This is a genomic window from Planctobacterium sp. AWM4_229 (assembly GCF_056160305.1).
Window position 1 is genome coordinate 1 of the sequence record NZ_JBSWWX010000001.1, and the last position, 230686, is coordinate 230686.

At 43.8% G+C, this 230686-nt stretch carries 195 protein-coding genes, 5 tRNA genes and 2 pseudogenes (1 of these 202 cut by a window edge); 76 read left to right on the top strand and 126 right to left on the bottom strand.

Annotated features, from left to right (window positions below; genetic code table 11):
- Positions 1 to 204 (top strand): hypothetical protein (locus ACXAGP_RS00005; protein ID WP_475258809.1); only part of this gene is annotated, 204 nt, incomplete at its 5' end.
- Between the two features lie 6 nt (positions 205 to 210).
- Here ACXAGP_RS00005 and ACXAGP_RS00010 read toward each other — a convergent pair.
- Together ACXAGP_RS00010 and ACXAGP_RS00015 are read right to left on the bottom strand one after the other, a co-directional pair.
- Positions 211 to 1293, bottom strand: coding sequence for a hypothetical protein (locus tag ACXAGP_RS00010; protein ID WP_475258810.1), 1083 nt, complete (start codon positions 1291 to 1293; stop codon positions 211 to 213).
- Between the two features lie 77 nt (positions 1294 to 1370).
- A complete protein-coding gene (locus ACXAGP_RS00015; protein WP_475258811.1) occupies positions 1371 to 2114 on the bottom strand; it encodes a substrate-binding periplasmic protein in 744 nt (247 codons plus the stop codon).
- A gap of 411 nt (positions 2115 to 2525) precedes the next feature.
- Here ACXAGP_RS00015 and ACXAGP_RS00020 point away from each other — a divergent pair, with 411 nt between their 5' ends.
- Positions 2526 to 3158, top strand: a complete 633-nt coding sequence (locus tag ACXAGP_RS00020) for a TetR/AcrR family transcriptional regulator (RefSeq protein WP_475258812.1) — start codon at positions 2526 to 2528, stop codon at positions 3156 to 3158.
- A gap of 132 nt (positions 3159 to 3290) precedes the next feature.
- Here the strand turns inward: ACXAGP_RS00020 and ACXAGP_RS00025 are convergent, their stop codons facing one another.
- Together ACXAGP_RS00025 and ACXAGP_RS00030 are read right to left on the bottom strand one after the other, a co-directional pair.
- Complete coding sequence (locus tag ACXAGP_RS00025; protein ID WP_475258813.1) at positions 3291 to 3764, bottom strand: EF-hand domain-containing protein; 474 nt, start codon at positions 3762 to 3764, stop codon at positions 3291 to 3293.
- Between the two features lie 202 nt (positions 3765 to 3966).
- Positions 3967 to 4899 carry an HD domain-containing protein gene (locus tag ACXAGP_RS00030; RefSeq protein WP_475258814.1) on the bottom strand — a complete coding sequence of 311 codons (933 nt, stop codon included), beginning with the start codon at positions 4897 to 4899 and terminating at the stop codon, positions 3967 to 3969.
- A 202-nt stretch (positions 4900 to 5101) separates the two neighbouring features.
- Here ACXAGP_RS00030 and ACXAGP_RS00035 point away from each other — a divergent pair, with 202 nt between their 5' ends.
- The 3 genes from ACXAGP_RS00035 to ACXAGP_RS00045 all read left to right on the top strand — a co-directional run bounded on the left by ACXAGP_RS00035 (position 5102) and on the right by ACXAGP_RS00045 (position 14827).
- A complete protein-coding gene (locus ACXAGP_RS00035) occupies positions 5102 to 10156 on the top strand; it encodes a diguanylate cyclase (protein WP_475258815.1) in 5055 nt (1684 codons plus the stop codon).
- Between the two features lie 149 nt (positions 10157 to 10305).
- Positions 10306 to 12555, top strand: a complete 2250-nt coding sequence (locus ACXAGP_RS00040) for a TonB-dependent receptor (protein ID WP_475258816.1) — start codon at positions 10306 to 10308, stop codon at positions 12553 to 12555.
- 133 nt (positions 12556 to 12688) lie between these two features.
- Entirely contained in the window at positions 12689 to 14827 is a 2139-nt protein-coding gene (locus tag ACXAGP_RS00045; protein WP_475258817.1) for a lipoxygenase family protein, read from the top strand.
- 32 nt (positions 14828 to 14859) lie between these two features.
- On the opposite strand, the gene ACXAGP_RS00050 is transcribed toward ACXAGP_RS00045, so the two are convergent.
- From ACXAGP_RS00050 to ccoG, 5 genes are all read right to left on the bottom strand, one after another.
- Positions 14860 to 15720 (bottom strand): substrate-binding periplasmic protein, encoded by an 861-nt coding sequence (locus ACXAGP_RS00050; protein ID WP_475258818.1) that lies wholly within the window; start codon positions 15718 to 15720, stop codon positions 14860 to 14862.
- Positions 15721 to 15758: 38 nt separating this feature from the next.
- Positions 15759 to 16211 (bottom strand): SRPBCC family protein, encoded by a 453-nt coding sequence (locus ACXAGP_RS00055; protein WP_475258819.1) that lies wholly within the window; start codon positions 16209 to 16211, stop codon positions 15759 to 15761.
- 22 nt (positions 16212 to 16233) lie between these two features.
- Positions 16234 to 16614, bottom strand: a complete 381-nt coding sequence (locus ACXAGP_RS00060) for a hypothetical protein (protein WP_475258820.1) — start codon at positions 16612 to 16614, stop codon at positions 16234 to 16236.
- Between the two features lie 6 nt (positions 16615 to 16620).
- Positions 16621 to 17457 (bottom strand): mechanosensitive ion channel family protein, encoded by an 837-nt coding sequence (locus ACXAGP_RS00065; RefSeq protein WP_475258821.1) that lies wholly within the window; start codon positions 17455 to 17457, stop codon positions 16621 to 16623.
- A 185-nt stretch (positions 17458 to 17642) separates the two neighbouring features.
- Positions 17643 to 19106: a cytochrome c oxidase accessory protein CcoG gene (ccoG, locus tag ACXAGP_RS00070; RefSeq protein ID WP_475258822.1), complete on the bottom strand. Its 1464-nt coding sequence runs from the start codon at positions 19104 to 19106 to the stop codon at positions 17643 to 17645.
- Between the two features lie 106 nt (positions 19107 to 19212).
- Between ccoG and ACXAGP_RS00075 the strand changes: the two genes are divergently transcribed.
- Complete coding sequence (locus ACXAGP_RS00075) at positions 19213 to 20613, top strand: aminotransferase-like domain-containing protein (RefSeq protein WP_475258823.1); 1401 nt, start codon at positions 19213 to 19215, stop codon at positions 20611 to 20613.
- A gap of 94 nt (positions 20614 to 20707) precedes the next feature.
- Here ACXAGP_RS00075 and ACXAGP_RS00080 read toward each other — a convergent pair whose 3' ends face one another.
- The 19 genes from ACXAGP_RS00080 to ACXAGP_RS00170 form a co-directional block, all read right to left on the bottom strand.
- A complete protein-coding gene (locus ACXAGP_RS00080) occupies positions 20708 to 21574 on the bottom strand; it encodes a discoidin domain-containing protein (protein ID WP_475258824.1) in 867 nt (288 codons plus the stop codon).
- 363 nt (positions 21575 to 21937) lie between these two features.
- Complete coding sequence (locus ACXAGP_RS00085; RefSeq protein WP_475258825.1) at positions 21938 to 25150, bottom strand: methyl-accepting chemotaxis protein; 3213 nt, start codon at positions 25148 to 25150, stop codon at positions 21938 to 21940.
- A 150-nt stretch (positions 25151 to 25300) separates the two neighbouring features.
- Positions 25301 to 25663 (bottom strand): hypothetical protein, encoded by a 363-nt coding sequence (locus tag ACXAGP_RS00090; RefSeq protein WP_475258826.1) that lies wholly within the window; start codon positions 25661 to 25663, stop codon positions 25301 to 25303.
- Between the two features lie 34 nt (positions 25664 to 25697).
- Positions 25698 to 27593: a methyl-accepting chemotaxis protein gene (locus tag ACXAGP_RS00095; RefSeq protein WP_475258827.1), complete on the bottom strand. Its 1896-nt coding sequence runs from the start codon at positions 27591 to 27593 to the stop codon at positions 25698 to 25700.
- A 21-nt stretch (positions 27594 to 27614) separates the two neighbouring features.
- Positions 27615 to 28034: a rhodanese-like domain-containing protein gene (locus tag ACXAGP_RS00100; RefSeq protein ID WP_475258828.1), complete on the bottom strand. Its 420-nt coding sequence runs from the start codon at positions 28032 to 28034 to the stop codon at positions 27615 to 27617.
- A gap of 41 nt (positions 28035 to 28075) precedes the next feature.
- Positions 28076 to 29050 (bottom strand): porin, encoded by a 975-nt coding sequence (locus tag ACXAGP_RS00105; RefSeq protein ID WP_475258829.1) that lies wholly within the window; start codon positions 29048 to 29050, stop codon positions 28076 to 28078.
- Between the two features lie 1232 nt (positions 29051 to 30282).
- On the bottom strand, positions 30283 to 30498 hold the full coding sequence (locus ACXAGP_RS00110) for a hypothetical protein (RefSeq protein WP_475258830.1): 216 nt from the start codon (positions 30496 to 30498) through the stop codon (positions 30283 to 30285).
- Positions 30499 to 30503: 5 nt separating this feature from the next.
- The gene (locus ACXAGP_RS00115) at positions 30504 to 31058 is read right to left on the bottom strand and encodes a hypothetical protein (RefSeq protein ID WP_475258831.1); all 555 of its coding nucleotides are present in this window, start codon (positions 31056 to 31058) and stop codon (positions 30504 to 30506) included.
- 46 nt (positions 31059 to 31104) lie between these two features.
- Positions 31105 to 32073 carry a hypothetical protein gene (locus tag ACXAGP_RS00120; protein WP_475258832.1) on the bottom strand — a complete coding sequence of 323 codons (969 nt, stop codon included), beginning with the start codon at positions 32071 to 32073 and terminating at the stop codon, positions 31105 to 31107.
- A gap of 426 nt (positions 32074 to 32499) precedes the next feature.
- A complete protein-coding gene (locus tag ACXAGP_RS00125; RefSeq protein WP_475258833.1) occupies positions 32500 to 33681 on the bottom strand; it encodes a zonular occludens toxin family protein in 1182 nt (393 codons plus the stop codon).
- Positions 33678 to 33992 (bottom strand): hypothetical protein, encoded by a 315-nt coding sequence (locus ACXAGP_RS00130; RefSeq protein ID WP_475258834.1) that lies wholly within the window; start codon positions 33990 to 33992, stop codon positions 33678 to 33680. Before ACXAGP_RS00130 ends, ACXAGP_RS00125 begins: the two co-directional genes overlap by 4 nt.
- Positions 33993 to 34191: 199 nt before the next feature.
- Positions 34192 to 35529: a coiled-coil domain-containing protein gene (locus ACXAGP_RS00135; RefSeq protein WP_475258835.1), complete on the bottom strand. Its 1338-nt coding sequence runs from the start codon at positions 35527 to 35529 to the stop codon at positions 34192 to 34194.
- Between the two features lie 185 nt (positions 35530 to 35714).
- Positions 35715 to 35939, bottom strand: a complete 225-nt coding sequence (locus ACXAGP_RS00140; protein WP_475258836.1) for a major capsid protein — start codon at positions 35937 to 35939, stop codon at positions 35715 to 35717.
- A gap of 17 nt (positions 35940 to 35956) precedes the next feature.
- On the bottom strand, positions 35957 to 36370 hold the full coding sequence (locus tag ACXAGP_RS00145) for a hypothetical protein (RefSeq protein ID WP_475258837.1): 414 nt from the start codon (positions 36368 to 36370) through the stop codon (positions 35957 to 35959).
- A gap of 41 nt (positions 36371 to 36411) precedes the next feature.
- On the bottom strand, positions 36412 to 36657 hold the full coding sequence (locus ACXAGP_RS00150) for a hypothetical protein (RefSeq protein WP_475258838.1): 246 nt from the start codon (positions 36655 to 36657) through the stop codon (positions 36412 to 36414).
- A 2-nt stretch (positions 36658 to 36659) separates the two neighbouring features.
- Complete coding sequence (locus ACXAGP_RS00155) at positions 36660 to 36992, bottom strand: hypothetical protein (protein ID WP_475258839.1); 333 nt, start codon at positions 36990 to 36992, stop codon at positions 36660 to 36662.
- Positions 36993 to 37108: 116 nt separating this feature from the next.
- Positions 37109 to 38077: a replication initiation factor domain-containing protein gene (locus ACXAGP_RS00160; RefSeq protein ID WP_475258840.1), complete on the bottom strand. Its 969-nt coding sequence runs from the start codon at positions 38075 to 38077 to the stop codon at positions 37109 to 37111.
- Complete coding sequence (locus tag ACXAGP_RS00165; RefSeq protein WP_475258841.1) at positions 38070 to 38270, bottom strand: hypothetical protein; 201 nt, start codon at positions 38268 to 38270, stop codon at positions 38070 to 38072. Before ACXAGP_RS00165 ends, ACXAGP_RS00160 begins: the two co-directional genes overlap by 8 nt.
- On the bottom strand, positions 38267 to 38500 hold the full coding sequence (locus ACXAGP_RS00170; protein WP_475258842.1) for a hypothetical protein: 234 nt from the start codon (positions 38498 to 38500) through the stop codon (positions 38267 to 38269). Before ACXAGP_RS00170 ends, ACXAGP_RS00165 begins: the two co-directional genes overlap by 4 nt.
- A gap of 86 nt (positions 38501 to 38586) precedes the next feature.
- On the opposite strand from ACXAGP_RS00170, the gene ACXAGP_RS00175 reads away from it, so the two are divergent.
- Positions 38587 to 39003, top strand: a complete 417-nt coding sequence (locus ACXAGP_RS00175) for a helix-turn-helix domain-containing protein (protein WP_475258843.1) — start codon at positions 38587 to 38589, stop codon at positions 39001 to 39003.
- Here ACXAGP_RS00175 and ACXAGP_RS00180 read toward each other — a convergent pair.
- Together ACXAGP_RS00180 and ACXAGP_RS00185 are read right to left on the bottom strand one after the other, a co-directional pair.
- Positions 38989 to 39207 (bottom strand): hypothetical protein, encoded by a 219-nt coding sequence (locus ACXAGP_RS00180; protein ID WP_475258844.1) that lies wholly within the window; start codon positions 39205 to 39207, stop codon positions 38989 to 38991. The two genes, ACXAGP_RS00175 and ACXAGP_RS00180, sit on opposite strands and share 15 nt — an antisense overlap.
- A gap of 468 nt (positions 39208 to 39675) precedes the next feature.
- A complete protein-coding gene (locus ACXAGP_RS00185; RefSeq protein ID WP_475258845.1) occupies positions 39676 to 39849 on the bottom strand; it encodes a hypothetical protein in 174 nt (57 codons plus the stop codon).
- 118 nt (positions 39850 to 39967) lie between these two features.
- On the opposite strand from ACXAGP_RS00185, the gene ACXAGP_RS00190 reads away from it, so the two are divergent.
- Positions 39968 to 41005: a phage integrase gene (locus ACXAGP_RS00190; RefSeq protein WP_475258846.1), complete on the top strand. Its 1038-nt coding sequence runs from the start codon at positions 39968 to 39970 to the stop codon at positions 41003 to 41005.
- 59 nt (positions 41006 to 41064) lie between these two features.
- On the opposite strand, the gene ACXAGP_RS00195 is transcribed toward ACXAGP_RS00190, so the two are convergent.
- From ACXAGP_RS00195 to ACXAGP_RS00235, 9 genes are all read right to left on the bottom strand, one after another.
- A tRNA-Leu gene (locus ACXAGP_RS00195) sits at positions 41065 to 41151 on the bottom strand.
- 42 nt (positions 41152 to 41193) lie between these two features.
- Positions 41194 to 41267, bottom strand: a tRNA-Cys gene (locus tag ACXAGP_RS00200).
- A gap of 6 nt (positions 41268 to 41273) precedes the next feature.
- Positions 41274 to 41349, bottom strand: a tRNA-Gly gene (locus tag ACXAGP_RS00205).
- 168 nt (positions 41350 to 41517) lie between these two features.
- Positions 41518 to 42069, bottom strand: coding sequence for a CDP-diacylglycerol--glycerol-3-phosphate 3-phosphatidyltransferase (gene pgsA, locus ACXAGP_RS00210; protein WP_338292633.1), 552 nt, complete (start codon positions 42067 to 42069; stop codon positions 41518 to 41520).
- A 33-nt stretch (positions 42070 to 42102) separates the two neighbouring features.
- Complete coding sequence (gene uvrC / locus ACXAGP_RS00215; protein WP_475258847.1) at positions 42103 to 43947, bottom strand: excinuclease ABC subunit UvrC; 1845 nt, start codon at positions 43945 to 43947, stop codon at positions 42103 to 42105.
- A gap of 5 nt (positions 43948 to 43952) precedes the next feature.
- Positions 43953 to 44597 (bottom strand): UvrY/SirA/GacA family response regulator transcription factor, encoded by a 645-nt coding sequence (gene uvrY, locus ACXAGP_RS00220; protein WP_338292635.1) that lies wholly within the window; start codon positions 44595 to 44597, stop codon positions 43953 to 43955.
- Between the two features lie 490 nt (positions 44598 to 45087).
- On the bottom strand, positions 45088 to 46104 hold the full coding sequence (locus ACXAGP_RS00225) for an AraC family transcriptional regulator (RefSeq protein ID WP_475258848.1): 1017 nt from the start codon (positions 46102 to 46104) through the stop codon (positions 45088 to 45090).
- Positions 46105 to 46131: 27 nt separating this feature from the next.
- Positions 46132 to 46917 carry an SDR family NAD(P)-dependent oxidoreductase gene (locus ACXAGP_RS00230; protein WP_475258849.1) on the bottom strand — a complete coding sequence of 262 codons (786 nt, stop codon included), beginning with the start codon at positions 46915 to 46917 and terminating at the stop codon, positions 46132 to 46134.
- Between the two features lie 210 nt (positions 46918 to 47127).
- Positions 47128 to 48018 (bottom strand): LysR family transcriptional regulator, encoded by an 891-nt coding sequence (locus tag ACXAGP_RS00235; RefSeq protein WP_475258850.1) that lies wholly within the window; start codon positions 48016 to 48018, stop codon positions 47128 to 47130.
- Between the two features lie 90 nt (positions 48019 to 48108).
- On the opposite strand from ACXAGP_RS00235, the gene ACXAGP_RS00240 reads away from it, so the two are divergent.
- A complete protein-coding gene (locus ACXAGP_RS00240) occupies positions 48109 to 49482 on the top strand; it encodes a sodium-dependent transporter (RefSeq protein WP_475258851.1) in 1374 nt (457 codons plus the stop codon).
- A gap of 126 nt (positions 49483 to 49608) precedes the next feature.
- Positions 49609 to 50064: a YybH family protein gene (locus ACXAGP_RS00245; protein WP_475258852.1), complete on the top strand. Its 456-nt coding sequence runs from the start codon at positions 49609 to 49611 to the stop codon at positions 50062 to 50064.
- A gap of 114 nt (positions 50065 to 50178) precedes the next feature.
- On the opposite strand, the gene ACXAGP_RS00250 is transcribed toward ACXAGP_RS00245, so the two are convergent.
- Positions 50179 to 50270: transfer RNA gene (locus ACXAGP_RS00250), tRNA-Ser, on the bottom strand.
- 245 nt (positions 50271 to 50515) lie between these two features.
- On the opposite strand from ACXAGP_RS00250, the gene ACXAGP_RS00255 reads away from it, so the two are divergent.
- The 5 genes from ACXAGP_RS00255 to ACXAGP_RS00275 all read left to right on the top strand — a co-directional run bounded on the left by ACXAGP_RS00255 (position 50516) and on the right by ACXAGP_RS00275 (position 52631).
- Positions 50516 to 51184, top strand: coding sequence for a Bax inhibitor-1/YccA family protein (locus ACXAGP_RS00255; protein ID WP_475258853.1), 669 nt, complete (start codon positions 50516 to 50518; stop codon positions 51182 to 51184).
- A gap of 82 nt (positions 51185 to 51266) precedes the next feature.
- Positions 51267 to 51644 (top strand): sulfurtransferase complex subunit TusD, encoded by a 378-nt coding sequence (gene tusD / locus ACXAGP_RS00260; RefSeq protein WP_475258854.1) that lies wholly within the window; start codon positions 51267 to 51269, stop codon positions 51642 to 51644.
- A 1-nt stretch (position 51645) separates the two neighbouring features.
- The gene (gene tusC / locus ACXAGP_RS00265) at positions 51646 to 52002 is read left to right on the top strand and encodes a sulfurtransferase complex subunit TusC (protein ID WP_475258855.1); all 357 of its coding nucleotides are present in this window, start codon (positions 51646 to 51648) and stop codon (positions 52000 to 52002) included.
- On the top strand, positions 51999 to 52268 hold the full coding sequence (locus ACXAGP_RS00270; RefSeq protein ID WP_475258856.1) for a DsrH/TusB family sulfur relay protein: 270 nt from the start codon (positions 51999 to 52001) through the stop codon (positions 52266 to 52268). The genes tusC and ACXAGP_RS00270 overlap by 4 nt, the downstream gene beginning before the upstream one ends.
- Before the next feature lie 27 nt (positions 52269 to 52295).
- Entirely contained in the window at positions 52296 to 52631 is a 336-nt protein-coding gene (locus tag ACXAGP_RS00275) for a TusE/DsrC/DsvC family sulfur relay protein (protein WP_338292640.1), read from the top strand.
- A gap of 174 nt (positions 52632 to 52805) precedes the next feature.
- Here the strand turns inward: ACXAGP_RS00275 and serS are convergent, their stop codons facing one another.
- The 7 genes and pseudogenes from serS to lrp all read right to left on the bottom strand — a co-directional run bounded on the left by serS (position 52806) and on the right by lrp (position 59532).
- The gene (serS, locus tag ACXAGP_RS00280) at positions 52806 to 54101 is read right to left on the bottom strand and encodes a serine--tRNA ligase (protein ID WP_475258857.1); all 1296 of its coding nucleotides are present in this window, start codon (positions 54099 to 54101) and stop codon (positions 52806 to 52808) included.
- Positions 54102 to 54110: 9 nt separating this feature from the next.
- Positions 54111 to 54491 carry a fluoride efflux transporter CrcB gene (gene crcB / locus ACXAGP_RS00285; protein ID WP_475258858.1) on the bottom strand — a complete coding sequence of 127 codons (381 nt, stop codon included), beginning with the start codon at positions 54489 to 54491 and terminating at the stop codon, positions 54111 to 54113.
- Entirely contained in the window at positions 54484 to 55782 is a 1299-nt protein-coding gene (locus ACXAGP_RS00290; RefSeq protein ID WP_475258859.1) for a replication-associated recombination protein A, read from the bottom strand. Before ACXAGP_RS00290 ends, crcB begins: the two co-directional genes overlap by 8 nt.
- 3 nt (positions 55783 to 55785) lie before the next feature.
- Positions 55786 to 56400, bottom strand: a complete 615-nt coding sequence (gene lolA, locus ACXAGP_RS00295) for an outer membrane lipoprotein periplasmic chaperone LolA (protein ID WP_475258860.1) — start codon at positions 56398 to 56400, stop codon at positions 55786 to 55788.
- A 2-nt stretch (positions 56401 to 56402) separates the two neighbouring features.
- Positions 56403 to 57887 (bottom strand): annotated as a pseudogene (locus ACXAGP_RS00300) (DNA translocase FtsK); the annotation flags it as partial.
- Positions 57888 to 58484: 597 nt separating this feature from the next.
- Positions 58485 to 58961, bottom strand: a pseudogene (locus tag ACXAGP_RS00305) (DNA translocase FtsK 4TM domain-containing protein); the annotation flags it as partial.
- An 85-nt stretch (positions 58962 to 59046) separates the two neighbouring features.
- The gene (lrp, locus tag ACXAGP_RS00310; protein ID WP_338292646.1) at positions 59047 to 59532 is read right to left on the bottom strand and encodes a leucine-responsive transcriptional regulator Lrp; all 486 of its coding nucleotides are present in this window, start codon (positions 59530 to 59532) and stop codon (positions 59047 to 59049) included.
- Between the two features lie 129 nt (positions 59533 to 59661).
- Between lrp and ald the strand changes: the two genes are divergently transcribed.
- The gene (ald, locus tag ACXAGP_RS00315) at positions 59662 to 60792 is read left to right on the top strand and encodes an alanine dehydrogenase (RefSeq protein ID WP_475258861.1); all 1131 of its coding nucleotides are present in this window, start codon (positions 59662 to 59664) and stop codon (positions 60790 to 60792) included.
- A gap of 76 nt (positions 60793 to 60868) precedes the next feature.
- Here ald and ACXAGP_RS00320 read toward each other — a convergent pair whose 3' ends face one another.
- The 15 genes from ACXAGP_RS00320 to ACXAGP_RS00390 all read right to left on the bottom strand — a co-directional run bounded on the left by ACXAGP_RS00320 (position 60869) and on the right by ACXAGP_RS00390 (position 76182).
- On the bottom strand, positions 60869 to 61117 hold the full coding sequence (locus ACXAGP_RS00320) for an EF-hand domain-containing protein (protein ID WP_338292648.1): 249 nt from the start codon (positions 61115 to 61117) through the stop codon (positions 60869 to 60871).
- A gap of 190 nt (positions 61118 to 61307) precedes the next feature.
- A complete protein-coding gene (gene trhO / locus ACXAGP_RS00325) occupies positions 61308 to 62297 on the bottom strand; it encodes an oxygen-dependent tRNA uridine(34) hydroxylase TrhO (protein ID WP_475258862.1) in 990 nt (329 codons plus the stop codon).
- Between the two features lie 120 nt (positions 62298 to 62417).
- A complete protein-coding gene (locus tag ACXAGP_RS00330) occupies positions 62418 to 63194 on the bottom strand; it encodes a TatD family hydrolase (protein WP_475258863.1) in 777 nt (258 codons plus the stop codon).
- 16 nt (positions 63195 to 63210) lie between these two features.
- Positions 63211 to 64092: an AAA family ATPase gene (locus ACXAGP_RS00335; RefSeq protein WP_475258864.1), complete on the bottom strand. Its 882-nt coding sequence runs from the start codon at positions 64090 to 64092 to the stop codon at positions 63211 to 63213.
- Positions 64093 to 64094: 2 nt separating this feature from the next.
- Positions 64095 to 65087: an endolytic transglycosylase MltG gene (mltG, locus tag ACXAGP_RS00340; RefSeq protein ID WP_475258865.1), complete on the bottom strand. Its 993-nt coding sequence runs from the start codon at positions 65085 to 65087 to the stop codon at positions 64095 to 64097.
- Positions 65088 to 65107: 20 nt separating this feature from the next.
- Positions 65108 to 65920: an aminodeoxychorismate lyase gene (pabC, locus tag ACXAGP_RS00345; protein WP_475258866.1), complete on the bottom strand. Its 813-nt coding sequence runs from the start codon at positions 65918 to 65920 to the stop codon at positions 65108 to 65110.
- Between the two features lie 48 nt (positions 65921 to 65968).
- Positions 65969 to 67210 (bottom strand): beta-ketoacyl-ACP synthase II, encoded by a 1242-nt coding sequence (fabF, locus tag ACXAGP_RS00350; protein WP_475258867.1) that lies wholly within the window; start codon positions 67208 to 67210, stop codon positions 65969 to 65971.
- Between the two features lie 100 nt (positions 67211 to 67310).
- Positions 67311 to 67547, bottom strand: coding sequence for an acyl carrier protein (acpP, locus tag ACXAGP_RS00355; RefSeq protein WP_338292655.1), 237 nt, complete (start codon positions 67545 to 67547; stop codon positions 67311 to 67313).
- Between the two features lie 176 nt (positions 67548 to 67723).
- Positions 67724 to 68461: a 3-oxoacyl-ACP reductase FabG gene (gene fabG, locus ACXAGP_RS00360; RefSeq protein WP_475258868.1), complete on the bottom strand. Its 738-nt coding sequence runs from the start codon at positions 68459 to 68461 to the stop codon at positions 67724 to 67726.
- Between the two features lie 23 nt (positions 68462 to 68484).
- On the bottom strand, positions 68485 to 69408 hold the full coding sequence (gene fabD / locus ACXAGP_RS00365; protein WP_475259492.1) for an ACP S-malonyltransferase: 924 nt from the start codon (positions 69406 to 69408) through the stop codon (positions 68485 to 68487).
- An 8-nt stretch (positions 69409 to 69416) separates the two neighbouring features.
- Positions 69417 to 70379: a beta-ketoacyl-ACP synthase III gene (locus ACXAGP_RS00370; protein ID WP_475258869.1), complete on the bottom strand. Its 963-nt coding sequence runs from the start codon at positions 70377 to 70379 to the stop codon at positions 69417 to 69419.
- Positions 70380 to 71408, bottom strand: a complete 1029-nt coding sequence (gene plsX, locus ACXAGP_RS00375) for a phosphate acyltransferase PlsX (protein ID WP_475258870.1) — start codon at positions 71406 to 71408, stop codon at positions 70380 to 70382.
- Between the two features lie 9 nt (positions 71409 to 71417).
- On the bottom strand, positions 71418 to 71588 hold the full coding sequence (gene rpmF, locus ACXAGP_RS00380; protein WP_338292659.1) for a 50S ribosomal protein L32: 171 nt from the start codon (positions 71586 to 71588) through the stop codon (positions 71418 to 71420).
- A 3-nt stretch (positions 71589 to 71591) separates the two neighbouring features.
- Positions 71592 to 72119, bottom strand: coding sequence for a 23S rRNA accumulation protein YceD (gene yceD, locus ACXAGP_RS00385; RefSeq protein ID WP_475258871.1), 528 nt, complete (start codon positions 72117 to 72119; stop codon positions 71592 to 71594).
- A 91-nt stretch (positions 72120 to 72210) separates the two neighbouring features.
- Complete coding sequence (locus ACXAGP_RS00390) at positions 72211 to 76182, bottom strand: FG-GAP-like repeat-containing protein (protein ID WP_475258872.1); 3972 nt, start codon at positions 76180 to 76182, stop codon at positions 72211 to 72213.
- A 235-nt stretch (positions 76183 to 76417) separates the two neighbouring features.
- Here ACXAGP_RS00390 and ACXAGP_RS00395 point away from each other — a divergent pair, with 235 nt between their 5' ends.
- Complete coding sequence (locus ACXAGP_RS00395) at positions 76418 to 77050, top strand: Maf family protein (RefSeq protein ID WP_475258873.1); 633 nt, start codon at positions 76418 to 76420, stop codon at positions 77048 to 77050.
- Positions 77051 to 77060: 10 nt separating this feature from the next.
- Here the strand turns inward: ACXAGP_RS00395 and ACXAGP_RS00400 are convergent, their stop codons facing one another.
- Together ACXAGP_RS00400 and rluC are read right to left on the bottom strand one after the other, a co-directional pair.
- A complete protein-coding gene (locus tag ACXAGP_RS00400; RefSeq protein ID WP_475258874.1) occupies positions 77061 to 77711 on the bottom strand; it encodes an HAD family hydrolase in 651 nt (216 codons plus the stop codon).
- Positions 77701 to 78654 (bottom strand): 23S rRNA pseudouridine(955/2504/2580) synthase RluC, encoded by a 954-nt coding sequence (gene rluC, locus ACXAGP_RS00405; RefSeq protein ID WP_475258875.1) that lies wholly within the window; start codon positions 78652 to 78654, stop codon positions 77701 to 77703. The genes ACXAGP_RS00400 and rluC overlap by 11 nt, the downstream gene beginning before the upstream one ends.
- A 425-nt stretch (positions 78655 to 79079) precedes the next feature.
- On the opposite strand from rluC, the gene rne reads away from it, so the two are divergent.
- Positions 79080 to 81851, top strand: a complete 2772-nt coding sequence (gene rne / locus ACXAGP_RS00410; protein WP_475258876.1) for a ribonuclease E — start codon at positions 79080 to 79082, stop codon at positions 81849 to 81851.
- 93 nt (positions 81852 to 81944) lie between these two features.
- On the opposite strand, the gene pyrF is transcribed toward rne, so the two are convergent.
- From pyrF to gyrA, 8 genes are all read right to left on the bottom strand, one after another.
- The gene (gene pyrF, locus ACXAGP_RS00415) at positions 81945 to 82637 is read right to left on the bottom strand and encodes an orotidine-5'-phosphate decarboxylase (RefSeq protein ID WP_475258877.1); all 693 of its coding nucleotides are present in this window, start codon (positions 82635 to 82637) and stop codon (positions 81945 to 81947) included.
- Positions 82638 to 83810, bottom strand: a complete 1173-nt coding sequence (gene lapB / locus ACXAGP_RS00420) for a lipopolysaccharide assembly protein LapB (protein ID WP_475258878.1) — start codon at positions 83808 to 83810, stop codon at positions 82638 to 82640. It lies immediately after the preceding gene.
- Positions 83810 to 84070, bottom strand: coding sequence for a lipopolysaccharide assembly protein LapA domain-containing protein (locus ACXAGP_RS00425; protein WP_475258879.1), 261 nt, complete (start codon positions 84068 to 84070; stop codon positions 83810 to 83812). Before ACXAGP_RS00425 ends, lapB begins: the two co-directional genes overlap by 1 nt.
- Positions 84071 to 84137: 67 nt before the next feature.
- On the bottom strand, positions 84138 to 84455 hold the full coding sequence (gene ihfB / locus ACXAGP_RS00430; RefSeq protein ID WP_338294840.1) for an integration host factor subunit beta: 318 nt from the start codon (positions 84453 to 84455) through the stop codon (positions 84138 to 84140).
- Between the two features lie 45 nt (positions 84456 to 84500).
- Positions 84501 to 86177: a 30S ribosomal protein S1 gene (gene rpsA / locus ACXAGP_RS00435; protein WP_475259493.1), complete on the bottom strand. Its 1677-nt coding sequence runs from the start codon at positions 86175 to 86177 to the stop codon at positions 84501 to 84503.
- A gap of 94 nt (positions 86178 to 86271) precedes the next feature.
- Positions 86272 to 86961, bottom strand: coding sequence for a (d)CMP kinase (gene cmk / locus ACXAGP_RS00440; RefSeq protein ID WP_475258880.1), 690 nt, complete (start codon positions 86959 to 86961; stop codon positions 86272 to 86274).
- Positions 86962 to 87109: 148 nt separating this feature from the next.
- Entirely contained in the window at positions 87110 to 88390 is a 1281-nt protein-coding gene (aroA, locus tag ACXAGP_RS00445; RefSeq protein ID WP_475258881.1) for a 3-phosphoshikimate 1-carboxyvinyltransferase, read from the bottom strand.
- Positions 88391 to 91081 (bottom strand): DNA topoisomerase (ATP-hydrolyzing) subunit A, encoded by a 2691-nt coding sequence (gyrA, locus tag ACXAGP_RS00450; RefSeq protein WP_475258882.1) that lies wholly within the window; start codon positions 91079 to 91081, stop codon positions 88391 to 88393.
- A gap of 242 nt (positions 91082 to 91323) precedes the next feature.
- Between gyrA and ubiG the strand changes: the two genes are divergently transcribed.
- From ubiG to yfaE, 5 genes are all read left to right on the top strand, one after another.
- A complete protein-coding gene (gene ubiG, locus ACXAGP_RS00455; RefSeq protein ID WP_475258883.1) occupies positions 91324 to 92028 on the top strand; it encodes a bifunctional 2-polyprenyl-6-hydroxyphenol methylase/3-demethylubiquinol 3-O-methyltransferase UbiG in 705 nt (234 codons plus the stop codon).
- Positions 92025 to 92696, top strand: coding sequence for an HAD family hydrolase (locus tag ACXAGP_RS00460; RefSeq protein ID WP_475258884.1), 672 nt, complete (start codon positions 92025 to 92027; stop codon positions 92694 to 92696). Before ubiG ends, ACXAGP_RS00460 begins: the two co-directional genes overlap by 4 nt.
- A gap of 416 nt (positions 92697 to 93112) precedes the next feature.
- On the top strand, positions 93113 to 95437 hold the full coding sequence (nrdA, locus tag ACXAGP_RS00465; RefSeq protein WP_475258885.1) for a class 1a ribonucleoside-diphosphate reductase subunit alpha: 2325 nt from the start codon (positions 93113 to 93115) through the stop codon (positions 95435 to 95437).
- 60 nt (positions 95438 to 95497) lie between these two features.
- Positions 95498 to 96628: a class Ia ribonucleoside-diphosphate reductase subunit beta gene (gene nrdB, locus ACXAGP_RS00470; protein WP_475258886.1), complete on the top strand. Its 1131-nt coding sequence runs from the start codon at positions 95498 to 95500 to the stop codon at positions 96626 to 96628.
- A gap of 15 nt (positions 96629 to 96643) precedes the next feature.
- A complete protein-coding gene (gene yfaE, locus ACXAGP_RS00475) occupies positions 96644 to 96913 on the top strand; it encodes a class I ribonucleotide reductase maintenance protein YfaE (RefSeq protein ID WP_475259495.1) in 270 nt (89 codons plus the stop codon).
- 69 nt (positions 96914 to 96982) lie between these two features.
- Here the strand turns inward: yfaE and purC are convergent, their stop codons facing one another.
- Genes purC through dapA form a run of 3 tightly spaced genes read right to left on the bottom strand, consistent with a single transcriptional unit; the run spans position 96983 to position 99702 of the window.
- Complete coding sequence (gene purC / locus ACXAGP_RS00480; protein WP_475258887.1) at positions 96983 to 97696, bottom strand: phosphoribosylaminoimidazolesuccinocarboxamide synthase; 714 nt, start codon at positions 97694 to 97696, stop codon at positions 96983 to 96985.
- Between the two features lie 15 nt (positions 97697 to 97711).
- Positions 97712 to 98824: an outer membrane protein assembly factor BamC gene (gene bamC / locus ACXAGP_RS00485; protein WP_475258888.1), complete on the bottom strand. Its 1113-nt coding sequence runs from the start codon at positions 98822 to 98824 to the stop codon at positions 97712 to 97714.
- Positions 98824 to 99702 (bottom strand): 4-hydroxy-tetrahydrodipicolinate synthase, encoded by an 879-nt coding sequence (dapA, locus tag ACXAGP_RS00490; protein ID WP_475258889.1) that lies wholly within the window; start codon positions 99700 to 99702, stop codon positions 98824 to 98826. The genes bamC and dapA overlap by 1 nt, the downstream gene beginning before the upstream one ends.
- Positions 99703 to 99818: 116 nt before the next feature.
- Here dapA and ACXAGP_RS00495 point away from each other — a divergent pair, with 116 nt between their 5' ends.
- On the top strand, positions 99819 to 100343 hold the full coding sequence (locus ACXAGP_RS00495; protein WP_475258890.1) for a glycine cleavage system transcriptional repressor: 525 nt from the start codon (positions 99819 to 99821) through the stop codon (positions 100341 to 100343).
- Positions 100344 to 100351: 8 nt separating this feature from the next.
- Positions 100352 to 100816, top strand: coding sequence for a thioredoxin-dependent thiol peroxidase (gene bcp, locus ACXAGP_RS00500; protein WP_475258891.1), 465 nt, complete (start codon positions 100352 to 100354; stop codon positions 100814 to 100816).
- A gap of 28 nt (positions 100817 to 100844) precedes the next feature.
- Here bcp and ACXAGP_RS00505 read toward each other — a convergent pair whose 3' ends face one another.
- On the bottom strand, positions 100845 to 101924 hold the full coding sequence (locus ACXAGP_RS00505) for an AI-2E family transporter (protein WP_475258892.1): 1080 nt from the start codon (positions 101922 to 101924) through the stop codon (positions 100845 to 100847).
- Between the two features lie 120 nt (positions 101925 to 102044).
- Between ACXAGP_RS00505 and ACXAGP_RS00510 the strand changes: the two genes are divergently transcribed.
- Both ACXAGP_RS00510 and bepA read left to right on the top strand, forming a co-directional pair.
- Positions 102045 to 102629: a hypothetical protein gene (locus ACXAGP_RS00510; protein WP_475258893.1), complete on the top strand. Its 585-nt coding sequence runs from the start codon at positions 102045 to 102047 to the stop codon at positions 102627 to 102629.
- A gap of 81 nt (positions 102630 to 102710) precedes the next feature.
- Positions 102711 to 104150: a beta-barrel assembly-enhancing protease gene (bepA, locus tag ACXAGP_RS00515; RefSeq protein WP_475258894.1), complete on the top strand. Its 1440-nt coding sequence runs from the start codon at positions 102711 to 102713 to the stop codon at positions 104148 to 104150.
- On the opposite strand, the gene ACXAGP_RS00520 is transcribed toward bepA, so the two are convergent.
- Entirely contained in the window at positions 104142 to 104603 is a 462-nt protein-coding gene (locus ACXAGP_RS00520) for a TlpA family protein disulfide reductase (RefSeq protein ID WP_475258895.1), read from the bottom strand. The genes bepA and ACXAGP_RS00520 overlap by 9 nt on opposite strands.
- Positions 104604 to 104677: 74 nt before the next feature.
- Here ACXAGP_RS00520 and arsC point away from each other — a divergent pair, with 74 nt between their 5' ends.
- From arsC to ACXAGP_RS00540, 4 genes are read left to right on the top strand one after another with little or no spacing between them, the layout of a single operon-like run.
- The gene (gene arsC, locus ACXAGP_RS00525) at positions 104678 to 105031 is read left to right on the top strand and encodes an arsenate reductase (glutaredoxin) (RefSeq protein ID WP_475258896.1); all 354 of its coding nucleotides are present in this window, start codon (positions 104678 to 104680) and stop codon (positions 105029 to 105031) included.
- Positions 105031 to 105591, top strand: coding sequence for a flavodoxin family protein (locus tag ACXAGP_RS00530; RefSeq protein WP_475258897.1), 561 nt, complete (start codon positions 105031 to 105033; stop codon positions 105589 to 105591). Before arsC ends, ACXAGP_RS00530 begins: the two co-directional genes overlap by 1 nt.
- Before the next feature lie 3 nt (positions 105592 to 105594).
- Positions 105595 to 105999, top strand: a complete 405-nt coding sequence (locus ACXAGP_RS00535) for a DUF2069 domain-containing protein (RefSeq protein WP_475258898.1) — start codon at positions 105595 to 105597, stop codon at positions 105997 to 105999.
- A gap of 21 nt (positions 106000 to 106020) precedes the next feature.
- Positions 106021 to 107949: a PKD domain-containing protein gene (locus ACXAGP_RS00540; RefSeq protein ID WP_475258899.1), complete on the top strand. Its 1929-nt coding sequence runs from the start codon at positions 106021 to 106023 to the stop codon at positions 107947 to 107949.
- Here the strand turns inward: ACXAGP_RS00540 and hda are convergent.
- Positions 107946 to 108659 carry a DnaA regulatory inactivator Hda gene (hda, locus tag ACXAGP_RS00545; RefSeq protein ID WP_475258900.1) on the bottom strand — a complete coding sequence of 238 codons (714 nt, stop codon included), beginning with the start codon at positions 108657 to 108659 and terminating at the stop codon, positions 107946 to 107948. The two genes, ACXAGP_RS00540 and hda, sit on opposite strands and share 4 nt — an antisense overlap.
- Complete coding sequence (locus tag ACXAGP_RS00550; RefSeq protein ID WP_475258901.1) at positions 108647 to 109660, bottom strand: DUF2066 domain-containing protein; 1014 nt, start codon at positions 109658 to 109660, stop codon at positions 108647 to 108649. The genes hda and ACXAGP_RS00550 overlap by 13 nt, the downstream gene beginning before the upstream one ends.
- 252 nt (positions 109661 to 109912) lie before the next feature.
- Between ACXAGP_RS00550 and purM the strand changes: the two genes are divergently transcribed.
- Genes purM through ACXAGP_RS00565 form a run of 3 tightly spaced genes read left to right on the top strand, consistent with a single transcriptional unit; the run spans position 109913 to position 112359 of the window.
- Positions 109913 to 110947 (top strand): phosphoribosylformylglycinamidine cyclo-ligase, encoded by a 1035-nt coding sequence (purM, locus tag ACXAGP_RS00555; protein WP_475258902.1) that lies wholly within the window; start codon positions 109913 to 109915, stop codon positions 110945 to 110947.
- Positions 110948 to 110957: 10 nt separating this feature from the next.
- Entirely contained in the window at positions 110958 to 111608 is a 651-nt protein-coding gene (gene purN, locus ACXAGP_RS00560) for a phosphoribosylglycinamide formyltransferase (protein WP_475258903.1), read from the top strand.
- Positions 111592 to 112359, top strand: a complete 768-nt coding sequence (locus ACXAGP_RS00565; protein ID WP_475258904.1) for a DUF3108 domain-containing protein — start codon at positions 111592 to 111594, stop codon at positions 112357 to 112359. Before purN ends, ACXAGP_RS00565 begins: the two co-directional genes overlap by 17 nt.
- Before the next feature lie 77 nt (positions 112360 to 112436).
- Here the strand turns inward: ACXAGP_RS00565 and ACXAGP_RS00570 are convergent, their stop codons facing one another.
- Together ACXAGP_RS00570 and ACXAGP_RS00575 are read right to left on the bottom strand one after the other, a co-directional pair.
- Entirely contained in the window at positions 112437 to 114278 is a 1842-nt protein-coding gene (locus tag ACXAGP_RS00570; RefSeq protein ID WP_475258905.1) for a DUF885 domain-containing protein, read from the bottom strand.
- Positions 114279 to 114432: 154 nt separating this feature from the next.
- Positions 114433 to 115218 (bottom strand): class II glutamine amidotransferase, encoded by a 786-nt coding sequence (locus ACXAGP_RS00575; protein WP_475258906.1) that lies wholly within the window; start codon positions 115216 to 115218, stop codon positions 114433 to 114435.
- A gap of 140 nt (positions 115219 to 115358) precedes the next feature.
- On the opposite strand from ACXAGP_RS00575, the gene fadE reads away from it, so the two are divergent.
- The 5 genes from fadE to ACXAGP_RS00600 all read left to right on the top strand — a co-directional run bounded on the left by fadE (position 115359) and on the right by ACXAGP_RS00600 (position 125707).
- A complete protein-coding gene (gene fadE, locus ACXAGP_RS00580) occupies positions 115359 to 117815 on the top strand; it encodes an acyl-CoA dehydrogenase FadE (RefSeq protein ID WP_475258907.1) in 2457 nt (818 codons plus the stop codon).
- Between the two features lie 427 nt (positions 117816 to 118242).
- On the top strand, positions 118243 to 120108 hold the full coding sequence (locus ACXAGP_RS00585) for a two-component system response regulator (RefSeq protein ID WP_475258908.1): 1866 nt from the start codon (positions 118243 to 118245) through the stop codon (positions 120106 to 120108).
- 32 nt (positions 120109 to 120140) lie between these two features.
- Complete coding sequence (locus ACXAGP_RS00590; RefSeq protein ID WP_475259496.1) at positions 120141 to 120731, top strand: PilZ domain-containing protein; 591 nt, start codon at positions 120141 to 120143, stop codon at positions 120729 to 120731.
- An 18-nt stretch (positions 120732 to 120749) separates the two neighbouring features.
- Positions 120750 to 124229: a transcription-repair coupling factor gene (mfd, locus tag ACXAGP_RS00595; protein ID WP_475258909.1), complete on the top strand. Its 3480-nt coding sequence runs from the start codon at positions 120750 to 120752 to the stop codon at positions 124227 to 124229.
- Positions 124230 to 124261: 32 nt separating this feature from the next.
- Positions 124262 to 125707, top strand: a complete 1446-nt coding sequence (locus tag ACXAGP_RS00600; protein ID WP_475258910.1) for a CsiV family protein — start codon at positions 124262 to 124264, stop codon at positions 125705 to 125707.
- Position 125708: 1 nt separating this feature from the next.
- On the opposite strand, the gene ACXAGP_RS00605 is transcribed toward ACXAGP_RS00600, so the two are convergent.
- Together ACXAGP_RS00605 and nagZ are read right to left on the bottom strand one after the other, a co-directional pair.
- Complete coding sequence (locus ACXAGP_RS00605; RefSeq protein ID WP_475258911.1) at positions 125709 to 127088, bottom strand: SLC13 family permease; 1380 nt, start codon at positions 127086 to 127088, stop codon at positions 125709 to 125711.
- Complete coding sequence (gene nagZ / locus ACXAGP_RS00610; RefSeq protein WP_475258912.1) at positions 127078 to 128085, bottom strand: beta-N-acetylhexosaminidase; 1008 nt, start codon at positions 128083 to 128085, stop codon at positions 127078 to 127080. Before nagZ ends, ACXAGP_RS00605 begins: the two co-directional genes overlap by 11 nt.
- Positions 128086 to 128287: 202 nt before the next feature.
- On the opposite strand from nagZ, the gene ACXAGP_RS00615 reads away from it, so the two are divergent.
- Positions 128288 to 128551 (top strand): GrxA family glutaredoxin, encoded by a 264-nt coding sequence (locus ACXAGP_RS00615; protein ID WP_475258913.1) that lies wholly within the window; start codon positions 128288 to 128290, stop codon positions 128549 to 128551.
- A gap of 41 nt (positions 128552 to 128592) precedes the next feature.
- On the opposite strand, the gene ACXAGP_RS00620 is transcribed toward ACXAGP_RS00615, so the two are convergent.
- From ACXAGP_RS00620 to ACXAGP_RS00630, 3 genes are all read right to left on the bottom strand, one after another.
- On the bottom strand, positions 128593 to 129729 hold the full coding sequence (locus ACXAGP_RS00620) for a DNA alkylation repair protein (RefSeq protein ID WP_475258914.1): 1137 nt from the start codon (positions 129727 to 129729) through the stop codon (positions 128593 to 128595).
- A gap of 101 nt (positions 129730 to 129830) precedes the next feature.
- Entirely contained in the window at positions 129831 to 130604 is a 774-nt protein-coding gene (locus ACXAGP_RS00625) for a substrate-binding periplasmic protein (protein WP_475258915.1), read from the bottom strand.
- Positions 130601 to 131212, bottom strand: a complete 612-nt coding sequence (locus ACXAGP_RS00630) for a TetR/AcrR family transcriptional regulator (protein WP_475258916.1) — start codon at positions 131210 to 131212, stop codon at positions 130601 to 130603. The genes ACXAGP_RS00625 and ACXAGP_RS00630 overlap by 4 nt, the downstream gene beginning before the upstream one ends.
- 216 nt (positions 131213 to 131428) lie before the next feature.
- Between ACXAGP_RS00630 and ACXAGP_RS00635 the strand changes: the two genes are divergently transcribed.
- The gene (locus ACXAGP_RS00635; protein ID WP_475258917.1) at positions 131429 to 133261 is read left to right on the top strand and encodes a M2 family metallopeptidase; all 1833 of its coding nucleotides are present in this window, start codon (positions 131429 to 131431) and stop codon (positions 133259 to 133261) included.
- A 469-nt stretch (positions 133262 to 133730) separates the two neighbouring features.
- Here the strand turns inward: ACXAGP_RS00635 and ACXAGP_RS00640 are convergent, their stop codons facing one another.
- Complete coding sequence (locus tag ACXAGP_RS00640) at positions 133731 to 136322, bottom strand: VolA/Pla-1 family phospholipase (RefSeq protein ID WP_475258918.1); 2592 nt, start codon at positions 136320 to 136322, stop codon at positions 133731 to 133733.
- 303 nt (positions 136323 to 136625) lie between these two features.
- On the opposite strand from ACXAGP_RS00640, the gene ACXAGP_RS00645 reads away from it, so the two are divergent.
- The gene (locus ACXAGP_RS00645) at positions 136626 to 137369 is read left to right on the top strand and encodes a YciK family oxidoreductase (RefSeq protein ID WP_475258919.1); all 744 of its coding nucleotides are present in this window, start codon (positions 136626 to 136628) and stop codon (positions 137367 to 137369) included.
- A 58-nt stretch (positions 137370 to 137427) separates the two neighbouring features.
- On the opposite strand, the gene glnS is transcribed toward ACXAGP_RS00645, so the two are convergent.
- The gene (gene glnS, locus ACXAGP_RS00650; protein ID WP_475258920.1) at positions 137428 to 139089 is read right to left on the bottom strand and encodes a glutamine--tRNA ligase; all 1662 of its coding nucleotides are present in this window, start codon (positions 139087 to 139089) and stop codon (positions 137428 to 137430) included.
- 353 nt (positions 139090 to 139442) lie between these two features.
- On the opposite strand from glnS, the gene ACXAGP_RS00655 reads away from it, so the two are divergent.
- Positions 139443 to 140474: a LacI family DNA-binding transcriptional regulator gene (locus ACXAGP_RS00655; protein WP_475258921.1), complete on the top strand. Its 1032-nt coding sequence runs from the start codon at positions 139443 to 139445 to the stop codon at positions 140472 to 140474.
- Positions 140475 to 140512: 38 nt separating this feature from the next.
- Here the strand turns inward: ACXAGP_RS00655 and ACXAGP_RS00660 are convergent, their stop codons facing one another.
- Positions 140513 to 142039: an MFS transporter gene (locus ACXAGP_RS00660; RefSeq protein ID WP_475258922.1), complete on the bottom strand. Its 1527-nt coding sequence runs from the start codon at positions 142037 to 142039 to the stop codon at positions 140513 to 140515.
- 110 nt (positions 142040 to 142149) lie between these two features.
- Positions 142150 to 144201 (bottom strand): glycoside hydrolase family 97 protein, encoded by a 2052-nt coding sequence (locus ACXAGP_RS00665; protein ID WP_475258923.1) that lies wholly within the window; start codon positions 144199 to 144201, stop codon positions 142150 to 142152.
- Between the two features lie 310 nt (positions 144202 to 144511).
- Here ACXAGP_RS00665 and ACXAGP_RS00670 point away from each other — a divergent pair, with 310 nt between their 5' ends.
- Both ACXAGP_RS00670 and ACXAGP_RS00675 read left to right on the top strand, forming a co-directional pair.
- Entirely contained in the window at positions 144512 to 145633 is a 1122-nt protein-coding gene (locus ACXAGP_RS00670; protein ID WP_475258924.1) for a sugar ABC transporter substrate-binding protein, read from the top strand.
- Positions 145630 to 147816 carry an ATP-binding protein gene (locus ACXAGP_RS00675; RefSeq protein ID WP_475258925.1) on the top strand — a complete coding sequence of 729 codons (2187 nt, stop codon included), beginning with the start codon at positions 145630 to 145632 and terminating at the stop codon, positions 147814 to 147816. Before ACXAGP_RS00670 ends, ACXAGP_RS00675 begins: the two co-directional genes overlap by 4 nt.
- A 23-nt stretch (positions 147817 to 147839) precedes the next feature.
- On the opposite strand, the gene ACXAGP_RS00680 is transcribed toward ACXAGP_RS00675, so the two are convergent.
- The 6 genes from ACXAGP_RS00680 to topA form a co-directional block, all read right to left on the bottom strand.
- Positions 147840 to 151991 carry an ATP-binding protein gene (locus ACXAGP_RS00680; protein ID WP_475258926.1) on the bottom strand — a complete coding sequence of 1384 codons (4152 nt, stop codon included), beginning with the start codon at positions 151989 to 151991 and terminating at the stop codon, positions 147840 to 147842.
- A 172-nt stretch (positions 151992 to 152163) separates the two neighbouring features.
- The gene (locus tag ACXAGP_RS00685; RefSeq protein WP_475258927.1) at positions 152164 to 152652 is read right to left on the bottom strand and encodes a DUF2919 family protein; all 489 of its coding nucleotides are present in this window, start codon (positions 152650 to 152652) and stop codon (positions 152164 to 152166) included.
- A 15-nt stretch (positions 152653 to 152667) separates the two neighbouring features.
- On the bottom strand, positions 152668 to 153900 hold the full coding sequence (locus tag ACXAGP_RS00690; RefSeq protein WP_475258928.1) for a lipoprotein-releasing ABC transporter permease subunit: 1233 nt from the start codon (positions 153898 to 153900) through the stop codon (positions 152668 to 152670).
- Positions 153900 to 154613, bottom strand: a complete 714-nt coding sequence (gene lolD / locus ACXAGP_RS00695; protein WP_475258929.1) for a lipoprotein-releasing ABC transporter ATP-binding protein LolD — start codon at positions 154611 to 154613, stop codon at positions 153900 to 153902. Before lolD ends, ACXAGP_RS00690 begins: the two co-directional genes overlap by 1 nt.
- A gap of 41 nt (positions 154614 to 154654) precedes the next feature.
- Positions 154655 to 155857 carry a lipoprotein-releasing ABC transporter permease subunit gene (locus tag ACXAGP_RS00700; protein WP_475258930.1) on the bottom strand — a complete coding sequence of 401 codons (1203 nt, stop codon included), beginning with the start codon at positions 155855 to 155857 and terminating at the stop codon, positions 154655 to 154657.
- A 190-nt stretch (positions 155858 to 156047) separates the two neighbouring features.
- Positions 156048 to 158702, bottom strand: coding sequence for a type I DNA topoisomerase (gene topA, locus ACXAGP_RS00705; protein ID WP_475258931.1), 2655 nt, complete (start codon positions 158700 to 158702; stop codon positions 156048 to 156050).
- A 261-nt stretch (positions 158703 to 158963) separates the two neighbouring features.
- On the opposite strand from topA, the gene astB reads away from it, so the two are divergent.
- Complete coding sequence (gene astB, locus ACXAGP_RS00710) at positions 158964 to 160304, top strand: N-succinylarginine dihydrolase (protein WP_475258932.1); 1341 nt, start codon at positions 158964 to 158966, stop codon at positions 160302 to 160304.
- 59 nt (positions 160305 to 160363) lie between these two features.
- Here the strand turns inward: astB and ACXAGP_RS00715 are convergent, their stop codons facing one another.
- Together ACXAGP_RS00715 and ACXAGP_RS00720 are read right to left on the bottom strand one after the other, a co-directional pair.
- The gene (locus ACXAGP_RS00715; RefSeq protein ID WP_475258933.1) at positions 160364 to 161512 is read right to left on the bottom strand and encodes an arginase family protein; all 1149 of its coding nucleotides are present in this window, start codon (positions 161510 to 161512) and stop codon (positions 160364 to 160366) included.
- 127 nt (positions 161513 to 161639) lie between these two features.
- On the bottom strand, positions 161640 to 164237 hold the full coding sequence (locus tag ACXAGP_RS00720; RefSeq protein WP_475258934.1) for an Ig-like domain-containing protein: 2598 nt from the start codon (positions 164235 to 164237) through the stop codon (positions 161640 to 161642).
- Positions 164238 to 164321: 84 nt separating this feature from the next.
- Here ACXAGP_RS00720 and ACXAGP_RS00725 point away from each other — a divergent pair, with 84 nt between their 5' ends.
- Entirely contained in the window at positions 164322 to 165674 is a 1353-nt protein-coding gene (locus ACXAGP_RS00725; RefSeq protein WP_475258935.1) for a dicarboxylate/amino acid:cation symporter, read from the top strand.
- Positions 165675 to 165739: 65 nt separating this feature from the next.
- On the opposite strand, the gene sohB is transcribed toward ACXAGP_RS00725, so the two are convergent.
- The 4 genes from sohB to ACXAGP_RS00745 all read right to left on the bottom strand — a co-directional run bounded on the left by sohB (position 165740) and on the right by ACXAGP_RS00745 (position 170802).
- A complete protein-coding gene (gene sohB, locus ACXAGP_RS00730) occupies positions 165740 to 166777 on the bottom strand; it encodes a protease SohB (RefSeq protein WP_475258936.1) in 1038 nt (345 codons plus the stop codon).
- 123 nt (positions 166778 to 166900) lie between these two features.
- Positions 166901 to 169417 (bottom strand): zinc-dependent metalloprotease, encoded by a 2517-nt coding sequence (locus ACXAGP_RS00735; protein ID WP_475259497.1) that lies wholly within the window; start codon positions 169415 to 169417, stop codon positions 166901 to 166903.
- A gap of 301 nt (positions 169418 to 169718) precedes the next feature.
- Positions 169719 to 170198 carry a SixA phosphatase family protein gene (locus ACXAGP_RS00740; RefSeq protein WP_475258937.1) on the bottom strand — a complete coding sequence of 160 codons (480 nt, stop codon included), beginning with the start codon at positions 170196 to 170198 and terminating at the stop codon, positions 169719 to 169721.
- Positions 170199 to 170205: 7 nt separating this feature from the next.
- Complete coding sequence (locus ACXAGP_RS00745) at positions 170206 to 170802, bottom strand: TetR/AcrR family transcriptional regulator (RefSeq protein WP_475258938.1); 597 nt, start codon at positions 170800 to 170802, stop codon at positions 170206 to 170208.
- A gap of 105 nt (positions 170803 to 170907) precedes the next feature.
- Here ACXAGP_RS00745 and ACXAGP_RS00750 point away from each other — a divergent pair, with 105 nt between their 5' ends.
- The gene (locus ACXAGP_RS00750) at positions 170908 to 171447 is read left to right on the top strand and encodes a carboxymuconolactone decarboxylase family protein (RefSeq protein WP_475258939.1); all 540 of its coding nucleotides are present in this window, start codon (positions 170908 to 170910) and stop codon (positions 171445 to 171447) included.
- Between the two features lie 42 nt (positions 171448 to 171489).
- On the opposite strand, the gene ACXAGP_RS00755 is transcribed toward ACXAGP_RS00750, so the two are convergent.
- A complete protein-coding gene (locus tag ACXAGP_RS00755) occupies positions 171490 to 172794 on the bottom strand; it encodes an ABC1 kinase family protein (RefSeq protein ID WP_475258940.1) in 1305 nt (434 codons plus the stop codon).
- Between the two features lie 187 nt (positions 172795 to 172981).
- Between ACXAGP_RS00755 and ACXAGP_RS00760 the strand changes: the two genes are divergently transcribed.
- Together ACXAGP_RS00760 and ACXAGP_RS00765 are read left to right on the top strand one after the other, a co-directional pair.
- Positions 172982 to 174085, top strand: a complete 1104-nt coding sequence (locus ACXAGP_RS00760) for an efflux RND transporter periplasmic adaptor subunit (RefSeq protein ID WP_475258941.1) — start codon at positions 172982 to 172984, stop codon at positions 174083 to 174085.
- A gap of 24 nt (positions 174086 to 174109) precedes the next feature.
- Positions 174110 to 177181, top strand: coding sequence for an efflux RND transporter permease subunit (locus tag ACXAGP_RS00765; protein WP_475258942.1), 3072 nt, complete (start codon positions 174110 to 174112; stop codon positions 177179 to 177181).
- A gap of 50 nt (positions 177182 to 177231) precedes the next feature.
- Here the strand turns inward: ACXAGP_RS00765 and ACXAGP_RS00770 are convergent, their stop codons facing one another.
- Together ACXAGP_RS00770 and ACXAGP_RS00775 are read right to left on the bottom strand one after the other, a co-directional pair.
- The gene (locus ACXAGP_RS00770; RefSeq protein ID WP_475258943.1) at positions 177232 to 178866 is read right to left on the bottom strand and encodes a methyl-accepting chemotaxis protein; all 1635 of its coding nucleotides are present in this window, start codon (positions 178864 to 178866) and stop codon (positions 177232 to 177234) included.
- Between the two features lie 266 nt (positions 178867 to 179132).
- Complete coding sequence (locus ACXAGP_RS00775; RefSeq protein ID WP_475258944.1) at positions 179133 to 179900, bottom strand: sterol desaturase family protein; 768 nt, start codon at positions 179898 to 179900, stop codon at positions 179133 to 179135.
- Positions 179901 to 180020: 120 nt separating this feature from the next.
- On the opposite strand from ACXAGP_RS00775, the gene ACXAGP_RS00780 reads away from it, so the two are divergent.
- Positions 180021 to 180713: a Crp/Fnr family transcriptional regulator gene (locus ACXAGP_RS00780; RefSeq protein WP_475258945.1), complete on the top strand. Its 693-nt coding sequence runs from the start codon at positions 180021 to 180023 to the stop codon at positions 180711 to 180713.
- A gap of 16 nt (positions 180714 to 180729) precedes the next feature.
- Here the strand turns inward: ACXAGP_RS00780 and ACXAGP_RS00785 are convergent, their stop codons facing one another.
- The 3 genes from ACXAGP_RS00785 to ACXAGP_RS00795 all read right to left on the bottom strand — a co-directional run bounded on the left by ACXAGP_RS00785 (position 180730) and on the right by ACXAGP_RS00795 (position 183661).
- Positions 180730 to 181650 carry an NUDIX hydrolase gene (locus tag ACXAGP_RS00785; RefSeq protein ID WP_475258946.1) on the bottom strand — a complete coding sequence of 307 codons (921 nt, stop codon included), beginning with the start codon at positions 181648 to 181650 and terminating at the stop codon, positions 180730 to 180732.
- 66 nt (positions 181651 to 181716) lie between these two features.
- On the bottom strand, positions 181717 to 182634 hold the full coding sequence (locus ACXAGP_RS00790; RefSeq protein ID WP_475258947.1) for a substrate-binding periplasmic protein: 918 nt from the start codon (positions 182632 to 182634) through the stop codon (positions 181717 to 181719).
- Positions 182635 to 182770: 136 nt separating this feature from the next.
- On the bottom strand, positions 182771 to 183661 hold the full coding sequence (locus ACXAGP_RS00795) for a LysR family transcriptional regulator (RefSeq protein ID WP_475258948.1): 891 nt from the start codon (positions 183659 to 183661) through the stop codon (positions 182771 to 182773).
- A gap of 144 nt (positions 183662 to 183805) precedes the next feature.
- Here ACXAGP_RS00795 and ACXAGP_RS00800 point away from each other — a divergent pair, with 144 nt between their 5' ends.
- The gene (locus ACXAGP_RS00800; RefSeq protein ID WP_475258949.1) at positions 183806 to 184432 is read left to right on the top strand and encodes a glutathione S-transferase family protein; all 627 of its coding nucleotides are present in this window, start codon (positions 183806 to 183808) and stop codon (positions 184430 to 184432) included.
- 263 nt (positions 184433 to 184695) lie between these two features.
- Positions 184696 to 186762 (top strand): 2Fe-2S iron-sulfur cluster-binding protein, encoded by a 2067-nt coding sequence (locus ACXAGP_RS00805; RefSeq protein WP_475258950.1) that lies wholly within the window; start codon positions 184696 to 184698, stop codon positions 186760 to 186762.
- Positions 186763 to 186795: 33 nt separating this feature from the next.
- Here the strand turns inward: ACXAGP_RS00805 and ACXAGP_RS00810 are convergent, their stop codons facing one another.
- Together ACXAGP_RS00810 and ACXAGP_RS00815 are read right to left on the bottom strand one after the other, a co-directional pair.
- Positions 186796 to 187530, bottom strand: coding sequence for a DUF481 domain-containing protein (locus ACXAGP_RS00810; protein ID WP_475258951.1), 735 nt, complete (start codon positions 187528 to 187530; stop codon positions 186796 to 186798).
- A 71-nt stretch (positions 187531 to 187601) separates the two neighbouring features.
- Positions 187602 to 188384, bottom strand: a complete 783-nt coding sequence (locus ACXAGP_RS00815; protein WP_475259498.1) for a mechanosensitive ion channel family protein — start codon at positions 188382 to 188384, stop codon at positions 187602 to 187604.
- 198 nt (positions 188385 to 188582) lie between these two features.
- On the opposite strand from ACXAGP_RS00815, the gene ACXAGP_RS00820 reads away from it, so the two are divergent.
- The 8 genes from ACXAGP_RS00820 to ACXAGP_RS00855 all read left to right on the top strand — a co-directional run bounded on the left by ACXAGP_RS00820 (position 188583) and on the right by ACXAGP_RS00855 (position 195588).
- Positions 188583 to 189800, top strand: coding sequence for a pyridoxal phosphate-dependent aminotransferase (locus ACXAGP_RS00820; protein ID WP_475258952.1), 1218 nt, complete (start codon positions 188583 to 188585; stop codon positions 189798 to 189800).
- Positions 189801 to 189808: 8 nt separating this feature from the next.
- Complete coding sequence (gene yfbR / locus ACXAGP_RS00825) at positions 189809 to 190408, top strand: 5'-deoxynucleotidase (protein WP_475258953.1); 600 nt, start codon at positions 189809 to 189811, stop codon at positions 190406 to 190408.
- A gap of 142 nt (positions 190409 to 190550) precedes the next feature.
- Entirely contained in the window at positions 190551 to 191888 is a 1338-nt protein-coding gene (locus tag ACXAGP_RS00830; protein WP_475258954.1) for an anti-phage deoxyguanosine triphosphatase, read from the top strand.
- 93 nt (positions 191889 to 191981) lie between these two features.
- Positions 191982 to 192806, top strand: a complete 825-nt coding sequence (locus tag ACXAGP_RS00835; RefSeq protein WP_475258955.1) for a tetratricopeptide repeat protein — start codon at positions 191982 to 191984, stop codon at positions 192804 to 192806.
- A 147-nt stretch (positions 192807 to 192953) separates the two neighbouring features.
- The gene (msrP, locus tag ACXAGP_RS00840; RefSeq protein ID WP_475258956.1) at positions 192954 to 193955 is read left to right on the top strand and encodes a protein-methionine-sulfoxide reductase catalytic subunit MsrP; all 1002 of its coding nucleotides are present in this window, start codon (positions 192954 to 192956) and stop codon (positions 193953 to 193955) included.
- A gap of 5 nt (positions 193956 to 193960) precedes the next feature.
- A complete protein-coding gene (gene msrQ, locus ACXAGP_RS00845; RefSeq protein ID WP_475258957.1) occupies positions 193961 to 194563 on the top strand; it encodes a protein-methionine-sulfoxide reductase heme-binding subunit MsrQ in 603 nt (200 codons plus the stop codon).
- A gap of 103 nt (positions 194564 to 194666) precedes the next feature.
- On the top strand, positions 194667 to 195086 hold the full coding sequence (locus tag ACXAGP_RS00850; RefSeq protein ID WP_475258958.1) for a hypothetical protein: 420 nt from the start codon (positions 194667 to 194669) through the stop codon (positions 195084 to 195086).
- Between the two features lie 22 nt (positions 195087 to 195108).
- A complete protein-coding gene (locus ACXAGP_RS00855) occupies positions 195109 to 195588 on the top strand; it encodes a YchJ family protein (protein ID WP_475258959.1) in 480 nt (159 codons plus the stop codon).
- Positions 195589 to 195629: 41 nt separating this feature from the next.
- Here ACXAGP_RS00855 and ACXAGP_RS00860 read toward each other — a convergent pair whose 3' ends face one another.
- A complete protein-coding gene (locus ACXAGP_RS00860) occupies positions 195630 to 196127 on the bottom strand; it encodes a VC2046/SO_2500 family protein (RefSeq protein ID WP_475258960.1) in 498 nt (165 codons plus the stop codon).
- 126 nt (positions 196128 to 196253) lie between these two features.
- Here ACXAGP_RS00860 and ACXAGP_RS00865 point away from each other — a divergent pair.
- The 3 genes from ACXAGP_RS00865 to ACXAGP_RS00875 all read left to right on the top strand — a co-directional run bounded on the left by ACXAGP_RS00865 (position 196254) and on the right by ACXAGP_RS00875 (position 198547).
- Positions 196254 to 196338, top strand: a tRNA-Tyr gene (locus ACXAGP_RS00865).
- A 287-nt stretch (positions 196339 to 196625) separates the two neighbouring features.
- Positions 196626 to 198278, top strand: coding sequence for a response regulator (locus tag ACXAGP_RS00870; protein ID WP_475258961.1), 1653 nt, complete (start codon positions 196626 to 196628; stop codon positions 198276 to 198278).
- Positions 198275 to 198547, top strand: a complete 273-nt coding sequence (locus ACXAGP_RS00875) for a hypothetical protein (RefSeq protein WP_475258962.1) — start codon at positions 198275 to 198277, stop codon at positions 198545 to 198547. The genes ACXAGP_RS00870 and ACXAGP_RS00875 overlap by 4 nt, the downstream gene beginning before the upstream one ends.
- 1 nt (position 198548) lies before the next feature.
- Here the strand turns inward: ACXAGP_RS00875 and ACXAGP_RS00880 are convergent, their stop codons facing one another.
- Both ACXAGP_RS00880 and ACXAGP_RS00885 read right to left on the bottom strand, forming a co-directional pair.
- The gene (locus ACXAGP_RS00880) at positions 198549 to 199469 is read right to left on the bottom strand and encodes a DMT family transporter (protein ID WP_475258963.1); all 921 of its coding nucleotides are present in this window, start codon (positions 199467 to 199469) and stop codon (positions 198549 to 198551) included.
- Positions 199470 to 199532: 63 nt separating this feature from the next.
- Positions 199533 to 200366 (bottom strand): DUF6279 family lipoprotein, encoded by an 834-nt coding sequence (locus tag ACXAGP_RS00885; protein ID WP_475258964.1) that lies wholly within the window; start codon positions 200364 to 200366, stop codon positions 199533 to 199535.
- A 174-nt stretch (positions 200367 to 200540) separates the two neighbouring features.
- On the opposite strand from ACXAGP_RS00885, the gene ACXAGP_RS00890 reads away from it, so the two are divergent.
- Positions 200541 to 201533: an ATP-dependent 6-phosphofructokinase gene (locus ACXAGP_RS00890; protein WP_475258965.1), complete on the top strand. Its 993-nt coding sequence runs from the start codon at positions 200541 to 200543 to the stop codon at positions 201531 to 201533.
- A 45-nt stretch (positions 201534 to 201578) separates the two neighbouring features.
- The gene (locus tag ACXAGP_RS00895) at positions 201579 to 203015 is read left to right on the top strand and encodes a DMT family transporter (RefSeq protein ID WP_475258966.1); all 1437 of its coding nucleotides are present in this window, start codon (positions 201579 to 201581) and stop codon (positions 203013 to 203015) included.
- Here the strand turns inward: ACXAGP_RS00895 and ACXAGP_RS00900 are convergent.
- The 10 genes from ACXAGP_RS00900 to ACXAGP_RS00945 all read right to left on the bottom strand — a co-directional run bounded on the left by ACXAGP_RS00900 (position 202983) and on the right by ACXAGP_RS00945 (position 214678).
- The gene (locus ACXAGP_RS00900; RefSeq protein ID WP_475258967.1) at positions 202983 to 203861 is read right to left on the bottom strand and encodes a phytanoyl-CoA dioxygenase family protein; all 879 of its coding nucleotides are present in this window, start codon (positions 203859 to 203861) and stop codon (positions 202983 to 202985) included. The genes ACXAGP_RS00895 and ACXAGP_RS00900 overlap by 33 nt on opposite strands.
- Positions 203861 to 204232, bottom strand: a complete 372-nt coding sequence (locus ACXAGP_RS00905) for an ectoine synthase (protein WP_475258968.1) — start codon at positions 204230 to 204232, stop codon at positions 203861 to 203863. The genes ACXAGP_RS00900 and ACXAGP_RS00905 overlap by 1 nt, the downstream gene beginning before the upstream one ends.
- A gap of 18 nt (positions 204233 to 204250) precedes the next feature.
- The gene (locus tag ACXAGP_RS00910; protein ID WP_475258969.1) at positions 204251 to 205204 is read right to left on the bottom strand and encodes a tyrosine-type recombinase/integrase; all 954 of its coding nucleotides are present in this window, start codon (positions 205202 to 205204) and stop codon (positions 204251 to 204253) included.
- 172 nt (positions 205205 to 205376) lie between these two features.
- Positions 205377 to 206447, bottom strand: a complete 1071-nt coding sequence (locus ACXAGP_RS00915; protein WP_475258970.1) for an efflux RND transporter periplasmic adaptor subunit — start codon at positions 206445 to 206447, stop codon at positions 205377 to 205379.
- Positions 206448 to 206466: 19 nt separating this feature from the next.
- Positions 206467 to 209589: an efflux RND transporter permease subunit gene (locus ACXAGP_RS00920; protein ID WP_475258971.1), complete on the bottom strand. Its 3123-nt coding sequence runs from the start codon at positions 209587 to 209589 to the stop codon at positions 206467 to 206469.
- A 191-nt stretch (positions 209590 to 209780) separates the two neighbouring features.
- Complete coding sequence (locus tag ACXAGP_RS00925) at positions 209781 to 211343, bottom strand: sodium:solute symporter family transporter (protein WP_475258972.1); 1563 nt, start codon at positions 211341 to 211343, stop codon at positions 209781 to 209783.
- 83 nt (positions 211344 to 211426) lie between these two features.
- Positions 211427 to 212251, bottom strand: a complete 825-nt coding sequence (locus tag ACXAGP_RS00930; protein WP_475258973.1) for a LytR/AlgR family response regulator transcription factor — start codon at positions 212249 to 212251, stop codon at positions 211427 to 211429.
- Positions 212244 to 213317 carry a sensor histidine kinase gene (locus ACXAGP_RS00935; RefSeq protein ID WP_475259499.1) on the bottom strand — a complete coding sequence of 358 codons (1074 nt, stop codon included), beginning with the start codon at positions 213315 to 213317 and terminating at the stop codon, positions 212244 to 212246. The genes ACXAGP_RS00930 and ACXAGP_RS00935 overlap by 8 nt, the downstream gene beginning before the upstream one ends.
- Positions 213318 to 213431: 114 nt before the next feature.
- Entirely contained in the window at positions 213432 to 213911 is a 480-nt protein-coding gene (locus tag ACXAGP_RS00940) for an Mpo1 family 2-hydroxy fatty acid dioxygenase (RefSeq protein ID WP_475258974.1), read from the bottom strand.
- A 71-nt stretch (positions 213912 to 213982) separates the two neighbouring features.
- The gene (locus ACXAGP_RS00945; protein WP_475258975.1) at positions 213983 to 214678 is read right to left on the bottom strand and encodes a flagellar brake domain-containing protein; all 696 of its coding nucleotides are present in this window, start codon (positions 214676 to 214678) and stop codon (positions 213983 to 213985) included.
- A gap of 171 nt (positions 214679 to 214849) precedes the next feature.
- On the opposite strand from ACXAGP_RS00945, the gene ACXAGP_RS00950 reads away from it, so the two are divergent.
- Positions 214850 to 216643: a M61 family metallopeptidase gene (locus ACXAGP_RS00950; protein WP_475258976.1), complete on the top strand. Its 1794-nt coding sequence runs from the start codon at positions 214850 to 214852 to the stop codon at positions 216641 to 216643.
- Between the two features lie 68 nt (positions 216644 to 216711).
- Here the strand turns inward: ACXAGP_RS00950 and ACXAGP_RS00955 are convergent, their stop codons facing one another.
- From ACXAGP_RS00955 to yejK, 3 genes are all read right to left on the bottom strand, one after another.
- Positions 216712 to 217527: a M23 family metallopeptidase gene (locus ACXAGP_RS00955; RefSeq protein ID WP_475258977.1), complete on the bottom strand. Its 816-nt coding sequence runs from the start codon at positions 217525 to 217527 to the stop codon at positions 216712 to 216714.
- Positions 217520 to 218395 carry a 6-carboxytetrahydropterin synthase gene (locus ACXAGP_RS00960; RefSeq protein WP_475258978.1) on the bottom strand — a complete coding sequence of 292 codons (876 nt, stop codon included), beginning with the start codon at positions 218393 to 218395 and terminating at the stop codon, positions 217520 to 217522. The genes ACXAGP_RS00955 and ACXAGP_RS00960 overlap by 8 nt, the downstream gene beginning before the upstream one ends.
- Before the next feature lie 79 nt (positions 218396 to 218474).
- Positions 218475 to 219485: a nucleoid-associated protein YejK gene (gene yejK, locus ACXAGP_RS00965; protein WP_475258979.1), complete on the bottom strand. Its 1011-nt coding sequence runs from the start codon at positions 219483 to 219485 to the stop codon at positions 218475 to 218477.
- 126 nt (positions 219486 to 219611) lie between these two features.
- On the opposite strand from yejK, the gene ACXAGP_RS00970 reads away from it, so the two are divergent.
- From ACXAGP_RS00970 to ACXAGP_RS01010, 9 genes are all read left to right on the top strand, one after another.
- Entirely contained in the window at positions 219612 to 219827 is a 216-nt protein-coding gene (locus tag ACXAGP_RS00970) for a YejL family protein (protein WP_475258980.1), read from the top strand.
- Between the two features lie 32 nt (positions 219828 to 219859).
- A complete protein-coding gene (locus ACXAGP_RS00975; RefSeq protein WP_475258981.1) occupies positions 219860 to 221404 on the top strand; it encodes a DUF3413 domain-containing protein in 1545 nt (514 codons plus the stop codon).
- 159 nt (positions 221405 to 221563) lie between these two features.
- On the top strand, positions 221564 to 222415 hold the full coding sequence (locus ACXAGP_RS00980) for an ABC transporter substrate binding protein (protein ID WP_475258982.1): 852 nt from the start codon (positions 221564 to 221566) through the stop codon (positions 222413 to 222415).
- A 7-nt stretch (positions 222416 to 222422) separates the two neighbouring features.
- The gene (locus ACXAGP_RS00985) at positions 222423 to 223994 is read left to right on the top strand and encodes a sensor histidine kinase (RefSeq protein ID WP_475258983.1); all 1572 of its coding nucleotides are present in this window, start codon (positions 222423 to 222425) and stop codon (positions 223992 to 223994) included.
- Between the two features lie 48 nt (positions 223995 to 224042).
- Complete coding sequence (locus ACXAGP_RS00990) at positions 224043 to 226199, top strand: TonB-dependent receptor plug domain-containing protein (RefSeq protein WP_475258984.1); 2157 nt, start codon at positions 224043 to 224045, stop codon at positions 226197 to 226199.
- A gap of 229 nt (positions 226200 to 226428) precedes the next feature.
- The gene (locus tag ACXAGP_RS00995) at positions 226429 to 228588 is read left to right on the top strand and encodes a TonB-dependent receptor plug domain-containing protein (RefSeq protein WP_475258985.1); all 2160 of its coding nucleotides are present in this window, start codon (positions 226429 to 226431) and stop codon (positions 228586 to 228588) included.
- A gap of 3 nt (positions 228589 to 228591) precedes the next feature.
- A complete protein-coding gene (locus ACXAGP_RS01000; RefSeq protein ID WP_475258986.1) occupies positions 228592 to 229398 on the top strand; it encodes a citrate synthase family protein in 807 nt (268 codons plus the stop codon).
- Positions 229385 to 230215: a citrate synthase family protein gene (locus ACXAGP_RS01005; RefSeq protein WP_475258987.1), complete on the top strand. Its 831-nt coding sequence runs from the start codon at positions 229385 to 229387 to the stop codon at positions 230213 to 230215. The genes ACXAGP_RS01000 and ACXAGP_RS01005 overlap by 14 nt, the downstream gene beginning before the upstream one ends.
- On the top strand, positions 230215 to 230686 hold the 5' portion of the coding sequence (locus ACXAGP_RS01010; RefSeq protein WP_475258988.1) for an SDR family oxidoreductase. The gene runs 245 nt beyond the window's last position; 472 of the gene's 717 nt are visible here — the first part of the coding sequence; it begins with the start codon at positions 230215 to 230217; its stop codon lies off the right edge, out of view. Before ACXAGP_RS01005 ends, ACXAGP_RS01010 begins: the two co-directional genes overlap by 1 nt.

Consider the following 230686-nt stretch of genomic DNA (forward strand, 5'->3'; position numbering starts at 1 on the left):
GACCAGGGCTTACCTTTCGATAATCTTGCTAAAAACGATTTGCTTGATGGTGATTGTCAGCCAAATAGCCGGATAGCTGTACTTTTGTCCTGGAATAAAAGGGGGCGAAATAAAAGGGGGCGTAGTGAAATTAAACCCAAATTAAACCCAAACCTGTCCTCCGGTACAGTATCTATTCCCCTTAACGCGCCCTTTTTACGCTGAATAAACCTAGTTCCCCAGAGGAATTGTCAGAATCGGCGCAGCTTGTTGAACAGAGCCCGATTGCAAAGCAAATATCTGTGTTAACAGGCTAAATGTTGATTTGCTGGCTGAATCACTATCATCAATGTAAAACCAATTGTTGCGATAAAATACCGCAACATTCGAATTTTCCGGCTTTTCGATGGAACTGTGAATTCTGAATAAATCTTTAGTGACTCGCGCTTCGTCAAAAACAGTCCCATGCTCATCATTGCGCAAAGGGACACGCCGCTGTTGAAGGTCAGAGTCTGGAACTTCTACTGACTGGGACAGGAAAAACATAATACTATCAAAGGACCGGGCCTGAATCGTAAGTACATCTTTATTTTCGGTTTCTATAGCATTCATTAAAGGCAACACAGTCAAATCAGGAGCAAAACTCAATATTTTGGAAAGACGCATGAAAGCAGGGTGCTTGTGTGCCTCTTTTTTAAATTGCAGTACGATTTGTTGTGACACTGGATCTTTAGCGCCAGCCACTAAATTTGCCAGTTCCAACTCTCGCAAGGCATATACAACCTCGATGAATGTCTTATGGGATTGCGTGTTAACGGTAAAATCTCGTTGATTGGTTTGATAACTATTTTCAAGATTGTTGATGCGCTCAAGACAGGTACGCAATATTCGACTAATTGGCCAGCCTGAATTGCTCAGTAAGATCAGTGTTTCGGCATTAACGGGAGTTAAAATTCGCTCAACAAAGTCTTTTCCCCGCAGAGGTCGGTAAGTTACCGTGGGCCTTTCCTCAATGGCAACTCGGTTATTTAGAGATTCATTGCTGCCAAGCCCAGGTATCCAGTTGAATCCCGGTTGAATCGAAGCAGAATAGGAGAATTGAGTCGTAACGGTATCGGCTTCTAAAAAGTACATGCGATCTCTGTAGCGCAAACGAACTATGTTTAGCAGCATTTGTTCATCTTCTGTGGCGCGCAATGACTGGTTGTAATCAGAGCGACTTGTCTGCAATGCCTGAGGACCAAAATGAACACAGCCAGATGTTAAAAAAGCGATGAATATTAATAATAATATTGTCTGGTTAGGTTGTTTCATTAAGGCTCTTATTCTTGCTTAGCTATTTATAAACATAGCGCAACGTTGAAAAATATTCTTTGCACTATTTAATAGCCTTAGCGATAGCGGGCATAAATTCGTTCTATTTCTCCGTCGCTGATCATCTGCAGCAACGCAGCGTTCATAACTGGAAGTATAGACTTTTTCTTGGGATGAACACGCATCATAACATCGCGTTTGTCCACGACATTGCCAATTTGTAAGTGTCTATACTCTGGCATTTCCTTTTGGAAATAGAGGATGGTATTGAGTCCCACAAATACGTGTTTGAATCGATCTTTTAACAACTGTTGTAGTAGATTAGTTTGAGACACATTATTAATGCGGATGATCATTTCAGAGCTGAACGCGGCATCGTAATCTGGGTAAGAGAAGCCTCGAACGATACCTACAATCTCATCCAGTAAATCACCGGGACCGTTTACTTCCTTATAATTGCCAGGGGAAAACACCACGACTTCTTCTGAAATTGCATAGGTTACTGAATATTCTCCCAGTACTTTCATATGACGACGCCAGTCGGGATGCACTCCTGGCTCAATATCAATATTGCCGGCATCAAACTCATGTAACGCTCGTGCTATGGGCATATAGACAAATTCAAATTTTAGATTTGTACGTTGCTCAATTCCGGCAAACACATCCAAAAAAACACCACGGGTTTCAGCATCATCAAAAATGACATAAGGAGGATTATTCGGCTCATAGAGCATTACCGAATAGTTTTCGCTGGCATCAATCTCAATTGACAAAACGACAATACAACTCAGCGCGATGAACTTAATTATTGTATAGGACATTTTTGAAGAACAGTTACACGATGACTTTCAGAGCATAGAAGAGCCTGTCTGGAAGTACCAGATTTTGATGTCGGTTTTAAAGCGTTGCTACGTGAATAAAACAATACTGAGCCTCACTGAATTCATTTTCATGCACGTAGCGCACGATTACTTTATTTCGTTATTGGACAGGGGATTCACAACATTAAAAAACCATGAGGATATGCAAGGTACTGAATTTATTAACTTAATAACAACTTGTGGGTAAATATCATATTTAACATAATATACATTATGGGAATATTTGATATTTTGTGGATAATCAGTTTATAGTTTGTTTTCCAGAATTTATTTGTAAGATCTGAAATGTCTCTGTTTGCCGTTATTGATGTTATCAGCAGTAATTTGGCGACTTAAAACAAAGGACTAAAAATGAGTAAGATGCCCGGACGTCCTTCAAACAACAAAGATGTACGTCAAAAATTATTGCAGCAAGCCAGGATATTATTTGCTGAAAAAGGCTATGCAAAAGTCACCACACGTATGATTGCCCTGGCAGCAAAAACTGATGCGGCCATGATCAGATATTACTTCGGCAGTAAGGAAAACTTGTTTAAAGCTGTGCTCAGGGAGACCGTGCAACCATTGCTTGCTAAAATCCGAGATGATAAATCAAGTGGACAAACGATATCGCCAGAAAAATTTATTTCTTTGTACTATTCATTGCTGTCTGAAGCACCAGAACTGCCCAAACTCATTTTTCGCTCCATACACGACCCAGATGCTGCTGAACACATTATCGTAAGCAATGTTTTTAGAGAACTGATGGCACATAAAGCAACGCAACTAAAAAGTAGTATCGAGAACAATAATAATATTTCAGCTAGCTTTGACCCGATACATGTCTTGATCTCTACGATTAGTCTTTCTGTATTTCCATTTTTGTTACCTGATGATCTCAAACTAGAGTTGGGAATCGTCATAAATAAACAGTTCTTGACTGAATTGAGTGAGCATCATGCGCTTTTATTAGAACATGGCATAGCAAATAAAGCTTCTGAGTAAGTACGAGTAAAAGAGCTGATTTTATTGGCGGTTCACTAGTACGCGTAACCATTCGTGAGCGTCTTTGCGAATGAAAAGTGAGGCAACCAATGCTTTTTCACGTTCTTTGCCTCACTTAAAGCAATCAACTTATTAAGCGTATGTGTTTACCGCTGGTAAGTTTTCATTTAATACTTGCCACGCTTGTTGATTTCCAGATGAATGTCCACTCTGGATTTGCTCAATCGCTGATTTCAAATCGTTGTTTTGCTCATCGTCTGTCTCTAGTGATTTCAATAAGCTGTCAAACGAACTGTTTTGTTGATAGCCAAAACCTGAAGAGCCGCCTGGCATTCCCATGGATTGAAATTGCTCCATACGCTGTTGTATGTGATCTTGCATAGCTTGCTGCTCATCAGCTGACAATTCACCGTTGCCATCTGTATCTGCTTTATCGAACATCTTATCGAAATTTGGTGGCGTGCGCCCTGCTCCCTCCATTGACTCTGTCAGCTCTGTTTTTGACAAAGCGCCATTACCATCGGTATCAGCTTGTTGAGCTCGTTCTTGCATTTTTTGCATCATCGCTTGAGGGTCGAAACCCGAAACTCCTGAAATTGAGTTCATTTTTTTCTCCTAACATGCGTTAATTCGCGATCTTTAAGAGCAATCTACGTTCCAAAAATTAAAAATGAAAAACCTAATAAACTCAGTGGGTTATATGTAAATTTAAGGTAAAGAAAATGAGGCGGAAAGAAGTGGTATTTAAATCGGTTTGTAGTGCCGTTTAGCGGCAATTTTTTGCCTCAACCAGGCGATTTTGAATGGCTCAACCTATACCTTTCAGGGCTGCATCCATTTCCGATAACATGGATATGAGGGTTTGCTCGCAGTAGTTAGCCCTTTTCAGAATATCTTTAACAGCTGCTTCAAGGTCAACGAGGTTTTTGCGACGCCGTTCTGAAAACATAAAACGGGCGGTGCCTGTGTAATAATCGCCTATTTGATTAAAGAAACTCCTGGTGAGAGCTACGCCCATGGTCGAGAAATCTTTGATGCCAAACTCATCTATTTCTAGCCAAATCTTAATGGATTCAGCAGCAAAATTAGTCACATCAAGAAATCCCGGGTTACTCAGATCCGCATCCGAGACAATTTTAGCTTCTCGCGAGCCAACCGTTCGGCGCACCAAACCATCTCTGTAGTCTATCGCGGTACTGTAAATACAGCAGGCGATAGCCTCTATCATTTTTTGATCGTAACCCAATTGGACAAGCTTATCGCGTGAGACATCAATACTGATCTGTTCGTGTTCCTGCCTCTCTACAATATTGCCGATATCATGTAAAGCGGCAGCCAGTCCAATGCGCTCATAAGCAGCATCGGTATAGGACATACCATCAACAATTGCCAGCTTTAAAGCGACGGACAATACCCCCTTTACCGGGTGAAAAGTGTGACATTCATTGTGGAAAAAGAGCTTCTTTAGCTTCTCTTCATCACTGCGTAAATAGCTTTTTGCAAATGCAACCACGTCGTGGAAAGCGTTTGATTGAGGTAAATACTTTCCATCTGCATAGTTGAATATATCTAACAGCATAAACTCATGCAGAGCTTGTTCAGGATCTTGATATTGAGAATGGAAGTCGCATGGCAAGAAGAAGCAGGTTTGCCTGTCTATCACTACTGGCCGAATTGGGTAAGGAATTTCGCCAAGCATCAGAAAACAATCAGTTGTACTTTGTTTTTTGAATTTAATCATAGGGTTAGCTTTTTAGATTAGCAACATTTTATTTACATACTGATTGCACATGGGGTATCGGAATTGCTCCAATCTAGTTGTTATTCTCAAAGGTTAAACAAGGTGAATCTAAAATGGTATTAACCGTTAATATTTGCTAATTTTATAGAATTGCAACAACGTGTTACTTGCCCTGACAAGATAGATAAAACGGATCTGTTCCATGTTCCAAATTGGTTGTTATAAAGTTTGTGAAAAATTATTCGAAAGTTCCGGCACAATAGTCTATCGAGCCCAAAACGCTGATTTTGAATCAAATGGTTTTCCGAAAAGTGTCATTCTCAAACAACTTAAGCAGGATTTTCCAACGTCAGAACAATTAGCTCGATTTCGCCGGGAATACGAACTTACCAAAAAACTGTCGGGCAAAGGGGTTATTCAAGCATTAGATCTCATTCGCCATGACAACAGTCTGGTCATGGTTTTGGAAGATTTTGACGGGGATTCTTTATCCAACGTTTATCGTGACCGTGCGATGCGCTTACCAGAGTTTTGGCGATTTGCGCTAAAGATAGTAGATTGTCTGGCGCTGGTCCATGGTGAGAAGGTTATCCACAAAGATATTAACCCTTCCAACATTTTACTCAATACGCAAACCCAGAAAATTAAACTCATCGATTTTGGCATATCAATTGAATTGGCATCGGAAAATATTGATGCTGAGAAGCCCGGTGTATTGAAGGGTACCCTCGCCTATATTTCTCCTGAGCAAACGGGGCGCATGAATCGTATATTGGATTATCGAACCGACTTCTATTCCCTTGGCATCACTTTTTACCAAATGCTCACCAATAAACTGCCATTTTCTGCAGATGATGCCATTGAATGGGTTCACTCACACATCGCGAAAATTCCACAATCTCCGCATGAACTCAATCCTCGTATACCCAAGCCCTTGTCTGCTCTGGTCATGAAGCTAATTGCCAAGAATGCCGAGGACCGTTACGTTACAATTGCAGGTTTGCGTCGCGATCTTGAGATATGTCGCCGTGAACACAGTACCACCGGTGACATTGGCCACTTTATATTAGGAGCAAACGATCATTCAGGAGAGCTGAATTTATCCCAAAAAATATACGGCCGTGAGCTTGAGATAGCCACCATGTTGGGGTTATACGAAAAAGTGGTAAGCGGTAAAAACGCCTTACTAACAGTTTCCGGAGCCTCTGGTATAGGTAAAACATCGCTTATCAGAGAAATTCAAAAACCAGTGGTGTCACGCCAGGGCTATTACACCGAAGGTAAATTTGACCAATTCGAACGCTCAACCCCCTACTCTGCAATTGTTCAGGCCTCTACCTCGTTAGTGCGCCAAATACTCACTGAATCACAGCATCAGATTGAGAGCTGGAAAACACGTTTACTTACGGCGCTAGAAGGGAACGGGCAGCTTGTTATTGACGTGATTCCGGAAATGAAACACATCATTGGCGAGCAACCTAAACTGGCAAATGTTCAGGGAACAGAATTAGAAAATCGATTCCATCGCACATTTCAACGTTTTATGCGGGCCGTATGCGATACCGAGCGACCCTTAGTTATTTTTCTTGACGACATGCAGTGGTGCGATTTACCTACACTTAAGCTGGTACAGGTTTTGTTAAACGATAGTCATATCAAACACCTGTACCTTGTTCTCACTTGGCGTGATAACGAGGTGAATGAAACTCACCCACTTTCTCAGGCTTTAGAAGAGCTAAAAAACACCCGAACTATCACCAATAATTTAAAGTTGAGTCCTCTCTCAGCTCAAGATATGAATCGTTTCATTTCCGATTCAACCGGCCTGGAAGTTCAGTCTTGTCGCCAACTTGCTTCATTGTGTTATGAAAAAACGCTAGGTAACCCTTTTTATTTAAATCAGTTTCTTTTGTCCTTATATGACGCCGGCCAAATTCGCTTTAGCCACGAACGCATGCAATGGACCTGGGATATCGCTACTTTAGTGGCCGCAGATAGTACTGACAACGTTATAGACTTAATGCTCAAAAAGATGACAGGGTTATCGGATGACGCCTTGGTTTTGTTGCAACGGGCCGCCTGTATAGGCAATCGTTTTGAGTTAGACACACTGGCAACTATCAGCGGTAGAACAGTACAGGAAGTGGCGAAACTGTTAATGGAAGCTTTGAAAGCGGGATTTTTAGTGCCCGTTGATGAAGCGTGGCAGTGGGCTCAATATCTCGATCCTGAAGCCGAAATGACTCACACCACCGCCATTAAAACCCGGGCGGAGTATCGTTTTTTGCATGATCGAGTGCAACAGGCGGCTTACACTTCCATGTCTGAGGATGAACGTAAACAGCTGCATATACAGATCGGTAGAAAGCTGAGCAAGCAATTAAGTGGTGGAGAACTTAGCGAACGAATATTTGAAGTGGTCAATCATTTTAATGTGGCTCGGGAATACATCAAAGACGATGAAGAGCGGCTCAATATCATTCATAAAAACCGACTTGCAGGACAAAAAGCACGAGCCAGTGCCGCTTTTTCTACCGCACAGTCTTATTTTACTATGGCAATAGATGCCATAACTGAACAAGATTGGAACAACAATGCCGATATCATTATCGGAATTTTCCTCGAGGCAGCCGAAGTCTGTTGTATCAACAATAGCTATCCGGAAATGGAAAACATTTTGGCGCAGCTGGAGAGCCGAACCGATGATAAGTTTGCACGTCTCAGCGCCATGAAAATCAGGATTTTGGCCTTAATTGCACAAAATCATTCAGATGAGGCGGTTAGTGTCGGACTCAAAGCCATATCGTTATTTGATATAACGCTACCCGGTGCACCGGATGATTTGGATGTCCAAGAGTCAATCTCTTCCACCCTGCTGGAATTGTCTAAAGTGTCGGACGACTGGATAATCAATCAAAATGACGCCACGGGGCCGGAAACGCAAATTGCCCTTGACGTACTCAATGTGTTTACTGCTGCTGCATTTCGAAGCCAGCCCATGTTATTTGCACTACTCGTGTGCAAAATGATACAGCTTTCATTGCGCGAAGGGAGTACTGGCACATCTTCATTTGCGTTTGCCACCCTTGGTATTCTGTTATGTGGTCTTGTAGGGGACGTGAAGAGTGGCATGCGCTACGCAGAGGTGGCCAAAAAGCTAAACCGTCGCTTCTCCGCCACAGATATTGAAGTTAAAAACGTATACGTTATTAAAACCTTTGTTGAAATCTGGCAGATACCTCTTAAAACCTCCATCATCGATCTGCGCAACAATTTCCAGTTGGCCCTGACCAGAGGGGATCTGGAGTATGCTGCAATGTCTGCGATGATGGAAAAAGTACACAGTTTTTACCAAGGGCAAAACCTTGCGGACCTTGGCCGTACTACTGAGTCTTATCTGGAAAGTATCGATGAGGCTGGACAGGAGGTGTTTCACCACTATGTTTGTATGTTGTCTCAAACTATCAATAATTTGCAAACCCAGAGTGACACCCCATGGCTACTTGAAGGCAGTCATTATCAAGAGAGTCGGCGCGTACCGATGCACGAAAGTGTGGGAGATCACACCGCGTTAGCAAAACTATTCAGCTTCAAGCAGTTTACCGCTTTTTTTGCCGAAGAATGGCAACTAGCGCAAACTTTTTCTGACAAGTTGGAGGCTCTCCTGCCAGGGGTTGTGTCTTCCATATACGTCCCACAATATTATTTTTACACAGCTTTGACCCTGATAATGAATCACAATGGACAGGAAGTGGTTAGCCAACAACTCGCCCTGCTCAAAGAGTATTCTGCAAAACTGGACTTTTGGGCGGACAATTGCAGGGCAAATTTCGGCAGTAAAGCCTTGCTCCTGAGAGCCGAAATATACCGCCTCACCAGCTCATTTGACCTGAAGAACATTAAACTCTACGAGAAAGCTATTAGTGTTGCCAGAGCTTCAGGGCAATTGCATGAAGAAGCACTTGGCAACGAGCTTCTGGCTCGCTTTTGGTTGAGATACGAAAAATCAGAGATTGCTCAAATATATCTGAGGCGCGCCTATCATTTATACGACTTGTGGGGATGTGAACTCAAAAAGGCAAAGCTTTCCCAAGGCTTCCAGCAATTATTAAACTTTGAAACTGTACAAAAGACTTGGGAGAAGACTCCCACAACAATCAACTCGGGATTTACACAAAATCAGGATCTTGATTTTAATTCGGTAATGAAAGCGTCGCAGGCGATATCTGGAGAAATCGTAAAAGAAAAGCTTATTCAAACCATGATGTTATTGGTGGTGGAAAACGCCGGAGCTCAAAATGCGACGCTATTGCTCAGGAACAAAGGGCTTTGGCAGTGGACGGCGAGTGCCAAAATGGAAGGTAAAAAAGTGGAGTTATTCGAGGATGACTTTAGTTTTATGACTGATGAGCGCTTGCCTTTACAAGTGTTGCAATATGTACTTCGCACGCAGAAAGCGTTGGCCATACACTACGCCACTGAAGATCCACTCTGTGCGCAGGATGCTTATGTCGTAAAATATCAACCAGAGTCGATACTATGCGTCCCCATCATGCATCGCAATGAAGTGACTGGTTTGCTTTACATGGAAAACAACTTGTTGCGCAACGCTTTTACTCCAGAAAGGATAGAGATTATTCAGCTACTGGCGTCACAAATGGTTATCTCCATGGACAACGCAACGCTATACGCAGAACTAGAAGCACGTGTTGCCGAGCGAACTCACAAATTGCACGAAGCCAATGAGAAACTGACGCTTTTGGCAACACTTGATTCTCTCACTGGTGCTTTTAACCGACGCCACTTCATTGAGGTGGCAAATACAGAAATGGCACGTAGTATGCGCTCAGGGCGTCCGTTAGGCATTCTGATGGTTGATATTGATCACTTTAAGGCCATTAATGATCGTTACGGTCATTCTGCCGGAGACGAAGCACTTAAAAAAGTCGTGAAAACCTGTATGGATACATTGCGTCCCGGCGATATATTCGGCCGCTTGGGTGGAGAAGAGTTTGCCATCATTTTACCCGATACAGATATCGATATGAGCGTAAACGTTGCAGAAAGGTTACGCAGCTCTGTAGAGCAGTTATCGATTGAAAGTCCACCACATCGTTTCTCAGTGACACTCAGTATTGGCGTGTGTAGTTACTCCGGAAACGATGACACTCTGGAACATTTATTACACATCGCCGACCAAGGTTTGTACAGAGCAAAACATGAAGGTCGCAACAAAGTTGTAGTTAGTGAAGGTTAACAACTTTGTTGTCATGTCACAGTATTCACATTATGGATTTTTTACCTACCGAATTCTTAAAAATCGAAGATTTTTTAAATTTTATTGTGCGAAATCACCTCTTGGCTTGTACATTTAAGGGAGGATTTAGACCAGATATAATAGTTTAAATGAAAAGAACCACGCTCTCGCTAGCGGTGATGTGTAGCTGTTTACACGCGCAGGAACAGGCGAACATTAGTACCGAAGTTGCACCTTCTGAAAAGCAACAGACTATTGAGAATATTACGGTATATGCTCAAAAGCGAGCACAAAACAGCAAGGATGTCAGTGTTGCCGTATCTGTATTGCACAGTGAAGTCTTGGAGCAGCTTGAATTAAAAGATACGACGCAGCTCTCGGCACAAATCCCCAATGTAAAAATTACTGCAAACACTGGTGAGGGGGCGCCACCCGTTGTCAATATTCGTGGTGTAGGTAGCCTTGATTACAATAATACAACCACTGCCCCGGTGGCTTTTTATGTGGACAACGTCGTGGGTGGTGCACTAAGCAACTCCTTGTTGTACTTGTTTGACATAGAACGAATTGAAGTTTTGAAAGGGCCCCAAGGCACACTTTTTGGTCGCAATACCACAGGTGGTGCGGTATTGATTACAACTGAAAAGCCTGAGTTTGGTACCGAAGGTTACGTTACGCTTGGAGCGGCCAATCAAGATCATCATAAAATTGAAGGGGTATTCAATAGCGCCCTAACCGAGCAAACAGCAATTCGGTTGGGTTTCAGTCAGCAAGATTATGATTACTCGTCCAATAATCTCGCTCCTGGTTATCCTCAGGCTGGAATGAAACAAGACAATTTTCGTTTGCAGTTAAGCCATCAATCCGAACAACTGGATGTGCTATTTAAACTGCATGGCGCCGACTGGGAAGGCAATGTCAAACCCGTCAGAAGTAAAGGTTACATCGCTGATTTAAGCACTGGGGAATTATGCCCGCCAGAATTAGCAGGCACTACTGCCTGCACCGATAACTTTGGCTTTAATGTCGGCAGCAATAATTTTCACGACGTTCGTTTGGATGACAAAAGTCCCCATACCACAGAGCGATTCGGTGGTAGTGTTGAGCTTAATTATCGAATTTCACAAGACAGTACGTTTAGCTCTATTACCAGTGTAAATCACCTGGAAAGACTTCACACGTTCAATTGTGATGCCAGCACGGCTCGTTTGTGTGATGGTGATTTGGGTGTAGACAATCAAACCATCACGCAAGAATTCCGCCTCAATCAACAGCTGGGGGAACACTACTTTATTGCCGGATTGTTTTATCTGGATGAAGCCATTGAGCAAGATAACCGCATCGACCTTTTCTATGACGCCAGGGCAGCCCTGGCAACTGGGCCCGCTCATTTTTATTATGACAATACAGTGGATACTCAGTCAGTTGGGGTATTCGGACAAATTGACTATCAGATTAATGAGCACTTCACTTTAACAACTGGATTAAGGTACACCAAAGAAGATATTGATTATGTGGCTACTTCAATCATCAATGTACCTGCTTTTGCAGGGGACTTTGATGGCGTCACAGTGCCTGGCTGGAATTTTCAAGGCGACATTGATGACAATGACATTTCTGGCAAGTTGGCTTTGGTGCAAAAGCTAAATGAACACACAAGTGTTTATTATAGTTTTAATCGCGGTTTTAAAAGCGGCGGTTACAATGGTGCCCTTGCCTTTTCGCCTGACGAAGCTCGGTTAGCAGAGTATGGACCTGAGTCGTTAAAAGCATGGGAAGTGGGTATGAAGACTCACATGAGCGACTTAAATCTTAATGTCTCCGCGTTTTATTACGATTATGATAATCAACAGGTGTTCATGAATCAGCAATCCTCTCAACAATTGGCAGCACCGGCACAGGTACTGGATAATGTTGGACATTCAATAATCTATGGTGCGGAACTGGATATCAGCTACACCCCAGATAATCACTGGCTATTTATGGCTGGTATTGGCTATTTGCCTGAAGCTAACCTGGATGAGTTTGTTGATATCAACGGAGAAATTATTCGAGACAACCGTCTTCCATTTAGTTCTGAGTGGAATCTAAATGGGTTGGCCAATTATCAAATGGATATATTTAATGGCACCTTGAGCTTGCAGCTGGAATTTGATCACCAGTCGGAGTTTTATTTTGAACAGAATCAAAACCCTTACGCTAAACAAGATGCTTACACCCTTTGGAACGGCAACGTAAGTTGGGCGTCTGAATCGTGGAAGGTCTCTTTGTGGGGTAAAAATTTGACGGATGAGGAGTACAGTCAAATCCACTTCGATATGGGGCCTTCTTTTGGCCTGCTGCAGGACCTGAAAGGCGAAGCTCGCCGCTACGGTGTAGAAGTCACCTACCTTTTTTAACAAAAAATTCCCGACAAAGTGCTGGTAAATTCATTCGCTTTTGCTACATTTTCTGCTGCAAGAGAAAAAAAATTCTTGCCGGATATACCGGCAGGAGCTTTCAATAAAACCTGCACATAAGGATTAGGTTAATATGAGTTCAGTAATGCCCACACTCCCGCAAAAAGATTCTTCTGCTCAGCAAGCCGCCAGGGCTTTTCAACTGTCGGTTGCTGGCACATCTTTTAACTACATGAACACTTACATGCTGGGGGTGGCTTTATCGGCTGATCTGCCTGAAGGTGAAGAGTTTAATACACCTTATAAATTAAAACTTATCCCTATCGTGGCTACCATGATGGCTAACCTGATTGCTAATCTTGAGGACATGTTAGAGGAAGAGCGAGAGCTAACTAAAAAGCACTCAATTTTAGATCGGATTAAAGATGCCGCCAAAGAACTCATAGATTTTCAGGATACCAGTATCAGTGACAAGGTGGACGCAATAGGCGATATTTTTGATGCTCTTGATGATATTCCAGAAGCTATCGGGGTCGCCCTGGAAAGCTTACCCGGCAAGCTGCAAGAGAGTTTAAAAGCCATCAAAAAGTTGGCTAAAGAAGTAGAGAAGAATGGCCCCACTGCCATTCTTAAAAGCTCAATGTGGGATTTACTGTCCACCACTGAACGTCGGGAAATACTGGAAGCCGAAACTTGGGAGCGCTACAAGCAGCTGTTTCAGAAGATCCCAACGCCATTGATGCTGCAAATCGATGATGACAAAAAACCGTGGATGTCAGGTGGACAATTCCAGTGCATGGAGGACTGGTTTCTTGGCTACCTGCAAATCGGTGGCTTCAATACCACCATGTTGCGAGGCGTACGTGTCAATGCGCCTGAAAACTCCGACGTGGTGGAATTGGATAAGTTGTTGACTAAATTCCCTGTAACCGATGGGATATTGCGCACCGAACTTGGAGACGACACCATATCGCTAAAAGCCGCAGCTGAACAAAATCGCCTTTATGTTGTGGATTACGAATGCCTTGAAGGCGCAACGTGTGTCCCCGTGCATGGTGAAGAGCGCTTTTTAGGCGCGCCAATGTGTTTGTTTTATTTAAATCCCAATCCACCTGAAGGTTATCCTCAAACAGAAGGTGGGGCGCTACAGCCTATTGCCATTCAGTTATTACAAAAGCCGGATCCGGTAAAGGCCCCTATTTTCACTCCTAAAGATGCTGGTAATGCCAATGACGAAAACGGCTTTAAGTGGCAAATTGCCAAGTATTTCGTCAACGTGAGTAACGCTATACAGCACGAGTCTGTGGCTCACCTGGGGGATTGCCACTTGGAAATTGATCCCATGGTGGTCGCCGCTAACCGCAATCTGGCTAAAGTGCACCCGCTAATGGTGTTACTCAAGCCCCACTTCAGGTTCACTATAAATATCAATCAGAGTGCTCTGCACAGTCTAATTATTCCTGGCGGTGTTGTAGCCACAAATGTGGGGCCGCGCATCCAGGATACATGGGATTTAGTGGCTGAAGCGCATAAAGCCTGGAAATTTGATGATAACAACCCCGAGGTTGTTTTTGCCCGACGTGGTGTTGACACTATTCCCAATTTTCCATTCCGAGATGACACTATGCTGCTATGGCAGGCAACATTCAATTGGGTGTCAGACTACATCGATATTTATTACGCTAACGATGAAGACGTGGTGAAAGATTTCGAAGTGCAAAATTGGATCAACGAAATGGTGTCTGGTGATTATGCCGGCTTTAAAGGATTTGAACATTTGGTACAGAACAACGCTTCTGACGCTTTACCATGGTTGTTGGCCTCAAAAGATTATCTGAAACGCATTATCGCGCAGATTATTTATATCGCAGGACCACAGCATGCTTCAGTTAACTTCGCACAGTATCCGTTGATGTCATTTATGCCCAGTGTAGCTGGTACCATCTACGAGCCTGCACCGGGCGCAGATACGGTAATTAACAATGAAGAAGATTGTTGTAAATATTACCCGCCGTTGGATGTTGGCTCCTACACTTATCTGTTTGAATACCTTTTATCTAGTTTACAGTACGATACGTTCGGTCATTACGATGAAGGCGACGATAAAAAAGAAGGTCCTTACTTTGACGATAGCCGTGTAAATGCACCGTTGCAAAAGTTTCAAGCAAGCTTGAAGGAAATCGAATCTACAATACTAGAGCGCAATAAAACTCGACCAATGGAATATCCATTTCAGTATCCTTCGAAGATCCCTAATAGCATCAGCATTTAGTGGTTTCAAAAGGAGAGCATTGCTCTCCTTTTTTATTTATTTGCTGGTGTGATGTTTGTGGAGCCATTGAGACAGCGAATGAGTGCTCCTTCGGATAACCTACTGATGTCTGGCTTTTGTACATAATGCGCGATTATGTGGCCATAACTTCCATCGGCTAACATCGAATCAAAAGCCACTTGTAGTGCTTTGATTGTTTCAGGGCTGGTATTATTATTAATGGCCAGGTAATTACCGCCCAAGGCATCATCATTGAGCTCCAGCACTGGAATGACGTCATCAGGCTTCAATCCCACCTGTTCCAACTGAAAACTGAGGGTAAGTGAAGAGCCGATCATCAAATCCAGTTTTTGCTGGGCGAACATGAAGGTGTCTTCATGTTTATTAGAAAAGGTGATGTATTCATTGCCTTCAGTCAACCCGAGATCATGCAACACATCTTGATAGATATCGCCACGGGGAATGCCCACCGTGTAGTTGCTCAAATCCTCGCTATTTTTTACCACAATGTCGGCTCTTTCTTGCAAGCGATAAAAGCACGCATTACTGTAAACCAGAGGCCCTGCCCACTTAAAAAGATGTTCGCGTTTTGGGTACCTTGCAGTGGTAAACACCCCCGTATTTATGTTGTTCAACGCGTTACTGTAAGCGCGGTTCCAGTGGGCAAGCTCTATATCACATTGAATCCTGGCTCGTTTACAAGCAGTTGCGACAATCTCGTAGTTGATACCTCGCAACTCACTATTTTTTTTAAAATTGTAAGGCGGAAAAATTTCCGTGTAGAGTTTGAGCGAATTTGAATTTGAGCCAGTATCAGCCAAAGCCTCGTGGCAATGGGCCGAGAGAGTCATCATTGATGACAGAATTAAACAAACTGCCCCCTGGTAGCCCATAAATACACCATAGTTTTGCTAGTGAATAAGCATCCTTGTTATCGATTAAAAAAGCGGTAACGACTGGCAACACCCTGTAGTAAGTTTGAAAAGGCTTTTGCCATTCTCGGGCCCAGATAATTATCCAGCAACTGACCCAACAAAGGTAGTTTCATGGCAAACTCAGAAGTCCAATACACTTTGGTTTTTCCGTCAACTTCGCTGAACTCCATGCGCCCCATCGGGTGATAAATTCCCAGTGGCTTGGCATCGCGAACGCGATACTCCATTACCTTATTGGTTTCGAAACGTACTATCTCTTCTTGTAGTGTAGCACCGCTAAGTTTAACTTCACGTACGGCTCCTACCCCATTTGGCTCATCTCTACCAGATTTAAGTAATTGAGCCGCTTTAATCCCGGGGTATAAGTTGTAGTTTCCATGGTCTGTTAACATCTGAAACGCCGCGTCAATGGGCATATCTAAGACTTCTTCTACTTCTATTTTGTACAATGTAAATTCCTGATGTTTATCATTAATTATATTCAAATACCGTAGCACAACCGCTGAAGCTATCGAACGCGTTATCCCAGCGGCGCACATCATTGGCTTTGCGCCAGCGCTGATGAAAAAACTCCAGCAGACATTCGCCGTCGGGTGTCTGCATGATCATGGTATTAAATTCCTCAACTTGTTCGAATGGTGGATAGGAATCTCTGATACCCCAGGTTAAACCACCTTTATCTTGTGCATAGGCTAGCCAAAATTCCCGCAAGTCCAGCCAGCTTTGGGACTTGGCATGCCATGCTTTTTGTTCGCCTTTGAATTGCATTACTTTGCCGGGTCTCGGCGTAGCTTGAGCCGCAGCAAATCCGCTGTACAAGCAGAATGTCAGGCATAGCAGTGCCATTCTCATGTTGATTTAAGCCTGATTCAAAAAAGTTATTTCCCGTTGTGGGAACGGGATGGCGATTTTGTTTGCCTTGAGTGTATCCCAGATGAGCTTATTCACTTGGTAACGAGAGGCATAGAGCTTGTTGGTTTCCACCCAATAACGCAATTCAATGTTCACTGAGCTGTCTCCAAATTCAGCGATCCCAATCAGTGGTGCGGGCTCCTGGGTAACTAATGCGCAGTTTTGAATGGCCTCTTTTAGCAACGAGACTACATTGTCCATATCTGAGTCATAAGCCACACCCACTTGCATTTCCGTTAAAGTAAAGTGCTTAGAGTTGTGCAGAATTTCACCGACAATGTGTTTGTTGGGAATAAGGATCTCAACCCCGTCTTCGTCTTCTAGCTTTGTAAAGGCCAAGGTAATTTCTCTAACAACACCAGCGACACCTTCTACTTTTATGGTATCACCCACCACAAACGGACGTGCCAGAATTATGTTGAAACCAGCGCCATAGTTAGACAACAATCCTTGCACTGCTAAGCCAGCACCGAGACCCAGTGCACCAATGGCAGCAACAAATGGTGTGATGCTAATACCAATCATGTTTAAACAGATAATGGCAATCATCACCAAAATGGTAATTTTCACCACATTGCCAATGAACTGGGACAGCGTTATATCAAGATTCTTGCGTTGGCACAGGGCGACAACACCTTTAGCAATGCGTTTGGCTATCACCAGCCCAACAATAAATACCAGCAAAGCGCCGAGCAACTGGAAGCTGTAGTTCACCAGGAAATTGACAATAATGTTGTAAATCTGCTGAACCTGTTCTAATTGTTCACTAGCGGTTTCATTCATGAGGAGAACTCGTTACTTTTAAGAATTAATAATTGAATGTGATTCTTATCATAACGAGTTAATTGTACTTCGCAATCGCCCTTTGCTTCAGATCGGTTTCTCGATAAGCTGATTGTGACTCTAAAAAGATGAAATAGTCACATCTTGAGTTTATCGTTTAACGTAGGCTCTAACATCCAGGTTTGCTACCTTCCAAAAAATGTTGCTTCACTGTAAGCACTATCGCCTGCACGATTTTCCACTTTGATCACAAATGGCGTAACGCGGTCATTGAGTGTGCTTGCGTCCAGGTTTATCGTGATTGGATGCTTCACTAGTTGATTAGGGCCGATGGTTACCACCTTTTCAGCTACTATATTGGCACCGGGTAAATCTTCTGTTGATAAAGAAACCAGCTGGCTTGACTGGGTTTTATTCATTATCACCAAGGTATATACGTTCTCAATATTGCCATTAGGCGCTTCTCTGAATAGCGCGTTTCTGTCTCGGATCACATTTAAATCAAGAGGCTCAAGGTTAATAACACTTTCAATCAATAGGCCTGTCATGACCAGCAATACCACAAAATAGCCAATAACCTTGGGACGCAGTAAAGAGGATTGTTTGTGTTTCGCTGCTTGTTTGTCGTTTTGCTTGAGATTGTTAGCGGAGGTATAGCTGATCAGACTAGATTCATAGCCCATATTCGCCATAACGCCATTGCAGGCATCCACACAAGCGCCGCAGTTTATACATTCATATTGCAGTCCATTTCTAATGTCGATACCGGTAGGACACACTTGTACACAAAGGTTACAGTCAATACAGTCCCCTAGCCCTTTGCTTTTATATTGTTGTTGGGTAAGTCTTTTAGGACGTGGTCCACGCCCTTCTCCTCGATACGCGTTGTAGGTTACCGTGTAAGTATCTTCATCAAACATGGATGATTGAAAACGAGAATATGGGCAGATATGGGTACACATGATTTCTCGCAACCAGCCCGCATTACCATAAGTACAAGCGGTAAAAAGCACTATATAAAACCCGGTCCAAAATCCGATGTTAAGCTGGCTAAGTTGCAACAACATAGGTTGAATCGGAGTGAAGTAACCTACAAAGGTTGTAGCGGTCAATGCTGAAATAGTGAGCCACAAACTATGTTTTAAGCCTTTTTTCATGGCTTTTTGCTGAGACATAGATTGTTTATCAAGATTTATACGTTTATTTCGTGCCCCTTCAGTTTTTTCTTCTATCCATACAAATAAAAAAGTGAACACCGTTTGCGGGCACATAAATCCACACCAGACCCGGCCCCAAATGGCAGTAACAAAAAACAGTGCAAATGCGGCAACAATAAATAACCATGCCAATATGGTGAAATCTTGTGGCCAAAGAGTCAGGCCAAAAAAATGAAACTTTTGATGGACAAAATCCAGTAATATCGCTTGTTTACCATTGTATTGAAGCCAAGGTAAGACCAGAAACATCAGTAAAAAATACAGCCCGGTGTAGCGTCTCAGGTTTTCAATTTTGCCCTTAACAGAGCGAATATAAATCTTATTTCTTTTACTCGAAGCATCGAGAGACTGTACTGCCGCTCTCTCCTGCGTTTTAGGCACCTGAGTAATATCTTTGATTTCAATACGCTGTTGTTGCTGCACACCATTCATGATTTATTCGCCCTGACTGTCACTAACTTTGAACGCCAGCATGATATCCAGTAATATAATTGGGTACAGTTACAGCTATTTGTTTTATGATAGGTACAGATTGCGAATGAAAAAATATCAGCAGATTGCGCAAGCATTAGAAGCGGCTATCGACAAAGGTGTTTATTGTCCGGGCGATAAGTTACCTTCCATAAGGCGTTTGGCTGCTGATTTAAAAGTGGCGAAAAATACAGTGATTGCCGCACTGTATCAATTGGAATCGAGAAACTTGATAGAGGCGCAGCCCAAAAGTGGCTTTACCGTGTGTTCCATTATTCATAACAAACCACCTGAATCCCCTAAATTTGACACTATTAGTCCCGCCAGCGTGCAGACTCCGGAATTATTGAGAGAGATTATCGCCAAGGGAGCGGCTTTTGACATTAAGCCGGATGAAACACCTGAGCAAGAAAACCGTTTAATCAGCAAACTTTATCGTCTGATAAATAAAACGATGCGCAAAAACAGTGTCCGTAACGCTTCATACTATGATGAGCCGGAAGGTGCAGTAGTCTTAAGAGAGCAAATTGCCTGGCATTACAGTAAGTTTGGCGTATCGTTAAACCGTAACCAAATCGCCATTTCCGGCGGTTGCCAACACGCCTTGTTGATGGCACTAATGGCCACCTGTAAGCCAGGAGATAATGTGGTCATTGAGTCTCCCGGCTTTTATGGCGTAATACAGCTGCTTGATGAGCTTGGCTTAAATGCCATCGAAGTACCATGCAATAACGTCTCGGGAATTGACGTAAATACGCTTAAACATGTGGTTTCTGAGTACGACGTTCGAGCTTGTGTGGTTACTCCCGCCTTTTCAACTCCGACCGGGGCTTGCATGCCTGATGAAGCTAAAAAAACTCTGGCACTGCTGGCAGAAGACCACGAATTTGCCGTTATAGAGGATGATATTTACGGTGATTTAGGATTTCAATTCAGACCCAAACCTATTAAGCACTTTGATACTCATGAGCGGGTGATTTTATGCGGTTCCTTTTCAAAAACGCTATCTCGTGAACTTAGAGTGGGCTGGATTGCAGGAGCAAGATGGCATAACGCTATATGTCGCTTAAAATTAGTAAGCTTACTGGCCGGAAACACATCTATACAAGTGGCGCTGGCTCAATTTATGGCATCCGGCGACTATCAGCGTTATTTAAAACAACGAGTTAAGCAACTAGAGCAAAATAGAAATGCGCTGTTAAGCTACCTGCAAAATCAGTGGGCTGAGGAGATACAATATACTTCTCCGATTGGAGGTCTTTGTATCTGGGTGAAGCTACCCGCACAAATGGACACCGTCTCTCTTTATCATAAAGAATTAAGGCAAGGTATTGTATTAACCCCCGGCGCACTTTTCACCTCCCATAAAGACTTCTCAAATTACCTGCGATTGAGCTTTTGTCATCCTGTTACGGAGGGACGGGGGAAGGCTTTGTTAAAGGTAATAAAGTTAATATCAAGCCGGTGATATGGGGTTTGCTTTTTATATATTAACAAGTGCAACCGAAAGATTTGCTCGAGGTAAAAATAAACAAGCAACACCTTTAGGTGTTGCTTAATGATTAATAACCGTAGATTCTTAATTCTTGAGAGCAGGCTAAATTACCGCCATTATTACTTGCAACATTCCAACGATAATAACGATACATTGAAGTCGGAGTGTTAAACTCTCTAACCTCTCCACTTTGCCATGCCGTTTGATCTTCAGGTTGATGTATCACCGTCCAATTGACGTCATCGTTTGAGCCTTCAAAGGTCCAAGATTTAAAACTGAATGATGTCGCATCATCTCTACCTCTCATCGTGTATGAGGTCACAAATTTGGCATCATAAAAATCAACTTTTATCCAACCTGACTTCCCTTCAAAACACTGCCCATATTTCCACGAAGAAGTATTTTCATTAAAGGCTTTCCATGGGTAGAGTATGACATTATTGCTCACACTATTATGACTTGAACTTGATGAGATCGTTATAGGGGACGCACTATCATTGCTTGATAAGGTAGGTACCAAAGACTGGCTTTCGGGAATTTCCACACGAACCAGATTAAAATCTCCAGACTCACCATTTGGGCCATACCATGTGCCCGTAAAACCTTGCAGGAAGTCTCCGTGGCCAAGATATTCAATAACCTCTTGCTGCTTAGAGAAACGAAATTTTATTCTTTCAACATTTCCAGCACCATTAGAGATATTGTTTCTTTGTTCGACATTACCACTAATGAAGTCGACTTCAGCGGTTTCACTCAAAGCACCAATAAAATTATTTGCTAAAAATTCAAGTTGTAGTTGAGTGAACTCAGCATTCACAGAATCGACAACACCATCCAGTAAGTTATCGCGTTCCAATTGCCATGATAATGTCTCTGCATAGCTAACGCCGGTAAACGATAGTAGTGGAATAAGGCTTTTAACTATTTTTCTCATAAATCTCCAAAAATATTTACCCCTTTTGATTATCATAATCCACATCCGGGCTTTGCTGAATAGAAAGTTTTTGGAATCGATTTAAAATGATTGGTGTCTCACCAATGCCAGAAGCCTGTTTTTAAACACTTCCAGAGTGGCGGATGTATTGCCAGATAGTAAAATATGGTGTCCTATGCGAAGCTGACCAAAATCCTGTTAAACACTGTTCATTAGATGGCGTATGGCCAGAAGTTTATTGTGCCAGCAGGTTCTGTGTGCCTACTCAATAAGCGCATTGTGGCTGTATCAAGGCACTGTTGTAATCCCCTGTCACTTGCAAAACTTCATAGGACTCGTCCATGCTTTTGGGGCCTGCACTGCTTAATCAAAGAACTCATCGTCATCCTGCTCATGATTTACGTCCACTGAAGTGTTGAATGAAGATACCAGCTGCAACAAATGTTCTGACTGTTGACTCAGGGCGGAACTTGCTGTCGACACCTCTTCAACCAGGGCCGCATTTCGTTGGGTATTCATGTCCATTTCATCTACAGCGATGAAGACCTGTTCAATGCCAACGCGCTGATCGGCCGCGTCTTCACTGATTTGATTAATCGAGCTAGTCACCTCAGAAACGGCCTCGACAATGTTATTCAGCGTACTACCCGCCTGATTCACCAACGCCGTACCTTCATTGACCTTATTACCACTTTCTGTAATCAGGTCGGCAATTTCTTTTGCTGCCTGAGCGGAGCGCTGTGCCAGGTTACGCACTTCGGTTGCCACTACCGCAAACCCTCTGCCGGATTCACCGGCTCTAGCTGCTTCAACCGCGGCATTAAGGGCCAGCAAGTTTGTCTGAAAAGCAATTTCATCGATGACACCAATAATATCGGAGATTTTATTACTGGAATCATCAATTTGCTTCATCGCCGCCATGGTCTGTTCAACAACTTCTCCTCCCTGAATAGCGACTGATTTGGCGGCATTAGCGAGTCTTGCGGATTCTTCGGAAGCTTCCGTCGTGGTCACAACGCGCTGTTTAAATTCCCGCATTGTTGCATTCGTTTGTTCAAGGGACGCTGCCTGGGATTGAGTTCTATCCGCCAGATTCGTATTACCGTCCGAAATTTCATTAGCACCAGCACTCACGGTACTGGCTGTTGCCCTGATTTCGCCAACGATAGTACGAATAATGGCAACGGACTGATTGATGTTTTGTTTTAACTCACCAAAGGTGCCACTGTAGTCATTCTCAATGGACTTAGTCAGGTTGCCATCAGCCAGGGCTTTGGCTACTACCGAGGTGTCCGAGATGATGTTTTCATTCACATCTACCAATTGGTTGATACCCTCACTCAGAGATGCAAAGAACCCCTGTTTGTCTGCCAGGTCAATTCGGTTCGACAGGTCACCTTTATTGGCGGCATCCACCAGTTCCTGAATATCGCCTTCGATAACCTGACGCAACTTCAATATCGTAGTATTGGCGTCCTGTTTAAGGCGATCGAAATCTCCCTGATAATCAGAGGTGATCGTTTTAGACAGGTCGCCCTGTGCCAGTGAACCTAACACCATGACAGTATCCTCAACGACTTGTTGACTGGTGGCCAGAATGTCATTGATACCTGCAGACAGACGCTCGTAGAAACCGGCCTTATCAGAGAGTGGGATACGGTTGTTCAAGTTGCCCGCTCTGGCATTGTCGACGATGATTTGAATTTCCTGTTCGATAACCTGGTCCAGTTTTGCAATCGTATCATTGGCGTCCTGTTTCAATTTATCAAAATCCCCAAGATACTCCGACGTAATCTTACAGGACAGGTCGCCGGATGATAAGCCATCCAAAACCGCACCGGTATCGGTGACAATCTGTTCATTGATAGCTACCAGTTCGTTAATACTGCTACTGAGCTTCAAAAAGAATCCGGCTTTACCAGTAATGTCTATACGTTTGCTTAAATCACCGCTCAGGGCAGCATTGACAATAGCCTGAATATCTCCCTCAATCACTAGCGTGAGATTGGCTACGGTGTTGTTCGCATCAGACTGGAGCTTGGCAAATGATCCCTGGTAATCTTTTTGTATTCGTTTTGACAGGTCACCTTTGGACATTGCATCAAAAACATCAATGGTTTCACTGATTATACTTTCGCTGTTATCTACAAGGGTATTAATGCCTTCACTCAAGGAACGGTAAAATCCTTCTTTGCCCTGCAATTCTAGTCGGTTGGTTAAATCGCCTTTTTCCGCTTTATCCACCAACAATTGAATATCACCTTCAATCACCTGTTTGAGTTTATCTATGGTGGCATTGGCATTTCGTTTTAAAGTGTCAAATTCCCCCCGGTATTCCCGAGAAATCGTCTGAGAAAGGTCACCTTCAGCCAACGCACCAATCACTCGCCCTGTATCACTGACAATGTCTGCCGAGACGGTGACTAGTTCATTAATGCCTTCACACAACTCTTTAAAACATCCAGGCTTGTCATCCAACCGAATTTGTTGATGTAAGTCGCCATTCTGCGCGGCGCTCACCAAACTTTGAACGTCTTTATTTATCACTTGAGACAGTTTGGACTGCATGGCGTGCATAGAGGCCAGGACGCGTTCAATCTCATTGTTTGAATGGTTAGAATGACGTTCACCACCTTCTTCAACAGCAATGTTACCGCGAGCTATTTGCTCCAGTGAATGAACGATAGACTGAATAGGACCGAACAACGTTTTATTCAAAAACCACACCGAAAAGCCGATGACCACCACTCCTAAAACCAAATACAAAATTAGGACGCTATTGCGCAGTTGCCACATTTCATTACTTAACTGTGTATTGTCAATTGCGGCATCAATCATGATGGTTTTAGCATCTGACTGATTCACAATGGAGTAGCTAGCAACGACAAATTCACTCAAATCCGCAGGCCAGTGCTGTGAACGATATAATATTTGACCCTGTTGGTTTTTCAATTGGATTGGACTGGATAGTGGTTCTTCCATTATCTTCAGATTGTGGGTGGGGTCGACAACGATTTCGCCATACCCACGTAGTCGTAAACCGCCTATAGGAAAGACCAGAGAATAATACGCATCCTGACCTCTTACCCAAGAGTATAAGATGAGTTTTAATCTGTCTGTACCTTCTCGGGATTCAAGGATAGATTTTAAAGATGCGTCAAAGGATTGGCCGTCAAGCTCTCCGTTTTCACTTTCAGCTACAAAATTTAACTCTGCGTCGAAAGCGCGAATCTTTTTAATGTTCAACAAACCTGCTGTCTGAAATCGACGACTGAAAGGCTCGTCTAGTTTCATTGTCAAATCTGGTGCAGCGTCAGTTGAGCTTAACGATTTTGAGAAGGCCCGACGAAGCGCTTTATCCGACTGCATTTCTTCTCCCAGCTCGCTCACTAGCGCCGAGAGTTTTGAGATAGCGTCTTGGGAAGTTACTTCAATAAAACGGGAACTGATCCGGGAATTTGCCGAAAAGGCCTGTTGTTTATAAAAGGTTGACGTTAACGCTGCTACGATAACGGTTAACACTGCAAATATGGCAATGAGACCTAAAACGAGCCATTTTATGGATATTTTCTGCATTCGTGCCCCTTCCTTCACCTTTAATAGCGTTAATGCCACCAATTAAATGCCATACTTGCTCACTGTATGTCAGCGAATATTCAGCTGATTCTCAGATATTTTTGATACCCAGATAAGCATAGACTCAAATCACGGCAATCAACATATTGATTAAACACCTACCAGATTGACTTGTCTGTCGATCCACCCAATGGCTTTATCCTGGGCGTAAAAGACATCAAATGCAGATTTACACAGGATCTTGTCTATTTCACATAGCTCTACGGTGATATTCCTCACGGCTACGACCGCTACACATACGATATTTGGGTCGCTATTTAATGTTTCATACAGGGCAGCCGGTTCATAGGAGTATTCATTGTGCCGATCAATTAACAGACCATACTTTTGCTTTCCCGTCATAGTTTTAAGTTGAGCAAAACAATCTACGATGGCGTCTTTAGACATATTTGCACCTGAAGGTACGGTAATGGCAATACATTTTTCCGATAACCGTTGTATATAGTCAGCCATTTACCCTCCTGATCGCCTGACCGTATTGTCGCAGTTAGCGATGATGCCGTTTTGCAGACTGATTTTCGTCTGTTAGAACAAAGTAACTGACCGACTCAATCAGGCTCTCGGCAATAGCCAATAATTGCTGACTTTGTTTCGCCGTATCATCAGCGACAGAGGAATTGCGTTCACTGATGTCTTTTATCCGCAGTACGTTCTGATTGATTTCATTCACAACAGCCGTTTGCTCCTCAGCGGCGGTGGCAATTTGCATGTTGACATCATTCATATGAAGTAGTGCATCGGATACTCTTTCGATAGCCTCGCCAGTATTCTGGCTATCTGTTACCGTCATCTCAGTGGTTTTTCTGCTTTCCGTCATACTGCTTACGGCGTCATTAGCCCCGTTTTGTAACTGAGAGACCCGATTACGTATATCATTTGCCGCTTCATTGGTCATTGTCGCCAGGGAACGGACTTCATCTGCGACAACAGCAAATCCACGTCCGGCTTCACCAGCACGAGCCGCTTCTATTGCCGCATTCAATGCCAGCAGGTTTGTTTGATCAGAAATGCCGGAAATAACATCAAGAATGGAACTGATGTCCTGCGTTTCATGGCTGAGTTGTTGAATTTTACCTTCTGAGTTAAGGATTTTATCTGACAGGGTATTCACTGTATTAACCACACCGGTTACTGATGTTTTACCACCCTCACATTTATCTAAGGATTCCTGGGCAAGCCCGGACGCATGGCTGGTACTGGAAGCCACATCTGTCACTGTGGCATTCATTTCTTCCATTGCCGTGGCCACCAGAATTGTCTGGTCCTGTTGTTCAATCATGCAACGTTTTGTTTGTTCTGTTGCATCATATAACTGATGAGCCGAATTAAGCAGGGTATCGCCATTATTCTTTATTAATTGAATATTGCCTGACAGCTTATTGACCAGCTTTTCTAGCGAGTTACTAAGGACATAGGCCTCATTTACACCGTAATTATTAATTTTTACCGCCAGGTTCCCCTGAGAAACCTGGTCCAGTTCTTCCACAATCGTTTTGATTGGGGTAAATAATGTTTTATTCAAAAATAATATGGAGAACACCATGACCAGACCGCCCACCACCAGATAAAAAATGAAGACGGTATTTCGTGTACTGCTCATTTCACCGCTTAACTGGGAATTATCAATCGCAGTCTCAATAACCATTGTGGCCTTGCCGGACTGATTTTTCATGCTGTAGGAAGATACCACGAAGTTAGCGATATCTTTTGGCCAGTTGGGCGAAGAGTATAAGGCTTTCCCCTGGCTTGAAATCAGGCGTATAGGACTAGAAAGTGGCTCTTCCATACTTTTTAAATTATGACTTGGCTCTACCACTATTTCACCATAGCCTTTCAGGCGTAAGCCGCCAATCGGGAAGAAAGTCGAAAAGTAAGTATTACCGTTGGACTCCCATGAATCGTGAAACAACTTGAGCCTATCGGTTCCGTCTCGAGACAGCATTAAGGTTTTAATCGCACCATCAATCGAATCTGATGACAAATCGCCTTCGGTACTTGCCGCAATCAACTTGAGTTCCGTGTCATAAACCCGCACCTTTTTAAGGTTTAACAAGCCTGCGGTATGGTAACGCCGATGAAATGATTCATTCAGTTGCTCCGACAGACTAAATCGGTCAGCGCTCCCTTTTAAAATCTTATTGAAATTTCGTCTAAGTGTTTTATCGGATTGCAGTTCTTCCCCCAGTTGGTTTGTCAAATCAGAGAGGGAAGATACGGCTTCATTGCTGGTAACCTCTATAAAGCGGGAACTGATACGTTTGTTGGCGGAAAACGCCTGATCTTTATATAAAGCTGAAGTAATGGCTGCTCCCACCAAAGAAAGCAACGCAAACACTATAATGACACCTAAAACCAACCACTTTATAGAGATCCTCTGAATCATTGTTTCTGCTTTTCCCCGTTGCTATTTCGTTACCGGAAGACCTTTTTCAATCCATTCTTCCCAGCCTCCACGGAACCAATATATGTTGGTATAACCTTCGGCTAATGCCATTTTAGAAGCTTTAACACTTCTACCACACTTAGGGCCATTACAATAAAATATGACCGGTGTGTCTTTTGTGGCGATATGCTCAGCCAGTTTCGCAGGCGTAGTGTCTATATCAGGCAGAGCAACAGCACCTTCGATATAACCACCCGTTCTGTCCTTTGGAATACGAGAATCAATAATCACCAGGTTATCGAGTTCATCCACTAAATCAATGAGATCCTCTGCAGAGATAAGCGTGGTGCCCGGAATCGTATCAGGAGCTGTTCCTTCCGCAAATGCATTGGAAGAAAACACAAAGAAAATCAGAACTAAGTATTTAGAAATATGTCGCATTACGTCACCTTAATTTATTAAATAATCAATTGAATGTTAGTTTAGAATGAGAACTTGTAGCTCAGCCCCAGTGCTAATGTATCCCTGTCGTTTTGCATGTCATCATCAGCATTGACTTTACTGTAGAGTACATAAACAGTGGTTCCTTTTAGCACACTGTAAAATGCGCCCAGATTGACACCTGAACCATCGCTTGCCGCACTGGCATCTGACACGTCGCCATAAGACGCCGCCAGTTTAGTTTTTTTGTTGAGTTGATAGGTTGTAGAAACATATAAATATTTTTGAGAGTCGCCCATACTTGGGTCAATTGTTTCGTAGGATGCGCCGATGGACCATGGTCCCTGTTTATATTGACCGTGAACTCGCAGTGCAGTGCTGTCAGGCATGCTTTTCCCAACTACAGCAGTATCGCCGATATTGAGATATTGAATGCCCCCGGTGAATGACTTATTGGAATAGGCGATCCCGAAGTTCGTATCATGCTCGTCTGCGTCTGAATCATCAAGGTAGACACCAGCATTGAAAGTGAAATCCCCCATTTTATTTGAACTATAGGCTATCGTATTATCAGTCCAGCTGTTTGTTAAACCTGAAAGGCCATAGGTTGCACCACCAAGCCCTTTGCCCGCTGAGGTATCGTAAAATGGGTCAAGTTTAAGACCTGCCATTTTATATGGCGTTGAAGTACGACCAACAGTCAGCTTACCAAAAGAACCTTTAAGACCAGCCAAGAAGAAACGCTGAGTAAATGCGTCACCGTCGCCTGCGCCATCAATATTGACACCAGCCTGGAAGTGGTAAAACCCGGACAGGCCATCTACGATTTCGGTTTCACCTTTGAGACCAATACGAGACGCATTGTTCTCACCACTAGTGGTACTGGTTACGCCATTATCTATATGGTTGTACGAATAACGGATGTCTCCATACAACGTATTTGTTTGTGCCGCTGCGACCAAAGGCATTGAACCAAGGGCAAGAGCTAATAAAGATAAACGAGATACTGTGTGCACTGTGCTTTCCTCAGGTGTTTATTTACCACAATTAGTGAAAAAATGACCTTTGAGAGTTTTGACATGGAATCACTTTAGCCAGGAGTGGTAATATAACTAACGCCAAAAATTCAATGTTATTACTCTTCTTTTTTGTAAAATTTAAGCGGTCAAAACCTGATTCATCAACCAAAATGGTGCAAATTGCGACTAAAGTATTAAGGGGCATCTACTTACGCGGGGTAGCATTATTACTCAATACAAGAAGGGGCTGCTACAGATTTGGTCAGATTTCGACCGCTAAAAAAGACAGCGTTCAATTCAAATATCTATCCATTAAAAGAGAGATATATATTTATATGATTTTGATTTGTTTTTGTAATTTATCTAAAACTATTCTTCATAAATAACAGATGCTTAAATCAAAAGCGGCTAAGTCGATAGGAAGCTCGTCGGTACCTCAACTCTATAACAGGATTGTTGCCAGAAATGCTTATTTCGAAAGGGAAGCTCGATGACGCAGGACTAGCCTCTTCTGTTGTCCCTACTTGCTGAAAGTGCTTTTATACGTCAGGTTGTAGATATGGCTACAGCTCTAGATTACAGCGAGGACTATTCAAATCCAGACGCGCTTATGGCTTCAGAAATTTTGAAAATTATCGAATAAGAGTAATGACCCATTGTGGTTGGGTGAAGAGGGTGATTACGGGACCGAAGGTCCGGCCCTCTGAACGACTGGCCAACGGACGGCCAGGCCGGAAGCCCTTACCATGGATGGTTTCAACCATAGTGGTAGATTTCAGATATTACTGATTACATCCAGGAAATTGAATAATAAATAGAACTAGATGAATGCTGATCCCCCGTTTATGGGGTAGAGCCTGGGGTAGAGCCGAGCCGTGTGTTGGAATAAAATGGTGCCCGGGGCCGGACTTGAACCGGCACGATCTTACGATCGAGGGATTTTAAAACCTTTCTGGAAGTCACTAAATTAAAGAAATCACATATAAAACAAAAGGTTAAACGTTGCCTTTCTCCCCTTTACTACCCCTTTTATCCCCTTCCATGTAAGAAGAATGTAAGAAGAATCTTAAGCCTATTTGCGAAATGGGGATTTTCAAGCCTCTGAGATAACAAATAAATAAGCTATATATTTGTTTTAATTAGTTTTTAGTGATTACCTGTTTCATTGTCTTACATCGTAAACAAATTTCTTGGGACACTTATGGGACACATTCCCACATATTACAAAATCAATCGTGTTCAAGCTTTGGTGCAGAATGAGGTTTGTTTAGTTCTAATATTGCACTACAACTCTGACCGACTTTGTGAGTTACAGATAATACCTCATAGATATCGTCACCGGACTCAATTAGCTCACCCACCACAGGAACCCTTGAAAGCTCAATAATATTGGCACAAGAAGGATAAACAGGGATTACTTGTATTAGTACTGAAGTTCTAGACAATTGAATTACTCTGTTTCTAAAAGTGTATGCATCCTTTTTACGACCATGAAAGTGGTCAGAAACATATTTACCAATACGAAAATAATAAACGGATCTACAATAAACTGATTTATTTCATTGTATCTTAGAGATTTGAATACTATGTGAGATAAAGCTGAACCTACTATCAATAGTGATGATACAATTGAAAAACAAATATTATGATAAAGGTGCTTTAACAATCTATGTCGCATTGCTAGCTTTTCAATCTTCTGGATTTTAAGCCCATCAAGCTTCTGACTTTCTAGTTCTAACTTCCTATCAACTAGCTTTTTTTCTTGGTCGTAAACTAGTACCAATACACTCATCAACAGAGCTGAAAATATTGCACCGAAGTTTATAATTGCTTCGATAAACCTTTCACCAAGTTCAAACTCATTTATAGCTGACAATACTGATAAAGCTGCAGGTAAAATAAAAAATGTAACGATATCGATTATCGAAACTTTTCCTGTTTTGTTATTAACTAAAGTGCTGAAATGCTCTTTTGTTAACGCAATAACATTTATTTTTAAACTCACCCGCTACCCCACAATACCTTCATGTTTGGCACAAATTAAAAAAGAATTACAACTTCAACTGAAATGCTTTTTTTCCAAACATACCTTTAAGGATATCATTGACCAGTTCCTTAGACCAATCCTTAACGGACTGTAATTCAGGTTGCTCGCCAATCAGTTCAACTTGAGAATTACCCGCTTCATCTTCAAATGGGATGTCGCATGCGACACCGCCTTTATTTACTCCTACTTCAAAAGTTCTTCTTTTGCCATTTAATTCAGCTGTAGCAGAAACCTTTGCACCCACCTTACTAAAAATCGATACGATGGGGTTTTGTTCTGACTTTGGGTCATCAAAACAATAAAAATCTTTAAGCGCACCGAAACTAGCAACGATACCCTTCTTTTCTGTTTTTGGACGTATAATAAACTCTGTGTTGCAGTTACCCATATTCTTTAGCTCTTCAGCAATATCTGAGCTAGGAACATAACCTTGAACACGTAAGCTTTTAACTCTTGCACCATTAACCCAATCTTTTACAGCATCGGTATGCGCGTAAGGATCCATCTGTAATGAAAATTGAGTTTTTTTACTGAAAACTGGTTTAAATAAGCCTTCGAAAAGCGTTTTAATCCCGACACCTCTGCTCTTATGTAACAGCGCTAGTCCTTCCGTAGCGTTTGGTGGGATAGTAAACATCACAAAATGCCTTAATACCTCAGCATCTTTCTCTGATTTTGGAAACCTGACTTCACCAGTGACAACATCAACTATGTCGGACTTAACACCATAATACCCTGCAACCAAAAATCCAGAAACGGTCCGGTTATTTTTGTCATAGTCAATATCAGTAAACTTGAACACTCTTTTTTCTTTTTCGTACAAATACACATGGGCTGATTTTTCTTTCATGAAATCATAAATTAGTTCCAATAAATCAACATTATTAACATTGTCAAGGTTATGATACTCAAACTTTTTTTGGTCATTTCTTCCCTTATAAGACCTTAGCGCATAGGGAGTCATTGCGTGCATTTTTTAATCCTTTTTTGTTTTTTACTTTAATCTGCAACAGCATCACTGCAATGTCAATTTGAATTCACACAAAAAATCAAAACATTAATATTTTTGTTGGCAACGGTAAGTAATAAATCAACCAAATACAGGAAAGTCCTGACTAAACCTGATAGTTAACCCCCGTATTACAGTACGGGGGTTTTTCTTTTTGAGCTTCCCACTGCCTGCGCTCCCGTAGGTGCTCGACTGTGGTCAGCTCTAAAAAAGAGTTTGGCAATGGGGATTTGCAATTTGAGGGCCATTTAAGAAATGGTATGCCCAGATTAATTTCTATGATGATTTTGGAGTTGTGACCACAATGACTTTCGGCTGTGCAACTCCAATAGTCAGGCGACTACTCGCAGGCTCGCAGCCCGTTTTGCATGGCTGCGCCATTGAGAGGGATTAGATAGATTGTGGTTGTTGTTGGTCTTGTATAACAGGTTTTATTTTGGTTGGTTGGCAAGTAAAGAACTGTATGATGTTGGCATAGTTAAGCTGAATAAGGCAATCAGAGCGATATATAAATGAAATACCTATATCTTTGAGGTCTTGTGTGTTGAAAGTGTATTCCTCGCCGTACTTAATGCCAAGAAATGCGCCTTCAATCGAATTAGATGTCTTTGTATAGCCTGTGAAGTAAATATTTTCGAATTGTGTAATATAGCGTTCTTGAAGTGCCATCAAACTATCAAGTTCAGCAGTGCGTTTACTATCTGAACCACCAGTAGCAGAGCCAGAAGACGAAACACTATTTTTCTGACCAGATACCTGATTACCTTTTTTATTATCTTGCTTTTGCTCAGTGTTGTTGCCAGCGCCACCAATGGCTTTAGGAGCAGGCTTGCTAAGAATATAAGTCCAGCCAGCAACCAGAATAAGCAGCAAGCCAAGTATTTTAGGGTCTTTATAAAAAGCGGTTCTTGGCTCTGTATTGTTGTGAGCACCCGTTGTAGTTGATGCGTATAGTTCAAAAACTTGTTTCGGTACATATTGAAAGAGTCTGACCGTTGTTTGATTGGCAACGGTTTTGCCGTTTGATTCTGCATCATGTTCCACCGTTTTATAAAATCGCCAAAGTCCCATGTTGACGTGTCTCACAGCAACCTTTGCCATAACACGTGCCATTTCATGAACTTTTTTGATGTTGGTCGTTGTGAATACAAAGTCCCAATTGTGGTGACGTTGCATGTCCCATGCTACGTGTATGGTTTCGGGTCTTCGCTCATTTTCGGGCAAGTGGTCTTGTGGCTCGTTATAATTAAGCTCTCTTAAGTCTTTCTCTGTCCATTTAGGAGGGAATACGCGCTGCACTTCATCAATGACAAAAAATGCACCCTTAGGCGCCCAATGGAAAAAGCGCGCCATTTTATCGCGGCCTGCCTGTATATCTGTGTCAACGTGTATGACATCAAAGTCATCGTGAACCTTATCCTCTCCCAATACTTCAATGGTCTTTTCTTTTGAGAAGCCGCGCACGTTGGTAACAAGGGTTCGACCTGTCTTAACAATTTTTAATATGTCGTCTTTGATAGCACCGGAGGTTTTAAAAGTGCCATCCGGGCCGTGGTGAATTTTGATGCTCATTTTTTGAAGAAAGACAGTGTGAATTTTGCGGTAAGGGATTGGGCTATCCAGCTAATACCCGTAAACACATGGAAGAACTCTAGTGCCGCCTTTGTGCCGGGAGAGAGGAAAGAAAGTGCACTGGCCAATCTTGCGGCTAGCTGTAAATCTGCAATAAACGCACTGGCGACAGACCAGGCAAAGCTATACATCCAGACAGTGAATTTAATCCGAGCCCAGATAAGCTTAAGGGCGAGCCACTCAAGGGCGTTGTTTGCCATTTCATAGACATCTATAGTGAAGAAATCGTATGCCGCTTGGAAAAAGTCCATAACATTAGTCCGTATCTATTTTTCTTGATTTGATGATTGATTCAAGTTTTTCAATAAGTCTGTAAGAGATATACACCGAAACGATATACAGGAGATTAATTGCCGCTATAAAAACCATTATTAAGCAAATTCCGATAACAAAATTTGAAAGAGCTTCATCGACACTCAATAAGTTTGAAGTTGTACGAACATCCATAAATCACCTAAAGAGTATAACAGCGGCTATCAGCGCAAAAATAAAAAGCATGGCATACGAAATTATCTGTAATTCATCGTGCATCCTGTCAAAGCATGTTTGGTGTGTGTTGTTGCCAAACTTGATAATGTCAAAGCATGAGTAGAATTGCCCTTCCGGCACCTCTATTGAAAATAAACCATCCATCTCGGTCGAGATTTGGGTCAAAAGCGCGTCAAGCTCTGCTTGTGCGTCTGCTATGTCTTGATTGGCTGAATCGACTGTCAGTATTGAGCCTTTTTCTTTTGCTTCGACCCGGCCTAAATTTTCTATTTCGTCTTTGATGGTACTCACATCAGATTCAATGTTATCTAGTGAATTGTTAGCATCGTTAAGTTTGGTGTTGGCCTGAGATAACAGTGATTCAACACCGGAAAGGTCAATTTCTACCGTAATTTGCTCACTGGATGGGGTGCCGCCGGGATTGACGTTTCCATAGTCAACATCGTCTTGGCCATCACCATCCGCGTCTAAATCTTGGTCGTTTGCTATGCCATCACCGTCAATATCAGGGTCAGAGTAATCGGGTATGCCATCACTGTCGGTGTCATTGGTATAACAAACAAAATTGGTTTGGCCCTGAAAAGTAACTGTGCCGCAACCGTCATAACAGGCATCACCGGTGCACATATTATCCGGGTTTTCAGTACAGATAAGAAAGCCAGAGTCTACAACACATGCGCCCTCATCGGTTGATGGCTCTAATGGTGATTCAGTGTAACTTTCGCCCTGCTCTGCGTAACAGTTGGATTCTAATGCAGGTTTGTAATAGCCATCTCCGGTATTTTCATATCCACAACGCGAACCATCATCTTGCTGCTTACAAAGAGATTGGGCCGTATTGCTACCAGCTGGCAATAAATAGTTTTCGTCTTGTGGATTTACGGGACAGCTATCGGTTTCAGAAAGAGTGAGAGGGTCAAAGCAAACAGTTGTACCGTTGTCATAGGAAACGGTAGTTGTATAAGTTGTATGCTCATCTGGAGGGCAAGATTTTTGAATTGATTCGTATGCTGATATAGATGTACCGACAAGTACCGATTCCCATTCAGCACCGTTAAACGCCTTTGTTGAACACTGACAATCTGCCGATAAATAACCGCCTGAGAACTGCGTGTTGGTGTAACTGCCAGAGCAGTTGCGTAGTGGATATCTGTCCTCTTTATCGTAGCCCTTGCAATTTTCACCCAGAACATAATACGCATCTTGTCCATCGTAAGCGCCGCCAAGGACCAGAAAGCCTGTTTCTTCTTTTTGATTTTTTGAATTGCCAAGAAAGAATAAATTGTTTGTGTCATCCATGAAATTACTGTCTACCGTAATTTGGGAATATGCAGGAAGCACAAACCCAAAAAACAGTAGAACAACAAAAAAAGTGATGGAAATAGTTCTGCTAACGTGTCGCATAAAAACCAAGGCCCACTCCAAAAATAAAAGATAAACCATCAGCTATGCCAAGTAACATTCCCATATCCATCATCGCGGCCCTATAGCTTGCGAACCATCGTAATGATAAGACCAACAACAACCAGCGAGGCTACTGTAGTAATAACGAATTCGCCAGTTGCAAGCGCGTCTGCTTCGGCCGCTTCAATCGCAGTGCTTACTGCGGCAGTATCAACTGCGTAAGATGCGGAAGAAACAAGAGTGGCGCCTAATGCTATGTAAGCCATGTGGGCCTTATTTTTTGCATTTTTTAACAATTTTTTCATGAGTAAATCTCCAGTTATTAACGTTTTAATCTGGCTACAATCGCCAGCATGAATCCAATGCCAAGACCGCTGACCCAGAATTGAATCATTGAACCCAGCACAAGGTCATAAACCTCGGCATCGAATGAGTTTTCGAGAGTGAAAGTGGTTGTTTCACCCCCGGAATTTGTGTCAAGCCCCATAAGGGTGTCCCAACTTTGTTTTGAGCCGACTACGTAGCCATACCATTGTGCGCATACGTCATAATCAGATGTTTTTGTCTGGTAGAGGGTGTCAGAGCGCTTTTCGGAGCAATCCATTGATGCGGGGAAATGTGTTGCAACGTAGCCGGGATAGTCGGCGTTGTAATACACATCGAAATTTGCAACGGTATCTATCCAGTAATAACCTTCATCGCCACAATCATCATAAGAAAGCTCGACAGGCTCCATGTTTGAGCGTAGGGAGTATGTGGAGCTAAAGACGCAGGTCATTAGTGAAGCCCCAAATACAACTCGTAAGAACCATCGTCCTGGAATTCAAATGTCACAACGTCACTGGTTGAAAGATGGTTCATGGCTTGCTGGAATTGCTCAAAAGGGATGGAGACACCAAGACCATTTTTGCCATTACTGATAAAGGTAAAATCACCGTCAGCAAAATAACGATTGAATACGAAACGAGTATCAAGCGCCTGAAAGACATTTAAACCGCCCTCAACAAAAATGGTCTTATCCATGACTACGCGCTCTTTTTAGGCACATCGTGCTGCTTGATAGGCTCAGCACCAACAACCATGTTTTTCATCGGGTTTTCGGGGTCAGGCTCGAGCATGACTTCCATGTGGGCCGGGTATGCATTGCCAAGGAATTCGTTAATCAGGTTAGGGTCTGATTTAACCTTAAAGCCGGATTGTTTTTCATCAGCGTGAAAGCCAGCGACGCGCTTTTCGCCGTTGTCAGTTTTCCATGGGCGTAGTGGTGTACAGCAATAAAGGGTTGCTATTTCGTAGGGCTTATTATTGGTTTTGCCTACGCCTTTTGAATGTTCGAAGCCAGTTACAAATAATTTCATGGTTTTATACTTCCTCAAGTGGTCTCAAATCGAAGTTGAGCAAATGTTTATAGGTGTCCGGCAGGTTGAATTGCCCGCCAGATTCTCGGGCGATTATCGAATAAGCTTTTTCAATATCACCCTTTGAAATGTTCGGCAACGTCCGTAAGGAGTTTGCCAACTTGCCTGCGCGCCCAGCGGATTTTGCCCGCAAATTCGAGGCGGGTTTTTACCTGCGATAAGCGCACGCGTTGCAATCTGTCTGCTGAAATTTGTTCTTTGTAGGAAAATGAGAAAGCACAAAGGGCCGCAAATGATGCGGGTAAGTCTTCAAGTACGGATACGGAGACTTTTTTAAGTTCGACTTCGGTTCTGTACCATGTTTTGCCGGGTACGCCCTGCTCCAATGATTTGTCGTATATGCGCCAGTAAACCGGGCTTTTTCGGCTTCCCACGTAAACGGTATCGCCGAAGAGTTCTTTGCTGGTGCGTGGGCGGCGTATGTCTATTTGAGGTGTTCTTCCACCTTTGGGATTGTTGAAGCCATTGTCAGCATAGGCGCGTTCTGCGAATTTGGTATCAAAGTTTCCGGTGAAGTCATCGTAAGCAATGTCGATACGGGAAAGGCGAATGATGCTTAAGACTTTAGATAGCCAGAAATGCAGCACAAAGGGGCGAATTTTGGAAAAGGTGTGCTGGCATCCGGTGCCTGAAATTTGAATGTAAACGGTGTTGTTATTACCGCCATAGGCCAGAAAACCCACCTCTATTTTTCCGGTTGGGTCGTAAAGGCGTCTGGATTCGTGATAGCCGTGCAGGCCCTTATTGCGGGGATGGCCCACTTTGAGGTTGAGAATCTTTTCTATGAACTGGTGGCAGCGCTGGTAACACACTTCCTCAAATTTGGCTTGATAGTCTCTTATCAGAGCTTCTTTTGCTTCCAGTGTTTTTGCGCTTTTGAATAGCGGTTGCGGGAGTTTGGCCCACTGGTTGCGTTTAGTACTTTCTTTGCCTGCGCGGTTTAAATGCCGGAAATCAGAAACCGGGACAGTAAAGGCCAGATGGTCAACGAATAGCGAATCGTGGTGTTTCCATGCCTTACTCATAGAACACCCCGGCTTTGCATAGTTCAGGGTAATTTTCTTTGGTGATTTCGGTTAGTTGGTATTGAGTGCCGTACTCGCTGGTTAAGAAGTCGCGCAGTTCTGACATGGAGTTAAACCATTCATTACGACAGGGCCAGTCTGAACATGTAGCGTTCACGCCTGCGCCGTCATTGTCGTAATAAACAGTTATCATCTGAGAACGCCTGAACTTTTCATGTTAAGCAATTGCTGGCGAAACTTAACCAAGTTTATGTAGCGCTTACCTGCCTTTTTAAGCTGAATATAAGGAATTAGCCCCCTATCCATATCATGTGAAACGGCTTTCAAGGTCTTGTCCACCATCTCTGCGAACCTCTCGGGAGTTGCTATCGGGTCACCACCCAAAGCCAGCATTTCGTCAATTGAAAGATCTGCGCTTTCCATTTTTGTGTTAGCCTAATTGATAGAACGGTAAATTTTTTAGATGGGGTTATATTATTACGTATTCGTACGAAGTAAATAGTACGCATATGAAATATATAGTATTTATGGATATAAATTTAGATGATTCAGTTATAGTTAAAAGAATATTCGAAGTTACAAGTGAGAGAACGCTGACAGGCGTTGCGAAGTCTTTAGGAATGAACAAGTCTGCTCCAAGTAACTGGAGGAATTCAGGGAAGATCCCGAACGATGTATTAGTTAGGATAGGTATTCAATACAACTGTAGTATCGACTACTTATGTTTTGGTCACTGTAAAATTGAAGATATGAGTGCATTCGAAAATGCTTTTGGTGACGCGCTAACGTCTTTAGTTGCTGCTGAATGTATTGATGTAACAGAGAAATACAACCCAGCTACCGTTAGAGAAGTTGTTGAGTCTATGGTTGAACAACTCGAAAATAAGATAAAAATCGATAAACTTGATTTGTTACGCCGCGTCTGAATACCTTGAACAGAGTTCCTTGTACTTCTTTGGTCTGAGGCTTGGAGGGGTTTTGATTAATTGCTCAAAATCCTTACCCATTTGAAAATAAACCCTAGATTTTAAACTAACAATATTCATTTCATCATCAGAAACCTGCGGTTTAAATCGAATGGCTACGGCAATTACAACAAAAATAAGTAAGATAAAAAGATAATCAAGCACGTCTCAGATTCCTTAGTAAGTACCACATTGAATATACTAATATTCCGATATTTAGTGATGGTATAGTAAAACCGTACAATGTGTAAAATATTTCCGAGTTAATTGTTAAAGCTTCAAACATTGCGACTGACTGAACAATTATGAAGGCAAAATATGTTCTGTAGACACAAACATATAGTTTAGAAGGTTTATAAATTCTTTCTCTGTGAAGAATGTGAAGAGTAATTATCAACAAAAGATCACATAAAATCCAAAATGGAAACCATAGGTAATTAGCATAGTCAGGATTTGTCTGGCAAAAATGTATCAGTGGGTCACGTATCCACCCCATAAACCCGATAAAGGGAACCATTGAGATATATGTAAGAGTCTCTGAAGAAAACGGTTTGACTGCTAAGAAGAGAAAAAATGCAATGGTGTAAAAGAGTACCATTGCATCATCAATTTGAAACAAAGAAGCGTAATCAATTATTCCTGCGGCGGCTTCCATCCCCCTCCATTACCTCTTGTTTCAAAGCAAATTCCAAAGAAACACAAAGCATTAGTTGTCACAAGGCCACTTTGTTTTTCTTCTGCGCTTGCAAATACTGCGAAAAAACACGCCAATAATGCGGATAATAATAGATATTTTGACTTTTTCATAGTTAAACCTCTTTGATTTATGGGTAATATTATTAACCCCTTCTGAATCAGTGACTTAGATATGGGGTGGCTATAGGGTACACTTTGTTTTAAATCTAAGGTTGAGGTTTTTGTAATCATGGCAATTTCTAAAAGAGATGATGGTAAGTGGCTTTTAGATTTCTATCCGATAGGTCGAGCAGGCCCACAAATTAAACGAGTAAGAGATACAAAATCACAATGTTTGAGCTTGCAAAAAGAAATTACAGCACAGTATCAAAATGGTGAAGAGTCGAGAGGTGCCGGGAAGCGTGACGTTAGAAGGCTGAGCGCATTGATAGATGAATGGTGGAAGGCAAAGGGTCAATTTTTAAAGTACAGCAAGGGACGAAAGCAAAAGCTCGATAACTTATGTGATGGGCTTAAGAACCCGGTAGCTTCAATAATGACAACAGAGCAGCTTACGAATTACCGAGCCAAGAGAATAGAGACAGGTATTAAGCCTAATACGGTTAATCGTGAACTTGATTACTTAAGGGCCGTGTTTAAGTACCTAATTAAGACAGGTAATTGGCATCACAAAGACCCTGTATCGCCCATAGAGAAGATTAAGGTGCCAGAAGGTACGCTTACATATTTGACAAAGGAAGAGCAACTAAGACTGATTAGGGCTTGTGAAGATTCTAATAATCGCCACTTGTACCTGATAGTTTTAATTTGTTTGTCTACGGGTTCGCGTTGGAGCGAGGCTGAATCATTAAAGCGGGACCATGTTAAGAACAATGCTATTCAATTTGGTAATACAAAATCTGGCAAGAGGCGAACCATACCAATCAGTGAGCAGCTTTTTAATCTAATTAGAGGGCATGAGCCAGAAAACAAGTTTCGTTTGTTTGGTGGCGCTGTAGAAGCTTTTGAAAATGCTTTAGATAGAGCAAAGATTAATGTTCCTAAAGGTCAATTGACACACGTATTGCGTCATAGCTATGCAGTTCATTTTATGATGGCTGGAGGGAACATTGTAACGCTTCAAAGATGCCTAGGGCATTCGACAATTATGACAACAGAAATTTATTTGCAGTATGCGCCTGACCATCTCGAAAAAGTTGTTGAATTGAATCCGGTTTCGCAATTCGGTTTTATTATGCAAGAAGAATGTAAGAAGGTTTTGAGGTGATATTCAAAGTTGATAATTAGTAAAGTTGTGCAAGACGTTGTTTTTACTGAGGTTTTAAATGGTGCCCGGGGCCGGACTTGAACCGGCACGATCTTACGATCGAGGGATTTTAAATCCCTTGTGTCTACCAATTTCACCACCCGGGCTTAGGGGGTTAGTGCGATTGCACTATTGGATTTTCCAAATTATGGAGGCGGGTCCCGGAGTCGAACCGAGGTCCACGGATTTGCAATCCGCTGCATAGCCACTCTGCCAACCCGCCAGTATTTGGAGCGGGAAACGAGATTCGAACTCGCGACCCCAACCTTGGCAAGGTTGTGCTCTACCAGCTGAGCTATTCCCGCAAATACTTGCTACGTTTCAGGGATGTTTCAGTTGAGTGACAGCACCTCAAAACGTGGAGCAGGATTTTACAGTGACGGGCTCACCTGTCAACAGAAAAAATGCCCTTTTTAAACTGAATGCCTGATTTTTGACTTATGTGCGTCATTTTCAAACAAAATGCTGAAATACTAAGCGTGACGTCTGATGGTTTTCCAGGCCGCCATCATGTATTGCGCCATTGAGTACACTGACAAAATTGTGGAAATGTACAATAAAATATAACCAAGAGTTACCCAGTAAAAGATTTCCAACTCTGAAAGCAGACCAATTAGTGCCAACATTTGGGCCGTGGTTTTCGCTTTACCCCAAAAAGACACTTTAACCGTGTCGGATTCACCGTGTTGGGCCATCCACTCTCTGAGCGCTGAGACGAATATTTCACGGGACATCAACAAAATAGCCGGGATAGTGATCCACAGTGTATTGTATGTATGCGTGATCATTAATAATGCAGCAGCGACTATGAGCTTGTCAGCAACCGGATCCAGAAATGCCCCAAAACTGGTAGTTTGCTGCAGTTTTCGGGCTAGATAGCCGTCGAACCAGTCAGTAATAGCAGCCAGCCAAAAGATAAAAGCACCGGCCAGATGTGCCCATTTCCAGTCAAGAAAGTACACCACCACAAAAACCGGGATGAGTAATACTCTAAAGAATGTGAGCATATTAGGAATGGTAAACATGAATGTCCTGTTATTGTTTGAATTGTTTCTGCATCAGGCTGAGCGCAACCAGGCGTGAATTTTTTCCGCCAGTTCGCGACTGACTCCGGGGACTTGCTCCAATTGTTCTACGCTTGCGCCTAACACTTCCTGCAAACCACCCATATATCTTAACAGGCTTTGCCTGCGTTTAGCACCTACTCCCGGAATATCTTCCAATTTGGAGCGACTCTTCTCTTTTTGACGACGATTGCGATGGCCGGCTATGGCGAAGCGGTGGGACTCGTCTCGGATATGTTGGATCAGATGTAGCGCAATGGAATCAGCTTCCAGCGGAATGGTTTCGTGGCTGCCCGCCATAATCAGGGTTTCCAGGCCTGGCTTTCTGGAGGTGCCTTTGGCCACCCCGATGAGCTGTGGCATTTTTTCACCTTGCCAGTCTTCAAAGAAGTTTTCTGCTTGAGCTAACTGCCCTTTCCCGCCATCAATAAACAGAATATCCGGGATTTTAGTGGGATCACATCCAGGCTTAAAGCGGCGCTTTAACGCTTGTGCCATGGCGGCATAATCATCGCCCGGCGTTATGCCCTCGATATTGTAACGCCGGTAATCATTTTTAAACGGACCTTCGCGATTAAAAACCACACAAGAAGCCACCGTCTGTTGACCGGATGTATGGGAAATATCAAAGCATTCCATACGCTGTATCGGCTCTTGCCATTCTAGTACCCGTTCCAACTCAAGATAGCGAGCATGGATGGATTTTTGTTGTGATAGCATGGTGGTTAAGGTTGTTTCAGCGTTGGTATTGGCCAGCTCCAGGTAACGCTTTTTCTCATCTCTGAGTCCCTGAAAGAAGCTAACTTTGCGGCCCGCCTCTTGCGACAATGCCGCTTCCAGTGACGCTTTGTCTTCCAATTTAAAGGGCAATACCACCTGTGCCGGGATGCTTTTACCGCCCGACAAATAATACTGCACCACAAAGGACTCTAAAACTTCTGCTATTTCTGAGTTGGCAGGCACTTTGGGGGTGAAACTCTTATTGCCTAAAAGCTTGTTGTCTCGGATAAAAAAGCCTTGTATGCAGGCCATGCCGTTACGGTATGCCAGACCAAATACGTCCATTTCTTCCTGACTACCGCTAACCCACTGCTGCTCCTGGATGCGATTTAATATAGTAATCTGGTCGCGATGGACCGCAGCCTGCTCAAAGTTAAGAGATTGACTGGCAGATTCCATCTTATCTGCCAAGGAAGCGATGACATCCTTACTTTTACCCTTTAAAAACAACCGTGCCAGATTAACCTGCTCTTGATACTCATCATCAGAAACGTAACCCGGTACGCAGGGAGCCGAACAGCGTTTCAACTGATACTGCAAACAGGGCCTGGAGCGAGCGCGATAATAACTGTCTTCACACTGTCGAACCGGAAATATCTTTTGCATTAAGCGCAAGCTTTCGCGCACAGACCAGGCACTCGGATAAGGTCCAAAGTATTCGCCTTTGTCTTTTTTGCTGCCTCTGAAAATGGTTAAACGAGGATGCTTGTGGCCGGATAAATGAATATAGGGGTAAGACTTATCGTCTCGCAGTAATACGTTGTACCTGGGTTTGTATTTCTTGATGAAGTTATTTTCAAGAATATAGGCTTCGGTCTCAGAATGGGTAACCGTAACATCCATGTGAGCGATGTTTTTAACCAGGGTGATGGTTTTAACGCTATCCAGATTAGATTTAAAGTAGCTGGACACCCGCTTTTTCAGATTTTTGGCTTTTCCCACATAAATCACCTCGCGCTTATCGTTGTACATTCGATAAACGCCAGGCTGTTGTGTCAGGTTTTTGAGAAAGCTACCAGAATCAAATTTGCGAGTTTGTTCTGTCTCAGGATCGGACATGTGACCTATAAATTATCAGATTTAATCAGTTGATGTCGCAACGCCAAGTGTGTCAATTCTACATCGGAAGTCACATTGAGCTTTTCAAACATGCGATAGCGATAGGTGTTAACGGTTTTTGCGCTGATATTGAGTTGCGTTGCAATATCCGGCACTTTCGTTCCTTTGGTCAACATGATCATGATTTGCAATTCCCTTTCGGAAAGAGACTTAAATGGATCATCTTCATTGAGATCAAGTTGCCCCAGCGCAATCTGTTGCGCGATTTCCGGCGCAATATACTTAATACCGCGGGATACCTTTTGCAAAGCAATGATCATTTCCTGCGGGTCGGCGTCCTTGGTGAGATAACCAAACGCTCCCATCTGCATGACTTTAGCGGGAAATGGATTTTCTTTGTGCACCGATAGTGCCACTACTTTGATGCCTTCGCTGATGCGTAAAATCTGTTTGGTGGCTTCAAGACCACCAATACCGGGCATGCTCATATCCATCAGCACAATATCTGGCGGATCTTTACGACACAATTTTACAGCGAGTTCACCACTGTCGGCTTCAGCCATTACATGGAAGCCATCAACATCATCGAGAATGCGACGTATACCGGTTCTGACTAAATCGTGATCATCGACTAAAAGAAGTTTAACCAAACAACAGCTCCACTAGTTACAACGGGATGCACCGCAACAATTTATAACCTAAGAATGTAATAAACCGTATCTAATTGGGCAAGTAAAAATATCGGTTTTCATGCCTTGGTATCAAAGGATAGACCAAATCTGCTACATACTGATGCTTATTTGAACTTACGTGTGGAGTGAAAGCCTTATCAACGATAGAAGCTGGTGCTAAGGCGATTCCAGCCCGTAATAGTGTCGGGTAATCCAATACCGTAATTGACGGCTTTACAGAGATCGTGGGTACATTTGATCATCCATCTATCTGGGCAAGTTTTAGATTGAACGGGAAGTGTTGCTTTGCAGCCACAGCGACAGTTTTTGATCTTATCCATTGAGCTCTTTTTAATTGCGGCGAATGTTTTTATCAAACGGCGAGTATTATCTATCCAGGTGACGAATAATAGAGAGCCGTAGTGAGTTTCCGTTTCATTGTAAAAACTTCTGCGAGGAGCGCAACCTGCTAATGCGTTAAAACCTTCGTTTGATTTTGCATTTCTCTAAAACTTGCCGGTGAGCGCCCTTTCCAACCGCTGTAGGCACGAATGAAGGAATTAGATTCCTGGAAACCCAATAAAAATGAAATTTCAGCCAGTGACATTTCTGACTTCAATAAGTAATGATCGGCTAATTCTAAGCGAACAGCCTTCAATATTGACTGAAAAGTTTCCGCCTCTGCGGTTAATTTACGTTGTAAAGATCGCTTGCTCATAGCAAGTTTATCGGCAACGAACTCTATGGATACTTCACCACCGGGTAAAGCGGACATTAGCACCGCTTTTACCTTTTGCACGATACTGGCCTGTTTATCTAAATTGGTTAACTGTTGGTTTAATTTTGATTCAAAAAAATCCCACATTTGCGCATTGTGGGTAATGAAGGGTTTGCGGGCATCCTCACGATTAAATGTGATACTTGCCTTATCACTTACTTCAGGTGTGCAGCCAAAATAGTCAGCGTAGAGGGCCAGTTTTTTGGGAAGATTGGGCACCTTAATAGAGATGGGATTAATCTGCTCCCTGGTAGCCAGTCTAGACAATTGAGTAAAGAACACCATTTCTACCATCCCCAAAACCGCTGGCAGACTTTGATCTGCACCATAACAACTCAGGTGTAAAGTCAAGGCTTCTGCTGTTTCTGAGGCTTGCAGTTCCATCGGCCCAATGAGAGGTTTGTAATGGCTGAGCCGTTTTACTGCCTGTTTAAAGTTTTGGCTACAAATTGCTGCGAAAATTGGCGGGTCAAAAGCTTCAACTGATAAACATTGAGCGAGGGCTAAAGGCAGTTCAGTATCACCTGCTTCTGCATCTAAGGCTAACCATAAACGAAAATATTCATCTGGCGTCAACCCGGCATTTTTACGGCTAAACAGGTCTAAAGGTAAATTTGCCTTCGTTAATACCGCCGCAATATCGAGTCCCATATCATTTATCAGTACCTTCCAACCGGGAGATACGCTGAACTTTATCGCTCTTTTCACCCTTTGCTCCTTGAAAATGGATTTCTATTACTCAGACTTTTCCATTGCTTGCCTGGATAGTTTTAAAACCAACTTACGCGGTAATAGCGGCACCACCCACTCCAACATAAAACGCAGTGTACCTTCATTGAAGGCCACAAGTCTGCCTTTTTCCATGGCCTCATAACCGCATTTAGCAACCGATTGTGGAGATTTAGCTTGTTTGAATATATCTACATTTTCCAGATCTGCTGCTGCTACAAACCCAGTTGCCACAGCTCCCGGACACAAAGTGGTGACGGTAATGTTATGTTCTTTTAGCTCTTCAGCAATTGCCTGAGAAAAGGAGGTAACGAATGCTTTAGTTGCATAATACACCGCTTGCAATGGCCCCGGCATAAAGGATGCGGTAGAGGACACATTAAGTATACGACCGTCATTTTTCGCAATCATGTTTGGAAGATAAAGATGAGTAAGACTAATCAGCGAAGTCATGTTTACTTGCATCATTGCTTGTTCATCAGCCAAAGCTCTTTCAGAAAACAAACCATGCCCTCCAAATCCCGCATTATTTATTAGCGTAGATACGTGGATACCGGCCTGCTGTGTTTGTTCATAGATTTCATTCGCAGATTGAGCTTCCGCGAGATCGGCAACAACTACGGTTACAGCCACTTTGTATTGTTGTTCAATTTCCTGTTTTAAACGATTTAGTTTATTACCCGAACGAGCGACTAAAACCAAGTTTCCGCCACGACTGGCATGAAGTTTTGCCAGTTCCAAACCGATACCGCTAGAAGCGCCTGTAATTAATGCTGTGTTTGAATTACTCATTGTCATCTCTTGTTCATTATCTGATGACAAAATGATATGCAAAGTGAGTGAATTGGTAACTAGCAGAAGATGACAATCAACTTGCAGAAGGTGCCATCTCAAATGTATTGGCAAGCTGAAACTTTCATTATCTCTCTTTAGCAAGAGTGTGAACTGATAAAACAGTTTCAGTGAATTTCCTACGTATAGCGCAATGCAGCAGTCTTTTAGTTACTTTTTGTTTGCTTCTCCTATCAACCAACTTACAAACGATTCTATTGCCTCGCCAGCGAAACTATTAGAGCGATAGTGAACGTGATAATGGCCCCAGGGAAGTTCATAGCTAAACTCCGGCAATGAAGTTAGCAGCCCTTGTTCGACAAGGTCATCTGTCATAAAACCACACCCAAGTGCGACGCCTTTGCCACCAAGTGCGGCTTTCACCGCCAATACAGCGAGTTCGAATTGATGGATGTGAATATCTACAGGTTTGCGAATTTGATTTTGCTGCATCCACAAGTTCCAGTCTTCCTTTTTCTCTGAAGAATAGAGCGGCAACTGTAAGAGGTTAGCTGCGCTTGAACAATCAATCGAATCCAGGATTTCTTGTTTTGCCACTGGAAACCAATGCTCGTGCCTGAGTTTTTGCGTAACAAATTCCTCAGGCGCAGGCCAGGTAGCGACAATGACATCGTAATCATTAGCGTTAAAACCAGAAGCATAAGATTCCATACCGAGTGAGAGATCAACTTCGGGGTGAAGCAACGCAAAGTCTGCCAGGCGCGGCGACAGCCAATCGGCCGCAATTGAGGTTTGCGCCATTATTTTAAGACTCATTTTATCTGCAGATAACAAGTGATTACACACGGCGGATAATCTACTGAAGCTATCAGTAACAACTGATAGCAACATATCTCCGTCTTGAGTCAATACCGTTTTGTTTTTATCTCTGACGAAAAGCGTCTTGCAAAGATAGGCTTCGAGTTGTTTGATTTGATGGCTGACAGCACTTTGGGTAATGCACAACTCTTCAGCTGCCCGAGTGAAACTTTTGTGACGAGCCGTAACTTCAAAGACTTTTAGCGGTTTTAATGGGGGAAGGTTGTATCTCATTAAGGTCATTAAATTAATTCATAACATAATAAAATTATATCATTATTTTTAATGACAAACCTATTTTAAAGTGCTCCTGGATTACCTGGAGTATTGATTTTGCAAAGAGCTACTTTTTCATCTCGATTTGGATTTGTCGTAGCGGCAGCGGGTTCGGCTGTCGGTCTTGGGAATATCTGGAAGTTTCCATTTGAAGTTGGCCAAAATGGTGGGGCAGCTTTCGTTTTCATCTATTTATTTTTTTGTTTTTTACTTTGCTACCCTATCATTGTTGCGGAGGTAGCCATAGGACGACACACCAGGCGGGACGCAGTGGGTGCATTTGTGAAACTAGGGTTTCCTAAGTGGAAAGTTATTGGTTTGTTGGGAGTAACCTGCTCAATTCTGATTTTATCTTTTTATAATGTGATTGCGGCTTGGGTCATTGGGTATTTGTTTGAAATGACCATGGCTAACTTTGCGATAGCGGATCAGTTTAGCGCATTTACATCAGACATCATCAAGGTTGGACTATATGCACTGATATTCATGACTATGACGGCCTATGTCGTCAGTAGAGGAATTAGCGCAGGCATCGAATCTGCCGCAAGAATACTGATGCCCTGTTTAATTGTTGTCATGTTGGGAATTACTGTATATGGATTAACGTTACCAGGGGCCACAGCAGGCTTATCCTTTTATCTGCAACCAGATTTGTCCGCAGAGAATACGTCAGTAGTATTCTCTGCATTGGGTCAGGCCTTCTTTTCTCTGTCATTGGGAATGGGAACATTAATCACATTGGGAAGCTATCTACCAAAAGAATCGGATATAGTTGGATCTGCTACTATGATAGCCGTGGCAGATGTTGCCATCGCATTCATGGCTGGGCTTCTGATTTTTCCATTGGTGTTTAGCCACGGGATTGCTCCCGATGGCGGTGAAACGTTAATTTTTGAAGCACTTCCGAAAATGTTTGAAAGCCTGGGTAACGTCGGTGGCGCAATTCTTGGCGGAGCGTTCTTTTTGTTACTGGCTTTTGCCGCATTAACATCGACCGTATCAATGTTAGAGGTCCCTACATCCTATTTGGTAGATGAAATGGGATTAGGTCGAAAACTTGCAACCGTTGCAGCTGCAAGCATCATCTTTGTCGTCAGTATCCCGTCACTGCTCTCATCCGGCGCATCAAATGGGTTAACACAATTCGTAGAAATAGGGGCTGAGCTACAAGTTGTCAGTTTCATGTCTTTTGTGGGACTTATTGCCAGCGATACTTTGTTGCCCGTAGGCGGGTTTTTACTTGCCGTTTTTACAGCTTATGTCTGGCGAACTAAAAATCTTGAAGATGAACTCATGACTGAGGGGGTAAAAGTAAATCCGTGGATATTGAAATATTTAAACATCTCTCTGCGTTTTATATGCCCTGCCCTGTTAGCACTCATTGTTGTCGTCACCATCACCGAGAGATTTTTGGGAATACCAGTGCTGTAAACGATTCAATTGCTGGAGCCATACTTGAAGTGTAATTTAACTGATATATGGCCAATACATAATATACTGAGAATTTGATGTTACCTATTGACCCAATGTCACCTAAACCGTCTTGGAGTTATCATTATGAATAAGCGTGTTATGGGGTTATTGTTCATAGTCACCTTGCTTTTAACAAGACCATTAATGGCAGAAGATTCAGTCGAAGTATTGAAACAACAAGTTTGGAATACGGAGCTGGCTTTTGCACAAACCATGGCAGACCGCGATTATGAAGCATTTACAAGTTTTCTGGCAGAAGACGCCGTTTTTATGGGAGGAAAACGGGTAAATCGTGGGAAGCAGATGATTGCCGACTCCTGGAAAAAGTTATTTCAGAAGGAAAAGCCGCCATTTGCCTGGAAACCAGAACGGGTCGAAGTACTCAACGATGGTACTTTAGCATTAAGTACCGGTCCGGTATGGGATGACCTTGGGCGTTTTCAGACCTTTACCTCTATCTGGAAACGCCAGGAAGATGGCTCCTGGAAGGTTATTTTTGATAAGGGGGACAAATACTGTCCTGAAGAAAAAACCAAATAACAGCTTTTTGTTGAGCTTCATAAAAAACGCACTCGAGTGCGTTTTTTTTGCTTTGTGATTATCTGTAATCACAAAGCAAAAAGGCCACCTTAAAGGCAGCCTTTTTACTAAATTTGGCGGAGAGAGAGGGATTCGAACCCCCGGTGGGTTTAACCCCACGCCTGATTTCAAGTCAGGTGCATTCAACCGAGCTCTGCCATCTCTCCAAATTGTGGAGCGCATATTAATGGTGTTATTCGGGCTTGTAAAGGGCTAATTTCATTAATTTGTCTGACTGCTTCTTCTTTAATCAAATTGTTCATTTCTATAGCTAATCAGGAAAATTCGAATATCTGCTTACGCTTTTTCTGGCTGTTAAACGCGAATTTTAGTTGAAAATTCTGGTCTAAACCCTAAAACTAGCTTTAGATAATAATATCTATTTTTTGCTGACTAACTACGGAGTTTAACGATGCAACAAAATTCAGTGTATTCTGCCAGTTCAAGGCCTTCAGTACTGGAGACCAACAAGGTTCTGCGTAATACCTATATGCTACTCGCTTTGACGCTGGTCTTCAGCGCCATCTGTGCTGGTATTACTATGGGTATGAATCTTTCACCAATGGCGGCTTTAGGCATGACTATTGGTGCGTTCGTCTGCCTTTTTATAGTTAACAAACAAGCTGACAAAGCGTCTGGTTTAATCTGGATCTTTGTTTTCACCGGTTTATTAGGTGGTTCATTAGGGCCAATGCTAAATGCCTATTTAGGCCTGCCCGGTGGTGGCGCATTGATAATGCAAGCATTGGGTGCAACAGCACTAGTGTTCTTTGCTTTGTCTGGTTACGTATTAACTACCAAAAAAGACTTCTCCTTTATGGGCGGTTTCTTGATGGTTGGTTTGATTGTGGCTATCGTTGCCAGTATCGCAAACATCTTTATGGGCATTCCTGCGCTGTCTCTTGCAGTGAGTGCAGCGATAGTGTTCATTATGTCCGGTCTTATCCTGTTTGATACCAGCCGTATCATTCACGGTGGTGAGACAAACTACATCAGAGCGACTGTTTCTATGTACCTGAACATCTATAACTTGTTCACTTCTATTCTGCACTTGTTAGGTGCCTTTGGTGGCGACGATTAATCGCCATCGATAATGAATATAAAAACACCCCGCTTAATGCGGGGTGTTTTGTTTTTGAGGATTGTTAAAGTAAACTAGCACCATGAAAACATTTCTTTTGTTAGTTACCAGCTCCCCCACCGCTTCAGCCAATTGTTGGTCAGCATTGGCGTTCGCTCAGGCTGCAGCGCAAGAGCATAAAGTTATCGTGTTTTTCTATGGCGAAGGTATTCACAATGCCAATAGCTTTATGCAGCCGCCCGGAGACGAACTGAATCATTACAAAGCCTGGCAACAACTCGCTCAGCAACATCAGGTACAATTGCTGGTATGCGCAACGGCGGCTATCAAACGCGGTGTTATCACAGCTGAAGATGCTGAGATTGAAAATGTCTTTAATTTAAAAGCGCCCTTTGAAGCTGGCGGTCTTGCTGAGTTTAGCCAGTTATCGCAAACCAGTGATCACTTAGTTCAGTTTTAGTATGAATAAAAAAATCGCGTTATTGTTAACTCAATCCCCTTTTGCCAATTCATCTGGCCAGGATGCGCTGGATATGGCGATGGTGCTGGGTACGTTTGAAATTCCTGGTGCGCTATTTTTCTTGTCCGATGCGGTGTATCAGCTTCGGTCGGTAAATGTTGATAAGACAGGCATAAAGGACTTCACCAAATCTTTTGCGGCATTGCCATTTTACGATATTGAGGAGATTTACGTTAGCGAACTGGATTTAGAACGGCGCGATATCGATGTCAGCACATTGCCCGACTTTGTCACCCCTTTAGCCCCAATGGCCCTTGCAGATAAGTTAGCAGAATACAAACAAGTGGTGCGCTTTTGAATACGCTACATCTACTCACATCGAACGAAAGTTTCGATAGATTGACTGAGCAGGCTTTTCTGGTGGGGCCTGATGATGCAATAGTATTGATGGCTGAAGGCGTTTACTCTGCGTTTTCCAGTCAAAATCTACATCGCCCCGTTTACGTGCTTAATAGTGATTTGAGTATGCGGGGGCTCAATCCTCGGGATATTTCAGGCAAACTGATTGATTACAATGAGTTGATTGCTTTATTAACTCAATTCTCTCGCTCGATCTCCTGGTAAGTGATTAATTATAAGGAAGTTTAGATAATGTCTTCATTGCAGTTTAATGATAAGCAAGTGCCATTAGATAAAAATGGTTATTTGCAAAATGTTCAAGACTGGCAACCAGAAATGGTGCCGCTTTTAGCTGAGTCTGAAAATATAGAGTTGACCGAAAATCACTGGGAAGTAATTTGGTTTGTACGCAACTTTTATCTGGAATTCAATACTAGTCCAGCCATCAGAGCTTTGGTTAATGCCATGAAGCAAAAGTTGGGAGAAGATAAAGGAAACAGCCGCTATCTGCATCGACTGTTTCCCAAAGGAGCAGCTAAACAAGCCACTAAGCTGGCAGGCTTACCCAAACCAGCAAAGTGTTTGTAAACGATTAATTTTGGCCCATGCCCTCATTGACGGTGAGAAAGATTTCCCAACCTATATAGCCTACAAAACAGACGATTGCGAAAACACACAACCAGTAGATCCATCTCATCATCTGTTTGAATTCCTTGCTTCTGGCCATAACGCCCCCTTGGTATTATTTTTTAGTAGATATTATTAGGCTGCCGTGATTTTTTCCAGTCCACCCATGTAACCACGTAGCACTTCCGGCACGATAACACTGCCATCCGCTTGCTGGTTATTTTCCAGAATAGCCACAAGTGTGCGACCTACAGCCAGACCTGAACCATTTAAGGTATGGATTAATTCCGGCTTTTTCATATCCGGAGTCCGATATCTAGCCTGCATACGTCTTGCCTGGAAATCACCCATGTTACTGCAGCTGGAAATTTCTCTATATGTATCCTGTGCTGGCAACCACACTTCCAGGTCATAGGTTTTGGTGCTGGAAAAGCCCATATCGCCAGTACACAACAACACTTTACGATAGGGTAATTCAAGTGCTTGCAAGATCTTTTCAGCGTGACCAGTAAGCTCTTCCAATGCTTCCATGGACTTTTCTGGCTCAACTAGCTGTACCAGTTCCACTTTATCGAATTGATGCTGACGAATAAGGCCTCGGGTATCACGACCATATGAGCCAGCTTCACTTCTGAAACACGGAGTATGTGCCGTCATTTTTACTGGCAATTGTTTGGCTTCAAAAATGTGATCCCGCGCGATGTTGGTAAGCGGCACTTCTGCAGTAGGTATCAATGCCAGCCCTTGACCTTCTTCGGTGGCTGGTTTGGTGTGGAATAAATCTTCGCCAAATTTAGGTAGTTGACCAGTACCAAATAAAGACTCATCGTTTACTAACAGTGGCACGTAACATTCCTGATAACCGTGTTCAGCTGTGTGAGTATCCAACATGAACTGCGCCAAAGCTCTGTGTAAGCGCGCTACTTTGCCGTTGAGTACTACAAAGCGAGAACCCGTTAGCTTCGCTGCAGTTTCAAAATCAGCCCCATTTTCAAGGCCCGTAGCCACATCAACGTGATCTTTCACTTCGAAATCGTAAGTTTTAGGCGTGCCCCACTTTGAGATTTCCTGGTTTTCAGATTCATCTTTACCCGCTGGAACAGAGCTATCTGGCACATTGGGCACCGATTGGGAGATAAGCTGGATTTCGTTGAGTAGCTCATCCAATTCTTTTTTGGCGGCATCCAGGTCATCACCTAATTTACCCACTTCGGCCAATAACGGCTGAATGTCTTCACCGGAGGCTTTTGCTTTACCAATGGATTTGGAGCGCACATTGCGTTCGTTCTGCAATTCTTGTGTTTTAACTTGCAGCGTTTTACGTTTTTCTTCTAATGCGGCCAGTGCATCAACATCTAATTTAAACCCACGAGCCGCCAGCTTTTCGGCGGTATCTTGCAGGTCGGTGCGCAAAAGTTTTGCATCCAACATGGTATGTTATTAACCCTTAATAATGTTTAGTCCTATCCAGGCGGCCCCCAGACAGCAACACAAATTCAAAAATATGTTTAAAAACCCTTTCACATAGTTACCTTGCTGTAGCAATAATAAACTATCGAGAGAAAAGGTAGAGAAAGTAGTAAATGCCCCCAAAAAGCCGATGGCAATCAGCGTTCGCCAGGGAACAATGTCGAGATGTCCATGCTCAGTCAGGCTATAAACCCATCCCAGAAGAAACGACCCCAAAACATTGACCAGAAGTGTACCAAAAGGAAAGCCCTTGCCAAACCATTGCAGCATTAATTGTGAAATAAAAAATCGCAAAGCAGCACCAAAGGCCCCCCCGACACCCACTAACACATAAGTTGTTAAACTAGTCATAGCGTTTCTGATCACTTTTGTTATTCAGTTCGCTCAACCAATCGAGTTTTTGTTTTATTTGCTTTTCCATACCGCGCTCTTGCGGATGATAGAACTGGGTTTCTTTTAACGCTTCTGGAAAATAGTTTTCTCCAGCGGCAAAAGCATATTGCTCGTTGTGGGCATAGCGGTAATCACTGCCATGTCCTTGTTCTTTGGCAATCCGGGTTGGGGCATTTCGCAAGTGATTGGGCACATCTAAGTCCCCGGTTTCGGCCGCAAGTTGCCTTGCGGCTTTAAAGGCGCTATATACGGCATTGCTTTTGGCAGCGCTGGCGCAATAGACTGTGGCTTGCGCGATAGCCCTTTCTCCCTCTGCTGGCCCTACGCGGTGGAAAATATCCCAGGCACTTACCACAATTTGTAGTGCTCTTGGATCGGCATTACCTATATCTTCTGATGCGATAGCTAACAAGCGTCTGGCCACGTAAAGCGGCTCTCCACCGGCTTCTAAAATCCGACAATACCAATATAAGGCGGCATCCGGACTAGAGCCACGAACCGATTTGTGAAAGGCCGAGATCAAGTCGTAAAAGTGGTCTCCTTGTTTATCAAACTGCACCACCTTGCCTTCTACGGCATACTTGATTTCTTTGGGGGTTATTTCGCCATCAGCGACGCTGCAGGCTAATTCCAGGCAATTTAATGCTCGTCTGGCATCTCCGGATGCAAATTCGCTCAATAATGACTTTGCCGCCTCAGTTAGCGGAATTTTGATAAAGGATTTGGCTCTTTCTATCACCAGCCCAATCTCTTTTTTACTAAGCTTTTCAAGAACATACAAACGCACGCGGGACAACAACGCGCGATTGAGTTCAAACGCTGGATTTTCGGTAGTGGCACCAATAAATACGATGGTGCCATCTTCAATGTGAGGCAGAAAAGCATCTTGCTGAGATTTGTTGAAGCGGTGCACCTCATCCACAAACAAAATGGTCTTGCGCTGAAACTGCTGCAGGTTTTGTTTTGCTGACTCCACAGCCTTGCGAATATCTTTAATACCTGAAGTCACTGCAGATATACGAATTAAATCGGCATCATTGTGGGCTGCCACCATTTCCGCCATGGTGGTTTTTCCAGTACCTGGAGGTCCCCAAAACACCATGGAATGTAGATTATTTGCTTCAAGTGCAGTGCGTAGCGGCATTCCCTCGCCCAACAAATGAGATTGCCCAATGTAATCGGTTAGCGATTTAGGGCGTAACCTGGCGGCAAGTGGAATATCGTTTTGAGCTTTCACTTTAGGTATCAAAACTTATCTTTGGTCGTCCAATTCGTAGCCCTCTGGCAGTTCGAACTGAAATAAAGACGATGGGATTGCCTGATTTTGCTCTACAGAACTGAAAGTAAGGTGGTTTCGCTGTTCCATTTTATCGACGATGCTTAACTGGATGAGGTGGCCATTCTCAAAAACTAATGTTAGCGACAAGAAATCGGTATCCGGCAGTAAACTAATCATTTTGAATTCACTGGTTGCGGTCTGTTCCACAAGATAGTTTTGCCACATTGTAGACTGCTGGTCGGCCAATAACATGATCGGGTGATTTTGAGCCGCATCAGCCTGATTAATGGCAATCACTTGCTCCACAAAGGGATCGATATGCCACAACGTTTCTCCATCGGCAATCAATTGCATCTCATTAGGCTCAAATGATTCCCAATACAGCTTCTGTGGCTGCTGCAGATACAACTTACCTTGTGCGGTTTGCAGTGTTTCTCCAGCAACATCAGATACAATCTGTTCAAAGCTGGCACTGAAGGACTGCAATTGAGCCAGCTTTTCTTGTAACTTGGTTTTATCGGTTTCACTGGCGAACACCAGACTGTTCACAGCCGTAAATAACAATAAAAAAGCTAATTTCTTTAACATACTTAATCCTTAGGTGGCGGTGCTGCTAATACGTCACGGTTGCCATTGTGGCCCGGTGGTGAAACCACACCATTTTGTTCCATCTGCTCTACCAGGCGCGCTGCGCGGTTATAACCGATGCGGAACTTTCTTTGAACACCTGAAACCGAAGCTCTTCTGGTTTCGGTAACGAACGCAACCGCTTCATCATAAAAGGCATCGTATTCTTGATCTTCACTTTCAGCTTGTTCGCCAGGTAACATCACATCTGCAGAAGCCTCACCATTTAGAATTTCATCAATGTATTCTGGTTCACCACGTTTCTTCCAGTCCGCGACTACTGCATGGACTTCGTGATCATCTACAAATGCACCATGTACGCGCGTTGGAACCCCCGTACCTGGAGGGAGATATAACATGTCCCCCATCCCTAATAACGCTTCTGCGCCTTGTTGATCCAAAATGGTTCTTGAATCGATTTTAGATGACACCTGAAACGCTATACGCGTGGGAATATTGGCTTTGATCAATCCGGTAATAACGTCCACTGATGGTCTTTGTGTTGCCAATATCAAATGTATTCCCGCGGCCCTGGCTTTTTGAGCGATTCGGGCAATCAATTCCTCTACTTTTTTACCAACAATCATCATCATGTCGGCAAACTCATCAACCACTACAACGATTGATGGCAGTTTTTCAAGCTCTGGCGCTTCCGTATCCATGCTCTGTTCTGCTGACCAGAGAGGATCCTTAATGGGTGTGCCCTGTTCTTTTGCTTTCGCAACTTTTGCGTTAAAGCCTTTTAAGTTCCGAACCCCTAAAGCCGACATCAGGCGGTAACGTCGCTCCATCTCTCCAACACACCATCTCAGCGCATTGGAGGCTTCTTTCATGTCGGTGACCACTTCCGCCAATAAATGTGGAATACCTTCATACACTGAAAGTTCCAACATTTTCGGGTCGATCATAATAAAGCGCACATCTTCCGGCGTAGATTTATAAAGTAATGATAAGATCATTACATTAACGCCAACTGACTTACCTGAACCTGTGGTACCCGCAACCAGTAAGTGAGGCATTTTAGCTAAATCCACCACTACTGGGTTGCCACTAATGTCTGCACCTAAAACCATGGTTAGATTTGAAGGGGTCGATTGAAACTTAGGGCCACCGATTACTTCACTTAAAAATACCGTTTCTCGGGTCTTATTGGGCAATTCCAGGCCTATAACGGACTTACCGGGAATAACTTCAACAACCCTGACCGACATGGCAGACATGGCTCGCGCCAGGTCTTTTGATAGGCCTGTGATTTTGCTGACTTTTACACCAGGTGCTAAATCCAGCTCAAATCGCGTAATAACCGGGCCGGGAAACACACCTACAACCCGTGCTTCAACGTTAAAGTCAGCAAGCTTAGCTTCCACCAAACGTGCAATACCTTCCAGTTCTTCTTCTGATATGGGGTTTTGTTTTTTATTGGGTCTGTCGAGCAAGTCAAAAGAAGGGACGTCACCCTCGGGCACATCCTCTAATTCTTTAAAGGTTTTGAGTGGTTTGGCACCGGGCACACCGACGGTAACAGCAGCTTTAGGTGCTTCTTTTGCAACACTGTGTTGAGCTGGTTCGGCTGACTCTGAGGCGGCCTTAGGCTTTTCTTCAACGGCGGGTACCGGCTCATCAATGGCTTGCTCTGACACCACTTCTACGGTAACCGGATTCGGTTTAAATAAGTTGGTGATTGCAGAGAATGAGCTGCTTTTACCGTCGCTGGTGTCTTCTAATTTTTCTTCTTTGCGTTTTGGAACCTCAACATCTTCTTGAATCACTTCATCGTCGATATCAGTGGCGAGGTTACCGTCAAGCTCTGGCTCAGGGCGCATACTGGTGATTTCGATATTGTGGGTATTACTGCGTTTTGCCGGCAGGTTCTCTTTTTTATCAGATGAAGATAGCTTGTCGGTTAGTCGCAATCCGCTATCACCATTAAAACCCAACAACAATGGAACTTGTGCCGTTTTTTTATATGACCAGATACTATAAGAACCAAGATTATCAATAATAGACAACCATGAAATTCCCGTTACCAGTGTAAAACCGGTGCAAACAAAACAAAGCAACAAAAGATTGGTGCCAATCAAACTAAAAAACGGGATCAGGGCATGGCTAATCGCGTCACCAATCATACCGCCAGAGGTGACGGTAACCATATCATCAACATTGATACTTAATATGCCGGTTAATCCAATAAGCAGACACAAGGCACCGATAAGGCGTAAACCTATTGTAAGGTAATCCAAGTCATAAATGGATTTGCTGGTTTGAAAAATAAACCAACCGATAAAGGCGGTAATAAAAGGTATAACCCAAGCGAGATAGCCAAAACACCAAAACAAAATATCAGCAATCCAGGCTCCCGCCGGGCCTGCTGCATTTTTTACTCCAGAAGAAAACCCCGTTTGACTCCAGCCAGGATCGGCGGAATTAAAGGTGGCGACAGATAGAAATAGAAACAACGCAAAGCCAGCCGACACAATCATGCCGACTTCCATCAGTCTTTGCATACCACTTAATCGAGCCATGGTTTAAGCTTTTTTCCCTTTAAAACTATTGTTATTTTTTTAACTTTTACTGTATCTCTCTTTGGAGACTATTGCGCACAGCTTTTTATTTCACGTTTATCTTAACATAAGATGATTGCTTTACTTCTTCCATTACCACATAAGTACGCGATTCACTTACTCCTGGCAATCTTAGCAGTATATCACCTAATAACTTCCTGTAACTGGACATATCGGCAACACGGGTTTTTAACAAATAGTCAAAGTTTCCGGAAACCAGATGGCACTCCTGGATATCTTCCAGCTTTTTTACGGCCGCAGAAAACTCTTCAAAGATATCAACACTGGTTTTTACCAAGGTTATCTCGACGAACACTAACATGGCTGCGCCTAGTTTTTCCGGTGCGACCTGCGCGATATAGCCCGTAATATAACCTTGATTTTCCAGCCGCCTGACTCTTTCTAAACAAGGCGTTGGGCTTAACCCCACGCGCTTTGAAAGCTCTACATTGGAGAGGCGTCCATCGTTTTGCAATTCTATAAGGATTTTGCGGTCGATGCGATCAAGGTCTTTTGGGGTTTTTACCAGCATATAAAATATCGTAAATAAATATAATTTAGTTTTATATCCTGTAAATATAGCAAAATAAAGTGATTCATTCTTTAAATTTTTACCTATACTCATCAAACATATTTTTTACGAAAACAGGACACTACTATCATGTTAATCGGTGTACCAAAAGAAATTAAAAATCACGAATACCGTATTGGTTTAACGCCAGCGGCTGTTAAAGAGTTTGTCACAAACGGCCATCAGGTAATGGTGGAAAATAACGGTGGCGCTGCGATTGGCTTCACCAACGAGCAATACGAAGAAGCTGGCGCTTCTATTGTTGCGGGCCCTGAAACGATTTTTGAAAAAGCGGAAATGATCGTAAAAGTAAAAGAGCCGCAACCCAATGAATGCAAAATGCTGTCAGAAGGTCAAACCTTGTACACCTATTTGCATCTGGCGCCAGACCCAACACAAACGGAACTTTTAGTTAAATCTGGTGCGACATGTATCGCTTATGAGACTGTAACCGACAGAAATGGAGCTTTGCCGCTGTTAGCACCTATGAGTGAAGTGGCTGGCCGTATGTCTGTACAGGCGGGCGCACATTTCCTGGAAAAAGCACAGGGTGGTAGCGGTACATTGTTAGGCGGTGTGCCTGGCGTAGCTCCCGCGAAGGTGTTAATCGTTGGTGGTGGTGTTGTTGGCACCAATGCAGCCAAAATGGCATTGGGAATGGGTGCCGATGTGACTATTTTGGATCGCTCTTTACCGCGTTTAAGAGATCTGGACGATATTTTCGCTGGTCGCTTAAAAACCGTATTCAGCACGGTAGACGCTATCGAATACTATTCATCTAAAGCTGACCTGGTTGTCGGTGCGGTATTAATCCCTGGTGCTGCAGCGCCTAAACTACTGACCAGAGAACATATCAAAGCGATGAAAGAAGGTTCTGTGGTAGTAGATGTTGCTATTGACCAGGGCGGTTGTTTTGAAACGTCTAAAGCGACCACTCATCAGGATCCAGTATATGTTGTTGACGGTGTTGTTCACTACTGTGTGGCTAACATGCCTGGCGGCGTTGCACGTACCTCTACCATGGCACTGAATAATGCGACTCTGCCGTTTGGTATTGCCCTTGCTAACAAAGGTCCTAAACAAGCTATGCTTGACAACCCGCACCTGTTAAATGGCTTGAATGTGCACAAAGGTAAAGTAACTTACAAAGCGGTTACCGATGCACTGGGCGAACAGCTTGATCTCGAATATATGGATGCAGCACAGGCTTTAGCCCTATAATTTTGTTGCAGACATAAAAAAAGCGCCATTGATGAAAATCACGGCGCTTTTTATTTTTAATAACACTTGGCTAAACTTAGTATTCCCACCAGTTGTTTTGCCACCAGGCAAGGAACTCATCGAAATCAATACAGCCATCGCTGTTCTCATCAATTAGTTCAAATCCTTCTTTGGCTTGAGATTCTTTAGCTTTAGGTGAAATCACTTTCAACAATTCGAAGAACTCATTAAAGTCAATTTGACCATTTTTGTCGTTATCAAAAAAATCAAACTCTTCGCGGATCTGGTTGATTTTTTCCTGATCGATATTTTTGGTTTCGCTCATGAACAAGCTTCCATTTGTAATTTTTCTTATGGGAAGTGTAAACGCTTAGGGCCTGCAGTGTCTAGCATTGTCGACTTGAGCTGCAGGGATGCGGTGAATGCCGTTTATGTCGGGAACATTTAAACGGCGATGCGGACGATGCTGGTTAATCGATCATTATCGTCGACATAAATGTCGCACCTACAAAGCACTATTTAGCTTTAGCTGCTTGTCTCTGAGCACGGCGCTCATTGATTTTCAGCTTGCGCATTTTGTGCATGACGTCGCGAGCTTCCGTACCGATATGCTCTTCGTTACGCGCTTTTGATAAAGCAATTTGCTTTTCGCGCTCTCTGAAACGAGCGATTTGCTCATCACTGTGTTTACCGTAACAATGAGGGCATGATACGCCTGACTCATATTTGTCACTTTGTTTGTCTTCGTCGGTAATGGGCAAACGACAAGCATAACACTGGTCGTAATGACTTTTTTCCAGATCGTGATTTACCGCCACTCTGTTGTCAAAAACAAAACAGTCGCCTTCCCACAAGCTTTCTTCTTTTGGTACATCTTCAAGGTATTTAAGAATACCGCCTTCCAAGTGGTATACCTCTTCAAAACCCTGTTCTTTCATGTAGGCAGTGGATTTTTCACAGCGAATACCGCCGGTACAGAACATAGCGACTTTTTTATTCTTCGCCGGATCCATGTTATCCGCCACATACTGGGGAAACTCTCTGAAGGTTTCGGTTTCAGGATTAATGGCATGCTTAAAGGTACCGATACCAATTTCGTAGTCGTTGCGGGTATCAATAACAGTGACTTCAGGATCCGAAATAAGCGCATTCCAATCTTCGGGCTTTACATAGGTGCCAACGGTTTTTCTCGGATCAATTCCTTCTACGCCCATGGTGACGATTTCTTTTTTCAGCTTAACCTTGGTGCGATAAAACGGCTGACTATCTTCAAAAGATTCTTTATAAGAGATGGGGTTAATGCGCTCGTCCTGATTTAGCCATGCAAGTAATGCGTCGATTGACTCTCGAGTACCGGAGACGGTACCGTTTATTCCCTCGTTGGCCAGGAGTAAGGTACCCTTAATACCCTGCTCTTCCATGAAAGTTAAAAGTGGTTCTCGAATTTCTTTGTAATTATCCAGTGCAACAAATTTATACATTGCACAGATCACGATCTGATTCATATTCTGCTCCGCTATCCGGATCTTTAATCCGGTGCAAATTAAAAGGACTGCAGCCAATATCATATCGGCTGCTTAAAAAGCGCGCGGATTCTAGCTCAACTCAGAAGCTGATGCAAATGCTTAGACTTGCTGGCGGGTAAGCGGAAACAGTTCAAAAAAGTTTTCGGTGGTGACTTGAGCCAGCTTTTCCAGCGGGATTTGTTTTAAGTCAGCAATAAATTGCGCCACGTCTTTTACAAATGCCGGCTCATTTTGTTTGCCTCTATGGGGCACAGGTGCCAGCCATGGCGAATCCGTTTCAACAAGGAGCCTGTCCAGAGGGACTTTTTTAACCACTTCTCGAAGTTCGCTGGCGTTGCGAAAGGTAACAATACCTGAGATGGAAATATAAAACCCGAGATCGATGGCAGCTTTGGCCATTTCCCAGTTTTCAGTAAAGCAATGCAATACGCCCCCGCATTGTTCTCCACCGTGTTGTTTTAGCAAAGAAATGGTGTCCTCGCGGGCATCACGCGTATGGATGACCAGTGGCTTTTCTAGTTCGTTGGCCACCTGAATATGCTCAATAAACGATTTTACCTGCACTTCTTTACTCTCAGGTGAATAAAAGTAATCCAGGCCGGTCTCGCCAATGGCGACGACTTCTCTAGAGTTCGCTGTGTCATATAATTCTTGCTTAGTGCAGGCCTCATCCTGATGCAGTGGATGCACACCACAAGTTGCATAAACATTTGGAAGACCATCGATCATGTCTATCATGGAGGTATAGTCATTTACCGAAACACAAACACATAAAAAATGCTCCACCCCTTTTGCATTGGCATTTTTGATTACTTCTTTGAGTTCTGATTTGGATTTGTTCAACCTGTCCAGGTGACAGTGAGAATCAACCAGCATTTAATACCTCTTAAATTCAAATGAAAGTGGAAAACTGACGCCATGTTTGTAGCAGTTTTTCCAAAATAAGTGCCTTGTTCACGCCTTGTGCTTGCAACTTCTTTTGAGCATCGGTAACGGCGGTATACATATCGAAGATACGCAGTTTTATTGCGTCGGAAATTTCAGCTCGTCTCAACTCAGCCATTTGAAAGTTCAACCAGTCGAGTAATAATTGATGCTCTTCCTGTAACTTACCGGGAATGGCCAGCGCCGCCCCCGGTTTGTGCAGGGTCTTTAACCAATCGACACATTCTTGTAAGCCGTCATCTTGCACAATAGATTCGATAAGTTTTGGCTTTGTCCAATAAAGATCAATTAGCTCTGTAGCTGCGGATACATTTCTCTCTTTGAGCCAGAGTTGCACACTTTCTTTGTGCTTTACCTGGACAGTATGTTTTTCGCAGCGGCTAAGTATTGTTGGTAATAACTCATTGGTGCTGGTTGCGGACATCAAAATAAAGGTATTTTTAGTGGGCTCTTCTAATGTTTTTAGCAGTGCATTAGACGCAGCCGCCGTCATTTTGTGGGCGTTGTTTACCAGCATCACTTTATCAGAGCCTAGATGAGAGGTCTGACTAAGGCGATTTATGCCTTCTCGAATGGTGTCTACCCCTATGGTCTTTTCGTATTGCGTGACAATTAAGTCTGGGTGATTGCCTGCTTTGTACAATAAACAAGACTGACACTGACCACAGGCACTTTTATTAGAACACAACAAATAGCGCGCCATCTCTACAAGGATATCGGCTTTACCTGTCCCCCGGCTACCCACAAACAGCAAACCATGGTGTAATTTTTTAGCGGAACCTCTCCCGACAATGGCTCTGAATTGTGACTCAAACCAAGGGAAACTCATTTTTATAACCCCAACTGATATTTTCGCACGGCGGCATTGTGTTGTTGTAGTGTTTCAGAGAACTGATGACTACCATCTCCCTTTGACACAAAGTAATACTCATTGGTGTCAGCCGGATTAAGGGCCGCTATAATAGATTCTTTACCGGGCATTGCAATAGGTGTCGGTGGCAAGCCTTTTATAACGTAGGTGTTGTGACGGTTTTTCTGGCGTAAATGCTGTCGAGTCAGGTTTCCGTCAAACTGTTCCCCCAAACCATAAATAACGGTGGGATCCGTTTGCAGACGCATACCATCGTTCAGGCGATTGACAAAAACCGCAGAAATGCGCGGTCTTTCAATCGCCACCCCTGTTTCTTTTTCAATAATGGAAGCCAAAATCAGAGCTTCATACGGGTTGTTTAGTGGCAGCATTCCTTGCCTGTTATTCCACTGCTCAGCCAGAAAGGTTTGCATATTTTGATACATACGGGAGACGAAGGTAGATAACGAAGTGTTATAGCTAAGCTGATAGGTCTCCGGTAAAAGTAACCCCTCCAAAGATTCGGCCTCTTCTTCTAACATTGCTAATAACTCAGACTCTGTGCTGTCCATATTTATAAAAGGCAATTGTTCTAGCTGGGTGTACCACTGCCTCCAGGTCAGGCCTTCGATCATTGTCACTGAATAGGTTTTTTCCTTGCCTTGAGAAATATCGCTGAGTAGCTGCAATAAAGTCGCATCGGGTTTTATGGCATAGTGCCCTTGCTTGATGGGATATTTATCAGCATTAAGGCGCAAATAGAGCTTCAGCATAAAGCTGTGTTCAATTAAGCCTTTTTCAGCTAACGTTTTGACCAACCCAAGCAAAGATTGCCCTTTAGCCACGTCAAGCGTTGACTCTTGTTCCAACTGCAGTATTTGTTGCACAGGTTGATTAAATTGCCAGTTAATAACCGCGATACTTAATAATGCGGTTAAACCAACTATTGGTATCCATAGACCTCGTTTTATCACGTCTAGCCTTGTTCCTTTAATTAGATAGATACGGTGTCAGAAATTAATGATGTAATATTTTGGATGTTTTGATTGTGAAATTGAAGTGTTTGTTTGGAATTAACAATAAGGCTTGTCACCGGTACAACCCTCATCAGGCTATTACAAATAAACATATCAGTACATGTAGTTAGGGTGCTTAAACCTGCTCTAACTTGACTAACAACAGAGCCATTTATGGCAAGTTGTTTGACAATATGGTTACGCATAACGCCTGAAACTCCACTATATTCGAGTTCAGGTGTATACCAACGATTATTTGCACGCCAGAACACATTTGCAGCAGAAACCTCGACAATCATGCCTTGTGTATCCAATACAAGCATATCATCTGCACTTTGATTGCTGGATTTGATCAGGGTTTGCTCGAGACGATTAAGGTGTTTAATCTGTTTTAGCGCAGGTTGCCTGGCTATCTTGAATTCTGATACTCCAAGCGTGACGCCGTTATTACGCCAGGCAGTATAATCTGGTTGACCATTAATTACATGAACGTAAGCAATGGGTTCGGCTGAATCGGATCTGGCATAGCCTCTGCCGCCATTGCCAGCGGAAACAATGACCTTCAATACGCCTTTATCTATGTTGCGTACTTCTTTTGTTAAGTGTTGCTCGAGCGCTTGCCATGCGCTTGAAGAAACAATCACATTAAGCTGCTGGCAGCCGTTTCTGAGTCGCTGGATATGGGGATCCAGCAACTCCACTTCTCCGGACTCGACAGCTGCAGTGGTAAAACAACCATCACCATAACTGGCAGCTCTTGAACTAAAGGGGTAATCCGAACTAATACGCATAAAAAAAGCCTGTTGAAACAGGCTTTTATTGTGACAGTTTTTGGCTGACTAGGAAATACGTTTAAACAGTACTGAGCCGTTTGTTCCGCCAAACCCGAAAGAGTTACACAGTGCGTAATCTTCTTCAAACGCTTTTGGAGCACCTGCGACAAAATCTAAATCGCACCCTTCACTGGGGTTTTCCAGGTTAATGGTGGGTGGCGCTTTTTTATCTCTTAGAGCCAGTATCGTGAATATGGCCTCGACTGAACCCGCAGCACCTAACAAGTGTCCGGTCATGGATTTAGTGGAACTCACCAACAAGTTTTTAGCGTGCTCACCAAATATGGACTTAATACCGGAAACCTCAGCAATGTCACCCGCTGGTGTAGAGGTACCATGGGCATTGATATAGCCTACTTCATTTGGCTTAGCTTCGGCATCATTTAAGGCATTTTGCATGGCTGCCGCACCGCCTTCACCATTTTCCGGTGGAGAAGTCATGTGATAAGCATCACCACTCATACCAAAACCAACAAGCTCTGCATAAATTTTTGCACCACGTGCTTTAGCACTTTCGTACTCTTCCAGCATCACAACACCAGCACCTTCACCCATCACAAATCCATCACGGTCAGCATCCCATGGACGGCTGGCTTTTTGTGGGTCATCATTGCGCGAAGAAAGCGCTCTTGCGGCTGCAAACCCGCCCATACCTAATGGTGTAATAGCTGCTTCTGCGCCCCCTGCTAACATCGCATCGGCATCACCATAAGCAATAGTTCGGGCAGCGACACCAATGTTGTGCACACCAGTAGTACAAGCCGTTACGATATTAAGGTTAGGCCCTTTCAGTCCCTCCATAATGGAGATAAAACCAGAAATCATATTGGTGATGGTTGACGGTACGAAAAACGGCGAGATTCTGCGCGGACCGGAATTCGTCAACTTAGTATGATTTTCTTCAATTAAGCCTAAACCGCCAATACCAGATCCAATCGCAACACCAACTCTGGCGGCATTGCTCTCATCAACTGTCAAGCCCGAATCAGCCAAAGCTTGTTTACCAGCAGCAATTCCATACTGGATAAACAAATCCATTTTTTTGGTTTCTTTTTTGGGGATATAGGCTTCAACATCAAAGTCTTTAACTTCGCCGGCAAAGCGAGTGCTGAAATCTGACGCATCAAAACGCGTAATTTCACCTATGCCACTTTTTCCGGCCATAATATTAGACCAGGTTGTTTCAACATCATTACCGAGTGGGGAAAGGATGCCAAGACCAGTAACAACAACACGTCTTTTAGACATAAAGGCCTCCGCTGGAGATACTGAGGAAAGTAATCAAAATTTATTAATACCAGATACAAAAAAACGGCCCAATAGAGCCGTTTTTGGTCAACTGTGACTCTTACGCGTCTTTATTAGCGTTGATGTAGTCTACAGCTGATTGAACAGTGGTAATTTTCTCTGCTTCTTCGTCTGGAATTTCAGTGTCGAATTCCTCTTCCAAAGCCATTACCAACTCAACTGTGTCCAGTGAATCAGCGCCCAGGTCATCAACGAATGAAGCTTCTGGTTTAACTTCTTCTTCTTTAACGCCCAGTTGCTCAACGATAATCTTAGTTACGCGATCTTCAATACTCATATTTTTAGTTATCCTAACTTTTAGCAAGTTGTAAAATTGCGGTTAGTCTATGCTTCAAATCCCAACCATGCAAGCATGACCATGGGTTTTTTGGCTGGTCTAACCACCAATTTAGCACATTTAATATTTATTCAAAGTCTCAGTTTAAGCATTTGCAAAAATTTTTACAAAGTCGCTTAAACCATAAACATCCCACCATTAACGTGAATCGTTTCACCGGTGATGTATGCGGCGCCATCAGAGGCTAAAAACGCCACTGTAGCTGCAATTTCTTCAGGTTTACCTAAACGCTCCATTGGCACGTCTTTCATGATGCCTGACTTCTGGTCATCGGTTAAAACCTTAGTCATGTCAGTATCAATAAACCCAGGCGAAACTACGTTTACGGTAATACCACGAGATGCAATCTCACGGGCCATAGATTTAGAAAAACCAATTAATCCCGCTTTAGCAGCAGAATAGTTGGTTTGACCCGGGTTGCCACTGCTACCTACGACAGAGCCGATATTGATAATACGACCGGCGCGCTTTTTCATCATAGGGCGCAATACCGCCTTGGACATGCGGAATATGGAAGTGAGATTGGTATCTAAGATAGATTGCCATTCGTCTTCTTTCATACGCATCAATAGGTTATCGCGTGTTATGCCTGCATTATTGACGAGAATATCGACATCACCAAACTGGGCTTTGATTTCTGCCAGCAAAGTATCGATGGATTCTGGATTAGAAACATCTAAGACTTTTCCGGCACCGTTTTCGCCCAAATAATCGCCTATGGCTGCTGCGCCATTTTCTGAAGTGGCGGTCCCAACCACCGTGGCCCCCTGCTCCACTAATGCCTGGGCTATCGCTTTGCCGATACCTCTACTGGCACCTGTTACCAGGGCTACTTTTCCGTTTAAATTAGACATGTTTAATTCTCTCTGTCTTATTTTTATAGTAAATCTGACACTGTTTCAGGTGTGTTCATAGCACTCCCTGAAAGGCTCTTATCGATTCGTTTAGTTAATCCTGTCAATACTTTACCCGGACCACACTCAACTAACTGTGTAATTCCTTCTTCAGCCATTTTCTGTACAGTTTCAGTCCAGCGTACCGGGCTGTACAACTGACGAACTAAAGCCGATTTGATAGCTTCAGCGCTACTTTCAGCCTGTACATCAACATTGTTGATCACTTGAATTTCTGGTGCCGACACGACTAAGTTGTCGAGTTCTACCGCCAATTTATCAGCAGCAGGCTGCATTAACGCACAATGAGAAGGAACACTAACTGGCAGTGGTAATGCACGTTTTGCTCCTGCAGCTTTACAAGCTTCACCCGCGCGAGCGACGGCCTCTGCATGACCTGCAATAACGACCTGACCTGGACTATTAAAGTTGACCGCGGAAACCACCTGATTTTTAGCTTGCTCAGCACAAATTTCTACGATTTTGGCATCATCCAAACCAATGATGGCAAACATAGCGCCCGTTCCGGCAGGAACAGCTTCTTGCATAAACTCACCACGAGCCTTAACAAGTTTTAGGGCATCTGACAATTGCAGCACACCAGCACAAGTCAAAGCAGAATATTCACCTAAGCTGTGTCCCGCCATTACGGAAGGCACAGCACCGCCTTCCGCCAGATAATGACGCCAAATAGCAACACTTGACGCAAGTAACGCAGGTTGTGTTTTATCCGTTTGATTCAGCTCTTCAACTGGACCTTCAGCGATCAATTTCCACAAATCATAACCCAATGCATCAGACGCCTCAGCGAATGTCTGTTTGACGACATCGGATGCAGCTTCTAATTCACTTAACATACCCAGTGCTTGCGAACCCTGGCCCGGGAAAACAAATGCTTTAGACATAATTGAAAACCTTAGTATTTGATCAGTAACGAAGCCCAGGTAAATCCGGCTCCAAAAGCTTCTAATAATAAATTTTGACCGCGCTTAATGCGCCCATCTCTTATTGCGGTATCCAGTGCCGTGGGAACTGTAGCAGCAGACGTATTGCCATAATGTGGCAAAGTTAAGACAACTTGCTCCATGGACATATTTAGCTTGTCTGCAGTGGCTTTGATAATGCGGAAATTTGCTTGGTGCGGTACCAACCAGTCCAGATCAGATTTTTCCATGTTGTTGGCTTCAAGGGTTTTTTCAACCACTTCACTGAGTTTAGTGACGGCCACTTTAAATACTGCATTACCCTTCATGGCCCCCCACGACGAGTTCACTGAGGCCGCATCGCCGCGTGTTGGCAAGGAAGCGTATAGTAAATCTCCGTGTTTACCTGATGCGTGCAGATGACTGGATAAGATCCCAGGCTCCTCGCTGGCTTCAATAATGACTGCGCCTGCGGCATCGCCAAACAGAATGATCATAGAGCGATCAGTAGGGTCAACTAGCGTCGAAAGGCAATCTGTACCCACTACCAAAATACGCTTGCACATACCGGATCGAATATATTGATCAGCAACACTTAAGGCATAACAAAAGCCAGAACAGGCAGCGGCGACATCAAAGGCTCCCATCGTGGACTGAATACCCAAGCCAGCTTGAATTTCACAAGCGGCACTGGGAAATGAGTTCGGTGCTGTAGTGGTGCCACAAACGATAAGGTCAATGCTTTCAGGGTCGATATCAGCCATCTCAAGTGCTTTTTTGGATGCTTCGACGCCCATCGTGGATACTGTTTCATCCTTTCCGATAATTCGACGTTCTTTAATGCCCGTTCTGTCAGTGATCCATTCATCGGTGGTATCCACCATTTTTTCAAGGTCAGTATTAGTCCTGACTTCGCTGGGATAATAACTTCCGGTGCCAATTATTCTTGAATACATTTACTCTGCCTTATTCACGAGCGCATGGTTTATTTTGCTTTGAATCTTGTCAGGAACTTGTCTTTCAACTTCCTTCATTGCTTCCTGAATTGCGTACATGAATGCATCTTCAGTGGCATTGCCATGACTCTTTACTACAATGCCGCGCAATCCTATCAAACTGGCGCCGTTATACTGGTCGGGGTTCACCCTGTTATAGATCTTTTTTAGCACCGGTCGAGCAATAAATGACAACATTTTAGTCCAGATATTTTTTGTCGCTGCTTTTTTGGCTTCTCTGGCAATAAACTTGGCCAGTCCTTCCGACGCTTTTAGTACCACGTTGCCCACAAAGCCATCAGTGACTATCACATCTACACTGGCATTAAACAGGGCATCGCCCTCAACGTAACCCACATAGTTAATGTCCTTATTAGCAAGAAGTAACTTATTGGCTTCTTTAACAATGGCATTGCCTTTGTTTTGTTCGACCCCGACGTTGACCAACGCGACTTTCGGCTGTTTTACTGCCTCAACGGTTTCAGCCATCACTGACCCCATCACCGCAAACTGATATAAGGCGTTAGCATCTTGCGTAACATTTGCCCCAAGATCGAGTAAAAATACGCGCTTTTTATTGTTTCCGGGAATGGTAGAGATTAGTGCAGGTCGTTTCACTCCATCTAATGGCTTTAGTAGAAACAGAGATAAGGCCAATAACGCACCGGTATTTCCGGCACTGACACAAGCGTCAGCTTCACCAGATTGAACCGACTTTAATGCTTGTCCCATGGTGGAGTCTTGTTTGTAACGCAACGCCGATGTAGGCGCTTCATCCATACTGACTTGCGATGTTACATCGATGATAGAAATTCGATTTTTAACGTCTACTGGTAAGCCGTATAAATAGGGACGTATAGTTGCTTCTGGACCAAAAAGCTTGAGGTAGAGGTGGGCGTAATTGCGACAAGCGCGAATGGAGGCAGGCAAAGTAATAGAGGGGCCGTTATCGCCCCCCATTACATCGACTGCAAGTCGAATATCAGTCAAGCTGATACCTTACTTTTCGATGACCTTTTTACCTTTGTAAAAGCCATCTGCAGTCACGTGGTGACGACGGTGAGTCTCACCTGATGTAGCATCAATAGACAGTGTCGCACCGCTTAATGCATCATGTGAACGACGCATACCACGCTTGGAACGAGTCTTACGATTCTGTTGTACCGCCATAATCTACTCCTGGTTCCGCTTAAGTTCTTTTAACACCGCGAACGGGTTTGGTTGCTTAGTTTCCGGTTCAATTTCACCAAAACTCATTTCATCATCGGTAACTGAGCAATCTTTTTCGTCATGCATCGCAACCAAGGGTAAAGATAAGATTAACTCATCTTCAAAAAGTTCCAGTATATTGATTTCTCCATGCTCATTGAGCTCTACCGGATCATAAGCTTCCGGAAGTTCTTCAACTGATTGGCCCTCGCTAATTGGCGTGTAGCAAAATGGCTGCTCAATTGAATATTCAAAAGGCTTATTACACCTTTGGCATTCCAATGATACCCTGGTCTGCATATTCCCGTGAAAGAAGGTAAGACCCTGCGCGTCTATTTCAAACCTTAGCTCAACAGCAACATCGTCCAGAATCTCAAGTACAGCTTCCTTTAGTCTCGCCATATCAGAAACGGCCATAACACCCCGATAGTCGGAACGTTTCATCGCACACTTATGTGGCTCAACCTGTTTTGGAAGTCGTACATTGGACATAGCGCGCGCATATTATAGATTTATGCCGCAATAGTCAAAGCTTTAGTATATTAAATTCACTATTTAACAGTAGTTTAAAGCGATCTTACTGTTAGTTTAATGTCTCTAGCCGTTCCATAACTTCAACTATAGGCGAAAGTAACGGGATAGAGTTCGTATCACCAAAGGTGAAACGTTCAATGTCATCACTGGATGTTCGGCTATTGCCACTGCTGACTTTAATAAACCATTCGCCACTGTCAGCGCGGAATAATCCAATATCTTGTCGCCCATCATTATCAAAGTCACCAGTTAACGGAATATCATCGGAACGACCGAAGCGAAGTCGGGTTATGCCGTCGCTATTATTGGTAATGGTGTCTACACCACTACTGTTTTTAATATAAAAATAACGAGTTGATGGTCTTCTGACCGCCAAATCCGCTTTGCCATCGCCATCAAAATCGCCGGTAACAGGAATATCTTCAATACGAGTACCAAAGCGCACTCGACTTATACCATCATTGTTTCCCGTTATAGCGTCAGTACCAGAGGAATTAAGAATGTACCATGTTTTAGTTGATGGTCTTCTAACCGCTATATCCACCTGTCCGTCTCCGTCAAAGTCCGCGGGAACCGGGATGTCTCCACTTTGCAGGCCAAAACGTTTACGCGTAATACCGTCCTCATTGCCAGTAACAAGGTCACGCCCTGAAGAGTTCAAAATATACCAATAACCATTCCCCGGACGACGCACAGCAATGTCTGTTATGCCATCACCATCATAATCAGCGGGTACGGGGATATCGGTAGATTGAGTGCCAAAGCGTTTTCGAGTCCTTCCATCATCTGAATCAGTAATAATATCAATGCCTGAAGAGTTGCGCACATACCAGTATTGGGAAGATGGTCTTCTGATGGCAAAATCAGAATAACCATCGCCATCAAAATCACCTAAAATGGGGATATCTGTGCTTCGACCAAATTCGGCAACTTCTTGTTCTTGAGTACTCGAGCCCAGATAAGACGTCTCTGCGCTTCTTACTTGCCTGACTAATAGTTCGGGTACAGAGTCGGCATCAAAATCACCGGGCGTACCATCAGCAAGGTTTTTACTGGCTGTGCGATAGACAATGTTATCTATCCAGGCTTTGTCATCTCCATTGGAGATAGAACCGTCCTTACTGTATTGCCAACTTAGCGTATGCTGCCCTTCCTCTAAATCAAAGCTATATTCCTGCCAATCTAGTTCACCAGACCATTGTGCTTGTAAACTATCATCTATATAAAAATTCAGGTAATCCCAGTTTGTTTCACTGCTAACTTTGAAATAAAACGATATCGTGCCCTCAGCAAAGTATTCACTTAATGAAATACTGCTCGTTTCTTCGTCAGAAATTTCAGCTGAGCTAATACTAAGGTTGTCTTCAACACCAGTACTCGTATCTTGTAACCAATTAAATGCATTTTCTTGAATCCAGTTTTCCGGCACGCCAGATTCAAAACTTTCATTTACCTCTGAAATGTTTCCTGCTGGCCTTGAAACCTCCTGCACCGCTTGTAATTCAATTGAGTCTATCCAGGCTTTGTCATCACCATTTGCAACAGACCCGTCTTTACTGTATTGCCATTTAACCTCATATTCACCTTGGGCAACGCTAGTTTCATAGCGCGTCCAATCAACCTCTCCAGACCATTGCTCAATTAATTCGTTGTTGATATATAACTTGAGGTAATCAAAATTACTCTCACTAGATACCTTGTAGTAAAAAACCAAAGTGGCAGATGAAGTGGCAGAAAAACTGATGACATAATCACTAATAGAGCTATTGTCTGTATTCGTTGAAGTAAAGCTGGACTCCCCCTCGAAAGCGACTAAATCGGTATTTTCCCATTCCACGGTTACTTCATTTAATGCTCGGTCACTATCTTCAAAACCTTCATTTATTGCAACTTCAGACCTTCTGGATAATATGTCTGTTGGATCAGTTTCTTGAAACAACTCATCGAGATCATCCGTTCCATCATGGTCGCTGTCTGATAATAAAGGATTGGTACCTAAAAAGATTTCCTCTGAATTAGACAAGCCGTCGCCATCACTATCCAGAGTGATATCTACATTACTGTTGGGATCCAGATTGTAATAGCTCTCAATTGCACTGGGGATGCCATCACCATCCACATCATCATCCACAGGTTCATCAATAATAGAGACCTTTGTTGGACTGATGGCATAAAAAATATTATTGGGGCATTCAATTTTTAACAGATAATCATCCCCCTCTGACCAATTAAAACTATTGCTAAAGGTATGAACGCCATCATTATCAACGTCGAAGGCAAACTCAGAAAAAGTCACTCCGTTATCATCACTGATACTGATATTTATCTGCGGACAATTAATCGCTTCCTGCTCTGACTTACCGGTATTCCATTGCACGACAAATGGTTGTTGAAGATTTAAATTCCAGTTCTGCAAAGAAAACCCTTTTGAATTGGCGATACTGGTAATCACTGCTGTATCAGTTGCAACCCCTCCATTACCATCTCGTACTGTGAAGGAAAAACTGAGCTCCCTTGTAGTTGAAGGTAATGCCTCACCTAATTCAAAGTCGCCCGTAAGCACAGTTTCGTATTTGGGAAAATAGCGTTCCGTGCTGGTGACTGGCTCTATTGAGCGAAATAGCGCCCGTTTACCATCATCTTTTGACATAGTGCTCGATGTCGAAGACGTTCCCTCTAGTTCTAACTGCTCCCATATATGAGATAAGGTATCGTTGTCTGGGTCTGATGCTGTACCATTTAGAACAAAAGGCGTATTGGCAGGAATAGTATAATCCGCACCGGCATTTGACGTAGGTGCTTGATTGCCGTTATCACTGAATGTTCCACAGCTCAGATCTCTCTCTATCTCGGCGCGCATAAACCTCAGTGATCCGACGTGAAAGATCTCATCTTCAGGGCCAGATAAATTCTGCCCCCCACACAAACCAAAATAACTCATGATTGTGGATCCACTGCCGGGTTCGTATGGATGGCCCAAGTTATCTTTGCAACTACCTTCTGTACCATTGAAAGTATGGTGAGAATTCAACATGTGGCCAAGCTCATGGGCGAAAACGCCTAAGTTAACGACAGAAGCTCCACGGGCCTTATATGACGGCTCACAGGTGACTCCTAAACTGGCTCGTCCTCCACCGTAATATCCAATAACATGGCCCAAATCGTAGTTTTCAGTTCCGATAATTTCATCTAGATTAGTCTGGTTTACCGTTAAATCTTCTAGGGAATCGTTGGAATAACCATCTGTCTCAGTATCATCGAATAATATCGCATCATTATTTTCCACTAACTCAAATTGAACGGATAACTCAATTAAATAAATCGCATTAACTTCGTTGAGTAATCTGTTCAGCTCACCTAACACGATCTCATCAGGTTCTGCCTCTGAATCAGAGTTTTCCACTGTATCGTTGTAATACTCGGCGGTGGTCGCGATAGCTAATCGGTAAGTGGTTAATTGTGAGCCAAACGACTCAAATGCGGAAGTTTGTGCCAATCTGGACGCCTGGCCATTGGAATTAGCTTTATTTTTAAACCCCCTGGGCTCTAAAACGCCACAGCTCAACGTTTCTGATTGCTTGATATCCTTCACATAGCGACTTTGATAAAACCTGTGATTATTTTCGTCTTTTTCCTGAGTAACTCTTATCCAATCCTGCTTGTCTCTAAAAAATGCACTTATCCCCTCGCTGTTTCGGGAGATTCTACCGATAAACTGCCCCTCAGGGGTTGTGACTTTGTAGGACTGCAATCTTGGAAAACGCTCTGCCAGTTCAGGAGCAAAAACACTGTCAGGGGTTATCACGACTTTCAACTTCTCGCCGTCAGGCAAGGGTAAAGACTGTAGCTGCACAAGTGAATCGGAGTGACTTACCAACTGCCAACTTGAAACAACAGATGATTTAGGAAGTTCAGCTGATTTGGAATTGCTGAAAGATTGCCAATCTTTGTCTTGCCATGCCGAGGCTTGCATTGACAATGTAGCTAACAACACCCAATAAAAAATCTTAGATTTCATCATCTTTCCCTCTCACATGCACATTTCAGAGTGATGTGTTTGTATTATTCCCTTCCATGCGCAATCAATAGCATTTTACGCAGCAAGCCGATTATGTGAACATTTTCACCTAAAATCTAGACCAGAAAACAGCAAATACCTAATAGTGCTATTGTATTAAAGCCCCAATAAGTGGGTTATGGTAAAGACCAGTCATTGATATACAATAGATGTTTGTTGCTTGTAGTATCGCTGCTCCATGAAAAAAATAGAAAGTGTCCTTGATATTCAATTGTTATTGGCTTCCGGTTCAAAATACAAAAAAGACGTCCTGAATAAGCTTGGCATTCCATTTGCCAGCATTTCGCCAGATATTGACGAAACCCCGTTATTGCACGAATCGCCACACGATTTGGTTACCCGGCTGGCGAAAGCTAAAGCCAAAAAAGTATTATCTGAATTAAACCAACTGGAAAAAACGGCAGGACCACTATTTATCGTGGGGATTGATCAAGTTGCCGTGCACGCTAATCGCATTCTAGGAAAGCCGGGAAATATTGACGCGGCAATCCAACAACTCAGTGAGTTTTCAGGGCAAAAAGTGCTGTTTTTAACCGGAGTATGCTTACTCAATGATGCAGGGGCATACGAAGTGATAGTGGAGCCCTTTGAAGTGCACTTTAAAGAATTGACTCTCGCCCAAATAAGTCGATATATAAAAACTGAGATGCCGCTTGATTGTGCAGGTAGTTTCAAGAGTGAGGGGCAAGGAATACTATTGTTTTCTGCGCTATCAGGAAGAGATCCCAATGCGCTCATTGGGATGCCATTCATTGCCCTGCAAGAGTTATTTCTCCGATTTAATGTAGACTTGTTCGACTATATTCAATAGGTATTTATAGTTATTTCAGCCAACTCAACGCGTCGCTGTAACAATCAAGAATAGCTAGTGGCTTTGCCTGTGTTAAAACAGATTTTGAATGAGCCCCAAAAGACACACCGATACTACCCATGCCAGCATTATTGGCCATATTAAGGTCATGAATGCTGTCACCTATCATGATGCACTCATCTGGTTGCACATTAAAATAATGAGCTGTTTGCAGAAGCATGTCTGGCGCCGGCTTACTTTGAGCTTCGTCTGATGTTCGAGAATAACTGAAAAACTCAGCAAGACCGGAACGTTGCATAGCGTTATCCAGCCCTCTTCTCCCCTTACCTGTAGCTACCGAGAGTTTGACATTCTGATCGCGCAGTAAAGCGAGTAATGTTTCTACATAATCAAAAATCGGCAGGCTTACATCATCGTCCTTAACGTATAGTGCTTTGTAGTTTTCCCTGAATTGTTCGAACTCAGTTTCCTTATCTTTTCCATAAAGTGTAAAAAACGCTTCGGGTAGACTCAATCCGATGATATTTCTCACGCTCTGCTCATCAGGCACCGGCAATGCGTTGAACCTGGCGGCTTGCTGAACGCATTGAACAATATGAGAAATGGAGTCCATTATGGTTCCATCCCAGTCAAATATTACAACTTTGTATTTATTCAGCATGTTTTAACGAATCAATAAAGCTTTGTAACTCTGGTGTTAGCGGTGCGCTATATACTTGTCGTTCACCTGTTTCATGGTCATCAAAAGAAATCTCATGTGCATGCAGAAACATACGACTAAGGCCTTGATTCTTAGCTCGATCGTTGGCTTCCACCGTACAATATTTATCGTCCATCAAAATAGGGTGCCCGGCGTGTAAGCAGTGCACCCTTATCTGATGTGTCCTGCCGGTAACGGGAATGGCTTCCACCAAAGTGGCATCTTTAAATTTTTCTATAACGTTATATCGCGTTTCAGAAGGTTTACCCTGTTCAGAGACTTTTACTACTCGTTCTCCAGACTGTAAAACATTCTTGTGTAAGGGAGCTTTAACCTTATTGCGGTGCGCTGGCCAGCTGCCTTCCACGAGTGCGAAGTATTTCTTTAATGTCGTCTTTTCTCTGAGCTGTGCATGCAAACTTCTCAAAACTGACCGACGTTTTGCTATCAACAAACACCCCGAAGTGTCGCGGTCCAGGCGGTGTACCAGCTCCATATAACGTTCGTCGGGTCGCAAACTGCGGAGCGCTTCGATTACCCCAAAACTTTGCCCACTGCCTCCGTGCACAGCCATCCCATGTGGCTTGTTTAACACCATTAACTTTTTGTCTTCGTGGATAATCAAAGACTCAAGGTTTTGCACAGTGGAAAGGTTTGCAGATGGGCCTGCTTTTTCTTCTGAAACTCTGATGGGAGGCACCCGCAGTGCGTCTCCCGGTCGAAGTTTGTACTCCGGTTTTACACGTTTCTTATTCACCCTGACTTCGCCTTTGCGCAGGATGCGATATATCATGCTTTTGGGGACGCCCTTAAGCAGGTTCTTTAGAAAATTATCAACCCGCTGCCCTTCGTAATCCGGGTCAATGGTCAATAATTGTACTTTATCAAATGTCAGGTTCTTCATATCGGGCGCAATTCTACAGAAATTCTATAATTTCTCACCAGTTATTCGTTATTTTCTTGCTTGAGTTTCAAGAATAATGCCATAATCCGTATACGCTTGCATTTAAGCGTAATACAGGAATATGTGGGCAATATCCGGTGTAACAGTTAACACCATACAGCAACCATGAAGAGAGTAACGTTTCATGAAGATTGCAGCCGGAAAAACCACAAAAAAATTGATTAATCACCTGTCATAATGCAAACGTGGGAAGAATTTGATTTACGCGCTAAATGGCGCGTGAAAAGAGAAAAGTAAGATTATTTAGACCAATATACATTGCTAGTATGTTAAGTCGGGAGACTTTGCGTACCCAAAACCTAGTAAGCGCATTTGGGAAAGATCCCCGTTTGTATTGTGACGATAAAAATTATTTGAGTCACAATATGAAAAGAATGTTAATTAACGCCACGCAATCAGAAGAGATGCGTGTTGCGCTGGTTGACGGCCAAAAACTTTACGATTTAGATATCGAAAGTCCAGGTCACGAACAGAAAAAAGCCAATATCTACAAAGGCACCATTACCCGTGTCGAGCCAAGCCTTGAAGCCGCATTCGTTGATTACGGCGCTGAAAGACATGGTTTCTTACCACTAAAAGAGATAGCAAAGAGCTACTTCCCTAGCGGTTACAAAATTGAAGGCCGCCCTAATATCAAAGACGTGGTTTCCGAAGGTCAGGAAGTTATCGTTCAGATTGATAAAGAAGAGCGCGGTCAAAAAGGAGCTGCACTGACCACCTTTATCAGCCTTGCTGGTAGTTATCTGGTGTTGATGCCAAATAACCCTCGCGCAGGGGGCATCTCGCGTCGAATCGAAGGTGATGAGCGCACGGAGCTGAAAGACGCGTTAAATCGACTAGACCTGCCCAAAGGTATGGGGCTAATCGTACGCACTGCAGGTGTCGGCAAGTCATATGAAGAGCTAGAGTGGGACATGAACGTACTGTTGACCCACTGGAAAGCGATTGAAGAAGCAGCAGACTCTCGTCCTGCCCCCTTCCTGATCCATCAGGAAAGTAATGTCATTGTTCGCGCTATAAGAGACTACTTGCGTCGTGATGTCGGCGAGATTCTGATCGATCACTCAAAAGTATTCGACCAAGCATTAGAACATTTAAAATTGGTGCGTCCCGATTTTGCCAACCGCGTCAAGCGCTATAACAGCGACGTGCCTCTGTTTAACCACTTCCAAATTGAAAGTCAGATTGAATCCGCTTTCCAACGTGAAGTCAGGTTGCCTTCAGGTGGCTCTATCGTAATCGACCCGACAGAAGCTTTGACCTCTATTGATATTAACTCAGCGCGAGCCACAAAAGGCGGTGATATTGAAGAAACGGCACTGAATACTAACCTGGAAGCCGCAGACGAAATTGCTCGTCAATTGCGTTTGCGCGACTTGGGTGGCCTGGTGGTTATCGACTTTATCGATATGACACCAGTAAAACACCAAAGAGAGGTGGAAAACCGCATGAACCAGGCGGTAGAGAACGACAGAGCCAGAGTTCAGATTGGTCGTATCTCCAAGTTTGGCTTGTTAGAAATGTCCCGTCAAAGATTGAGACCTTCTTTAGGTGAGTCAGCAAACCATGTATGTCCTCGCTGTGTGGGTCAAGGTACCATCAGAAGCACAGAATCTTTAGCCCTTTCCATTCTTCGTTTGCTAGAAGAAGAAGGCATAAAAGAGAATACTCATCAGGTGCATGCTCAAGTACCCGTAGACGTTGCTACTTATTTGCTAAACGAGAAACGTAAAGCAATTCAATATATTGAAAAGCGTCACAACGTTTCATTGTTGATCATCCCTAATGCCAACCTTGAAACGCCACACTATGAAGTTGTGCGTTTCCGCAAAGACGATGCTACTGATGAGCTTAGCTTTAATCTTGTAAGCGAGCCTATTGATACAACAACCCCCGGAGTTGCCGTTGTAGCAACACCTGAACAGCCGAAAAAAGAAGAGCCAGCATTGTCTGGATTCATTGCGCCTAAATCTGCTGCTCCGGTTGTCGCTCCTAAAAAGGAACCCGGAATTTTTGAAGTATTCTTTGCTTGGTTGGCGGCGTTTTTCAAATCTGAAGAGAAGCCTAAAAAAGGAAAAGGTAAAAACAAAGCTGGCAACAGATACAACAAGAATAACCGCAATAAGAAGCAAGGTCGTCAGCGCAACAGCAACGACAGAGATCGCAATCGCAAGTCCACTGAACCTCGTCGTGATAAAGAAAATAGTCGTTCACAAAATCGTGAACAACAAAATAATAACCGCAGACGAGACAAGGTAAAAAGCGAAGCGAAAACAGGTAAAACGCAGGCCCCTCAAGAGGCGCAAAGCGCTAATAACCGTGAAGAGCAAAGCCGTCCGCGAAAACAGGTTGCTGAACGCCGCAAGCGCAGGGAAAACCGTCGCAGTGTGCGAGTGGACAACACCCAAAAGGAAGCCGCTTTGGCCAATAGTGCAAATGCTGAGCAAACACCTAAAGCACAAGTTGTAAAAGCTGAGACGACTGAAACAAAGCAGAAAAAGCCTGTCGCAAAACAAAATAAAACTGTAGAAACTGCAGCAGAGAGTGTAGCGATACAAGCTGAAACACCTAATACAGCAACGGATAACAAGCCCGCGCCGTATGAGGACAAGCAAGACGTTAAGGCCTCGCCGGAAGTTCTCAAAACAGATGTTGAAGTCGTGGCTGAAACAAAAGCCGAGCAAGTAGCAGAAGTTAAAGACACTAATGACAAGCAATTAAGTCTTGAACCGGAACAGAGTGACGAAGCGGCTAATACCTCTAACACTGTTAGCCCGGTTGAGCCGGTTGCAAAGCAGAGTGAAGAAACAGCGACTGCTGCTGCGAGTCCACAGCATGAATTGGATATCGACTTTCATGCTGACGAGGAAATAACACCCACGGCAACTGAAAAGAAAGCCGCCAAGCCGAAGAGCAAAAAAGTCAGCACTAAAATAAAAGCAGACAAAACTATTCGCTACAAAGCGTCCGCACCAATGGCTCGCCCTGCTGAATTAGCTGAAGGTATGGGTGAAATCAACATTGTTGCCCTTGAATTGAGCTCTCGTCCCGACATTGCTGTAAGTGGTCGTAGCGCAGCTATGTTGAGCGCCAGTAACCGTTCGTCAGCACCAATGACAAAGCCGGCTTCGTTGTAAGCACACTGGTTATTTGAGCAACTAAAAGAAAGCCCCGCTCTCAGCGGGGCTTTTTATTGAGTATAAGTTTAAAGATTATAAACCGGGGCTTAACTACGAAATACTCGCGTTTATTTCTTCTAGTGTTTGCAAAGGATTCGGCGATTGGGTTATCGGCCTGCCAATAACCATGTAATCTACGCCATCAGCAACCGCTTGTTGTGGTGTTACAACCCTTGATTGATCGCCCGTAGCACTGCCAACGGGTCTGATACCTGGGGTCACGAGAGTAAAATCAGCCCCCAGTAGCGATTTGAGGCTTTTTGCTTCCATCGCTGAACACACAACACCTTCTAACCCAGACTCTTTGGTAAGCTTTGCTAAATACTCAACATGAGATTGTATATCCGTAGTTATACCCGTACCTGAGAGCTGTTCAGCGTCCATACTTGTCAGTACGGTTACGGCAATCAACTTTGGTGGCTTGTCGTAATGAGCAAGGGCTTCCTTAGCGGCTTGCATCATCTTACTACCACCTGAAGCATGAACATTGATCATCCATACTCCAAGTTCCGCAGCGGCTGCACAAGCTTTTGCAACGGTGTTTGGAATATCGTGGAATTTAAGATCCAGGAATACATCGAACCCTTTGGCGACCAGCTGTTTAACAAAATCGGGGCCAAACAAGGTGAACATTTCTTTGCCTACTTTCAACTTACATGACTCAGGTGTGACTGAATCGACAAAAGCCATGGCTTTTTCTTTTTCATTGTAGTCAAGTGCGACGATTACCTTACTATTATGCATTTATTCTCCATCCAAACCTTTTATTGGCTTCATTTCACCCCAAGTTTTGCACGAAGGGCATAGCCAATGAATTTTTTTACCTGAAAAACCACAGCCATGGCATCGATACTTTGGCCGCTGTGCAATTTGCGTTTCTATTAACTCGTTCAATAATTGTAAGCTTTGTTGTGCCTCTTGTGATTGCTTGCCCTGCTCCAGATATAGCCCTAATAACTTATGAAAGCCTTTCATGGATGGGCTTTTCTGGATCTTGTTAAGCAGGATATCAGCGGCTTCATTTGTTGATTTTTCTCTTTGTACCAGCGAAACTTGCGCCAGATAGGCTGTTGCACACTGATCTGAGTAGACGTCCAAAATTTCTCTCAACGCCAACCAATTGTCAGTTTTTTCAGCACACAACCACAGCCCGGGAATAGCCTCACTCACCCACACGGGGTCTCTCTGAGGCACCTGTTTAAGATACTCAAATGCCTGTAAATAATTCCCTTGTTGCTGTTCAATCTCTGCCAGTAGAAACCAGGGACGAACACTGTGCTCGTCAGACATTACAGCGCGTTGCAGCCATTTTTCTGCCTGCTTAAAATCTTCTTGAGTGATTGAAATTTGCGCCTGTTCACAATAAAAATGGGCGATACGCTTGGCTAAATCGTCACTATCCCCATGATTATTTACCATATTTTCGGCTAGCTCTATGGCTCTGTCCCACTCTTTAGTCGACTGGTATATATTAAAAAGTTGTTGATGAGCCTGGAGATAGTAGTCTTTAGAACTCAATAAACTGAGAAACGCATTTTCGGCCCTTTCCAGGAAGCCTGCCAGCAGATAGTCTCTACCCAATTCAAATAGCGCGTTTTCTTGCAGTTTACCGGTGACTTCCTTTTTATTTACCAGATTTTGATGGACTTTGATGGCGCGATCAATTTCGCCGCGATGACGAAAAAAGTTTCCCATGGCAATGTGAGTCTCAATACTACCGGTATTGATATCTACCATTTTAATTAATGTATCAACCGCTTTATCAGGCTGATCCGACAATAAGAAATTGAGCCCTTTGAAGTAGTGACGAGATAATATTTGTGAGGTATTGCGTTGTTGTTGTCTGACGCTATTTCTGCCCATGACCCATCCGTAGCCAGCGGCCACTGGTAACAAAAGAAACAGTAATTCCAGCATCAGTTATTCTTGTTTAGCGATTTGATAAATTGTTTATTTTGACTTCTGAGCATAAATTTCAGCTTGATCACATAGCCTGCCCAGAACATTGATGCGATCAACGCACCGACTAAAACCGAGCCACCCAAAAGTGCACTAACGGATATCGGAACTTTGGCAATGAGGTAATTGAAATCTGTTAGTTGCGTATTTTGAGAGCCGACAATCAGGGCTAACACTAAAACAACAAGACACAATGCCAAATAGAGGAATGACTTCAAAAGCAAAATCCTGACTTTAGAAATGCAAAAAAGCGGTTGCCAATGGCTAACCGCTTTTTAAATATAATTAGTTGGCAATCGCTTCATTGACGCGCTCACGCAACTCTTTCCCTGGCTTAAAGTGCGGCACGTACTTACCTTCTAACTTTACAGTTTCTCCAGTTTTGGGGTTTCGCCCTTCACGTGGAGCTCTAAAGTGCAAGGAGAAGCTACCGAAACCACGGATTTCTATGCGCTCTCCTCGCTGAAGTGTTTGAGCCATTTGCTCTAGTAGCTCTTTAATTGCTACTTCCACTTCTTTTGAAGGTATATGCCTTGCTCTGTCGGCAAGTCTTTCGATTAATTGTGACTTGGTCATCTCAACCCCTTTGTCAACATAAACAATCAGACGTTACCGACAGTTACCCACTTTGTTAAGTGGACTAGCTAATTACTCTTCGCCTTTTGCTGCTTTGAAAGCTTCAGCCATCGCGCTTGCAAAACCAGAATCTTCCTGCTGGTTTACGCGAGCCAGGGCTTCTTTCTCATCAGCTTCGTCTTTCGCTTTAACAGACAGGTTGATAATGCGATTCTTACGGTCTACACCGATGTATTTAGCTTCAACAACATCGCCTACAGCAAGCTCGGTTGATGCATCTTCGATGCGGTCGCGAGATAAATCTGCAACGCGAATGTAACCTTCAACTTCTTCAGCAAGATTGATTGTTGCGCCTTTGGCATCAACTGCGGTAACAGTACCGTTAACGATAGCACCTTTCTTTTTATCTGTCAGATACTTATTGAAAGGATCTTCGTCAATTTGCTTCACGCCAAGTGAAATTCTTTCGCGCTCTGCATCGACCTGCAATACAACGGCAGTGATTTCATCACCTTTCTTATAGTCACGAACTGCGTCTTCGCCCGCTTTGTTCCATGAAATATCAGATAAGTGAACTAGACCGTCAATACCACCGTCAAGACCGATGAAGATACCGAAGTCAGTGATTGACTTGATCTTACCAGTAACTTTGTCACCTTTATTGTAAGACTTAGCAAACTCTTCCCAAGGATTCGCTTTGCACTGCTTAAGGCCAAGAGAAATACGACGACGCTCTTCGTCGATTTCAAGAACCATAACTTCAACAGTATCACCAAGGCTAACCACTTTAGATGGGTGGATGTTCTTGTTAGTCCAATCCATTTCAGAAACGTGAACAAGACCTTCAACGCCTTCCTGAATTTCAACGAAGCAACCATAGTCAGTAAGGTTAGTAACTTGACCAGTCAGCTTAGCACCTTCAGGATAGCGGTTTGCAATTTCTTCCCAAGGATCGTTGCCCATTTGCTTCATGCCAAGAGAAACACGAGACTTCTCTTTGTCGAACTTCAGAACTTTAACGTTGATTTCGTCACCAACGCTTACGATTTCACTTGGATGCTTAACGCGTTTCCACGCCATGTCAGTGATGTGTAACAGACCGTCAACACCACCTAAGTCTACGAACGCACCGTAGTCAGTCAGGTTCTTAACGATACCCTTAACTTCAACGCCTTCGTCAAGCGTTTGCAGAAGTGTATCGCGCTCTGCACTGTTTTCTTCTTCGATAACAGCACGACGAGAAACAACTACGTTGTTGCGCTTAGCGTCTAGCTTAATAACTTTGAATTCTAACTCTTTGCCTTCCAGGTGCAGAGTATCGCGAACTGGACGTACGTCAACCAAAGAACCAGGCAAGAATGCACGTACAGAATTAACTTCTACAGTGAAACCACCTTTAACTTTACCGTTGATAATACCAGTTACAGTAATTTTATCTTCGTAAGCTTTCTCTAATTCTACCCACGCTTCGTGGCGTTTCGCTTTCTCGCGAGACAGGATAGTTTCACCGAAGCCGTCTTCTACAGCGTCTAGTGCAACGTCAACCTGATCACCAACAGCGATTTCTAAATCACCTTTGGCGTTTTTGAACTGTTCAGCAGGAATGGCGCTTTCAGATTTCAGGCCTGCATCTACTAAAACAATATCTTTATCGATAGAAACTACAGTACCACGTACAATCGCACCTGGGCGTGTTTCTAATTCTTTTAAACTTTCTTCAAATAATTGAGCAAAACTTTCAGTCATAATCTTTCGTTTTTTCAGTCCACCGTTACATCCAGTAAGATGGGGTTGTTAAAATTTACGTTTCTAATCCTTTAAAACGCACTTGTACTTAGGTGAATTAATTTTCACCCTCATGCAATTTGGTTTCTACCCAGTGTACGGCTTTTTCAAGCACTTTTTCGATAGAAAGTGCTGTAGAATCAATCACTAAGGCATCATCAGCTGGAACCAAGGGAGCTACTGAACGGTTTGTATCTCGTTCGTCTCGTGCCTGTATGTCCGCCAAAAGGGCGCCAATACTAACATCAAGGCCTTTTTCACGCAACTGATTGTAGCGTCTGGAAGCCCGTTCCTCTGCTGATGCGGTAAGAAAAATCTTAGCATTGGCTTCGGGGAAAACGACGGTTCCCATGTCTCTACCATCGGCCACTAAACCGGGTTCCATGTTGAATGCTCGCTGACGGCGCAACAGTGCTTCACGAATTCGAGGTAACGACGCAACCTTCGACGCCATAGAACCAACTTCTTCGGTACGAATTGAATCGGTAACGTCCTCACCTTCCAGAACTACACGGGATTCCTGATCTTCAGGGCATTCAAAGTTAACATCAAGACTGGATGCTAGAGGTATCAGTGCTTCTTCATCATCCGGTGCAATACCATGATGCATTGCAGCAACAGCTAACACGCGGTAAATCGCGCCACTATCCAGCAGATGCCAGCCCAACTTATTTGCCAGTAACTTACAAATCGTTCCTTTTCCAGCTCCACCTGGACCATCGATAGTAACGACTGGTGGTTTTAGCATATTGGAGCTCCCTAATTCACTGCTGTAGTCAAAATGCCGGGCATTATACGCTTCCAAATAATTTCTACAATGACGACTTTGTGACGAAAATGTAAATAAGCATAAAAAAGCCCTCAATGTGAGGGCTATCTAAGCGTTTATTCCACGATTATTGACAAATAGTGGCCAACCGCTGGAAATAATCAGGGAAGGTTTTGGAGGTACAACCTGGATCATTGATGACAACCGCAGTATCACTCAAAGACACAAGTGAAAAACACATGGCAATTCGGTGATCATTGTAGGTATCAATTTGTGCTTCTTGCAGTGTCTGCTGTGGAGTAACCGAAATATAATCTTCGCCCTCTTCCACTTCTACGCCGAGCTTTCTCAGTTCGGTCGCCATCGCTGTAAGTCTGTCAGTTTCCTTGACTCGCCAGTTATAGATATTGCGAATTGTTGTTGTACCCTGTGCAAAAAGTGCGGCTACTGCAATAGTCATAGCGGCATCCGGAATATGATTCATATCCATATCAACCGCCGTTAAATCCGCGCCATCTACCTGGATAAAATTGCGACTCCAGGTTATTTTTGCCCCCATTTTTTCCAGTACATCAGCGAAACGTATGTCTCCTTGCACACAATTTTCACCAACACCGTAGACCTTTACCGTACCGCCTTTAATAGCTCCTGCAGCAAGAAAATAGGAGGCAGAAGAGGCGTCGCCTTCAACCATGTATTCTCCAGGGCTCAAATAGCTTTGATTACCCTTGATCAAAAATTCACGGTAATTGCGATTTTCAACTTCAATACCAAACTGCGCCATAATGGCCAGTGTGATCTCGATATACGGCTTAGAGACCAACTCGCCCATCACTGTAATGTGGGTATCATCACTGAATAAGGGGGCAATCATTAACACAGCCGTTAAGAATTGACTGGAAATTGAACCGTCAATATTGAGTGAACCACCGACGAGTGATTTGCCATGAATTTTCAAGGGGGGATAACCAGCATTTTTCAGATATTGAATATCCGCACCGGCCATTTGCAATGTCTCAACCAAAGAACCTATAGGGCGTTCTTCCATCCTTGGCTCACCACCCAAGACAAATTCGCCCTCACTGGCGGCCAATGCCGCGCACAGTGGGCGCATGGCGGTTCCAGCATTGCCCAAATAAAGCTCCACTGGTTCTGCAACCTGGAAAACGCCGCCATTACCGGTTACCTCACATATAGTTTTGCAGTCAGAAAGCTGATATTTAATACCCAGCTTACCCAAGGCATCTAACATGTGTCGAATGTCATCACTATCCAAAAGATTGGTGACACGCGTGGTTCCTTTTGCGAGCGCCGCTAATAACAGCGCTCTATTTGATAAACTCTTTGAACCGGGAACAGTAACGTCACCAGATACGGAGCTTACCGGAGTTAATCTGAGTTGCTCCACTTATGCCTCATCCGTAGTATCATTGTTTTCCACAGTGCCTTCTGCTTGCTCTACGGTTTCAACATGTTCTGCATTTTCATCGTCTGCTAACTCACCTTCAGGTGTTTCCACTTCTTCAATGCGTTGTAAGCCTACGACTTTTTCGTCATCTGCGGTTCGGATGATGCGCACGCCTTGTGTGTTTCTACCGATAACCGATACTTCGTTGGCACGTGTTCTTACCAGTGTGCCTGCGTCACTGATCAACATCATCTCATCATCTTCGTCTACCTGGATAGCACCAACTACCGAACCATTTCTATCAGACACTTTGATAGAAACAACCCCCTGAGTGGCACGGCTCTTGGCAGGGTAATCTTCAAGTGGTGTGCGCTTACCGTAACCATTTTCCGTAACAGTTAAGATTGGTGCATCGGTGATTGGCACGATAAGTGATACCACTTTTTGACCATCTTGCATGCGAATACCACGAACCCCAGTGGCAGTCCTTCCCATGGGGCGCAATGCTAGTTTTTCTTCACCGGTTTCAGGATCTAGCTTCACGGCTCCAGTTTCTGAATCACGCTCTTTCTCGTTAAAGCGCACTACTTTACCCGCATCTGAGAACAACATGATGTCGCTCTCTCCATCGGTAAGTGCCACGCCAATTAGTTCGTCACCCTCATTTAAATTGACGGCAATGATGCCGTTTGAACGAGGGCGCGAGTATTGAGTCAACGCAGTTTTCTTTACGGTACCGTTAGCGGTCGCCATTAGCACAAAACGATCGTCCACAAATTCCTGAATTGGCAAGATAGCGGTAATGCGTTCGTCAGCCTCTAACGGCAAGATATTAATTATGGGTTTACCGCGTGCATTGCGGCTTGCCAATGGTAGTTGATAAACCTTCAACCAATACAAACGTCCTCTGGTAGAGAAACAGAGAATGTGATCATGGGTATTCGCTACCAACAATTTCTCAATGTAATCCTCATCCTTCATACGCGTGGCCGACTTGCCTTTACCACCACGACGCTGGGCTTCGTAATCAGACAGTTTCTGATACTTTACGTAACCCTCACGAGAAAGAGTCACAACAACATCTTCGCGTTCAATGAGGTCTTCCAAATCGATATCATGAGCAGCTGCAGTTATTTCGGTACGACGTTCGTCACCAAACTCATCGCGCACTTTTTCCAACTCTTCACGGATAACTTCCATCAAACGCGCTGGATTTGCCAAAATTTCCAGTAATTCAGCAATGAGATCCAACAACTCTTTGTATTCTGCCAGGATTTTTTCGTGCTCTAAGCCAGTCAGCTTGTGTAAGCGCAAATCAAGAATCGCCTGAGCTTGATTCTCGGTGAGGAAATATTGTCCGTCGCGAATACCAAATTCAGGCTCTAGCCATTCAGGTCGCGCAGCATCAACGCCGGCGCGTTGCAACATATCTTCAACATTGCCTAACGCCCAACCTTGTGCAACTAAGGCTTTTTTCGCTTCCGCTGGGCTAGGAGACGCTTTAATCAACTCAATGATTGGATCGATATTGGCTAGCGCAACTGCCAAACCTTCCAGAATGTGAGCGCGCTCACGCGCTTTTCTCAATTCGAATACGGTGCGACGAGTAACCACTTCACGTCTGTGACGGACGAATGCCTGCAATAATTCCTGAAGATTTAGGGTTTTAGGCTGTCCTTGATCAAGTGCAACCATATTGATACCAAACACAGTTTGCATTTGGGTGTTGGCATACAATTGATTTAATAGTACTTCACCAGACTCGCTGCGCTTCACTTCGATAACAATACGCATACCGTCTTTGTCAGACTCGTCACGCAGCGCTGAAATCCCTTCGATTTTCTTCTCTTTTACCAGTTCCGCCATTTTTTCAATTAATCTGGCTTTATTCACCTGGTAAGGAATTTCTGAAACGATAATAGTTTCTTTACCGTTTTTATCGGTTTCAATTTCTGCCCGCGCACGCAAATAAATTTTGCCACGGCCAGTTCGGTAAGCATCGTCAATACCTTTTCTACCACTGATCATTGCAGCAGTTGGGAAATCAGGCCCTGGGATATATTGCATTAACTCATCGATGGTAATATCGGGATTATCGATAAGCGCGATACAGCCATTAACAACTTCGGTCAAATTATGTGGCGGAATGTTTGTCGCCATACCAACCGCAATACCCGATGAACCGTTCACTAATAAGTTAGGAACTTTGGTAGGTAAAACCTCAGGGATTTTTTCCGTACCATCGTAGTTAGGCACAAAATCTACCGTTTCTTTGTCCAAATCGGCTAGCAACTCAGCGGCAATTTTCGCCATGCGCACTTCGGTATAACGCATTGCAGCGGCGGAGTCACCGTCTACTGAACCAAAGTTGCCTTGACCATCTACCAGCATATATCGAAGCGAAAATGGTTGCGCCATACGCACAATCGTGTCGTAAACCGCAGAATCACCATGGGGGTGATATTTACCGATTACATCACCGACGATACGGGCAGATTTTTTGTATGGTTTGTTGTAGTCATTCTTCAACTCGTTCATGGCGAAAAGTACGCGCCTGTGAACGGGTTTCAGACCATCACGAACGTCTGGAAGTGCACGTCCTACAATTACACTCATGGCGTAATCGAGGTAGGAGTTTTTCAGCTCGTCTTCGATATTAATTGGAAGGATTTCTTTGGCGTTGTCAGTCATATACAGCCTTGTTGTTATTATTTTCGCCGATGGTTATCGGGAAACATCACTGTTCATTTGTATTTGCACGGAATAACTAGTGTTAGCTTTCCGCATATCTAAACAGGAAATAAAAGTGTTCAAGATTCTATCATCGAACTACAAAAATAAAAGATGCTGATTGGCGAATATATGTGCAAACGAACCTGTTAATGCAGCATTTGAGGCCTTATACTTGCCGAAACTTGTTTGGAGTCAGCACTTTGCAACAAAACGTAGATTATACAGAAATACAAAAATTTGCCGATTTGGCCAGTAGATGGTGGGATCTGGAAGGTGAATTTAAGCCTCTACATGACATAAATCCGCTGCGCCTGTCTTTTATTATGGAGCAAACCAATGGACTACACGGATTGCACACCCTCGACATTGGATGTGGCGGCGGTATTTTATCCGAATCCATGGCAAAAGCCGGGGCTAATGTAACGGGCATTGATATGGGGATAGAGCCCCTCGAGGTAGCGCGTTTACACGCCCTGGAATCAGGGGCCAAAGTCAATTACCAGCAAAGCTCGGCGGAAGAGTTTGTCGAAACACACTCTAACCAGTTTGATGTGGTCACTTGCCTTGAAATGTTAGAGCATGTGCCAGAGCCGTCTTCTGTCGTTGCCGCCTGCGCTAAATTGGTTAAACCCGGCGGTTGGGTATTCTTTTCCACGTTAAATAGAAACATTAAGTCCTGGTCATTGGCGGTTGTCGCGGCTGAATACGTTATGGGCATGGTTCCCAAAGGTACTCATGATTACAACAAGTTTATTAAACCTTCTGAGCTGTTGAATTGGGCAGATCACAATGGACTGCAAGCAAAAAAGATAACTGGATTGCATTACAACCCACTTTCCAAGACTTATTTCCTATCCGACCGCAATGTCGATGTTAATTATATCGTAGGCTGCAGAAAACTGTGATTGCGCCCAGAGCTATACTGTTTGATTTAGACGGAACTCTCCTGGATACCGCACCTGATTTAGGTGCGGCATTAAACTTTGTTCTAGAGCGACACGGATTTCCCGCTAAAAGTTATCAAGAGTACCGAGTGGAATCGTCTAATGGCGCACTAGGGTTGTTGAAAATGGGCATGGAGGAACAGTTTGAGAAATATGATGCTGAAGTCTTAAGAGCTCAATTGTTGGACCATTATCAAGCCAATATTTGTCAACATACCCGCCCTTTTGAGGGCATTGCTGAATTAATTGCATGTCTCGATAATAAGCGTATCCCTTGGGGGATCATAACCAATAAGCCTGGTTTTCTTACTGAGCCACTGTTAGCCCATTTTTCAGAATTTAAAAACTTCCAGGTGTGTTATTCGGGAGATACTTTCGAGCAGCGCAAACCACACCCAAAGCCTCTACTCAAGGCTGCTGAAAAACTAGAAATAGAAGCGAAAAACATCTGGTATGTCGGCGATGCCAAACGCGATATGGAAGCTGCACGTGCCGCAAAGATGGTTCCCGTTTTAGCCCGCTACGGCTATTTGACTGAGCCTGAATTGCTGCAAAGTTGGGATGTCGATATTGAGATAAATAGTGCCAATGAGCTACGACATTTACTCAGTGGAAACGCTTTCGGTTAATTAAGCTCTCCGTTTAAACAACGTTAATTTTGTCAACAAAGTACTTAGATCGCTTCAATCTAAATGAAGCGATTTTATTACTATTTGATTTATGCCAAATTAGCGGTGTAATAATCCTGTTGAAATTCCAAATATACTGAAGAGTATTAAGCTATGAAGTTAGCTTACACTAACCGAAAAAAACAGCGGCGAATAAAGCAACAGACGCCCCTATATCTTGGGTTGAAATGCGACTAAAACCCCTTTATCTTGTGTCTCAAGGATGGCAACGACACATCCTGTATTGGGGAATGGCGAGTCGAGTTCAGGTTTACAAGTACTCCTAAGAGTGCAACATAGACCAGGACACAATGTGGTAGCACAATTTTCACATCTTCGAATTCGCAGAAACATATAATAATAACAGTGGCAGCATTATGAATAATACTTTATACGTCACCAAGCGTAATGGTGAGCGTGAGCCTATTGATCTGGATAAAATTCACCGTGTTCTTGATTGGGCGGCTAAAGGCCTGACCAACGTCTCCGTGTCTCAAGTGGAGATAAAAGCGCACATTCAGTTTTATGACGGGATAAAAACTGAAGATATTCATGAGACATTAATCAAATCAGCAGCCGATCTGATTTCGACTGATAGTCCTGATTATCAATACTTCGCTGCCCGACTGGCAATCTTCCATTTGCGCAAGCGCGCTTACGGTCAATTTGAACCACCAACGTTGGTACAACACGTCAAAAAAATGGTGGAAATGGGCAAATACGACGCTCATCTGTTAGAAGATTTCAGCGAAGCTGAGTTCGAGCTAATGGACGAATACATTGATCATTGGCGTGATATGGATTTCAGCTATGCCGCAGTAAAACAGCTGGAAGGCAAGTACCTGGTGCAAAACCGGGTAACCGGTGACATCTATGAAAGCGCTCAGTTTTTATACATTCTTGTGGCGGCTTGTTTGTTTGCTAAGTACCCCACCGAAACGCGTATGAGTTACATCAAGCGTTTTTATGATGCCACATCCAAATTTAAAATTTCGCTGCCAACCCCCATTATGGCTGGTGTGAGAACCCCTACCCGCCAGTTTAGTTCTTGTGTGTTAATTGAGACCGGCGATAGCCTTGATTCAATTAACGCTACTGCGAGTGCCATCGTTAAATATGTGAGTCAACGCGCTGGTATTGGCGTAAATGCCGGTAACATTCGCGCGTTGGGCAGCCCGATTAGAGGCGGAGAAGCCTACCACACAGGTTGTATACCATTTTACAAATACTTCCAAACCGCTGTTAAAAGCTGCTCTCAAGGTGGAGTAAGAGGCGGTGCTGCTACACTTTTCTATCCCCTATGGCACATGGAAGTTGAATCGTTATTGGTACTTAAGAACAATCGTGGAGTTGAAGAAAACCGCGTTCGGCATCTTGATTATGGTGTGCAGTTTAATAAAACCATGTATCAACGCTTGATTAAAGACAGTCACATCACTTTGTTTAGCCCTTCTGATGTACCAGGCCTTTACGACGCATTCTTTGCGGATCAAGACAAGTTCGAAGCGCTATACACTAAATACGAGCAAGACCCCAGCATTCGTAAAAAGCAAATCAAAGCACTGGAATTGTTCAGTTTATTTATGCAGGAGCGAGCCAGTACAGGCCGTATCTATCTGCAGAATGTTGATCACTGTAATACCCACAGTCCCTTTGATGCCAAGGTTGCCCCGGTAAAACAAAGTAACTTGTGTTTAGAAATTGCATTGCCAACTAAGCCTTTATCTCATGTTAATGACGAAGAAGGTGAGATTGCCCTTTGTACTCTGTCCGCATTTAACTTAGGTGCAATTGAGTCTCCAGAAGATTTCAAAGAGCTTTCTGAGTTAGCGGTTAGAGCATTGGATAGCTTACTTGATTACCAAGATTATCCAGTACCAGCTGCTTACAACGCCACAATGGGACGAAGAACACTGGGAATTGGTGTTATCAATTTTGCCTACTATCTGGCTAAACACGGTGTGCGATATTCCGATAGTAGTGCCAATAATTTGGTACACGAAACCTTTGAAGCCATGCAGTATTATTTGCTGAAAGCCTCCGTAGAGCTAGCAAAGGAAAAAGGTGCCTGTCCTAAGTTTAATGAAACCACTTATGCTCAAGGTATTTTACCCATTGATACTTATAAAAAGGACCTGGACGCGATTTGCACATCAGAACTGAAATTGGATTGGGAGTCTCTTAGAGCAGAAATTCAACAACATGGATTGCGCAATTCAACACTATCAGCTTTGATGCCATCAGAGACTTCGTCACAGATTTCAAATGCCACAAATGGCATTGAGCCTCCTCGCGGTCATATCAGCGTAAAAGCCAGTAAAGACGGGGTTTTAAAGCAAGTTGTACCTGATTATCAAAAGCTCAAAGATAACTATGAATTGTTATGGGATATCCCCTCAAACGATGGTTACCTGCAGTTAGTAGCGATTATTCAGAAGTTTATCGACCAAACGATATCAGCCAACACCAACTATGATCCGAGCAAGTTCGATGGCGGAAAAGTGCCAATGAAATTGTTGATCAAAGATTTGTTAACAGCGTACAAATTAGGTGTAAAAACCCTCTACTACCACAATACCAGAGACGGTGCTGGTGATGAGTCTAGCCAGACTGAAGCGACTAAAACTGCAGCCAGACCCGCTGTAGAGGAAGTTGTGGAAGAGCAAGATGATGATTGCGCTGGCGGTGCTTGTAAAATTTAATGATGCGAAGGGGCTCGCCCCCTTTTCATCTGATTCAGACTATTACATAAAATTAAAACAATGAAATACACTACGTTCAATCACAAAACTACCAATCCTTTGAGTGAGCCCATGTTTTTTGGTCATCCGGTTAACGTTGCCCGATATGACCAGCAAAAACACCCTATTTTTGAAAAGCTGATTGAAAAACAAATCAGCTTTTTTTGGCGCCCGGAAGAGGTAGATGTAAGTAAGGACAGAATAGACTTTCAGGGATTGAGCGAATCTGAAAAGCACATTTTTGTGTCCAATCTGAAATATCAAACTCTGCTTGATTCAGTACAGGGAAGAAGCCCTAACATCGCTTTTCTACCTATTGTTTCTTTGCCAGAACTGGAAACCTGGATTGAGACCTGGTCTTTTTATGAAACCATCCATTCGCGTTCCTACACACACATTTTGCGTAACTTGTTCTCCGACCCTAGTGATGTATTCGAAGACATCGTGGTAAACGAGGAGATAAAGCGTCGTGCGACAGACATTTCTAAGTATTACGATGACCTGATCTTCGCCACTCAATTATGGCAGTCACAAGGCGAAGGCACTCATGTTGTGCGTGGCGAAAAACACGTTATCAATATGCGCGAATTAAAGAAAAAGCTTTATTTATGCATGAACTCGGTTAACGCGTTAGAAGCTATCCGCTTTTACGTATCGTTTGCCTGTACCTTTGCTTTCGCAGAACGCGAGTTAATGGAAGGAAATTCCAAGATTATCCGCCTTATCGCGCGAGATGAGAATCTGCATCTAACTTCGACCCAGCACATACTCAATATATGGGCACGTGGTAAAGATGATCCGGAAATGGCAGAGATTGCTGAAGAGTTAAAAGACGAAGCTGAAGCTATATTCTTAAAAGCCGTAGAACAAGAAAAACAATGGGCCCATTATTTATTTAAAAATGGTTCTATGATTGGCTTGAACGAAGAGATACTTTGCCAATACGTAGAGTTTATCGCTAACCACAGAATGGCTGCGATAGGCTTAGGCCAGCCTTATGATGTTCAAAGTAATCCGCTGCCTTGGATGAATAATTATCTTAATTCAGATAACGTGCAGGTTGCTCCGCAAGAAGCCGAGATCAGCTCCTACCTGGTGGGTCAGATTGATAGTGAAGTTAACGCGGATGATTTTGGCGACTTTGATCTTTAAGCAGATCAATTCGCCATTATGAATGAAACGGATTCGTTACGCATAACTGTTGAAGGTGTCGGGGAAGTCGAGCAGAAAGGTGAATCCTCAATGTTGGAATCACTGGAGGCACATGGTATCGAAGTACATTATCATTGTCGCGAAGGCTTCTGTGGTGCTTGCCGTACAAAGCTACAGAGTGGCTCTGTCACCTATCTCACGGACCCACTGGCGTTTATAGATGATGACGAGATTCTCCCCTGTTGCTGTAAAGCTAACCAGGATGTTTGCATCAAGCTACTTTGACCCTAATTACACACAAACAAAAAAGCCATCTTGAAAGATGGCTTTTTAGATTGGAGGCGCAAGAACTATTTAGTCCAGCTTGACGCCCAAACGTCCAGCGACTTCTTCATAGGCTTCTACAACACCGCCTAAACCTTGTCTGAATCTGTCCTTATCCAGTTTCTCACGAGTGGCTTTATCCCATAATCGGCAGCCATCTGGCGTGAATTCATCGCCCAAGACTATATCGCCATTGAAAACTCCAAACTCCAGTTTGTAGTCCACCAATAGCATCCCGGCTTCATCAAACAAGCCTTTTAAAACAGTATTGACCTGGAACGTCAACTCTTTCATTTTATCGATTTGCTCTTGAGTGGCCCAGCCGAAAGATAATACGTGATATTCGTTTACCATTGGGTCATGCAATTCGTCATTTTTGAGGAAGAATTCAAATGTGGGTGGATTGAGTTCTTTTCCTTCCTCAACTCCCAGACGACGTACGATAGATCCTGCAGCAATATTTCTTACAACACATTCAACCGGAATCATATCGAGCTTTTTAACGAGTGATTCGTTATCAGACAACAATGCTTCTACCTGAGTAGGGATCCCCGCTTCCTCTAACTTCGACATAATGAAATGGTTAAATTTGTTATTCACCATCCCTTTTCGAGCCAGTTGTTCTATTTTCTGACCGTCAAAAGCGGAAGTATCGTTTCTGAATTCCAACACCAATTTTTCAGCGTCATCAGTCAGGTAAACAGTTTTCGCTTTGCCTCTGTAAAGTTCTTTGGTTTTTTGCATGATAGCTCTTCAAGATTAAATATCTAAATCATCAGTTGTCATGACACGCTCAAAAGCGGGATAGACATCACTGATCGTGCTTGCAGATAAGGCCTCATTCTCTGAGTCTCTTATCGAAATACTGGTCTTAGCTCCCTGCTCTTTTACAATTATCCGATAATCCGCTTCCTCTAACATGAGTTCGCTGTCCGAGCTGAACAGGCTGCTCCACCACCCCTCGTCTACACCGGCATAAGTAACAAATATGAGTCCCGTAGACTTATCCAGGTCTTTCACGTTAAAGCCGAGTTTACGCAGAACCAATAGCAATCTCGGCCAGGTTATCTCATAGTTAGCGTCAACAAGATATGCCGCTTCACCATCGGCATTGAAACCCAGTTCTAATGGTACCCCTGTGCGGATTTGTCTGGCTTTGCGCAAATTAGACAATTTCAACTGTGTCTCGTAATGACTGAGCACATCGTTAAGAATGTCTACTTCATTTTTCCTGGCTTGATGCTGAGAAATATCAGCAATCATATCGTCATTCACCGTTTCCAGGTAATCTACAAGTTTAACAAACAGTGTTGCGGAGCGCCCGTGAGACTTAACATCGAGTTCAAATTCAAAACGTTGACCAACAGTGCGTTCAGTTTTTGTCCAGCTATACCATGCACTATCGCCATCATCTTCAATAATCATCCAATCGGTTTTCAGGCGCTGGTTTTGTTTATCAAAATCAACAACTGCGATACCACGCTCATCCAGATAGCTGATCAAGGAATTCCAGATGGCTGTGTCCAGGGGAATATCATCTTTAACCTGGTCAAACTGCACAATCGCCTCGCGTGAGCCTTCTAATATTCGAGAGCCTGACACAATTGGCAATACCAAGCGAGGAGAGCTAATATCCAGTTCTCCACCAATCTTCCCATTTTCAGCGTTTGCCCCCACTTCCGGGATCGCATAATCATCACCAAACTTAGGCACTGCTTTGCCTTCAGGCAGTACCAACTCCTTCCCTTGTTTAGTTGCAAGGTGCGGGTGTGAAGGATCTACGCTTTGTTCTTCTTGCCACAACGCGCAACCGCTTAAACTGGCACTGAGGCCTATAGCGGCTAACCAAATTCGTGTTCGTAATACTTCCATTAAATCAACGCCATCTCTTGTAGTAGTTCTTCCAGACTTGCCTGACTTGCTTCATCAGGCTCCACCATAGGCAATCTTAAATGCGGGGTCTCCATCAACCCCATCTTATAAAGCGCCCATTTTGGCATAACAGGATTAGGTTCGATAAACAATTTGCGATGAAGTTCCGCAATGGATGCATCTATTTCCATTGCCAGAGGCCTGTTGCCTGATGTGGCAGCGATACAAAGCTCAGACATCAGCTTCGGAACGATATTCGCAGTCACAGAAATGACTCCATGCCCACCGTTAAGCATAAACTCGCACCCGGTAGGATCATCACCACTGAGCAGAGAAAAATCGTCAGACAAACCCGCTTTTAGTTCCTCTAAACGGTTCAAATCACCCGTCGCATCTTTTAAAGCAACAATATTTTTATGCTCTGCCAGCACGAAAACTGACTCTGAACTCAAATCGGCAACTGTTCGTCCCGGTACGTTATACAGGATTACAGGTACATCAGCGGCATCAGCTATGGCCGTGAAGTGTTGAATCATGCCCCGCTGCTGCGGTTTATTGTAATATGGAACCACACTCAACATGCCAGAGATACCCACTGACTGCATCAAGTCCCCCAATTCAATGGCTTCTGAGGTAGAATTTGCCCCGGTCCCCGCGATAACCGGAATCTTGCCTTGTGCGAATTCAACCGTTTTCTGAACCACAGAAACGTGTTCGGATACTGGCAGTGTGGCCGATTCTCCAGTAGTCCCTACGGAAACAATGGCATCAGTGCCATTAGCAATGTGGAATTGCACTAGTTTTTGCAATGACGCATAATCGACGTCACCATTTGGTAACATAGGCGTTGCCAACGCTACAATACTGCCTTTTATCATATGGGCTCCCAGAAAAATAGCGCTTAATGGTAAAGACCTAAGCCATTAAAAACAAGGTATCCGCGAGTTTTATCTGGCAACAAAATAAAAACATCAGAGCGATTCAGGAAAACTGTATGAAACATCAGCTAATTGTTACATTTCTCGGTGCTGATAAAGCCGGGATTTTAGGTGAAATAGCCTCTTTGGCTTGTTCCCTAAATTGTAACATCTTAGACAGTCGATTAGCGCATTATGGACAAGACTTTTCTTTCAATATGATTCTAGAGGGCTCTTTGCCTTCCATAACCAAAGCAGAACTCAATTTACCCTCATTAGCACATAAACTTGATCTGTTATGCATGGTAAAGCGTACCAAGCACCACACCAAGCAGCATCTCGTACATCTTGCCGATGTGGAATTTAACGGCTGTGACGCTGTGGGTATAATTAAAGATATGGCGACGCTGTTTACCCATCACGGCATTCACATTAACGCATTTCGTCAAAAAACAGTTGAGGTTACCCCAGAGGAAGTGCGGGTTGAATGTAAAATGGTGGTGAGCATGCCGCAAGAGTTATCAATCGAAACTATTGAACCCCTCTATAACGACTTTATAGAGCAGCATAACTTGCAAGGTTCATTCAAAGAAAAACACTAGGAATAAGCATGAATATTATTTCAGAGGGACAACCCGTTCCCCACTTTACCGCGCTTGACCAAAACGGTGAGACTGTTGATTCTTCGAACTTTAAAGACAACAAAACACTCATTTATTTTTACCCTAAAGCCATGACACCGGGCTGCACTGTTCAAGCTCAAGGGCTAAGAGACAGTAAAGCTGAGCTAGACGCCAAAGGCGTTAAAGTATACGGAATAAGCATCGATCCAGTGAAACGCTTAGGAAAATTTATCGAGCGAGACGAACTTAACTTTGACCTGCTTTCTGATGAAGATCACAGTGTCGCCGATAAATTCGGTGTCTGGGGTCCCAAAAAGTTTATGGGCAGAGAGTTCGATGGCCTGCATCGCATCAGTTTCTTAATTAACAAAGAAGGTGTGATTGAAAAAGTCTTTAACAAGTTTAAAACCAAAGACCATCACCAGGTGGTATTGGACTACCTGAACGCTTGATTTTTGTGACTTAACAAAAAGCCGTATCTTATGATTCGGCTTTTTCCGTTTCTGCGCTCAGTACCGGTGAAGACCAGGCATTGGCTAACGCTTTTACAAGCGTTGCCAATGGAATAGCAAAAAATACGCCCCAAAAGCCCCACAAGCCACCAAAGAACAACACCGCAATAATGATATACAGGGGATGTAGGCTAACCGCCTCAGAGAACAAAATTGGTACCAACACGTTGCCATCCAGTACTTGAATAATGCCGTAGGCAATCATCACGTACCAAAATTCAGGACTAATTCCCCATTGAAACAACGCCACCACGGCAATGGGAATCGTCACCACAGCGGCTCCGATAAATGGAATGAGCACAGAAAAACCCACTAAAACCCCAAGCAATACTGAATAACGCAAGTCCATCAACAGAAAGGTCACAACGGAAACGGTTCCGACTATAATGATCTCGATCACCTTGCCACGGATATAATTTACAATCTGTTGATTCATTTCCTGTCCCACCTGCACGATGAGGCGTCTTTGAGTGGGTAAAATTTGGGAGATTTGGGCCACTAATTGCTCTTTGTCTTTGAGCATAAAAAACACCATTAATGGCACCAGAATGAGATAAATCAACAATGCAGCAAAGCCAAATATCGAGCTGAATGATGCCGAAATAATGCGCTCTCCCAGAGATACCAGCTTTTCATCGACACCCACTAATAAAGTTTGAATTTGATCGCTCTTCACCATTGTGGGATAAGCCTCTGGCAGCCCCGTTAGCCATACTTGCGCTTTCTCCCAAATTGCAGGTAACTCCGTAATTAAATTTACACTTTGTTGCCAAATAGTGGGCACAAGTCCCAACATGACGAGAAATGAAACCCCAACAAAGGTCAACAAAACAAGGGTACTGCCCCAATTTCTTGGCATATTCATTTGTTCCAGTTTTGCAACGGGCCAATCTAATAAATAAGCTAAGACTACGGCAACGATAACTGGGGTGACCATGCCTCCCCAAACTAACAGGAATACCCCAGAAATGACTAATAAAAGCAATAACATAGCAGCGTCTGGATCGGAGAACTTCCTCTCATACCAACGACCAAAGACACTAAACATATTCCGCTTTCCTTAAATTATGAATTTTCGAAGCATATTAGCAGAGGTAATCTGTTAAAACGAGATTTGCATGATATAGTCAGGTTTTATCAGGAATACTTATCAACTTAGGAAGTCAGTGTGAGCGAGCGAGTCACCTTAAAGTCGATTACTCAAGAAAAGAAAAATCAAAACTGGGGGGAAATACCGCCTTTTTTCCACCTCGTATCTAGCGCCATCGCAGAGATGGAAGGGATGAATGTACACGGCTTTGACAATGCCTTTAAGCAGATTGTCAAACGTTCTAACTGGAATTTAAGACGCTTAGGCGGTGAAGAAAAACTCAGTGGTGAAATCGTCGTCGAACGCAAACCCAAGTTAGTGGTGCATCGTCGTTTTGTGGGAAATAATTACGAAATCCACTGTATGCCTGAAATAGATGATGAACCAGTTGTGCTGTACACCAAAAACAATGTCAATATCGACTTTAAGGTTTGGGATCCCAGCACCATGCAGTGCTTGATTAAGCTGCCGGATTTCATCGAGTTTATTCGCTATGCTTATACCCGTGGTGATGATATTGATAAGAAGCTGGTGCGCTATGCATCGCTGATTATTGATAATATTTTAAAAGACCTTGCAACTGAAATAGATATCATTGGTCTAAAAGGTTACTCCGTAAAACACATTATCGAGCGGATTGAAGAGGAAGGCTCAACAGCTTGAGCAACAACTTGTCAACCAAACGCGTTAGTCATCGTTTAATAAACGCTAGTTTTCCAATTACTGAAGTACATTAATGTCCCTATGATGAAATTTTACTGTTTCCTGTTTTCCTTTTTGTTCACTACGGTTGCCGCACAAACAAACTCAGACAGAAATTCCCTCCCTGAGATTGGCGTGGTTGCCTCAGATGCAATCAGTATTGCAAAGGAAATGGAAATCGGTGAAATCATGATGCGTCAGCTACGTAATCAGAGTCCGATAATTTCTGATCCCGTGCTAGATGAATATATTAATGATATCGGTAATCGACTGGTGGTGAACGCCGAAAACGTCAAGTTTCCTTTTGAATTCTTTTTAATAAACAACAAAGATATCAACGCATTCGCCTTTTTTGGTGGTCACGTTGGTGTGCATACAGGATTAATTTATCAAGCGGATAATGAGAGCGAACTCGCCTCAGTGTTAGCCCACGAGATCAGTCACGTCACACAACGACATATCGCGCGAAGAATAGCGGCACAAAGTAAGGCGGCTCCGTTAGCACTCGCCAGTATGCTGGGTGGCATCTTATTGGCTATGGTTGATCCTGAAGCGGGCGTTGCCGCTATTTCCGCTTCACAAGCGGCCTCATCGCAGTTTGGCATAAATTATACTCGCTCAAACGAGCAAGAAGCTGATCGCGTGGGTTTTGATATGCTAGACAGGAGCGGTTTTGACGTTTCTGGCGCTGCGTCTTTTTTCGGGAAATTAGTAGAAAAAAGTCGCGGTCAATCTAAACAGTTAGCCTTCCTGCAAACTCACCCTTTACCAGAATCTCGAGTTTCTGATGCAAGAGCGCGACAAAGCTACTACCGCAACAAAAATTTGGCTCCAAACCTCTCATTTCATCTGGTTAAAGCCAGAATTCAGGCGCGCTATATGTACGATCCAGAGTATAATATAGCGGACTTTCAGGCCGCTCTAAAAAGTACTCAAGGTACAATACAAAAAGGCAAACGTTATGGACTTGCACTTTCGTACCTCGCCAATGAACAACCTCAAATGGCAGAAAAAACACTGGAACCCCTACTCAAAGAGGAGCCAGAAAACTTGTTCTATATTGATTTAGCAACTGACATCGCTTTAGAGCTAAAGCGTTATGATATGGCTATCAACAACTTGCAAAACTTATCAAACAAAATTCCCAGAAACCAAGTCATCAGCCTCAATCTGGCTAATGCGCTGATTAAAAAAGGCAACTACGATCTTGCCACCGAAGTGTTGAGTGATTATCTATTGGTGGATCCAGACCATGCCTTGAGTTACCAGTTATTAATTGATGCCCTCAGAAATCAGCGGTCATTCTTGCAAATGCACCAGGCGAAAGCCGAATACCTGGTATTGTTAGCAGCCTATCCCAATGCCATTGATGAGCTGCACACCGCCTATAACTTTGCTAAGGACAACAATCTTGAGCAACAAAGGATTAGGGCCAGAATTGAACAACTCAGACAACAGGAAAAGCGCATTAAATCACTGTAGTTGTTTGATTGCCTGCACAAGGCTGGACTTGGTTTGCTCTCCCATCAAGCGCTCTCTAACTTTACCTTGAGAATCAATGATGTAAGTGGCTGGCAATGCTGAAGGTTTTGGCATTGGTAACTGCGGCTGTAATTCCGCACTAATTATCGGAAATTGCATGTCATACTTTTTGCGAATACCCTGCATTTGCTCATCGTTTTCACCATCGTAACTGATAGCGAAAAGCTTAATACCTGATTCAAAATAAAATGAATTAAGCTCCGGCACCTCTTTCAGACAAGGTGCACACCACTCAGCAAAATAGTTAACCACCACCCATTCACCCTGCAATTCCCGCCAGGACCATGTCTCGCCATCGATGGTTTTAAAATCTGACTTTTGATTTTGGAACATAACCACACCCGCCACCATAGCTATCACCCCGGCGACGAGGATAAGAATATTTTTATTCAATGCTGATCCCTTTGAACTTTCTCGTTAAAATAGCTTACAAGCTATTAATACCATTTGCTATAACAAGGATTAGCATGTCAAAAGTTACAATGTTACACAACCCAAGATGCAGCAAAAGCAGACAAACTCTGGCTTTGCTGGAAGAGAAAGGCATAACAGCAGAGGTAGTTGAGTATTTAAAAGAGCCGCTAACAGCAGCACAACTATCTGAGCTGAAATCAAAATTGGGATTGGATTCGTTTTTGGCAATGATGCGTACCAAAGAAGCTGAATTCGCTGAAGCGGGGCTGAGCAAAACTACATCCAGTGAAGAACAATTGCTGGAAGCCATGGTGCAATATCCAAAATTATTAGAACGCCCTGTCGTAATTACAGAACAATCCGCCCGTATAGGCAGACCACCAGAGCAAGTTTTAGAACTATTCTGATGAGTTTTATTCTGGTCCTTTATTACAGTCGCCACGGCGCCACCAAAAAGTTGGCGGAAAAAATCGCCATGGGGATCGAAAGTGAAAATGTGGAAGCGAGATTACGAACGGCAAACACAGAGCCCTCAAGCGATGAATGCTCCGTTGTGGTTGAGCGGGACCTGGAGCAGTGTATAGGACTGGCACTTGGCAGTCCTACCCGTTTTGGACAGATGGCATGGCCTCTGCAGAAATTCATTCAAAGTACATCCGCGCAATGGTTGAAAGGAGTATTGGAAGATAAGCCAGCCATCGTTTTTACCTCCAGTTCATCTATGCACGGTGGACAAGAATCCACCCTGTTAAGTATGGCCCTACCACTACTCCATCATGGCATGGTACTCAGTGGCATCCCCTATTCGGCACCAGAATTACATCAAACCACAACGGGAGGCACACCTTATGGTGCCAGTCATGTTGTACAAAACGAATACGCTGACAAACTCAGCGATGATGAAAAAAAACTCGCTTTCGAATCTGGAAAACGTTTAGCCAGACTCGCGCGCAAACTAAAAGAGTAAATAATGTCTGAAACTCCAACAGTAGTACCAATGTCTCCGCGAACAAAACTATATCGTTACCTGGCCCTCATCGGTTATTTCGGATTATTTTTGTGGACTATTATCTGGCACTTCTTCGTTAGTAAAGAATACTCAACCCTTTTTATATTTTTGTTATGGGTTCTGCCTTTATTGTTTCCCTTAAGAGGCCTACTAAAAGGCACGCCATACACTTATGCTTGGGCTAATTTTGTTGTAATGATTTATTTTTTACACGGTCTAACAGCTATATACACAGAAGATGTCTGGTGGTACGCCGCCATTGAGTTACTTTTTGCAACACTTATGTTCATTGGCTGCTGTTATTATGCTCGTGGCAGAGGGCGAGAACTCGGCCTGAAACTAAAAAAACTATCTGAATTGACCTAACCAGATAAAGGAAATCGCTGAATGAAACTTATACCTTACATTTCCGCATTGTTTTTGCTTTCAGCTTGTGGTGGCTCAGGTGGAGGCACTACCGATACTCCTCCAGTGCAAAATCCACCTCCGGTTACCCCCGTTTCCTTGAGTATTGAGGGTGACAACGAAGCCGCAACGCAACAATCAGTGGCGTTGATTGCGCTGCTTGACACTGACGGTGCCGGATACAGCTATTCTTGGCAGCAGGTTTCGGGTGATCCAATTGCCTTGCTTACAACTGATAGTCAGGTATTGAGTTTTGACGCCCCGGCAGCAGGCGAATACAGCTTCCAGGTAAATGTTTCTGATGCAACAGGCGCAGCATTATTAAGCGAAACTCAAACCTTGACAGTATCCGCTGAACAAGCGAATGCCACAATCAGGTTAGATCATGCAGTTTCTGAAACTGCAAAGGTATCATTACGTGCAGATGCGCTTCCAGAGCAATCGATTACCAGTATCAGTTGGCAACAAATATCAGGTGTTAATGTACCTCAATCAAATTTTACTGAGAGCTCTGACGATAACTTCTTGTTTTTTGACGCCCCTTCAGTCAGCTCTGACCAATTACTGCAATTTCGCGCCACCATGACTTTAGATAACGGCGAGAATGTCAGCGATGATGTATACGTCTTGGTTAAGAATGTTACAAGCAGTGAAGATGGTTTCTTCCCTGACTCTGCAGGTCGTATTATCACCACCGAAATGCGTCCCTATAATGTAAATTCGCCCTACGCCCAAGCACTTGAAAACTGCGTGTATAACAACACAGTCAGCAATTCATGTCGCTTCTCCACCCTGCCCTTAATTGGGCAGCAAACACTGAATCCTGGTATTGACGATATCATGGACAGAGTTTATGTATCACATCAATGGATGGGCGACCGACTCAAGGATTACCTGGAAAACTCCGTCGCCGCCGAAGATATGTTCGCGCTATTTAGAGGAGTCACGGCCATTGTGATCTCCTACGAAGTACGTCCGTCTTTTTATTGGGTAGCCACCGGCGCAATTTATCTTGATGCCAATAACTTTTGGGTAACCCCTCAAGAACGCGATACACTAAACGATCAGCCGGATTTTCGCAGTGCCTTCGGTAACGATCTACAATTTTTCATGCCATGGCGTTATGTTAAGGATGGTGAAAGTTACTTGAGTCGTGCCAATTATCCACAATCGCAACGTTTATCCCGTTCCTTTGCGGATGTTGAGGCAGATATCACCTGGTTGTTGTATCACGAGCTGGCCCACGCCAATGACTTTTTCCCACCCGATCGCTGGGCAAGCATTCCATTGAGCTCTGACCCCATCAGCTACTTTAACCTGATGCCTGCTGATTCCAGCAGCTTCTCCCAATTGTATCCGCTGAACTCTGAAGAGCTCAGAGCTCTGGCACAGGTGAGCTTCGCTGGTGAGACAGCAACGGCAGCGCAGCGCAACACCACAGACCAACAAGCGGCAGACTTGTTTTCGCAAGATAACGCAGCAATGTACTACAGTTATTTAACGGTAAGAGAAGATTACGCCACCTTGTTTGAGCGCTTTATGATGGCATATCGCTTTGGTGCTGAAGCCGATACTGCCGTCATGAAGGTGGTAAATGACAATCCAGATTTACTCGTAACCTGGGGACAGCGCTCCAGAATAAGCGACAACAAATTAACCAGCAGAACTCGACAAGTGGTGCGCAATATATATCCGGCAATTGATGTAGATACGATCCAACCGACACTTCCAGAAGCCAAATTAATGGTACCGGGGTTAAGCTGGCAAGAAAACTTGATATTGTCGGGAGAGCGTGCAGGTAAAAATACCAAGAAGGGAGACGCAACGGATCCACTGTATCAAGGTGTGATGCCAGATTATATGTTGCACTACCAACACCACGGCAGACCTGAGCTCAAAAGCAAAGACTAATTTATTTCCAACACTTCCTTGGCAAAAGGAATAGTGAGTTTGCGCTTGGCCTGCAAGGAGCTTTCATCGAGTTTCTTCATGGCCTGCGTCAAAGAGTGTAAATCACGCGGCAATCGGGTTATTAGAAAATTAGCCAGCTCTTCAGTCATTTGCAATCCGGCATTAAATGCCAAAGCTTTGAGTAGCTCTAAACGTTGCGGGTCGTTGATAGGCGCAATACTCATACATTGCCCCCAAACCAGTCTCGACGCTAAATCTGGGAGCCTGAAAGACATCAGTTTTGGCATTTTTTGAGCGGTTAATATGATTTGCACACTGCCTTTTTCCAGGATTCGGTTTATCAAATCAAATACCGCGATCTCCCACTCCTTGTTCAGCAAAATGGCATCGATATTGTCAATACACACCAAATCACAGTTCTCCAAACCTTCCATCATGTCTGGTGTCAGAACATCGGCGGTATCCAAATCCACGTATACCGCAATCTGCTGATTGTCATTAGCAAGGTTGCAGCACGCATTGAGTAAGTGGGTTTTACCATCACCACTGCCACCAGTTACAAAAGTGATAACAGACTCAGCGACTTCTCCTAATGAAATACCGCTTAAATGTTCCACTAACTCTTCATTACCATCAACGATGAAATTGTCGAAGGTATGAAACTCAGAACTTGCGAAGGGTAAAGCGAGCTGCCCGGTCACTGTAGCCATAAGAACTCCATATCATCTGTCACTCGACCAAAAGCATCTGTTTTTTGGGTAATCTTAGCATCTAACTGTAAGGTGTTGAGTAAATCACTTTGCTGTCCGATTAAATCCAATCGGAATCTGGCAACTTCCCCGGAGATATCTAATAATTTAACGCTGTTAACCATCGCTAAAGAAGAGAGAAAACGGGTAACGGTAACGTAGGATTCAAGGGAATCCAGATTAATGATTTTCATTTCCACACTGGTTTGAGTCAATTCTCCAGTTGCCTCTACTGCATATTGCTCTGCAAGTCTATCGGCAATCATATCTACGAACTTTTGTAACACCTCAGTTTCACTTTCAGCAAACCAGGTACCTTCTTCAATGAGATCATTGTTGAGTAGTTGCCAATCCAGTTGCCATGCCATTTGTAACGGCACTTCTTGCTCAGCCAAAGACATTTTGCGTCGGTCATATATCCTTGCTGAAACTAAATTATCATTGGGGTAACGCTGGCTGGCCTGTTTAATAACCGTATCAAAACGCCCCCACACATCAAATACGTGCACCAACTCTGCATCTTCTATGTCCATCAGAGGAAAACTAACAGGAATGCCTCTGGAATCGGCCATCGCATCGACTTTCTGTTTAACGGGACTAACGGATGTGGCAGAAACAATGACCCTGTCACCATCTTCCTCAAGATAAGCCAGCCACATTAAGGTATCTGGTCTTCTTTTCCCCCATACTGGTCGACCTGATTGAGCAAGCAGTTGATTGATTTTGTCTTCATCGAAACTGGCAATTATGTAGCTACCTTCGGCCGTGCTTTCAAAGCGAAACGATTGAATGAGATCCCTGGCGGAGTTCCTCATCGCGATAATTTCGGGCGATGTAACGATATCCTGACTACCGCTCACTTTAATCAAAACCTGATTAAAACTGTTTCTGATAGCGTCGTTTTGTGCCGCAACTGTTTGGCTCGCTACTAAGACCCTGGTCTCATAGAGATTATCAATCACAGCAGCCCTCGCCATCATTGGCAAAGTGAACAACAACGCGAAGCACAGATTTCTCATTAGCAAAGGTTTAGATATCTTTTTTATTTGAAGTAAGGTTATTCTCGCGGAATATGACTTAAAGATCATCCCTCAGTTTACATATTCCATTCGATTGCTCATTTTCAAAGCAATTAGCAACGACAAATCGGTATTCAAAATGCACTTAAATTGATAACATTAGCGCCAATTTTTTCCACATCCAGAGTATCCGTTTTGAGCAAAGAATCCTTAAGTTACAAAGATGCAGGTGTTGATATTGATGCAGGTAATGAACTTGTTGAGAGAATTAAATCTGTTACGAAAAAAACCCACCGTCCCGAAGTGATGGGTGGCTTAGGTGGTTTTGGTGCACTTTGCTCAATTCCTCAGAAATACAAAAATCCCCTGTTAGTCTCCGGCACCGACGGCGTTGGTACCAAACTTCGACTGGCAATGGACCTCAACAAACATGACAGTATCGGTATCGATCTTGTGGCCATGTGTGTCAATGACCTCATTGTTCAAGGTGCTGAGCCATTATTCTTCCTGGATTATTACGCCACAGGTAAGTTGGATGTCGACATTGCAACGGAAGTGGTAACCGGCATTGGCACTGGCTGTGAATTATCTGGCTGTGCCTTGATTGGTGGCGAAACAGCAGAGATGCCAGGCATGTATCACGGCAATGATTATGATGTCGCCGGTTTTTGTGTTGGCGTGGTAGAAAAAGACGACGTTATCGATGGCAGTAAAGTAGCGCCAGGCGATAAACTGGTGGCACTTGCCTCTAGTGGTCCGCACTCCAATGGTTTTTCATTGATTCGCAAGATTCTGGAAGTGAGCCAATCTGATACCACAGAAATGCTACAAGACAAAAGCGTCGCAGATCACCTCTTAGAACCCACCCGAATCTACGTTAAAAATACCTTAGCTGTACTACAACAGTACCAGGTTAATGCTATTTCTCATATTACTGGCGGTGGTTTTTGGGAAAACATCCCCAGGGTTCTTCCTGATGATGCGAAAGCAGTGATAGATGAAAGCTCCTGGCAATGGCCCGCAATCTTTAGCTGGTTGCAAGAAAAAGGCAATGTAGAAACCCATGAGATGTATAGAACCTTTAACTGCGGTGTAGGCTTATTACTGGCGGTTCCAGCTGAGCAAGCTGAGCAAGTGGTCAATGCCTTCTCAGAACTGGGTGAAAATGCCTGGGTGATTGGTGAAGTAGAAAAAAGAGATGCCGCTGATGCTCAGGTAGTTATCCGCTGAGCCACTCAAAATGAAAAAACGTATCGTAGTTTTGATCTCCGGTAGTGGCTCGAACCTTCAAGCCATTATCGATGCGGTAGAAAGTGGTCAGATTAATGGCGAAGTTGTAGCCGTAATCTCCAATAAGGCGGATGCTTTCGGTTTAAAGCGTGCTAAAAAACACAATATTGAACATTGTGTTATTAACCACAAAAACTACCCAGACAGGGAAAGTTTCGATGCGCAGTTGCAAACCAGCATAGATCAATTTGCACCTGACATTGTGGTACTAGCCGGGTTTATGAGGATCTTGACACCTTGCTTTGTTACGCACTTTACCGGTAAACTTATCAACATCCACCCTTCTCTGCTGCCCAAATTTAAAGGCCTGGATACCCACCAAAGAGCCTTAGATGCAAAGGAGCAGTATCATGGCGCATCAGTACATTTTGTAACACCTGAATTGGACGGGGGTCCTGTTATTGTTCAGGCTCCTGTTGCTATAGTAACGGATGAAACCGTTGATACATTGAAAGGCAAGGTCCATCAGGTAGAGCACCAAATCTATCCCCTTGCAGTGCAATTGCTCTGTGAAGATAAAATAACAATGACCAATGAAGGTGTTCATTATATGAACGAAATGCTGCCACAAAGCGGAATAATCCATGAAGTTAAGATTTAACTACCTCGTCAATGTTGTCGCCTCGTTGTTACTGATATCAGGTCACGCCGTTGTAGCACAAGAACCTTCAGCGACAATTGCAGGCTCCGAGGCAAAAGTAGTGAACGCAGTTGAACAGCTCAAGCCATTTTTCGCCAAATACACGGCCTACAGAAATGGCAGCGACATCGGCCATGCTGTGATGTCACTGGAAAAAGCAGAAAGCGGCTATAAACTTTTTTATCAAAGTGATGTGTCCATATTCTTTCTCTCTGATACCCGTTCAGAAACCAGCTACTTTAATATAGTTAATGGCGAATTTGTTCCGCACACATATTCGTACTTGAGAGAAGGTACAGGCAGAGACAAGTCCTTAGATTTAACCTTTAATGACGATAAAACAATAACAATCAAAAATCGTAAAAAACAGGCCAGCACCATCAACTGGCAAGGCGAATGGGATAATCAACTATACCGATTTGACCTGCAGCGCCAGTTAAAACAGGGCGTAACCGAAACCCGTTACAGTCTGATTAATTATCGTGGAGAATTGAAGACCTATGGTTTTGAAGTGGCTAGCGAAGAAGTGCTTAAACTGCCTTTCGGAAAACTCAATACCATCAAAGTTAAAACGATCCGCAATAACAACCGCCGGGTGACCTGGTCGTGGTTTGCTCCTGATCTCAATTACCAATTGGTGCGCTTACAGCAATTCAAGGAAGGTGACGAACAAGGCGATATCCAGTTGTCTGAATACCGTGTAAGTGAATAAATAATAATTTTTTGCAAGCATAAAAAAACCGGTACATGGATACCGGTTTTTTTGTTTTCAGTTGAGCTGAAATCAGATTATTTGCTGGCAATATACTCGTCAACAAACTGTGCCAACACATCTAAAGGCACCGGCCCTTGTGCTAACACCACATCGTGGAATTCACGAATATCAAACTTGTCACCCATTTCTGTTTTGGCTTTTTCACGCAACTCTATTATTTTGTTCATACCAATCTTATAGGCTGTAGCCTGACTGGGCAGTACAATGTGGCGCTCAACCATTTTCACAGCATCCGCTTTCGCATTAGGTGTATTGCTTACGTAATAATCAATACCTTGCTCGCGAGTCCACTTCATCGCATGGATCCCCGTGTCTACAACCAAACGACACGCTCTCCACAACTCCATGGCTAAGCGACCAAAGTCAGAATACGGATCTTCGTACAAGCCAATCTCTTTCGGAACTAATTCGCTGTATAAGCCCCAACCCTCGGTATAGGCGGTGTAACGACCAAACTTTCTGAATTTGGGAATACCTTGCAGTTCTTGTGCGATGGCAATCTGCATGTGATGCCCCGGGACACCCTCGTGGTATGCTAAGGCTTCCATTTGGTAAGTTGGCATCGACGCCATGTCATACAAATTTGCGTAATAAGTACCCGGACGAGAACCGTCCATTGAAGGTTGCTGATAAAATGCTTTACCCGCCGACTTTTCGCGGAAGGGCTCTACCGCTTTAACGATGAGATCTGCCTTAGGCTTGGTAATAAATAATTCATCCAAACGTGCCTTCATGTTGTCAATGTAGGCAGTTGCTTCATCAAGGTAACGCTTACGTCCTTGCTCATCAGAAGAATAGATAAACTGGTCGGCTTCGCGCATGTATACAAAGAACTCTTGCAACGTGCCATCAAATTCCACTTTTTCCATGATCTCACGCATTTCATCGTGGATCCTGTCCACTTCTGAAAGGCCGATTTCATGAATTTCTTTTGCCGTAAGATCAGTTGTTGTAGTTCTTGCAAGGGCATTGTTAAAAAACGCTTCACCTTCCGGGAATTTCCAAACACCATCGTTAGTGTCAGCGCCCGCTTCTATTTTTTTCAATCCAGCGATAAGATTTTCATAAGCTGGCTTGACTGAATCAACTAGTGCTTTTTTAGCGTTATCCAATAAAACCTGTTTTGCCGACTCATCTATCTCTAATCCGGCTACTTTGCCAGAGAAGTCAGCCCATAGAGTACTATTCTCACCATCGTCAAACGGCGCGCCAGTAATGATATTTTGGCTGTCATTGATAACATAAGGATAAACAAATTTGGGGGCCACAATTCCTTTCGCAACACGAGTGTTTAAGTTTTCTACCAACTGTGCGAATAAAGCAGGTAAACCGTTCAAGCGGGAAATGTAGGCTTCGGCATCGGCCACATCAGAAATGCGGTGTTGATTGATAAGAAGCGATGCCACAGAAGAGTGCAAACCAAACATTTGATTTACCGGGTAGTTGTAATGACGCCATTTAAAATCATCAATACCGCGCTGTAATTGTTGTTCCATAAGCTGCCAGCTTAACTTAGTTTGCGCATCCAGTTTCGTCACATCAATGGCTTTTACTTTTGCCAGTTGCTTTTTAGTTACCTCGAGATCTTCCAGTTCTCTTTCCGGAGACAAATCATCCCATTTATCCTGGTCAGTCTTAATGCCTAAATAAGACTGATACATTGGCGAACGCATCACATTTTCCATGAAAATTTCATCAAAAAGCTGATTGGCTTTTTCAGACTCAGAGAGCGCTTGTGCTTCTGGGGCGGCTGCAGCGGTTTCAGGCTTGGAAGTTTGTGTGCTGTTGCTTTGCGCACATCCACCGAGTAAAAGCGCCAGTGATACTGCCATTGAAATGGACTTTAACTGCTTCATATTTCCCTCGAATTTATTTTGGTAATAGGGGTTTGGGTTTTTACACCCTTATTTTCTGCCGTACAGGTCGGTTACAGCGCACTCACAACAGTGAACTCGCTGTTGTTTACAGCAAAGTTCCAGAATGAGCTTCTGTTTTAAACCAGAACAAACTTTACGCTTTTGCACTGTTAAAGATCAACTCCCCTTGTTTGAAAAGTAAAAACTCACCTGTGCCCATTTTTTGCCAGGTTTCGTCTCCGGTAAGAGGCTCGGTTGCAATCACAGACACTATATCATCGGGTGTGGTTTCTTTTTGAAAGTCGATTACCCAATCAGTATCTATTAATGTCGCTTTGCCAAACGGCGCACGACGAGTAATCCAATGCAGTTTAGAGGTGCAATAAGCCATTAAATAGACGCCGTCAGAAAGCAACATATTAAATACGCCCAATCCTCTCAGGGTCTCAGCTTGTCTGGCAATAAAGCGAAACACGGTTTGCATGTTTTTGGGTTTGGTGGGGTATTTTTGGCGCACCTGATCCATCAGCCAACAAAAAGCCAGCTCACTGTCTGTATTACCGACAGGTTGATATATTTCCGGCTTTAATAGCGACTTGTAATTACTTAGTTGTCCGTTGTGGGCATAGGTCCAATGCCTGCCCCACATTTCTCTTATAAAGGGATGTGTATTTTCCAGTGCAACTTTGCCGCGATTAGCCTGACGAATATGGCTTATGACGGCACGAGACTTGATAGGGTAAGATCTGACAAGTCGCGCAATTTCAGAATCACAACTGGGTAAAGGATCTTTAAAGCTGCGACAGCCCTTGCCTTCGTAGAAAGTGATGCCCCAACCATCTTTATGGGGACCTGTGCGCCCGCCTCTCTCTAACAGGCCACAAAAACTAAAACATATATCTGTTGGCACATTTGCCGACATTCCTAAGAGTTCACACATAACAGACAACAACGGTTTACGATTTTTTACGATAAAAAATTCAAACACCTGTTTGAATTTTGGAATTTATGCTATAAATTAAACATCTCGTTTACATTTAATTTAAGGGCAAACCTATCATACTGCCCTATGGAGCCATTATGAATTTATTAATATGGTTTTTTGCTTTAGCAGTTTTACTCGGAGCATGTAGCTATCTGCGCATCAAACTGTTTCACAGTACAGCGCTTATCGCAGCGTTATTCGCGTTCGGAACATTTTTCGATGTTGTCGGCCTGTTAGGCTGGCTGGCGTTTGCTGCCGTTGCAGTTCCGCTTAACTCTGCAGGTTTAAGACAGCAATACATCACTGCCCCTGCGCTTAAGCTTTATCGAAAAATCATGCCTGAAATGAGCAAAACTGAGCAGGACGCAATAGACGCAGGTACAGTATGGTGGGATGGTGAATTGTTTAGCGGTAATCCCAACTGGGAAACCTTGCACAATATTCCCCAAGCGCGTTTGTCAGCAGAAGAACAAGCATTTCTCGACGGACCTGTGGAAACTGTCTGCGGTATGATTGATGAATGGCAGGTTAATCACGAGCTGGCAGACCTTCCGCCTGAAATCTGGCAATACCTGAAAGACAATAAATTCTTTGCCATGATTATCAAAAAAGAATTTGGCGGCCTTGAGTTCTCAGCTTATGCACAATCACGCGTGTTACAAAAACTTTCCGGAATGAGCACTGTACTGGCCAGTACGGTTGGCGTCCCTAATTCCCTCGGCCCCGGTGAGTTATTACAACATTACGGTACTGACCAGCAAAAACAACAGTACTTACCTGCCCTTGCGCGAGGCGAAGAGATCCCCTGCTTTGCCTTAACCAGTCCAGAAGCGGGTTCTGATGCCGGTGCAATACCTGATCAAGGCATTGTATGTAAAGGCCAATGGAACGGTGAAGAAGTAATAGGCATGAAGCTCACCTTCAATAAGCGTTACATTACTCTAGCACCGGTTGCGACAGTTGTTGGCCTGGCGTTTAAGCTTTACGATCCTGAAGGCCTGCTTGGCGATGAACAGGATATTGGCATCACTTGTGCTCTTATCCCATCAGATACCAAAGGGCTGGATATCGGCAACCGCCACTTCCCATTAAATGTGCCTTTCCAAAATGGTCCGATTCGCGGCGAAGATATCTTCGTTCCGCTAGACTACATCATCGGTGGCGTAAAAATGGCAGGCCAGGGCTGGCGTATGCTGGTGGAATGCTTGTCAGTTGGTCGCTGTATCACCCTGCCATCCAACTCAACTGGTGGTGTGAAAACGATGGCGTTGGCAACAGGTGCCTATTCCAGAATTCGTCGTCAATTTAAATTACCTATTGGTAAAATGGAGGGGATCGAGGAAATGCTGGGTCGTATCGGGGGCAATGCTTACCTGATGGATGCCGTAACCAGTATGTCCACTAAGGGTGTCGATTTAGGCGAAAAACCCTCCGTTATATCCGCTATTTGTAAATACCACTTAACCGAGAAAATGCGCCAATGCGTTATCGACGCAATGGACATTCACGGCGGTAAAGGCGTTATGTTAGGGCCAAATAACTATCTGGGCAGAGGCTATCAAGGCGCACCGATTGCCATCACGGTAGAAGGTGCCAATATCTTAACCCGAAACATGATGATTTATGGTCAAGGTGCCATGCGCTGCCATCCGTTTGTACTCAAGGAAATACAAGCCGCAGCTATCAAAGACAAAGACCAAGCACTACAGGCGTTTGATGAAGCCTTGTTTGGTCATATCGGCTTTGCTATCAGTAATACGGTACGAAGTAAGTGGTTAGGCTTTAGTGCTGCTAAGTTTATCAGCACGCCATATAAAGACGAAACACGCCCCTACTATCAATCACTCACGGCATTCAGTGCCAACCTTGCAATGCTGTCTGATATTGCCATGGCCTTGTTAGGTGGAGAGCTTAAACGCAAAGAACGTATTTCGGCGCGCTTAGGCGACATCCTGAGTTACCTGTATGTGGGCTCTGCAACCCTTAAACGTTTTGACGATGAAGGTCGTTTAAAAGAAGACTTGCCTTTGTTGCACTGGGCCATGCAGGATACCTTGCACAAAGCTGAAATGGCTATCGTAGACCTACTGGACAATTTCCCTAACAAGGTGGTTGGCCGTATCTTGAAGTTTATGATGATGCCCTGGGGTCGTCGTCACAAAAAACCTTCAGATGCATTGGAGCACAAAATTGCATTGATGCTGCAAGCACCAGGTAATGCCAGAAGCCGACTGGGGCACGGGCAGTACTTCACGCCTACCGCCAACAATGCTATTGGTAAAATGGAGCAAACCCTGAAGGATATCCTGGATGCTGAACCCATCTTTGATCGCATCTGTCAGGCTGCCAATGAAAAACTTCCCTTCACGCAGCTTGATAAAGCGGCGGAAAAAGGTCTTGAGCTATCTGTCATCAATGAACAGGAAGCGGCATTGTTGAAACGCGCTGAAGCGGGAAGACTAGAAGTGATTAACGTAGATGACTTCGAACCTGAAGCGTTACGAGCGGGCGCAAATAAACCGCGAACACGGGCCAAAGCCAAGGCCGCTTAAAGCGATATTGTCACTGATTTAAAACGGTCCTTTCAGGGCCGTTTTTTTGTTTTGGGTCTTTTATACCAATTCCAGTAAACATTTACCCAACTCAGTGGGAGATGAAAAGCATTTAGACAAGACGGATGTTTAAAGGTCTAGTGGGTCTAAATCAAAAACATCCAACACCGTATAAATGCTTTTCAGCCCCATCGAAGACGCGCCTCAGAAACATTATTTCTTTGTTGTGCGAAGTTCACAAGACCACCAGTATTCTCTCATTCGCACGTCTCGAACTAATGTCTCAGAAGCTGCGCTGAGTGTGCAAATGTTCATTGGAATTGGTATTACTATAAAAATTCTTTTTAAATAACCTAAACTTAGGCGATACTAACAGCACTAAGTGTCCAACAAGTCAATTGACCTACCGGAGTTTAGGTATCGTTAATTGAACGATCAGCTTTATATGAAAGGTGCGGTAATGCACGAAGATGATTTTCCAGATACCCGTGATTTCGCCAAAATTTTGGTGGTGGATGACGATCAGATAAATTTAGAGACCATTACTCATACCCTCGAATACTATGGTCATAATGTCTTTCCAGTTGAAGATGGCGAATCAGCCTTAATGGCAGTTACCGAGTTCTGTCCAGAGCTTATTATTCTTGATATCAATATGCCAGGCATGAGCGGCCTTGAAGTTTGCCAGCGTCTGCAAACTGATCCTAATACCAGTAAAATCCCAATAATATTTTTAACAGGCAGCAAAACAGACATCAACAAAGCCTTTGAGCTAGGTGGCGTAGATTACATTGTAAAACCCTTCAATACCCATGAGGTATTGGCGCGTGTTAATGTGCATGTACGAATTAGTTTATTGCTAAATACCTTGGCCGATACCAATGCAGCTTTGGAAAAAATTACCGGCAGTCTGGAAGAACAAGTAAAAGAGCGCACTCGAGAACTGGCGCTGTCCAATCAAAAATTGACTGAAGAAATCGCAGAGCGTCAAAAACTGCAAAATAAATTAGAGCAACTTTCTCGCTACGACATGACCAGTAGTTTGCTCAACAGAATTGCCATGGAAGAGCAGCTGGATTTCAAATTGCTGGAAAGTCAGATGCTAGAAGACTTTACGCTTTTTTATCTTTACATCGATGTCGACCAGTTCAAAGTCATAAACGATACCTGTGGTCATGCGGCAGGTGACCAACTCATCAGAAATCTCGCTGAATTGCTGAAGAAAATAACCCTGGAAGAAGAAGTTATCGCACGTATGGGCGGTGACGAATTTTCCATTATCTACAACAGCAAAGACATTGAAACAGCGAAACTCCGGGCAATTGCTATCCGCAAAGCCATCAACGATATGCATTTTGATTGGGAAAAAGAGCATCTGTTTATCAACGTTAGTATGGGACTGGTGGAGCTCAACGCCGAATTCCAGGACGCTAACCACATAATGAGTGTCGCAGAGAGGCTCTGTTTTGAATCTAAATCTCAAGGCGGTGGTGAACTGCTCATCTACGAGCAGGAAAAAGAAACCGTGCGCAATAATACACGCGCAGTAAGGTGGGTACCGGTCATCCAACAGTCCATCGAACAGGACAAATTTACTCTGTTCGGGCAAGGTATTTATACCACTAACTCCTCACAACGCGCCAAATTCGAAGTATTGTTGCGCATGCAAAGCAGTGGCTCAGACTTAATCCAACCGGGACAATTTATTAATATTGCAGAGCAATATCACTTAATATCTGCCATAGATCACAAAGTGCTGTCTAAAACATGTGAAATGATCAATCAAAACCCCGACTTTTCAGGCCAACTAGCACTGAACATTTCTGGTGAATCAGTATACAAAGCCAGTTTTGTTGAACAAGCTTATGATACCATCCAGCAAAGTGGTATTGATGCCAGTAAACTATGCTTTGAAATCAACGAATCATCGGCGCTGACAAACCTCAATGCCACCCGACGCTTTATCGAGCGACTCAAAAATCTTGGCTGTACTTTCGCCCTCGATGACTTTGGTACTGGCACATCCTCTTACGGATTTTTACGAGACCTGGATGTTCAATACGTAAAAATAGACGGTAGCTTTATTCACAAGATTGGTTCAGAAAAGATCAGCCGCATGATGGTGGAATCCATTGTTGCCATAGCACGCGAAAACAACATGCAGGTGATCGCTGAAGCGGTAGAAACCGACGCGATGCTAAAAGTACTGAAGGAAATAGAAGTTGATTACGCCCAGGGATTTTTGTTGCACAAGCCAGAAGCTCTTGAAAATCTGATAAAACGTCAGCACTAAGGTGTGAACAGCAGGAACATAATTTGATTGATATGAGTGAAATTTTGCAACAAAAGCTAGAACAGTATCACGAATATTTCACCATCAAACATGCGCTGAAAGTAAACTTATCGCTCATGCCAGAGGACTTTGAATTACCAGAGCTGAGCGACTTGGGCCACCACATGCCCTACGCATTCAGAATGGCAAGTGAGCTGGCTGACATAGAAACAAAAGCACTTAGACCCTTGAGGCACTTAGGTGAACACGCCAGGGAATTAGCGGACTTTTTAAATCATCAATCGCGCAAAATCGATCTCATGATGTCCTATATCTTGCATCAGCAAGACAACGAAGAAGAGCGCTTTACCACGATCGAATTTGGTGGTGCAGGACTTGCCATTAAAAGTACCACGCAAATGACACCCGGTGAGGTTTATCAAGTTAAAATATTTATCGAAGAAGAAGCTTGCGCGGTTTTTTGTTATGCTGAAGTGATCCAATGTGAGTCAATAGACGAAGAGCATTATCGAGTCGCATTGTTACTCAACCGAATAAGAGAGCAAGATCAGGAACTTCTGGTTCGATCCAGCCTGCATCTTCAAACGCGACATCTCAAGAAACGAAACGAACAAGCTAAGTAGTTACCTGCTAAAAATCAAATGCAAAATACAATTTTCTCTCCCCAGCTACCAGTTAAAGCTGGTGAACAGCGTTACTGGTGTAATCTATCTGGCAGCTCCCCTGCTCTGGCTATCGCGAACACCGCACTGCAAACTGATAAACGAATTATTGTGGTTACCTCAGACTCTCCAGCGGCGCTAAAGCTGGAACGAGAGATTAAGCACTTTATCAAACACAGTGATATTCGAGTAAGTGTCTTTCCCGATTGGGAAACCCTCGCTTATGATTCATTTTCACCGCATCAAGACATCATATCTCAGCGCCTTGAAACCCTGTATGAATTGACCCAACCGGGTAAAGATATCTACATACTGCCAGTGACTACCCTACTGCAAAAAATAGCCCCTGTAGAATATCTTGGGAAATATGTTCTGTTTCTAAAACAAGGTCAAAAACTGGACATTGAAGCATTCCGCAATCGTCTTAACAGAGCTGGATATAGTGCGGTAAATCAAGTGATGGAGCACGGGGAATTTTCAGTTCGGGGCAGCATAATTGACTTGTACCCGATGGGTACCTCCAAGCCCCTGCGTCTGGATTTATTTGATGACGAAATTGAAAGTATTCGCGAGTTTGATCCAGATTCACAACGTTCTGGTGAAAAGCAAAACGATATCCGTTTGTTACCAGCCCATGAATTTCCCATCAACAAACAGGGCATTGAGCAATTTAAGGAAAATTACAAAAACCGTTTTGATGCAGCTTTAGGCAAGGGTTCCATTTTCCACGATGTTAGTTCCGGCGTCATGCCTGCTGGGATTGAATATTATCTGCCTCTTTTCTTCGAACATACCGCCAGTATTTTTGATTATATTAGCCAGGAAACCTTGTTCGTAACACAAGGTGATATCAATCAGGCTATGGACTTTTTCCTTGCTGATGTGGGTGCCAGATACGAACAACATCGATGGGATCCATTAAAACCCTTATTGCCACCCGAAGATTTATTTCTTCGCGTGGAAGAACTAAACCACGAAATAAAACAGTGGCCCAGGATCAACCTCAGCCATGATGCCGCAGATAACAAAAGCGGCGTTGTAGAGTACCTGGTTGAAAAAATTCCTGACATTGCTATCAACGCACAACTGAAAACTCCCTTTGCCAATTTAAAAGCACAATTAAAAACCTGGCAAGAGAATGGCACAAAGGTGTTGTTTTGTGCTGAGACTGCTGGTCGCAAAGAAGCCTTACTGGAGTTATTAGCTGAAGCTGAAATTAAGCCGATTTCCTTTAACCACACAGATGCCTTTTTAAGTGCTCATGAGTCTGTCGGTATCTGCATAGGTTATGTCGATAATAGTTTTGTTATCGAAGGTTCAGATGGCTCATTGGCGTTTATTACCGAAACTGAATTATTAGGCCAAAAAGTCAGCCAACGACGATTGCGTAAAAAGCATACGGCAACAGATGAGTCAGCGGTAATCCGAAACCTGGCAGAGTTGCAGCCCGGACAACCTGTGGTGCATATTGAACACGGTGTTGGTCGTTATTTGGGCCTACAAACCTTGGATGCCGGTGGTGTTACTACTGAATATCTCACCATTGAATATGCTAAACAGTCAAAGTTATACGTTCCTGTTGCATCGCTACACCTGATCAGCCGCTACAGTGGTGGTAACGAACAAGCCCCATTACATAATCTAGGCACAGATACGTGGAGTAAAGCGCGACAAAAAGCGGCCGAAAAAGTGCGTGACGTAGCCGCTCAATTGTTGGAGGTTTACGCACAACGAGAAGCTAAACCTGGTCAAGCCTGCAAAATAGACTGGCAGGACTATCGCCAGTTTGCAGACAGCTTTCCGTTCGAAGAAACCGATGACCAGCAGCAAGCCATTAATGCCGTCATTAATGATATGGGCTCAGCCAAAGCCATGGACAGATTGGTTTGCGGTGATGTAGGTTTTGGTAAAACGGAAGTTGCCATGCGGGCTGCATTTATCGCTGCAAGTCAGGGAAAACAAGTTGCAGTATTAGTGCCTACAACCCTGCTTGCACAACAGCATTACGAAAACTTCAGAGACAGAATGAGCCAATGGCCTTTTCAAATAGAAGTCATGTCGCGTTTTAATACCAGTAAAGAGCAAAAACAAGTATTGGCGGGCATTGCTGAAGGTAAGGTAGATATCGTAATTGGAACCCACAAGCTGATCCAAAAGGATGTCAAATTCGCAGACTTGGGCTTATTAATTATCGATGAAGAACATCGCTTCGGTGTACAACAAAAAGAAAAAATCAAAAGCTTACGGGCGGAAGTGGATATTTTAACTCTCACTGCGACACCAATACCACGAACTCTTAACATGGCCTTAAGTGGCATGCGAGACCTGTCGATTATAGCGACACCGCCAGCAAAGCGACTTGCCATAAAAACCTTTGTTAAACAGCGGGATAAGGCCTTGATCCGGGAAGCTGTGATGCGCGAAATTTTGCGCGGTGGACAAGTCTATTTTCTACATAACGAAGTAGAAAGTATTGAAAGAACAGCCAGTGAAATATCTGAAATAGTGCCAGAAGCTAAAGTTGCTGTGGCGCATGGTCAGATGCGGGAAAAAGAACTGGAACGGGTCATGTCTGACTTCTATCACCAGCGTTTTAATGTACTGGTGTGTACCACCATTATCGAGACAGGTATCGATATCCCGTCGGCAAACACTATTATCATGGACAGAGCTGATCATCTGGGCCTGGCCCAACTGCATCAGTTGCGTGGCCGTGTCGGTCGTTCTCACCACCAGGCTTATGCCTATCTGCTTACGCCGCATCCAAAACGCATGACCAAAGACGCCACCAAACGTCTTGAGGCCATTGCCCAATCAGACAATCTCGGCGCTGGTTTTGAATTGGCCACCCACGATTTAGAAATCCGTGGCGCAGGTGAACTCCTTGGCGAAGAGCAATCCGGGCAAATTACCACAGTAGGATTCAGTTTGTATATGGAGATGCTGGAAGAAGCTGTAGAAGCACTTAAAGCCGGTAAGCAGCCGTCATTAAACAATCTTATGGCGCAACATACTGAAGTTGAATTGCGATTACCTACACTGCTTCCAGAAGATTACATAGCAGACGTTAACATTCGCCTGTCTATGTATAAGAAAATTGCATCTTGTAAAGACAAAACGGCCCTGAAAGACATTCAGGTGGAATTGATTGATCGCTTTGGCATGTTACCGCAGGCCACCAAGAACTTGTTCAAAGTTCATGAGCTTAAATTGAAAGCCAAAAATATCGGCATCCAAAAGATAGATGCCAATGCACAAGGTGGTTTCGTGGAGTTTGGTGAGCAGACGAATGTTGATCCAGGCTTTATAATCCAGTTAATTCAATCAAAACCCGATGTATATCGTTTTGATGGGCCACAGAAGCTCAAATTCATGAAAGCAACGACAGATGCTATTCAGCGGCTGGCGTTTGTTGAGGGACTGGTTAATGATTTTAATCGGCAACAAAAAGTTGCTTAAGCAGCTGGGTAACATCAAACTGTTCGTTTAGAATGTCAAAAACACACTATCAGGAAGAAAAATTGCGCAGGGGAAATACCTTTAAATGCTTGCTTGGTTTATTGGTTGTGGCCACTTTGGAAGTGCAAGCGGCACAGCCGCGCGATCAGGATCCTTGGTGGTTTGAAATAGAAACCATTGTATTTGAGAGAGCAGTTAGCCCTGATGAAATTGAGGAGCAATTTCCACTGGAAGCCCCCCACATAGCAACTGATGACTTGCCAGATTTTATCACAGCAGCCCTGTTGCCAGATTTTGACCTTTTACGGCAAGGTGCCAAAACCTGTTTAGCAGAGGATGACTCTCCGCCCTTACCTGCACAAACGGCAAAATACCCAAAACTCCTGGATGTCTCCAATCTGCATGATTTGGCAAAGGAACTTGAAAGTGCAGAGACTGGCATATCCGAGGCGTTATTGAGTTCAAGCTTGTTGTCGCAGCCTGCGTGGATAGTGGAAAATAAGCCCTCTGAGATCTGGCAACAACGAATAGACACTTTTCTCACTGATTTAAACACTGAATACAGTGACTGGAAAACCCAATACACCCCCTCTGTTTATTACCAGCAACAGACAAATTCTCATGAGCAAAACGCTGAGTTAGTAGAACTACCAGAGACGCTTTATTGTCAATGGCCCGCTGAGCAATCCTTGTTCAGGGTTCCTGAAATTGACAAACTACGCAACTACGCTTTTTTACCAGAAATCCCTTCTGTCATCGATGGTATAGAGCAGCCCTATTCAGAAGTTGCTTATGCCCTGCCAGCAGAGCAGCTGCAACTTAATAAGCTGCGCAGGGATATCAATAGAACCAGGGGGTTAAACGTATTGTTACATACTGCCTGGCGCCAAAATGTCATCGTCGGAAGAGAGAACGCTCCTTGGTATCGACTGGTGGCTGGCAAAAACTACAGCAAAGAATATAGTTTTGCCGGATTGCCTCTGGAAGCTCAGGACAGTAGTAGCGAGACTGAAACCAAAACACTGTTTGAACAGATCAAAGCCATACTGGATGCCAATGTTGCAGAAAACAGTCAAAGAAGCTTGATGCCGCAGCAGTTGTTAGACTTGCGGGCATCACCATTAAATTCAGTACAAAACGAAGTGTGGGAGCTCGATGGCAGATTAAAAATATTCATCGAATATTTAGGCCGCACCCCCTATTTGCACCTGGATAGCGATTTAAACTTCCGGGCACCCGTTTATATTGACTGGCAGGAGCAAGAAGCTGCAGAGGGTGCGCAAACAAGCACAGACACATCTATCGCTAGCAATGCAATTTCGCCAGCGCCCAACTTTTTACAAACCTTTCACTTCGACCAATTGCGCAGAATGATCAGCACAGAGTTGCACTATTTTGATCATCCATTATTTGGAATGGTAGTTCAGATACGCCGTTATCAACGCCCTGAACCACCTGAGACCGATTTATCAGAATAAGCTATTGCAACGTAAGATAACTTACACCAGAAACGACAAAGGCTACTAATACGTTCAACACAAAGCCCTCTCTGGCCATAGTTTTGATGGGAAACTTATCCGTGCCGTAAACTATCGCGTTTGGCGCGGTAGCTACTGGTAACATAAACGCACAGCTTGCCGAGATTGCTGCCGGGATCATCAATAGCGCGGGTTCTATGCCCATTGCCATGCCGCTTAACGCCAAAATAGGCATTAACAGTGTGGCTGTTGCGGTATTTGAGGTAATTTCCGTTAAGAATGTGACAAATAAACAAATCGAAAGGATGAGCACCGGCAACGGAACGTCCTGTAGAAAGCTCAGTAAGTCTCCCATTTTCTGACTTAGGCCAGAAGCGGTAAAGGCTTTCGCAATGCAAATACCGCCCGCAAAAAGTAATAATAAGCCCCAAGGGATATCATTAGCCGTTTTCCAGTCCAGTAAACTTTCGGATTTGCCTTGGGCATCGCGCTCACCGCTTGGCACAATAAACATCGTTACTACCCCAATTAGCGCGATAGTGCTATCCCCTATTGATGTTATCCCCAGTGCTTCAGACCAATACGGACGCCCCACCCATGCTAATGCAACTAAACCAAAAACCACTAAAACCCGGCGCTCAGCAGCTTTCCACTGCCCAGAGGTAGGAATAGTCACATTGCCTAAAGGCCCCAGCCCTCTGGTTAACCACAAAGCCATAATCGGGATGGCGATCACCACGATAGGTATCCCGGTTTTCATCCATTGTAAAAATGACACTTCTTGTCCTTGGGATTCCTGGTAAACGCTAATGAAAATAATATTGGGCGGCGTGCCTATCGGTGTACCAACACCTCCAAGACTTGCTGCATAAGCAATACCTAACAATAATGCCGCTGCTAATCGTGGATTGTCTATAGAGGATAAAATCGCGAGGGCTATGGGCAGTAGCATTAATGTGGTAGCCGTATTTGAAATCCACATACTCAAAACAGCTGCGGTCAACATGAAGGCCAGGACCAGTCGCGCAGCGCTTTTGCCGCCGGTAATTTTAAGCATTTGCAAAGCAAAGCGTTTATGAACGCCCGACTTTTCGATGGCTTTTGAAAGCATAAAGGCGCCCATCAGCAATATAATCACATGACTACCTAGCGCTGATGCAGCTTCTTTATGAGACAACACACCAACAGCAGGAAAGGCTGCAAATGGGATCAATGACGTAGCAGGAATAGGCAGAGCTTCACTTACCCACAATACCGCAGTCACCAGCGTGATTGACGCCGTCCAGCTGATTTCAGGCGTTACGCCTAACGTATCCAGGTACCATTTTAAAACACCCGATACAATCAGAGCGACAAGAATGATGGCCTGTTTAGTGTTCATTTAGCTCATCCAACTTGGCGCGAAGTGATTGCCAGCGCTCAGACGACTTACAGCTATTCAGTCCTTTAAAAGCAGGTGCAGACATTATCATCTTAGCAATAGCGGGACTCATTTTTTGCTCACCTTGATAGTTATCTAAAACTTCAATGGCGGTATCGCGACTATTGCAAATCAGTGCCATATCACATCCTGCCTCTATCGCCAGGTGTGCTCGCTCAGTTGGACTACCCGACTTCACTGCGCCTTCCATTGTTAGGTCGTCGGAAAACACCGCGCCTTTAAATTGCAGTTCCTTGCGTAACTGCTGCTGTATCCAGATTTTGGAAAAGCCAGCAGGAAGATCATCAAATGCAGGATAAATAACATGGGCCGGCATCACTGCGTCTAATGCCCCCTGGGACATTAACTGTTGAAAAACCCAATAATCTTTATCCAGTATTTCTGAGGCTTCTCTATTATCAATCGGCAGTGCTATGTGTGAGTCTTCTTTAACGCTGCCATGCCCTGGGAAATGCTTACCCGTGGTTGCCATGCCCGCAGCGCGCATCCCCTGACAAAAGCCGTTAACCAGCCTGATTACTGATGATTTTTCAGTGGCAAAGCCACGATCTCCTATAACGTCTGAAATATCGTTGATGTCTGCCACAGGAGCAAAACTAATATCGATACCGACGGATTGAATCTCCAAAGCCATAAGTTCGGCGACAGCCTCACAATAGTTAACGGCCGAATCTATGTCTCCCTGACAAAGTTCCAGGATGTTTCCCATGGCTGGCAAAGCTGAAAAGTCCTGCCTGAAGCGTTGCACTCGACCACCTTCCTGATCAACAGCAAACAGTAACGGTTTTTGCACTTTGCTTCTGATTTCTGAGGTTAACTCTGCTATTTGTAGATGATCTTCAAAGTTGCGCGTGAAAAAGATTAAACCACCAGTAAGAGGATGTTCCAGTATTTCCTTGTCTTCCGCGCTGAGTGACTGGCCCGGAAGGTCCAACATTAAAATTCCCATTAATTCGATTTATTGTTGTTATTAATACCGTCACTATAAAAGATGCACATCACCGAATGCAATTAGCCCGGGGATTAAAAGCAAAACTAATTCAAAAAAGCGATAAATAACATCTATTCTTCCGGCTTTATTTATCCTTGTTGCCTGTTAGACTTTCGTTATTCAAAGAGTATGAGTTTAGGAGATGAAGATGTACGCAGTAATTTTTGGCAGAGACGGGTGTCCTTTCTGTGTGAGAGCAAAAGACTTAGCAGAAAAGCTTACTGGCGAAAGAGACGATTTTAAGTATCGTTATATTGATATTCACGCCGAAGGGATCAGTAAGGCAGACCTTGAAAAAACCGTTGGCAAGCCGGTAGAAACCGTACCGCAAATCTTCCTGGACCAAAATCACATAGGTGGATTTACTGAGTTCGAAGCTTACGCAAAAGAAAATCTCGGGCTTTACGAATAAAGCTTATGGGTGTGTCACAACGATGTGACACACCCCGCATGTTAATGCTCGGCGCTCATCAAAGTAAACGACACTTCATCAAACACTTCGCCGTTAATTTGCACCTGAACTTTGTGCAAACCCGGGTAGTATTTTCTGGTGGTTACTGGCTTAAAGGAATGCTTTTTGGTTAGCGTTAACGTCTCTCCATTCCAATGCTCTATTGCCTTCCACTTAAAAACCTTTGGCGTTAGTTTACCATTGGCTTTTTGGTGCCAGAGTACGTAGTCAATCATCAAACTTTGTTCATTAGTAAACTTTGAAGACACACTTAAAGTCATTGATACAGAGCTTCCCCAACTAACCTGCTCTGTATCCGAAGTCAATGAGGTGTTACCCATAAACCTTGTATAACCAAATAAAGCAAGAACCTGTGGTTGTCCCTGTTTTATTAATGTCCGACAGGCGTGACGCAGTAAACGCATGCGCTGAATGTTATCCGTAGCATTGTGCCGGGCTACAAAATCGATAACAAACCCCGGGTTGTCCTTGGCAATATCGTTGAGGTTATTCGCTACGGAGCGTCTGACGTATTCAGAATCGTCATCTATTAAGCTTTCTAATATCGGCATTAGCGGCATTGGATCTTTGATTAAATTAGGTAACTGCTTGCCCCAAGGTAATCTGGGTCTGGCGCCTTCACTGGCCAGTCTGCGCAGATGCTCGTTATCAGACGCGGTCCAGCGAACGATTGCCGCGAAAGCCTTGGGTAAATCAGCCAAAATAAAATCGCGGATGGCAAATTCGGCGCTAAAACGCTTAGTTAATTCGGAAAGTAGAATCAAGCCCTCGTCAAAGTGTTCAGGGATAGCACGAACCGAAACAAGATCGGCCAACGGCATAATCGCCCACCCTCTAATGCCTTCTTTCTCTACACGGGCAAGGTTCATGTCCATGTTGTCATCAGGGTGCAGAATACTCCTGATTATTTCATCAAAGTGATTAAAATCTGTTGGTAAGTACAGGTGCAAAGCTTCCATTATTTGCATGGAGCGTTGCTTTAACTCCAGCGACTCCAAATCTTTTGTTGCCGTATTGATAAAATCTACAATTGCAAACTCGGGAAACCGGGCCTGTATTTTTTCAGCCAAGCCGGTGATTAAGGGTTTGTTGAATTTCTCTTTAAATGGTTCTGGCATGGCTGTCTTCCACAAAAATACTGTCTTTCAAAAAAACACTGATTCTAAAAGTCAGCTGTTCCAAAAGTGTCAGTAGCACTGCGACAGCTTTATCTACAGGATTAATGAAATGGTTGAAAGGTGTCCTCAAAATCCGCTCTGAGAGACTGTAAAGTGCCCGCTTCTGAAAGTTTTTGCCAGGCAGTTTGCACAGCCTTGACCACATTTGAGTCTGAATTCTTGTTGAGAGCAATATATAGATCGTAAGAGCACTGAGGTAAGTATAAAAAGGGTTCAAATTGTTGCCTGGCATAACCCAGTCGCTTAGCTTCCTGTGCAAATGAAATTGAGTCGAACACCATCAAATCAACCCGTCCTTTGTCCAGCATTTTAAACTGTACTTCGTAGTTTGCACTTTTGTGCACCACTCTGTAGCCCATTTCTTCTATACAATTAGTGGGCGCACCATTGTTTACTCCAGCGACCGCCCAAGCAGCGTTTATTTGCAACTTGTCAAAGACCACATCAGTACGGCTGGCATTCTTATAAAGATAGACCGGCATAGGCAGTAGCTTGCCAATCCAGGTGAACCTGGCTTCTCTTTCAGGAGTTCTTGCAATGGAAAATATCAGTGTATTGGGTGAGGTTTCAGCCTGATGATAGGTGCGTGCCCAAGGCATAAATTCAATATCAGAGACGGCTAACGAGGAAGAACGGCGTATTTCGGTTAACAGCGCCTGCACCATTTTTGTTGCATGACCATCGGGTTCGCGCTGATTGTTTTGAAAATTATATGGATAGTAATTAGTGCTCAGTACATTCAGCTCGGTGTTTTGCTGGGCAGCTAACTGCCCGGACAACAAAACAACAATAAAAAGCGTTAATAACCGACTCATACTTCTGTGGTCAACGGCGCGCTAAATCCTGCAGCAATATAGTTGATAACCTTCCTGATTAAATCTTCAATGACCATGTGTTGCTGATATTCAGCTTCTGCGATTTCTGATAGTGCTTTACTGGATATCATAGTAAACACACAAGACCCAAGTGCAAAATGCCAGCGCCAGAACACCTCACTAGGCGAAAGATGCGGTACAGCCAAATGCAGCGCTTTGTTGAGATGTTTAAGTTCAGCAGCAAAGTGGCTGGTAATGTAGCGTCTTAAGTGCCCCTGTGACTCATAATAAGCTCGGGCAAAAAGCTGAACGAACACACGGGTACCGTTTGGCCTGACCTTTTCAAGTGACAACAAAGGTTCAACTAATGCACCAAACAGACTTTCAGTGGACGTCGCTTCCCCAGACTCACGCATGGCAATGAGTTTTTGGTCCAAAGCAGGCATTAAAACACTGAGATAGCGCGCCAGCACTTCCTGAATAAGTTGCTTTTTAGAACCAAAATGATAATTCACGGATGCCAGGTTGACATCAGCCTCGCTAGTGATAGCTCGAAGAGAAGTATTGTCAAAACCGAAATCGCAAAACAAGTGTTCTGCAGCGTTCAATATGCGTTCTTTAGTGGACACGTTTCTAATTATAAATTCTTTGTGTCTCAGGACTGTAATGGGTCTGTAATTAAAGTTCAAGCTACATAACACTATCTATCTAAAATATAGCGCACTCAGTTGCCTGACATACGGTCAGGCATCTATACTGTCGTGCGAAAATAAACCCAATTTTTAATACCAATAAATAACAACGACAGAAATGAGGAACACTTCATGATTAATCGCTCGATGTTGGCGGTACTCATCGCATCAACGCTCGGCATAGCAGGATGCAATGACACCACGGAAACAGCAAAAAAAGACAATAAGGTAGAAAAGGCACCCACAGCAGCAGATGCCAAAGCCTTTATAAAAAGCGCACAAGAAGAATTAGAGAAATTGCAAGCGCCGGCAGCTCAGGCTGCTTGGGCCTATCAAACCTATATCATCAAGGACACCGCTGCGGTATCAGCCTACTTATCCGAAAAATTGTCCAGTAGAGCGTCTGAGTTAGCCAAAGAGTCAGCCAGGTTTAACAACGTCGAAGTTGATCCAGATACTCGTCGCCAGTTAGATTTATTGCGCAACTCCTTAGTATTACCACCACCAGGAAACGCCACTGATTCTGAACGTCTGGCACAAATTGGTACCGACATGGAAGGTATGTATGGTGCCGGTCAATATTGCCCTGAAGAAGGCAAGTGTTGGGGCCTGACAGAGATGGGCGGCATGATGGCCACAGAAAGAGACGAAAAATTGCTGTTAGATATCTGGCAAGGCTGGCGTCAGGTTTCACCACCAATGAAAGACCTTTACGTTGAACAAGTTGAAATAGCGAACAAAGGGGCCCAAGAGTTGGGTTTTGAAAACATCAGTGAGCTATGGCGCGGTAAGTACGACATGGAAGCTGATGCTTTTGAAAAAGAACTGGACAGGTTATGGGGACAAGTCGAACCCTTCTATGATGCCCTGCACTGTCATGTACGCGCGGAGCTTGGTGAGCAATACGGTACTGACGTTGTTCCGCAAGACCAACCCATTCCGGCGCACCTTTTGGGCAACATGTGGGCTCAAACGTGGGGCAATGTCTATGATATCGTCAAACCCGAAGAAGAGTTGCAGGTCACAGACGTTACCGCTGCACTTGAGGAGCATGGTTACGACGAAATCAAAATGGTTAAACAAGCAGAAGCTTTTTTCACGTCTCTAGGCTTTGAGCCATTACCAGAAACCTTTTGGGAACGCTCACAGTTTACCCAACCAGCGGATCGCGATGTTGTTTGTCATGCCTCTGCCTGGAATCTGGACGATAAAGAAGATTTACGCATTAAAATGTGTATCCAAAAAACCGGTGAAGAGTTTGCTGTTATTCACCACGAACTAGGTCATAACTTTTATCAACGTGCCTACAAAGATTTACCTCTGGTTTATCGTGGCAGTGCCAATGATGGTTTCCACGAGGCCATCGGTGACGTAATCGCCCTATCCATTACACCTAAGTACATGAAGCAAATTGGGCTAATTGACGAAATCCCAGATGCCTCAAATGACATTGGCATGTTATTAAAACTAGCGCTGGATAAAATTGCCTTTGTACCCTTTGGGTTATTGGTAGACAAGTGGCGTTGGGGCGTATTTTCCGGTGATGTTACGCCAGAGCAATACAACGATTATTGGTGGCAATTAAGGGAGCAGTATCAAGGCGTTATGGCACCAGTTGAGCGCCCTGCCGATGCATTCGATCCGGGTGCTAAATATCACATACCTGGTAATACACCTTATTCGCGCTACTTCCTTGCCCATCTGCTACAATTCCAGTTCCATCGTGAACTTTGTAAAATAGCTGGCGACGAGGGCCCGGTTCACCGTTGTTCAATTTACGGTAACGAAGAAGCCGGTACGGCACTAAACAACATGCTTGAGTTGGGTCAAAGCAAGACATGGCAAGAAGCACTGGAAACCTTAACCGGTTCGCCACAAATGGATGCGACAGCCATACTGGACTACTTCGCTCCACTTAAAGTGTGGCTTGACGAACAGAACAAAGACCGAACTTGCGGTTGGTAATCTTATTTGAGCAAGCTTTTAATCTTGCTCAAACTGCTGCCTGAGTAATCAAGAGACTGAATTATCAGTCTCTTTTTTTATGTCTTTTCATTTCTTTTGCCGTATTCTAATCAATAGTGATTAGGGATAATTCAATCACATTTGCATGTTCCTTCGGATAAGGACTCACACTCACTCTGTAATTTCTCTTCCTACATTGACCTGGTCACTTCAATGACCCCCCTTTATTTGCAAGGTAGGTTATCCGGTGTGACCTGATTTTAATTCGTGTGCTTTGACCTTCAAGTTGTTGATATCGAATAATCTGTATCGGTGTGTTAGCGCACGGATGGGTATGCACCTTGCCCATCAAAAGAAGAGCGGCTTAAGGACAGCAACGTTGAGCCTTTCCAATCAATACAATGTCTAGTTTGCTTTACCCATAAAAAAGCCCGCTTCAGATGCGGGCTTTAACAAATGGGAAGGATGCTTAGTTCGCAACCACGGTTTCGTCACCGATACTGATGATTTGACCACCAGTGGCAAAATAGGTTGCCATCTGGATTTGCATTTCAGTGGTAGCCGCAACGCTCGAGGTTGGGTTAAACAACGAACCATGCTCACCCGCTACGAATCTCACAGCACCGCTGGTCGGAGTTTGTGAAACAACCGTACTGCTCACCGAAGGTAAACCTAAGAAGCGAATCAAGGCCTCAGTTCCTGAAGTAGGTAGTGATGTGGTATTTGGAATAACCTGATCACTGCTGCCTTCAGAACCATCGCCAACAACTTCGTGTAGCAATACTGGCGTGGTTGCCGCCAAACGCGCTGCGTAGTTATTTGGATCGCCACCTTCAATTACGGTTTGAGCCGCAAAAGCAAACTGGCCGATAATGGCATTATCAGCTGCAGCTTCTGCTGCAGTTCTTTCACCCACATATTGTAAGTAAGCCGGGATCAAAGCTTGTGATACTGGCACACCGTTGGTTTGTGCGTAAGTAGCTAAAGCAACCTGGAACGACTCGGAACCGCCAGCCAACACGCTTGCAGAAACAAGAGGACCGAAACCAGCAGACTCAATCAGGAACTGAGCAATACCGCCACCAGGTACAGATAAGCCAGCAGTTTTGAACTCGAACATAGAGTTAAACGCCTCTAAATCGCCGCTCATTGGCCAATTTGCTGTAGCAACCGTACCAATACCCGTGATAGAACCTAAGCTTTGCCCCATGAAGTGCACGTTAGTTGGATCGATGTCAGCCTCACCGGTTGTATCAACCCAGGCATTCAAACCAAGACGCAAGCCCATAGTATCTACGATACTTTGTCTCAAATTATCACGAGCAGACAACAGGCTACCCAGATTCAAATAATCCGTTGATGAACCACCGAAGCCATTTGAAGCATTTACCGTTTGGCCGTCAATTTCAAAACCACGACTGCCGTGCAGAGGATGGTCGATAGCAACCGTTGCAAAACCAGCTAATGCTAAGGTGCCCGCCGCAGCTAACACATCTTCTTTCTTAGACGTGATACCGTGCTGGATCACAACAACTGGCCAGCCAGCTGCTGGTTTTGTTACCGGAGCGATCTCGTCTGGGTTGATAGTCGCCAGGAAGTTGATCAATTCTTCGTCAGGTACGGTTACCTGAACCTCAATTGTTTCAGTTCCATCTGGATTTGAACCTTGTGCAGCTGGCACTGGAGCAAATTTAGTCAAATGGCGACGGTCAGTAATCCCTATTGCAGCCAGGTTTAAGTCATAAAGTTGACCACCACTGGCAGCCTGACAAAGCTCATTATTCGGGCCTACTGCACCGTTAGCAATCAAAGTTGCAACCGTACCAGGTGCTGAACCTTCAATGGCAGAAACCGCTGCACCTGATGTACAAGCACTACGCCACCAATCACCCAAAGGATTCTCTGGGTTTGAGTAGTAAGGTAAGTTCACTTGCCCTGCTTTCAGCGTAGCAGCACAGAAAGGCGCAAGAGAGCCGTAGGCACTGGCAACAGTTGGGTAAAGTGGGTTTAAAGGATCGCCAGTCAGAACCGCCCGCATGGTGTCGCAGTTAAGACCTAAAGCTTCAAATTGTGCGTAAGTCTCAGCGCCCAGTAGTGTTGGCCCTAACACATCGAATGCAGTATCACCACGGGGTGAATCACCTACTGCCACAACCGGTAAATATTGTGCAGCAGTCGCTTGTGCCGTCGCCAAATCAACACCTTGAGCAAGTAAAGTGCCCAATGCCTGTGCAAATGGACCAACCTGCAATTGCTTAACCGTAGCCGTTACCGTACCCGCAGAGCCGGTAGAGATGTATGCGGCATAACTGGTTTGTTCGATTGGAATGCCTGCGCCAGAGGAACCGTTGACTAACAGGTTAACCAAACCTTGCAACTGTAGCTGATCTGCAGATGAAAGCGGTAAGGAGTTGATGTCTTGTCTTGCTAGTTCCCATGTAGTAGAACCCAGAACTGGACGACCATCGGAATCTTTCAAGTCTTCCGTTACCACTAACATGTAGCCTTGACCTGGCTTAAGCGGGCGCAACGGAATAATTGCAATAGTATCACTGTCACTTAAAGTAACAGCATAATCTTCATTTAGCGTTAATCTTTCACCAATCTCACAGGGAACACCTGGTGCTGCAACTTGAGAAGCAATCGCCTGACATGCAGCAGATGTGCCTTCCAGTGCTTGAGTTGCCTCATAGATATGAATTGCGTTAGGCGCTTGTAGTGACGCCAAAGGAATGGTGATATTGGCAGGCAAGTCCACATCAATGGTCATAGGGTATTGGGTAGACCAACCGTCTAGTGCTCCGACTGCGTCAAGCGGGTTGGAACCGTCAAAAGCAGTTTGATTTTCTGATTCAATAGTAAAATCAAAAAGGCTGGTAGCCGGTAACATAGCTGCGTCATTAGGCAGCGGGAATGTCGAAGGTGGATTAAACACGATACGTGCAAAAGGCTTATCGACAGGAGTCTGTGCCTGGACCTCAACCAGGTCCTCGCCTCCACCCCCACAGCCGGAGAGGCCAAGAGATGCAGCTATCGCGGTGCAGAGTAGCAGTTTTTTCATATGTATCCCCAAATCCTATTCTAATTATTGTTTAACCTTGTAGGTTTAGTATCCGCATTAATTGTGTGCAGGTAAATGTTTGGTCATAACTTGTACGACCAGTGACAATTAACCCAATATTATGGGCAAATAAAAGTATTTGCAAAGATTTGTTAACTCTTTGTTAGTAAATCAGCCAGTAAGCAAAAGCGAGCACCTGCTCTACCCGCTTTGCACCAATGATTGAAGCTTTTTATCAATAAACTATCCCAAACATAGGACAGTCAGTGCTAAAATCCAGTTTTTTTTACAATTGGAAAGTATATGCTTGATTTTCAGCCAAATTCTGATGCTTTGTCGGGTAAAACCATATTGGTTACTGGCGCAGGTGATGGCATTGGCAAAGAGGCAGCGGTGCAATTTGCACGCTATGGGGCCAATGTTATTTTACTGGGACGTACGATTGCAAAACTGGAGGCCACTTATGACCTTTGTGAACAACAAAGTAACGCTGAATTGGCCATCATACCCTTGGACTTAGAAGGTGCCACAGTAAAGCATTATCAAGATATGGCCAGCACCATCGAAAATCAGTTTGGTAAATTGGATGGCTTACTGCACAACGCTAGTTTACTGGGACAGTTACAACCCTTCGGACAAATCCCGGAAGCCGAATTTAATCAGGTAATGCAAGTTAATCTCAATGGTCAGTTTTTCATGACTCAGGCGTTACTGCCAGTCTTAAAACAAGCACCCCATGCATCTGTAGTGTTTACCTCTTCTTCAGTTGGTGTGAAAGGCCGCGCTTATTGGGGCACTTACTCTGTCTCCAAGTTTGCTACAGAGGGCATGATGCAGTGTTTGGCAGACGAATATTCTAACAGCACAATGCGTTTTAATTGCATTAACCCGGGTGGCACGCGAACAGGTATGAGAGCTAAAGCATTTCCAGCGGAAAATCCCGATAACTTAAAAACACCTGCCGATATCATGCCTGTTTATCTGTACTTGATGGCTGATGCCAGTATCGGTGTTACCGGTGAAACTCTGAATTGTCAGCCAAAATAAATAAAACCAGCGGCCATAAAAAAAGCCTCAGAAGAGGCTTTTTAAATTGTTGTGATGTTTAGTCGCCAATCTTGGCCCAAGTGTCTCTCAGTGCCACAGTGCGGTTAAACACCAGCTTGTCTTCCTGCGAGTCTTTGTCTAAACAAAAATAGCCTGTTCTTTCGAATTGCACGGCTTCACCGACCGCTTTACCTGCCAGACTGCATTCCACTAAACCATCGAGTTTAATCAGTGAATCTGGGTTGTAGGCGTCTGCTAGTTCCATCGCACCAGCATTCGCTTCCTTAAACAACCGATCGTAAAGTCGAATTTCTGCAGGTTTATTGCGCACTGCAGAAACCCAATGAATTACCCCTTTGACTTTACGTCCATCTGCGGGGTCTTTGCCCAAGGTTTCGGCATCATAAGTGCAATAAATCGTCTGAATATTACCTTCAGCATCTTTTTCCACTCGTTCAGCTTTAATGACATAAGCATTGCGCAAGCGCACTTCTTTACCCAATACCAGTCGCTTGTACTTTTTATTGGCTTCTTCACGGAAGTCATCCCGCTCAATGTAGATTTCGCCATCAAAAGCCAATTCACGCTCACCCAGTTCAGGTTTATTTGGATGGTTCGCGGCTTTTAATATTTCGCCGTCGTCCTTGGCGTAATTTTCAATAACCACTTTTATTGGGTCTAACACCGCCATAGCACGAGGTGCGTCTTCGTTGAGTTCATCCCGGATACAGGCCTCTAACATGGACATTTCTATCAAATTATCCATTTTAGTTACACCAATACGGCTACAAAACTCTCTGATAGACGCAGGCGTGTATCCTCTGCGGCGCAAACCGGCAATGGTTGGCATCCGCGGATCGTCCCAACCATCCACAAAACCTTCTGTCACAAGCTGGATGAGTTTACGCTTGCTCAGTACTGTGTATTCGAGATTTAAACGAGAAAACTCGTACTGTCTTGGTTGAGTTTCAATACTGATATTGTCGATGACCCAATCGTACAAACGACGGTTGTCCTGAAACTCCAGAGTACACAACGAATGAGAAATGCCCTCAATCGCATCCGATATACAGTGGGTGAAATCGTACATTGGATAAACACACCACTTTTCACCGGTTTGATGGTGATTAGCGAATTTGATACGGTAAATCACCGGATCGCGCATACACATAAACGGCGATGCCATATCAATCTTGGCCCGCAAACAGCAATGACCTTCCGGGTATTCGCCCTTGGTCATCTTGTCAAACTCTGCCAGGTTTGTGACCGCGTCGGTATCGCGATAAGGACTGTGTTGGCCAGGTGCTTTTAAGGTGCCACGCATTTCGCGAATTTGCTCTTGTGAAGAAAAATCAACAAAAGCTAATCCTTTTTCGATCAGCTCTACGGCATAACCGTGTAACTTGTCGAAATAGTCAGACGAATAGCGAACCTCACCTTCCCAGTGGTATCCCAACCAGCTAACGTCTTCTTTGATGGCGTTAACATAGTCAATGCTTTCTTTCTCAGGGTTGGTATCGTCAAAACGAAGGTTGCACGTGCCCTTGTAATCTTCAGCAATACCGAAGTTAAGGCATATCGATTTTGCATGACCGATATGTAAAAAGCCGTTCGGCTCTGGTGGAAAACGAGTATGTACACTGGAATGTAGACCCGACTCCAGGTCGCGGTCTATGATCTGTCTGATAAAATTGGTCGGACGATTTTCTGTCTCGGCCATTGGTCATCCTCTAACTAAGTTAAAACGCCCCAAAAGTTTCTAATTCGTTGTTCTACGCAGATTTTACAGGGGAATAATTCAAAAGCAGAATGATAGCTTTTTGCCCGACTGGAAGGAAGCGCGATTTGTACTCGCTGAAGCATTTGCATTAATCATCATCAATTTAACCGAAAATAATCTCAGAGCAATGCAGTTAAACAGCCAAAAGCCTGGTCGAATCGTTCATTTTATGAGCGTTAAGTGCCTGTTTATTAACTTTTATCCTCACAGGCGCAATAAAACTTGTGCCATACCATAAGAGCGGACTACTATTTTTGGGTGAGAAATAAAACAATAATGACTCAGCAAACACAATGAAAGAAAAAGCCACATCTTTTGATATCGCCCATAAGGCCGGTGTATCCCAATCAACGGTGTCTCGGGCACTGCGTAACAGTCCGCTTGTGAGCAAGGAAACTCGCGACAAAATTAAAGCTATCGCACGCGAGTTGAACTATAAAGTTGACAAAAATGCCAGTAATCTGCGACAGCAACAAAGTAAAACTCTGGCTTTATTATTGTTTGAAGATCCCACCTCAGACGACAGTATGATTAATCCCTTTTTTCTTTCTATGTTGGGCAGCATTACACGGGCTACGGCAAATGCGGGTTTTGATCTGTTGGTATCTTTCCAGCAATTCAGTGACGATTGGCATGCCGACTTTGAGGATACTCATAAGGCCGACGGCATTATTCTATTGGGCTATGGGGACTTCCTTGAATATCAGGATAAGTTGCAGGCATTAGAGGAACAAAACACCCACTTCGTGCGCTGGGGAGCCATCAACGAAAGCCATCCAGGTGTGGTGATTGGAAGCAATAATTATCAAGGTGGTAAAAACATCACCCGACACCTGATTTCGTTAGGCCACAAAGAATTTGTTTTTATTGGTGGTGCAGACAACAACAGTCCCGAATTTTTAGAACGATTTAATGGCTTTAACGATGCGTTAAAAGAAGCGGGGATTTTAGCTGAAAATCAACGGGCCAAACACTGGGATGCCATTTCTACCGAACACTCGGGCTACAACGTAGCAAAAGCACTGGTGGAGTCCGGGGCAAAAGTCGATGCGATTCTTTGTGCATCAGATTTGATTGCCATTGGCGTATTAACCGCGTTAAAAGATTCCGGAATATCAGTACCGGATGACATCGCCGTAGCGGGCTACGACAACATTCCGCTGGCCCCCTTTACTAATCCCCCACTTTCTACCGTAAAACAAAATACGAAACTGGCAGGAGAACTGTTAGTGGACGCATTAGTGGGGCAAATTGAAGGGCAACCGGTTGAAAGTCATCTCATTGATGCTGAAGTCGTCATACGCCACAGTTGTGGCGCAAAATAAGGTTTCTCAATAGATGGCAGGCGCCTGGCCTGCCTTTTTTACGCTTCCCGAACTCTTAGCGTCAGTAATCCGGCAATGGCCATACTAATCGCGGCTATCAATAGCGCATAAATAGGCTCGCCATCGAAAATACGGGTAACCATAAAGCCCAAGATACTGGCAGCAACCAATTGCGGCAGAGTTATAAAGAAATTAAAGATCCCCATGAATATCCCCATTTTGTTTTGCGGCAACGAATTGGCCAACAAAGTATAGGGAATGGACAGAATTGAGGCCCAGGCAAAGCCAATGCCCACCATGGAATAAATCAAGTAGTCGGGGTTATCGATGAGCAAGAAAGATAAAAAGCCTAATGCGCCCAGGAACAAGTTGATCAGGTGAGTAATGCGCAAGTTTGTCGCCTTCACCAGAATTGGGATCACCACAGCAGCTAACGCCGCGAAAGCGAATTGTCCACCAAACAGCACACCGACCCAGTTTGCGCCTTCATTGTAAGCCGTTGATGAAGGGTCGCTGGTATTGTAATGGTGAGAGGTTACTGCCGCGGTGGTATAGATCCACATAGCAAATAAAGGAAACCACGAAAAAAACTGCACCCAAGCCAGTTGTTTCATGGTATCTGGCATATTAAACAAGTCATCCATCATGGTATTAAAGCCATTGTCTGCCTTGTTTTGTTTGGAAAACATACCTGCCAAAAGCTGCAAAGCACCAAAGGCCACCACCACACCTGACAAAATAAACAGCTGCTTATCTAACGAAGCACTAAAAATTTGAATGATGGCGGTTAACACTAAACCGATAATCAACCAAATGATGCCACCTTTTATATAAGCCTCGGCAGGATGCGAAACGTGCTCTTTGATTTGCACGGCATGTTCTTTTCCAGCTTTGTCTTCGGCTTCTTTTTCAGCAGCAGCGAATTCATCTAGCTCTTCCGGGCTGTATTCTTTGGTGGACCAGATAGTCCAGCCCACGGCTAAAAAGAAGGCAACGGCACCAAAGTAAAAGGAAAATTTCACCGAATCAGGTACGACTCCCGGCTCCGCGGTATTGCTCACATCTAACCAATTGGCCAGTATCCAAGGCATTGCCGAGGCAATCGTACCCCCCATACCGATAAAAAAGCTTTGCATTGAAAAACCAGTAGCGCGTTGCTCCTTGGGCAGCATATCGCCAACGAAGGCGCGAAATGGCTCCATGGAAACATTAATAGCGGCATCCATGATCCAAAGCATCCCGGCTGCCACCCAAAGATAAGGCGAATTGGGCATGGCAATCAAAGCCAGACTGGCAGCAATGGCACCGTAGAGGAAATAAGGTCGGCGGCGGCCAAGTTTATTCCAGGTGTTGTCACTCATGTGACCTATAATTGGTTGCACCACTAACCCGGTGAGCGGAGCGGCGATCCATAAAATAGCCAGATTGTTGTAGTCAGCTCCGAGGGTTTCAAAAATACGGCTGACATTGGCATTTTGCAGGGCGAAGCCCATCTGGATCCCCAAGAATCCAAAACACATATTGAAGATCTGAAAAAAATTGAGTTCCGGCTTAGCTCTGTACATGCCTGTCCTTTTTTCTGGTTATCATTTTTGTTCTTTGCTTAAAAGTATCACATGCTGAACAATTTGCATCGCGAATGCGCAACAAAGCCCTCAGCAGCGCTACCAAAAATTTATTTCTGCAATTTAAAACGAATGGCGACACCACCGCTTTCTGCCATGCGCAGACTTAAGGTTTCACCTTTTCTTACTGGCTTTCTGAAAATAGACATTTCATAGGGATGATCACGCCATTGTGCTTTAGCTCCGTCCTGATACACTTGCATATCGTAAACCCGGTTGGCGTCCAGAAAGTCAGTTTTGATCTCAACAACTCGGGCATTTTCATCGGTTAAACCGCCAAGGTACCAGTCGTCACCACCGCGCTCTTTACGGGCAAACACCACGTAATCGCCTACCTCGCCAGCCAGGGCAATACTTTGCTGCCAGTCAGCGGGCACATCTCGAATGAATTGGAATGCAGGTAAATTGCTTTCGTAATGACGAGGTAAATCCGCCGCCATTTGAATGGGGCTATACAACACGACATATAAAGCTAACTGTTTTGCCAAGGTGGTTTGCACCCGATTTTCAGCATGTAAACCATAAGGTGCCAGGTTGAATATCCCCGGGGTAAAGTCCATGGGACCAGAAAGCATGCGCGTATAAGGTAATACAGCTGTGTGCTCTGGCGGATTAGGCGGTGAGCCCCAGGCATTAAATTCCTGGCCACGAGCGCCCTCTCGGGTTATCCAGTTGGGATAAGTACGGCGCAAGCCGGTGTCTTTAATAGGCTCATGGGTATTGATGCTGATTTTACGCTTTGCGGCTTCAAGTACTGAGTGCAAATATTCATTGGCCATAAACTGACCATCATGCCATTCGTGACGCACTATGCCATTACCGTCAATGCGTTTAATATCTCCACCATCAGCTACATAACCGGTTTTTACCTGACTAACGCCCATTTTTTCATACAAATCAAAAGCATCAGCCATTTGATTGCGGTAGTTGGTCACGCTACCGGAAGTTTCGTGATGGCCCACCAGGCGAACGCCTTTGTCGCGAGCATACTGTGCCAAAGTAGGTAAGTCGAAATCAGGGTAAGATTGGGTAAAGCTAAACACATCACCATTGTGGAACCAACTGCCATCCCAGCCTTCGTTCCAGCCTTCCACCAATACACCATCAAACCCGTATTTGGCTGCAAAATCGATATAACGCCTGGTTTCTTCGGTAGTGGCCCCGTGCTTTTCGCCTGAGCCCCAGGTTTTTTCGTTCACATGCATGGCCCACCAAATCCCTACATATTTGCCCGGTTCAACCCAGGATACATCGCCCAACTTATTGGGTTCGTTGAGATTCAGGATCAGATCGGAATTTAATAGCCCAGTAGCATCATCGGCAATTTGAATGGTGCGCCAGGAAGATTTAAAAGGGGCGGCTGTCTTTACACGAATACCGTCATACCAAGGCGTTAAGTCGGTTTTTAAAGTGTTATCGCGACCTTTATCCAGCGTAAAAGCGGCATAATCCACAAGCGCCGCTTCGTGAATACTCACATGAGTGCCCGTTGGCATACGCACCGTAAACGGCGTGTGAACCCGATCGATTTTACTTAACGGTGTGGTTTCGTAGATATATTCGTAGCGATTCCAGCCTCTTGCGGGTATCCACCAGGCGGTAGCGTCTGACGCCAGAGCAAATTCGGTTTCTTCATCAACGATATCTACCTGCTCTATATCCTTATGCGGGTTTACCTCATAGCGAAAACCCAAACCATCGTTAAAAACCCGAAACCTGATAGTAAACTGATAATCTTGTTCATTTTTAAACAGCACACTCAGCTCGTTATGCTGGTCGGTAATAAATTGCCTTTCACCCCAAGGCTGTTCCCAAGTTTCATTAACACTTTGAGTTTTTGAGCTATGAATATCAAACCCGGCACCAAATGCTGGAAGCTGCTTAAATACCAGCCCCAGACGAGAATTATTGAGAACCGTTTCATCATCAAATTTAACTGAATAACCGGGTACATCACCCTCATCACTGATTGAAACCGTGATGCGGCTGTCAGGCGATTGCACTTTTAGAGTAGCTGCCTTGCTATGGGCAATCGGCAATAATAACGAAGTTAAGACCAACCAAGAGCCGGGCTTGGTGAAAAAAGCAGTTTCAGATGACATAAGCTTCCCGCAAAAGTGCATTAACAATCGTAGAGGATTGTTTAACTTAAATTTAACAGGATTCTAAACGGCAAATTTCACCGACACCACTTACATACGTATGCAAAGCCCATTAACCTGCCTAACTACCCCAAAGTACGTAATTAGTTTTGGTTGCCAGTTGATTGTTTTTGACTAAAATGAAACTAATTCATGCAAAATCAATAAGTTGTTACGAGCTATGCAGCTACCCCGTAAGTCGGAGATATCCTCTACTGTCAAATCTTGCTGGGCCTTTTTGCTCTGTAGTTTTTATCTGCTTGTTCATCCAATGCAAAGTTCGGCCGAAGCCCAAACCATCAGTATTGCCTCCAGTTTAGATGACTATGACTTGAGTTTGTTTTTAGAGGAATTCAAACAGCAAACGGGCATCAATTTTGAGTTCGCTACGCTGGATACCACGGATCTCAAAACCGAGCTAATGATCAGAGCTGACACCAAAACCCTGCCTGATGTAGTGTTAGTACCCGGAGATCTGTTGGGGCTTGAAATGGTCAATTATAGTGTCATTCCCCCTGACTGGATAAGCGCTAAACAACCCGCTAAAAACCTGGAGCACGGCACAGTAAAAGGTGACCGTTTAGGCATTCCTGTTTTATCGGGTAACCACCTGATGCTGTATTACAACAAATCCCTTGTAAGCGAGGCCGCCACAAGCTGGCAAGCGTTGATGGCGCAGCAAAACCAGCTAGCACCAAACATTGAGCTTATCGCCTGGAGCTATAACGAAATGTTTTGGCTAATTCCTTTTTTGGGCGCGTTCGATGCGCTGCCTTATGTGAATGGAGAGATACGCCTTGGCACAAAAGGCACATCACAAGCCTTGCGCTTTTATCAATCTTTGGCAGAGCAAGGTATTGTTGCCAAACAATGCCACTATCAATGTAGCTTCGATAAGTTTGTGTCGGGCAAAGTCGCCTACATGATCAACGGCAGTTGGGCACTAGGTGCGTTCGACGAGTCCCTCGGAGAAAATCTAGGAGTCGCCTTATTACCCGCAATAAAAGGCAATGGCATGGTGCCCTACTCTTCGGTATTCGCTCTGGCATTCCCCGGCGACAGCATCGACTCGGACAAATCATCAGCATTAAAAAAACTGGCCTTATTTTTACAGTCTGATGATGTGCAACAGCGGATCTGGCAAACGTTGCGCTCACTGCCCTCTAATATCGATGTCATTAACCACATCAAGCGTAACAGCAATGCAAATATCAGCAATTATATAAGCCAGTTAGAGCTGGCCGAGCCCATGCCTAATGACCCGGAAATGTCCATTATTTGGGAAGCTCTGATCATGGGTTTTAATCGTTACCAGGGCGGTGCATTGGAAGCGACTGAAGCCGCCCAATACATGCAATATGTAGCGGAAAAAACCAAAAAGGAACTGTATTGAAACAGCAAAAGCCCTCCATACACAAAATGCTGTTGTTTTCGATAATCACCATTATCGCTGTACCGCTGCTGGTTTCTTATGGCTATTTTTTACGTGATTCCTATCAGTCAGGCATGGAGCGAGCGCAGTTTTCCGTACAAAAAGAGCTCGACCGCGAAGCCTATGAAATGCGCAGCGCACTATTTCAATTGCAATACCAGATAGCATCTTTCGCTCGCAATAAAGCGATTGGAGAGTTAGCGGTAAATATCTTGTTTGCGCAATTTGCGCAAAAACAAATGCAGCGTCTGGTGGAAGATAATCCTTTTGTGCGTTCTGCTTTTATCAGCGATGGTTCACAATTTATTATTGAAGGCTACCCCAGCAGCACTTATCGAATAGATGCCAATGGCATCGCCGCCATCTCCAAAAATATTATGGCGCGCGGAGAGAATATGGAATTACCACTGTTGCTTACCTTGTCGTCCACAATGATGCCTGATACGCAAAATACAGAAGAGCCAGTCCCCTTGTTATTTTTCGTGATGCCATTGCGCAAAGAAACGGGCTCTATCGTCAATCCCTATAGAATTACCTCGGCGTTGTTTGTTGAAGTGGATTTGTTAACCACTCAAACCCTGCTGGACGCCCCCGACATTGCCTCTATCTTGCGTTTTGGCAGTGCTTTGCTCACCGAGCATGGCACCATACAAGCTGGCAATCGAGTCAGTGCTGAGCAAACCATATTTGGTAGCGAACTGGATTTTAATCAGAGCAATTCACTTATTTTGAACATTGCCCTGTCGCAAGAGAGCTTTCTGCAGCGCTTTCAGGAAAACTTGTTTTACACCTTATTATTCAGCGCCTTAATTATTGGACTGTCTTTTGTTTTGGTTTTGCGGCTTTCCAATCGGGTCAAAGATCCATTGTTAGAGCTCACCAAAACCGCCAATAAATTCGACAGCGGCGATTACCAGCCTTATTTAAAAGATCAGGAATTTGTAGAGTTTGAACAAGCCATCAACGCCATGAACCGCATGGCCGCCACTATCAGCCGTCAGATCAGTAGCCTGAAGGAAGCCAAGCTCTCTGCGGAAAAATCAGAACAACTGAAAACCCAGTTTTTGGCCAACATGAGCCATGAAATTCGCACCCCCATGAACGGTGTGCTGGGCTTACTGGATATTCTCAATAACAAGGTTACCGAGAAAGAACAAAAACAACTGGTAGCCCGCATAAGCGAATCCGCCAAAACCCTGCTGACCATAGTGAACGACATACTGGATTTATCCAAACTGGAAGCAGGCAAACTGCAAATTGAACAGATCCACTTTAATATTAAACAAGTGCTATTGAGCGTTGTGCGCACCTTTAGTCATTCTGCTAAAAGCAAAAATATCAAGCTGGTGCTCAACAGCAAAAAAATCAATCAGGACTGGTGGCAAGGCGACCCCACACGCATTACTCAGGTGCTGAATAACCTGGTGTCCAATGGCCTTAAGTTTACCCATGAGGGACAAATCACCATTACCGCAAGCTCACTCAACAACAGCGATGGCCACTTCCTGGAATTCAGGATTCAGGATACCGGTATTGGTTTAAGTCAGGAGCAGCAACAGCGCCTGTTTAACAAGTTTGAGCAGGCGGATAACTCCATCACTCGCAAATACGGCGGTACTGGCCTGGGCTTGTCTATTTGTAAATCGCTGGTGGACATGATGCATGGTCATATCACCGTCAGCAGTACACCCGGTACAGGCAGTGAGTTTTGCTTTAGCGTTAAGGTAGAGCCAGGTGAAGCACAACAAGCCACACCAGAGACGCTAAGCATTCCCGACTTGTCGCAATATCGGGTACTGGTAGCCGAAGACAACCCCATCAACCAGGATATTCTGCGCTACCTGCTATCGGAAACCCAGATCCACGCGGAGTTTGTCGATAACGGCGCCAAAGCAGTGAATGCCCTTAATGGGCAATTGCCAGATGTGATCTTAATGGATGTGCAAATGCCAGAAATGAGCGGCCTGGAAGCCACCAAGCTTATCCGGGAACAAGGCTTTACCATGCCCATAATAATGCAAACCGCCAATGTGATGACCGAAGAGATTGAGTCTTATCTCAGCGCTGGCGCACAAGCCCATATTGGCAAACCCATCGATAAGCATGTGCTGTATAAGACACTAAGTGCGGTGCTTGAAAACTAACACTGCGGTGAATTCCTGCGTTATCAGTTTGTATCCTTTCTTTCCTGCTCTTCTACAAACTCTCTGGGTGTTTGCTCAAATTCGGCTTTAAAACAGCTGGAGAAATAGGAGGGAGAGTTAAAGCCCACATCGTAGGCCACCTCGGTGACCTGCTTACCGGATAACAAGAGTTCTTTGGATTTTTGCAGGCGATATTTGCGCAAATATTCACAAAAGTTGTAATCCACCAAAGCTGAGAGTTTACGGTTCAATTGTCGCTCGCTCATAGCCAGATCACTGGCCGCTTCTGCCCGAGTGAAATGCTCTTGTTGGTAATGCTCACCAATGACCTTTTCAAAACGCTTGAAAAACTCCTTATCCCGTTTGGTTTGAAAACTGATAACTTCCTGATTTTTAGTCGCCAGTTTATTGCTTAAATCCGCCGTGTGCTTTTTACGCAGAATATCGCGAATACTCAGCAAGCGCTGAATACGAATACGCAACTCTTTTAAATCGAATGGTTTGGTAAGATAGTCGTCTACATTTTCTTCCCAGCCCTTCATTCTGCTCAAGTCATCGCCCTTGGCGGTTAACAGTACCAATGGAATATGAGAGGTCGCATGATCATTGCGAATGGCATTGGCAAAGTCGTAACCATCCATTTCCGGCATAATAATATCCGACAAGATTAAATCAGGAATATTGTGCATTGCTTTTTCAAAACCGTCTTTGCCATTTACCGCAGTTTCGATTTCATAATCAGCAGACAATGAATCGCTAATAAACTCTCTAAGATCAGCGTTATCATCTACCACAAGAACTTTATATTTATCTGTAATTTGAGCTTGTTTAGATACTTTTTTGGGGTCCATAAAAGAAGTTGATTTAGACACAGAATGGCCTGATTCGATTACTGAGTCTAACGCTTTTAACTGCGTGATTTGAGTAACTTGGCCTTCAGTAATAACATCAGGAGGAAGAATTATTTTAAAGGCTGTACCGCTTCCCAGTTCAGATTCAACAGAGATGGAACCATCATTACTGCTCACTAACTGCTTAACCAGCGCAAGTCCAATGCCACTGCCCTCAACATTTTCCTCAGCGTCAAAGCGTGTAAATCGTTCAAACATAATCGCTTGATTTTCTTTCGATATTCCTTTGCCACTATCTTTTACTTCTATCATTAATTGTTTCTCAACAATACTGATATCCAGTGATATCTCACTATTCTCGCCGCTGTATTTGATAGCATTGGAGAGTAAATTGGTAATGATCATCTCAAAGGAATCTTCAATCACATTGATTTTGATTTGCGGAACTTGAGAAATAGTCAGCGTCTGGTGATTGCGTTCAAGCAGTGCAGCAAAAGAAGAAGAGATAACCTGTATAGTATCCCTTAAATCATAGACTTGTTTCGGTAATGATCGATTTGTCTCTAATTTTGCCAGTTCCAAAATTTGATCCACTAATCTCATCAAGCGAGATGTGTTTCTTTTAACTATTTGCAGAAGCTTATACTCCTGCGGAGAATCTAACTTTTCAGCGATAGCATCGAGAGGCCCAGAAATTAAAGTAAGAGGTGTTCTGAATTCATGGGATACGTTTGCGAAAAACGCTTGTTTTTGGTTGAGTAGATGAGAAATCGTTTCTGTCCTCTCTGCAACTTTGAGAGTGAGTTGTTCATTAATTTCTAACAGGCGCTTGTTTCGATACCAGGAAATAAAGTAAATCACACTTAGAAGCAATAAAAGATAAGCTAAATAGGCCCAGGTTGTCTTCCACCACGGTGGGAGAACAGTAACACTTAAAGAAACAATGGGCTGCTCAGCGAGGCTTCTAGGATCAACAACTCTTGCCTGAAATTCATACTCTCCGGGTTGCATTGTGGTAAAAGATGCGGAATGTTTATCCACTTCTAGCATCTGCCACTCGTCAGTAAGGCCTAACAATCGAGTCTCATATGCTAACTGACTGGCTTCTAACAAATTGTTGTGGCTCAGTTGAATTCGCAAAACGATGTTGTCATGAGGTAAAACCAGATTATTTCCAGAAAGCTGAGATAGTAACGGTCGATGCTCTGAGTGATCCGCGAGAATATAATTAACACGGGTAATTATACTTTTGGTTATAGACCGTCTTTTTTCTTGAAAGTAGGCATTGGCTTTTGCGGTATCGATGGCTATTACACCTTTATTACCCGGCAGGATAAGTGTACCGTCATCAAGTAACAATGACATGTCAGAAGAGAACTCAGTGCTAAAAACCCCTTCGGCTTCAGTTACCTTAGTTAATTCTTCGCTTTTCATGTTGTACACATAAAGCCCACGACTAGAAGCTAACCAAAGGTTATCAAAGGCATCCAATTCTGCCGTTCTCACATTTCTTATTTCAGTTGAGCCCGGCTCAAAATCTGTAAAGGCCTTAGTACGCAGGTCAAAAATCTGAGCCTTGTTTCTGCGGACACAGATTAAAAATTGGTGTTCATTGAGTTGTTCGATGCAGTCCATGAATTGAGACTCGACTTCCCAGAGAAAGTTAGAAATAGATTGTGTAGATATTGAATAAATAAAAACGCCATCATAGGCAGTAAGGATTAAAACACTATCCATGTCGATCCTAAGAATTTCGATGACTTCTACATCCTCAACAAGTTTGAGGATATCTTCTCCCTCTTTTACAAAATAAATCCCCTTATTTTTTCCGAAATCAGTTCCCCACATAGCTAGTCCATCGGCAAGTGATAGAAATTCCGAATAGTTTGCTTTTGGTAATCCTTTTACAGTCTCTGTATCAGGCAGGTTCACGGAACTTTCATTAGGGTCTACTTCAATAAACCCACTTTCATAAGTGCTAATTAAAAGTTTTTTTTCAAAACTCTCAACAAAATAGGTGTACCCGATTCCTTTAAGAAAAAGAACTATCTCTTTTTTTTCACGATCTATAAAAAACAAACTGTTGTCATCACTTACAAAAAGCTTATCTCCTTTCAGCTGAATACTCGATACATCTGAATTTCGCAGATTTTTACTTTCAAAATATGAAACAAAACTGTTCTTGAATGGAAGTACGTAAAGACCAGCTTCACCAGCACCAATAAGTAAATGCTCTTTGTTTGGAGAATACGCAATAACATTTACATCACCAAACTTTCCGCCTTTTAAAAAGGGATCTAAATGTGCCGATTTTGATAAGTTGTTTTTCTGTTTGTTATACTCATACAAACCATGAGAAGAAAACGAAACAAGATAGTTATCGCTATCTAATTGGAAAATTGTTTCAACATCTTCATCCCAAATTTCATTGTCTTTCAGGTTACTAATCTTTGAAATAATTCCTGTTTGCAAATCTAAAATGAATGCACCGTTAGTGCTAGAGACTAAAACCCCGTTTGAGTCATTCAAACTCATACCATTGATCTTTCTAGGCTTTTCGCTAATTAAGTCAAAGTCCAAGCGCTCAGTGTTTAATCGATATATTCCTTCCCCCCATGTCCCAATTAAAAAATTGTCTTCACTTTCATAAATCAATCGATTCATTCTTTTCGAAATTCGCAGCTGTTCACTGAGATTGCTAAGGGATTTTTTTCTAATATCGTAATAGTAAAGAGTATCCCCGCAAAGAATTAACAACTGGTCCTCATTACCATTTTTCACCATGTCAGAACAACTTAATTTTTTTAACGGCACAGAATCTTGTAATGACCCAAATTTGTTGTTTTGGCTATCAAGATAAAAAATACCACCGCCAATTAATGATACCCAGACTGTTCCGCTATTATCTATTTCAATTGCTGATACCTGATTAGCGCTCATGTGACCAGTGTAACTGTTATATATCTTTTTCTGCCCGGGACGAATCATCACCAAACCATTGTTAGTGCCGACCCAATATGTAGAATCATGCTCCTCAATTACAATCGGAATTATTCCTATCCCTTCGATGGTATCGACTGGTTTAAACAAATGATTCGGGCTAGAAAAAGAATTAAAATGAACAAAGGTCAATAGTAATAGTGTTAACCATCTACCATATGAAGTCTCGTTTTTGATAAAAAACAGCTTAAATTTGAATGAAGAGCCTTCTCTAATTTTCCAATATTGCTTCGAGAGATAACACATATGGAGAAACCTAATGAAATCATTATCATTAATTTTTGAACGTAAACGTGTTCTTTTAACTGCAATACTAATGTTCACGTCATCCACAATACCTACGAGTAATTATTTAGGCAACAAAAATCTATTTTTACCAGCACAGTTTGCCGGAATACTCGATGATTGGAGTAAATGCAAAAACTTAAGGGAAAAATGTGATGACGATGACCAAGGCATCATCAACCTAATCCTTTTTGGTTAAAGGCAAGAAAGCTTACTTAGCTGCGAAAACCAGTTTGAGTGTCAATACAAACGAAACCAACAACTGCGCCCCTAACACCCAGTCAAACTGCCAGTATTGCAGTTTGGCGATGTAGATATGCAGGGCGATATCTAGCGTTAGGGCCAGTAGTATCAGGGGTTTGATGATGTTGAGTGGCCAGAACCTTTGTTTTTCGCGTAGGGAAAAACGCGCGGTGAGTAGCACGAAGGCAATGAGTGCGGGTAAGCCAATGAGCAGGTGCATGTAAAGCACTTTGACTTGTGGGTAGAAGATGCCTAACAAGGCTTCGGTATTGCTGCCATAGCTGGACGACATGGCGATAATAATGTAGCCGCGCAGCAGATAAACGATGGCAAAATAGAAGATTTTGGGTGGTTTTAAATAACCGTCTTTGTCGTAATAATGCTCGGGATAAATCACCCTTTGCTTAGTGCCCGCGTTCGTATTGACGGTTTTGTTATTTGCGTGTCTATCCCTCATGGAATTAACTGGCTTTTAATGACCAAGCACATTGGCGGGATTGATTTTAGCGGCCTTTAATGCCGGATAAAGTGTGGCTAAAGCACTTAACAACAGTGCGATAAAAATGGTGACCAAAACATCCGCTGTATTTAATTGCGATGGTAAAAAATCGATAAAATACACGTCTCCGGATAAAATCGTAAAATCGAACAGAGCTTCAAAGCCTCGGGCAATGGCGGTTAAGTTTTGCGCTATCAATACCCCGGCGATACTGCCAAACACCACCCCAATTAAACCATTGATCATGCCCTGCCATACAAAGGTAGCCATAATCAGCGCATCGCTTGCGCCCATGGTTTTAAGCATGGCAATTTCCGCCTGACGTTCGTTTACTGCCATCACCAGCGACGACACAATATTAAAACAGGCTACGGCAATCACTAAGGTTAACGCGATATACACTACAAAGCGCACCAGTTGGATGTCTTGATATAGATGTCCTTGCGTGCGGGTCCAGTCGCTCATGTAGGCGTGTTGATTTAAGCGGTAACCCAGCTCGCGGGTTTTCTGGCTGGCGATAAAAGGGTCGTGATAAAAAATCTGCAAACCTTTGGCACCTGTAGTTACCTCCAGCGCTTCTGCCGCAGTGGCCAAATGCATAAAGCCGGTAAAGCTGTCCAGCTCGCCACCTAAATGAATTTCGCCCAATAATGTCAGCCAGATTACATCGGGTGAGGCCAGCTTTGAGGTGCCAGTTTTGGGTAATAACACTTGTACCTGATCGCCTATCTCCAGAGATAACTTTTCGATAATGCTACGCCCCAGGATGAGGCCCTTTTGATTAACCTGAAACTGTTGCCATTGGGCTTTGGGTATACGGTTAATAAGAGACGATTGACTGGCGATTTGGGCATCGATGGCGGTTAACTCCACCGCTTTATTGGCCTTGCCTTTTTGCACCAGGCCCGTGGCGTTAATATAAGGTTGTACCTGTTTAACTTCCGGTTCGTTGCTAAAGGCGGTCATCATGGTTTGCCAATCGGATAAGCCCTTTGCATCCACTGCAAACAATTCACCGTGAGGAATGTACGCCAACAAACTCTGGCGTAGCTCCCGCTCAAAACCGTTCATCACCGATAGCATAATGATGAGCACGGCACAGCCCAGGCCTATGCCCAACGTGGAAGAGGCCGAGATAAACGAGGTAAAACCGCTTTGTTTTTTACTGCGCCTGAAACGCGCTGCCAGTTGCAATGCCAGAGACATTAACCGCGCTCGCTCTGGTTATTTAACTTTGTGGCATCGTCTTGGCTGAGTTGACCATTTTTAAGTGACAAGGTGCGATCCAATTTGGCCGCCAGGCTGCGATCGTGGGTGACCACCACGAAACTGGTAGACAGCGTTTCTTTAAGGGATACCAGCAACTTATAGATGCCCTCACCTGCCGCATCATCCAGGTTGCCAGTGGGCTCGTCCGCCAATACCAATTGTGGCTCCATCACCAGGGCTCGGGCTATCGCCACACGCTGACGTTCACCACCGGATAACGCCGCGGGTTTGTGCTCCAGGCGTTCTGCCAGCCCCACTTTATCCAGCAGAGCTTTGGCTTTTTCATAAGCTTGTGCTTTGCTCATACGGGCGATTAAACAGGGCATGGCGACGTTTTCCAGAGCGGTAAATTCCGGTAATAAGTGATGTTGTTGATAGACAAAACCCAGGCGTTTATTACGAAATTGTGCCTGTTGTTTTTCGCTAAACTGGAAGATGTCCTGGTTGTCGAAAATCACCTTGCCTTCGCTCGGCTTATCCAATGCCCCCAGAATATGTAACAAGGTACTTTTACCTGAGCCGGAGGCCCCGACTATCGCCACCTGTTCAGCGCGTTTAATACTGAAACTCACATCGCGCAGCACCTGAACTTGTCGCTCACCGTCCTGGTAGGTTTTAGAAATATGCTGACATTGCAATAGTGTGGCCATAAATTCTCTTTATCTGTTGCTGCTCGGTTATGTTTTGGGTTCTACTCGTATCTTAAGGCGCTGGCTGGCTCAATCTTTAAGGCCCGCCAAGCCGGGATCAAAGCGGCTATCATACACAACACCAAAGATAAGCCGATTAAGGAGCTAATTTGCACCGGATCCATCACAATGGGTAACTTGCCTTCTGGCAGATAATTCACCACAGGTAACTGTAGCCAATGAATGATGTTGTTAATTTGGCTGGCAATAATCAACCCTGCTAACGCGCCAATCACCGTACCTTTAACGCCGTTGTAGATACCGTTCACTAAAAATATCTGCATCACTTCCCTGCGGGCCATACCTTGAGTACGCAGAATAGCGATATCGCCTTGTTTTTCGTTCACCACCATTACCAGCGCCGAGACGATGTTAAAAGCCGCCACAGCGACGATGAGTAGCAACATGATCAGCATCATGTTTTTCTCCATTTTAACGGCGTCAAACAAGGCCCCCTGACGCTCTCGCCAGTCTGTCCATTGCAAGTTGTGTTTTGCCAGTGCTTCCCTGACCTGCAAATAATCGAAAGCGTCGTTTAAGAATAAGCGGGTATCGGCAAAGCTCTCTACCCGTTGCCGCTGCAAGCGCGCGAGATCGCTAAGATTGACCAGTGCCACTTTGTCGTCTAATTCGGAGCCAATGTCGAAAATTCCGCTAACAGTGAATTTGCGCTGCGCAGGCATTTGCCCCAGCGGTGTGTAAATGGAAGTACCGGCAATGATCACCCGGATTTGATCGCCCACGGCGAGATTTAGTCGAATCGCCAATAAACGTCCAATCACGATTTGATACGCTTTGGGTTGCAGGCTCTCAAGGCTACCCTGGGCCATGTGGTTTTGCATTTGTTGCCAGCCAGCGGGTACGTCGAGATCGATACCTTGAATGTAAACTGGTTTTAGCCCACCCTTGGCCTGCAGTACCCCTTCAGTTTCGCTAAAAGGCGCTGCGGTTTGCAGCCATGGCGCTAAAGATTCAGTTGCTTCAACGGGCAGCTTTCCGGATACGATAAAATGCGGTGCCAGCCCTAAAATACGCTGTTTAAGCTGGTGCTCAAAGCCATTCATGACTGAGCCGGTAATGATCAACGCCATTAATCCCAGCGCGATGCCCGCCACTGAAAAGCCGTTGATAAAGGCAATAAACTGATTGCTTTTACGACTGTTGCTGTAGCGTAATCCAATGAAGATTGAAGCGGGTAATGACATTGCGAAACCTAAAATTTCAGATGGGTGTGGAGTTTAACCTTGAGCCTTTGGTAACTCAATCGCTACCTTGAATCTGGCAATTTTGACCTTGCGTTGACTGCCACACGATAAACGTTGCCATGGTAATACAAATTAAGGCTCTTTCGAGCCTTAATATTGTTTCAATTTACGTTGCCGATTAAGCCCGGTGTTATTTGGCTTTTTTCGGCGCCGCTTTTTTGGGCTCTTCTATTTCCCATTTGTCATCTTTAAACCAAGCTGTCCACCCCGTGGCTTTACCTTTGTCATTTTCCGAAGAAACATATTGCTGCTTGGTTTTGCGACTAAAGCGCACCAGCGTCTTGTTGCCTTCATTATCTACAGCAGGTGCGTCCGCCAGATAGCGAAGTTTTTCTGGCAGGCGGTCTTTGAAGCGCTGCAGTTCTTCCACCAATGGCGCGCGGGTTTCGCGGGATTTAGGGAAGTTATGGGCCGCCAGGAAAATACCTGCAGCACCATCTCTGAGCACAAAGTGGGCATCAGATTTGGTACAGGGCAATTCCGGTAAATCCACTGGATCGGATTTGGGCGGTGCCACCTCGCCGTTTTTCAGTAACTTACGGGTGTTGGTACATTCTTCGTTAGTACATTTGAAATATTTACCAAAACGCCCTGTCTTCAGCTCCATCGGGGCTTCACAACGATCACACTCAATCACCGGACCATCGTAGCCTTTGATCTTAAAGTTGCCCTGCTCGATTTCGTAACCTGGACAGGTGGGACTATTACCGCAAATGTGTAGTTTGCGTTTTTCATCGATAACGTAGCTATCCATCGACGTACTGCAAATATGGCAGCGATGGCGAGTGCGCAGCACCTGGGCTTCAGCTTCGTCTTCTTTATCCAGATCCACCACTTCATCGGCAGAAGTCAGATTCATGGTATTGGTGCAACGCTCTTTGGGAGGTAAGTTATACCCTGTACATCCCAGGAACTGTCCGGTAGACGAGGTACGGATCATCATAGTGCGACCGCATTTCTCGCAAGGAATATCGGTTTCTACCGACTTGTTGCTGCTCATGCCGCCTTCTTCAGCAGGCAGTTCCGCAGCTAACAGTTTTTTGTAGAAGCCATCGTAAAACTGATCCAGTACTTGTTTCCAGTTTAACTTGCCGTCGGCAATTTCATCCAGGTGTTGTTCCATGTTGGCGGTAAAATCGTAGCTCATCAGATCATTGAACTTCTCCAACAATCGGTCACTGACGATTTCCCCCATTTTTTCAGCATAAAAACGACGCTGCTCAAGGCGCACATAGCCTCTGTCCTGAATGGTGGAAATGATACTGGCGTAAGTAGAAGGTCGACCAATGCCGCGCTTTTCCAGCTCTTTTACCAAACTGGCTTCGCTGAATCGCGCTGGCGGCTTGGTAAAGTGTTGCTTAGGTTCAAGCTGCATTAAATTGAGAATTTCGCCTTCTTTTACATCCGGTAAACTGTTGTCTTCTTCGCCCTTGCGCTTGATTTGTTCCTGCACACGGGTCCAACCGTCAAACTTCAACACCCGGCCTTTCGCTGTTAAATCGAAGTCGCCGGCTTTGACCGTGATGGTGGTGGCGTCGTATTTGGCTGGTGTCATCTGACAAGCAACGAACTGCTTCCAGATGAGCTCATAAAGACGCTGTGCGTCTTTTTCCATGTCATTGAGGAAAGCCCCCAACTTATCGACGTTAGTCGGTCTGATGGCTTCGTGGGCTTCCTGAGCGCCTTCTTTACTACCATAATAGTTAGGTTTTTCAGGTAAATAGGCATCACCGAAATTACTTTCGATGTAACCTCGGGCACTACCCAAAGCTTCGGCACTCAAATTGGTTGAGTCAGTTCTCATGTAGGTGATGTGGCCCGCTTCGTAAAGACGCTGTGCCAACATCATGGTCTTTTTCACCCCATAACCCAGTTTAGTACTGGCTGCTTGCTGCAGTGTTGAGGTGATATAAGGTGCGCTTGGACGACTACTTGTAGGGCGAGACTCGCGACTTACCACTTCGTATTGGGCTTTTTCCAGCAGCGCTAAAGCGGCGTCAGTTTCCGCCTTATTTACTGGCTTAAAGGCTTTGCCCTGCTGTTTAGCTACCAGCATCTTAAAGGGCGTCGTATTGGCGGCGTTGTTCACATCCGCATGTACATCCCAGTATTCTTCCGGAATAAAGGCTTTAATTTCCCGTTCACGCTCCACAACCAGACGCACGGCTACCGATTGCACCCGGCCTGCAGATAAACCTCTGGATACCTTTTTCCACAACAGTGGCGACAGCATAAAACCGACAACCCGGTCCAGGAAGCGGCGGGCCTGCTGGGCATTAACGCGAGCCGTGTTGACTTCTCCGGGTTCTTTAAATGCTTCCTGTATAGCATTTTTGGTGATCTCGTTGAACACTACGCGATGAAAGGTTTTATTTTTATTGCCAATAATATTTTGCAGGTGCCAGGCAATGGCTTCCCCTTCTCTATCCAAATCCGTTGCGAGATAGATGTGGTCGGCATCTTTGGCGAGTTTTTTCAGCTCACTGACGACCTTCTCTTTACCTGCCATGATCTCATAATGGGCTTCCCAATCATTTTGGGGATCCACGCCCATGCGATCCACCAGTTTTTGGTATTCATATTGCTGAAGGTATTTTTGCTTTTTCTCTTCGCTGTACTCTTTTAATTCTTTTGCTGGTTTTTTCGGGGCAACTTTGCCCAATGCTTTTGTGGGCAAGTCTCTGACGTGCCCCACGCTGGATTTAACAATAAAATCCTTTCCCAAATATTTATTTATGGTCTTCGCCTTGGCGGGCGACTCCACAATAACGAGCGACTTGGCCATATTATACGTTCTAACCTTTACCTGACTGGCGATTGCTCATCCCCAGTGGAACATTACATTCATGCTGTTCTTAAAATTTCCTATTTTTAGGTATATCTGCAAAGTGCATAGAAAACAAGATTTTCTTCATAGATATCTTTGCTCACCGCTACAGCCCTTTAAAAATAAGGCATTCATGATTGGCACAATCATTAAAACACGTATAATGGCGACGCAATGCAAGAACTCAAGACGTATTCTGCAACTCTTCAGAGGAAATACATGAAGCAATACGAAGTGAATTTTGATGGTCTGGTAGGACCCACTCATAACTATGGCGGTTTGTCGTTTGGCAATGTCGCTTCCTCAAATAATGCACAGGCCATTAGCAATCCAAAAGAAGCAGCAAAACAAGGATTGATTAAAATGAAGGCTCTGGCGGATATGGGCATGCAACAAGGCGTATTGGCCCCACAGGAACGCCCAAATGTCCACGCACTGCGTCGAATTGGTTTTACTGGTAGTGATGCCGATGTTTTACAAAAAGCCGCTAAGCAGGCTCCACAAATACTACAATCGGTGTGTTCCGCTTCCAGTATGTGGACGGCAAACGCGGCCACTGTATCGCCAGGCGCGGATACTGCCGATGGCAAAGTCCATTTTACACCCGCTAACCTGACCAACAAGTTCCATCGCTCTTTAGAGCCAGTAGTTACCGGCAGAATTCTGAAAGGCACGTTTCACGACAGTAAATACTTCCAGCACCACATGCACCTGCCGGACAATGATCATTTTGGTGATGAAGGTGCAGCAAACCACACCCGCTTATGTGCTGATTATGGTCGTTCCGGTGTAGAGCTATTTGTTTACGGTAAAGAAGCCTTTGATCACAGCAAACCTGCACCACAAAAGTATCCAGCACGGCAAACTTTGGAAGCGTCTCAAGCCGTTGCGAGACTGCATGGACTGAGTGATGAAAATACGGTTTATCTGCAACAGAATCCCAGCGTTATCGACGCTGGTGTATTTCACAACGATGTGATCTCTGTGGGCAACCAAAATGTGTTGTTCTACCACGAAAAAGCCTTCCTCGATACGGAAGCTAAATTGGCTGAAATTCGAGAGAAGTTTAACGGTGATGAGCTGCACTTTATCAAGGTGAACGAAGCAGATGTCAGTGTTCAGGAAGCGGTTAAAACCTATCTGTTTAATACCCAACTGTTAACCTTACCCGGTGGTGAGATGGTGATTATTGCGCCGACTGAATGTCAGGAAAGCGATGCGGTTAACACCTATTTGCAAAAATTAGTGACCCTCAACACTCCCATCAAGCAGGTGAAGTTTTTTGATGTTAAGCAAAGCATGCGCAACGGCGGTGGCCCGGCGTGTTTGCGCCTGAGAGTGGCATTAACAGAAGATGAGCTGGCCGCAGTGAATCAACAAACCCTGATCAACGATGAGGTGTTTACGCGGTTGAATAGTTGGGTGGATAAGCACTACCGGGAGCAACTATCGGTGGCCGACCTCGCCGATCCGCAGTTACTCATTGAGTCGCGCACGGCCCTAGATGAGTTAACCCAAATTTTGAAAATTGGATCAGTGTATACTTTCCAACAAGATTAGAAACGATCTGCATATAACAAGGGGAGCCGGTCAGCTCCCCTTTTTCGTTTTATTGAAGTCTATTTTTGAAACTGCATCGCATCCACAATAGCGCGCGATACCTCACCTGCAGCACTCAAAGTGGACTCAGGCTCATCGGCATCAGTACCAGAGTGTTTGGTACTAACAAACGGTGCCACTTCGGCAATATCACCAGAGGTAATATTCAAATGCTTAGCAAACATTTCTATGGCGGTAATGGCTTCATCCGGTGAAATGCCATCAGGTTCTGGCGTGCCCGTAGCGCTCACGTATTCCGCGCCGATGGCATCGATATCAAAAGTGAGATAAATCTCGTCGATACCTTCTTTTTGGAAGTGCTCAATGGTTTCGCTGGCAATGGCCTCCATACCGCGATTTTGCACATCGTAATTCCAGTATTGCTTAACACCGTACTTTTCTTCCCAGTGCTCTTTCGGCTTGCCGCTGGAACGGATACCTATTTGCACTACGTGATAAGGACGCTCCAGATCGTTCAGTATGTGATAAGTCCAGGAGCCAAAACAAATATCAATCCCCAAGCGTTGCTGTAACAAATCGGTATGAGCATCAAAGTGAATGATGCCGACTTTTTTACCACGCTTTTTCTGTTGTTCAATGTAGGCTTTGGTCAGTGGGTAGCTAATTGAGTGATCGCCACCAATGGCAAAAAAGCGCGCGCCTTCATTAAGCTCATAAGCGGAGCGCACCACTTCGTAAGCGATAGATAATGGACTCACTGCCAACTCAAAATGCTCATTGTCGTACAACGCTGAACGACAACTTCTGACGGTGGCAGAATTTAGATATTTATCCATTAACAAATGCGGAATAACCCGAATATCGCCAATATCGTAGGCAATACTGCCTTCGCTAAATCGATCATACAGCGCCTGACGCACAAATAATGGTCCCCAATTTGCGCCGCGAAGAATACCACCACCAGTGTCGTGGCAAATGCCAAAAACCAATGGTTTGTCCACTTTGTAGTAACAAAATTCCTGCAGTTTTTTACGCCAGGCTTTTTCTGCTTCTTCACCAGTTACGCCGTATAAGCGGTTGTGCAGTACTTCTTTTTTTTCTTTGGCAGTTTGCACGGTAAAAACACCGTTGCCGGGCGCGCACAAATAATGGTTAAGTTTTTCTTCAGGGGTCAGAGACATTTGATACAGACCTTGTTTTTCACTCATTTGTAGGGAGCTACATTATAGCATTAACGGGCTGTTTGGGGGAGTTTCAGTCACCACCTCCTGGCAGAAAAAAGGGCGGTAAATAACCGCCCATTTTAACTGCATAAGTATCTACACTAATTGTCCGTCAAAGGGTATTTTCACAAGAATCCCCTGAGCCAAAAGGGTTTGAATTAGGTGGCGAAGACTCAACTGCGGCATCGACTGCAGACACACCCAGAGTATAAAACTGACTGGTGCGATTTTCTGAACCTGCCACTGGCGTGCTGGCCACAACATTAATAGTAGCCCAGGCACCAAACGATTTCGGATAACGCAACGCAACCAATGCCTGGCCATTTTCATCTGTGGTGACATCTCCTTGAATGGCTACAATATTACCGGGTGTCAGGTTTCCATCTCCATTGAGGTCCTCACCTTCATCCAGAATAGCGTCATCATCAACGTCTTCATTGGCACAGGAAGCCGTATATATAGCAATCCAATACTCGAAGGCGTCTGCACTGGGAAACGCTTCCCAGTAGCCTTTATAGAAGGCTGGTCGGCGAACCTGATAATTGGCATCACCTGGCTCGGCATTCGGATCTAATAATTCCGTGTATTTAACAGGAGTACCGGATACGGTTAACTCAACGTTAGGCACGGGGTTAGAATTGGCGTCGGTGACGAAGATAGAAAACTGTTTTTCATAACTATCGGTAGTGGGAGACAGAATTTCGTTGCCGGTTCCCAAAGAAATAAACAAAGCACGATCTGCCACTGTAATATTGGTCTCTGCTGCCAGTCCTGAAGTTTCTTCAGTTGCCGTTATTACAATGGCATCCTCAGATGTCACCGTATTGGAGGTAAATACCGTCGAAGCGATGCCGTTACTATCAGTGACCGCTGCAGGTGGAAATAAGCTACCGCCACTGACATCATCAGCAGTAAATCCTACTGTTACGCCTTTCACTAAGTTGCCAATAGGATCTCTTAATACCGCAGTAATGGTACTTTTCTGACCTCCAGGCCCGATGGAATTGGGACTGGCTGAGACAATAATAGAAGCCACTTCTGTGGCGACAAACTCCACCTCTATGCGAGCAGACACTTCACCGCCATCACTGTCGGTACCTCTGGCACTGACTATCGCTGCCCCCGCAGTCGAAGAGCTGGCAGTTAAGGTGACCTGGCCATTCTCATCAGTGGTTGCAGAATTGGTGCTCAAAGAGCCTCGAGTTGTGGTCAGGTTGACACTGCCCCCTTCATAAGGAAGTCCATCTTTCAGCCAGGTTACGGTGATAGTTTCATCGGTATTTAACGGCACATCTTCAACAGATTCCCGAGCAAAACTAAACTCATCTTCCTGAACAATGATTTCCTGTGACGATGAAGCATTTAGTGCGGAAGCAGAAATAACATCCACCCCAGATTGCACGGCGTTATAGGTTACCGTCAGTTGACCAGTTTCATCTGTAACAGGGGTTAGATTGTCCAGGCTCCCCTCTACCTGTGATGTTAAAGTGACTTGTTGATTAGCAATACCATTGCCATCAGAATCCGCCACTATAATACTGATATCCCCAGTATCGCTGAGAATAACCGAAGTGGGCGCATTAATGTTGATAACCGTTCCGGTTACATTCACGGTTAAGGTTTCAGTTAAACCGCCGGCCCTGGCAGTCAGAGTAATCTCGCGGTTCTCGGGATTATTTCGAGAAGTCAAAGTCGCTCTCGCCGTGCCATCAGCCTCTGTTGTGCCTTGTACAATGCTTAATTCGCCGGAATTAGAAGAAAAAGATACATCAATTCCCTCCATCAAAATATTGTCCTCGTCTTTCACCAGTGCAATGAGCTCTACTTCATCGGAGCCACTGGATGCGAGTAATAACGAACTGGTAAAAAAATCTAATGTGGCGGGCTGTTCCTGCGTTACCTGTCCGTCTCCTGCCGAATTAAAACCCACACTGTCTGTCACTGAAGTATCGGAATTTAATGTCGCAATTACGGAACCGGCGCCATCAACCTGCCCCACGCGCAAGGTGATAGTGGCAATACCATCGTTACCAGTAAGCGCAGTCGCGCTTTCTGGATCAAAAAATGCTAATTCGTTATTAGTGAGAGAGAAATTAATCAGCTGATCAGTTTGGATTTCACCTAAGCCATTAGTTACGGTTGCCTCCACCGTCAAAGGGTTGGCTGATGACAGGTTATTATCAACTTCGGCATCGGCATTGAGAATTCGCAAGGAAATCGCCAGCGCTCCTGAAGAACCATCACCCAGCGAGGTAAAGCCTATTTGAGCGGTTTCTCCGCCGCCTAAGGTGGCAGTAACCTCACCAGCGCCTGCGAGTGTGCCAACAATCAAATTAATACTGGCAACCCCGTCGCTGTTAGTTAACGCGGTACCACTTTCGGGACTAAAGGATGCCAGATCGGCATCATTCAAACTAAAAGTAACTAGTTGCCCTGAAACAACGTTGCCATCACTGTCGGTAACAGTGGCACTCACAGTAAGTGGTGTTGCGATGCTTAATTCATCACTTGCATTGCCTGTCGAAGCATCAGCAATGCTCATGGTGATTGTCAGTGTTGTGTCATCATCACCATCATCATTGTTATCGGTGTCGGTTCGGGACAAGCCGCCGCCTCCACCACCACAAGCCACAAGGGTTAATAGTGAAAAAGCCAGAAAAACTTTTTGCCACCCGGAGATCCATTTATTGTTGTTATCTGTCTTCCGCACTCTGGTTCCTCGCTCGTAAATTTTTATTCAGCTTCGCAAACAATCTTGTTAGGCTTGTTCCAAACAATAAATAAAGCAAACTCTATGGAACAAACTAACAAAAAATTTAGCCTGACTGCCCGAGTTTTTATCGGCATGCTAGCCGGGATATTAACCGGGTTTTTCTTACAGTTACTGTTTGATGATAGCGGAGATTTTCGCATTAGCCTACTTGGCGTGGAATTTTCAACGTATGGATTTTTAGTAGAAGGTATCTTCAATATTATCGGGCAGATTTTTATCGCCAGTTTGAAGATGTTGGTTGTGCCTTTGGTACTGGTTTCGCTTATATGCGGTACCTGTAATTTAAGCGATCCTTCACAACTGGGACGTTTAGGTGGCAAATCTATCGGTTTATACGTCGTCACCACGGCTATCGCCATTACCATTGCGATTTCCATGGCTCTGGTTGTATCTCCGGGCGAAGGACTGGAACTGAGCACTGATGCTACCTATCAGGCCAAAGAAGCACCTTCACTTGCCCAGGTAATTATTAACATGTTCCCCACTAATCCTATTAACGCTATGGCGCAAGGCAACATGTTACAAATTATCGTATTTGCCCTGCTGTTCGGCATTGCTATGGCAATGGCAGGCAAATCTGGAGAGCGACTCGCATCACTTTTTAATGATTTAAATGATGTCATTATGAAGTTGGTCACCATTCTGATGAACCTGGCCCCAATCGGTGTATTTGCATTAATGGCTAAGTTATTCGCCACCATCGGCTTTGATACTATTTTGGGACTGATCAAGTATTTTATACTGGTATTAGTGGTGCTAGCCATCCATGCATTTGTGGTTTACCCGGTGTTATTGAAGGCATTTGCGGGCTTAAACCCTATGAACTTGCTGAAAAAGATGCGGGAAACTGCCCTGTTCGCCTTCTCTACATCCAGCAGTAGCGCTACTTTACCTGTAACCCTTGAAACTGCTCGCAATAAACTAGGCGTACACAACTCTGTAGCTTCCTTTACCGTGCCACTTGGCTCCACCATTAACATGGACGGCACCGCCATTATGCAAGGGGTTGCCACCGTGTTTATTGCCCAGGTTTATGGTGTCGATTTAGCCGTTAGCGATTACCTGATGGTAATTTTGACGGCGACTCTTGCTTCAATCGGTACAGCTGGTGTGCCTGGTGTTGGCCTGATTATGCTGGCGATGGTGTTGCAACAGGTAGGACTGCCTGTAGAAGGTATCGCACTGATAATCGGTGTAGACAGATTGTTAGATATGACACGTACAGCAGTTAACGTAACCGGTGATTGTACTGTTGCCTGTATTGTCGCTAACTCCGAGAACAAACTGGATAAAGCAGTATTTGATGATCCAAAAGCAGACAGTGTTAATGAAGAACTCGATATGAAGTCTTTCCATCAGATTGGCAAAGACTGAATACTCAGTACTGAACTAAAAAAGCCAGTCTGATGACTGGCTTATTCGTATTTAAATCCGTGTTTTTAATGAAACGCTGAATCACGCCAACGGGCTAAATCTGACAGGGTGTTTTTCACCGACATACTGGCCGCTTCCGCTAACTTATCTGCCAATTTTTTCTTCGGTCTGAATTTTACTGCAAAGATTTCAAGCTCTTTGGCTTGCGACAACAAGTAGTCGTCTGAGGTTTGGATATCATCCACCAGATTCAACTCATAAGCTTTTTTGCCAATCCAGTGCTCCCCTGTCGCCACAGAATCAATGTCCAGCTCAGGACGAAACTCCTGAATATGAGTTTTGAAGAAATGATGAATCTCTTCCAACTCGGCTTTAAACTTCTCTCGAGCTTCATCGGTATTTTCACCAAACACCGTAAGCGTGCGCTTAAACTCACCGGCTGTATGCTGTTCCCACTCAATGCTATTGTTCTTAAGCACCTTATTAAAATTAGGCATTTGGGCGATAACGCCAATTGAGCCAATATAGGCAAACGGCGCAGAAACAATTTTATCTGCCACACAAGCCATCATGTAACCACCACTTGCTGCCACTTTATCGACTGCGACGGTAAGTTTAAGACCGCGCTTTTTAATACGGGCTAGTTGTGATGCTGCAAGGCCATATCCGTGTACAGCACCGCCCGGAGACTCCAGTCGCAATAATACTTCATCATCATCTTTGGCTATAGTTAAAATAGCGGTGATTTCCTCACGTAAGCTATCGACTTCTTTGGCATCCATCGAGCCTTTAAAATCCAAAACGAACAGTTTCTTTTTATGGGCAGTGTCTTTATCGGCGTTTTTTTCTTCTTTAGCGCGGGCTTTTTCCAGCTTTTTCTGCTCTTTTTCCCACGCTTTAAATTCTTCTTTGCCAAACACCATCGCTTTGGCTTTGTATTCCAGATCATGCAACTTGTCAGAAATTGAGCTGATATCCAGCTCCCCTTTTTCCTGCTTTTGTTTTGAAGCCAACGATACCACGCCACCAACGGCGAAGAGTATTGCCATCACTATGGTTACGGCCTTCAATAAAAACATGCCGTATTCACTTAAAAATTCCAATTAGCTCTCCAGAAATTTTCTTTTATTCAAGCTCATTATGGGGGTAACAAACCCGAATCCAATGTTAAGGTTAAAAATACAAAAAAGCCGGCGCGAGCCGGCTTTCACAATCGCTATACTTTATTAGCTTTTACTCTTATGGAACGCACTGTTAATGCGACGTTGTAAGAAGTTTCTATGGATCTTGGTGGCTTTGTCACCGCGACTCATATTTAGGTTATCTTCGATTTGCTCCAGCTCGTAAGTAGCAACTGCTTGGGCAAATGTAGGATAGGCACTTTTTGACTCTAAACCAGAAATATTCAACAAGCGATTAACATACGCCACTTGCAGATTCTGGCGGAAGCTATTTACGCTACCTTTGCTGTCATCTTCGAAAATAGCATCAGTCAAATCTGCGAATACCACTTCTAGTGGATATTCATTGCCATATAACTCGGTGTCTACAATACGCTCTACCGTGTTTTTATGCATGATATGTGAAAGTACAGCTTGTTGTGCTTTCAGGACCATTTCGTGAATACGTGGATCTTCATTTTTACCAAAGTTGTTAAAGGAGCGACGCTGCTTTTGCATCAAGTCATACAAAGGTTGCATACCATCAAATGCATCAGGTGCAAACAGGTTGTCACGTAATGACGACATTGCGGTTTTCTGAGTCACCGCAGGCGTGGGTGTAAATGGCTTGCTGGCACCATCTTGTCCCACCATCGCGCGATCCACATAAACACCACCAATGTAGCGAGAGGTAACATTCGCCTGACGGCTAAGCTCAGTGAATACCGCATTAACCCCCACAACCAAGTCGTTGTAGGAATCGCCGGGGTTCAAGGCTTTTTCTGTCATTTTACCCCAGGTATCACGGATCAACGCGAAACGATCTTTGGCATATTCAACAGCATCGCCCGACATATCAAAGATGTTAACGCGCGGATCAATATGACGTCCTGGCGCACGCATATCATCAGCATCGTTACCGAATGCTAATGCTGGATCAGTTGAGCGGCTCAATATTTCCGAAAGGCGTTTCTCTTCTGCTTCGGCGTCAGCAAGGCCTTCAGAGTAACCGTATTCAATTACCCAATCATCATAAGGACCTGGTTTATCGGTGTAAAAATCACCTTGTGTTTTGCCCGGAGGTGCATAGTTCACTGATGGGTAGTCCATGACAGAACCAGCCAGAATACCTTGAGTTACACTCTCATCATGAACCACGTCATTACTGTGCAACTGAGTGGCGCGCATGTTATGGTTCAGACCCAGTGTATGCCCCACCTCATGCAAAATCAGATAGTACATAGTCTGCTTTAACATCTTATCTTTTTCGATGTCGCCCATGCCATTAGCCATAGCCGTAGCTTGCGCAAACAAAAGGTTGCCATTCATGGCATGGCCTAATGAGCAGTGCAACCCTTCTTGCGCAAAGTGACCCAGCTCAGATTCCGAATAGCCATCACTCAAAAAGTTTGCCTGAATCCAGCGACCTTTCATAAAGGTGTATTCCAGCATAATGTCTGCTGCAATGATTTCACCTGTATAGGGATTGGCAACACTCGGGCCATAGCCGCCAAACGGCGGTCTGGGTGAACTAGTCCAGCGCAGTACGTTGTAACGTATATCATCCGCAGTCCAATCCGCATCATCGGGCTGAATTTTTACTTCAATCGCATTGCTGATACCGGCTTTTTCAAATGCAGTGTTCCACGCCAGTGTGGCATCGCGAATGGTGTCACGCCACTCTACAGGAGTGGTATTCTCGATCCACCAGGTGATAGGTTTAACCGGATCAGATACTTTTGCACCCGGGTTTTTCTTTTCCAGATGCCAACGGTTAATCACATCGCGGTAGTTTGCTGTGCGATCAGAGGTCATGTCATCAAACTGTTGCAAGAAATAACCTACACGCGGATCATCACGACGTGGTTTGAAGTTATTCTCGGGTAATTCAACAAATGAGTGTTGCAGTTGCACCGATACGTATCGCGGATCAGCGAGTTCGTTGTTTCCAGAGTTTTTAGGATTGCTATCTTCAAACACATATTCAACTATCATGTCGGTGTTTGCTGGAAAATTATTGATCTCCAGGATACGTGATTTGCCATCCTGAAACTTGCCCAGTTTAAAGCGTTTTGGATCTTTATCTGCCGCTGGGTTGGGCCATGGAGAAACCTTGTGAATATTTTCGTTTAGCACTAGATCGCTAAGACTAATGGCATATTTTCCATCTTCATTCATGTCGATTTTCGTGGATAACAACACGGCTTCGCTGATGTTGGCATCTGCGGCTTTGCTGATGGCATTGTCCGGGTCGAAATAGTAGCGAGGGTTCAAAGCGACAACATCGATACGATCAAAGTATTTGCGAAATTCAATCAGCTTGCCGTCGCGATAGCCACCTTTAAAATGCCCTGCATCCAGTGCACCATTAACAGTATGAGCCATGTATAAAAACGGCTTGTTCAACATGTCATCTGTAACCACAACCAGACCAGAACCATCTTCGTCATCGCGGTAAACATCGAATAAACCTGGGAAAGCGGTTTTCTCTTCCAGCTTTTCCGCCATGGTTTTTTCTTTCTCTTCTTCTGCGCTGTCTTCACCGGTTGCTTCAGTATCAGCCTCTGCAGCCGTTTCCTGCATCATTAAAAGCGCTTGGCTCTGTATATTGTCTTCGGTAGCTTCAACGTTAATCGCCATAGAAATGGCGGCTGCAAGCAACGTTAATCTGATGTTCCTCATATCTAACCCTGTCGTTTGATTATAATTATTAAGTCATGGGCATTTTCGAGGCGACTGTTCAATATCGCTTGCCCAAAGCCTTACAGTTTATAACAAAAATAAGCCTTCAAGGCTTATCAGAAATAGTCTGTTACGTTTTATCTGAAGGAAGGATCTGATACAAGTTCGAAAAGTGTAATATCGCGATGTATGCAAAGATGATCTACTGCGGAACTGTCCAGTCGATGATTGTGGCTGAACCAGGTTCGAGGGCTTGCCATGTGCTACCGGGTAAAGACAATACCACTCGACCCGATGTCACCAGGTTTTCGGTTTCTAACGCGGCCTTTGACAAATAGCTAAGTAAATCATTAAACCCGGGGTTATGGCCGAACAAAAATAGGGTATCAATACCCTGCTCTATACTCTCCACGAGTTCTATTAATTGCGCTTTTGAAGCTTCAATCAAACGGGGTTCCATTCTCAATATGTCATAGTTCCAGCCAAGCTCCTGAAAATAACACAAGGCAGTTGACCATGCCCTTGTGGCCGGCGAGCAAAGTACTAAATCGGGTAATAAATCGCAGCTCCTGGCCATCTCAGGAGCCTGCACCAAACCACGTTTATTAAGAGGTCGATAGACATCCTTTAGCGGATATTTCCAACTGGATTTAGCATGTCGGCAGAGGACGAGTTGCTTCATGACCTTCTCAGGAGATAACTCTGTCGTTAAAGAGATTGCTCATAAACTGTAGTACCAGTTTAGCAATTAATTCCGGTTGTTGAGTTAATTTTAATTGCGCTTTCATACCCATGATTTGTGCCTGAATAATGGTAGCCAATCCCTGTGCTTCGGCGTCAATTTCCGCCTCTACTTTACCTTGTTCAGCCAACACAAGCCGGGTTTGTTTTTCCAGTTCGCCGCGAATATCCAATAACGCCGACTTGGCAAAAGACACCAAATCTGGCTGCCGGGTTTCCAGTTCGTTAACGGTTTTAACTAAAAAACACAGCTCCGACGGGGCTTCTTCATCGCCAAAAATTGCTTGCTCTATCGTTTTCTGTAATCCTTGCCAGGCACTTTGTGCGCTAGCCATGGTGGTTTGCATACGCAACAAAGACGCTTTGCGATAGTGATCTAATGTTTTCAAATACAGTGTATCTTTGTCGCCGAACGCACCGTAAATACTACCCGGTCTCATATCCATCGCATGCTGTAGTTGCCGCATCGTGGTTGCGCCATAACCATTGCCCCAAAACAGGGCTGCGGCGTTGTCGATAGCTTCTTCGATATTTACCCGAGTCATAACTTATTCCACATCATTTTGAACAATCGTTCAAATTTAACTTGAACAAGCGTTCAATTGCAATTAAATTGTTTATGAAATTTACCGCTAATCGAGGAAACTTTGATGTCTGATTTTACCATCCACACTGTTGAGAGCGCACCAGAACAAGCGAGACCTGCATTACAAGCAAGTCAGAAAGCGTATGGCAGTATTCCAAATTTACACGCTGTAATGGCAGAGTCTCCGCAGTTATTAGAGGCCTATCGCAAAGTACATGAACTATTTACCCAAAGCTCACTGAACAATGAAGAACTAACCGTGGTTTGGCAGACGATAAATAAGTTTCATGATTGTCATTACTGCTTACCAGCACACAGTGCTGTTGCAAAAATGATGGGTGTAGATGCCAAACTCAACGATGCGGTGCGAAACGGTGCGCCACTGGGTAATGAAAAACTTGAAGTATTGCGCACTACCACGCTAGCAATGGTGGAGCAGCGTGGACAATTAACGACTGAACAAAGCAAAGAATTTTTCCGGGTGGGTTACCAAAACAAGGATTTGTTGGCGATCATTTTGGGAATTTCCCATAAGGTAATGAGTAATTTTACCAACCATGTGGCAAACACTCCCATAGATGAAGGCTTTAAAAAGTTTATCTAATGCTTTTGCGGGGCCAATCTATAGGCCCTGCTTCTTTGCCTTCTACAAGAATTCAGAAAGGATCTTATTAAGGTTTATCTTTGCCTTAACACGACACAATAAAAGGTAAATTCCCGCTATTTTACGGTGAATGAATATCGCGTCACCTGGCGGCGTTCCAAAATATTCTCGCAACCTTGCATGTTTAATTGCTCTGTCTTTCAACTTGAATAACACATCGCTTGCTGCAAAATCGTAATCACCATCGTATTGCATAGGTTCAAAAGCAATGGTCAAGGTGGCCTGCATTTCCTCTGTAAACTCAATTGGAACATCAGACTGATAAAAGCCTAATTCAGTTGCTAACCTGTATACGGTATCAACATCTCCTGAGAGCACAGCGCGGGCAATATCTAGATAAAATTGGCTTAGTTCTTCACTTATTTCTCGTGTCGCACCAAAATCTAAAAGCACTATTTTTTGTGAATCGCGTTGATATCGATAATTTGCAAAGTTCGGATCGGTTTGCATCAGCTTAAATTCAAATAGCTCTCTGAACAGCAATCTCACCAATTGAGTGCAGAGTTGGTTTTTCTGCTCTTGTGGCAACGAACTCAATACTTCGATGTCTTCACCTGGCTCGTAACTCATGCTCAGCATCGCTTCACCACACAATTCAGAGTGTAATGTCGGCACAACAAAATGCGCATCTGTCTGTAGCAACGCAGCATAGCGATTTAAAAAACGCGCCTCTATCTCATAGTCGGCTTCGCGAATCAGCTGTATTTTGACCTCCAATAACAGCCTGGTTAAATCAATATTCTCTGGTACCAATCCAGACATTCTGATTAGCGTACCTACGTTATCAACATCACTGTGTATTGACTTTGCAACTCCTGGATACTGAATTTTTACAGCTAATTTCTCGCCACTGAGGGATTCCGCATGATGCACTTGACCAATAGACGCGGCAGCAAATGGGTTCCTATCAAAGCTTGAAAATTGCGATTGCCAGTTGTCACCTAACAACTGTCGCATTGTTTGCTCTAGCTGTTCCTCTGGCAACACATAAGCATTGTCTCGCAATACCGCTAGCAGTTGATTGAGTTCTGGTGGCAACAATTCACCGGCATCCATCGATAACAGCTGTCCCATTTTCATGGCTGCCCCTCTGAGGTGGGACAATCGTTCTGCTAAATGATGGATATTTTTAGAGGTGAGTAATAACTCCTTGATGGTGGGTATCTTGCCCTTACTCAAGCTTTTCACACCATCGACAGCGACATTACTGGCCACCCGAGTCAATAAACCGCCAAAGTGAGTAAGACGAGCCCCGCGGCCCGATGGTAATGATTTCGCTTTTTTCATTTTAATAAACTTATTTTTTCTAACCGAGATAAAAGTCACGCCGATTCACCAAGGCGGGGCTTTTGAGGAATTAATGGCGTTGCAACATTGCCCCTTTAAAGCTAGGCTGCGCCACCTCAATATTGCGTAATAATATTGGCCACATTTTTAATCTATACTGAATGCCTGCAAATTAATTGGTGCCATCATGAAAGTAAAATTAGCGCTGTTACCCCTGCTTGCTACCCTGTTTTCTTGTTCAGAAGTAGCAGAGCTGCCAGAACCGGCTATCAGACCCATTTCCTGGGTTGAGGCTACACCTTCCACTTTTAGACAAATACGTCGACTATCCGGTACGGTTCAACCAGTTGAAGCAACTAATTTAAGCTTTGAAGTCGGCGGAAAGATCCAAACGGTAGCCGTAGACCTTGGTGATCGCATCGAACAAGGTCAGATTATCGCACGACTGGATCAAAGAAGTTATAAACTCGCGTTGCAATCGGCACAAGCTAATATGCAACAAGCAGAAGCCGCTTTAAGTGAGGCAAGTAACGAATATAACCGCTACCAGGAACTTATCGAAAAAGGCCTGGTATCAGCATCGGGCTTTGACAATGTCAAAGCCGCTTACGAATCTGCGGTATCTGCTGTCGATATCGCTCGCGCACAACTGGATATCGCTAAAAAGGACCTGGCTGACACTGAGCTAGAAGCCCCCTATGAAGGCACAGTGACAAAGCGTCTGGTAGAACCATCAATGCAGATAGCCCCCGGACAGGCCGTATTTGAGATAGAAGGAACAGATGGCCTGGAAGTTAAAGTTATGGTGCCAGAAACCATTATCACCCGCCTGAACAAAGATATTGATCTGGGAGTCAGCTACCCCGCTTTTCCCGGCCTGATTAGCACTGGAGTCATCACCGAACAAGGCTCGAGAGCCGAATCAGCAAATTCGTTTCCGGTTAATGTTTTTGTATTGGATCCGCCACCAGAATTGCGCGCGGGCATGACAGCTGAAGTTGATTTTGTTTTCTCGGGTGTAGGTCGAACTGGTCACGATGGTGAAATCTACCGCTTGCCCATTGCCGCCATCATGGCTGGTCAAGGACAGAGTTCTTATGTTTTCGTATTCGATCCCGACACGCAGACAGTTTCACGCAGAGAAGTTCAAACAGAAAACATCTTCGATAACCAAATCTTGGTTAGCACAGGTTTGTCTAAAGGCGAAATTATCGCCACAGCGGGTGTTAACTATTTGCAAGATGGTCAAAAAGTCAAACTGCTAGATAAACATATCCAGCAGTACAACTAAAACAAACAGACTGAAGGAATGACCATGAACTTAACAGAACTGGCGTTTAACTATCGAAAACCGGTTTTTCTGGTGTTGATTTTATTGCTGCTCAACGGCCTGTTTGCCTATTTCACTCTGCCTGCGAAAGAAGATCCCACCATCACCATTCGTACCGCTGTGGTTAGCACGCGTTACGAAGGTATGTCTCCAGAGCGTGTGGAGCAATTGATCACCCGCAAAATAGAGGAAGAAATACGCAAGATACCCGAAGTAGACAAGATCAGATCGACTTCCTCGACAGGCCTTTCCACCATTCACGTTGAAGTCTATGACCGCTACTTTGACCTGGATCTTATCTGGCAGGACCTGCGCAACAAAGTACAGCAAGCACAAGGGAAGCTGCCCTCTGGTACCCAAACCTCTTTTGTCAATGATTCATATGGTGACGTGGCTGTGGCTACTTTAGCTCTGACCGCAGATGGCTTTTCACCGGCAGAGATGGCTGACATTTCCACTCATATCAGAGATGTATTGTATTCAGTACCAGGTACAGAAAAGGTCGATATCTCAGGCGATCAAGATGAACGCATCTTTCTGGAAGCCTCTGGCGCTAAACTTTCGCAACTGGGGATCTCACCATGGACCCTGAATGCTGAGCTGGCAAAACAAAACATCATTATGCCTGGCGGTCAGATTGATACCGGTTCAAAAGCCTTTGTGGTGGAGCCAACCGGAAACTTTAACTCGATAGATGAAATTGGCGATACTCATATTTCAATTCCAGGCTTTGAAGAAACCATTGCCTTAAAAGATATAGTGGAAATCAAGCGAGATTATCGGGATCCGGTTTACCAACCCGCTTATTTCAACGGTAAACCCGCCATCATGATTGCCGTTAATATGGCCGAGAACTACAACATTCTGGAATACGCGCCACGCCTAAAAGCCAAAATCGACGAAATAATGACGACTTTGCCCATAGGTTACAACATCGATGTTGCTACATGGCAAGCCGATCAAGTAGACGAAACCGTCTCCTCTGTTTCAGTGAGCGTTATGCAGACACTGGTCATTGTGTTGCTGGTGGTGATTTTGTTCTTGGGTAAACGAACCGGGCTAATAGTAGGCTCAATCATTCCGTTTGTGATGCTGGTGACATTAGCCATCATGCATTTCAGCGGCATGATTTTAGAAAGGATGAGTCTGGCAACACTGATCATTGCGTTAGGGCTATTAGTGGATAATGGCATTGTAGTGGCTGAAGATTTTAAACGCAGACTAGAACAAGGTGAAACGCGAACGGATGCTATGTTTCAAGGAGGGAAAGAGTTAGCAATGCCACTGCTGAGTTCCTCCCTTACTACTATTTTGTTTTTTATACCTTTGATGTTGGCCGAGCATGCCGCTGGTGAATATACCCGCTCCATCTCATTAGTGATATTAATAACCCTTTTGAGTAGCTGGCTGTTAGCGTTATGCGTAACACCTACTCTGTGTTATTACTTCATTAAAGTGGATAACGACAGCGATGACTCCGCCAAAAGTGGCAAACAACCAGACAACTCAATGCTGAAAAGAGTCCAACAGTATTACAAGAGCATGCTCACGTGGATGCTCAGCCATCGCTTGTTATTTGGCGGTATTATGCTGGGGATTTTTATCCTGAGCATCTTGGGCTTTAACCTGGTTTCGCAACAGTTTTTCCCCGACTCAGATCGCAATCAATTAACCGTAACCGTTGAAATGGCCAACGGCACCTCATCCCGCACCACCAACAAACAAATGCAGGCAATTTTTGCCTGGCTGAATGATAGTGAGCAATTTCCGGAAATTGACAGCTTCAGCGGATATGTAGGATATGGTGGTCCGCGCTTTGTGCTTTCCTTAAATCCGATTGACCCGGCGGACAACAAAGGGTTTATTGTTATCAATCTCAAGAACGCAGAGCAAGTCTCAGACATGCAGCAGCGCTTACACAGAGGCTTTATTGAACAATTTCCGGATGTGTTTGCCCGGGTTGATAAAATGTTTCTCGGGCCCTCTGACTCCAATACCATCAAAGTCCAGGTGAAGGGACCGGACAAGGATATTATTTACGGTAAAGCGCAAGAACTCATGACGCTACTAAGAGAGATCCCCAACACCGTGGATGTGCGTCAAGATTGGGAAAACCTGATTGTCAAAGTACAGGTGCAGGTGGATCAACACAGAGCCCGCCGCGCCGGGATCACCTCAGAAGATATCGCTAATGAATTACAAGGGTATTTTTCGGGCGCAATGGTCACGGAATATCGCGAAGATGACGATATTATCCCGGTGGTTTTCCGGGCCAAAGAAAGCGAGCGTTTTAATCTCGACAGGTTACGCACAGTATCCATATACTCCAGCAAACTAAATCAAGCGGTACCATTGTTCCAGGTTGCTGACTTTGGTCCTGTGTATCAGTTTGCCCAAATTCAACGGGAGAATTTATTCAGAACAGTTAGCGTTCAAGCTCGTAATCTGACCATGTCGGCAGAGGATTTAAAATCCGTCATCGATGCTGATATTCAGGTACTGGCGAACGACCTCCCCCTCAACCACAGTATCGAGTATGACGGCGTTATTGTGGAATCAGCGGGGGCTGCAAAAGCGCTGAGCGCCAATATGCCAATGGTAATTGGCGTGATCATCATTCTGCTGGTGTTGCAATTTAATTCCTTTAGACGTGCCGGAATTATTTTATTAACCATACCACTTTCGATCATCGGTACTGTTATTGGATTATTGGTAATGAATGCCCCCAGTGGTTTTATGGTGACATTAGGTATATACAGCCTTGCAGGTATTATTATCAATAACGCCATTGTATTGATTGACCGAATAGACATTGAGCGAAACAGTGGTAAAGATGCCTGGAATGCTATCGTGGATGCCTGTCTTACGCGCTTAAGGCCCATTACCATGACCACCATTACGACAATAATGGGACTGTTACCGCTGATTGTTTTTAAAGATCCTCTGTTCTACGGCATGGCAGTGGTAATTGCTTTTGGGCTGGGTGTGGGTACCTTATTAACCTTAGGTGTGGTACCTGTATTATACGCCGCGTTTTATCGGGTTAAACAAAATTAATGTTATACCAATTCCTATAAACAAAGCAGGAGTCGTTGACTCCTGCCCCACTACTGGATAGCAAACTTATGCATTTGGGTTTCCAAAGCACCAGATGATACTCTGATAAGTTCTGCTTTGTTATGCGCACTTCTTGATACTTGCGCCGTATCCTGACTCATTTTATCTATGTGACCAATCCGCAGATCCGCCGCTTCGGCCAGTTCCAGTTGTTGCTCTGACGCCTGCGCAATGCTTTGACTCATCGTGGCACTTTGTTCAATTAAGTTGAACATATCTTGCAATGCCACACACACCTGATTAGAGCAGTCCACGCTATGCTCACTGGTCTTGATGCTGGTTTCAACTGAATCTATGGCCTCTTTCGCGACTTTTTGTAAACGCTCTATCATGTTGTGAATTTCCTGAGTGCTTTCTGAGGTTCGCTGCGCTAGTTGTCTGACTTCGTCTGCAACAACGGCAAATCCTCTGCCTTGCTCTCCAGCTCTTGCGGCCTCTATCGCTGCGTTTAACGCCAACAAGTTGGTTTGCTCCGCCACTCCTTGAATGACATGTAACACCCCTTCAATGTTTTGCACTTCGTCGCCTAAAACATGAATGCTTTCTCCCGCCTTTTCTATCTGTTTTTCCAGTTCATTGATAGTAACGGTAGACTCTTGAGTAAGTTGGCTGGCTTCATCCCCTTTGGTTTTCGCCTCTTGTATGGCGCTGGTGGTTAAAGCCACATCTTGATTTACGGTTTGTGCTGTAGTGGCAATATCAGCAATGGTTTTAGCCACATTGCCAGTTTCAAGATTCAAATCTGCGGTTAGCTTGTCAAGTTCCTGAGACTGCAACTCTGAATCTTTTACCTGTTGTTTTAAACTGTGGGATACGTTGCTTATCTCTTTAACCACTTCCGTCAACGCTTTTTGCATGTATGATATCGACCCCATAATGCTATCGTTACGGCAATGCAACGTGCTTAATTCGGTTTTTAAGTCCCCTTTTGAAACTCGGCTAACAGCCTTAACCACTTCTTTTATCTCTGCCCCAAGATCCTGTTGTAATCGCGTTCCAAAATAGAATAAATACAAGGCAATGCTGATGGCGATAAAAACTGACAAACCCACTAACCATCTAGCAATAGACCAATATCTGGCATCCACCTCTTTGAAGCTAATGCCGGTGCCAACATACCAGCCCCATATTGGCGTTTGTTGCACGACCGAAGTCAGGTTTACCACTTCGCCATTGCGCTCAGAAGTCCAGTCGTAAGAAACCAGTTGGCCATTGCTTCGCCGTGCCACACGCTCTACCAGCTGACCAATGCTATTGCCCTGAGCATCCTTAAAATCATTAAAGCTGGTATTCACAAGTTGGGGGTCGTGAGGCGCAGCAATAAAATTTAATTCCTGGTCCACAACGTAGACATATTCTGAATCGTGGTACTTGTTTTCCTGCAATATGGTTGCAGCAATCATTTTGCCTTGTTGCTCAGATATTTGACCTGAACGCGTCAACCTTTCCAGTTGAACAATAGTGGAAAACGTACTTTTTATTATCTGCTCAATACGCGCCAGGTTGTCTTGTTCGCTGGCAATCCTAAGTGCGTGTAACCCCAACAAGGCGATACTAGACATAGATGCGGTGATCACCAGTACCAGTATTGTCACCTTTGATTTTAGCGTGATATTGGAAAACATAATTTGCTCCAGATGATAAGGCCTTGCACCAGAGGTGCTCAAATCCTCGTTTACATCCTTGAACTGCGTTTTCTGTGTCTCTTACAACATGACAACGCTGTCAATTTCATCCGAAAAAATGGTAATTAAACCTTTGCACATCAGAAATGCATAACAATGAAACAATAACGAGTTATGACAACGCTGTCATTTTTTAACTAAAAAATCAAGAAAAAATAACATTTTTGTAAGAACCGAAGGCTGCAAAATGATGTTTACTACACCTTTTACTCTTTCTTATCTCTGACAACTGGCCACAATAATTGCTCAGCCGCTGAGATATCGGACATGTTTTCAACGCCATACTCTGTCGGATACCGTCTGGTTATTTTGGCCGTGCCAAACAAAACATCCCAGAAGAAAAGCAGGTTGCCATAATTGCCTTTGTAATGGGTAACACCGTCTTCCATGTGTTTACCATGATGGGCGCTGTGAGTGGAAGGCGTGGAAATAAGCCTTTCCAGGCACCACATTAAAGGTGACAGCCAGGATACTTTATACAATGCTTTGTCCCAACGAATATCGCTATGAGCAGCAAAAATAACGGTCATTTTCAGAACGACATATATGGCATACACCCACCCTGCCCCTAAATAAATGAGCACACCTGAAAACCAGATCCCCGGCATCAAAAAGTAGTAAAAGAGATTATTGCGATACACAATCCTGATGGACATATAACTCGCCTCGTGATGAGGTCTATGCAAGTTGTATAACTGAGGCACATTGTGTGCTAATCGATGCCACCAATACTGTGTCATATCATCAAAAACCAAGAATAATAAGAATAAAAACCAAAAGGGATAATCCCGCAAAACGTCCCGCCATTCGGGAAACGCGTAAAGTGCTAAGTTAAAAGACAAAAACAATACTAGCGGTTGGGTGAGCAACACTAAAGTAGAGGTACTGATGACTTCGACAATAGCATCTTTTGAGGATTGCCCCGGCTTTTTGAAAAACTGACTAAATATGATCTCCAAAAGAATAAAGCTCAAAAATATCCCTGAGATTATTAGAATTTCTGGTTTCATGGTCTTATCTACCTAACAAATCCAGGTAAAAGACTAGCAGATCTACTACAGTTAAATGCTAACTATTTAGCATTTGATAATTGTATGCCTCAATCACAACAGCACTTAGATTTTCCCACCTTTTTTTCTATGCTAAACGAGCCGGTTAAACAAGCGCTTCTCAATGCAGGTGCGTTAGTGCAATACGAAGACAAACAATTAGTACATCAGCGCGGCAGTAATAAAGCTGGCTTATCCATTGTTATTGAGGGTGCCGTGTTTGCAGGTATCACTGATGCGCAAGGCAAACAACTCATCGTTGCCATGCTGGGAAAAGGACATTGTTTTGGCGAATTTAGTTTGTTTTCCGAGCTTAACCGAACCCACGACATAAGCTCGATAGGTAATACAACGCTGTGCCAAATAGCAAAGCCTGTGTTTTTTCGCCTCTTTCAACAATACCCCGAATTAGCCGAAGCTCTGTTAAAAACGTCACTGGCACGATTACACATTGTCCTTGAATCTATGGATGCTTTGCGACGTCTTCCCTTACCTGAAAAAACCATCAAAATGATTTTGATCATGAGCTATACATCAGGATTCGAAGCCGTTATCCCGTGTCGCCAGGAAGAACTGGCAAACACCATTGGAGTATCCCGAGTCGCAATGGGCAAAGCCCTCAAGCAGCTACAGCACGACGGGTTATTAGAGCAGGCTTATGGGAAACTCATCATTCAGGGAAGAGATAAATTAGAAAGCTGGTTAAGTGCGCGAGACAGAGGCACGATTATTAGTTAGCTCACGTCTCGAGAAATTACAGCTCACCGCGCTGATAGTAACTTTCTAATTCATTCAGCAATTCAACAAAACTGCTATTTTTTACAAGGCCCTTTGCCAGTTCGAGACTGCACCAATGGCGATTGCGATGATGCTCCTGCCAGATGTGACGTGGCAAAACTTCAGAGACCTTCAAGGCAAAGGTTTCCACCGTGCAATTTGCCCCCCATTTGGGTACTTCAAATTGACCAATGCGAACACCAATATCCCCTATAATCCCACCTTCGTCACGGGCTTCAATTTGGGCAGTATATTCAGGCGGTTCGCCCGGCTCCATTACCCCTTTAGGAAAGCCCCAATGACGATTTTTGCTGGATGTTATCAACATGACCTGCAACTGTTTGCCTTTTAAACGCCATGGGATCACGCCAGCCTGACTATAGTAGTAAGCGGGTCTGTCCCGCTGCTCAACGCCCTGTTCTGTTTCAAAAGTGAAGGTTTTGGGAAGTGCTGAAGATGGGATCACTGTAGCCACTCGTACAGGTAAATCAGTGACCGTTGCGGGTTTTAAGGCGATTAAACAACAGCACTGAGCTTGTATACCTTCCAGCTCGACTGAATCCACTTCTGCAAGATTTAACTTCGGCTCAATATTTTGTTCAAAAAAGCGATTGGATACACACCATACTACAACCGCTTTTTCCTCACCTTCCGAAGTGTCCGATAGCATTTGCTCGGCACACATCTCTGGACGCGTCATTAAAGTAACATTGTCCCCGGTTCCGCCGGCGGCTTTAGCCATTTTAATCGCCAGTGGTTGTACGGGTAATTCACAAATCACTTTCACAATGCGATCACCTTGCTGCTCGATATGGTGACCAATTCTTTGTGCTTGCCGCTTCAACTTGTTCCAGGGAAGCTCCGATGTTTCGTTTGGTTGAGTGACAATAAGATGCACTTAAAAATCTCCATGTGGTATCAAGCGTGAAGTTTGCGCAACTATTTTATGATTTGCAATGATTTACTACTGAGAATTTACAGGCCCGGAAACACAAGTACGTTCTTCTGTTGCTCTAGCTATCCAGTGATCTCTGATAGCCTTCATGCGACCGGATTCCCGCCACTGAACAATAAGATGATTGAATGCCTGCAGATGAGTTCTGAATTCAGGACGAGCCTTTGAGAAAGCGAGGTATAGAGGTTGCACTGCCAGGTAAGGTTGCAAAACTTCAGTTGTATTTTTAAAAGCGACCTCTTCAGCTTCCGTCATATTTTGTGCAACGGTGTAATTCACCACAAGTGGATCTGCCACAATGAAATTTATACGGCCTTTGTGTAGCTTTTTAATATTTATCCAATCATCTACTGAAGGACTAATATAAAAGTAACCCTCTTCCATCAGGGCATCGAATTCTGGCGAATTTTCATAGCCCGCCACCACTCCAATGGTTTGCTCTTTCAGTGACAACAAATCACCATTAAAATCAAATTCATGATCGGTTCGTTTAATTAGAGCAACATTGCCACCAGAAAAGGGCTCAGACAAAACCAGGAGTTCGTCTCTGTTTTTGTGGGGAAATATGTCAGAGGGCGCATTCGGTGCAATGGCATATTCGGGGTAAAGGACATCTACATGACCGCTCTCAGCCATCAATACTGCTCTCTTCCATGGTACGAAATGGCTTTGTACCTGATAGCCAAGGTGCAAAAATGCCCCCACTACCAATTGCTGCACCCAGCCTTGTCCACAGACGTTTTCACCGATGTAAGGCATCCAATCTAAAGTGGCCATCTTAATGACTTTCTGAGCATCGGAATTGAATATCCAAGCACCATCAGCTCGCTTAAATCCCTCAAAAACGACAGGTTTACCTTCTTTTTCAATGACAACTTCGACAGAAAGCGCCTGACTTGGAATCAGTGACAACAGTAGAATAAACACTAACGCCGTTGGCCACCTATGTTTATAAACTCTGTTTTCCAACATTGCTCCAAAAATAGTTATCCGCCCTTTAACCTTAGCAAAGATATTGCTGCTTTCTTATATAGCAACAAATATTTAATGTTCAACAGCCAGATCAGTGCATCTGACGAAAACGCGTTGCTAAGAAATCCACAAGTACCCTGACACGATGAGACAGATGCTTGCGATGTGGATAAATGGCGTACACACCATAAAGATAGGCCTCGTTCTCTTCGAATAGTGGAATGAGTCTGCCCGCCACCAGATCCTGACTAATCACATACATGGGACAAAACCCAATTCCCAGCCCTGCCAAAGTCATACGACGCATAGAACCGGGCGAGTTAGACTCAAAATTACCATGTACTTCTACTTTGAACTCCTGCCCATTCTCAATGAAGTGCCAATGCCGGCCATGACGTAAATTTTGATCCACAAAACAATTGTGGTTCACTAATTCACGAGGATTTGACGGTGTTCCATACTTGGCGAGATAGTCTGGAGAAGCACAAACCGTCATGCGCATAGAAGTAAGTTTTTTAGCAATCATCGAAGAATCCGGGAGCTGGCCGATGCGCAGCACCATATCAAAGCCCTCTTCCACCAGTGCCACCCTGCGATTTGATAAATCAACTTCTAACTTGATGTCAGGATAAATATGCAAAAAGTCTTTAAGTGCGGGCGTTAGATGCAACTCGCCAAAAGACGTAGGCGCAGAAATTTTGATTCGTCCTTTGGGCGCTGCATGCTGAAATCTGACCGAAGATTCCAGTTCATCGAATTGCTCCAGAAGATCCAGGCATTTCTCCAGATACGCCTGGCCACTGTCATTCAGAGAAACTTTTCGAGTAGTACGATTAAACAGTTGTACATCCAGGTCATCTTCTAAGGATTTAACATATTTACTGACGGTTTGTACTGCCATATCCAGCTCTGCCGCGGCTTTGGTAAAACTACCGTTACGCGCCACAACAGCAAAAACCCGCATCATCTCTAACTTGTCCACAATAGCCTCCTTAACACCCAATTATCCACATATCATAGATTATATTTCCATAACAACCCAATTTATCTCCTTATCACATGGCTATAAGCTATTTCTGTCTGCCGAAAAGACTGAATAAACTTACTAACGTTTGAGGATATTAATATGAAAATTTATGACTTAGAATTATCTGGCCATGCCCACAGAGCCCGTTTATTTGCCAACCTTTTGGGTTTGGAATACAAGCTTATTCCAGTTGATTTGCTTAATGGCGCTCACAAGCAACCGGAGTATCTAGCCAAAAATCCCTTCGGACAGGTGCCAGCTCTGGAAGATGGTGACGTTACAGTCTATGACTCAAATGCGATACTGGTGTATCTGGCCAGCAAATACGATAACGACAGAACGTGGCTACCGGAATCACCTGAACTGGCCGCGCAAGTTCAAGTTTGGTTATCAAAAGCAGCGAACGAACTGCATCATGGTCCCGCAGCAGCAAGACTTATCACGGTTTTCGGTGCCGGATATGATCCGGATGTGACCATTCAAAAGGCGCATGCGCTATTAACCATCATGAATGAGCATCTACAAAATCGCACCTGGTTTGTAGGTCACAACCCCACCATCGCCGATATTGCACTATATTCCTACACAGCCCATGCGCCAGAAGGTGGTGTGAACCTGGCTCACTATCCGAACATTGTTAAATGGCTACAAAAAGTTGAAGGCCTGCCTGGCTTTATTGCCATGCCAAGCACTGAAACCGATGCGAAAAAAGCGCTGGCAGCTTAATCCGCTTTACTGACAACTGGCTGCCGATATTCGGCAGCAGTATCGGAGAGAATAGTTATGGGGTTATTTTACCGTTTTACAAAATATCTAAATCTCGCAATGACGGAAGGGCAACTGCAAGGAATTAACCTATTGTCTGGCCCAGACTCCGATCTGTGCCCGGCAACACATTTTGAAAGCAGTTTTTGGCCTGCTGAAACTGAAATTAGTACAGACAGCTTCTGCACTGATACTGAAGCAAGAAACTCTGAATATGGAGATATATGATGAGCAGCCTAAAGAGCGTTTTCCACGCGGGTGAATTAGCGATTCAAGAACGATTGGGCGTTTCAGAAAAAATGGCGCGATTCGGTAAAATGGTTATCAGAGACCACATGCCGCAGCAACACCGAGACTTTTACCAGCAATTACCAATGGTTTTTACTGGCCATCAAGATAATCAGGGACAGGTTTGGGCGTCTGTACTCTGTGCAAAACCCGGTTTCATTAAAACTCCGAACAACAAATCTCTGAGCATTTCGGCTCCTTTGTTACCCGGAGACCCTCTTGCTGAATCTCTACAACAAATCGTATCCGATGGAGAACTTCGTTTAGGGTTACTGGGAATTGAACTGGCAACACGACGCCGAAACCGTTTATCCGCTAAAGTAAAAAGCAGTGCTGAGAACGAGATAGAATTAGAAGTGCTGCAAACCTTTGGAAACTGTCCGCAATACATCCAAAGTCGAGAACTAAGATATCATGAACCTCAACAACCTCCCCAAGTATCAAGTTTTAACCGATTTGATACCATTGCAAAGCGATTGATTAACGACAGCGACACTTTTTTTGTTGCCAGCAGTAGCGGTAAAGCACTAGATGAAACCCATGGTGCTGATGTCTCTCATCGAGGTGGTAACCCGGGATTCATAAAAGTGGAATCGAATACCGAGCTTTTGATACCCGATTTTACCGGCAATAATCACTACAATACACTGGGAAATTTCCAGTTAAACCCAGCTGCGGGTTTACTATTTATCGACTTTAAAACAGGTGACGTACTTACCCTTACAGGAACAGCAGAAATTGTGTGGCAACATCCGCTAAAAGCACATTTTAAAGGTGCAGAGCGATTCTGGCGCTTTAAGTTGACTGCAGGACACCTTGTACAACATGCCTTCCCATGGCGTTTTAAATTGCGAAGTTGGTCGCCGAATACACTGATGACGGGCACCTGGCAAGAAGCTGAATCGAACGCGAACGCCGAACTGCATAAAAATCAATGGCACAAATTCACCGTAGAAGACATAAAAGATGAAAGTCCCAGCATTCGTTCTTTTTGGCTGAGTTCCGAACGAATTAGCGCACCTGATTTTAAGGCAGGACAATTTATCACCGTCCGCGCCGAAATTGAGGGCAAAAAAGTCAGTCGAAACTATTCGATATCCAGTTCGCCTCACGATAAACGCATTCGCATCAGTGTGAAAAAAGACGGATTATTTTCCCGCTGGTTACACGACAACATCAACTCAGGTGATGAGCTTGAAATAAGGCTTCCACTGGGGCAATTTTTCTTGGAAGCATCAGATAGGCCTGCAATCCTGCTGTCTGCAGGTGTAGGCATTACCCCTATGGTCTCAATGTTTCGCTATAGTGTGCAAGAAAGCCAGCGCACCAGAAAGCCTCGGGAAATACTCATGATAAATACCTTCTCCAAAGCGCGTGAGCGGGCATTTTTTGAAGAAATTAATCAGCTTAGCCATCGTTCTGAGGGCTTTGCCAAAGCCATTTGGGCAGTCACTGCAGCAGAGACCAATGCGCGCCCGGGCAAAGATTACTCAGTGGATGGACGTATTGATCAACGCCTGTTACAACGAGTTTTGCCTTTGGGTAGCTATCATTTTTATCTGTGTGGACCCGCTACTTTTATGCAGGATATGTACGATCTCTTAATTCAATTAGGCGTACCAGATCAAGATATAAAAGCGGAGTCATTTGGTCCTGCTAGCCTTAAACGCATTAAACAGGTGTCTCAAGCAAGACCTGAGGTCGCAACGACATCAGAGGCTGCAGAAAGTGCGGTGATAACCTTCGCCCAATCACAAGTAGAACAGGCATGGAGTCCTGAAGAAGGTAACTTACTGGATTTCGCCGAAGCCCACGGGCTCACACCAGAATTTGGTTGCCGAACAGGAAGTTGCGGTAGCTGTAAAGTGAATATCACACAGGGTGAAGTCGTGCATGACAGTTCAAAAACTTTTGCCACAGAAAAAGATGAAGCACTGTTGTGCTGTGCCAAACCCAAAAAAGGAAAAGACAACCAACCCGTAAGGTTGACGATAAAAATGTGAGTGAAGCCATTGCCTCACTCACATAGAGCAGGCCTAGAAAAAAGTGTAAACCAGAGTCGCTGCGGTTTCCGTATCCAGATTATCCACACCATCGTCGACTTCGGTATTGTGCTTCAATATCACTGAAAACTTCATGGATAGCGCTTCAGCTAATTTGGCGGAAACAGAGGTTTCAGACTTAGATTTAGTATTGTCACTACCAACTTCAGTACTGATTATTTGCTTAAAATTGGCAGTATCAGAAATCTTCCACGAATAATTAATTGCGCCACGAACGATAAAACCACTAGCATCTTCACCGTCAGTTTTCTCAGCAAAGGAATAACCCGGACCAACACTGTAACTAAACTTCTGAGTGGGAGATTCAAACCAAACGCTGTTCCAACCGCCAGCAAGCGTGGCTTGATAATCAAAACTCGTGAAACGGTCGTCCTCATAAGATGCGAAGGCGAACAAACGATTTTGTGGGTTATCCAGTTTGTAATTACCCTGTGCAGACAAAAAATAGCGCTGTGCCGAAGTCTGACTCTCGTCTTCGCCGAGGTCATTTTCTACTTCCTCTTGTTTATACAAGCCCTCAACCAGATATTCGTTACTCCAGTCAGTTAACTCATGGGTAGCACTCAATCGACCTTTTACGGAAGTGGTCTCAGTGTTACCTGTTGTGAAGATCAGGCCTAGCTCGCCATCTAAGGTAAAATCTTTTCGTTCTTCAGCATAAGAAAAGCCACAGCTACTCAGTGCTGCTACTAACAATAATTTTTTCATTGTGTGTACTCTATTTTTTTGATTTGGGAAGCGCTGAGGCACCCCCCTTTTTATAAACTTGCGAATTGTAACTAGTTTTCTGTTTTGTGCAGATAAACATCCATTTGCGGGTACGGAATGGTGATATCGTTCTCATCCAGTTTAATTTTTATATTTTCAATCAGGTGCCAGTATACAGGCCAGTAATCAGCTGTATTCACCCAAGGACGCACGATAAGATTAACAGAAGAGTCTGCTAATTCACTAACGGCAATGGTCCATGCCGGATCTTTCAGGATACGCTCATCAGCAGCGACAACCTCTTCAATAACCGTTTTTGCTTTGCGAATATCGGCATCGTAGCTGATGCCTATTAACAGGTCTACGCGACGCGTATTTTCGGTAGAAAAATTGGTGATCGCGTTACCGGTAATAGAAGAATTAGGAACAATAACCACTTTATTGTCGGGTGTTTTTAATTTAGTCGCAAACAACTTAATTTCCTGTACCGTTCCCATCGTTCCCCCAACTTCGACAAAATCACCAGCTTTGAAAGGACGCAGTACCACAATAAGCACACCTGAAGCAAAGTTTGACAGTGAACCTTGAAGTGCTAAACCAATGGCTAAACCTGCCGCACCTATAACAGCCACCAGTGAAGTAGTATCGATGCCCAGTTGCGACATAGACGCTATCAACACCGCCAATAAGGCGATAACATAAATGATGCTGCCGGCAAAACTCACTACGGCGGCATCAACACCTTTTTTGGCCAGCCCTTTTTTAATGAGATTTACCACCATTTTGGCAATCATGTTACCAATAATCAGGATGACTAATGCCAAACCAATCTTGATACCCCAAGCCATTAACATCTCTTGTTGTATTTCCACGTTATCTCCCCAAAAGTGTATTTTATTCGTGTTCCATTACCATTATCCACGAGAAAAACGAAATTCAAATTAAACTTTTGGAGGATAAACTCCAAAATGTCTAAAAATATTCAAATAATCACTTAACAGTGTTCTGCTGTTTGTTTACTCTTCGTGTCTTAGCAGGAGTAATTAAGCAACATGAAAACAATAGAAAAGTCCAGCAAACTCAATAATGTATGTTACGACATTCGTGGCCCGATTTTGAGTGAAGCGAAACGCCTCGAGGATGAAGGGCATCGAATACTAAAACTGAACATTGGCAACCCCGCCCCGTTTGGTTTTGAAGCCCCGGAAGATATCCTAAAAGATGTGATCCATAACCTGCCCAGTTCTCAAGGTTATGCCGATGCCAATGGACTTTATGCCGCTCGTGTTGCGGTAATGCAGTACTATCAACAGCGCAACATCAAGAACATTAATATTGAAGATGTTTTTATTGGCAATGGCGTTAGTGAACTTATTGTTATGGCAATGCAAGCACTGCTGAACAATGGTGACGAAGTTTTACTGCCCTCGCCCGATTATCCGCTTTGGACGGCAGCCGTTAGCTTGAGCTCGGGTACTCCGGTGCATTATCGATGTGACGAAAAGTCTAATTGGTTTCCGGATATCGAAGATATCAAATCCAAAATAACATCCAATACAAAAGCTATTGTACTTATCAATCCCAATAACCCAACTGGTGCCGTGTATAGCAAAGATTTGCTATTGCAAATTATTGAAGTAGCCAGAGAGCATGGCTTGATGATTTTCAGCGACGAAATATACGACAAAATCGTTTACGACCGCGCCAAACACATCTCTATTGCTAGCCTTGCTGATGATATCTTTTTCGTTACTTTTAGTGGTTTATCTAAAAACTACCGGGTTGCGGGCTTTCGCGCTGGCTGGCTGTTTATTAGTGGTAATAAGCGCCTGGGCAAAGGCTATATTGAAGGTTTGAATATTCTGTCATCAATGCGGATGTGCGCCAATGTGCCCAGTCAACACGCTATTCAGACAGCATTGGGGGGCTATCAAAGTATTAACGAATTAATAGCCGAAGGCGGCCGACTGCGCACTCAACGGGACATTGCCTTTAAAATGTTGAATGACATTCCCGGCATTAAATGCGTTAAACCCAAGGGCGCCATGTATTGTTTTGCTAAAGTCGATGAGAAGAAGTTTCAGATCAGAGACGACGAACGCATGATTTTGGATCTACTGCGCCAACAAAAAGTATTATTGGTACATGGCAGCGCCTTTAACTTCTTCGAGGGTATCTATTTCCGATTGGTGTTTTTACCCCATCAGGATCAGCTTGTACCCGCTCTTGAAGGGGTCCACGAATTCTTTTCAACTTACATTCAGGAATAAATAAGTAGATGCACAAGAAGAGCCATTTTTTCGCTCACATGGCACGTATGAAACTCATCCAACGCTGGCCATTGATGCGTAACGTGCACCAGGAAAATGTTCAGGAGCACAGTTTACAGGTTGCAATGGTGGCACATGCACTGGCGTTGATAAAAAATCGCTATTACGACGGCAATGTTGATCCGAACCGCGTCGCAACAATCGCGCTTTTTCATGATGTTTCAGAGGTTCTTACTGGGGACTTACCTAACCCTGTAAAATATTTCAATAACGCCATAAAAGAAGAATACAAAAAAATTGAAAAAATCGCCGAACAGCGCCTGATTGGAATGGCACCTGAAGAATTCCGCGATGACTACGCGCAACTGATCGACCAGCAATTTCACTCCGACGAAGAAGCCTTTCTGGTAAAAGCAGCCGATGTAATTTGCGCCTATTTAAAAACTCTCGAAGAACTGGCAGCCGGTAACAAAGAATTTAAGCTCGCCAAAAAGCGCATGGATCAGACGCTAAAAGACTACCACTCACCTGAAGTGGAATATTTCCTGGAGGCTTACGTGCCCAGCTTTTTGCTAAGTCTCGATGAAATCACATTAGACTCAGAATAAACGGGCCAAGGCCCGTTTATTGTTTTTTAGCACCACCTAAAACCAATTCGGGCCAAGCCATACCCTCACTCAAATTTACATCGCCAAAAACTTGACCAGAAACTAAGCGCACAGTAACGTAATCAAAAACCCTTGAGGATAAGTGTTGACTAATCAATGGCATGAGAGGCGGTTTGACAATCGCACGGTGCGCGAAGGCGATCATCGTACCCCATTTCAACGTGATAAAGCCCGTATTCTGCATTCCGCAGCATTCAGACGCCTACAATCAAAAACACAAGTATTAGGTATTGGTATCGGTGACTTTTATCGCACTCGCCTGACTCACTCATTGGAAGCTTCTCAAATTGGTCAAGGCATCTCTGCTCAATTAAAACTCAAATATCCGGATTTAATGCAAGAGCTCGGACTGGATAGCACCTTGATTGAAGCGCTCTGCCTGGCCCATGATATTGGTCATCCTCCCTTTGGCCACGGTGGTGAAGTAGCGCTAAATTTTATGATGCACCAGCACGGTGGCTTTGAAGGTAACGGCCAAACTTTCAGAATAGTTACCCGTCTTGAGCCCTATACCGCTGAACATGGTATGGACTTATCTAGAAGAACGCTGTTAGGTCTGGTTAAGTACCCCAACACCATTGACGTGCTTCAAGGCGAGTACCCTCAAGAAAAGATACAAGATTTTCGTAAAGTCAAAGCGGGTCAATGGCACCCTCCGAAAGGGCTTTTCCTCGATGACAGAGACGCGCTTGAGTGGTTGCTAGCCCCATTGAGCAAAACAGACCAGAAGCTTTTCCAACAAACCCTATCCCCTCGACCTGGCGCTCACAAGAAAAATCGATTTAAATCATTCGATTGTTCCATTATGGAGCTGGCGGATGATATTGCTTACAGCATCCACGATTTGGAAGACGCCATTGTGATGGGAATTGTTAATCAATCCACATTTGAACGGGAACTGCTGGGCCCGATACAGGATATTAAAGAAGCAACCTGGCTCAATAACCACTTGCCTGGGCTAAGTCCACTGCTTTTCAGTGAACATCCCCATGAACGAAAAAATGCCATTGGCGCTTTGGTGAATGCGTTTATTACCAGTATTGAGGTCGGTGCTACCGATCCGGGTTTTGATGAGCCACTACTCAAATACAACGCCACATTTCCCGATGAGTTTGAGCGCGCACTTACCGTCTTCAAAACCTTTGTTTATCAACGTGTTATTCGAAAATCAGAGATCCAACAGTTAGAGTACAAAGGCCAGTTAGTGGTTATGGAACTATTTAATGCGTTTTCTTCTGATCCAGAACGTCTGCTTCCTGAAAATACCCAAAAACGCTGGCATAAAGCCAAAGAGCGAGGCAGTGAAATACGGGTAATTGCCGATTATATTTCCGGTATGACAGATGAATTCGCCTCAAGAATGCATGGAAACTTGTTTTTACCCAAAATACAGGGTATCAATCACGGTCAATTCTACTAGAATTAATTAAACGCCAGCGTCGTAATTCCGTGAATATTAAAGTTTTTTCGATTTTGGCAGACAATTAATCAGGCACTAAATCAAAATAAAATTATGGCTGAAGCAAAAACAATTGAAGATATAGAATTCGAAGTGACTTCCGAAAACACAGATGACACGCCTGAATTTTGTATTGAAGGTATTGAGGAGCAGACTTCCTCAGAACCAGAATTCAGCCTGACTGAAGCCGCTGAAGGAGATAATTCTGCTGATGGTAACTCTCCAGAAGAGAAGTCACCAGAAGATGAAGTGCTTCTGACTGACTCTTCGGCGGAAACTGAGACAACTCAATCACAAGATACGATTTCCTCCAGCTATTCAGACGATATCCTCAGCCAACCAACAACTTCAGAGAACGAAATAACGCCCTCAGAGATTGATTTAAGTGATAACGAAGCGATAGACGTGGAATTAGATTCAGATCTTGCTTTAAGCCACTCTGCAGGGACTTTACATGTGCAGCAAGCTCACCAGTTGGAGATGTCATTACTGGAGAGAATTGATGACCTGATTCAAACTTTACAAAAAAGGAATCGGCCTGGCAATTCTCCAGAGCAGCTACCGCACAAGCAATTTGCAACAGGTTTGCACTACATTAAACACGAGAACAACCATTACCTTGGTGCCAAATGGTTGCGCAAAGCAGCCATGCAAGGACATGCAAAAGCACAGTTGTATTTAGGCATGCTGTTTTTACAAGGTAATGGTGTGCCGAAAAGCCTGTTTCACGCTTATGCCTGGTTTAGCTTAGCGGTTTGTCAGAATATCCCGGAAGCCAAAGACGCCCGCAAAAAACTAGAGCGCCACTTAACCGCAAAAGAAATAAATGCTTCTCTGAAATATGCGGCTGATTTACTGGATAAAATTCATCAACCTTAATTAGAAAGTGTTAAACTTTACTGCACAAAATTGTGCTGTAAACATCAACACGCTCCAGTCTTTACTACAAAATTTTTGAGATTTTTTAAGCCGAACCGGGTCCTATACGTATAGTGCTTAAAACAAATCGAGAAGTCTGTAACCAATATGTTGTTTAAAACCAAGCTTAAAACTACCTTGTCAGAAAATGACGTTACTGCTGAAAGCGTCTTTTACAACAGACGCAATATTCTCAAATCCATGGGTTTCGTAGGTGCCGGCTCATTACTTTCGACCTCCCTTAAATCGGAGGCTTCCAGCTGGTTTGGTAACGATGATAAATTTGAAACCAAACCACTTGAATACATCAGCAATAGTAAATATCAGGCAAGTGACAAACTCACCCCGGAATCAAAAGTCACCTCTTACAATAATTTTTACGAGTTTGGGACAGGTAAGGACGATCCCATTGAAAATGCACAAGGGCTAACAGTCGATCCCTGGAGCGTGGTAATAGACGGTGAAGTAGAAAAGCCACTCAAACTAAATTATGACGATTTATTCTCCAGCTTCGATATTGAAGAGCGCATTTATCGCTTTCGCTGTGTAGAAGCCTGGTCAATGGTGATCCCTTGGTTAGGCTTTCCTTTACACAAACTGTTAAACAAAGCCGTACCCACTACAAAGGCTCGTTATGTTGCGTTTGAAACGCTATACAGACCAGAAGAAATGCCCGGTCAAAAAAGTCGCTTTGCGGGTGGCGGTATTGACTATCCCTATTTAGAGGGATTGCGACTGGATGAAGCAATGCACCCCTTAACCTTTATGTCTGTAGGCCTATACGGTAAAACCTTACCGCCGCAAAATGGTGCACCTTTCAGGTTGGTTGTCCCTTGGAAATATGGTTTTAAGAGCATTAAATCTGTAGTGAAAATTACACTTACCAGTCAACAACCTCCTAATACCTGGAATATTTTGCAGCCAAGCGAATATGGATTTTATGCCAACGTGAACCCGGAAGTTTCCCATCCAAGATGGTCACAAGCCACTGAACGTAGATTGGGAGGCGGTGGATTGTTAGGCAGCAACCGCATAGAAACTCAAATGTTCAATGGTTACTCAGAGGTTGCCGAGTTATATAAAGGCATGAATCTGAGAAAGTATTTTTAAATAAGATGATAAGGATATCTGCAAAACACATAATCCTATTCAAAACTCTCATTCATGTTTTGAATCTTGGGTTTATTCTAACCTGGTACTACTGGGCACTTACCGATCAGTTAGGTGCCGATCCGGTAAAGACAATTATTCATTTTACAGGTATGGGGGCACTCAACCTGTTGTTGCTGACCCTTCTGGTAAGCCCCACCGCAAGATATTTAAAGCAAGCCAAGCTGATGAAACTCAGGCGCTTGTTTGGCTTATATAGCTTTACATGGGCACTATTGCATTTGAGTAATTACATCATTTTTGATTTGCAAATGGCCTTTGAAACCTTGCTGCAAGATATCATAAAGCGTCCATACATTACCGTAGGGTTTACAGCCTTTGTAGCGCTTTTGGCACTAGCAATAACGTCTAACAAATTCAGTCAAAAAAAACTGAAAAAACGTTGGCACGATCTACATAAACTCATTTACCCCGCCAGCATATTGATTGCTCTTCACTTTATCTGGTCTGTGAAAGCGTTAGACCTGGAACCCATTTTTTATTGGTTGTTACTTCTTATGCTATTGGCGACCAGGATTCGATATGTACAAAAGAGACTCTTTGCTTAACTTGCGTTTTTGGCACGTATAAAAAATATGCAAAAATACACTTGACTGTTTATTAATACAGTATTACTGTTTTGCTATACAGTATTTTATACAGGTGTTAATTATGTTTATTATCGAAACAGAGAATCAGTCAGTTAATGCGCTTAACTCATCTTTGAGCAGCACCCCAGTTGCCAGAAGGAATACTTCTGGCGCCTCTTCATCTTACAATTTTGATGAGATGGCGAAACTCAGAGCCCTATTTCTTGGCTTAATTCGACAAAAGCGTTGGATTTATTTTTTAAACGATGAGATTAAACTACGAGCCAATCACCTACCAGTGTTACAGGTTAAATTGAAGCCCCATCATTGTCAGTATGAATCTCTGCAAAAAATTATTGTTGCGGGTAACTGCAGCGCAGTGGTAGTAGAAAACAATAGATTAGATGACAAACAGCTAGAGGATATTCTGGCACTGGGAATCGCCCATAGAGTTCAGCTAATTTTGTTGGAAAATATTCAGGACAGTGAGACACTGCATTAAAGCTTTCCAGTTAATATGATGTATGCAAACTTGTTATTGTTGTAGCGGTCGTCCATTTGACACCTGCTGTAGACCGCTATTGAATGGCGTTGGACATGCCATAAACGCCGAGCAGCTTATGCGCTCTCGTTATTCTGCTTACAAACTCAGCAAGTTTGATTACATCCTGGACACCTATGGTGCGGCCCAAAAAAGTCGGCTTAGTATTGAACAGTTGAGGGATTCTGCGCAAGGCACAATCTGGATAGGACTGGATGTGGTTGGTTTTAAACAAGTCAGTGAATCCCAAGCCTTTGTAGAATTTAAAGCTTTCTACAAAGACAATAATCAGTTCTTTCAGATGCACGAAATATCCGAATTCGAATGCCAACAAGGCTTGTGGAAATACACCAGCGGACAAATTCAAGAAGATAGTGGCAAAATCAAATTGTCCCGGAATGCCCCCTGTCCATGTCAGAGCGGTAAGAAATTCAAACAGTGTTGTCTGTCTACTGTTGGGTAAAAACCTGAAGCAAGCCAGGTTTTTACTCGCAAAATCAAGAACTAATCTAAACCTTTTTCTTTCACATCGGCGATAACATCATAAAGTAAAGTTTCATCCACCTTGATATCTTCCCCTTGCAGATTTTTGATCTTCATTTGCGTAAACACATCACAATTTGCCGTAACGTCATCGGGAATTCGCTTAACGTCGTTGTGCAGCGACAGCGGTGTGGGATGCATGTAAGCCAGCAATTTCGCTGAAGGTAAATCATTGCGGTGGATGGCCTCAGCAAATTGCTGTTGACGCACGTAATGGGTGTTTTCTGTTTTTAGGGGAACCGCTGGATAAAAATTAAATTTTTCTATAGGGATTAAGCCCACCGGTTGCTGCTCGTCTTCCCCTTCTAACTTTAATCTTTGAGTTAAGTCCTGTTGCATCATGGAAAGCAGCAACGCAAACTCGCTTTGCGTGCCATAGCGCAGCGCCTTACCCAGTCCAGCTTTGAACTCAGTTTGTCGAATTTCAGAATTGATTGCGGTTTTGACTTGGCTTTCCATTGGTTTTCTATAACCCCCTTTCTTCTTTAATTTATCGACCAAAGAGGCTAAACGCTTTAATTGTAAAACTAATTATGACGAAATGTTTACAGCAGTATTTTTTCTGCTAATATACGCCGCTCTTTTGGAGGGGTTCCCGAGTGGCCAAAGGGATCAGACTGTAAATCTGACGGCTCCGCCTTCGCTGGTTCGAATCCAGCCCCCTCCACCACTTCTTTTATATTCGCCAGTATTTCAAGCTTCAATAAAAACAAAAACTAGTCCCCATGGGGCTGGGTGAGAAGCAGCGCTCGTCACTTCCTCATAAACGGGAGATCAGTATTCAGGATCTTGCCACTTAACGGGGATAAAAAAGGTCCCCTCCATTAACAGATTAATTTTCATTCGAAATACTCAGGAACTGCATTAAAATCAAACGCTTTGGCTGTTTTCCTTGCTTTTGTAGTCTTTCTCATTCATTTTTATGCCTAGGGTTAATAAAACTAACTTCTGCGGGTAATGCCAAAAATTAGCTTACAGGACAAAAGAGTCATTATCGTTGATGATCAACGACCTTTTTTGCTTATGCTCAAAGGCATTATCTCTAAATTAGGCGTGCGTTCTTTGCGCATAGTGCAAACAGCCGAAAGCGCCATTGCCGACTGTAAAAAAGAAAAGTTTGATGTCGTCATTGCCGATCTGCATTTAGGTACCAATAAAAAAAATGGCTACCAACTGATAGAACAACTGCGGGTGCAAAAACTCACCAGGCCCGATACAGTCTATATGATGGTGAGTGGTGACAGCCATCGACCAGTGGTACTCGGTAGCATTGAGAGAAATCCAGACGATTACATTATCAAGCCGTTTTCTCAAGCGCAGCTAATCAATCGACTTTCCAAAGCATTTGAAAAAAAGCAAGCGCTAAGATCTATCCATCTTGAAATCTTCAAAGAAAACTGGGACGCAGCAATTCAGGCGTCACAAGCTTTATTGGAAACAGCCACCAAGTATCGACAAAGTATTATCTTATTATTAACAGAACTCTATTGGCGCACTGCTGAATACGATCAGGCACACGCTTTGTTAAGTGAAGTATTAGAGCAAAAAAACCTGCCATGGGCGCAAGTCGCAATGGCTCGTACCAAGCTTTTAATGGGCGATTATGAAGAAAGTATTAAACTCGCCCGTCAGATTGTCTCAGGAAGACTATTGGCATTGGAAGGACACGACATACTCGCCAAGAGTTACATGGCATTGGAAAGGCACCCTGATGCCATGGCTCAAATCAGATTGGCTTTAGATCTGTCACCGTTTTCAATGGAGAGACAATATTTAGGTGCAGCTATTGGCCGCATTAATAAAGACTACGAATTTGCCAAGCAGTGTTGCAAAGAATTATTTGAACAAAGTAAACGTTCCGTACACCGAGATCTTGCACACATGTGTAATTTTGTGCGCTCAATTGTAGACATTGCAGAGAATGCTGAAGACAAAGGTAAAAAAAACAAGTATCAGCAAGAAGCAATGTTAACCTTACAGCGACTCAAAACCGATGAATTAGTTGTGCGTTCAGCAGATGACTTCAGTTACGATGCCTTTGCCAACCTAATGACCGGTCGAATTAACTCCCTTGACGGCAAATCAATAGAAGCCAAAAACTCACTTTCGGCAGCGCAACGAGAGATCGCAGAAAAGTTTGATGAAATGCCGATGGTTCTCGCTCCAGACACTATCAATCTCATGGTAAAAGTGGGTGATTTTAATCAAGCCAAAGAGCTAACCAATGACTTGCGAGCGAGTAACTACAAGATTGATGAAAATATTGAATTCTTGTTAGAACAAGTAGGTAATGAAATTGAAAGCCAAAGTGGTAAATTCGAACACTACAATCAAAAAGGGCTGGATTGTTTCAATGCTGGAAAATATCAAGCTGCATTTGAAGCATTTGGACACGCTTTAAAGTACTCGCAGGTCAATGGCGATGTGGCCATTAATTTACTGCATTGCTCACACAGACTGATGGAACAAACTAACAAACCAGAGTTAATCACTATTGTTGAAACTAAAAAGACAGTTAAGATGCTGGAAGAAATCTCCCTCAGCGAACAACAGTCCACAGAATTTATCAAGTTAAAATCCGATTTAGGCAATTATATGGAGCTCAAATGAAAACACTCATCGCCTTTTTTATCTCCCTAACAGCGCTCCAAGGTTGCGTCGTGATGGAAGGAAAACCCTGTGAAGACATAGTGGAGGTTAAGCGTCAGGAAAAAATGTGCCAAACGCTACGCAAGCAAATGAATGATAAAAGCCACCCACAAGCGGCATTAACAGCTAAACAAAGATACGAAGAGGCTTGTGTCGACCTGCGTTACTACCGCGATGATTTTGATACCATCTGTCATAGTGATGAATCACCTTCAAGTAAAAAGAAGTAGTTTATTTAATGGCTTTGGTGCGCCTCCCCAAAGCCGTTAACATTGAGCCCACTACAACCAGAAAAGCTCCCAGGTAGGCTGTTTTGGTGAGATCCGAATGACTAAAAAATTGTGGATAAATCGAAACCGCTAAACCACTGCTGAGGATGGTAAATACCGGCGCCATCGCGATGACGGCGCTGACTTTAGAAGCTTCCCAAACAGACATAGCCCGTGTGAAACTGCCATAAGCAACAAGCGTATTAATACAGCAAAACAACAAAGCCAAGCCACTGAACCATGTTAATGCCCCAATCGATGCGACATCAGACAGCGGTAACAACATCATAGCGCCGAGGCCATAAAAAATGAGGGTCATTTGACGGGCTGAAAAGTGTAACAATAAGAATTTTTGTAGAAGCGCGTAAGCCACCCAAGTTACTGCGGCAAAGACCATGATAAATACACCAACACTATAACCGTCTCCAAATGCTAGTAGCGATTGCCACTTGTTATCGAAAAATAACGTAAAGCCGATAATCAGTGTCAAAGCCCCAAGCATTTGTAGTCGGGTAAAAACTTCTTTGAAAAACCACACTCCCCCAAGCATTAATAGAAATGGAGCCAGCTGGATAATGACCTGTGCCGTTTCTGGGTGAAGGTATTCAAGGCTTTTTACATAACCGACATAATTAGCTGATAACGCAAGTCCCGCTAACAGTACAATAGTTAAGCGGCCTTGTTGGAACTGCATTTTATCTGGCCATTGTTTTTTTAAGGTGATAACAAACAACACCACAAAAAATGCGAACAGGAAACGATAGAAGCTTACCGTGATTGGATCGATCACTGTCAATGCCAATAGCATAAAGTGCGGCAAGACTCCCCACATAAACGCAGTGAGTAACGACAAAGAAAATCCGAAAACGGGTCTATTTTCCATAACTAAACGGCTGAATGGTGCGGCAGCGCAGTTTAGCAGCTTTTTCAGTGATTGGAATCGTTTCTAATCGTCTTGTGATAAATCGCTAAAATCATCAATATAGCCATCAATTTTTCGAAACAAACGCCGTTTTTGCTTTTCTGTGATAGTGGGAAAAACCTCAACGACTAGAGCCGAAAATACACTCCGGTTGTGCTCTAAATTCGCAACGTACTGGGGGTGCTGATAGACCTCAGGTTGCGTCAATAAAATGAGAAAGTCTTGTTCAAAACTGTCTAAATCGCGTTGCATCAACAACTCTTTGGCAGCACCTTGCACAGCCCGACGATAAGTTAACCACTCAAGCCTGTTTGGAATAACCTGTTGCGCATATTTAGCCACCAGATCTTTTTGCTCCTGCGTAAGACGACCCAAATAGTCTTGCAACTGTTCTTTGAAACGTTTCTGAAAACGCTCTGTCAGTTCTTCCTGAGTCTTTTCTTTACGCTCAATTTCATCCTCGGCATTTTTATCTTCCAGAGAAGCAAACATATCCTCAACCTGCTCGTCATTGAGTAATCGAGCCAAACTGGCAATATCCGGGGCAACATGCCCTCTCAGTCTTACCCAGTGTCCTCGAGCTCGATTAAATTGTTCCGATACCAATTCTGAAGTGATGTTTCCCTCTTGCAGCATTCGTTTCAGGTCTTGTAGGTGCCTTACATAGATTTCTAACTCGGCATCTCTATGCCAGTCGTGCCATTGTGCGAAACGCTCATCAAAGGCGACTTTTTGTGGTTTGTTTAAGTCGATATAGTCATCGAGATACCAGTGCACTAACCAGTCAAGGTTGTTGTAGGCAAACTGTGAGCTGCACCCGGAAAGAAGCAATAAGAAAACAACTAATATTTTTTTCATCGTACATTCCATGATTAATCAGATCAGTGTAATGGATTCGTTTTTAGTTATGTTGCTATGACATAGATTCTTACAGAGTTCTTCGGAAAGCGGATTACCAATAAAATGAGGTTGTCATTTTTCACCAGATCACCATATAGTTTTACACAAGCTTGATGGCAACGAATGACAAACATGAAAAGAATAGCTGTATTAACTTCTGGCGGTGACGCTCCCGGTATGAATGCCTGTATCAGAGCCATCGTGTTAACTGCCGAACATTTTAATGTTTCTGTGGTTGGCTTTCGCCACGGTTACTATGGTCTGCTCAACAGCGAACACGTGGAAATCTCCACCGATATGGTGGCCAATATCATCCAAAACGGCGGCACTATCTTACACAGTGCACGTTGCCCCGAATTTAAAACTGAAAAAGCAGCACTAAAAGCCGCCAATAGTCTTGATGCGCTGGGTATCGATGCTCTGCTAGTCATTGGTGGTGATGGTTCGTTCCACGGCGCCCACCATTTACAACAATATTGGCATAAACCGGTTATCGGACTACCCGGCACAATCGACAACGACATCTATGGCACTGACGCCACAATCGGCTATTTCACCGCCATTGAAACCGCATTAGACGCAATCGACAAAATCAGGGACACTGCCGACGCTTTTGAGCGGGTATTCTTAATCGAAGTAATGGGCCGCCACGCAGGGTTTATAGGGTTAAGCGCCTCCATCAGCTCTGGCGCCGATCAGGTGCTGCTTCCCGAAATCAATAGCGATAGCGAAGCTGCATTTAAGAACCTGGTTGCAAGAATTGAAACCACTCGAGAGAAAAAAGGACAATGCAGCTATATAGTGGTGGTGGCTGAAAATCTCTGGCCGGGGGGCGTTACCGCGCTAGCGGACAAAATTAACAGCGAACTGTCTATCGAGAGCCGTCCCGTGGTGTTAGGCCATATTCAACGTGGTGGTTCACCATCACCTCAAGACCGCATTCTTGCCACAAAGCTCGGCGCTTATGCCGTTGAATGCGCACTACAAGGCAAAAGTGGCATTATGGTAGGTGAACAGAATCAGCAGTTAGTGGAAGTCCCCCTACCCCACACCTGGCAAAACCAAAAACCTCTCGATCCCTATTTGGTAAAAATCCAAACCGAATTCTTTGACATTTTGGAGTAATGTGTTTAACTAGATTCACTTTGATAAAAATGATAATTGGGAATTATGTCTATTGGCGAAAGGATAGCTCTGCAAATCAGAGAATTAGAGTCTCATGTAGAGCAATTAAATAGCAATATTGAGGATGCCAATAGTCTTGCGTCAAAGTTTCCTGATCAAAGTTTAGTTAAGGCAAGGAAGACCGTTGAGGACATAGCACATCGAATTTGTGAAGAGTTGATAGAAGATTATTCTGAAAAATGGCCATTTGATAGGAAAATTTCTGAACTAGCAAAACGATCTTTGATTCCAAAGCTCATAGAAGCAAACATGAGAAATGTTCAGAAGTTCGGGAATATTGGAGCCCATGAGGGAAATCGTGAAGAATTCGCTTCTCACCTGATATCACCCAGCTTAGAGAGCTTAAGCTTTGTTGCAAATTGGTATAAAGAAGACTTTCTGAAACTCGGAATGTATAAAGAGGAGGTTGTTGATTCTTTCACCACAAAGCAGCTTAGGTCAGGAATGTTACTTGCCCTTACTGGAGCTCTTTTTTGGGCTATTGGCTCAGTCATTACTCGATACGGAAATGAAATTGATACAAACGTAGTATTAGGCATCGCTACACTTAAATACGCTATTGGAGGAATCTCCGTACTATTCGCTGCATTTATAATCTCTACGATAAATGATGAAAAAATCTCTTTAAAAGGTTTGTTTTCCAGTATTGAACCAGCTTGGTTCCTTCTGGCATCTGCCTGCAAATCTATCAATACTTACTGTTTTGTCGCAGCAGTGAGTATGATTAGCGCAAAATTAGCTGTCGCACTAGAAAATCTGCATCTTGTTTGGATTGGACTTATATTTTTCTTCATGGGAAATAAGAAGGTTGGTGCATACTTTTATCTAGGTTCGCTACTGGTGGTTATTTCATGCATACTATTGTTCCCGGCAGAAGAACCTAGCCTGAATCTGTATCACAATAGAGGAATTGTTCTCGCCGTTTTATCTGGAGTAGCATTTAGTGGATTTGTACTATCATGGCCCCGTAGCTATCAGTTTGACTCCGATGCTTCCTCAACCGTAGTAATGGGTGCTTTGATGCTACTAGGGACTTTACTGCTCTTCCCAATACACTTTTTCTTAGGTTCATTTATATTGCAGGATTCAATGAGTTTCACCCTTTCTGGGACCAATATTTTTTACCAGATTATAAATGGGATTGTCGGTATAGGTTTTACTTACCTACTAATTAGCCAAGCAACAAAGATACTAGCTGATAAGAGTTACTATTCGTCCATGATATTGAGCCTTTGTCTAGCCTCCGCTGTACCATTTACTCTTCTTTTAGAGTTGGCAAGTTTTGGGGACACTATTTCTATAAACAACTTGATTGGTATTGTCGTATTTGTTCTCGGATTCGTTGTAGTAAAAATGGAACTCATCTTCCCAAGAAGCCAAAGAAAGTATTCAAATTTTCCTAAGCTTAACTCTGGCGGCTAAAAAACTAGGTCTGGGTGGATTATTTGAAAATGGTTTTTTAAGTGTGTTATCGAGGGAATTAATACATATAAACAAGTTTTCTCTTGATGATACAGATAAGTTTAAGTTAGACGCATGGGCGAGATTGCAGTCAAAAAGAACAATATCCCCTTCACATAATTCCAGAAGCTCCATTCCCCCCTTTTGTACCAAAAATTTCAACTCTTGCTCCGGAATTATTCCAACACTCTGGTTCACGAGTGAACTCTTGTAGTTGTTCTTAGGCGTTTCCCCTGGACAGGATACAAAATACTTATGTGAGCCAGGTATTACCAAAAGACTCCCATTTAACTTTGTGTTTTCAGTAGTAGCTATCATTACTGATAATGCTCTCATTAATGGCATACCATCTTCAGAGTGCCATGTTTCAAAATCCGAATGCCATCCAAACTCTCGACCTCTGAAAGGTGGTTTTAGATTTAGCCTGGTTTGATGGAGATAAATATTTTCCCCCAAGATGCTTTTAACTAATGATAGGGCTCCAGCCATTGATAAATATTCAATAATACAGTTATCAAATAATCCAAATATCGACTTGAGTTCATTATTATTCTCTTCGTACACAAAGTGCAGATTTGCGCGATCTTCCAAGGAATAACTCTTAAGTTTGCATAACTGAATATAATTCTGCACTGACTCTTTTAGCTCCTTCCAATCTTCTTGATACTTGATATGAAGATAACCAAGTTCATCAAAATCCTTAATTAATCCCTTGCTGTTTGAGGTACTATGGATAACGGGTTCAATTCTATCTTGAACACCTGATGTTAGGGAGTTTCTTGTTGGGTATTTGTCTAAACATGACATTAGTATGAGCCGCTCTCGTCATGGTTCTCAGTTCCCTTCAATGGTGGATTAAAAATACTCACTAACTTTAATTTGGAGAGTGTTTTAAGTACATGTGCCTCACCTTTTTGAAGAGCATAAAGAGTGCCGGGCTTTATCAAATATACATCCGTACCGTTGGATATCTCACCTGAACCTTCTATGCAAAGGCAGGCTTCAAGATGATTTTTATAGCAAAGACTCGTTTCTGTGTTGGCATCTATTTCTGTGATGTTCACAGAAAAACCAAAGTTGTGCTCAGATCTTAACAGCCGAAAACTATTACAAACACCATAACAACACTCAACATGAAAAGGTGTTTCTTTTAGTTCTTCCTTTTTAATAATGATCATAATTCCCAATTATCAAACCTAAATTCCCCCTATTACATTGGCTGAAATGATCTGTTCTTTGAGCACTTTGTCATTCACATGAGTGTATAGCTGTGTCGTTGAGATACTGTGATGACCGAGAAGTCGTTGTACAAAGCGGATATCGGTGCCTGCTTCCAGCAGTTCACAGGCTGCTGAGTGGCGGTACATGTGGGGTGTGATGTTGCGCTCAATATTGGCTTGCTTCGCTAACTGTTTTACCAGTTTGCGCACATATTGTGTTGAAGCGGGTTTGCCTCGGCTATTAATCAATAGAAACTCATGTTCAGGATTCTTAGTATCACGGTGTTGCAAATAGACCTTGAGTAGCTGAATAGCCGCTCTATCGGGAATGAAAACAAAGCGTTCTCGTTGTCCTTTGCCCAAAATCCGTACTCGCCCTTCTGCAAGGTGCAATTGATGGAGATAGATGCTGGTTAACTCCCCTACCCGGATCCCCGTTGAAATGAGGACTTCAAGTACCACAAGTACGTTTAATTTACTCCATTCAGTGCTATTGATAATTCTTGCTTTAGCCAGCTCTGAATAATCCTTACGCTTGGTCAGATTAAACTGTTTTCGAGCCACTTTGAGCATCCGGGAAAGCTCTGAGCGAGGGATATTTTTTGGTAGTTGATATGGGGTTTTGAGCTTAACCGCTAATTTATTGAAGGGGTTTATATCGATGACTTCACTGATCTCCAACCATCTAAAAAAAGCCCTTAACGAGGCTAAGCGTCGCTTTATTGAAGTTTGTTTGTGCTCTAATTGCGACAAAACAACAATGAATTCTTCCAAATGGTTCTTGTTTATTTCAGTAACGTCATCAGTTTCCTTTAACGTGTCTACAAAGATGGCGAGATCCTTTTCGTAGGCTCTAAGGGTATGATGGGATAATTTGCGGGAAACACGACACATTTCGAGGTAGTTATTCATCGCATTAGTGAACTTCATTAAACACCAACTAATCTATATTTATCAAAGAGTTAGTACTTATCGACAGGAGAGTTATTTTTCTCCATGTGTTTTTTATCACATAGCAGCTTTTATTTAAGGAGGGCATAAAAATGCCGCTCTATTGAGCGGCCAAAAGATGTTCTGAAGGGAACAAGAACAAGACTATAATTTAGTTTCTGGCTATCTCGGTGGTTTCCTGATAACGCACCGTTTGACCTGCGCGCAAGCGCTCAGCTCCACGCACAACCACATTGTCTTCACTGCGCACATCACCAATAACTTCAACCCTTTCACCCATGCCAATACCGGTTCTCACGGGTACCTGATGGGCTTTATTTTCATCATCGATGATGAACACGAATGTACCCGATTGACGCAACACCAAGGCATCGCGCATTACAGTCGTCGCCTCGTGGGAATCACTATGAGGCAGTGCAACTCGCACGGCACTGCCGATTGGGAAGTCACCGGGCTCTAGTGCGACACGGATTTCCATCATACGAGAATTGCTGTTACCCACAGGGACGATGGTGCGAACTGATTCAGTTTTTTCGCTATAACGATCTTTAACAATCACTTCCTGGCCACGAGCGATAAATGGTGAAGCTGATAGCGGAGCACGAATACTGGCCTCTACATTTTCAGTATCCACCACTCGCAACAAATCAGAACCCGTAGAAGTATATTCACCAGGCGTTTGAATACGTTCAACAACCATGGCATCAAATGGCGCTTTAACTTGGGTTTGAGCCAAACGATACTCGGTTTGACGCTTGTTTAACTTCGCTTGCTGCACTTCCTGACGAGCAATCTCAAGCTCTGAAATAATCTCATCCAATTCGTCTCTGGAGCTGTTGTTCAGCTTAGCCATTTTACTAACCCGCCCCTGTTTGCGTTCTAGAAGATCAACACGCGACTCCCACTTGGCAATGTCTGCAGCATTCTGATCCAATTGTAACTGTAAAAGTTCATCATCTAGTTTTGCCAGCACTTGACCTTTTTTCACCAGATCACCCACATCGGCCATCCATTCAATGCGTCCGCCGACTTCTGAAGCGATATTCGAATCAGTTCGACTCATTACCGTGCCTGGAACCCAAATGCGTTCAGATACCATTTCAGTGATCACATCATCCACTTCTACTAATGCCGGCGGAGGACCTTTGGGCTCCTCTTGGGCGACAGCAAGCGTGGATAAACTTAGTAATGCGGGTAGAGCGAAACGAGCAAAAGTTTTCATGTTACTTGTCCTGTCGATTTTATAATTTGTCATTAAGTTTTTGATTTTTTGCAGTGTGTAACACACCACCACCGATGCCCTGAGTTTTTTGCGCAGGTTTCCATGCAGCCAACTGCAATAGCGTCGGTAAAAGAATTAAGGTAAAGATGGTGCTGACGGTCATGCCGCCAACGATAACGGCAGCCATGCCTCTGTAGATAACACTTCCTGCTCCCGGGATCAGCAGTAGCGGCAACATACCAAAAATGGATGTCAGCGTACTCATGAAGATAGGACGTAAACGCAATGACAGCGCTTGTTCCACCGCATCACGGCGCGATAGTCCTTCTTCTTTTTCTGCCAGGCGGGTTTGATGTACAAGCAAAATTGCATTGTTTACTACCAGGCCAAGCGTAATGATAAAACCAATCATAGTGAGCAAATCTAAAGGCTGGAAGGTAACCAGATTTAATAACTGCATCGCGATGACTCCACCCACGGTTGCCAGCGGAATACTCATAACTACCATCAAACTGTCTTTGGGTGATTTAAACAAACCAGCCATTAAGATAAACAGTAATGCCATGGCAAACAGGAAGTTCTGGCTCATGGTGGAAATCACGTTTTTCAAACTAGATGCCGAACCACCGTAGGTGATAGCGCCATCAGTGGGCATCGCTGCCAGTAGTTGCGGCTCAACCTTCTCCTTAACGATATTCATGGCTTCTTCAAGTGACATATTCTCAGGTGGGTTGAGTGACAATGTCAGAGTACGACGACGATCAACTCGTTGAATTTGGCTCGGGCCTACGGTGCGATTTACTTCAGCTAAATCACCGAACTGTACCATTTCACCAGAGGGGGTCATGATTGGGATTACTGACAGTTCTTCAGGCGTTTGCCACTTCTCTGAGCGGAAGATGATATTCATACGCTTGATACCGTCAAAATACTCACCTACGTATAAGCCATCGCCCATAGTGCGCACAATGTTAGCCAGACGCGGTCTGTCATAACCCACTTCCATCATGCGCGAGTCATTAGGTATTACACTGATTTGCGGCTCAGTTTGTTCAAGCGCAGGTCGAGGCTGCACGTTTGCCCCGGGGAACGCCTCTTGTAATAAATCCATGCCTAATACAGCAGCCGCCGCCATACCATCGGTGTCGGTAGATTGCAGGCGAATATCGATACTACGACCATTGCCAAATCCACCGAAGAGATTACCTTGCATAGCAAATGCACGAGTGTCTGGTAAGTCCTTTAATATTTCGTTGCGCATCAAGGTTTCCAGCTCTTTAACCTTGCTTTGATCCTTCGCTCTGGCGCCAATGGTACCGCCATTAGGCCAGGTGATGATGTAGTAATTCTTAAGCGCGGGTTCTTTCTCTCCGTCCATATAGGGCTGCAAACGTGTTACCACTAAATCGATAACTTCTTTTTCAACAAACTCGCTGCTGGCACCTTGTGGGAAGTTAAAAAAGGCATCAATAGCATCTCGTTTCACCGGTGGTAGATAATCCAGTTTTGGCAGCAACATGACTGTTGCAACAAGTGGCCCTACCATTAACAGCGTAACTATGCCAATGCGTTTTTTGTTATTAGAAGTGGCATTCATTACTACCTTAGTAATCTTATCCCACGTTGGTCTTAATCTATCAGCGGGCATCTCCTTATTGAGCCAACGGCTGGCGGCGACAGGTAAAATGGAAACTGCGACTATAAATGAAATAATGACGGCTATTGCAATGGTTAAAGCTAAATCAGCAAACAACTGCCCCGCAACGTCTTTTAAGAAGATCACCGGGATAAAAATGGCCACTGTGGTTGCTGTTGAGGCCATCAATGCACCGAAAACTTCTTTAGTGGCTTTCTCAGCGGCTTGCTCACTGGTCAGGTCTTTTCCTTTGTGCCGCACAATGTTTTCCAACACTACGATGGCGGCATCCAATACCATACCCACCGCAAAGGCTAAGCCAGCAAGAGAAATCACGTTAAGCGAACGCCCGGTAATTTGCAGTACAACAAAGGTACTCAAAAGACAAATTGGAATGGACAAAGCAACGATTAATGTCGCTCTGCGCTGACGCATAAACCACCACAAAATAGCGACAGCCAGGAATACCCCCATCACCAGGTTGCTGCTTACCAGATTAATGGCACGATAAATAAATACAGAGGCATCAAAGGACTGCACCATAGTCAGCTGCTGGGGATTAAGCATTGTGGTATTAATTTCAGTAATCTTCTCTTTTACTTCTAACAACGTTGCCAGCACATTGGCGTTGTTTTCCCGATCAATACGAATGGAGATAGCCGGGTTGCCATTTTGCACGCTCACGTAATTCTCATCTCCACCTTGAATACGAATATCAGCAATGTCACTCAGTTTTATTGGGCTACCATTGCGCCACTCAAGAATTAAGTCGCCCATTTCTTGTGGTTGATACTTACCTTCAAAACGCAAGGTGTACTTGCGGCGGCCAACGTCCACAAAACCACCAGAAACGTCATTTGCAGAACCCAGCAAGCGGGAAATATTAGTGATATCAATACCCAGCTCCGCTGCGCGATAGGGGTCAAAAACAATTTGGAATTCTTCAGCGCTGCCTCGGCCAGATTGCATTTGCGCTCTGGATACGCCAGGAATGGCTTCGATTTGGGGGCGAATGCTCTCATCAAAATAATTAATAAATTCTTTGATGTCTTTTTGATTACCTGGTAATTTTTGCAGGAAAAAATAGGTTAAGGCTGGCTGGCCACCACCCCCGCCGCCCAACATGATGTTGGGTGACAAAGCATCTCTTGGTAATGGTGGGATTCGGTTCATGCGGCTAATTACTTCAATTAGCGTTTTCTGCATGTCTGTTTCTAAACCAAACTCCAGATTAATCCAGGCATTACCCTGATTAGCAAAAGTCGACATGCTGCGCATGCCTGGTAAACCCTGCAATACTTCTTCTTGAGGCTCTAATATTTCGGACTCAATTTCCTGCGGAGCGGCTGCTCGCCAGGAAGTTTGAATGCTTATTCTTGGACGCTCAATGTCCGGGAACAGCTGCACAGGCAATTCTGAAAGGCTAAATAAACCCAGAAAAGTAATAATGCCAACGACAATGGCAACGCCGGAGGCGTTTTTTAGTGCGGCTTTAGTGATATCCATAAGTGACCCAAAAGTTTTTATTAACTGCTGCCACTATAGGTCGAACAAATAAAGAAAAAAGTTTAAATCCACTAGCCGCCGATTTATCGCGATAAACTGCAAATCGCCTGAAAGATGTTACAAATCATGTTTTTGCGACACATTTGACACAACTGCACAACCAATGTGAAAAACTAACTGAATTGAATGACTTAGATGCTCAACAAAAACGTCTTGAGATACAAACTGAGCAAAAAGATAACCAGGGTCCAGGCCAGCAAAAGCACGATATGTTTTCCGGGTATTGCAGCTGTAACGATTTTTGGGATACCAGAAAACACTTTTGACCCGCTAAGTAACAAAGCAACGCATACCGTCACCGATAACCCCGCTACATTCCACCAGAACCAGAACAATTGTGGAACCGCCAACCAGAAAAACAAATTCAGCCCTACACCAAACAAAACGGCAATATTGGCATGAATTGCCTTCGGGGGGTTTGGTGTTAGTGCCAGAAGGAACAAAGCCAGTATCGAGCCGTAAAACATAGAGCCAACTTTATTGATGGCTTCGATGACAGTTGGCGCAATATTCCCTGCCTGGAAACTTAGTAGTAACGTCACCCCACCCCAAAAAACGCCGGCCAAACGGCCTGCATTGAGCTTTTTTGCTTCGCTCATTGGCTGCCGAAAACAGCGCATATAATCATGCACTGAAACCACTGATAAACTATTCACTGCAGAACTCAGTGATGACATCGCGGCGGCCAGCATTGCCACTAGCAAAAGCCCCACTAACCCCACCGGAAGATATTGCATAATAAAAACAGGCACTAACCAATCTGGCTTATCCACAGGAATAAGTGCCCTGAATTCTGGCTGTTTCATCGCAAGTGCCCCTATGGTTAACCCCGCCAGGCAATAAATAAGTGTCACCGGGAATCGCACCAGGGCGGCAGCAATGATCATCTTGCGTAGTTCGGGAACACTCCTGGCAGCCAGTGAGCGCTGCGCCTCCGATTGGTCACAACCATAGTAAGCGGCATAGAGTACAAACCCGCCCATCAACATAGGTAACAAACCAAAACCATTATCATCGTAACCAAGGTTTTCAAAGCGCAAAACTTGCAAACGCGCGGGATCAGTATAGGCGACAACCTCAGCCAACCCTCCGATGTGATACAAGGCAAATCCCAGGCAAATAATTGCGCCTGCAACGATCAGAATCATTTGCACCGCATCACCATAAACTACCGCTTTCATTCCACCTGCGAGGGAATAAATAAGTGTTACAACGCCAATGAACAAAATGCTTTGCCAGATAGCCAGCCCCATCGTACCCTGCAGAATAATGGAGATGGCATATATCATTATGCCGGTAGCGAATGCTCGACTTATTTGAAACACCACACTGATCAAAACTCGGGTGCTAACAGCAAAACGCTGCTCCAGGAAATCGTACACACTTAGCACACCGCTTTGATGTAACGCAGGTAATAACTTCCACAGTAAAAACAACATGGCCAGTGGCAGTGCCAACTCATAACTCAACCACACAAGCCCTCCACCTTCTCGCAAGCCCACAAATGCTGGTGCAGACACAAAACTAATCGCTGATAATTGCGTTGCCATAATGGATAGACTTAACGGCTGCCACGCTAGTCTTCGCCCAGCTAAGAAGTAATCTTTTTCGGAGTGGTTAGCGCGAAAGCGAAATCCCATGTAAAGCAAGGCAGCTAAATAAAAGCACAGGATGAGATAATCAGGAAGAAGCATAGGACGGGATAAAATTTAAACATTTTATCCCAGTATGCCTGTTCAAAGTGGAAAGTAAACTATGCAGAAACGCAAAACACCTGTTATGCGTTGATCATTTCTTTAACGCGGTCTCTGTGGCTGCGACTGACTTTCAGCTCGGTGCCATTGTGCAATACCAGATGATATTCACCGCTAATGTGGCTGATTAGCTTATTCACATAGTTAATATTAACGATAGCACTGCGATGCACTCGTACAAAACGACGCGGATCTAACTCATCGATGAGTTCTTTCATAGTACGGCGCATAATGTGAGTACCGTCCTGTGCATGAACGCACATGTAATCACCAGCCGCATCTATCCATTGAATAGCGTCAATGGACACGCGCGTTACTTCTGAACCATCTTTAATTGCAAGCACGGTGGGATAAGGATTAGCTGAAATCGGCTCACCTTCGGCCAATTTACGTAAAATATCCTCGCAATCATCACCGGTAAAATCCGCTATCAGGCTGGCCAGTTTTTGCTTGTGCACCCCTTCTTGCGCCTGCACCAGTGTTTCTTCCACTTTTTGTAACGCTTCTTTCAAGCGTTTGTCGTCTACGGGTTTCAACACGTAGTCTAATGCGTGAATATCAAACGCTTTGATGGCATAACTATCAAATGCAGTGACAAAGATAATGAGCGGCAGTGGCTCACCCGATTCACGAAGCTTGTTAATCACCTGGAAACCATTCAGGCCGGGCATTTGAATGTCGAGGAATACCAAATCAGGCTTAAGCTTTGGAATTTCTTCCACCGCCACGTTGCCGCTAGAGCACTGCCCTATCACATCCACTGTATCAAACGCACTTAAGCGCACTGCTAATCCTTTTCTTGCTAAAGGTTCATCATCAACGATGACGGCTTTAATTTTTCTATCCATTGTCAACCAATTCGTAAGGTATTCTAATACTAACTTTAACGCCTGTAGGGTCATTGTGCGACACTACAAACGAATAATCCTGACCATAAAGCGAATGCAAGCGCTCTTGAATGTTGGTCAATCCCACACCGTTGGTGCGATGCAACTGGCCATTCACAATATCAGCTCCTGGCCCATTGTCAGCCACTTCCAATAGCAAATCGCGACCAAATAAACGGGCAGCGATACAAATAACGCCTCCTTGTTCCATTTTAGAAATGGCATACTTGATAGCGTTTTCCACCAAGGGCTGCAATATCAAACTAGGCACTAACGCTTTGCTGGTGCCATCATCAACCTTCCACTGAACGTCGAGTCGTTCGTCAAAACGTACTTTTTCGATATCAAGATACAAACCAAGCGCCTGAATCTCTTGTTCCAACGGTACTTTTTTAATGGGATCTTTATCTAGAGAATAGCGCAAAAAGTCACTTAAGCGACTGACCATTTGTTCAGCTGTTTGGTTTTCTTTTACTAAGATCAGTGTAGAAATAGCATTCAGTGTATTGAACAAAAAGTGCGGATTAAGCTGATAGCGCAACATTTTAATGTGTGCCTGATGCGCCATCGCACTGGATTTTAGCGCGTTTTGTTTTTCTTTTTGCAGCAATTGGTAGTTCTTAATACCGAAGTACAATCCCGTCCAACACATTAAAATAAAGAAAGAGTTTACCGCGCCATTAAAATAGTAATACCACTCATCAGGTCGCCAACCGTGTTTGTAAATTTCCCAAACGTGAAAATTCTTCAGCACTTGCCATATCAGGGAGATTAAAAAGCAGGAAAGCAAAACCGAGAATAGCACCAACAAAGGCTGGAAAGTTGCCACTTTTCTGTATATGTAGCGCAATGGAATACTTATCAAACAGCCTGCAATCGCATTAAGCACAATGACAAATATCCACACGGCACGCATGTCATGCAAAAAAGAACCAACATAATAGATCAGCGCGAATCCGGCCCAGCCCCCAATGTGCAAAGTCCAGAATAGACGCTCTCTATCTTCGAATAGTTTTTGCCAGTTAATCAAAAGACCGTTCCGTTCATTAAGATGGACAAATTATACGTTATCTGACAAGCAATGGCTTGCCACTAGTCTTACGACAAACGCAATTGGTCGCAATTTTGACAAAACAACAGCTTAATATTCGATGCCTAAACGCTTGAGCCAATGGCCCCACCACCAGGCGGGTCCAATCAATAGAAACTGTAGGTCTTTGAAAAATGAGGGCTTCTTACCTTCAATATGATGCCCCACAAATTGTAAAATCCACATGACCACAAACAATGCTAAGCTCAGCTGCCAGATATTAACTCCCTGAAGGTATAGCGCTTCGATACTCATAAAAACAGCGATGGTGAGTAGTGTCATGGCTGCACCAATAGGACCGGATAGGCGAAAGTAGTAATACAATACCGGTATTGCCAGCACATGGGCAAAAGTGATGTCCATCAGTGCTAAAAATTCAGGTACTGGAATAGACCAAATCAAGGCAATAGTAACCCAATATATAGAGGGCACAGCTATAGCGTGAATGAAAATATTGGTTTTGTTTTGGTGGCTCTCACCATACTCATTAAGTAGCGAGTCAATTTGTCGTGTTTCGATTTGCTGAATCATAGAAATGTTAATTTTTTGTTATTATTCTGAGCCAGAATAAATTATGAACAGCCTGGTAGCAATAAAGAATTTCAGGGGCTAACCATTAATCTGTCTAATAACGCTTCCGTGTAGTGATTCTTCTCTTCAAAACGCAGTCCGTAATAGAAATAAAGCTCATCCATTCTGATATTCATTATTTCTGATTTAAAACGGAAGTCATCTTGCTTTCCAGGCGCACTCACTTGCAACATAATGTGTTTATCTTCAATTTTTTCCCGCCCTTTTCTGGTTACCCCAACCCGGCATCCACTAGCGGAAATATCCAGGATCATACCCTCTGCGAGTTTATTTTTATGTTCAGTAGAAATATTGCCTTGCAATGCATTTAACTCACATGGTACCCGAATTTGAGCGCGTTTTTCAGCTCTCAAACCTTGTATCTGCACAGCCTCGGGGTAAGTTACCCAAACGGCGTGTATGGGTGCCATTGTGATTGCCCTGACTTTACTCTTAAAGGCAATAATCTCCCCGGTTTCTTCCAATACCATACGCACGATTATGTTGCTATCCACATACAAGCCGTCACGCAACGGTCCGAACTTTTTTTCATCCGGGAATTTGAAGATCAAAATTTTACGTCCATCAGCACCAATAAATTCTGAACGAACTCGCTTTACTGTTGTGGGGAAACTCAGTTGAAAATCGACAGTTAAACCGGGTTTGATGGAGCGCAGCTTGTTTACATCTGCGCTGGATAGTTTTTGTCGGGAGGCCAGTATTGCCATAGTTTTGCTAATACTCAGTTGAAAATCACAAGGTTTTTACTTCACAATTGCAACTATGCGTTATTACTGTGTTTGACTCAATATCAAATTGGATCATGAGTTCAGAACTCGGTATATTTTGCACAACAATCAAAAGCTCAATCTCGTCATTCACTAGTAATTCGGAGCACCATGCACCCTGCTAACAAACCCCTTCAGTATAAAATCGCTATATCTTCCATTTCTCAGCATGTCTTTGATGTTGAGCTTGAAATAGACAACCAGCAATACAGCACACTCAATCTGTCCTTACCGACCTGGATCCCCGGCAGTTATATGGTGAGGGACTTTGCCAAGAACATTGTGCAAATCTCAGCGCTAGATACAGACGGAAAACCCTTAGCAATTAAGCAGAAAGATAAACAAAGTTGGCAAATAAGCACCGATGGCGGCAAAACCTTAGTGGCTTACAAAGTTTACGCTTTCGACCTTTCCATACGCGCAGCATTTCTCGACAGTGAGTTCGGTTTTGCTAATGGCACCAGTGTCTTTTTGCAGGTTGATGAGCTTAAAGACCAACCAGCAGACATTTATATCCAAGAGAAAGGCAGCCAGGATTCCTGGCATATTTATACGGCTATGCCTTCCAGGCAAATTGACGAGCGTGGTTTTGGCTTGTACGAAACCAGTTGCTATGCCGATTTAATAGAGCATCCATTGTTATATGCACAAGCAGATACAATCTCATTTAAGGTAGAAGGCATTGAGTTTGAGATGGTTTTAGCCGGGGGGCACAATGCAGATCTGGACAGAATTAAGACTGACCTGGAAAAGATTTGCCAGCACCACCTCAATTTATTTGGCAATGATTTAGGTATACAAAAATACGTTTTTCAAACCCTACTCTCCGAATCTGATTTTGGCGGCCTGGAGCATACTCACTCTACGGCGCTTTTATTCAGTCGTAATGACCTGCCCGTTGTAGCACAAAGAGATGTCATGACCGATGGCTATCGCTCCTTTTTGGGTTTGTGTAGTCATGAGTTGTTTCACACCTGGCATGTCAAACGCATCAAACCAAAGACCTATTTAAGTCCCGATTTATCCAAAGAGTGTTATTCCGAGCAGCTTTGGATCTACGAGGGCTTCACCTCCTATTACGATGATTTTAGCTTGTTGCGCTCAGGCATTATCAGCAAAGAAAGTTACCTGGAGCTATTAGGACAAACCCTCACCCGGCTTTATCGAACTGAGGGACGCAAGGTACAGACGGTAACCCAATCCAGTTTTGAAGCCTGGACTAAGTTCTATAAGCAAGATGAAAATGCCATCAATGGCATTGTTTCTTATTATATTAAAGGCGCGGTAATTGCCCTTTGCCTGGACTTATTGATTAAACAATCCAGTAAACACATTTACAGCCTGGATTCGGTAATGAGATTTCTATGGAAGCACTATGGCAAGGAGTTATCTGGTACGAACGACAACGTAATACAGCAAGTACTGTCTGATGGTCTAGGGCTGGATTTATCAGCATTTTTAAACACCGCCTTGTACACAACGGATGAACTGCCCTGGCAAACATTGCTCAATGAGTTTGGTGTCAACACTCATTTCAGAGCTCGCACTAGCATAAAGGATATCGGCGGAAAAACGTCTCAAAGCTCAGATAACTGTATCGATTTGGGTTTAGCTTATGCCGCAGAGCCTGCAGGCATATTAGTCCAGCAAGTCACTAATAACAGAGCGGCAGAAAAGGCCGGATTGCAAAAAGGCGACCGATTGGTGGCGCTTAATGGCTGGGAATTAAAAGGCAAAAACCTGGAAACAGAACTGGCCAAATTTGAACTCGGTCAACAGGTAGCAATAACACTATTTCGCAGAGGCAAGCTGAAACAAGTGGACTTTATCATTCAGCCAGCTGAGAAGGATACGATTTACTTAACCATTGAAAATGAAGAACTCGCGAAGCACTGGCTGGGATAAAAGCGCTGTAAAAAGTGACTTTTAGGAGAGAATTTTGATGGGGCTGGCCCCATCAAAAATAGCTTTTGTTATTCAGCAGAATCCGCTTGAGCGGGGACAAGCAGTTGCGGATCAACACGTTTTTCAAACCAGTTCATGCGCCAATCTAAATGTGGACCAGTGGCTCGCCCGGTTGCACCTATTTCAGCGATCAGGTCTCCTTGCTTTACCCTCTGCCCCACTTCAACGTGCCCTTTACTCAAGTGTAAAAAGGTAGAAGATACGCCGTAGCCATGATCAATGATCAGAGTCCCGCCTGAATAGTACATATCCGGCACATAAAGTGTCACAAGCCCATCGGCTGGCGCATAAACCGGTTGTCCGACAGGTCCTGCCACATCAACGCCATAATGAGGTCTTTTGGGTTCCCCATTTAGTATTCTGCGACTGCCATAAACACCTGAGATAGGGCCGGTTGCTGGCCAGATAAAGTCTTGAGCGAAAGCGTTATCTTTTTCAACACGATCTCTTGCCTGTTTGACCATTTGTGAATCTTTTCTGATCCTGGCTAAGGTGGATTCAGGCGGCGTCACCATTTTCGGTGGTAAACCATCAATGTGCTGCTCTTGATATATGCGCTTGTCCAATATCAACTTTTTACTTGATTCAACGCCATCAGGCGTTTGCCAACGCAATTGCCAATGCAATTTATCGTCACGTGAGAAGCCAATGGCAAATTCCCCCGTCTCGGCAATTTTAATTTCTCTATCATCTAACCAAAGCTGGCTTCCTGGAGTTAACTGGCCTCTTAGCAAGCTGCCCTGAACGGCCTTTCCTTTGAGTTCAAGTGCACTGGCATTAATAACCCAAAACGACAGTAACAATGCTGCTATGGGTTTAAGCATAAGCAATAGCTCCTTTACCCACGCCTTCATAAGCGACGATCTCAACCTTAGAGTCCGGTGTCATGCGCTGTTGTTCATTTGCCAGATATTGCGCCAGACATTCGACGGTAGAATCAGTGTCCACAAGTTCGGCTTCGCTTTTTGGAATAATCAGTTCGAATTCACCTTGGGAGGACTCGTAGGCAAAATAATAATAGTCTCCCTTAGGAGCAATTGGCCGCAAACCTTTAGACAATTTCTCGGGTGTCACACAGTCTTCAGTGGTGCCAATATAGATATCACTCCAGCGATTAGCCCAATAGCGTTGCCACTTTTCATCAAACCTGTTGTCCAGCTTAACTAGAATTTTGGAACGATGACCATGGGCTATGCGCTGACAATTACCATCGTGCTTTTTCAATCCATGAGTGTAGTGATAATAGGCACCATCGATCACTTCGGTACGCAATGACAAGGTAATGTCATCAACGTTTTCAGGTAAATGAGTAGCAATGATTTCTTTGAGATATTGGCTCACCGACTCCATGGTAACTTCTTGCGCATAAATAAATGCGTAGGCTTCAGGTGGACAACTCAACATGATCTGTTTACCAGGGCGTTCAAAATTGACAATTACGTTGTCATTATTGTGCTGATTACCCAATCGAACATAGCTGTGCTCGGCAGGCACTAATAGCTTGTGATCAACGTATTCGTCTATCAGATACTTCAGTTCTTTTTTAACCTTTCCGAAGTCCAACACCATACTTTCTTCGTTTAGTGCACCGTTAAGTACTACATCGACGATCCAACTTTCTCCCACCATGCCTCTTTCAGGACACAGATATGAAAAATCCATTACAGTCAGATCGTTTACAAATAAATGCATTATTAAATATTTACCTTAATTTGGGGCCTGACAGGCTTCTATTACTGCTCATTATACTTGCCAACACGCGCAACGAAAGTTAATCCTTCCACTTATTGAGCTGGTCTTTCAGATTAGGCGGTACACCTTTAATCATCAGGGTATCGGTTTCCGGATTGTAAGCCACCCGGTCCCCGAGCATCTTGCGTTCAAAACTAATACTGAGCCCACCGCCTTGCCCGGTGAACTTACTCAACGTCTTAATACTGCTCTTGTCCCCCTGAAACGCGCTTTCTAAGGCTTCTTCAGCCTGTTGCGTAAAAGCGTGAAAATCCTGGGTTTGGTCCGCCATCGCCAAGGTCTTAGCTACTTCTTCTACCACTATATCTTCGCCAGAATCTATCTGCTCTTTATAGTAGCTGGCTAACTCTTCCCGCTTTTGCTGCTTTTCTTCTGGTGCGAATTGCTCAGTTTCCATGTACTGCTCAACTTTATCCAGCAACAATTTATTCTGTTGCTTGATATCCACCTCTTCTGCGCAGCCCAAAAAAATCATGAAAAAGTCAGAGATTTTTCGTCCGGCTCTACCTTTGATAAAACTGATGTAGCGATTTAGTTCCGGCGTTGATTGATACTGGGATAAATCGATTCGTGCGGCCAATTGCATCTTGGCCAAATCAAGGTGATTGGAAACAGTGAGATTTAGTTGCGGATTAATCTCCACGTGTTCTTTAGTATCCAGAAGTGCCACCATCAGATAGTCGGTGGCCAAATATTGGTATTGCGCAACCACAACAAAACCGGCTTCGGGTGTCCCGGTCTCAACCATCGCGTTAACCAGTCTCTCGCAGAGCTGCACCGAAAACGGTAAAAAGCCATGGTCTCCGGAAATCAACCCAGCGAGCAAACTTTTGAACTCTTGCTGCTCTTCGTCTTCAACAAACCCGCCGATGCCTTTAACCGGTTTGTTGTTATAACTTTGACTAAGTTGTTGTACAAATAGCTCTATATCGGCCCCCACATCAAACAGGTCGTTGCGCGCTTTAATGGCGAGTTTTTCTCCATCGTTGACAAGTTGATGGACGACAAAATGATTTATAATTGCTGACATGAAATTCCTGAGAAATCAAAAAAGTTATTCTAAAACAGAACCGCACTGTAGCTAAAGCATGGTTATTGTTCAGGTTAATGTAAAAATGCGGTACCATTTTACACAAGCAGTAATCTGGATGTAACCATGCCACAACAATCTAAATATTCTAACGAGCAATTTGAGAAACTATTTCAAGACATTATCGTCACATTGGAAAAGCACAACCCCTCTCCCGATTTAGCCATGATGGTGCTTGGCAATAGCCTCACCCATGTACTTACCACTCAAGTTGCTGAAGATATCCGTACTGATATGGCAGAAAAGTTTTGCCAGGTGCTGTTAAGTAGCGTAAAAAAGTAACAGTAAAATAATTATAACGAAACGCTAAGTTCATGATTTTGACAGAAACGCCCAAACGGCAACTGGTGAGTAAACTGGTTACCTGGGGACATTGGTTTACCCTTTGCAACATCATTGTTGCGATCTGTATTGCCGGAATTTATTTGTTCAGTAGTGCATTGCCTGAAACACTTCTGGGTTTGTTTTATTTGCTGGCAAATTGGTTTAGCCACATTGGTTTTTTAACCTTTTTTGGCTTTGTCATCCTCGTGCTACCGCTTTGTTATTTATATCCTAACAGTCGTTTTTTACGAGCATGGGCCTCAGTGGTTGCCGCTTTTGGTTTGGCTTTTTTAGCTTTTGACGCACTACTCTATACCCGCCAGGGAATGCATTTCAGCCCCTATTCAGCAGAATTTATAAGACAGCAAACCGATACAGTGTTAGCGGGTTTAAAAGGCCATCAGATCCTGTTTCTGATCGTTTCGTTTTTTGTTTGGTTGCTATTTCAGCTATTAGTTGCCAACTCTTTATGGCATCGCATTGAGCGACTTCAAAAACTCAGGTTCGGATTGCCAATTAGCGGCGCATTTGTGGCTTTATTTATGTTCAGCCATACAGTCCACGTCTGGGCAGACGCCTATCTATATCAACCAGTAATGAAGCAAGACAATATGTTTCCGCTGTCCTACCCGGCAACAGCGAAAACCTTAATGTCAAAATACGGCTTACTCGATATGGAACAATATCGCGCTAAAAAAAGACTGCAATTTGATAATCAGTTTGAGCACGTTACCTATCCTAAGAATTCGCTTTTTTGTGCTGCGGATAATGATACAAATATAGTTTTGCTGCTGGTTGAACTAAAAGACGAAAGTAATCATATTGCACTGCCAGTTGGAAATCAGACAACACTACTGAAGCAGCATTTTGATCTGTCATCCTCGTCAGTTTCCAGCGTAAAAACCGCGTTATATGGCTTACCAGAAACATTTCATATTAACATTGCTGATACTTCCCCAATCCTACTGCAGGTTCTGACAGGTTCAAACAAAGCGGTATACAGCTACACGGAAAATGAAACCTTAAAACAGTTTTTTGCAGACCATAATGTCACGCAACTCGAAAGTCTGGAGCAACTTCAAGAAAATAAAACTCAACCGGGGTTAAGCATTCTGCATGTTAGCGCTGAACAAGCCGAAAAATGGTTAATTCAAAACGCTGAATTCCAGCCCTACTTTGCTTCGGTGGTTTCCGCTGATAAAAATGTTTTTGCCGCAACCAATCTTCCGATTCACAAAAACATTCAACTCACTTCGCATCAAGATATTGCACCCACCATACTCAATTATGTGGGCTGTCACGTTGCTGATGAACTGCATTCAACAGGACAAAACCTGCTATCATCAACGAGGAGTTGGATTGTTAGTAATCAGCAAAATAAAATCATTATTTTGCACAATAATCTCAGAACCGAAATTGATCCCTCGGGCAATTATCAGCTGTACAGTCTGGAGGGAGAGTTACAAAACAATACTGAACTGAATATTCCCTTATTGGGGCAAGCAATAAAATTGTTGAGCAGTTTTAGCGAATAATGATTAATTTTTCTAACAATCTGTGTAATAAATTTCGTTACAATCTAAGGATAGATTGCTAGTATCAAAGTGATCATGTGAAGGAAGCGCAATACCGTGGTCTTAGGCCGTAAAATATTTTTCTTGCTAACAGTTGTTATTTTGTCCAGCTTTGAGGTCATGGCAAGGGACAAACTGGCCGTGGTCTACCCTGAAGTTCCCTCCCCTTCGAATCTGGTGTTTGAAGAAATCATTGCCGGGATAGAGGCGAGTCATCCAGAAAACCTTCTGATCAAATCCATCCCAAGAAACGAGTCTCCTGACGAATCACTCGCATGGGTGAACGAAAAACAACCAGACATGTTGATTGCTTTGGGAAAACGCGGTTATCGCATTGCAAAATATATATACAAGGATCGCCCTGTGGCTATCGGGGCTCTTCCCATCAGGCCCAATGGTATTTCTGGCATATCGTTATTGGCTGACCCAGGTGTATTATTTGACTCCCTTAAAAATCTGGCGCCGGATATTTCAGTAGTCAATGTTGTTTACAGTCCAAGTAGCCGCTGGCTAATGTCAATTGCTGCTCAAGAAGCGGCGGAAAAAGGCCTTGAATTCAAGCATGTAGAAGTCAAAAATATCAAAGAAGCAATCAGTACTTACGATGCACTACTCAAAGAAATCGACCCGTCGAAAGAAGCAGTTTGGTTACCGGTAGATAAAATAACAGCCCATGAACAGGTGATACTACCTAGCCTGTTAGAAAAGTCATGGGAACAAAACCTGGTGCTTTTTTCCAGTAAACCAGCCCATGCCAAAAGAGGCGCCTTGTTCTCAGTTTTCCCGGACAATCAAGCCTTGGGGCAACAGCTTGTTAAAATGGTGAAAAAGATCTATCAGTCTCACAATGAAGCTGGGGTTGTACCGTTGCAAGATATGAAGTTAGCTGTGAATCTCAGAACAGCGGCTCACTTGGGATTTGATTACAAATCTCAACAAAAAGAACAATTCCATCTGACCTTCCCGCAGTAGAGCCGTTATGAACCAGGTCAGTGAACAAACCAAGATAAGTAACGCAAGAGCAGAGCATGGCGATTCTATGAGTATTCGTCGGCAACTGCTCGCCTATATTGTTGCCGGTGTCTTTGTGCTGTTGGTATTGTTCAGTATCACTATCAGTTGGTTGGCAGGCAAAGAAACCAGTAAGCTGACCATTAATAACGCTCAGCAAGTTGCACGGGCGCTTGCGCAACAATCAGTATTGGCGTTACTCACAGAGTCTGAGGAAAATGCCAGCACAGCGCTTGACCAGGTAATGTCGTTTCCAGACGTTTCCGGAGCGGGCCTTGTTACCTTGGATGGTGAAATATTCGGTTGGCGAGGTGATGCTCGTGGAGAGCAATACTTCAGAAATTATGATTGGCAAAATACCCGTAGCTATTTGATCCTGGAAGAAGATGAGAGCAATTGGTTTGTGGCCTCTGCCGTGATCTTAACAGATAACGACGGCAACAGTGAAACAGAGCTATTTGAAGCCACCGAAGAAAAGCTTGGTTATGCCATACTCTCATTCAGCAAAGAAACCCTGACCCAGATAAACCGCGATATTATCTTAACCATTGCCATAACCGGTGGTATTGCAGTAATAGGTTTGATCCTAATAGTAGGTGGCGCTATCCAACGCCAGTTAGCTCCGTTGCAAGAGCTTTCCGAAGTTATGGCCTACAATCACGAAACAGGTGAGCACAAATTAGCCAAGGTTGAAGGCGCAAAAGAAGTAGAACAAATGGCCAATTCTTTTAACGCCATGATGTTGACCTTAGATGAGCAGGACGAAAGGCTAAGAAATCAGCGAGACCAATTGGAAGCCGAAGTGAAAATACGCACTGCTGAACTAACTGTAGCCCGTGATGCAGCACTCACCAGTAGCCGCCACAAATCTGAGTTCCTGGCAAACATGACCCATGAACTACGCACTCCGATTCAATCTATTATTGGTTATGTTGACCTGGTAAAAGAAGAGGCCGAAAACGAAGGTCAATTCGATATGGTCACAGACCTGGATAAGGTAACTCGTAACGCAGATCGACTGCTTGGCATGATAAACTGCCTGTTAGATTTATCAAAAATCGAAGCGGGCCGCATGGAATTGAATTTGTCCAGTACGTATCTAAAAGATTTACTGCAAGATCTTTCCGAAGCCACGGCTCCCCTATTTCCCCGTAATAACAACAAGTTCTTGTTGGACAATCATTCCGACAATCCCATTCTACGGATAGACAGCGAAAAGTTATTACAAGTATTGATAAACCTGGTGTCCAATGCCTGTAAATTTACCGAGCGCGGTACGGTTACGTTACGGGTGGAAAATAACCATAGCGAAATTAATTTTAGCGTTATCGATACGGGTATCGGCATACCTGCTGACCAACTGGCGAAAATATTCGATCAGTTTCAACAGGTGGACAGTGGCGAAACTCGTCGTTTTGGAGGCACAGGACTGGGTCTTGCTATTTCCAAACAATTCTGCGAATTGATGGGCGCCAAAATTCAAGTGGAAAGTATTGAAGGTGAAGGCAGCTGTTTTACCGTTAAGCTGCCTATTAATTGATGGCATTTCATACTCTATCCTTCTCGTTTGGAACTGTATGGCAATTTTATGAATCGAATACTGCTTAGCACAGTCATTACTGCTGCATTGTTGTCACCATCCCTAACAGCATTTGCAACAGAAAAAGCGTCAAATTCCGTACCCGATGATGAATCCTATTTGAATGAATTTAGCAATGATGAGTTTGGTGATTTTTATGGCAGCGACGAAATTATTAGTATTGCCACAGGTACCCAGCAAACTATCAGTAAGGCTCCTGCAGTTGCTTCTGTGATAACAGCAGAGCAAATCAGACAAAGTGGCGCACGCAATTTGATGGAGGCATTAATAATGGTGCCGGGGTTGCAGGTTAGCCGAAGTAGTCAAACAATGGCGCCTAAATTTAACTTCAGAGGAATAACATCCACCTACGCACCGCAAACACTGTTAATGGTGAATGGGATACCGACTACGAGCGCCGTCAGGGGTGATAATCAGGTTGTTTGGGGGGAATACCCCATTCAAGGTATCTCCAGAATCGAAATTATTCGCGGCCCCGGTTCTGCTTTGTATGGTGCAGACGCATTCTCAGGTGTCATCAATATCATTACAAAATCAGCAAATGATATTCAAAGTACTGAATTCGGTGTCGGCTCGGGGTCTTTCGATACTCAAAATGGCTGGTTTAATACAAATTTTGTGCACGGTGATTTCAAAGCAGGAGTTTCCATTGAGTATTTATCCTCTGATGGATCAGATAAAATCATAGAACAAGATGCTCAAACCCCTCTAGATGGAATTGCTGCCCAGTTTTTTAATTTACCGTCGGTCTCTCTTGCCCCTGGTCAAACACAGCTGAGTTTTGAGTCCTTAGATCTTTCATTAAATGCCCAATATAAATATTTAAAAGTTGGAATTAGCCATCAAGACAGATCTAATGTAGGAACTGGTCAAGGTGCGGCAGAAGCATTGGATGAATCTGGGCGATTTGCTGGTATCAAACAAATGTTTGACTTTGTTTATGAAAGCCATACCTTTGACGACAATTGGAAAATCAGAAGTCACTTTAACTATTTCAGAAGTACTCAAGAAATAGAAAGCAATATTGTACTGCTTCCACCAGGCACGCTTTTTGGCGCTTTCCCTGACGGTATTATTGGCAACCCGGCCTATAAAGAGGACACTACAACCGTTGAAATTCGAGCGGATTATTCTGGTTTAGAAAATCATCAATTCACCATTGGATTGGGGTACAAAGATCAGGACTTATATGAGGTTACAGAAAGTAAAAATTTCTATGCTGATTTAAGTGCCATTCCCTCAGGTCTAATAGATGTAACGGATTCTGTAGATGTCTTTATCCCAGAGTCAGACAGAAACAATAGGTTCTTGTTTTTACAAGACATTTGGAAACTTGCTCCTGATTGGGAATTGACAGCTGGATTGAGGTATGATGATTATTCAGATTTCGGCTCTACTGTAAATCCACGAATGGCCTTAATTTGGTCCAGCAGCTTAAAATCAACTGCTAAATTTCTTTATGGTCGCGCGTTTCGTGCGCCTAGCTTTGCTGAGACTCTCACTGTAAATAACCCGGTCGCACTGGGAAACCCCAATATTCAACCTGAGACTATCGACTCAATTGAACTTGCTTATAGCTATAAGCACAACGAACTACATACGTCCACGATAAATGTTTTTTATTACAAAATTGATGATTTTATTACTTTTGTACCAGATGCGGGGGCGCCAACTTCTACCGCACAAAACGTCGGTGAAAGAACAGGTTATGGTATAGAAGCCGAATCCGGGATTAACCTGGGTGAAGAAATCTCCATCAAGGCGAATTATTCCTACGTCCATGCAAATGATGAACTCGTGAATGATGATGTGGGTGACTATCCAAACCATCAATTTAAAGCGCAACTACTTTGGCATATTAACGACCTTTGGGAACTCCATTCCTCGGTGAATTATGTAGGAAAAAGAAAACGAACACACTTTGACCAAAGGGAACCATTAGATGGATATGCCAACGCATCGGTAAATCTATCCTATTCAAACAATACCGGCTGGCAACTTTCCATTACCGCAAAAAACATATTTAATGACGACATTCGGGAACCGAGCATCGGGCCGAGTGTTGATGGTGGCGCGGTGAATATACCGAATGACTTACCATTAGCAGGAAGAACTTTTTTGTTTCGGATATCTAAGGCTTTCTAGATACGTACCCCACAATTTTCTTACAAAGGTAAAAAAGTTCATTTGCCAATTTAAGGCAAGAATAGATTGGCGTTTCACAATGCACTTGAATTCACATCTAAATTTAATCACTAATTTTAACAAATCTGAACTTGTGAAAACCCAAATAGCTAATACAATCAAAGATATAATAAAAAGAACGTGCTCTGAAAATAGACGTTAAATCTGCACCATAACGCGGAATCACAACATGAAAAAAAGATTACTGGCAACCTGTGTCATCGTAGCCCTGTCTGGAACATCTTCCTTCGCGCATGCCATTGCGCCTTTGCAGCAAGAAGATGACATTAATGATGACTACCTTGATGATGAATTTGGTGATGACCAATTTGGTGATTTTTACGGTAGTGAAGAATTCATAAGTATCGCTACAGGTACTCAAAAAGCCGTTAGTAAAGCACCATCAGTAGCCAGTGTTATTACCGCAGAGCAGATAAAAAAACTCGGTGTAAACAATATTCACGAAGTAATTGAAGTAGTTACAGGTATTCATGTTTACCCGTCAAAATTGAACAGAATGAATGCCTCATACTCGATTAGAGGAGTCCATACTAGTCAAAATCCTCAGGTATTGCTTCTCATCAATGGTGATCCAATAAGAGCGAATTATACCGGTGCCAAATGGGATTTGTTTAATGTTGGTACTGAGTTAGTTGAACGAATAGAGGTGATTCGTGGACCCGGCTCTGCGGTCCACGGGGCTGATGCGTTTTCAGGCGTGATAAATATTATCACCAAGGGTGCCGAGTCAGAGCTAACAACCAATGATTTTGGTGTCAAAGCAGGATCTTTTGGAAATAAATCCGCTTGGATAAATTACAATATTCCTTTCAACGAATCTACTTCGCTTTTAATAAATGCTCAATGGCAAGACTCTGATGGTGACGATAGCAGAGTTGTTTTCACCGATGCAATGTTTGCATTCGGTCTAGATGGGTTATCGAATGCTCCTTCTGCCCTTTCAACTAACCTTGAAACGACAGATCTTCATTTGACGTTTAAAAAAGACGATTTTTACCTTTCTGCATGGTATCTCGAAAATGATGGCGGTACTGGAGCTGGGGCCGCACAAGCTTTGGCACCTGAAGACATCAGCCTTCATGAATCAATTACCCTAAAAACAGGTTATAAATGGCAAGTATCCAATAATTTAACTGCCGATTTCTGGGCGTCATGGCAAGAATACGAGGGTGATACAACCTTTACGATTTTCCCCGCAGGCATGGCGCTGCCAAGGGCTTTCGATCCTGAAACAGGTGCGCCCACAGCCTTCACCGTATTTACAGACGGTGTTATCGGTAGGCCAATCCAAAAGGATGAAAATATATCCATTGAAAGCGCCCTTTATTACACAGGGGTTAAAGACCACAACATCAGGGTTTCAGTTGGCCACTTTACAAAAAAATTTGAAGCTCAGGAATTCAAAAATTTTGGCCCCCTTGCACAAGATTTCACAGAAGACTTTAAAGATGGAAGCTTAACTGATGTTAGCGGCACCGCCTTTATTTACATGCCTAATGTTGATAGAGATGTTAATTATTTATCTCTACAAGATGAGTGGAAACTAGCCCAAGATTGGGAACTAACAGCGGGCCTGAGATACGATGACTATTCTGATTTTGGAAGTACATTCAACCCCAGACTAGCTTTAGTGTGGCAAGCAAAACACAACTTAACTGCCAAAGCTCTTTACGGAAAAGCATTCAGAGCCCCTTCATTTGATGAATTGTATGCCATCAATAACCCTGTCATATTAGGCAACTCTGAGTTAGAACCAGAAAAAATTAATACTTATGAAATAGCATTCGATTACCGCCCTAATTTTGACTGGAAGCTGCTTTTGAGTATTTTTGCTTACAACGCTGAAAATCTGATCGTCTATACACCAATTGATGCAGGAACGAACAGAGCCTCCAATGCCGCAGAGCAGGATGGTTTTGGGGCGGAGTTTGAAGCTCATTGGAAGCTAAGTTCCGCACTTAACTTGAAAGTTGGATATTCCTACCAAAACTCTGAAGATGCAGAGTCAAGCGAGACGATAGCTGATGCACCGGGCAACATGCTAGACTTTGCCATTGATTGGGATATTTCTGAGAAAATATCCTTACATGCAGATACTCGATGGATAAACAATAGAAATCGACCAGTTAATGATACCAGAAGCAAAATAGATGATTATAACTGGACCAACTTGAATCTTATTTATCACTTCTCTGAGAATATTGACGCATCGCTCAGTATCAGAAATCTGTTTGACGAAGATGCAAGAGAGCCCTCTGACGGACAAATTGTTGAAGATTACCCTCTGGAAGAGAGAGGCTTTTGGTTAAAAGCAGCAGCAACTTTTTAAGCAATGACAAAGCAAAACAAACAAAAAGAAACAGACAAAGGTGACAAGTTCGTAGAACAAATACCCACCGGAATATGGTATGAAGAGTCAAGTGATGCATCTCCTTACATTGCTGAAAAACAATACTTGTATGGGTACGACTTTGAAGACGCGGTAGACAAACTAACTTACCCCTCTTTAGTATACTTGATGATCAAGGGTGAGCTGCCTGGAGAAGAAGAAGAGGCTATCCTCACGCTACTGATGAAAATTCTTATTACAACGGGTCCAAGACACCCCGCCTGCCGGGCGGCCATGAATGCGGGCATCGGCAGGACGGATGTAGCACATATATTACCCATTGCTTTGAATGTTCATTCTGGAGAATATTTGGGAGCTAAAGAAGTGGGAAGTTGTGTTCGATGGCTAGCGCAAAACACTCAATCCAACCCCGTTGATTTAAAGATTCCATTGCCAAAAAATGATGCGCCTAATCCTATACCGGGATTTGGACTCATATACGGCGAACAAGACATAGTAGCATCAAAATGGGCAGCAAAATTTAAGGTCTTTGAAAAATCACTCCCTACATTGTGTTGGATGAATAAGCTCTTAAAATACCTTAATGATGATAAACAAAACCCTACGTCTTGGCTTACAACAGGATTGGCAGCAATAGTGTTTCATGATTTGAATATTAGCTATCGACATGCTACAGCTATGTATCAATTTTTAAGCTCACCTGGCTTTATTGCTCACGGAATCGAAAAGTCAAACAAACCCCTTACAGATATGCCATTTATTCAAGAAAGCAATTATGAAATCGAATAATCAAAGCCAGTTCTGGGATGATCGCAATGGAAAGATCGTTTCCAAAAAAGGGGGATGGCGCATAGGTGAAGCCGTATACAACCACGGTTATAAAATGATGCAAGAGCTGGTAGGTAAGGCTACCTATTTTCAAGTATTAACTCTAAATGTGACAGGGCAACTACCCGATAAAGTATTTTCCGATTGGCTTGAGGCGAGCTTCATCTGTTTAAGTTGGCCAGATCCAAGAATATGGTGTAACCAAATAGGTGCTTTGGCCGGAACGATGAAAGCATCCTGCCCTTCTGCAGTTGCAGGTGGGATACTCGCGGCAGATTCCAGAATGTACGGAGCAGGAACGATGAAAGCCTGCATGGATTTCATTTATAAAGCGGGAGAACTGGAAAAAAAGGGAATGTCTGCCGACACAATCGTCGAGAGTGAGCTGGCTGAACGTGCAAAAGTATTGAAAAGCAAGCCAGTCATTGTTGGATATTCCAGACCTATTGCTTCTGGCGATGAAAGAGTTACGGCTATGATTGCCGTCGGTAAAAGTTTGGGGCTGGAAAAAGGTCCACATGAAAAACTAGCCACTCAAATTCACAATTACCTTGATCAACACCATAACGACGGTCTCAATGTTGCGGGATACTGTGCAGCAGTACTTGCAGACCATGGTTATACGCCTGTGGATGTTGAGAGATTATATGCCACTTGGGTCCATTCAGGAGTCCATGCCTGCTATTCCGAAGCTGCTGATGAGTCTCCATTGAGGTTCTTACCATTAAAATGTACGGACATTAATTACACAGGTCCAAATAAGAGAAAACTAATATAATGAAAAAAGCTATCGTTACTGGTGGAAATTCGGGTATCGGATTGGCTACAGCAAAACTATTAATAGAACAGGGCTGTAGCGTAACAATTACAGGAAGAAGTGAAGAAAAACTATCTACTGCAGCTGCGGAACTTGGTTGCAATTACCACGTTGCTGATATGACAGACCTTAATGCCCTGAAAGAGCTATGCAACTCTCACCAAAACGGATTAGATTATCTGGTTTTAAATGCTGCAGGTGCTATGTTCAAACCATTAGCAGAAACTTCAATCTCTGATTTTGATGATTTTGTTAATACCAATATTAAAGGTTCGTACTTTCTTATCAAATGGCTAGAGCAAGCACTATCAAAAAGCAAAGGGGCTATTTCAATAATAACCTCGGCGGTAGTAGACAATGGCCTCCCTAACGCAAGTATTTATGCACTAACCAAAGGAGCGATGAACTCCTTGGCAAAAAGTTTGGCTGCAG

What these genes read in the sequence shown, in the direction of transcription:
- ACXAGP_RS00010 (WP_475258810.1), bottom strand. Translation starts at nt 1,293, where the DNA reads ATGAAACAACCTAACCAGACAATATTATTATTAATATTCATCGCTTTT.
- ACXAGP_RS00015 (WP_475258811.1), bottom strand. Translation starts at nt 2,114, where the DNA reads ATGTCCTATACAATAATTAAGTTCATCGCGCTGAGTTGTATTGTCGTT.
- ACXAGP_RS00020 (WP_475258812.1), top strand. Translation starts at nt 2,526, where the DNA reads ATGAGTAAGATGCCCGGACGTCCTTCAAACAACAAAGATGTACGTCAA.
- ACXAGP_RS00025 (WP_475258813.1), bottom strand. Translation starts at nt 3,764, where the DNA reads ATGAACTCAATTTCAGGAGTTTCGGGTTTCGACCCTCAAGCGATGATG.
- ACXAGP_RS00030 (WP_475258814.1), bottom strand. Translation starts at nt 4,899, where the DNA reads ATGATTAAATTCAAAAAACAAAGTACAACTGATTGTTTTCTGATGCTT.
- ACXAGP_RS00035 (WP_475258815.1), top strand. Translation starts at nt 5,102, where the DNA reads ATGTTCCAAATTGGTTGTTATAAAGTTTGTGAAAAATTATTCGAAAGT.
- ACXAGP_RS00040 (WP_475258816.1), top strand. Translation starts at nt 10,306, where the DNA reads ATGAAAAGAACCACGCTCTCGCTAGCGGTGATGTGTAGCTGTTTACAC.
- ACXAGP_RS00045 (WP_475258817.1), top strand. Translation starts at nt 12,689, where the DNA reads ATGAGTTCAGTAATGCCCACACTCCCGCAAAAAGATTCTTCTGCTCAG.
- ACXAGP_RS00050 (WP_475258818.1), bottom strand. Translation starts at nt 15,720, where the DNA reads ATGGGCTACCAGGGGGCAGTTTGTTTAATTCTGTCATCAATGATGACT.
- ACXAGP_RS00060 (WP_475258820.1), bottom strand. Translation starts at nt 16,614, where the DNA reads ATGAGAATGGCACTGCTATGCCTGACATTCTGCTTGTACAGCGGATTT.
- ACXAGP_RS00065 (WP_475258821.1), bottom strand. Translation starts at nt 17,457, where the DNA reads ATGAATGAAACCGCTAGTGAACAATTAGAACAGGTTCAGCAGATTTAC.
- ccoG (WP_475258822.1), bottom strand. Translation starts at nt 19,106, where the DNA reads ATGAATGGTGTGCAGCAACAACAGCGTATTGAAATCAAAGATATTACT.
- ACXAGP_RS00075 (WP_475258823.1), top strand. Translation starts at nt 19,213, where the DNA reads ATGAAAAAATATCAGCAGATTGCGCAAGCATTAGAAGCGGCTATCGAC.
- ACXAGP_RS00080 (WP_475258824.1), bottom strand. Translation starts at nt 21,574, where the DNA reads ATGAGAAAAATAGTTAAAAGCCTTATTCCACTACTATCGTTTACCGGC.
- ACXAGP_RS00085 (WP_475258825.1), bottom strand. Translation starts at nt 25,150, where the DNA reads ATGCAGAAAATATCCATAAAATGGCTCGTTTTAGGTCTCATTGCCATA.
- ACXAGP_RS00090 (WP_475258826.1), bottom strand. Translation starts at nt 25,663, where the DNA reads ATGGCTGACTATATACAACGGTTATCGGAAAAATGTATTGCCATTACC.
- ACXAGP_RS00095 (WP_475258827.1), bottom strand. Translation starts at nt 27,593, where the DNA reads ATGATTCAGAGGATCTCTATAAAGTGGTTGGTTTTAGGTGTCATTATA.
- ACXAGP_RS00100 (WP_475258828.1), bottom strand. Translation starts at nt 28,034, where the DNA reads ATGCGACATATTTCTAAATACTTAGTTCTGATTTTCTTTGTGTTTTCT.
- ACXAGP_RS00120 (WP_475258832.1), bottom strand. Translation starts at nt 32,073, where the DNA reads ATGCACGCAATGACTCCCTATGCGCTAAGGTCTTATAAGGGAAGAAAT.
- ACXAGP_RS00125 (WP_475258833.1), bottom strand. Translation starts at nt 33,681, where the DNA reads ATGAGCATCAAAATTCACCACGGCCCGGATGGCACTTTTAAAACCTCC.
- ACXAGP_RS00130 (WP_475258834.1), bottom strand. Translation starts at nt 33,992, where the DNA reads ATGGACTTTTTCCAAGCGGCATACGATTTCTTCACTATAGATGTCTAT.
- ACXAGP_RS00135 (WP_475258835.1), bottom strand. Translation starts at nt 35,529, where the DNA reads ATGGATGACACAAACAATTTATTCTTTCTTGGCAATTCAAAAAATCAA.
- ACXAGP_RS00140 (WP_475258836.1), bottom strand. Translation starts at nt 35,939, where the DNA reads ATGAAAAAATTGTTAAAAAATGCAAAAAATAAGGCCCACATGGCTTAC.
- ACXAGP_RS00145 (WP_475258837.1), bottom strand. Translation starts at nt 36,370, where the DNA reads ATGGAGCCTGTCGAGCTTTCTTATGATGATTGTGGCGATGAAGGTTAT.
- ACXAGP_RS00150 (WP_475258838.1), bottom strand. Translation starts at nt 36,657, where the DNA reads ATGGATAAGACCATTTTTGTTGAGGGCGGTTTAAATGTCTTTCAGGCG.
- ACXAGP_RS00155 (WP_475258839.1), bottom strand. Translation starts at nt 36,992, where the DNA reads ATGAAATTATTTGTAACTGGCTTCGAACATTCAAAAGGCGTAGGCAAA.
- ACXAGP_RS00160 (WP_475258840.1), bottom strand. Translation starts at nt 38,077, where the DNA reads ATGAGTAAGGCATGGAAACACCACGATTCGCTATTCGTTGACCATCTG.
- ACXAGP_RS00165 (WP_475258841.1), bottom strand. Translation starts at nt 38,270, where the DNA reads ATGATAACTGTTTATTACGACAATGACGGCGCAGGCGTGAACGCTACA.
- ACXAGP_RS00170 (WP_475258842.1), bottom strand. Translation starts at nt 38,500, where the DNA reads ATGGAAAGCGCAGATCTTTCAATTGACGAAATGCTGGCTTTGGGTGGT.
- ACXAGP_RS00175 (WP_475258843.1), top strand. Translation starts at nt 38,587, where the DNA reads ATGAAATATATAGTATTTATGGATATAAATTTAGATGATTCAGTTATA.
- ACXAGP_RS00185 (WP_475258845.1), bottom strand. Translation starts at nt 39,849, where the DNA reads ATGAAAAAGTCAAAATATCTATTATTATCCGCATTATTGGCGTGTTTT.
- ACXAGP_RS00190 (WP_475258846.1), top strand. Translation starts at nt 39,968, where the DNA reads ATGGCAATTTCTAAAAGAGATGATGGTAAGTGGCTTTTAGATTTCTAT.
- pgsA (WP_338292633.1), bottom strand. Translation starts at nt 42,069, where the DNA reads ATGTTTACCATTCCTAATATGCTCACATTCTTTAGAGTATTACTCATC.
- uvrC (WP_475258847.1), bottom strand. Translation starts at nt 43,947, where the DNA reads ATGTCCGATCCTGAGACAGAACAAACTCGCAAATTTGATTCTGGTAGC.
- ACXAGP_RS00230 (WP_475258849.1), bottom strand. Translation starts at nt 46,917, where the DNA reads ATGAGTAATTCAAACACAGCATTAATTACAGGCGCTTCTAGCGGTATC.
- ACXAGP_RS00235 (WP_475258850.1), bottom strand. Translation starts at nt 48,018, where the DNA reads ATGACCTTAATGAGATACAACCTTCCCCCATTAAAACCGCTAAAAGTC.
- ACXAGP_RS00245 (WP_475258852.1), top strand. Translation starts at nt 49,609, where the DNA reads ATGAATAAGCGTGTTATGGGGTTATTGTTCATAGTCACCTTGCTTTTA.
- ACXAGP_RS00255 (WP_475258853.1), top strand. Translation starts at nt 50,516, where the DNA reads ATGCAACAAAATTCAGTGTATTCTGCCAGTTCAAGGCCTTCAGTACTG.
- tusD (WP_475258854.1), top strand. Translation starts at nt 51,267, where the DNA reads ATGAAAACATTTCTTTTGTTAGTTACCAGCTCCCCCACCGCTTCAGCC.
- tusC (WP_475258855.1), top strand. Translation starts at nt 51,646, where the DNA reads ATGAATAAAAAAATCGCGTTATTGTTAACTCAATCCCCTTTTGCCAAT.
- ACXAGP_RS00275 (WP_338292640.1), top strand. Translation starts at nt 52,296, where the DNA reads ATGTCTTCATTGCAGTTTAATGATAAGCAAGTGCCATTAGATAAAAAT.
- serS (WP_475258857.1), bottom strand. Translation starts at nt 54,101, where the DNA reads ATGTTGGATGCAAAACTTTTGCGCACCGACCTGCAAGATACCGCCGAA.
- crcB (WP_475258858.1), bottom strand. Translation starts at nt 54,491, where the DNA reads ATGACTAGTTTAACAACTTATGTGTTAGTGGGTGTCGGGGGGGCCTTT.
- lolA (WP_475258860.1), bottom strand. Translation starts at nt 56,400, where the DNA reads ATGTTAAAGAAATTAGCTTTTTTATTGTTATTTACGGCTGTGAACAGT.
- lrp (WP_338292646.1), bottom strand. Translation starts at nt 59,532, where the DNA reads ATGCTGGTAAAAACCCCAAAAGACCTTGATCGCATCGACCGCAAAATC.
- ald (WP_475258861.1), top strand. Translation starts at nt 59,662, where the DNA reads ATGTTAATCGGTGTACCAAAAGAAATTAAAAATCACGAATACCGTATT.
- ACXAGP_RS00320 (WP_338292648.1), bottom strand. Translation starts at nt 61,117, where the DNA reads ATGAGCGAAACCAAAAATATCGATCAGGAAAAAATCAACCAGATCCGC.
- trhO (WP_475258862.1), bottom strand. Translation starts at nt 62,297, where the DNA reads ATGAATCAGATCGTGATCTGTGCAATGTATAAATTTGTTGCACTGGAT.
- ACXAGP_RS00330 (WP_475258863.1), bottom strand. Translation starts at nt 63,194, where the DNA reads ATGCTGGTTGATTCTCACTGTCACCTGGACAGGTTGAACAAATCCAAA.
- ACXAGP_RS00335 (WP_475258864.1), bottom strand. Translation starts at nt 64,092, where the DNA reads ATGAGTTTCCCTTGGTTTGAGTCACAATTCAGAGCCATTGTCGGGAGA.
- pabC (WP_475258866.1), bottom strand. Translation starts at nt 65,920, where the DNA reads ATGCGTATTAGTTCGGATTACCCCTTTAGTTCAAGAGCTGCCAGTTAT.
- fabF (WP_475258867.1), bottom strand. Translation starts at nt 67,210, where the DNA reads ATGTCTAAAAGACGTGTTGTTGTTACTGGTCTTGGCATCCTTTCCCCA.
- acpP (WP_338292655.1), bottom strand. Translation starts at nt 67,547, where the DNA reads ATGAGTATTGAAGATCGCGTAACTAAGATTATCGTTGAGCAACTGGGC.
- fabG (WP_475258868.1), bottom strand. Translation starts at nt 68,461, where the DNA reads ATGTCTAATTTAAACGGAAAAGTAGCCCTGGTAACAGGTGCCAGTAGA.
- ACXAGP_RS00370 (WP_475258869.1), bottom strand. Translation starts at nt 70,379, where the DNA reads ATGTATTCAAGAATAATTGGCACCGGAAGTTATTATCCCAGCGAAGTC.
- rpmF (WP_338292659.1), bottom strand. Translation starts at nt 71,588, where the DNA reads ATGGCGGTACAACAGAATCGTAAGACTCGTTCCAAGCGTGGTATGCGT.
- yceD (WP_475258871.1), bottom strand. Translation starts at nt 72,119, where the DNA reads ATGTCCAATGTACGACTTCCAAAACAGGTTGAGCCACATAAGTGTGCG.
- ACXAGP_RS00390 (WP_475258872.1), bottom strand. Translation starts at nt 76,182, where the DNA reads ATGATGAAATCTAAGATTTTTTATTGGGTGTTGTTAGCTACATTGTCA.
- ACXAGP_RS00395 (WP_475258873.1), top strand. Translation starts at nt 76,418, where the DNA reads ATGAAAAAAATAGAAAGTGTCCTTGATATTCAATTGTTATTGGCTTCC.
- ACXAGP_RS00400 (WP_475258874.1), bottom strand. Translation starts at nt 77,711, where the DNA reads ATGCTGAATAAATACAAAGTTGTAATATTTGACTGGGATGGAACCATA.
- rluC (WP_475258875.1), bottom strand. Translation starts at nt 78,654, where the DNA reads ATGAAGAACCTGACATTTGATAAAGTACAATTATTGACCATTGACCCG.
- rne (WP_475258876.1), top strand. Translation starts at nt 79,080, where the DNA reads ATGAAAAGAATGTTAATTAACGCCACGCAATCAGAAGAGATGCGTGTT.
- pyrF (WP_475258877.1), bottom strand. Translation starts at nt 82,637, where the DNA reads ATGCATAATAGTAAGGTAATCGTCGCACTTGACTACAATGAAAAAGAA.
- lapB (WP_475258878.1), bottom strand. Translation starts at nt 83,810, where the DNA reads ATGCTGGAATTACTGTTTCTTTTGTTACCAGTGGCCGCTGGCTACGGA.
- cmk (WP_475258880.1), bottom strand. Translation starts at nt 86,961, where the DNA reads ATGCTAAAACCACCAGTCGTTACTATCGATGGTCCAGGTGGAGCTGGA.
- gyrA (WP_475258882.1), bottom strand. Translation starts at nt 91,081, where the DNA reads ATGACTGACAACGCCAAAGAAATCCTTCCAATTAATATCGAAGACGAG.
- nrdA (WP_475258885.1), top strand. Translation starts at nt 93,113, where the DNA reads ATGAATAATACTTTATACGTCACCAAGCGTAATGGTGAGCGTGAGCCT.
- nrdB (WP_475258886.1), top strand. Translation starts at nt 95,498, where the DNA reads ATGAAATACACTACGTTCAATCACAAAACTACCAATCCTTTGAGTGAG.
- purC (WP_475258887.1), bottom strand. Translation starts at nt 97,696, where the DNA reads ATGCAAAAAACCAAAGAACTTTACAGAGGCAAAGCGAAAACTGTTTAC.
- bamC (WP_475258888.1), bottom strand. Translation starts at nt 98,824, where the DNA reads ATGGAAGTATTACGAACACGAATTTGGTTAGCCGCTATAGGCCTCAGT.
- dapA (WP_475258889.1), bottom strand. Translation starts at nt 99,702, where the DNA reads ATGATAAAAGGCAGTATTGTAGCGTTGGCAACGCCTATGTTACCAAAT.
- ACXAGP_RS00495 (WP_475258890.1), top strand. Translation starts at nt 99,819, where the DNA reads ATGAAACATCAGCTAATTGTTACATTTCTCGGTGCTGATAAAGCCGGG.
- bcp (WP_475258891.1), top strand. Translation starts at nt 100,352, where the DNA reads ATGAATATTATTTCAGAGGGACAACCCGTTCCCCACTTTACCGCGCTT.
- ACXAGP_RS00505 (WP_475258892.1), bottom strand. Translation starts at nt 101,924, where the DNA reads ATGTTTAGTGTCTTTGGTCGTTGGTATGAGAGGAAGTTCTCCGATCCA.
- bepA (WP_475258894.1), top strand. Translation starts at nt 102,711, where the DNA reads ATGATGAAATTTTACTGTTTCCTGTTTTCCTTTTTGTTCACTACGGTT.
- arsC (WP_475258896.1), top strand. Translation starts at nt 104,678, where the DNA reads ATGTCAAAAGTTACAATGTTACACAACCCAAGATGCAGCAAAAGCAGA.
- ACXAGP_RS00530 (WP_475258897.1), top strand. Translation starts at nt 105,031, where the DNA reads ATGAGTTTTATTCTGGTCCTTTATTACAGTCGCCACGGCGCCACCAAA.
- ACXAGP_RS00535 (WP_475258898.1), top strand. Translation starts at nt 105,595, where the DNA reads ATGTCTGAAACTCCAACAGTAGTACCAATGTCTCCGCGAACAAAACTA.
- ACXAGP_RS00540 (WP_475258899.1), top strand. Translation starts at nt 106,021, where the DNA reads ATGAAACTTATACCTTACATTTCCGCATTGTTTTTGCTTTCAGCTTGT.
- hda (WP_475258900.1), bottom strand. Translation starts at nt 108,659, where the DNA reads ATGGCTACAGTGACCGGGCAGCTCGCTTTACCCTTCGCAAGTTCTGAG.
- purN (WP_475258903.1), top strand. Translation starts at nt 110,958, where the DNA reads ATGAAAAAACGTATCGTAGTTTTGATCTCCGGTAGTGGCTCGAACCTT.
- ACXAGP_RS00565 (WP_475258904.1), top strand. Translation starts at nt 111,592, where the DNA reads ATGAAGTTAAGATTTAACTACCTCGTCAATGTTGTCGCCTCGTTGTTA.
- ACXAGP_RS00570 (WP_475258905.1), bottom strand. Translation starts at nt 114,278, where the DNA reads ATGAAGCAGTTAAAGTCCATTTCAATGGCAGTATCACTGGCGCTTTTA.
- ACXAGP_RS00575 (WP_475258906.1), bottom strand. Translation starts at nt 115,218, where the DNA reads ATGTGTGAACTCTTAGGAATGTCGGCAAATGTGCCAACAGATATATGT.
- fadE (WP_475258907.1), top strand. Translation starts at nt 115,359, where the DNA reads ATGAATTTATTAATATGGTTTTTTGCTTTAGCAGTTTTACTCGGAGCA.
- ACXAGP_RS00590 (WP_475259496.1), top strand. Translation starts at nt 120,141, where the DNA reads ATGAGTGAAATTTTGCAACAAAAGCTAGAACAGTATCACGAATATTTC.
- mfd (WP_475258909.1), top strand. Translation starts at nt 120,750, where the DNA reads ATGCAAAATACAATTTTCTCTCCCCAGCTACCAGTTAAAGCTGGTGAA.
- ACXAGP_RS00600 (WP_475258910.1), top strand. Translation starts at nt 124,262, where the DNA reads ATGTCAAAAACACACTATCAGGAAGAAAAATTGCGCAGGGGAAATACC.
- ACXAGP_RS00605 (WP_475258911.1), bottom strand. Translation starts at nt 127,088, where the DNA reads ATGAACACTAAACAGGCCATCATTCTTGTCGCTCTGATTGTATCGGGT.
- nagZ (WP_475258912.1), bottom strand. Translation starts at nt 128,085, where the DNA reads ATGTTGGACCTTCCGGGCCAGTCACTCAGCGCGGAAGACAAGGAAATA.
- ACXAGP_RS00615 (WP_475258913.1), top strand. Translation starts at nt 128,288, where the DNA reads ATGTACGCAGTAATTTTTGGCAGAGACGGGTGTCCTTTCTGTGTGAGA.
- ACXAGP_RS00620 (WP_475258914.1), bottom strand. Translation starts at nt 129,729, where the DNA reads ATGCCAGAACCATTTAAAGAGAAATTCAACAAACCCTTAATCACCGGC.
- ACXAGP_RS00625 (WP_475258915.1), bottom strand. Translation starts at nt 130,604, where the DNA reads ATGAGTCGGTTATTAACGCTTTTTATTGTTGTTTTGTTGTCCGGGCAG.
- ACXAGP_RS00635 (WP_475258917.1), top strand. Translation starts at nt 131,429, where the DNA reads ATGATTAATCGCTCGATGTTGGCGGTACTCATCGCATCAACGCTCGGC.
- ACXAGP_RS00640 (WP_475258918.1), bottom strand. Translation starts at nt 136,322, where the DNA reads ATGAAAAAACTGCTACTCTGCACCGCGATAGCTGCATCTCTTGGCCTC.
- ACXAGP_RS00645 (WP_475258919.1), top strand. Translation starts at nt 136,626, where the DNA reads ATGCTTGATTTTCAGCCAAATTCTGATGCTTTGTCGGGTAAAACCATA.
- glnS (WP_475258920.1), bottom strand. Translation starts at nt 139,089, where the DNA reads ATGGCCGAGACAGAAAATCGTCCGACCAATTTTATCAGACAGATCATA.
- ACXAGP_RS00655 (WP_475258921.1), top strand. Translation starts at nt 139,443, where the DNA reads ATGAAAGAAAAAGCCACATCTTTTGATATCGCCCATAAGGCCGGTGTA.
- ACXAGP_RS00660 (WP_475258922.1), bottom strand. Translation starts at nt 142,039, where the DNA reads ATGTACAGAGCTAAGCCGGAACTCAATTTTTTTCAGATCTTCAATATG.
- ACXAGP_RS00665 (WP_475258923.1), bottom strand. Translation starts at nt 144,201, where the DNA reads ATGTCATCTGAAACTGCTTTTTTCACCAAGCCCGGCTCTTGGTTGGTC.
- ACXAGP_RS00670 (WP_475258924.1), top strand. Translation starts at nt 144,512, where the DNA reads ATGCAAAGTTCGGCCGAAGCCCAAACCATCAGTATTGCCTCCAGTTTA.
- ACXAGP_RS00685 (WP_475258927.1), bottom strand. Translation starts at nt 152,652, where the DNA reads ATGAGGGATAGACACGCAAATAACAAAACCGTCAATACGAACGCGGGC.
- ACXAGP_RS00690 (WP_475258928.1), bottom strand. Translation starts at nt 153,900, where the DNA reads ATGTCTCTGGCATTGCAACTGGCAGCGCGTTTCAGGCGCAGTAAAAAA.
- lolD (WP_475258929.1), bottom strand. Translation starts at nt 154,613, where the DNA reads ATGGCCACACTATTGCAATGTCAGCATATTTCTAAAACCTACCAGGAC.
- ACXAGP_RS00700 (WP_475258930.1), bottom strand. Translation starts at nt 155,857, where the DNA reads ATGTCATTACCCGCTTCAATCTTCATTGGATTACGCTACAGCAACAGT.
- topA (WP_475258931.1), bottom strand. Translation starts at nt 158,702, where the DNA reads ATGGCCAAGTCGCTCGTTATTGTGGAGTCGCCCGCCAAGGCGAAGACC.
- astB (WP_475258932.1), top strand. Translation starts at nt 158,964, where the DNA reads ATGAAGCAATACGAAGTGAATTTTGATGGTCTGGTAGGACCCACTCAT.
- ACXAGP_RS00715 (WP_475258933.1), bottom strand. Translation starts at nt 161,512, where the DNA reads ATGAGTGAAAAACAAGGTCTGTATCAAATGTCTCTGACCCCTGAAGAA.
- ACXAGP_RS00725 (WP_475258935.1), top strand. Translation starts at nt 164,322, where the DNA reads ATGGAACAAACTAACAAAAAATTTAGCCTGACTGCCCGAGTTTTTATC.
- ACXAGP_RS00735 (WP_475259497.1), bottom strand. Translation starts at nt 169,417, where the DNA reads ATGCAGGAAACGGCTGCAGAGGCTGATACTGAAGCAACCGGTGAAGAC.
- ACXAGP_RS00740 (WP_475258937.1), bottom strand. Translation starts at nt 170,198, where the DNA reads ATGAAGCAACTCGTCCTCTGCCGACATGCTAAATCCAGTTGGAAATAT.
- ACXAGP_RS00745 (WP_475258938.1), bottom strand. Translation starts at nt 170,802, where the DNA reads ATGACTCGGGTAAATATCGAAGAAGCTATCGACAACGCCGCAGCCCTG.
- ACXAGP_RS00750 (WP_475258939.1), top strand. Translation starts at nt 170,908, where the DNA reads ATGTCTGATTTTACCATCCACACTGTTGAGAGCGCACCAGAACAAGCG.
- ACXAGP_RS00755 (WP_475258940.1), bottom strand. Translation starts at nt 172,794, where the DNA reads ATGAAAAAAGCGAAATCATTACCATCGGGCCGCGGGGCTCGTCTTACT.
- ACXAGP_RS00760 (WP_475258941.1), top strand. Translation starts at nt 172,982, where the DNA reads ATGAAAGTAAAATTAGCGCTGTTACCCCTGCTTGCTACCCTGTTTTCT.
- ACXAGP_RS00765 (WP_475258942.1), top strand. Translation starts at nt 174,110, where the DNA reads ATGAACTTAACAGAACTGGCGTTTAACTATCGAAAACCGGTTTTTCTG.
- ACXAGP_RS00770 (WP_475258943.1), bottom strand. Translation starts at nt 178,866, where the DNA reads ATGTTTTCCAATATCACGCTAAAATCAAAGGTGACAATACTGGTACTG.
- ACXAGP_RS00780 (WP_475258945.1), top strand. Translation starts at nt 180,021, where the DNA reads ATGCCTCAATCACAACAGCACTTAGATTTTCCCACCTTTTTTTCTATG.
- ACXAGP_RS00800 (WP_475258949.1), top strand. Translation starts at nt 183,806, where the DNA reads ATGAAAATTTATGACTTAGAATTATCTGGCCATGCCCACAGAGCCCGT.
- ACXAGP_RS00805 (WP_475258950.1), top strand. Translation starts at nt 184,696, where the DNA reads ATGATGAGCAGCCTAAAGAGCGTTTTCCACGCGGGTGAATTAGCGATT.
- ACXAGP_RS00810 (WP_475258951.1), bottom strand. Translation starts at nt 187,530, where the DNA reads ATGAAAAAATTATTGTTAGTAGCAGCACTGAGTAGCTGTGGCTTTTCT.
- ACXAGP_RS00815 (WP_475259498.1), bottom strand. Translation starts at nt 188,384, where the DNA reads ATGTTAATGGCTTGGGGTATCAAGATTGGTTTGGCATTAGTCATCCTG.
- ACXAGP_RS00820 (WP_475258952.1), top strand. Translation starts at nt 188,583, where the DNA reads ATGAAAACAATAGAAAAGTCCAGCAAACTCAATAATGTATGTTACGAC.
- yfbR (WP_475258953.1), top strand. Translation starts at nt 189,809, where the DNA reads ATGCACAAGAAGAGCCATTTTTTCGCTCACATGGCACGTATGAAACTC.
- ACXAGP_RS00835 (WP_475258955.1), top strand. Translation starts at nt 191,982, where the DNA reads ATGGCTGAAGCAAAAACAATTGAAGATATAGAATTCGAAGTGACTTCC.
- msrP (WP_475258956.1), top strand. Translation starts at nt 192,954, where the DNA reads ATGTTGTTTAAAACCAAGCTTAAAACTACCTTGTCAGAAAATGACGTT.
- msrQ (WP_475258957.1), top strand. Translation starts at nt 193,961, where the DNA reads ATGATAAGGATATCTGCAAAACACATAATCCTATTCAAAACTCTCATT.
- ACXAGP_RS00850 (WP_475258958.1), top strand. Translation starts at nt 194,667, where the DNA reads ATGTTTATTATCGAAACAGAGAATCAGTCAGTTAATGCGCTTAACTCA.
- ACXAGP_RS00855 (WP_475258959.1), top strand. Translation starts at nt 195,109, where the DNA reads ATGCAAACTTGTTATTGTTGTAGCGGTCGTCCATTTGACACCTGCTGT.
- ACXAGP_RS00860 (WP_475258960.1), bottom strand. Translation starts at nt 196,127, where the DNA reads ATGGAAAGCCAAGTCAAAACCGCAATCAATTCTGAAATTCGACAAACT.
- ACXAGP_RS00870 (WP_475258961.1), top strand. Translation starts at nt 196,626, where the DNA reads ATGCCAAAAATTAGCTTACAGGACAAAAGAGTCATTATCGTTGATGAT.
- ACXAGP_RS00875 (WP_475258962.1), top strand. Translation starts at nt 198,275, where the DNA reads ATGAAAACACTCATCGCCTTTTTTATCTCCCTAACAGCGCTCCAAGGT.
- ACXAGP_RS00880 (WP_475258963.1), bottom strand. Translation starts at nt 199,469, where the DNA reads ATGGAAAATAGACCCGTTTTCGGATTTTCTTTGTCGTTACTCACTGCG.
- ACXAGP_RS00885 (WP_475258964.1), bottom strand. Translation starts at nt 200,366, where the DNA reads ATGAAAAAAATATTAGTTGTTTTCTTATTGCTTCTTTCCGGGTGCAGC.
- ACXAGP_RS00890 (WP_475258965.1), top strand. Translation starts at nt 200,541, where the DNA reads ATGAAAAGAATAGCTGTATTAACTTCTGGCGGTGACGCTCCCGGTATG.
- ACXAGP_RS00895 (WP_475258966.1), top strand. Translation starts at nt 201,579, where the DNA reads ATGTCTATTGGCGAAAGGATAGCTCTGCAAATCAGAGAATTAGAGTCT.
- ACXAGP_RS00900 (WP_475258967.1), bottom strand. Translation starts at nt 203,861, where the DNA reads ATGTCATGTTTAGACAAATACCCAACAAGAAACTCCCTAACATCAGGT.
- ACXAGP_RS00905 (WP_475258968.1), bottom strand. Translation starts at nt 204,232, where the DNA reads ATGATCATTATTAAAAAGGAAGAACTAAAAGAAACACCTTTTCATGTT.
- ACXAGP_RS00910 (WP_475258969.1), bottom strand. Translation starts at nt 205,204, where the DNA reads ATGAAGTTCACTAATGCGATGAATAACTACCTCGAAATGTGTCGTGTT.
- ACXAGP_RS00915 (WP_475258970.1), bottom strand. Translation starts at nt 206,447, where the DNA reads ATGAAAACTTTTGCTCGTTTCGCTCTACCCGCATTACTAAGTTTATCC.
- ACXAGP_RS00920 (WP_475258971.1), bottom strand. Translation starts at nt 209,589, where the DNA reads ATGGATATCACTAAAGCCGCACTAAAAAACGCCTCCGGCGTTGCCATT.
- ACXAGP_RS00925 (WP_475258972.1), bottom strand. Translation starts at nt 211,343, where the DNA reads ATGCTTCTTCCTGATTATCTCATCCTGTGCTTTTATTTAGCTGCCTTG.
- ACXAGP_RS00930 (WP_475258973.1), bottom strand. Translation starts at nt 212,251, where the DNA reads ATGGATAGAAAAATTAAAGCCGTCATCGTTGATGATGAACCTTTAGCA.
- ACXAGP_RS00940 (WP_475258974.1), bottom strand. Translation starts at nt 213,911, where the DNA reads ATGATTCAGCAAATCGAAACACGACAAATTGACTCGCTACTTAATGAG.
- ACXAGP_RS00945 (WP_475258975.1), bottom strand. Translation starts at nt 214,678, where the DNA reads ATGGCAATACTGGCCTCCCGACAAAAACTATCCAGCGCAGATGTAAAC.
- ACXAGP_RS00950 (WP_475258976.1), top strand. Translation starts at nt 214,850, where the DNA reads ATGCACCCTGCTAACAAACCCCTTCAGTATAAAATCGCTATATCTTCC.
- ACXAGP_RS00955 (WP_475258977.1), bottom strand. Translation starts at nt 217,527, where the DNA reads ATGCTTAAACCCATAGCAGCATTGTTACTGTCGTTTTGGGTTATTAAT.
- ACXAGP_RS00960 (WP_475258978.1), bottom strand. Translation starts at nt 218,395, where the DNA reads ATGCATTTATTTGTAAACGATCTGACTGTAATGGATTTTTCATATCTG.
- yejK (WP_475258979.1), bottom strand. Translation starts at nt 219,485, where the DNA reads ATGTCAGCAATTATAAATCATTTTGTCGTCCATCAACTTGTCAACGAT.
- ACXAGP_RS00970 (WP_475258980.1), top strand. Translation starts at nt 219,612, where the DNA reads ATGCCACAACAATCTAAATATTCTAACGAGCAATTTGAGAAACTATTT.
- ACXAGP_RS00975 (WP_475258981.1), top strand. Translation starts at nt 219,860, where the DNA reads ATGATTTTGACAGAAACGCCCAAACGGCAACTGGTGAGTAAACTGGTT.
- ACXAGP_RS00980 (WP_475258982.1), top strand. Translation starts at nt 221,564, where the DNA reads ATGGCAAGGGACAAACTGGCCGTGGTCTACCCTGAAGTTCCCTCCCCT.
- ACXAGP_RS00985 (WP_475258983.1), top strand. Translation starts at nt 222,423, where the DNA reads ATGAACCAGGTCAGTGAACAAACCAAGATAAGTAACGCAAGAGCAGAG.
- ACXAGP_RS00990 (WP_475258984.1), top strand. Translation starts at nt 224,043, where the DNA reads ATGAATCGAATACTGCTTAGCACAGTCATTACTGCTGCATTGTTGTCA.
- ACXAGP_RS00995 (WP_475258985.1), top strand. Translation starts at nt 226,429, where the DNA reads ATGAAAAAAAGATTACTGGCAACCTGTGTCATCGTAGCCCTGTCTGGA.
- ACXAGP_RS01000 (WP_475258986.1), top strand. Translation starts at nt 228,592, where the DNA reads ATGACAAAGCAAAACAAACAAAAAGAAACAGACAAAGGTGACAAGTTC.
- ACXAGP_RS01005 (WP_475258987.1), top strand. Translation starts at nt 229,385, where the DNA reads ATGAAATCGAATAATCAAAGCCAGTTCTGGGATGATCGCAATGGAAAG.